177 protein-coding genes and 7 pseudogenes are annotated in these 163,990 nt (G+C 62.9%); 96 read left to right on the top strand and 88 right to left on the bottom strand.

The annotated features are described in order from the left end of the window. The first annotated feature begins 102 nt into the window (after nucleotides 1-102). The 5 genes from NKJ20_RS11205 (at nucleotide 103) to NKJ20_RS11185 (ending at nucleotide 4,688) form a co-directional block, all read left to right on the top strand. Entirely contained in the window at nucleotides 103-567 is a 465-nt protein-coding gene (locus NKJ20_RS11205; protein WP_352744059.1) for an endonuclease domain-containing protein, read from the top strand. Nucleotides 568-642: 75 nt separating this feature from the next. Further along, nucleotides 643-1,899 (top strand): FAD-binding protein, encoded by a 1,257-nt coding sequence (locus tag NKJ20_RS11200; protein ID WP_352744044.1) that lies wholly within the window; start codon nucleotides 643-645, stop codon nucleotides 1,897-1,899. Further along, nucleotides 1,896-2,279: a DUF4870 family protein gene (locus tag NKJ20_RS11195; protein ID WP_352744042.1), complete on the top strand. Its 384-nt coding sequence runs from the start codon at nucleotides 1,896-1,898 to the stop codon at nucleotides 2,277-2,279. The genes NKJ20_RS11200 and NKJ20_RS11195 overlap by 4 nt, the downstream gene beginning before the upstream one ends. A 68-nt stretch (nucleotides 2,280-2,347) precedes the next feature. Then, the gene (glcF, locus tag NKJ20_RS11190; RefSeq protein ID WP_352744040.1) at nucleotides 2,348-3,649 is read left to right on the top strand and encodes a glycolate oxidase subunit GlcF; all 1,302 of its coding nucleotides are present in this window, start codon (nucleotides 2,348-2,350) and stop codon (nucleotides 3,647-3,649) included. A gap of 31 nt (nucleotides 3,650-3,680) precedes the next feature. Further along, nucleotides 3,681-4,688, top strand: coding sequence for a hypothetical protein (locus NKJ20_RS11185; RefSeq protein ID WP_352744039.1), 1,008 nt, complete (start codon nucleotides 3,681-3,683; stop codon nucleotides 4,686-4,688). A gap of 9 nt (nucleotides 4,689-4,697) precedes the next feature. Here the strand turns inward: NKJ20_RS11185 and NKJ20_RS11180 are convergent, their stop codons facing one another. Further along, nucleotides 4,698-5,618, bottom strand: a complete 921-nt coding sequence (locus NKJ20_RS11180; protein WP_352457564.1) for a bifunctional 5,10-methylenetetrahydrofolate dehydrogenase/5,10-methenyltetrahydrofolate cyclohydrolase — start codon at nucleotides 5,616-5,618, stop codon at nucleotides 4,698-4,700. A 261-nt stretch (nucleotides 5,619-5,879) separates the two neighbouring features. Continuing rightward, nucleotides 5,880-6,614: a L,D-transpeptidase gene (locus tag NKJ20_RS11175; protein ID WP_352744038.1), complete on the bottom strand. Its 735-nt coding sequence runs from the start codon at nucleotides 6,612-6,614 to the stop codon at nucleotides 5,880-5,882. Between the two features lie 222 nt (nucleotides 6,615-6,836). Between NKJ20_RS11175 and NKJ20_RS11170 the strand changes: the two genes are divergently transcribed. Continuing rightward, nucleotides 6,837-7,472, top strand: coding sequence for a DNA-3-methyladenine glycosylase I (locus tag NKJ20_RS11170; RefSeq protein WP_352472682.1), 636 nt, complete (start codon nucleotides 6,837-6,839; stop codon nucleotides 7,470-7,472). A gap of 4 nt (nucleotides 7,473-7,476) precedes the next feature. Here NKJ20_RS11170 and NKJ20_RS11165 read toward each other — a convergent pair whose 3' ends face one another. Then, complete coding sequence (locus NKJ20_RS11165; RefSeq protein ID WP_352744037.1) at nucleotides 7,477-7,734, bottom strand: hypothetical protein; 258 nt, start codon at nucleotides 7,732-7,734, stop codon at nucleotides 7,477-7,479. A gap of 336 nt (nucleotides 7,735-8,070) precedes the next feature. On the opposite strand from NKJ20_RS11165, the gene hisS reads away from it, so the two are divergent. The 6 genes from hisS (at nucleotide 8,071) to NKJ20_RS11135 (ending at nucleotide 15,225) form a co-directional block, all read left to right on the top strand. Further along, nucleotides 8,071-9,630 (top strand): histidine--tRNA ligase, encoded by a 1,560-nt coding sequence (hisS, locus tag NKJ20_RS11160; RefSeq protein ID WP_352457568.1) that lies wholly within the window; start codon nucleotides 8,071-8,073, stop codon nucleotides 9,628-9,630. A gap of 171 nt (nucleotides 9,631-9,801) precedes the next feature. Beyond that, nucleotides 9,802-10,920: an ATP phosphoribosyltransferase regulatory subunit gene (locus tag NKJ20_RS11155; protein WP_352744036.1), complete on the top strand. Its 1,119-nt coding sequence runs from the start codon at nucleotides 9,802-9,804 to the stop codon at nucleotides 10,918-10,920. After that, nucleotides 10,917-11,618, top strand: a complete 702-nt coding sequence (gene hisG, locus NKJ20_RS11150) for an ATP phosphoribosyltransferase (protein ID WP_352744035.1) — start codon at nucleotides 10,917-10,919, stop codon at nucleotides 11,616-11,618. Before NKJ20_RS11155 ends, hisG begins: the two co-directional genes overlap by 4 nt. 407 nt (nucleotides 11,619-12,025) lie before the next feature. Next, complete coding sequence (locus NKJ20_RS11145; RefSeq protein WP_352744033.1) at nucleotides 12,026-13,792, top strand: AMP-binding protein; 1,767 nt, start codon at nucleotides 12,026-12,028, stop codon at nucleotides 13,790-13,792. A gap of 67 nt (nucleotides 13,793-13,859) precedes the next feature. After that, a complete protein-coding gene (locus NKJ20_RS11140) occupies nucleotides 13,860-14,081 on the top strand; it encodes a cysteine rich repeat-containing protein (RefSeq protein WP_352450969.1) in 222 nt (73 codons plus the stop codon). A gap of 40 nt (nucleotides 14,082-14,121) precedes the next feature. Then, on the top strand, nucleotides 14,122-15,225 hold the full coding sequence (locus tag NKJ20_RS11135; RefSeq protein WP_352744031.1) for a calcium:cation antiporter: 1,104 nt from the start codon (nucleotides 14,122-14,124) through the stop codon (nucleotides 15,223-15,225). A 573-nt stretch (nucleotides 15,226-15,798) separates the two neighbouring features. Here NKJ20_RS11135 and NKJ20_RS11130 read toward each other — a convergent pair. Next, nucleotides 15,799-16,878: pseudogene (locus NKJ20_RS11130) on the bottom strand (alkene reductase); the annotation flags it as partial. Nucleotides 16,879-16,936: 58 nt separating this feature from the next. Further along, nucleotides 16,937-17,725, bottom strand: coding sequence for an SDR family NAD(P)-dependent oxidoreductase (locus NKJ20_RS11125; RefSeq protein WP_352744029.1), 789 nt, complete (start codon nucleotides 17,723-17,725; stop codon nucleotides 16,937-16,939). 110 nt (nucleotides 17,726-17,835) lie between these two features. Between NKJ20_RS11125 and NKJ20_RS11120 the strand changes: the two genes are divergently transcribed. The 3 genes from NKJ20_RS11120 to NKJ20_RS11110 all read left to right on the top strand — a co-directional run bounded on the left by NKJ20_RS11120 (nucleotide 17,836) and on the right by NKJ20_RS11110 (nucleotide 23,426). Continuing rightward, nucleotides 17,836-18,399 (top strand): TetR/AcrR family transcriptional regulator, encoded by a 564-nt coding sequence (locus NKJ20_RS11120; RefSeq protein ID WP_352744057.1) that lies wholly within the window; start codon nucleotides 17,836-17,838, stop codon nucleotides 18,397-18,399. A 720-nt stretch (nucleotides 18,400-19,119) separates the two neighbouring features. Beyond that, nucleotides 19,120-20,226 carry an efflux RND transporter periplasmic adaptor subunit gene (locus NKJ20_RS11115; protein WP_051406143.1) on the top strand — a complete coding sequence of 369 codons (1,107 nt, stop codon included), beginning with the start codon at nucleotides 19,120-19,122 and terminating at the stop codon, nucleotides 20,224-20,226. Next, nucleotides 20,223-23,426, top strand: coding sequence for an efflux RND transporter permease subunit (locus NKJ20_RS11110; RefSeq protein ID WP_352744028.1), 3,204 nt, complete (start codon nucleotides 20,223-20,225; stop codon nucleotides 23,424-23,426). The genes NKJ20_RS11115 and NKJ20_RS11110 overlap by 4 nt, the downstream gene beginning before the upstream one ends. Nucleotides 23,427-23,837: 411 nt before the next feature. On the opposite strand, the gene NKJ20_RS11105 is transcribed toward NKJ20_RS11110, so the two are convergent. Next, nucleotides 23,838-24,479 carry a peroxiredoxin-like family protein gene (locus NKJ20_RS11105; protein WP_352450977.1) on the bottom strand — a complete coding sequence of 214 codons (642 nt, stop codon included), beginning with the start codon at nucleotides 24,477-24,479 and terminating at the stop codon, nucleotides 23,838-23,840. Between the two features lie 417 nt (nucleotides 24,480-24,896). Here NKJ20_RS11105 and NKJ20_RS11100 point away from each other — a divergent pair, with 417 nt between their 5' ends. Then, nucleotides 24,897-25,499, top strand: coding sequence for a cupin domain-containing protein (locus NKJ20_RS11100; RefSeq protein WP_352744027.1), 603 nt, complete (start codon nucleotides 24,897-24,899; stop codon nucleotides 25,497-25,499). A gap of 64 nt (nucleotides 25,500-25,563) precedes the next feature. Here NKJ20_RS11100 and NKJ20_RS11095 read toward each other — a convergent pair whose 3' ends face one another. Further along, a complete protein-coding gene (locus tag NKJ20_RS11095; RefSeq protein ID WP_352744026.1) occupies nucleotides 25,564-26,472 on the bottom strand; it encodes a hydrogen peroxide-inducible genes activator in 909 nt (302 codons plus the stop codon). A 147-nt stretch (nucleotides 26,473-26,619) separates the two neighbouring features. Between NKJ20_RS11095 and katG the strand changes: the two genes are divergently transcribed. Continuing rightward, a complete protein-coding gene (gene katG, locus NKJ20_RS11090) occupies nucleotides 26,620-28,818 on the top strand; it encodes a catalase/peroxidase HPI (RefSeq protein WP_352744025.1) in 2,199 nt (732 codons plus the stop codon). A gap of 79 nt (nucleotides 28,819-28,897) precedes the next feature. Here katG and NKJ20_RS11085 read toward each other — a convergent pair whose 3' ends face one another. After that, nucleotides 28,898-29,575: an MIP/aquaporin family protein gene (locus NKJ20_RS11085; protein WP_023677138.1), complete on the bottom strand. Its 678-nt coding sequence runs from the start codon at nucleotides 29,573-29,575 to the stop codon at nucleotides 28,898-28,900. Between the two features lie 345 nt (nucleotides 29,576-29,920). Between NKJ20_RS11085 and NKJ20_RS11080 the strand changes: the two genes are divergently transcribed. From NKJ20_RS11080 to NKJ20_RS11070, 3 genes are all read left to right on the top strand, one after another. After that, on the top strand, nucleotides 29,921-31,210 hold the full coding sequence (locus NKJ20_RS11080) for an RsmB/NOP family class I SAM-dependent RNA methyltransferase (RefSeq protein WP_352744024.1): 1,290 nt from the start codon (nucleotides 29,921-29,923) through the stop codon (nucleotides 31,208-31,210). Nucleotides 31,211-31,335: 125 nt separating this feature from the next. After that, nucleotides 31,336-31,794, top strand: a complete 459-nt coding sequence (locus NKJ20_RS11075) for a PaaI family thioesterase (protein ID WP_023677140.1) — start codon at nucleotides 31,336-31,338, stop codon at nucleotides 31,792-31,794. A 26-nt stretch (nucleotides 31,795-31,820) separates the two neighbouring features. Next, a complete protein-coding gene (locus tag NKJ20_RS11070) occupies nucleotides 31,821-32,495 on the top strand; it encodes a 5'-methylthioadenosine/S-adenosylhomocysteine nucleosidase (protein ID WP_352744023.1) in 675 nt (224 codons plus the stop codon). On the opposite strand, the gene NKJ20_RS11065 is transcribed toward NKJ20_RS11070, so the two are convergent. After that, nucleotides 32,467-32,793, bottom strand: a complete 327-nt coding sequence (locus tag NKJ20_RS11065; protein ID WP_352457583.1) for a hypothetical protein — start codon at nucleotides 32,791-32,793, stop codon at nucleotides 32,467-32,469. The genes NKJ20_RS11070 and NKJ20_RS11065 overlap by 29 nt on opposite strands. 101 nt (nucleotides 32,794-32,894) lie before the next feature. On the opposite strand from NKJ20_RS11065, the gene NKJ20_RS11060 reads away from it, so the two are divergent. Together NKJ20_RS11060 and guaA are read left to right on the top strand one after the other, a co-directional pair. Then, nucleotides 32,895-33,398, top strand: a complete 504-nt coding sequence (locus NKJ20_RS11060) for a MarR family winged helix-turn-helix transcriptional regulator (protein ID WP_352744021.1) — start codon at nucleotides 32,895-32,897, stop codon at nucleotides 33,396-33,398. Nucleotides 33,399-33,453: 55 nt separating this feature from the next. Beyond that, nucleotides 33,454-35,016, top strand: a complete 1,563-nt coding sequence (guaA, locus tag NKJ20_RS11055) for a glutamine-hydrolyzing GMP synthase (RefSeq protein WP_352744019.1) — start codon at nucleotides 33,454-33,456, stop codon at nucleotides 35,014-35,016. A gap of 668 nt (nucleotides 35,017-35,684) precedes the next feature. On the opposite strand, the gene NKJ20_RS11045 is transcribed toward guaA, so the two are convergent. Beyond that, nucleotides 35,685-36,332: a TetR/AcrR family transcriptional regulator gene (locus tag NKJ20_RS11045; RefSeq protein ID WP_352450987.1), complete on the bottom strand. Its 648-nt coding sequence runs from the start codon at nucleotides 36,330-36,332 to the stop codon at nucleotides 35,685-35,687. A gap of 283 nt (nucleotides 36,333-36,615) precedes the next feature. Here NKJ20_RS11045 and NKJ20_RS11040 point away from each other — a divergent pair, with 283 nt between their 5' ends. Further along, entirely contained in the window at nucleotides 36,616-37,509 is an 894-nt protein-coding gene (locus NKJ20_RS11040) for an NAD(P)/FAD-dependent oxidoreductase (RefSeq protein ID WP_352744017.1), read from the top strand. A 1,052-nt stretch (nucleotides 37,510-38,561) separates the two neighbouring features. Here the strand turns inward: NKJ20_RS11040 and NKJ20_RS11035 are convergent. The 5 genes and pseudogenes from NKJ20_RS11035 to NKJ20_RS11015 form a co-directional block, all read right to left on the bottom strand. Continuing rightward, a pseudogene (locus NKJ20_RS11035) lies at nucleotides 38,562-38,674 on the bottom strand (alpha/beta fold hydrolase); the annotation flags it as partial. A 3-nt stretch (nucleotides 38,675-38,677) separates the two neighbouring features. Continuing rightward, a complete protein-coding gene (locus tag NKJ20_RS11030) occupies nucleotides 38,678-39,490 on the bottom strand; it encodes an SDR family NAD(P)-dependent oxidoreductase (protein WP_352450989.1) in 813 nt (270 codons plus the stop codon). Nucleotides 39,491-39,524: 34 nt separating this feature from the next. Then, entirely contained in the window at nucleotides 39,525-40,031 is a 507-nt protein-coding gene (locus NKJ20_RS11025; protein WP_352744016.1) for an SRPBCC domain-containing protein, read from the bottom strand. A gap of 3 nt (nucleotides 40,032-40,034) precedes the next feature. After that, a pseudogene (locus NKJ20_RS11020) lies at nucleotides 40,035-40,635 on the bottom strand (NADPH-dependent F420 reductase). Nucleotides 40,636-40,785: 150 nt separating this feature from the next. Beyond that, nucleotides 40,786-41,520 (bottom strand): SDR family NAD(P)-dependent oxidoreductase, encoded by a 735-nt coding sequence (locus tag NKJ20_RS11015; protein WP_023676197.1) that lies wholly within the window; start codon nucleotides 41,518-41,520, stop codon nucleotides 40,786-40,788. 268 nt (nucleotides 41,521-41,788) lie between these two features. Between NKJ20_RS11015 and NKJ20_RS11010 the strand changes: the two genes are divergently transcribed. The 6 genes and pseudogenes from NKJ20_RS11010 (at nucleotide 41,789) to NKJ20_RS10985 (ending at nucleotide 46,758) form a co-directional block, all read left to right on the top strand. Continuing rightward, a complete protein-coding gene (locus NKJ20_RS11010) occupies nucleotides 41,789-42,685 on the top strand; it encodes a LysR family transcriptional regulator (RefSeq protein WP_352450992.1) in 897 nt (298 codons plus the stop codon). A 160-nt stretch (nucleotides 42,686-42,845) separates the two neighbouring features. Further along, nucleotides 42,846-43,481, top strand: coding sequence for an NAD(P)H-dependent oxidoreductase (locus NKJ20_RS11005; protein WP_352744015.1), 636 nt, complete (start codon nucleotides 42,846-42,848; stop codon nucleotides 43,479-43,481). Between the two features lie 108 nt (nucleotides 43,482-43,589). After that, nucleotides 43,590-43,757: pseudogene (locus tag NKJ20_RS11000) on the top strand (GMP synthase (glutamine-hydrolyzing)); the annotation flags it as partial. Nucleotides 43,758-44,090: 333 nt separating this feature from the next. Beyond that, nucleotides 44,091-45,989, top strand: coding sequence for a sigma-70 family RNA polymerase sigma factor (locus NKJ20_RS10995; protein ID WP_352744014.1), 1,899 nt, complete (start codon nucleotides 44,091-44,093; stop codon nucleotides 45,987-45,989). 39 nt (nucleotides 45,990-46,028) lie between these two features. Continuing rightward, entirely contained in the window at nucleotides 46,029-46,538 is a 510-nt protein-coding gene (locus tag NKJ20_RS10990; RefSeq protein WP_352744013.1) for an SGNH/GDSL hydrolase family protein, read from the top strand. Continuing rightward, complete coding sequence (locus NKJ20_RS10985) at nucleotides 46,528-46,758, top strand: hypothetical protein (protein ID WP_352744012.1); 231 nt, start codon at nucleotides 46,528-46,530, stop codon at nucleotides 46,756-46,758. Before NKJ20_RS10990 ends, NKJ20_RS10985 begins: the two co-directional genes overlap by 11 nt. A 72-nt stretch (nucleotides 46,759-46,830) precedes the next feature. Here NKJ20_RS10985 and NKJ20_RS34135 read toward each other — a convergent pair whose 3' ends face one another. Continuing rightward, the gene (locus NKJ20_RS34135) at nucleotides 46,831-47,322 is read right to left on the bottom strand and encodes a GFA family protein (protein WP_502894794.1); all 492 of its coding nucleotides are present in this window, start codon (nucleotides 47,320-47,322) and stop codon (nucleotides 46,831-46,833) included. A 14-nt stretch (nucleotides 47,323-47,336) separates the two neighbouring features. Next, complete coding sequence (locus NKJ20_RS10980; protein WP_352450996.1) at nucleotides 47,337-47,702, bottom strand: VOC family protein; 366 nt, start codon at nucleotides 47,700-47,702, stop codon at nucleotides 47,337-47,339. A gap of 87 nt (nucleotides 47,703-47,789) precedes the next feature. On the opposite strand from NKJ20_RS10980, the gene NKJ20_RS10975 reads away from it, so the two are divergent. Further along, a complete protein-coding gene (locus tag NKJ20_RS10975; protein ID WP_352450997.1) occupies nucleotides 47,790-48,446 on the top strand; it encodes a TetR/AcrR family transcriptional regulator in 657 nt (218 codons plus the stop codon). A 346-nt stretch (nucleotides 48,447-48,792) separates the two neighbouring features. Here NKJ20_RS10975 and NKJ20_RS10970 read toward each other — a convergent pair whose 3' ends face one another. The 3 genes from NKJ20_RS10970 to NKJ20_RS10960 form a co-directional block, all read right to left on the bottom strand. Continuing rightward, entirely contained in the window at nucleotides 48,793-49,338 is a 546-nt protein-coding gene (locus NKJ20_RS10970) for a dihydrofolate reductase family protein (RefSeq protein ID WP_352450998.1), read from the bottom strand. Between the two features lie 102 nt (nucleotides 49,339-49,440). Next, nucleotides 49,441-50,064 carry a dihydrofolate reductase family protein gene (locus NKJ20_RS10965; RefSeq protein ID WP_352450999.1) on the bottom strand — a complete coding sequence of 208 codons (624 nt, stop codon included), beginning with the start codon at nucleotides 50,062-50,064 and terminating at the stop codon, nucleotides 49,441-49,443. A 319-nt stretch (nucleotides 50,065-50,383) separates the two neighbouring features. Beyond that, on the bottom strand, nucleotides 50,384-52,444 hold the full coding sequence (locus tag NKJ20_RS10960; protein ID WP_352744010.1) for a N,N-dimethylformamidase beta subunit family domain-containing protein: 2,061 nt from the start codon (nucleotides 52,442-52,444) through the stop codon (nucleotides 50,384-50,386). A 193-nt stretch (nucleotides 52,445-52,637) separates the two neighbouring features. Here NKJ20_RS10960 and NKJ20_RS10955 point away from each other — a divergent pair, with 193 nt between their 5' ends. The 9 genes from NKJ20_RS10955 (at nucleotide 52,638) to NKJ20_RS10915 (ending at nucleotide 61,478) form a co-directional block, all read left to right on the top strand. Continuing rightward, complete coding sequence (locus NKJ20_RS10955) at nucleotides 52,638-53,411, top strand: SDR family NAD(P)-dependent oxidoreductase (protein ID WP_352744008.1); 774 nt, start codon at nucleotides 52,638-52,640, stop codon at nucleotides 53,409-53,411. 80 nt (nucleotides 53,412-53,491) lie between these two features. Beyond that, a complete protein-coding gene (gene hisD, locus NKJ20_RS10950) occupies nucleotides 53,492-54,814 on the top strand; it encodes a histidinol dehydrogenase (RefSeq protein ID WP_352744006.1) in 1,323 nt (440 codons plus the stop codon). Between the two features lie 15 nt (nucleotides 54,815-54,829). Next, entirely contained in the window at nucleotides 54,830-55,852 is a 1,023-nt protein-coding gene (locus tag NKJ20_RS10945; RefSeq protein ID WP_352744004.1) for a zinc-dependent alcohol dehydrogenase, read from the top strand. A gap of 31 nt (nucleotides 55,853-55,883) precedes the next feature. Next, entirely contained in the window at nucleotides 55,884-56,615 is a 732-nt protein-coding gene (hutC, locus tag NKJ20_RS10940; RefSeq protein WP_352744002.1) for a histidine utilization transcriptional repressor HutC, read from the top strand. Between the two features lie 224 nt (nucleotides 56,616-56,839). Then, nucleotides 56,840-57,841 (top strand): ABC transporter substrate-binding protein, encoded by a 1,002-nt coding sequence (locus NKJ20_RS10935; protein ID WP_352615287.1) that lies wholly within the window; start codon nucleotides 56,840-56,842, stop codon nucleotides 57,839-57,841. A 97-nt stretch (nucleotides 57,842-57,938) separates the two neighbouring features. Beyond that, complete coding sequence (locus tag NKJ20_RS10930; RefSeq protein ID WP_156937326.1) at nucleotides 57,939-58,736, top strand: ABC transporter permease; 798 nt, start codon at nucleotides 57,939-57,941, stop codon at nucleotides 58,734-58,736. Nucleotides 58,737-58,746: 10 nt separating this feature from the next. Next, complete coding sequence (locus tag NKJ20_RS10925) at nucleotides 58,747-59,529, top strand: ABC transporter ATP-binding protein (protein WP_352451005.1); 783 nt, start codon at nucleotides 58,747-58,749, stop codon at nucleotides 59,527-59,529. 204 nt (nucleotides 59,530-59,733) lie between these two features. Then, nucleotides 59,734-60,135 carry a YciI family protein gene (locus NKJ20_RS10920; RefSeq protein WP_051406115.1) on the top strand — a complete coding sequence of 134 codons (402 nt, stop codon included), beginning with the start codon at nucleotides 59,734-59,736 and terminating at the stop codon, nucleotides 60,133-60,135. Between the two features lie 86 nt (nucleotides 60,136-60,221). Continuing rightward, a complete protein-coding gene (locus NKJ20_RS10915; RefSeq protein WP_352744000.1) occupies nucleotides 60,222-61,478 on the top strand; it encodes an RNA polymerase sigma factor in 1,257 nt (418 codons plus the stop codon). Nucleotides 61,479-61,565: 87 nt separating this feature from the next. Here NKJ20_RS10915 and NKJ20_RS10910 read toward each other — a convergent pair whose 3' ends face one another. The 4 genes from NKJ20_RS10910 to NKJ20_RS10895 all read right to left on the bottom strand — a co-directional run bounded on the left by NKJ20_RS10910 (nucleotide 61,566) and on the right by NKJ20_RS10895 (nucleotide 62,968). Further along, nucleotides 61,566-61,973, bottom strand: coding sequence for a PIN domain-containing protein (locus tag NKJ20_RS10910; protein WP_352743998.1), 408 nt, complete (start codon nucleotides 61,971-61,973; stop codon nucleotides 61,566-61,568). Next, a complete protein-coding gene (locus tag NKJ20_RS10905) occupies nucleotides 61,963-62,193 on the bottom strand; it encodes an AbrB/MazE/SpoVT family DNA-binding domain-containing protein (RefSeq protein WP_023676182.1) in 231 nt (76 codons plus the stop codon). The genes NKJ20_RS10910 and NKJ20_RS10905 overlap by 11 nt, the downstream gene beginning before the upstream one ends. A 107-nt stretch (nucleotides 62,194-62,300) precedes the next feature. After that, nucleotides 62,301-62,729 (bottom strand): type II toxin-antitoxin system VapC family toxin, encoded by a 429-nt coding sequence (locus NKJ20_RS10900; protein ID WP_352743996.1) that lies wholly within the window; start codon nucleotides 62,727-62,729, stop codon nucleotides 62,301-62,303. Next, nucleotides 62,726-62,968 (bottom strand): type II toxin-antitoxin system Phd/YefM family antitoxin, encoded by a 243-nt coding sequence (locus NKJ20_RS10895; protein ID WP_352451010.1) that lies wholly within the window; start codon nucleotides 62,966-62,968, stop codon nucleotides 62,726-62,728. The genes NKJ20_RS10900 and NKJ20_RS10895 overlap by 4 nt, the downstream gene beginning before the upstream one ends. A 259-nt stretch (nucleotides 62,969-63,227) precedes the next feature. Here NKJ20_RS10895 and NKJ20_RS10890 point away from each other — a divergent pair, with 259 nt between their 5' ends. The 6 genes from NKJ20_RS10890 (at nucleotide 63,228) to NKJ20_RS10865 (ending at nucleotide 65,705) form a co-directional block, all read left to right on the top strand. Next, nucleotides 63,228-63,551: an ArsR/SmtB family transcription factor gene (locus NKJ20_RS10890; RefSeq protein ID WP_023716560.1), complete on the top strand. Its 324-nt coding sequence runs from the start codon at nucleotides 63,228-63,230 to the stop codon at nucleotides 63,549-63,551. Between the two features lie 5 nt (nucleotides 63,552-63,556). After that, nucleotides 63,557-63,958, top strand: coding sequence for an SRPBCC family protein (locus tag NKJ20_RS10885; RefSeq protein ID WP_502902803.1), 402 nt, complete (start codon nucleotides 63,557-63,559; stop codon nucleotides 63,956-63,958). Between the two features lie 98 nt (nucleotides 63,959-64,056). Further along, nucleotides 64,057-64,422: a VOC family protein gene (locus NKJ20_RS10880; protein WP_352743992.1), complete on the top strand. Its 366-nt coding sequence runs from the start codon at nucleotides 64,057-64,059 to the stop codon at nucleotides 64,420-64,422. Nucleotides 64,423-64,509: 87 nt separating this feature from the next. Further along, nucleotides 64,510-64,740, top strand: a complete 231-nt coding sequence (locus NKJ20_RS10875) for a hypothetical protein (RefSeq protein ID WP_352547400.1) — start codon at nucleotides 64,510-64,512, stop codon at nucleotides 64,738-64,740. A gap of 4 nt (nucleotides 64,741-64,744) precedes the next feature. Continuing rightward, a complete protein-coding gene (locus NKJ20_RS10870; RefSeq protein WP_352743991.1) occupies nucleotides 64,745-65,215 on the top strand; it encodes a DUF1801 domain-containing protein in 471 nt (156 codons plus the stop codon). 91 nt (nucleotides 65,216-65,306) lie between these two features. Further along, nucleotides 65,307-65,705, top strand: a complete 399-nt coding sequence (locus tag NKJ20_RS10865; protein WP_352744055.1) for a DUF1801 domain-containing protein — start codon at nucleotides 65,307-65,309, stop codon at nucleotides 65,703-65,705. Here NKJ20_RS10865 and NKJ20_RS10860 read toward each other — a convergent pair whose 3' ends face one another. Next, nucleotides 65,706-66,614 (bottom strand): dihydrodipicolinate synthase family protein, encoded by a 909-nt coding sequence (locus NKJ20_RS10860; RefSeq protein WP_352743989.1) that lies wholly within the window; start codon nucleotides 66,612-66,614, stop codon nucleotides 65,706-65,708. It abuts the gene before it with no gap. Between the two features lie 265 nt (nucleotides 66,615-66,879). Here NKJ20_RS10860 and NKJ20_RS10855 point away from each other — a divergent pair, with 265 nt between their 5' ends. From NKJ20_RS10855 to NKJ20_RS10830, 6 genes are all read left to right on the top strand, one after another. Further along, nucleotides 66,880-67,977, top strand: coding sequence for a Gfo/Idh/MocA family protein (locus NKJ20_RS10855; RefSeq protein ID WP_352743987.1), 1,098 nt, complete (start codon nucleotides 66,880-66,882; stop codon nucleotides 67,975-67,977). A gap of 11 nt (nucleotides 67,978-67,988) precedes the next feature. Continuing rightward, nucleotides 67,989-68,648, top strand: coding sequence for a ThuA domain-containing protein (locus NKJ20_RS10850; RefSeq protein ID WP_352680924.1), 660 nt, complete (start codon nucleotides 67,989-67,991; stop codon nucleotides 68,646-68,648). A gap of 148 nt (nucleotides 68,649-68,796) precedes the next feature. Then, the gene (gene uxuA / locus NKJ20_RS10845; protein ID WP_352743985.1) at nucleotides 68,797-69,996 is read left to right on the top strand and encodes a mannonate dehydratase; all 1,200 of its coding nucleotides are present in this window, start codon (nucleotides 68,797-68,799) and stop codon (nucleotides 69,994-69,996) included. After that, nucleotides 69,993-70,907, top strand: coding sequence for a PfkB family carbohydrate kinase (locus tag NKJ20_RS10840; RefSeq protein ID WP_352743984.1), 915 nt, complete (start codon nucleotides 69,993-69,995; stop codon nucleotides 70,905-70,907). The genes uxuA and NKJ20_RS10840 overlap by 4 nt, the downstream gene beginning before the upstream one ends. 98 nt (nucleotides 70,908-71,005) lie before the next feature. Continuing rightward, nucleotides 71,006-71,788 (top strand): SDR family NAD(P)-dependent oxidoreductase, encoded by a 783-nt coding sequence (locus NKJ20_RS10835; RefSeq protein WP_023676169.1) that lies wholly within the window; start codon nucleotides 71,006-71,008, stop codon nucleotides 71,786-71,788. Between the two features lie 70 nt (nucleotides 71,789-71,858). Then, complete coding sequence (locus NKJ20_RS10830; RefSeq protein WP_352451507.1) at nucleotides 71,859-72,644, top strand: GntR family transcriptional regulator; 786 nt, start codon at nucleotides 71,859-71,861, stop codon at nucleotides 72,642-72,644. 207 nt (nucleotides 72,645-72,851) lie between these two features. Here NKJ20_RS10830 and NKJ20_RS10825 read toward each other — a convergent pair whose 3' ends face one another. Both NKJ20_RS10825 and NKJ20_RS10820 read right to left on the bottom strand, forming a co-directional pair. Next, on the bottom strand, nucleotides 72,852-72,980 hold the full coding sequence (locus NKJ20_RS10825) for a hypothetical protein (RefSeq protein WP_280952094.1): 129 nt from the start codon (nucleotides 72,978-72,980) through the stop codon (nucleotides 72,852-72,854). 5 nt (nucleotides 72,981-72,985) lie between these two features. Next, entirely contained in the window at nucleotides 72,986-73,201 is a 216-nt protein-coding gene (locus tag NKJ20_RS10820; RefSeq protein WP_023676165.1) for a DUF2934 domain-containing protein, read from the bottom strand. A 219-nt stretch (nucleotides 73,202-73,420) separates the two neighbouring features. On the opposite strand from NKJ20_RS10820, the gene NKJ20_RS10815 reads away from it, so the two are divergent. From NKJ20_RS10815 to NKJ20_RS10790, 6 genes are read left to right on the top strand one after another with little or no spacing between them, the layout of a single operon-like run. Beyond that, a complete protein-coding gene (locus tag NKJ20_RS10815; protein ID WP_352743983.1) occupies nucleotides 73,421-73,819 on the top strand; it encodes a hypothetical protein in 399 nt (132 codons plus the stop codon). Continuing rightward, nucleotides 73,816-75,036: an NRAMP family divalent metal transporter gene (locus NKJ20_RS10810; protein ID WP_352743981.1), complete on the top strand. Its 1,221-nt coding sequence runs from the start codon at nucleotides 73,816-73,818 to the stop codon at nucleotides 75,034-75,036. Before NKJ20_RS10815 ends, NKJ20_RS10810 begins: the two co-directional genes overlap by 4 nt. Next, nucleotides 75,036-75,398 (top strand): hypothetical protein, encoded by a 363-nt coding sequence (locus tag NKJ20_RS10805; RefSeq protein ID WP_352451511.1) that lies wholly within the window; start codon nucleotides 75,036-75,038, stop codon nucleotides 75,396-75,398. Before NKJ20_RS10810 ends, NKJ20_RS10805 begins: the two co-directional genes overlap by 1 nt. Beyond that, complete coding sequence (locus NKJ20_RS10800) at nucleotides 75,398-75,736, top strand: hypothetical protein (RefSeq protein WP_352451512.1); 339 nt, start codon at nucleotides 75,398-75,400, stop codon at nucleotides 75,734-75,736. Before NKJ20_RS10805 ends, NKJ20_RS10800 begins: the two co-directional genes overlap by 1 nt. Before the next feature lie 34 nt (nucleotides 75,737-75,770). Next, nucleotides 75,771-77,057, top strand: coding sequence for an SDR family oxidoreductase (locus NKJ20_RS10795; protein WP_352743978.1), 1,287 nt, complete (start codon nucleotides 75,771-75,773; stop codon nucleotides 77,055-77,057). Then, nucleotides 77,057-77,530, top strand: a complete 474-nt coding sequence (locus NKJ20_RS10790; RefSeq protein WP_352451514.1) for a DUF2269 family protein — start codon at nucleotides 77,057-77,059, stop codon at nucleotides 77,528-77,530. Before NKJ20_RS10795 ends, NKJ20_RS10790 begins: the two co-directional genes overlap by 1 nt. Before the next feature lie 39 nt (nucleotides 77,531-77,569). On the opposite strand, the gene NKJ20_RS10785 is transcribed toward NKJ20_RS10790, so the two are convergent. The 9 genes from NKJ20_RS10785 to NKJ20_RS10745 are packed head-to-tail and all read right to left on the bottom strand — an operon-like array spanning nucleotide 77,570 to nucleotide 86,104. Continuing rightward, nucleotides 77,570-78,139: a c-type cytochrome gene (locus tag NKJ20_RS10785; protein WP_023676158.1), complete on the bottom strand. Its 570-nt coding sequence runs from the start codon at nucleotides 78,137-78,139 to the stop codon at nucleotides 77,570-77,572. Continuing rightward, nucleotides 78,120-79,004, bottom strand: coding sequence for a cytochrome c oxidase assembly protein (locus NKJ20_RS10780; protein WP_352743976.1), 885 nt, complete (start codon nucleotides 79,002-79,004; stop codon nucleotides 78,120-78,122). The genes NKJ20_RS10785 and NKJ20_RS10780 overlap by 20 nt, the downstream gene beginning before the upstream one ends. Then, entirely contained in the window at nucleotides 79,001-79,342 is a 342-nt protein-coding gene (locus tag NKJ20_RS10775) for a hypothetical protein (protein ID WP_352743974.1), read from the bottom strand. Before NKJ20_RS10775 ends, NKJ20_RS10780 begins: the two co-directional genes overlap by 4 nt. Nucleotide 79,343: 1 nt before the next feature. Further along, nucleotides 79,344-79,949: a cytochrome c oxidase subunit 3 gene (locus NKJ20_RS10770; protein WP_352451517.1), complete on the bottom strand. Its 606-nt coding sequence runs from the start codon at nucleotides 79,947-79,949 to the stop codon at nucleotides 79,344-79,346. Then, nucleotides 79,946-81,922: a cytochrome c oxidase subunit I gene (ctaD, locus tag NKJ20_RS10765; RefSeq protein WP_352743972.1), complete on the bottom strand. Its 1,977-nt coding sequence runs from the start codon at nucleotides 81,920-81,922 to the stop codon at nucleotides 79,946-79,948. Before ctaD ends, NKJ20_RS10770 begins: the two co-directional genes overlap by 4 nt. Then, nucleotides 81,919-82,935: a cytochrome c oxidase subunit II gene (gene coxB / locus NKJ20_RS10760; RefSeq protein ID WP_352743971.1), complete on the bottom strand. Its 1,017-nt coding sequence runs from the start codon at nucleotides 82,933-82,935 to the stop codon at nucleotides 81,919-81,921. The genes ctaD and coxB overlap by 4 nt, the downstream gene beginning before the upstream one ends. Continuing rightward, entirely contained in the window at nucleotides 82,932-83,465 is a 534-nt protein-coding gene (locus NKJ20_RS10755) for a c-type cytochrome (protein WP_352743969.1), read from the bottom strand. The genes coxB and NKJ20_RS10755 overlap by 4 nt, the downstream gene beginning before the upstream one ends. A 1-nt stretch (nucleotide 83,466) precedes the next feature. Next, a complete protein-coding gene (locus NKJ20_RS10750) occupies nucleotides 83,467-84,330 on the bottom strand; it encodes a substrate-binding domain-containing protein (RefSeq protein WP_352451521.1) in 864 nt (287 codons plus the stop codon). Further along, the gene (locus NKJ20_RS10745; RefSeq protein WP_352744053.1) at nucleotides 84,311-86,104 is read right to left on the bottom strand and encodes a methanol/ethanol family PQQ-dependent dehydrogenase; all 1,794 of its coding nucleotides are present in this window, start codon (nucleotides 86,102-86,104) and stop codon (nucleotides 84,311-84,313) included. The genes NKJ20_RS10750 and NKJ20_RS10745 overlap by 20 nt, the downstream gene beginning before the upstream one ends. A gap of 329 nt (nucleotides 86,105-86,433) precedes the next feature. On the opposite strand from NKJ20_RS10745, the gene NKJ20_RS10740 reads away from it, so the two are divergent. The 3 genes from NKJ20_RS10740 (at nucleotide 86,434) to NKJ20_RS10730 (ending at nucleotide 88,225) form a co-directional block, all read left to right on the top strand. After that, complete coding sequence (locus NKJ20_RS10740) at nucleotides 86,434-87,264, top strand: SIR2 family NAD-dependent protein deacylase (protein WP_502894793.1); 831 nt, start codon at nucleotides 86,434-86,436, stop codon at nucleotides 87,262-87,264. Nucleotides 87,265-87,356: 92 nt separating this feature from the next. Beyond that, the gene (locus NKJ20_RS10735) at nucleotides 87,357-87,542 is read left to right on the top strand and encodes a hypothetical protein (protein ID WP_352451523.1); all 186 of its coding nucleotides are present in this window, start codon (nucleotides 87,357-87,359) and stop codon (nucleotides 87,540-87,542) included. A 188-nt stretch (nucleotides 87,543-87,730) separates the two neighbouring features. Then, entirely contained in the window at nucleotides 87,731-88,225 is a 495-nt protein-coding gene (locus NKJ20_RS10730) for a hypothetical protein (protein WP_023676147.1), read from the top strand. 32 nt (nucleotides 88,226-88,257) lie between these two features. On the opposite strand, the gene NKJ20_RS10725 is transcribed toward NKJ20_RS10730, so the two are convergent. The 3 genes from NKJ20_RS10725 to NKJ20_RS10715 form a co-directional block, all read right to left on the bottom strand. Beyond that, a complete protein-coding gene (locus tag NKJ20_RS10725) occupies nucleotides 88,258-88,557 on the bottom strand; it encodes a DUF982 domain-containing protein (RefSeq protein WP_023676146.1) in 300 nt (99 codons plus the stop codon). 70 nt (nucleotides 88,558-88,627) lie between these two features. After that, nucleotides 88,628-88,921, bottom strand: a complete 294-nt coding sequence (locus NKJ20_RS10720) for a DUF982 domain-containing protein (RefSeq protein ID WP_352743967.1) — start codon at nucleotides 88,919-88,921, stop codon at nucleotides 88,628-88,630. A gap of 125 nt (nucleotides 88,922-89,046) precedes the next feature. After that, the gene (locus NKJ20_RS10715) at nucleotides 89,047-89,250 is read right to left on the bottom strand and encodes a hypothetical protein (protein WP_023676144.1); all 204 of its coding nucleotides are present in this window, start codon (nucleotides 89,248-89,250) and stop codon (nucleotides 89,047-89,049) included. A gap of 313 nt (nucleotides 89,251-89,563) precedes the next feature. Between NKJ20_RS10715 and NKJ20_RS10710 the strand changes: the two genes are divergently transcribed. Next, nucleotides 89,564-90,127, top strand: coding sequence for a sigma-70 family RNA polymerase sigma factor (locus NKJ20_RS10710; protein ID WP_352744051.1), 564 nt, complete (start codon nucleotides 89,564-89,566; stop codon nucleotides 90,125-90,127). 52 nt (nucleotides 90,128-90,179) lie between these two features. Next, nucleotides 90,180-90,308: a hypothetical protein gene (locus NKJ20_RS10705; protein ID WP_352743966.1), complete on the top strand. Its 129-nt coding sequence runs from the start codon at nucleotides 90,180-90,182 to the stop codon at nucleotides 90,306-90,308. Nucleotides 90,309-90,496: 188 nt separating this feature from the next. Here the strand turns inward: NKJ20_RS10705 and NKJ20_RS10700 are convergent, their stop codons facing one another. The 10 genes and pseudogenes from NKJ20_RS10700 to NKJ20_RS10655 form a co-directional block, all read right to left on the bottom strand. After that, nucleotides 90,497-90,715: a hypothetical protein gene (locus NKJ20_RS10700; protein ID WP_023676213.1), complete on the bottom strand. Its 219-nt coding sequence runs from the start codon at nucleotides 90,713-90,715 to the stop codon at nucleotides 90,497-90,499. Nucleotides 90,716-90,940: 225 nt separating this feature from the next. Further along, nucleotides 90,941-91,642: pseudogene (locus NKJ20_RS10695) on the bottom strand (class I SAM-dependent methyltransferase); the annotation flags it as partial. A 59-nt stretch (nucleotides 91,643-91,701) separates the two neighbouring features. Next, nucleotides 91,702-92,691, bottom strand: a complete 990-nt coding sequence (locus tag NKJ20_RS10690; RefSeq protein ID WP_352743964.1) for a GNAT family N-acetyltransferase — start codon at nucleotides 92,689-92,691, stop codon at nucleotides 91,702-91,704. After that, nucleotides 92,678-93,763, bottom strand: a complete 1,086-nt coding sequence (locus NKJ20_RS10685; protein ID WP_352743963.1) for a glycosyltransferase family 4 protein — start codon at nucleotides 93,761-93,763, stop codon at nucleotides 92,678-92,680. The genes NKJ20_RS10690 and NKJ20_RS10685 overlap by 14 nt, the downstream gene beginning before the upstream one ends. 20 nt (nucleotides 93,764-93,783) lie before the next feature. After that, nucleotides 93,784-94,716 (bottom strand): glycoside hydrolase 5 family protein, encoded by a 933-nt coding sequence (locus NKJ20_RS10680; protein ID WP_023676139.1) that lies wholly within the window; start codon nucleotides 94,714-94,716, stop codon nucleotides 93,784-93,786. Further along, nucleotides 94,709-95,470 carry a TIGR04290 family methyltransferase gene (locus tag NKJ20_RS10675; protein WP_023676138.1) on the bottom strand — a complete coding sequence of 254 codons (762 nt, stop codon included), beginning with the start codon at nucleotides 95,468-95,470 and terminating at the stop codon, nucleotides 94,709-94,711. The genes NKJ20_RS10680 and NKJ20_RS10675 overlap by 8 nt, the downstream gene beginning before the upstream one ends. A gap of 2 nt (nucleotides 95,471-95,472) precedes the next feature. Continuing rightward, nucleotides 95,473-96,273, bottom strand: a complete 801-nt coding sequence (locus NKJ20_RS10670; protein ID WP_352593695.1) for a nucleotidyltransferase family protein — start codon at nucleotides 96,271-96,273, stop codon at nucleotides 95,473-95,475. After that, entirely contained in the window at nucleotides 96,273-97,376 is a 1,104-nt protein-coding gene (locus NKJ20_RS10665) for a CgeB family protein (RefSeq protein ID WP_352451531.1), read from the bottom strand. The genes NKJ20_RS10670 and NKJ20_RS10665 overlap by 1 nt, the downstream gene beginning before the upstream one ends. 14 nt (nucleotides 97,377-97,390) lie before the next feature. Beyond that, complete coding sequence (locus NKJ20_RS10660; protein ID WP_352743960.1) at nucleotides 97,391-97,987, bottom strand: histidine phosphatase family protein; 597 nt, start codon at nucleotides 97,985-97,987, stop codon at nucleotides 97,391-97,393. Further along, on the bottom strand, nucleotides 97,984-99,087 hold the full coding sequence (locus tag NKJ20_RS10655; RefSeq protein WP_352451533.1) for an inositol-3-phosphate synthase: 1,104 nt from the start codon (nucleotides 99,085-99,087) through the stop codon (nucleotides 97,984-97,986). The genes NKJ20_RS10660 and NKJ20_RS10655 overlap by 4 nt, the downstream gene beginning before the upstream one ends. Nucleotides 99,088-99,326: 239 nt before the next feature. On the opposite strand from NKJ20_RS10655, the gene NKJ20_RS10650 reads away from it, so the two are divergent. Further along, entirely contained in the window at nucleotides 99,327-101,072 is a 1,746-nt protein-coding gene (locus NKJ20_RS10650; RefSeq protein ID WP_352743958.1) for a protein kinase family protein, read from the top strand. On the opposite strand, the gene NKJ20_RS10645 is transcribed toward NKJ20_RS10650, so the two are convergent. The 9 genes from NKJ20_RS10645 to NKJ20_RS10605 are packed head-to-tail and all read right to left on the bottom strand — an operon-like array spanning nucleotide 101,009 to nucleotide 110,286. Continuing rightward, nucleotides 101,009-101,302: a hypothetical protein gene (locus tag NKJ20_RS10645; RefSeq protein ID WP_031211608.1), complete on the bottom strand. Its 294-nt coding sequence runs from the start codon at nucleotides 101,300-101,302 to the stop codon at nucleotides 101,009-101,011. The two genes, NKJ20_RS10650 and NKJ20_RS10645, sit on opposite strands and share 64 nt — an antisense overlap. A 24-nt stretch (nucleotides 101,303-101,326) precedes the next feature. Next, nucleotides 101,327-102,373, bottom strand: coding sequence for a UDP-glucuronic acid decarboxylase family protein (locus tag NKJ20_RS10640; RefSeq protein WP_352743956.1), 1,047 nt, complete (start codon nucleotides 102,371-102,373; stop codon nucleotides 101,327-101,329). Nucleotides 102,374-102,396: 23 nt separating this feature from the next. After that, a complete protein-coding gene (locus NKJ20_RS10635) occupies nucleotides 102,397-103,506 on the bottom strand; it encodes a CgeB family protein (protein ID WP_352743955.1) in 1,110 nt (369 codons plus the stop codon). After that, the gene (locus NKJ20_RS10630; RefSeq protein WP_352743953.1) at nucleotides 103,503-104,597 is read right to left on the bottom strand and encodes a CgeB family protein; all 1,095 of its coding nucleotides are present in this window, start codon (nucleotides 104,595-104,597) and stop codon (nucleotides 103,503-103,505) included. Before NKJ20_RS10630 ends, NKJ20_RS10635 begins: the two co-directional genes overlap by 4 nt. Beyond that, complete coding sequence (locus NKJ20_RS10625) at nucleotides 104,594-105,724, bottom strand: CgeB family protein (protein WP_352743951.1); 1,131 nt, start codon at nucleotides 105,722-105,724, stop codon at nucleotides 104,594-104,596. The genes NKJ20_RS10630 and NKJ20_RS10625 overlap by 4 nt, the downstream gene beginning before the upstream one ends. Before the next feature lie 2 nt (nucleotides 105,725-105,726). Continuing rightward, nucleotides 105,727-106,830, bottom strand: coding sequence for a glycosyltransferase family 4 protein (locus NKJ20_RS10620; RefSeq protein WP_352743949.1), 1,104 nt, complete (start codon nucleotides 106,828-106,830; stop codon nucleotides 105,727-105,729). Beyond that, nucleotides 106,815-108,107, bottom strand: a complete 1,293-nt coding sequence (locus tag NKJ20_RS10615; protein WP_352743947.1) for a TIGR04295 family B12-binding domain-containing radical SAM protein — start codon at nucleotides 108,105-108,107, stop codon at nucleotides 106,815-106,817. Before NKJ20_RS10615 ends, NKJ20_RS10620 begins: the two co-directional genes overlap by 16 nt. Continuing rightward, on the bottom strand, nucleotides 108,104-109,183 hold the full coding sequence (locus NKJ20_RS10610) for an NAD-dependent epimerase/dehydratase family protein (protein WP_352743945.1): 1,080 nt from the start codon (nucleotides 109,181-109,183) through the stop codon (nucleotides 108,104-108,106). Before NKJ20_RS10610 ends, NKJ20_RS10615 begins: the two co-directional genes overlap by 4 nt. Continuing rightward, nucleotides 109,180-110,286 carry an NAD-dependent epimerase/dehydratase family protein gene (locus tag NKJ20_RS10605; RefSeq protein WP_352743944.1) on the bottom strand — a complete coding sequence of 369 codons (1,107 nt, stop codon included), beginning with the start codon at nucleotides 110,284-110,286 and terminating at the stop codon, nucleotides 109,180-109,182. The genes NKJ20_RS10610 and NKJ20_RS10605 overlap by 4 nt, the downstream gene beginning before the upstream one ends. A 258-nt stretch (nucleotides 110,287-110,544) precedes the next feature. Here NKJ20_RS10605 and NKJ20_RS10600 point away from each other — a divergent pair, with 258 nt between their 5' ends. After that, nucleotides 110,545-110,817, top strand: a complete 273-nt coding sequence (locus tag NKJ20_RS10600; RefSeq protein ID WP_023676123.1) for a hypothetical protein — start codon at nucleotides 110,545-110,547, stop codon at nucleotides 110,815-110,817. Nucleotides 110,818-110,823: 6 nt separating this feature from the next. Here the strand turns inward: NKJ20_RS10600 and NKJ20_RS10595 are convergent, their stop codons facing one another. Together NKJ20_RS10595 and nadE are read right to left on the bottom strand one after the other, a co-directional pair. Next, nucleotides 110,824-111,006: a LexA family transcriptional regulator gene (locus NKJ20_RS10595; protein ID WP_352743942.1), complete on the bottom strand. Its 183-nt coding sequence runs from the start codon at nucleotides 111,004-111,006 to the stop codon at nucleotides 110,824-110,826. A gap of 385 nt (nucleotides 111,007-111,391) precedes the next feature. After that, a complete protein-coding gene (gene nadE, locus NKJ20_RS10590) occupies nucleotides 111,392-112,225 on the bottom strand; it encodes an NAD(+) synthase (protein WP_023676120.1) in 834 nt (277 codons plus the stop codon). A gap of 179 nt (nucleotides 112,226-112,404) precedes the next feature. Between nadE and NKJ20_RS10585 the strand changes: the two are divergent. After that, nucleotides 112,405-112,888: pseudogene (locus tag NKJ20_RS10585) on the top strand (transposase); the annotation flags it as partial. 37 nt (nucleotides 112,889-112,925) lie between these two features. On the opposite strand, the gene NKJ20_RS10580 reads toward NKJ20_RS10585, so the two are convergent. Next, a complete protein-coding gene (locus tag NKJ20_RS10580) occupies nucleotides 112,926-113,522 on the bottom strand; it encodes a response regulator (RefSeq protein ID WP_352743940.1) in 597 nt (198 codons plus the stop codon). 1 nt (nucleotide 113,523) lies between these two features. Then, nucleotides 113,524-113,721: a hypothetical protein gene (locus tag NKJ20_RS10575; RefSeq protein ID WP_352743938.1), complete on the bottom strand. Its 198-nt coding sequence runs from the start codon at nucleotides 113,719-113,721 to the stop codon at nucleotides 113,524-113,526. A gap of 251 nt (nucleotides 113,722-113,972) precedes the next feature. On the opposite strand from NKJ20_RS10575, the gene NKJ20_RS10570 reads away from it, so the two are divergent. Together NKJ20_RS10570 and NKJ20_RS10565 are read left to right on the top strand one after the other, a co-directional pair. Then, nucleotides 113,973-115,754 carry a chemotaxis protein CheB gene (locus NKJ20_RS10570; protein WP_352743936.1) on the top strand — a complete coding sequence of 594 codons (1,782 nt, stop codon included), beginning with the start codon at nucleotides 113,973-113,975 and terminating at the stop codon, nucleotides 115,752-115,754. Between the two features lie 14 nt (nucleotides 115,755-115,768). Further along, nucleotides 115,769-116,110, top strand: a complete 342-nt coding sequence (locus NKJ20_RS10565) for a response regulator (RefSeq protein ID WP_352451550.1) — start codon at nucleotides 115,769-115,771, stop codon at nucleotides 116,108-116,110. A 67-nt stretch (nucleotides 116,111-116,177) separates the two neighbouring features. Here NKJ20_RS10565 and NKJ20_RS10560 read toward each other — a convergent pair. Then, nucleotides 116,178-118,477 (bottom strand): annotated as a pseudogene (locus NKJ20_RS10560) (FdhF/YdeP family oxidoreductase). 51 nt (nucleotides 118,478-118,528) lie between these two features. Between NKJ20_RS10560 and NKJ20_RS10555 the strand changes: the two are divergent. The 5 genes from NKJ20_RS10555 (at nucleotide 118,529) to NKJ20_RS10535 (ending at nucleotide 120,152) form a co-directional block, all read left to right on the top strand. Further along, on the top strand, nucleotides 118,529-118,843 hold the full coding sequence (locus NKJ20_RS10555) for a hypothetical protein (RefSeq protein ID WP_352743934.1): 315 nt from the start codon (nucleotides 118,529-118,531) through the stop codon (nucleotides 118,841-118,843). Continuing rightward, nucleotides 118,764-119,315, top strand: coding sequence for a GFA family protein (locus NKJ20_RS10550; protein ID WP_352744050.1), 552 nt, complete (start codon nucleotides 118,764-118,766; stop codon nucleotides 119,313-119,315). Before NKJ20_RS10555 ends, NKJ20_RS10550 begins: the two co-directional genes overlap by 80 nt. Before the next feature lie 149 nt (nucleotides 119,316-119,464). Next, nucleotides 119,465-119,623: a hypothetical protein gene (locus NKJ20_RS10545; RefSeq protein ID WP_023676108.1), complete on the top strand. Its 159-nt coding sequence runs from the start codon at nucleotides 119,465-119,467 to the stop codon at nucleotides 119,621-119,623. 127 nt (nucleotides 119,624-119,750) lie between these two features. Then, entirely contained in the window at nucleotides 119,751-119,930 is a 180-nt protein-coding gene (locus tag NKJ20_RS10540; RefSeq protein ID WP_352743932.1) for a hypothetical protein, read from the top strand. 3 nt (nucleotides 119,931-119,933) lie between these two features. Further along, on the top strand, nucleotides 119,934-120,152 hold the full coding sequence (locus tag NKJ20_RS10535; protein WP_352590409.1) for a hypothetical protein: 219 nt from the start codon (nucleotides 119,934-119,936) through the stop codon (nucleotides 120,150-120,152). A gap of 43 nt (nucleotides 120,153-120,195) precedes the next feature. Here the strand turns inward: NKJ20_RS10535 and NKJ20_RS10530 are convergent, their stop codons facing one another. Continuing rightward, nucleotides 120,196-120,462, bottom strand: coding sequence for a hypothetical protein (locus tag NKJ20_RS10530; RefSeq protein WP_352743931.1), 267 nt, complete (start codon nucleotides 120,460-120,462; stop codon nucleotides 120,196-120,198). 447 nt (nucleotides 120,463-120,909) lie between these two features. On the opposite strand from NKJ20_RS10530, the gene NKJ20_RS10525 reads away from it, so the two are divergent. The 9 genes from NKJ20_RS10525 to NKJ20_RS10485 all read left to right on the top strand — a co-directional run bounded on the left by NKJ20_RS10525 (nucleotide 120,910) and on the right by NKJ20_RS10485 (nucleotide 128,736). After that, nucleotides 120,910-121,626 carry a GntR family transcriptional regulator gene (locus NKJ20_RS10525; protein WP_352743929.1) on the top strand — a complete coding sequence of 239 codons (717 nt, stop codon included), beginning with the start codon at nucleotides 120,910-120,912 and terminating at the stop codon, nucleotides 121,624-121,626. Next, nucleotides 121,626-122,720, top strand: a complete 1,095-nt coding sequence (locus NKJ20_RS10520; RefSeq protein WP_352744048.1) for an LLM class flavin-dependent oxidoreductase — start codon at nucleotides 121,626-121,628, stop codon at nucleotides 122,718-122,720. Before NKJ20_RS10525 ends, NKJ20_RS10520 begins: the two co-directional genes overlap by 1 nt. After that, on the top strand, nucleotides 122,720-123,277 hold the full coding sequence (locus tag NKJ20_RS10515) for a flavin reductase family protein (protein ID WP_352743927.1): 558 nt from the start codon (nucleotides 122,720-122,722) through the stop codon (nucleotides 123,275-123,277). Before NKJ20_RS10520 ends, NKJ20_RS10515 begins: the two co-directional genes overlap by 1 nt. 87 nt (nucleotides 123,278-123,364) lie before the next feature. Beyond that, nucleotides 123,365-124,432 carry a TRAP transporter substrate-binding protein DctP gene (dctP, locus tag NKJ20_RS10510; RefSeq protein ID WP_352743925.1) on the top strand — a complete coding sequence of 356 codons (1,068 nt, stop codon included), beginning with the start codon at nucleotides 123,365-123,367 and terminating at the stop codon, nucleotides 124,430-124,432. Beyond that, on the top strand, nucleotides 124,399-124,911 hold the full coding sequence (locus NKJ20_RS10505; protein ID WP_352502198.1) for a TRAP transporter small permease: 513 nt from the start codon (nucleotides 124,399-124,401) through the stop codon (nucleotides 124,909-124,911). The genes dctP and NKJ20_RS10505 overlap by 34 nt, the downstream gene beginning before the upstream one ends. 3 nt (nucleotides 124,912-124,914) lie before the next feature. Next, nucleotides 124,915-126,225, top strand: coding sequence for a TRAP transporter large permease (locus NKJ20_RS10500; protein ID WP_352502199.1), 1,311 nt, complete (start codon nucleotides 124,915-124,917; stop codon nucleotides 126,223-126,225). A gap of 26 nt (nucleotides 126,226-126,251) precedes the next feature. Then, nucleotides 126,252-126,965: a hypothetical protein gene (locus tag NKJ20_RS10495; protein ID WP_352743923.1), complete on the top strand. Its 714-nt coding sequence runs from the start codon at nucleotides 126,252-126,254 to the stop codon at nucleotides 126,963-126,965. A gap of 43 nt (nucleotides 126,966-127,008) precedes the next feature. Next, nucleotides 127,009-127,767 (top strand): HpcH/HpaI aldolase family protein, encoded by a 759-nt coding sequence (locus NKJ20_RS10490; protein WP_352743922.1) that lies wholly within the window; start codon nucleotides 127,009-127,011, stop codon nucleotides 127,765-127,767. Between the two features lie 12 nt (nucleotides 127,768-127,779). Then, complete coding sequence (locus tag NKJ20_RS10485; RefSeq protein ID WP_352542034.1) at nucleotides 127,780-128,736, top strand: C-terminal binding protein; 957 nt, start codon at nucleotides 127,780-127,782, stop codon at nucleotides 128,734-128,736. Nucleotides 128,737-128,948: 212 nt separating this feature from the next. On the opposite strand, the gene NKJ20_RS10480 is transcribed toward NKJ20_RS10485, so the two are convergent. The 8 genes from NKJ20_RS10480 to NKJ20_RS10445 form a co-directional block, all read right to left on the bottom strand. Beyond that, nucleotides 128,949-129,428: a MaoC/PaaZ C-terminal domain-containing protein gene (locus NKJ20_RS10480; protein ID WP_352743920.1), complete on the bottom strand. Its 480-nt coding sequence runs from the start codon at nucleotides 129,426-129,428 to the stop codon at nucleotides 128,949-128,951. Nucleotide 129,429: 1 nt separating this feature from the next. Then, nucleotides 129,430-130,506: a Gfo/Idh/MocA family protein gene (locus NKJ20_RS10475; RefSeq protein ID WP_352743918.1), complete on the bottom strand. Its 1,077-nt coding sequence runs from the start codon at nucleotides 130,504-130,506 to the stop codon at nucleotides 129,430-129,432. After that, nucleotides 130,499-130,828 (bottom strand): L-rhamnose mutarotase, encoded by a 330-nt coding sequence (locus tag NKJ20_RS10470; RefSeq protein WP_023676093.1) that lies wholly within the window; start codon nucleotides 130,826-130,828, stop codon nucleotides 130,499-130,501. The genes NKJ20_RS10475 and NKJ20_RS10470 overlap by 8 nt, the downstream gene beginning before the upstream one ends. Before the next feature lie 9 nt (nucleotides 130,829-130,837). Further along, nucleotides 130,838-131,950, bottom strand: coding sequence for a mandelate racemase/muconate lactonizing enzyme family protein (locus tag NKJ20_RS10465; protein WP_352743916.1), 1,113 nt, complete (start codon nucleotides 131,948-131,950; stop codon nucleotides 130,838-130,840). Between the two features lie 4 nt (nucleotides 131,951-131,954). Beyond that, the gene (locus NKJ20_RS10460; protein WP_352680370.1) at nucleotides 131,955-133,052 is read right to left on the bottom strand and encodes an ABC transporter ATP-binding protein; all 1,098 of its coding nucleotides are present in this window, start codon (nucleotides 133,050-133,052) and stop codon (nucleotides 131,955-131,957) included. A gap of 1 nt (nucleotide 133,053) precedes the next feature. Then, nucleotides 133,054-133,920, bottom strand: coding sequence for a carbohydrate ABC transporter permease (locus NKJ20_RS10455; protein ID WP_352451567.1), 867 nt, complete (start codon nucleotides 133,918-133,920; stop codon nucleotides 133,054-133,056). A gap of 2 nt (nucleotides 133,921-133,922) precedes the next feature. After that, nucleotides 133,923-134,819, bottom strand: a complete 897-nt coding sequence (locus NKJ20_RS10450) for a carbohydrate ABC transporter permease (protein WP_352743915.1) — start codon at nucleotides 134,817-134,819, stop codon at nucleotides 133,923-133,925. Between the two features lie 142 nt (nucleotides 134,820-134,961). Next, nucleotides 134,962-136,281, bottom strand: a complete 1,320-nt coding sequence (locus NKJ20_RS10445) for a type 2 periplasmic-binding domain-containing protein (RefSeq protein ID WP_352743913.1) — start codon at nucleotides 136,279-136,281, stop codon at nucleotides 134,962-134,964. Nucleotides 136,282-136,438: 157 nt separating this feature from the next. On the opposite strand from NKJ20_RS10445, the gene NKJ20_RS10440 reads away from it, so the two are divergent. Next, the gene (locus NKJ20_RS10440; RefSeq protein WP_352488516.1) at nucleotides 136,439-137,227 is read left to right on the top strand and encodes an IclR family transcriptional regulator; all 789 of its coding nucleotides are present in this window, start codon (nucleotides 136,439-136,441) and stop codon (nucleotides 137,225-137,227) included. Between the two features lie 65 nt (nucleotides 137,228-137,292). Further along, a complete protein-coding gene (locus NKJ20_RS10435; protein WP_352743911.1) occupies nucleotides 137,293-138,129 on the top strand; it encodes an amidohydrolase family protein in 837 nt (278 codons plus the stop codon). Nucleotides 138,130-138,197: 68 nt separating this feature from the next. Here NKJ20_RS10435 and NKJ20_RS10430 read toward each other — a convergent pair whose 3' ends face one another. The 8 genes from NKJ20_RS10430 to NKJ20_RS10395 are packed head-to-tail and all read right to left on the bottom strand — an operon-like array spanning nucleotide 138,198 to nucleotide 145,733. Next, on the bottom strand, nucleotides 138,198-139,163 hold the full coding sequence (locus tag NKJ20_RS10430; RefSeq protein WP_352743909.1) for an ABC transporter permease: 966 nt from the start codon (nucleotides 139,161-139,163) through the stop codon (nucleotides 138,198-138,200). Between the two features lie 5 nt (nucleotides 139,164-139,168). Next, entirely contained in the window at nucleotides 139,169-140,119 is a 951-nt protein-coding gene (locus tag NKJ20_RS10425; RefSeq protein WP_352743907.1) for an ABC transporter permease, read from the bottom strand. After that, nucleotides 140,116-140,859 carry an ATP-binding cassette domain-containing protein gene (locus tag NKJ20_RS10420; protein WP_352612172.1) on the bottom strand — a complete coding sequence of 248 codons (744 nt, stop codon included), beginning with the start codon at nucleotides 140,857-140,859 and terminating at the stop codon, nucleotides 140,116-140,118. Before NKJ20_RS10420 ends, NKJ20_RS10425 begins: the two co-directional genes overlap by 4 nt. Beyond that, nucleotides 140,852-141,589: an ATP-binding cassette domain-containing protein gene (locus tag NKJ20_RS10415; protein WP_352743905.1), complete on the bottom strand. Its 738-nt coding sequence runs from the start codon at nucleotides 141,587-141,589 to the stop codon at nucleotides 140,852-140,854. Before NKJ20_RS10415 ends, NKJ20_RS10420 begins: the two co-directional genes overlap by 8 nt. Nucleotides 141,590-141,646: 57 nt before the next feature. Continuing rightward, on the bottom strand, nucleotides 141,647-142,834 hold the full coding sequence (locus tag NKJ20_RS10410) for an ABC transporter substrate-binding protein (protein WP_352590350.1): 1,188 nt from the start codon (nucleotides 142,832-142,834) through the stop codon (nucleotides 141,647-141,649). Nucleotides 142,835-142,854: 20 nt separating this feature from the next. Further along, nucleotides 142,855-143,997 carry an extracellular solute-binding protein gene (locus NKJ20_RS10405; protein ID WP_352744046.1) on the bottom strand — a complete coding sequence of 381 codons (1,143 nt, stop codon included), beginning with the start codon at nucleotides 143,995-143,997 and terminating at the stop codon, nucleotides 142,855-142,857. Between the two features lie 20 nt (nucleotides 143,998-144,017). Beyond that, complete coding sequence (locus NKJ20_RS10400; protein WP_352680380.1) at nucleotides 144,018-145,178, bottom strand: CaiB/BaiF CoA transferase family protein; 1,161 nt, start codon at nucleotides 145,176-145,178, stop codon at nucleotides 144,018-144,020. A 3-nt stretch (nucleotides 145,179-145,181) separates the two neighbouring features. Further along, the gene (locus NKJ20_RS10395; RefSeq protein ID WP_352455282.1) at nucleotides 145,182-145,733 is read right to left on the bottom strand and encodes a MaoC family dehydratase; all 552 of its coding nucleotides are present in this window, start codon (nucleotides 145,731-145,733) and stop codon (nucleotides 145,182-145,184) included. Nucleotides 145,734-145,922: 189 nt separating this feature from the next. Here NKJ20_RS10395 and NKJ20_RS10390 point away from each other — a divergent pair, with 189 nt between their 5' ends. Then, nucleotides 145,923-147,020, top strand: a complete 1,098-nt coding sequence (locus NKJ20_RS10390) for a lactonase family protein (protein WP_352743904.1) — start codon at nucleotides 145,923-145,925, stop codon at nucleotides 147,018-147,020. Between the two features lie 7 nt (nucleotides 147,021-147,027). On the opposite strand, the gene NKJ20_RS10385 is transcribed toward NKJ20_RS10390, so the two are convergent. Then, the gene (locus NKJ20_RS10385; RefSeq protein ID WP_023676076.1) at nucleotides 147,028-147,741 is read right to left on the bottom strand and encodes a GntR family transcriptional regulator; all 714 of its coding nucleotides are present in this window, start codon (nucleotides 147,739-147,741) and stop codon (nucleotides 147,028-147,030) included. 258 nt (nucleotides 147,742-147,999) lie between these two features. Between NKJ20_RS10385 and NKJ20_RS10380 the strand changes: the two genes are divergently transcribed. The 6 genes from NKJ20_RS10380 (at nucleotide 148,000) to NKJ20_RS10355 (ending at nucleotide 153,971) form a co-directional block, all read left to right on the top strand. Continuing rightward, entirely contained in the window at nucleotides 148,000-149,088 is a 1,089-nt protein-coding gene (locus tag NKJ20_RS10380) for an ABC transporter ATP-binding protein (RefSeq protein WP_352743902.1), read from the top strand. Between the two features lie 36 nt (nucleotides 149,089-149,124). Beyond that, nucleotides 149,125-150,414 (top strand): ABC transporter substrate-binding protein, encoded by a 1,290-nt coding sequence (locus NKJ20_RS10375; protein ID WP_352451581.1) that lies wholly within the window; start codon nucleotides 149,125-149,127, stop codon nucleotides 150,412-150,414. Nucleotides 150,415-150,654: 240 nt separating this feature from the next. Further along, nucleotides 150,655-151,563 carry an ABC transporter permease gene (locus tag NKJ20_RS10370; RefSeq protein WP_352688642.1) on the top strand — a complete coding sequence of 303 codons (909 nt, stop codon included), beginning with the start codon at nucleotides 150,655-150,657 and terminating at the stop codon, nucleotides 151,561-151,563. Nucleotides 151,564-151,567: 4 nt separating this feature from the next. Beyond that, nucleotides 151,568-152,386 (top strand): ABC transporter permease, encoded by an 819-nt coding sequence (locus NKJ20_RS10365; RefSeq protein ID WP_352451583.1) that lies wholly within the window; start codon nucleotides 151,568-151,570, stop codon nucleotides 152,384-152,386. 2 nt (nucleotides 152,387-152,388) lie between these two features. Further along, complete coding sequence (locus NKJ20_RS10360; protein ID WP_352688645.1) at nucleotides 152,389-153,129, top strand: aspartate/glutamate racemase family protein; 741 nt, start codon at nucleotides 152,389-152,391, stop codon at nucleotides 153,127-153,129. Nucleotides 153,130-153,134: 5 nt separating this feature from the next. Next, complete coding sequence (locus NKJ20_RS10355; RefSeq protein WP_352743901.1) at nucleotides 153,135-153,971, top strand: GNAT family N-acetyltransferase; 837 nt, start codon at nucleotides 153,135-153,137, stop codon at nucleotides 153,969-153,971. A 51-nt stretch (nucleotides 153,972-154,022) separates the two neighbouring features. Here NKJ20_RS10355 and NKJ20_RS10350 read toward each other — a convergent pair whose 3' ends face one another. The 6 genes from NKJ20_RS10350 to NKJ20_RS10325 form a co-directional block, all read right to left on the bottom strand. After that, nucleotides 154,023-154,169 (bottom strand): hypothetical protein, encoded by a 147-nt coding sequence (locus tag NKJ20_RS10350; RefSeq protein ID WP_352452379.1) that lies wholly within the window; start codon nucleotides 154,167-154,169, stop codon nucleotides 154,023-154,025. A 76-nt stretch (nucleotides 154,170-154,245) separates the two neighbouring features. Further along, entirely contained in the window at nucleotides 154,246-155,538 is a 1,293-nt protein-coding gene (locus tag NKJ20_RS10345; RefSeq protein WP_352743899.1) for an NAD(P)/FAD-dependent oxidoreductase, read from the bottom strand. Then, nucleotides 155,535-156,512, bottom strand: a complete 978-nt coding sequence (locus NKJ20_RS10340; protein ID WP_023676067.1) for a branched-chain amino acid ABC transporter permease — start codon at nucleotides 156,510-156,512, stop codon at nucleotides 155,535-155,537. The genes NKJ20_RS10345 and NKJ20_RS10340 overlap by 4 nt, the downstream gene beginning before the upstream one ends. Next, on the bottom strand, nucleotides 156,509-157,417 hold the full coding sequence (locus NKJ20_RS10335) for a branched-chain amino acid ABC transporter permease (protein WP_352743897.1): 909 nt from the start codon (nucleotides 157,415-157,417) through the stop codon (nucleotides 156,509-156,511). Before NKJ20_RS10335 ends, NKJ20_RS10340 begins: the two co-directional genes overlap by 4 nt. Beyond that, nucleotides 157,414-158,163 (bottom strand): ABC transporter ATP-binding protein, encoded by a 750-nt coding sequence (locus NKJ20_RS10330; protein WP_352452381.1) that lies wholly within the window; start codon nucleotides 158,161-158,163, stop codon nucleotides 157,414-157,416. Before NKJ20_RS10330 ends, NKJ20_RS10335 begins: the two co-directional genes overlap by 4 nt. Next, complete coding sequence (locus tag NKJ20_RS10325; protein WP_352452382.1) at nucleotides 158,160-158,957, bottom strand: ABC transporter ATP-binding protein; 798 nt, start codon at nucleotides 158,955-158,957, stop codon at nucleotides 158,160-158,162. Before NKJ20_RS10325 ends, NKJ20_RS10330 begins: the two co-directional genes overlap by 4 nt. Nucleotides 158,958-159,082: 125 nt before the next feature. On the opposite strand from NKJ20_RS10325, the gene NKJ20_RS10320 reads away from it, so the two are divergent. Genes NKJ20_RS10320 through NKJ20_RS10295 form a run of 6 tightly spaced genes read left to right on the top strand, consistent with a single transcriptional unit; the run spans nucleotide 159,083 to nucleotide 163,461 of the window. Beyond that, the gene (locus tag NKJ20_RS10320; protein WP_352743895.1) at nucleotides 159,083-159,811 is read left to right on the top strand and encodes a GntR family transcriptional regulator; all 729 of its coding nucleotides are present in this window, start codon (nucleotides 159,083-159,085) and stop codon (nucleotides 159,809-159,811) included. A gap of 4 nt (nucleotides 159,812-159,815) precedes the next feature. Further along, nucleotides 159,816-160,304, top strand: a complete 489-nt coding sequence (locus NKJ20_RS10315; RefSeq protein WP_352452384.1) for a DUF3830 family protein — start codon at nucleotides 159,816-159,818, stop codon at nucleotides 160,302-160,304. Further along, entirely contained in the window at nucleotides 160,305-160,664 is a 360-nt protein-coding gene (locus tag NKJ20_RS10310) for a TIGR04076 family protein (RefSeq protein ID WP_352452385.1), read from the top strand. Next, on the top strand, nucleotides 160,661-161,716 hold the full coding sequence (locus NKJ20_RS10305) for an aldo/keto reductase (protein ID WP_352743893.1): 1,056 nt from the start codon (nucleotides 160,661-160,663) through the stop codon (nucleotides 161,714-161,716). The genes NKJ20_RS10310 and NKJ20_RS10305 overlap by 4 nt, the downstream gene beginning before the upstream one ends. Before the next feature lie 8 nt (nucleotides 161,717-161,724). Further along, a complete protein-coding gene (locus NKJ20_RS10300; protein WP_352452387.1) occupies nucleotides 161,725-162,153 on the top strand; it encodes a DUF4440 domain-containing protein in 429 nt (142 codons plus the stop codon). Between the two features lie 48 nt (nucleotides 162,154-162,201). Beyond that, nucleotides 162,202-163,461: an ABC transporter substrate-binding protein gene (locus tag NKJ20_RS10295; protein ID WP_352452388.1), complete on the top strand. Its 1,260-nt coding sequence runs from the start codon at nucleotides 162,202-162,204 to the stop codon at nucleotides 163,459-163,461. Between the two features lie 75 nt (nucleotides 163,462-163,536). Here the strand turns inward: NKJ20_RS10295 and NKJ20_RS10290 are convergent, their stop codons facing one another. Then, a complete protein-coding gene (locus NKJ20_RS10290; RefSeq protein ID WP_352743891.1) occupies nucleotides 163,537-163,830 on the bottom strand; it encodes a hypothetical protein in 294 nt (97 codons plus the stop codon). Between the last annotated feature and the right edge of the window lie 160 nt (nucleotides 163,831-163,990).

The raw sequence follows: 163,990 nt of genomic DNA, 5'->3' as shown, positions 1-163,990 counted from the left end.
AGAAGAATCATACAGCACACGCCGGCGGAATCCGACACGTCACAACCGAGTCAATCCGTCGCAGCAAGATGTGTATACGCCCTAGCGCAAAGCGGGGGAGAGGTGGCTCGGGCGAAGCCCGAGACGGAGAGGGGGACGACCGGTGCACCAAGCCGGCGTTCACCCGAAAAGGTCGCGCGCGCCCGCGAGCTTCGTCGAGGCGACAATCAGGCGGAAGCGACCCTCTGGAACGAGTTGAAGGCCAAGAGGCTGGGCGGATATAAATTCGTGCGTCAGATGCCGATTGGGCCGTATTTTGCAGACTTCGCCTGCCGAAGCGAAAGGCTGATCGTCGAGCTGGACGGAGGTCAACACGCCGAGAGTACTTACGACAGGCGACGCGACGAATTCATGCGCGGCAAAGGGTTCTCGGTGATCCGATTCTGGAGCGTCGACATGCTAACCAACCCGACGAGTATCTGCGAAACCATTCTTGCAGCACTGGAGGGACGGCTTGCGGAGGACGTAATCTCTGCCGACCTAAGGTTCGTTTTTGCAAGCAAGAACTCTAGAGGTGGCGCTCTATGATGGCCCCCTCTCCGCCTCGCTGCGCGAGGCACCTCTCCCCCGCTTCGCGAGGGCGAGGAACCAGGGCTCTGCCGCATGACCACCTTCACCCCGTCCACAGCCGCGGAAACTCTCTCCACCGTCGCTTGGGCAGCCGCAGAGGAATCCCCGCTCGAAATCCTCGGCCACGGCTCCAAGCGCGGTATCGGCCGGCCGCAGCAGAGTGAGCATACGCTCGACCTTTCGAAACTCTCCGGTGTCACGCTCTACGAGCCGGCCGAGCTGGTGCTGTCGGCGAAAGCCGGCACGCCGCTGGCCGAGATCGAAAACCTGCTTGCCGAAAACGGCCAGCAACTTGCCTTCGAACCGATGGATTACGGCCCGCTGCTCGGCGGTGAGCCAGCGCGAGGCACCATCGGCGGCGCACTCGCCGCGAACCTTTCCGGCCCGCGCCGGCTGAAGGTGGGTGCTGCGCGCGACCATATCCTCGGCATAGCGGCCGTTTCCGGGCGCGGCGAGGCCTTCAAGTCGGGCGGCCGCGTCGTCAAGAACGTCACCGGCTACGATCTGTCCAAGCTGATGGCCAACAGCTGGGGCACGCTGGCGGTGCTCACCGACGTCACCTTCAAGGTGCTGCCTGCTGCCGAGACCGAAGTCACGCTCGCCATCCGCGGCCTGCTCGACGATCACGCCGCCGCCGCCATGGCGCTGGCGCTGGGTTCCAGCGCCGAAGTGTCGAGTGCTGCCCATCTTCCCGAACGGGTCGCAGCTAGGGTCGCTGGCGGCAGTCTCGGCAGCGATGCCGCGACGCTGCTGCGCATCGAGGGCTTCGGCCCGTCGGTCGCTTACCGCATTGCCGCGCTGAAAGACCTGCTGAAAAACGCTGGGCCGCTGCAGGAGATTTCCGGTTCGGTCTCGTATTCTGTCTGGCGCGACATCCGCGACTGCGCGCCGTTCGCCGATGGCAGCGAAAGGCCGGTGTGGCGCGTCTCGATGGCGCCGTCGCGGGGCCACCAGATGGTGCTGGCGCTGCGCATGCAGGCCCCGGTCGATGCCTTCTACGATTGGCAGGGCGGGCTGATCTGGCTGCGCATGCAGCAGGACGATCCCGAGGCTGGCCTGTTGCGCGGCCTGATCAGAAGACACGGCGGCGGCCACGCGACGCTGGTGCGCGCAACTCCTTCGCACCGCGCCGCCGTGCCGGTGTTCGAACCGCAAGCGCCGCAACTGGCAGCACTGTCGGCGCGGCTGAAGGCCGAATTCGACCCAAAGAATATCCTCAATCCCGGCCGTATGGCGCCGGGCGCAAGCTCTGCTACTCTCGCGCCGGCAACCGAGGGAGGAGCACAATGAGCGATCCAGGCCAAAACGGTACGTCACGCCAGACCGACCGCTGGCTGGAGCCCGGCCCGACCAACGCGCTGGTCATCTACATCCTCTATCTCGCCGGCCTAGCCATCGGCGTCAGCGGTATTGTCGGCATCGTCCTGGCCTATATCAATCGCGGCAAGGCCGGCGGCTTCGTCGAGAGCCATTACACATTCCTGATCCGCACCTTCTGGATCGGCCTGCTCTATGCATTGATCTCGGTGGTGCTGATGGTCGTGGTGATCGGTGTCGTGCTGATGGTTGCCGTTGCCGTCTGGTTCATCGCTCGCTGCATTCTCGGCCTGCAGGCGCTGCAGCGCGGCGAGGCGGTCAAGAACCCGGAAAGCTGGTTTCTGGGATTATGAGTATGATCCCCAAAAGTGGGTACCGGCTTTGGGAAAAGATCATGCTCAAACAATAGGGATTCGTTTACGTGCAGACCAATTTCTCAGCTGCCCAGCTCGCCGATCCGCATGTCGCGGAATCGGAGAAGATCCTGCGCAAATGTGTGCATTGCGGCTTCTGCACCGCCACCTGCCCGACCTATGTGACGCTCGGCAACGAACTGGATTCGCCGCGCGGCCGGATTTATCTGATCAAGGACATGCTGGAAAACGGACGGCCGGCCGACAAGCAGATCGTCACCCATATCGACCGCTGCCTGTCCTGCCTCGCCTGCATGACCACCTGCCCGTCGGGCGTCAACTACATGCATCTGGTCGACCACGCCCGCGTCCATATTGAGGAGACCTACAAGCGTCCGCTGGCCGATCGCCTGACACGCGCCATGCTGGCCTTCGTGCTGCCCTATCCCTCGCGTTTCCGCGCGGCGCTCAAGCTGGCGAAGCTCGGCCAGCCATTCGCCGGCCTGTTTGAGAAAATCCAGGCATTGAAGCCTTTGGGCGCGATGTTGAAGCTGGCCCCGGCGTCGGTCCCGGAAGTCTCGCCGATGGCCTCGCCGGGCGTCCATGCCGGGCAGGGCGCGAAGAAAAATGGCCGCGTCGCCATCCTCACCGGCTGCGCGCAATCCGTGCTCGATCCCGGCATCAACGACACGACGATTTCGCTGCTGATCCGGCTTGGCGTTGAGGTCGTGGTGCCCGAGGGCGAGGGCTGCTGCGGCGCGCTGGTGCATCATATGGGGCGCGAGGACGCTGCCTTGGCGTCGGCCCGACGGAACGTCGACGCCTGGACGCGCGCCATCGAGCAGGGTGGACTCGACGCCATCGTCATCACCGCATCCGGGTGCGGCACCACCATCAAGGATTACGGCTTCATGCTGCGCCTCGATCCGGCCTATGCCGACAAGGCTGCGCGCGTCTCGGCGCTGGCCAGGGACATCACCGAATATCTGGCAAGCCTCGACCTGCCCGAGCCGGTCCGCAAGCCGGGCACCATCGTCGCCTATCACTCAGCCTGCTCGATGCAGCACGGCCAGAAGATCACCCGCCAGCCGAAGGAGCTTCTGGCCAGAGCCGGCTTCGTCGTGCGCGAGCCGCGCGAAGGGCATCTGTGCTGCGGTTCGGCCGGCACCTACAACATCCTGCAGCCCGGGATTTCGGCAACGCTACGCGACCGCAAGGTCAGGAATATCGAGGCGACCGGTGCCGAAATCGTCGCCACCGGCAATATCGGCTGCATCACCCAGATCGCCTCCGCCGCGAAGCTGCCGGTGGTGCACACGATAAAGCTGCTCGACTGGGCCTATGGCGGCGAGCCGCCAAAATTGGTTTGATTGCTGCGCACCCGCCGATGAGACTGCCGAGATGCCCAACCCAAAGTCCGAAGAGATTGGAACCGTCGTTCGGCTGCTGTCGGACAGATCGCCGGCGACGTTCCAGGCCAGCTATGGCGAATGCCAGACAATCATCGCTCGTCATCTCAAGGATGGGTCCGAATTCCTGTTTGCGCTCATAAAGGCAGCGGTAGAAGCCGACGTCCAGCAAGACAATCTGATTATCGACGCCGTTTCGTTTCTCGACGACGCGCATTTGGCTCGTCTGGCATTTTTCCTGCAAGAGGAAGTGAAACGCGGAATAGACATGGAGGATCTGCTGGCTCACGTCGCCTTGCAGGCGCCGGAATTGTTTCCAGACGGTACCTTGGGCGACATTCCCGATTTCGCAGACTGGCTGACGCATGATGATCCTCGTTCGCCGCCGGCATGTCATCATTTCAGCTTTGAGGAAGGCGCTCCGAGCGACATGTCTTTTCCGACGCATCGCTATCATCCTACCTGGCATCTGCCGGCGACTGGCAGGCAACTTACGGTCGGCGGCGAAGGATCGGCAGTGTGCCCGATCTGTCGAGAGCGACTGATACATCTGATTACGCTGGACGATCTTGGGAGTGAGCTGACGATGCCTCTTCCCAGACTCCGTATCGAGACCTGTGCGAATTCTCTCGAATCGACCTATTATTCCCACGACGCTGCCGGTGTGCCGACGCCGATCGCGCCTCTGCATTCGCCCTACATTGAGAGGCCTGCAAAAGCCGCCGAGAAAAGAACTGTTCGGTTGGCACGGACCCCTAAACGGTGGCTCAGGCAGTCGTACGGGATAAGCAATTCAAGGCAAAACCTGTTTCGGCTTGGTGGGCTGCCGTCATTGATTCAGGGACCGCAGTTTCCAGTCGTTCCCGGAACGGACCGGGAAATGAAATTTCTTCTTCAGTTCGATTCACTCGCCGGTTTCTTCTGGGGCAGCGGCGGCGTGCTCTACGTCTTTTGGGATGACGAGTCCCGGATCACCTGCCATGTGCCGCAATACACGTGACGAAAGCGCCTACTCCGCTGCCAGCCTGTCCGCTATGCCGTAGGTGGCCTGGTAGCGGGCGCGCTGGCGGCTGAGCGCTACCATCGTGTTGCGCAGCAGGATCGCCACGGTGATCGGGCCGACGCCGCCCGGCACCGGCGTGATCCACGACGCGACATGCCTGACGCTCTCGGCATCGACGTCGCCGACGATGCGGCTCTCGCCGTCCGGCCCGATTTCCGAATTGATGCCGATGTCGATGACGGCGGCGCCCGGCTTGACCATGTCGGCCTTGATCAGCCGCGGTTTGCCGACCGCGACGAACAGTGCGTCGGCGCGGCGTGCGTGTGCCGCCACCGAACGCGTCATGTGGTGACAGACGGTCACCGTCGCGCCTTCGCTCATCAAAAGGAACGCGATCGGCTTGCCGACGATCTCGGAATGGCCGACGACCACCACCTCGAGCCCCTTGAGGTCGAGGCCGGTTTCCCTGAGCAGTTCGACCGAAGCGGCGGCGGTGCAGGGCGCCAGGTCGAGCTGGTTGTAGACGATGTTGCCGATCGAGGCCGGATGCATGCCCTCGACATCCTTGAGCGGATGCACCGCCGCCTGCAGCGTCTTGATCGGAATGTGCACCGGCACCGGCCGCTGGATGATGATGCCGGTGACGCGCGGGTCGGCGTTAAGGCCGTGGATTGCCGCTTCCAGCTCGCCGGCGGTGATGTCGGCGCGAAAGCGCCTTTCCTCGAAGCCGATGCCGGCCAACCCGGCCTTGGCGCGCTGGTTGCGGACATAGACGTCGACCGCAGCGGTATCGCCGACGGTGACCGACACCAGCTTGGGCGGAAAGCCTTCGGCGGTGGCGATCGCCGCGTCCTCGCGCACGCCGGCGATGATGCGTTGGGCAACCGGGCCGCCCCTGAGATAGCGGCTGTCGTCGGAAAGGGACATCGGGATGGGGCCTTTATCTGGATTTTAGCCGCCACATAGCAAAGCAACCGCGAGAAGGCAGCGCGAAAAGCGAACCGCCATGCCGGTCGCGCGACGTGCCGGCAAAATCTTCCCGTCAATTCCTGCTGGCGGAAACAAAAAGGGCAGCACGGCTTGCCGCGCTGCCCTTTCGTGACTGGCCGCATCCCCACACGGCCCGTCCCCCGTTATTCAATGCTCCCGAGGCTTCTGAGCAGAATCATCGGTGAGGTCAACCGCAGATTACATCACTACAACCGTCGTGCCAACATTGACCCGCTCGTAAAGGTCGACCACGTCCTCGTTGCGCATGCGGATGCAGCCCGACGACACCGCGCCGCCGATCGTCCAGGGCTGATTGGTGCCGTGGATACGGTACTCGGTCGAGCCGAGATAGAGCGCGCGTGCGCCGAGCGGGTTTTCCATGCCGCCGGCGAGATAGGTCGGCAGATAACGGCCCTTGGCGGCTTCGCGGGCGATCATCACCGCCGGCGGCCGCCAATCCGGCCAGACGCGCTTGTTGGTGATCTTGTGGGTGCCGGACCATTCGAAGCCCGGCTTGCCGGTGCCGACGCCATAACGCCGCGCCTTACCGTTCTTCCCGACCAGATAGAGGAAATTCTCTCGCGTATCGATGACGATCGTGCCCGGCTTCTGCGGGCCGTCATAGGCGACTTCCTGCGGCAGATAGATCGGGTCGATCTGCGGCCGCATCACCATGCGCTTGGCCGGCGCCTGCACCGCTGCGGTGCGCAGCTGATCGGGTTCGGCCAGCCGCCGGTAGCGCCGTTGCGGCCGCGCCTCTTGCCGGCTCTGCCGCACGATGTCCGGCGCATGGCCGAGCTGCAGCACCCAGGGCGCCGAAAGATCTGGGCTGACCACCACCGGCGGCCTCTCGGCATAGCGGTCGTTGGCATTGGCGGCGCCGGCCGCAAGCACGGCCGCGGCGCCGAACAATGGGAACAAGAATGTCTTCATCGCAACGCACCTTGATCGTCGAACATGCCGGGGTGCAAAGCCTCCCCGATTTCGCCGACATTGGGCGCCAAGCGGCAACCGAAACATGAATCGGAATGCGTAAAATGCCGATCTGTTAGTAAAGCTTTTGGTGTGGTTACCGCCCGGTTCAGGAATCTGGTAAAGCCGCGGTAAAGGCCGCGTCAAAACGCGTTAACGCCAAGACACGAACGGAATTCCGCCATGGATGAAAAGACAGGTCTGCTTGCCGGTCCCGACGGCATCGCCCGCTGCTTCTGGCACGGCAATCTGCCGGATTATCTGCACTACCACGACCACGAATGGGGCCGGCCGGTCGCCGACGACCGCCGCCTGTTCGAAAAGATCTGCCTCGAAGGTTTTCAGTCGGGCCTGTCCTGGCTGACCATATTGCGCAAGCGCGACAATTTCCGCGAGGCGTTTGCCGGCTTCGATGTCGACAAGATCGCCGCCTTCACCGACGCCGATGTCGATCGCCTGCTCGGCAATGCCGGCATCATCCGCCATCGCGGCAAGATCGTCTCGACCATCAACAACGCCAAGCGCGCCCGCGAACTCATCGACGAGGCCGGCTCGCTGGCCGCCTGGTTCTGGAAGTTCGAGCCCGGCCCACACGAGCGGCCCGAGATCGTCGACCTCGCGCATTTGCGCGCCAATCCGACGACTGCCGTCTCGGTCCGCATTTCGAAAGAGCTGAAGAAGCGCGGCTGGAGCTTTGTCGGCCCGACCACCGTCTACGCCTTCATGCAGGCGATGGGGCTGGTCAACGACCATCTCGAGGGCTGCGTCTGCCGCGAGCCGGTCGAGGCGGAACGGAAAGCGTTCAAGCGGCCGAAATAGCGGCTCAGGCGCCGCCGGCGCCGGCGCCGGCGAGGAAAAACCCGGCAAGGATGGCCGCCAGCGCGGCGAACACCGGATAGATCACCAGCAGTCCGGTCATCAGCACGTCGCGCATCGTCGGTCCGCTGCGCTGTTGCGCCGCGATCTCGAACGGTCCGGCGATTTGCTTCGTATTCGGCGCATAACCATCGGCCGGCCGCAGCCGGACCGAGGCGTCGCGTGCGCGGCTATCGATGATGTCGAACTTCTGTAGCGTGGCCATGGCCCCGAACCCCTTGTTTCGGCGCGCTTATCGGCCCGGATTGTGTCGGCACGATGCCGCGCGCATGGCACAATTGTTTCAGCTTCTTTTTCGCCTTTCCTTCTCCCCTTGTGGGAGAAGGTGGATCGGCGCGCAGCGCCGAGCCGGATGAGGGGTGTTGGAAGAAACGAGACGTCGGCGTTCCTTGGAACACCCCTCATCCGACCGAGCTTCGCTCGGCCACCTTCTCCCACAAGGGGAGAAGGAGAGCCGCAAACCCTTGCCTTCTCCGGGCTGCATCGGTAGGACACGCCGACCCGAAATAAGTCACCGATTACTTAGCAAAGTACCCATCCCATGGCCGACAAATCCGAAAAGATGAAAGCGCGGCTGCCGCGCGGCTTTGTCGACCGCGGCGCCGACGATCTGCGCGCCGTCGAGAAGATGATGGCGACGATCCGCTCGGTCTTTGAGCTTTACGGTTTCGAGCCGGTCGACCAGCCGCTGATCGAATACACCGATGCGCTCGGCAAATTCCTGCCCGACCAGGACCGGCCGAACGAGGGCGTGTTCTCGTTCCAGGACGATGACGACCAGTGGCTGTCGCTGCGCTACGACCTGACCGCGCCAATGGCGCGCTTTGTCGCCGAGAATTTCGAGCGCCTGCCGAAACCCTATCGCAGCTATCGCTCCGGCTGGGTGTTCCGCAACGAGAAGCCCGGTCCCGGCCGCTTCCGCCAGTTCATGCAGTTCGACGCCGACACGGTAGGCACGCCGGGTGTCGCGGCCGATGCCGAAATGGCGATGATGATGGCCGACGTGATGGAGGCGCTCGGCATAAAGCGCGGTGATTACGTCGTCCGCGTCAACAACCGCAAAGTGCTCGACGGTGTGCTCGAGGCGATCGGCCTCGGCGGCGACGAGAACGCTGGCCGCCGGCTGCAGGTGCTGCGGGCGATCGACAAGCTGGACAAGCTGGGCGTCGAGGGCGTGCGCCTGCTTTTGGGCGCCGGGCGCAAGGACGAGAGCGGTGATTTTACCAAGGGCGCCGGGCTGGGTAACGCGCAAATCGATGTTGTGATCAGCTATTTCACGGTCATGGCGCAGCATGATCCCGAACAGATTGTCCAGACACTGGGATCTATCACCCCAGGGCTCAGCAATCTTGTCGAGGAAAGGAAACTCGAACATCTCGGCATCACGAACGCCTCGTTTGTCGAGGGTCTTGCAGAGTTGGAGCAGATAAGAACCATGGTCGCACAAAGCGGCTACGGTGAGGATCGCATCCGCATCGACCCCTCCGTCGTGCGTGGCCTCGAATATTACACCGGCCCGGTCTACGAGGCCGAGCTGCTGGCCGAAATCCCCAACGAGGACGGCCAGATCGTGCGCTTCGGCTCGGTTGGCGGCGGCGGACGTTATGACGGTCTCGTCTCGCGCTTTCGTGGCGAGCCGGTGCCGGCGACCGGTTTTTCCATCGGCGTCTCGCGGCTGATGACGGCGCTGAAGAACCTCGGCAAGCTCGATATTTCGGATGTCATCGCGCCGGTCGTCGTGCTGACCATGGACAAGGATACGGAAAGCCTCGGCCGCTACCAGAAGATGGTGGCCGAGCTGCGCGCCGCCGGCATCCGCTCGGAAATGTATCTCGGCGGCGCCGGCATGAAGGCGCAGCTGAAATATGCCGACCGCCGCGGCAGCCCGGTCGCCGTCATCCAGGGCGGCGACGAGCGCGCCAAGGGCGAGGTGCAGATCAAGGACCTGATCGAAGGCGCGAAGATGTCGGCCGAGATCGCCGACAACGCCGAATGGCGCGCCGCACGACCGGCGCAGGTGACCGTGGCGGAGAGTGAGCTGGTTGCCGAGGTGAAGAAGATACTGGCGGCGCAGGCCGAGGAGCGGGCGCGTGGCAAGTAGGGCGCCGCTTCCTTCTCCCCTTGCGGGAGAAGGTGGCCGAGCGAAGCTCGGTCGGATGAGGGGTGTTCCAGGGAACGCCGACGCCTCATTTCTTCCGGCACCCCTCATCCGTCTTGGCGCTTCGCGCCAATCCACCTTCTCCCACAGGGGGAGAAGGGAAGGGCGCCTGCCGTGACCTCGCGCCCCGCCATCGCATCCGACATCACCAGCCTCTTCGCCGCGCGCAACACCCACGCGGTCGAGGTCGCTGTGCTGCAGCCGGCCGATCCGTTCCTCGACATGGCCGGCGAGGATTTGCGGCGCCGCATCTTTCTCACCGAAAGCGAGACCGGGCAGACGCTTTGCCTGCGGCCGGAATTCACCATTCCGGTCTGCCTCGACCACATCGCCAGCCAGGCCGGCACGCCGCGCCGCTATTCCTATCTCGGCGAGGTGTTTCGCCAGCGCCGCGAGGGCGGCAACGAGTTCTTCCAGGCCGGCATCGAGGATCTCGGCGACCGCGACACAGCCGCGGCCGACGCCCGCTCGCTGGCCGATGCGCATGCGCTGCTGTCGCTGGTGCTGCCCGGCCGGGAGCTGGCGGTGACGCTCGGCGACCAGACCATCTTCGAGGCGGTGCTGGCAGCACTTGGCCTGCCGCGCGGCTGGCGCATGCGGCTGGCGCGCGCCTTCGGCTCGGCGCCGATGCTTGAGGCAGCCCTTGCCGACCTCGCCAATCCACCGCGCAACAGCCAGCTTGCCGGCGCGGCCGCCGCCCTTGTCCTCGACGGCGATCTTGACGGTCTTTCGGCGCATATCGCCGGCGGCATGGAAGAGGCCGGCCTGTCGGCAACGGCCGGGCGTTCGCCGTCCGAGATTGCGCGGCGCCTGATCGAGAAAGCCGAACTGCGCAGCGTACGGCTGTCGAACGAGGCATTCGCGGCACTAAAGAGTTTCCTGGCGATCGACGTGCCGCTCGACAGCGCCGCCGGAGCGCTCGAACGTTTTGCAGCCGATGCCGGGCTTTCACTGGGGGCTGCGCTGGAGAATTTCGCAGCCCGCGCCGCGGCCATCGCAAGCCTCGGCCTGCCGATGTCTGAAATCAGCTACGACGCCGCCTTCGGCCGGCCGCTCGATTACTACACCGGCCTGGTCTTCGAGATCGCGGCGCAGGATGGCGACCGGCCGCTCGCCGGTGGTGGCCGCTACGACCGGCTGCTGACGCTGCTCGGCGCCAAAACGCCGATCCCTGGCGTCGGTTTTTCCGTCTGGCTCGACCGCATCGAGGCGCTGCGGGAGACGGCGCCATGATCACGCTGGCGATCCCGTCGAAAGGCCGGCTCAAGGAGCAGGCGCTGCAGGTGCTGGCCAAGGCCGGGCTTGCCGTCAGCCTGCCCGGCGACGAGCGCAAATATCGCGCCCGCATCGACGGCCTTGACGGCGTCGAGATAGCGTTCCTGTCCGCCTCGGAGATATCAGGCGAGATCGGCCAGGGGTCGGTCGATCTCGGCATCACCGGCGAGGACCTTTTGCGCGAAAACCTTGCCGATTGCGAGGCGCGCGCCGAAATCATCGCCCGCCTCGGTTTCGGCAATGCCGATGTCGTCGTCGCCGTGCCCGACATCTGGCTCGATGTCGACACGATGGCCGACCTCGACGACGTCGCCGCCGATTTCCGCCAGCGCCACGGCCGCCGGCTCAGGATCGCCACCAAATACTGGCGCCTGACCCAGCAGTTCTTTTCGCAAAAGCACGGCATCCAGGTCTACCGCATCGTCGAAAGCCTCGGCGCCACCGAGGGTGCGCCGGCGGCCGGATTGGCCGATATCGTCGTCGACATCACCACCTCAGGTTCGACGCTGCGCGCCAACCATCTCAAGGTGCTGGCCGACGGCGTCATCCTGCGCTCGCAGGCCTGCCTCGTCGCGTCGAGGAAGATGCGTTCGGCGGCCGACGAGGCGACTTTGCGCGATATTGCGGCCAGGATGGCATCGGTGAATTCAGGCTGACGTCGCCAATCTCCCCCCTTGAGGGGGAGATGTCGCCGAAGGCGACAGAGGGGGTCGGTACGTCTTGACGCGACTCTCCTAACGGACAGAACAGGCAGGTGCTCCACGCGAGACGACCCCCTCTGGCCTGCCGGCCATCTCCCCCTCAAGGAGGGAGATTGGCAGCTTGGCCGCTGGCACCGACCTGACGCGATTTTCTTGACGTACAGCAATTTTGTTCTTGCTTTGTGCCGGCAGCTATGCTATTAATCTCGCTACGGTGCCAATTGGCCCCGAAGACCCGCCCGCCGAGGCGGGTTTTTTATTTTCGGCCCTTACAGGCGAGTTCCCACCCAGCCCCACCATGGACGGGATTTCCACCACCCCGCCGGGCTGATAGGCTCGGCTGGTCTGCGGAGGACACGGCGATGCCGATCAATCTCGACGAGTTGAAGAATGCCACCAGCCTGCGCTCCAAGCGCGATGGCGGCTCGTTCGTTGCGCCGGTCGACGGCACGGCGCATGTCTCGGGCGAGCGCAGCGTGCCGCTGCTCAACCTGACCATCCCGGCGCTGTTTGCCGATACGGTCGGCAAATACGGCACGCTCGATGCCGCCGTCTTCGTCGAGCAGGACAAGCGCTTCACCTGGGAAGAGCTGTCCGAGACTGTCGATGCGCTCGCCGCCGGTTTCCTGGCGCTCGGCCTCGAGAAAGGCGACCGCGTCGGCATCTGGTCGCCGAACCGCTGGGAATGGCTGGTGACGCAATTTGCCACCGCCCGCATCGGCCTGGTCCTGGTCAACATCAACCCGGCCTACCGGCTGGTCGAACTGGAGTATGCCTTGAACAAGGTCGGCTGCAAGGCGCTGGTCACCGCCGCCACATTCAAGAGCTCCGACTATCTCGGCATGATCGCGACGCTGGCGCCGGAGATCGCCAACGCTGCGCCGGGCAAGCTCGAGGCCAACAAGCTGCCGGCGCTGAAGACCGTCATCCGCATGGACGAGGAGAATTCTGCGGGCATGTTCAATTTCGCCGACGTGCTGGCGATGGCTGGCCGCGACGAGCATGACAAGCTCGACCGGATTTCAGCGGGGCTGAAACCGGACGACGCCATCAACATCCAGTTCACCAGCGGCACGACTGGCGCACCCAAGGGCGCGACGCTGACCCACAACAACATCGTCAACAACGGCAATTTCGTCACTTCGGCGATCCGGCTCACCGTCGACGACCTGCTGTGCATCCCGGTGCCGCTCTATCATTGCTTCGGCATGTCGATGGGCACGATGGGCTGCGTCACCAAGGGCGCGACCATGGTTTTCCCGAGCGAGGGGTTCGATGCGGGCGCCACCCTGAAGGCGGTGGCAACGGAACGCTGCACCGCGCTCTACGGCGTGCCGACCATGTTCGTCGGCCTGCTCGACCATCCGGAGTTCGCCTCCTTCGATCTCACCAGCCTGCGCACCGGCATCATGGCCGGCTCGCCATGCCCGATCGAGGTGATGAAGAAGGTGGTGTCGCTGATGCACATGGCAGAGGTGACCATCGCCTACGGCATGACCGAGACCAGCCCGGTCTCGTTCCAGAGCAGCGTCGACGACCCTCTGGAAAAGCGCGTCTCGACCGTCGGCCGCGTCCATCCGCATGTCGAGGTCAAGGCCATCGACGCCGAAGGTGCCACCGTCGCCGTCGGCGCGCCGGGCGAGCTCTGCACGCGCGGTTATTCCGTGATGAAGGGCTATTGGGACGATGAGCAGAAGACCCGCGAGGCCATCGACGCCGACGGCTGGATGCACACCGGCGACCTCGCCACCATCGATGCCGAGGGCTATTGCAACATCGTCGGCCGGGTCAAGGACATGGTCATCCGCGGCGGCGAGAACGTCTATCCGCGCGAGGTCGAGGAGTTCCTCTATCGCCACCCCAAGGTCAAGGAGGTGCAGGTGTTCGGCATTCCCGACCCGAAATACGGTGAGGAGCTGTGCGCCTGGATCGTGCTGAAGCCCGGCCAGATCACCACCGAGCAGGAGATCAAGGCCTTCTGCGCCGGCCAGATCGCCCATTTCAAGATCCCGCGCTACATCCGCTTCCGCACCGAATTGCCGATGACCGTGACCGGCAAGCCGCAGAAATTCCTGATGCGCCAGGCGATGGTCGACGAGCTGGGATTGGTGACGCAGAAGACGGCGTGAAAAGGCTTCCGTTTGTATCTACGCGTGACGGAGGCGTTGTTTGGGCAACATATTTGAGGGGTGTTCCATGCGGATTGGGTTAGGCGTGCTTTTCCTGGCAACTCAGCTGGCAGCCACCGCGGTGCTGGCGCAGACGGCGGCCGAGCGTGAGGCCTGCCAAGCGGATTACCAAAGATTGTGCAAGGGCGTGTTGCCGGGCGGTGGCCGCGTCGTCAAATGCCTGGCCGGTCACATGAGCGAGCTGACGCCCGAATGCAAGAAGGTCGTCAAGGCCAACACGCCCGGCTAGCGCGCGAGCTTCCTGCGGGTTGGAACGCAAAAGAATGACAATGAGCGGTTTCGCAAGATCGGCGGTTTCCTATGGCATGCCGTTGGCCGCGCTGGCGATGGCTGTCGCGGTCAGGGCCAGCGGGGTGTCGGTGGACGAAGGGTCGCTGGGCACCAGGATATTCATCGGCGCGCTGTCGAGCGCGATCATGTTCATCACCATTTTCGTGGTGCTCGACCACGCCGAGGCGGTGGCCAGGCGGGTGGGCGAGCCGTACGGCACGTTGGTGCTGACCATCGCGGTGACGGCAATCGAAGTGTCGATCATCGTTTCCATCATGCTGCATGGGGCCAACAACCCGACGCTTGCACGCGAATCCGTGTTCTCGACGGTGATGATCACCTCCACCGGCGTCGTCGGCATGTGTCTCACCTTTGGCGGCTGGCGCCATCGCAAGCAGGCGATCGTCCGCCAAGGCACCAGCGCCTATCTGGCGGTTCTGGTCGCGCTGACCGTCACGACGCTCATTCTGCCGACCTACACGCGAACCACCGATCCCGGCACGTTCTCGGCGGCTCAGCTTGGCTTCGTCAGCGTGCTTTCAGTGCTGCTGTATGCAGGTTTTCTGTTCGCGCAGACCGTCCGCCACCGCGACGATTTTATCGACGCACAAGCGCACGGCGCCGCAACGCGAACCGACGCCCACGAAAGCGTCACCGCCGGCGCTGTTCTCCTGCTGATCGGGCTGATCGGCATCGTCATGCTGGCCGAACAGGTCGCCGCCAGCGTCGAGGATGCGCTCGTCGCCTACCAGGTGCCGCAGGCCGACGCCATTGTCGGCGCGATGATCGCGGGCTTGGTCCTGATGCCGGAGGCCATTTCGGCGGTTCGCGCCGCACTCAGCAACGAGCTGCAACGCGGCCTGAACGTCGCCATGGGTTCGGCCTGTGCCACAATCGGCCTGACAATACCGGGCATAGCCGCCGCCAGCCTGCTGACCGGAAGAGGCCTGACCCTGGGGCTGCCGGCGACCGACACGGTGCTTTTGGTCCTGGCGCTTTTCATCTGCAATGTGAGTTTCAGCACGGAACGGACGACGTTCTTGACTGGCTTGGTCCATCTGGTGGTGTTTTTTACTTGGGTGTTTTTGATATTTGTGCCGTGAGGGGGTGGGGCGGATGGGCCAGGAAACCACTATCGACCGGTTTTCGAACGAGCGGTCATCCGTTTCCGCACCGAGTTGCGAAGTAGGCAAGCCGCAGAAGTTCCGGATGAGGCGATGGTCGAGAATTGAGAGTGGTGACAGCAAAGACGGCTTGAGGGGTGGGCGCCAATTTGTCTCCTTTGCGCCATGGGCGGACGCTTAGTATCGAGGCTTTGAACGTCTCGATCGGGCCGGAAGCGGACTTGCGGCTTGGAGGCTTGGAATGTGAGAAGCGCACGTTCAGGCGCCCCCATGCATCGACGCGATCTGACCCATTCACGACAGTCGAAATCACGGTGAATGGGTCCGCTTGCGCCTGTAAAGCGAGCGTACGACGTGCTACGAATCTCGCCTGGCTGGTCCTGGGCGGACCAGAGCAGCTAACGTCTATGCTATAGCCCTCCATGGCCCTCCTGAATCCCTGGGTTTGGACACCAGTTCGAGCGGAGCGCCAGAGAGATGCCCTGAGGCGCTGCTGTCACGTGGGATGGCTGCCTCGCAGGCGCCGCCCTCCGATAGCTCATGGGCGCTTGAGGCGGCGATCGCGGGATAGTCGGTATAGCCAGCGGAGCCGCCGCCATAGAGCGTCGCCGAGTTGAACTCCGTCAGCGGCGTGCGCGTCTTCAGCCGTTCCACAAGGTCGGGATTGGCGATGAACGGGCGCCCGAAGGCGAACAGATCCGCCTTGCCCTCGGCGAGCCGCGACGCCGCGAGTTCGAGGTCGTAGCCGTTATTGGCGATATAGGTATTGTTGAAGCGCCGGCGGAGCGATCCGAAGTCGAACGGCGCGACATCGCGCGATCCGCCCGTGGCGCCCTCGACGACATGGATATAGACGATGCCCAAAGCATCGAGTTGATCGACGATATAGTCGAACTGCGCCTGGGGGGCGCTGCTCGAGACGCCGTTGGCGGGCGAGACGGGCGAAATCCGGATGCCGGTGCGCTCTGCGCCGATCTCCTCGACCACCGCAGTCGCAACCTCCAGCATCAGCCGGGCGCGGTTCTCGACCGATCCGCCATAAGCATCCGTGCGGACATTGGCACCGTCCTTGGCGAACTGGTCCAGCAGATAGCCGTTGGCGCCATGAATCTCGACGCCATCGAAGCCGGCCTCAATGGCGTTCGCGGCTGCTTGCCGGAAATCGTTGACGATCCCCGCAAGCTCGTCGAGCGCCAGCGCGCGGGGCGCCGAAACCTCGACAAAGCCGTTGTTCACGAACGTCTTCGTCGCGGCCCGGATTGCCGAGGGCGCGACGGGCGCGGCGCCGTTCTCCTGCAGATCGACGTGCGAGACGCGGCCGACGTGCCAGAGCTGCAGGAAAATCCGCCCGTCCTTGGCGTGTACCGCGGTCGTGACCTTTCGCCAGCCGTCGATCTGAGCCTGAGAATAGATGCCGGGCGTGTCCTGGTAACCTTGTCCCTGCCGCGAGATCTGCGTGGCCTCGGAGATCAGCAGGCCGGCGGAGGCCCGCTGGCCGTAATACTCGGCGGCAAGATCGCCCGGAACGAAGCCCGGGCCAGCGCGATTGCGCGTGAGGGGCGCCATGACGATACGATTGGAGAGCGTCAGCGAGCCGAGAGAATAAGGCTCAAAAAGTGCTTTGTTGGTCATAGGTCACCTTGTTTGTCCCCGCCGCGACGAGGTCGTTATCAAATGGATTCGTTGGTGCTCAGGCGACCTTGCGGTACCGCTCGGCGGGATGTTCGTTCCGATAGTTCGGAAGCATGGCCTGGCGCGCGGCCTGAAGCGCGTCCCACTGCCCGGCATCGGGAAGCGGCGGGATGGTCACCGGTTCGCGGCGGTCGAAGCCGACCAGCGCCGCATCAACCAGATCGTCCACCTCCATCACGTTGGAAAGCGTGTTGATGTCGGCGCCGACGTGGTCCCAGATCTCCGTACGCGTCGTGGCGGGCAGCACGGCCTGGACGTAGACACCCTTCGGCGCGAGCTCGAGGCTGAGCCCCTGCGACAGAAACAGCACGAAGGCTTTGGTTGCGCCGTAGACCGTCATGCCGAACTCCGGCGCCAGGCCGACCACGGAGCCGATGTTGACGATCGACCCTTCGCCAGCTTTCGCAAGACGCGGGGCCATGGCGCTGGCAAGCCGCAGAAGTGCGGTCGTGTTGAGCGCAACCAGCCGTGCGACGTCATCGGTACTCTGCTCGATGAAGCTTCCGCCGATGGCTGTTCCGGCATTGTTGACTAGAATCCCGATGCGGGCGTCATCGCGCAGCCTCGTCTCTACCGTTGCAAGCTCGGCAGGCTGCGTAAGATCAGCCTGGATGATGTCGATCGCAACGCCAGTTTCCTGACGGAGCCGGGCTCCCAGTGCCTCCATTCGTGCCACGTCACGGGTAACCAGCACGAGGTCGTGTCCGCGGCGGGCGAACCGTTCGGCATAGGAAGCTCCGATGCCCGTGGAGGCGCCGGTGATGAGGACTGATGGAATGGTTGTCATGGCATTGCTCTTTTCTCTGATGGAACCTATATTCATGACTATCATCATGATTGCGGCTAAATATGATGGGCATCATGTAAATGTCAACGGGGCCGACGGAGAATTTTGAAATGAAGGTCAGTCGAGAGCAGATGGCGGAGAACCGTCACCGGATATTGGATGCGGCCAGCCGGCTGTTTCGCGAGAAGGGGTTCGACGCGGTCAGCGTGGCGGAAGTGATGAAGGCCGCCGGGCTCACCCATGGCGGCTTCTATGGTCATTTCAGTTCGAAGGACGACCTGATCGCGCAGACCCTTGCCCACGTCCTCGCCGCGGACTCAGGCGGAGGGGGCGATCTTCGCGCTTATGTAGGTTCCTATCTTTCGCCCCGGCATCGCGACAACTGCGCCGGCGGTTGCCCGACGGCGGGCCTCGCCGCAGCCATCCGCCATCAGACCCCGGCTGCACGCTCGGCCATGACGGAAGGCCTACGATCGCAGATCGACCGTATCGGCAAGGCGCTCCCGGAGTTGGATCCGGCAGACAGACGCCGCGAGGCGATCGGAAGCTGGGCAGCGATGGTGGGGGCAGTAATCCTCGCCCGGGCGATCGACGATCCCGCGCTCTCGGATGAAGTGCTTGAGCAGACGCGTGCCTGGGTCGATGCCGGGATCAGCCAAGTGTCTGCCAGCTAGGTGGTCTGCGGCAGGAGTGCTCTTGTCGAGAGCAATGCGGTATCGGCGTTGGTTGGGTGGCTATCTTGCAGAATATCGCATCGCAGCGTGCAATCAGCGGGATTCGCGGACCAAGAGCGTTTCGAACTTCCCTGTTCAGGCAACCATGCTGTCGCCCAATTTCCGCTAAACTGGCGAATGAAGCCGTTCAACGGCAGAACATCGAATGACCGCTCCTGGCGCAATTACGCCCTCAAGCGCGGTCGCCGGTGTTGTCCGCTGTAAGGCGGTGGCACAACTAACTTTAACGGCCGACCTTGGGGCGCGTTGCAGACCGGCAGCCTCGGGGCCGATAGCGGAATGGCGGCTTTAACGTTTGAAGAAGGATTGCGGACGTTCACCCCGACGGGACCAAGGTCTGCTCCCGGGTCTAGCCGTCCCGTCTCAATGGCGTCCCGGACCGCCAGGTGGATCTGCGTTGCCAGTGGCGGGGCAGCCACAGGGTGGACATTTCAGCCCACATGGAAAATGATCATGTTGCCATGCACAACACTGCAGTGCTCTGATCTCGACGAAAAGCCTGAGCGTAGAAGCGGATCAACCGACCTCCGGGTCCAGCGAGCGAGGACGCAAATGGACACCCCAGAGAATGGGCAATTGCATCGCGACGCGGGCGGGAGACCCTGTCGATCGGCCGGCTGGCTTCCCCGCGCCGCGGTGTCGGCGGCATTCCTGCTCGGCATGGCTTTCAGCAGCACTGCGTTTGCGCAGGACCAGCAGCTACCCGTGGTGACAGCGGCCAAGCCGGTGGTCCGTGAAATCGTCGAAGACGACGAGTTCGTCGGGCGCTTCGAAGCCGTCGACCAGGTCGCCATCCGTTCGCGCGTCAGCGGCTATCTGGACAAGGTCAGCTTCCAGGACGGCGCACTGGTCAACAAGGGCGACCTGCTCTTCACCATCGACGAGCGTCCGTACCAGGCGGCTTATGATGCCGCCAAGTCGCAAGTGGACGTCGCCAAGAGTCTGCTCGAATTCTCCAAGATGCAGCTGGATCGCGCCGACGAACTCGCCAAGACCGGCAATATCTCAACCGCGACGGTCGACGACCGCCGGCGGGAATACCTTTCGGCGCAGGCGCAGATGCAGGGCGCGACGGCTGCGCTGACGACGGCCAGCCTGAACATGGAATTCACCGAGATCAAGGCGCCCTTGTCCGGCCGCATCGACCGCCGGCTGGTGTCGGTCGGCAACCTCGTGCAGCCGGATTCCACCTTGCTGACGACCATCGTTACGCGCGATCCGATCGACTTCTATTTCGACGTCGATGAGCGCCTGTATTTCAGCTATGCCCGCGACGCGAAGGAGCGCGGCGGCAGCATGCAGGAAGGCGCCGGCGGGCTCGAGGTGGTGGTTCGCGTCGCCGACCGCGCGGAGGCGGTATTCAAAGGCAAGCTCGATTTTGCCGAGAACCGGATCGACAACGCGACCGGCACCATGCGGGTGCGTGCAAGGTTTCCCAACGCCGATGGCATTCTCCAGCCAGGCATGTTCGGGCGCATCAACGTGCCGGGGTCGCTGCCGCATAGCGGCGTGCTGGTGCCCGATGAGGCGATCGGCGCCGATCAGGATCGCCGCATCGTGTTCCTGGTGGATGAGGCCGGGATGGTGTCGGCGAAGCCCGTGCGCACCGGCCCGCTTCTCGACGGCTACCGGGTCATCCGCCAGGGCCTGACCGGCGACGAGACAATCATCGTCAAAGGGCTGATGCACGCCAGGCCCGGCACCAAGGTGAAGGTCGAGATGGTGACGTTGCCGCCCAAGGCCGAGACCGCCGAGTTGCAGCAATGAGGTTCGCACATTTCTTCGTCGACCGTCCGATCTTCGCATCGGTCGTTTCGATCGTCCTGCTGATCCTCGGCGGGATTGCTTATACCCAGCTGCCGGTCGCGCAATATCCCGAGATCGCGCCGCCGACCATCGTCGTTCGCGCGCAGTATCCGGGCGCCGACGCCGAGACGGTCGCAGCGACGTTGGCAACGCCGATCGAGCAGGAGATCAACGGCGTCGAGGGCATGCTCTACATGTCGTCCTATTCGTCGGGCGACGGGGCGATGGCGCTGACCATCACCTTCAAGCTGGGCACCGATCTCGACCAGGCTCAGGTGCTGGTGCAGAACCGCGTGTCGGTCGCCGAGCCGCGCCTGCCCGAAGAAGTCCGCCGCCTCGGCATCACCACCACCAAGAGCTCGCCCGACCTGATGATGGTCGTGCACATGCTGTCGCCCGACAATACCTACGACCAGCTCTACGTCTCGAACTACGCCCGCTCGCGGGTGCGCGACATACTGCTCAGACTAGACGGCGTCGGCGACCTCATCATCTTCGGCGAACGCGAATATTCGCTGCGCATCTGGCTCGATCCGGAAAAACTGTCCGCCCTGGGGATGACCTCGGGCGATGTGGTGCAGGCGCTGCGCGACCAGAACGTCCAGGTGTCGGGCGGCTCGATCGGCGCGCCGCCGACCAGCACCGGCACGGCGTTCCAGTACACGGTCACCACGCAAGGCCGCTTCAACGACGCACGCGACTTCCGATACGTGATCGTCAAATCGACCGACGACGGCCGCCTGATCTCGCTGCAGGACGTGGCGCGCATCGAGCTCGGCGCCAAGGATTACGTCACCAACTCCTATCTCAATGGCAAACCGGCGGTGGCGCTCGCCATCTTCCAGCGGCCGGGCACCAATGCGCTCGCCGCAGCCGCGGAGATCCAGGACAAGATGAAGGAGCTTTCCCGCGACTTCCCGAAGGGGTTGAGCTACGACATCGTCTACAATCCGACCGAGTTCGTCGCCGAGTCGATCCAGGAGGTCTACAAGACGATTCTCGAGGCGATGCTGCTGGTCATCATCGTCATCATCGTCTTCCTGCAATCGTGGCGCATGGCGATCGTGCCGATCGTGGCGATCCCCGTGTCGCTGATCGGCACGCTGGCGGTGCTTTACGCCGCCGGCTTCTCGCTCAACATGCTGACGCTGTTCGGCCTCGTTCTGGCGATCGGCATCGTCGTCGACGATGCGATCGTCGTGGTCGAAAACGTCGAGCGCAATATCGCCAGAGGGCTGGCGCCCAATCCGGCGTCGCACCTGACCATGGACGAAGTCGGAACGGCCGTCATCGCGATCTCGCTGGTGCTGATAGCCGTGTTCGTACCGACAGCCTTCATCCCCGGCATTTCTGGGCAGTTCTATCTGCAGTTTGCGATCACCATCGCGGTGTCGACGGCGATCTCGGCATTCAATTCGCTGACGCTTTCGCCGGCGCTGGCCGCACTGCTGTTCAAGCCGCATCACGCCGCGGCGGCGCCGCCGCGCTTTTTCCTGGCGCGGTTCGGACGGGCGCTCGCCGACGGCTTCAATCACGGCTTCGACAGGGTCGCCCATTGGTATTCGAGCATCATCCGCGTGCTGGTCGGCTCGTGGATAACGATCGCCGCCATGCTGGCCGTTTTCGCGGCCCTCATCTACGCCACGGTCTACATGGTGCAGTCGGTGCCGCGCGGTTTCATTCCGTCGCTTGACCAGGGCTATGCGATCGTCGTCATCCAGTTGCCGGACGGCGCTTCGCTGTCGAGGACCGATGCGGTCATCCAGCAGGCGTCGCAGATCATCCAGAAAACGCCAGGCGTCGACTACGCAGTCGCCTTCGCCGGCTTCTCCGGCGCGACCTTCACCAACGCCAGCAACGCGGGCGTGATCTTCGCCAGGTTCAAGCCGTTTGACGAGCGACTGAAAGCCGGCCAGTCGGCGACCCAGGTCATCGGCAATCTGTTCGGCAGCCTGCAAAGCATCAAGGAAGCCTTCATTATCGCACTGCCGCCGCCGCCGATCCGCGGCGTCGGCAATGCCGGCGGCTTCAAGCTGCAAATCCAGGAGCGCAACAGCGCCGACATGCGGCAGATCCTGGCGCTTGCCAACGAAATCGCCGGCAAGGCCAACAAGACGCCGGGGCTGACGGGTGTGTTCACCACGTTCTCCGCGTCGAGCCCGCAATTCTTCCTGGCGATCGATCGCGACAAGGCGCGCATCCTGAACGTGCCGATCCCCAACATCTTCGAGGCGCTGTCGATCAATCTGGGTACCGCCTACGTCAACGACTTCAACGCTTTCGGGCGCGTCTACCAGGTGCGGGCGCAGGCCGACCAGGCGTTCCGTCTCGATCGCGCCGACATCTTGAAACTGAAGGTGCGCTCGGCGACCGGCGCGCTGGTTCCGCTCGGCACGTTGGTCGAGATCCGCGACGTCACCGGCCCGGCGCTGGTCCAGCGCTACAACATGTACGTTTCGGTGCCGCTGCAGGGCAACGCCGCGCCCGGCGTTTCCACGGGCGACGCGCTGGCATTGATGGAAGGGATCACGGCAAAGACGCTGCCGGCCGGTACCTCCTATGAATGGACCGAGCTCGCCTATCAGGAGCGCAACACCGGCAATGCCGCTGTCTATATCTTCGGACTGTCGGTGTTGTTCGTGTTCCTGGCGCTGGCGGCGCAATATGAAAGCTGGGTGCTGCCGTTCGCCATTGTGCTGGTGGTGCCGCTCGGCCTGCTCGCGGCGTTGCTCGGCGTGTCGTTCCGAGGGCTGGACAACAACATCCTCGTGCAGATCGGCCTCATCGTGCTGATCGGGCTTGCCGCCAAGAACGCGATCCTGATCGTCGAATTCGCGCGGCAGGCGCAGGAACGCGGGCTGTCGGCTGCCGAGGCTGCCGTCGAAGCCTGCCGGCTCAGGCTGCGGCCGATCCTGATGACCGCCTTCTCGTTCATCCTCGGCGTCGTGCCGCTGATGATCGCAACGGGCCCGGGCGCAGAAATGCGCCAGTCGCTCGGCACCGCGGTATTCTCCGGCATGCTCGGCGTCACTTTCGTCGGCCTGTTCCTGACGCCGGTGTTCTACGTCACGCTCAGGTCGCTGTTTTCACGGCGCAAGCCCCGTGCCGAGGCAGAGCCTTCGGGGCCGGCAGAGGCGCCATCGGAGACGGCCGCCGAGTAGGGTTACGAATTCGCCGCGTCGGGCGCGGCTTATCACTCCAGAAAATCGGCGCGGCGCGGCAACGGCCACGATCTGCGCGACCTCGGCGTCGAGGTGCGGCGGAGACCCTGCTCGGTCTGATCCAGCCTAACAGCCGCATCCAGCTCAGTGAGACGATGCCGGGCGGCGAGGCCAATGCGATCTTCTATCTGGTCGACCGGGCGGGGCTTGAGGGCGCAACCGCGACCTCCGGAGTCCTCGCTTGCGATGTCTGCTTTCAGGACGCGGAGAAGCTGATCTCTACGGCCGAGATCGGGCGCGAAGCGGTTATCCACGATCTTCAGGTTTTGACCCAGAACGGCCTTTCCCCGGTAGTGAGCGGGAAGGGCGCGGTCGTCGAGCGAGTTGTCAGCCGCCTATTTCCGCAGCCCATTAATGTGCAACTTGGGAAGCCGCTGACATCAATTCCTCCGGATTCGGCGCCTTGGGGGTATTGAGGCCAGCCTCCAAAACTTCAGTGAAGCTCCAGCGTACAATGCCCCCTCGGTCGATGAGAAACTGACCAACCAGCAGCTCCTTAGCGGAAGCCATCATCTGCTGATCGGCTTCCGTAATCTCATACCCCTCCTTCTTGTTGAGCAACTCGTTTATTGCGATGGGGTCCATAGGCTCGGGCAACTCACCCGGGAGATCGATACGGATCCCCATGACCTTGTCCATCCCGATCTCGCGCAAGCCGAAGGCACGGTGCGAGGCCCGCTCCGGGTCGGACGCGGCGAGAAGATCGGGTGTCGGATGGTAACGGAAATAGAGCCGTGCCCGCTCTACCGGCGTATTGACGACCGCCAGGCATTCGACGCCTTTCTCAGCCAGAGCCGGCTTGAGTTGCGCCATTGCCGCGACATTGCGCCGGCAGAACGCACAGTGCAGGCCTCGAAACAAGCCGATCAACAATGGGCTACGACCTCGAAAATCAGTGAGCGCGATTTTGCCTTCGCGGGAGATCGCATCGAGAATAATATTCGGCGCCCGGTCGCCCGGCTGCAGCGGGCGTTCGACATTACTCGCGGACATGGACAACCTCCTCGCCCCGGATAAGCACACCCAGTCATCGGGGTTGAGTCCGTGCTGGGGGACGCCAGGGCAAAAATTGCTTTCGACCTTTGCCATATTGCCGAGGTCGAGATTACGCGCGTTGCAGGTGCATCATAACACGAAAAAAGCCTCTGCGGGTCGCCCGTTTCGCGAGCTGTCGCGAGCGCTGTGGTAAACAGTGTATCGTCTCATCCGTGCCATGGGACGACACAGCGGCGGGACCGATTGGATCTTCACATGCTTGCGGTGGTCAAGGCTTGAAACTTGGGCGGCTTCGATGTGCCCGGACGTCAAATGCCGACCGCATGGATCGCAGATCTCCGACCTCAGCGGAACCGATCCGCCATGCAGCCGGTTAAACCGGCATGAAGCTCCCCACCAACCCAAGGCCAAGCCATGAGCATTCTGCAAACCACGAAGAAAGCTGTCGAGCAGGTCACCGGTATCGCTAGACCGGACAGGCGAGAGGTCGCCGACCTCCTGAGGCCGCGCAAAGCGAATGCGTTTCGGTTTAGGGATGATGGCCTGGTGCCCAACCATCCGTTCTGGCCGCTTGTCGTCTATCGCGGCGCCGTGACGCTGCCCGAGGACTTCGATCCGGCGGCCGTCATGGAGGCGCTTTTCGAAGCAAATGGCTGGGGCGATAGCTGGCGCAACGGCATTTACGATTACGTCCACTACCATTCGCGGATACACGAGGTGCTGGGCGTTGCGCGCGGCACGGCGAAGGTCCGCTTTGGCGGCAACAAGGGACGAATCCTGTCGCTGAAGGCCGGCGACGTCGCGGTGCTTCCGGCCGGCACCGGGCACCAACGCATTTCCGCATCCGACGATTTTCTGGTTGTCGGCGCCTATCCTCCATCCGGCACCTATGACCTGTGTACGACCACCGCCGACCATGCCAAGGCAGTCGTCACGATCCCCAGGGTCGGCCATCCGCGCAAGGACCCTGTCTATGGAAGCAACGGCCCGTTGCTCGCAGCCTGGGAAAAGGATTAAAGCCGTTCCTTTCTTGCGGGTTGGCTTCGGGGCTAAAACCGGATCCTTGACCAACCTCGGCCGCTCACGCCGCCAGCACCGCCGCGTCCAGCCCGCGAATGATCTTGGCCAGTTCGACGCATTCGTCGTGCCGAACCTTGTTGCGCCGCCATGCCAGGCAGATCGTGCGCTGCGGCATCGGCTCCTGGAACGGCACGATCTTCAAATCGGGGATAGTGCTGGCTGGCCCCGCCGCCATCTCGGGGATGAGCGTGACGCCGAGCCCATGCGCCACCATCTGCAGCAGCGTCGTCAGGCTGGTCGCGCCATAGCTTGCCATCGCCACCGGCCGAACGCTGCCGCAGACGGCGAGCGCCTGTTCGCGCAGGCAGTGGCCTTCCTCCAGCAGCATAAGCCGCTCGAGCGCCGGGCTCTCCGGCGGCACCGGCGGCGAGGCGAAGGCGGGATCGCCGGCCGGCACGGCCAGGAAGAACCGGTCGGAGAAAAGTTCCTCGGTAACCAGGCCTGGGTAATCGAGAGGCAGCGCCGCGACGAAGGCGTCGAGCTTTCCCGAACTGGTGTCGTCGACCAGCGAGGCGGTCACGGCTTCGCGCAGTTCCAGCTGCAAGGCCGGGAAATGCTGTTTCAGCTCCGGCAGCACATGCGGCAAGAGATAGGGCGCCACCGTCGGGATGATGCCGAGCCGGAAGCGGCCTTCCAGCGCCGGGCGGCCGCGCCGGGCCGTCGCCTCGACGTCGCGGACGTCTGCAAGAATGCGCTCGATGCGCGGCAGCAGGACCACGGCCTCGTCGGTCATCCGCACCACCTTGCCGCCGCGCTCGAACAGACGGCAATTCAGCCGCAGCTCCATCTCGGCGATCTGCGAAGACAGCGCCGGCTGGCTGACGCCGGCGAGTTTTGCGGCACGGCCGAAATGCAGCGTCTGCGCCAGCGCTTCGAAATAATGCATCTGCCGGACGGTCAAACCGATCATAAGGAAAACCTATCAGAATAAACAGCAAAGGCAATTTGTCTTTATCGGCTGGGCGGGCTAGTCTGGAACCATTCCAGGATGGCGCGGCCGCCGGCCCTGCCCGGAAAATCAACAAAATCCCGAAAAATCAACAAATCGGAGGCAAAGATGGACGCGAAAACCGACGACAACAGCGCCGGCAAATGCCCGGTCCCACATGGATCGGCCAGGAGGAGCAACCGTGACTGGTGGCCGAACCAGCTTGACCTTGGCGTCCTCCATCAGCAGTCCAGCCTGTCGGACCCGATGGACGAGGACTTCGACTACGCCAAGGAATTCAAGAGTCTCGATCTCGATGCGGTGATCAGGGATCTGCACCAGGTGATGACCGATTCGCAGGATTGGTGGCCGGCCGATTTCGGCCATTACGGCCCGCTCTTCATCCGCATGGCCTGGCACAGCGCCGGTACCTATCGCATCGGCGACGGCCGTGGCGGCGCCGGCGCCGGCCAGCAGCGTTTCGCGCCGCTCAACAGCTGGCCAGACAACGCCAATCTCGACAAGGCGCGCCGGCTGCTGTGGCCGGTCAAGCAGAAATACGGCAGGAAGATCTCCTGGGCCGACCTGTTGATCCTCACCGGCAACGTCGCGCTGGAATCGATGGGCTTCAAGACCTTCGGCTTCGCCGGCGGTCGCGCCGATGTCTGGGAGCCGGAGCAGGACGTCGACTGGGGATCGGAAACCAAGTGGCTCGCCGACGAGCGCTATTCCGGCGACCGCGAACTTCAGGGCCATCTCGGCGCCGTGCAGATGGGGCTGATCTACGTCAACCCGGAAGGCCCGAACGGCACGCCCGATCCATTGGCCGCGGCGCGCGACATCCGCGAGACCTTCGCTCGCATGGCCATGAACGATGAGGAAACCGTGGCGCTCATCGCCGGCGGCCATACCTTCGGCAAGACCCATGGCGCCGGCGATGCATCGCTCGTCGGCCCGGAGCCGGAAGGCGCCGGCATCGAGGCGCAGGGCCTCGGCTGGTCGAGCAAGCATGCCACCGGCATTGCCGGCGACGCCATCACCTCGGGCCTCGAGGTGACCTGGACCACGACGCCGACCAGATGGAGCAACAACTTCTTCGACAATCTGTTCAACTACGAATGGGAGCTGACCAAGAGCCCGGCCGGCGCCCATCAGTGGACGCCGAAGGGCGGCGCCGGTGCAGGCACCGTGCCGGACGCGCACGATCCCTCGAAGCGCCGCGCGCCGGCGATGCTGACCACCGACCTCGCGCTACGCGTCGACCCGGCCTACGAGAAGATCTCGCGGCGCTTCCATCAGAATCCCGATCAGTTCGCCGATGTCTTCGCCCGCGCCTGGTTCAAGCTGACGCATCGCGATATGGGTCCGGCCGTCCGCTATCTCGGCCCGCTCGTGCCGAAGGAAGAGCTGATCTGGCAGGATCCGATACCGGCAGTCGACCACGAACTGGTCAGCGAGCAGGACATCGCCTCGCTGAAGGCGAAGATCCTGGCCTCCGGCCTGTCCGTCTCAGAACTGGTTTCGACCGCCTGGGCCTCGGCCTCGACTTTCCGCGGCTCCGACAAGCGCGGCGGCGCCAACGGCGCCCGCATCCGCCTGGCGCCGCAGAAGGATTGGGCGGTCAACCAGCCGGCGCAACTGGCCAAGGTGCTCGAGACACTCGAAGGCATCCAGAAGGGCTTCAATAACTCGCAGTCCGGCGGCAAGAAGGTCTCGCTTGCCGACCTGATCGTGCTTGGCGGCGTCGCCGCGATCGAGAAGGCGGCCAAGGACGGCGGCCATGACGTGGGGGTGCCGTTCACGCCGGGCCGCATGGACGCCTCGCAGGAACAGACCGATGTCCAGTCCTTCGCCGCGCTCGAGCCGAAAGTCGATGGCTTCCGCAATTATGTCAGGGGCAAGCCGCCGATGTCGGTCGAGGCGATGCTGGTCGACCGGGCGCAGCTGCTGACCTTGACGGCGCCAGAGATGACGGTGCTCGTCGGCGGGTTGCGGGTGCTCGGCGCCAACACCGGTCAGTCGAAGCACGGGGTGTTCACCGACAGGCCGGGCACGTTGACCAACGATTTCTTCGTCAACCTGCTCTCCATGAACACGATCTGGGATCCGGCCGCCGGCTCAGATGAGGTCTACGAAGCGCGCGACCGCAAGACCAGGGCAGTCAAGTGGACCGGCACCCGCGCCGACCTGATCTTCGGCTCGCACGCGCAATTGCGGGCGCTGGCCGAGGTCTACGGCTCGGCGGACGCCGGGCGGAAGTTCGTCAGGGACTTCGTCGCCGCCTGGACCAAGGTGATGAACGCCGACCGTTTCGACCTCGCGGCCTGATCCGGGCATACGAATTTCTCGACGCAACGAAAAAGGCGCGGGCCTCGACCCGCGCCTTTTTCATGAAGCCTTCGAAAAGTCAGTCTTTCTCGAAGATACCGGCCTTGGCGACCACGCCGGCGATGGCGCCGCCGATCAGCGGCGCGACGATGAACAGCCAGAGCTGGCCGATCGCCGCAGTTCCCGAAAACAGCGCCGGTCCGATCGAACGGGCCGGGTTGAGCGATGTGCCGGTCACCGGAATGATGGCGAAGTGCAGTCCGGCCAGCGTCAGGCCGATGACCAGGCCGGCGAAGGCCGTCGTGTGCTTGGCGTTGGTGACGCCGAGGATCACCGTGACGAAGGTGAAGGTGCCGATCAGCTCCCACAGGAAGGCCGAGCTGACGCCCCATTTCGTCACGTCCCAGCCATTGGCGCCGAAGCCGCCGGTGTGGCCGCCGACCTGTCCGGAGACGATGATCCACAGCGCCAGCGACGCGATGATGGCGCCGATGACCTGCGCGATCCAATAGGGAATGACGTCCCTGGCCGGCATCCGCCCGGCGAGGAACACACCGAGCGTCACCGCCGGATTGAGGTGCGCGCCCGAAATCGGGCCGATCGCGTAAGCGGCCGCTATCAGGCCGATGCCGAACGCCAGACCGATACCTTCCTGGCCGAGCGGCAGCGCGCCGCCGAAGCCGCCCGTCACCACCGAAGCCGTGCCGATGAACACCAATAGAAACGTGCCTAGAACTTCCGCCAGATAAGTTTTCATTGCCCTCTCCTCGTATCGACCCGCGGCTCCGCTTTTTCTGCGACGCGAATCACCGCGCAAAGAGTATTCGCAACCGGAAAACTTGCAAAGCAGAGCAGTTTCGCAAGCCGCTATGCTTGTGAGCGCCGGACACGCACATTAGAAGCATGTAATATACTGATCGAATTGTTTCGTTCCGCATGCCGGCGCCCGCCTGGTGGCCGCGGCTCGCGATGCACCAATCCACATTCGTCACCCGTCGGCATGGATCGTCTCGCCGTCGGCGAAACAGAACTGTTTCAATCAGGGCACGAAAAGCTCTAAGAGCAGGGCCGGAATTAATTTACTGAGTAATGGAAGACGACAATGAGACTGGGCGGGCGGCTGGCGGCAGCCATTGAAGTGCTTGACGACATTGGCCGGCGCCACCGGCCGGTGGCCGATGCGCTGAAAGACTGGGGCCTGTCGCACCGCTTCGCCGGCGGCGGCGACCGCGCCGCGATCGGCAACATCGTCTACGACGCGCTGCGCCGCAAGCGCTCGGCCGGCTGGCTGTTGGGCGAAGACACACCGCGCGCCATCAGCTTCGGCGCGCTGCTGCTCGAATGGGGCCAGACGGCGCAGTCGCTGAACGAGGCGCTCGAGGGCGACAAGTTCGCGCCGCCGCTGCTTACCGCCGACGAATTGAAAACGCTCGGCGGTCGCCGGCTTGCCGATGCGCCGCCGGCCGTCAGGGCAGACATCCCCGACTGGTGCATGCCGCTGTTCGAACGGGCGTTCGGCACGGCCTGGGTGGAAGAGGGTGCCGCGCTGGCGACGCGCCCGCCGCTCGACCTCAGGGTCAACACGCTAAAGGCCGATCGCGGCAAGGTGCTGGCGGAACTGGCGGAGACGGGCGCCAAGCCTGCCCGGATCGCGCCGCACGGCATCCGCATCCCGCCGATCGAGGGCGATGGCAGGCACCCGAACGTGCAGGCCGAACCGGCCTTCCAGAAAGGCTGGTTCGAGGTTCAGGACGAGGGTTCGCAGATTGCGGCCGAACTGGCCGGCGCCGAGCCTGGAATGCAGGTGCTCGACTTCTGCGCCGGCGCCGGCGGCAAGACGCTGGCGCTGTCCGCGGCGATGGACAATCGCGGCCAGATATTCGCCCACGATGCCGAGAAGGCACGGCTGGCGCCGATCTTCGATCGCATCCGCCGTTCGGAAAACCGCAATGTGCAGGTCGTCACAAGGCCGGCCGAGCTGGCGCCGCTCGGCAAGCACATGGATATCGTCCTGATCGATGCGCCCTGCACCGGCAGCGGCACCTGGCGGCGCCGGCCGGATGCTAAATGGCGGCTGACGCAAAGACAGCTCGACGCCCGCAAGGGCGAGCAGGAGACGATCCTCGATGCCGCCAGGGACTTCGTCAAACCCGGCGGCCTGCTGGTCTACATCACCTGTTCGGTGTTCGACGAGGAGAATGGCGACCAGGTTTCGGCCTTCCGGGGCCGCCATCCCGGTTTTGTCCCGCTCGATCACCGCCAGCTTTGGGACAGCCGTTTTGCGGGCCACGAAGCGGCAATGCGCATTGGCGCTGCGGGCGGCATTTCGCTGTCGCCATTGCTGAGCGGCACCGACGGCTTTTACTTCTGCGCGCTGCGGCGGGCCGGCTGAATCGTTGCCATCGATACAGGGCTAAGCCGAATGCTGCAGTGCAGCATTTGCGATTGCCTGCCGCCCACCCCTCTGCGATAAATGCCTTTGCAATAAGATTTGCCGAGAAACGAAGGGCGACGGCCATGGCAGCAAAGATCGTTCCTGCTCCCGATTATGAGGACCGCGTCAGGACGTCCTTCGCGCGCCAGAACGCGATGATGACCATTGGCGCCGAGCTGACGCTGGTGACGCCCGGCATCATCGAGATCGAAATGCCCTATTCGGCGGCGCTAACGCAGCAGCACGGCTTTCTTCACGCCGGCGTCATTTCGACGGCACTCGACTCGGCCTGCGGCTATGCGGCATTCTCGTTGATGCCGGAAAATTCCGGCGTGCTGACCATCGAGTTCAAGGTCAATCTGCTGGCGCCGGGCAGGGGCGAGCGTTTTCTGTTCCGCGGCTCGGTGACCAAGCCCGGCCGCACCATCATCGTCGCCGACGGTCAGGCCTATGCGTTCGCCGTCGATGGCGAGGCCAAGCTGATCGCCACGATGACCGGAACGATGATGACAGTGCTCGGCCGCGACGGAATCGAGGGCTGAGGAGCGGGTAGGGAGGATGGACGATCATGGCCGGCAAGACACCTGGTGAGCTCACCCCGATCTCCGGCAAGTCCGTTCTCTTCGTCATGGCGGCCGAGGCCGAATACGGTCCACACCTGCAGCGGCTGTTCACGCCGCTGATGACCGGCGTCGGACCGGTCGAGGCCGGCGTCGGACTCAGCGCCGAACTATCCCGGCTGCATGCCGGGATGGCGCTGCCCGATCTCGTCGTGTCGCTCGGGTCGGCGGGCAGCCGGACGCTGGAGCAGACGGAAATCTACCAGGCCGTTTCGGTTGGCTACCGCGACATGGACGCCTCGCCCCTGGGGTTCGAGAAGGGCGCCACGCCGTTCCTCGACCTGCCTGTCAGCGTGCCGCTGCCGTTCAGGATACCAGGCGTCAGACAGGCGACGCTGTCGACCGGGGCGGCAATCGTCACCGGCGCCGCCTACGACGCGATCGCCGCCGACATGGTCGATATGGAGACCTTCGCCTGCCTGCGCGCCTGCCAGCTGTTCGACGTGCCGCTTATTGGCCTGCGCGGCATTTCCGACGGGGCAGCCGATCTCAGACATGTCGGCGACTGGACCGAATATCTGCACGTCATCGACGAGAAGCTGGCCGCGGCGGTTCAGCTGCTGGAACAGGCGATCGCCTCCGGCGCAATCGACTTCAAGCTTGTTGGGGCGGCAGGTTCTTAGCGTTGCCGAACAGCACGCCGATCATCCTGAAGCGAACGGCGTTGTCGCGATTGATGTAAGTGACTGACCCGGGCTCGTGATCGAGGGTCCAGCGTCCGGTCGCGCCGGTGTCCCAGTCGGCGACATAACCGTCATCGAGCATCCGCCAGCGCCCGCTTCGCGCCTCGCCATCGTCGAGCAGCATGTGCGCGGCACCCTCGCTTTCAAAATAGACGTAAGCCTCCTTGCCGTTTCGTTCCAACACATGGGTCATGCCCGGAATGAGCATTGCAAGGGTTTCCTTCTGAAGTGCTGCCATGATTTCCTCCTGAATTGAAGTCGCCGATTGTCTTGACCGGCATCGCCACTTAGAGTGAACTAGTAGTCAAGACGCTTGACTATGTATCGGGCGAGAAGAATTTGGTCAAGGACCTTGACGAAAAACCTGAAGCGCTGCCGGATCACATAGGTTGGCGGCTGTGGCAGGCGAGCCGCGCCTGGCAGACCGAGTTCGCCGCCGCGATGCGCGCTGCCGGCCATCACTGGTTCACCGAAGCGCGTGCCGGCCTGCTTGGACACATCCCGCGCGGCGGCATGCGCCAGTCGGCGCTGATCGAGCGCTCGGCGATCTCAAAGCAGGCGATTCAGCAATTACTCGATGGCCTGGAGACGGAAGGTGTGTTGCAGCGTCTGCCCGATCCGCAAGACGGTCGCGGCAAGCTTGTGCGCTACACCCGCAAGGGCCTGGACGCCCTGCGCGATGGCGACCGCATCAAGCTGCAGATCGAACGGAGCTATGTTGCCCGCCTTGGTCACGAGCGTTTCGCGGCGCTGATGGGCGCCTTGCGGTCACTCGATACAACGCAAACTGATGCATTGGACAAAGCCTCTGGCGTTCAGGACAACACACCGGAATCGAAGTGAAAGCGCGACCTCACAACCCATTGCGCCGACTCGTTTCTTTCTCTAAACGCTCGCCATGAAAACAGCCAATCATCCCGACACCGTCCTGATTGTCGATTTCGGCAGCCAGTTCACCCAGCTGATCGCCCGCCGCATCCGCGAGGCCGGCGTCTTTTCCGAGATCGTGCCCTTCCAGTCGGCCGAGGCGGCGTTCAAGCGCATCAATCCGAGGGCGGTGATCCTGTCCGGCGGCCCGGCCTCGACCGGCGACATCGGCAGCCCGCGCGCGCCGCAGATCGTCTTCGATGCCGGCGTGCCGGTGCTCGGCATCTGCTATGGCCAGATGGCGATGTGCGTGCAGATGGGCGGCGTCGCCGAAAGCTCCGACCACCGCGAATTCGGCCGCGCCTTCGTCGAGATCGCCAAGGACAGCCCGCTGTTCGAGGGCCTGTGGGCGCCCGGCCAGCGCCATCAGGTGTGGATGAGCCATGGCGACCGCGTTATCTCCCTGCCCAAGGGGTTCGAGGTGCTCGGAAAATCGGAGGGCTCGCCCTTCGCCATCTTCGGCAATGTCGAGCGCAAAATGTACGGCCTCATGTTCCACCCCGAAGTGGTGCATACGCCGGACGGCGCCAGGCTGCTCCGCAACTTCGTCCACAACATCGCCGGCATCGAAGGCGACTGGACGATGCGCGCCTACCGCGAGCACGCGGTCGAGACGATCCGCAAGCAGGTCGGCAAGGGCAAGGTGATCTGCGCGCTGTCGGGCGGCGTCGATTCCTCGGTCGCGGCCTTGCTGATCCACGAGGCGATCGGCGACCAGCTCACCTGCATCCTTGTCGACCACGGTCTGATGCGCAAGGACGAGGCATCAGGCGTGGTGGAGATGTTTCGCCAGCATTACAATCTGCCGCTGATCCTGGTCGACGCTGCGGACCGTTTCATCGGCGCGCTCGAGGGCGAGTCGGACCCCGAGAAGAAGCGCAAGACCATCGGGCGGCTGTTCATCGAAGTGTTCGAGGAGGAGGCCGAGAAGCTCGGCGGCGCCGATTTCCTGGCACAAGGCACCCTCTATCCCGACGTCATCGAAAGCGTCTCTTTCAGCGGCGGCCCGTCGGTGACCATCAAGTCGCATCACAATGTCGGCGGCTTGCCCGAACGCATGAACATGCAGCTGGTCGAGCCGCTGCGCGAATTGTTCAAGGACGAGGTGAGGGCGCTCGGCAAGGAGCTCGGCCTGCCCGACAGCTTCATTGGCCGGCATCCGTTCCCCGGTCCCGGTCTCGCCATCCGCTGTCCGGGCGGCATCACCCGCGAAAAGCTGGAGATCCTGCGCGAGGCCGACGCCATCTATCTCGACGAGATCCGCAAGGCCGGCCTCTACGACGCCATCTGGCAGGCCTTCGCCGTGCTGCTGCCGGTGCAGACCGTCGGCGTGATGGGCGACGGCCGCACCTACGAATTCGTCTGCGCGCTGCGAGCCGTCACCTCGGTCGACGGCATGACGGCCGACTTCTACCATTACGACATGGAATTCCTGGGAGCAGCCGCCACCCGCATCATCAACGAGGTACGCGGCATCAACCGCGTCGTCTACGACGTGACGAGCAAACCGCCAGGCACCATCGAGTGGGAGTGAGGGAAACGGCGATGATAGGCGGCCCTAGCGTAGTATTTCGCAGAAAATACAATGATTTGCGGGCAGGGCAGACTGCTAGCCAGGGCACATTATCAATGGAATTGACAAATCTATCAAGTCATTGAAATCGTTAAGTTTATCGGAGCGCCTGGCGCGGCTCGCAGCTTGTAGCAGATCACTCTGACGGTACTTTTGACGGTGTTTTTCGTATCCGACAGAGCATTCTAAAAAGTACCGTCATTCGTTTTTAGGGTTTGACGGTACTTTTTCTGTGTGTCAACGCTTTGAAATATATAACGAAAATGCCCCGTAGCATGACATTTCCGCGCTGACGGTACTTTAGTTATCGACATACATAGTTTCAGCTTTGGCTGCGGTACCGATCGATGTTCCGGACCCGATCGCATATCGTCGGATGGCACCGTCGCATCACCTATCAAATGTTGTCCCGACTGCTGCCGGATCTGCGATGGAGAGAAGCGTCGACCGCATCCAGGCGGGAGCTTGGACCGCGGTAGATGCGAGCGTCTTTTTATCGTTGGGAGAAAGATGAGGTGCCGCGATCTGTGCAAGCTCGGCCGCGCGCGCCGGCCCAATATAACGCCGGCCCAATATAACGAAGCGCCTGGACCACGGTCCCGGCCAAGCTGCCCGGAGCAATCAAATGCTTATCCGCCCGCGTGGTCGTTGCCACCGTGCGCGGCGATGAACATGGCGACGGCCGACCGGCAATAGGATTCGATTTCGTTGTCGTCCTCTGCTCTCGCCTGATCGAAGCGTGCGATAATCGGGAGATCGGATCCTTTGAAAAGCGCGGCAAACAAGCGGGCGGACCGGAGAGGATCGGGCACGTTCAGAACCGCCTTCGCGTGCAACTGACGCAACAGGGCCTCGATTTGGGCGATGACATGGGCGGGGCCGGCTTCGTAATGGAGCTTGCTTAACGACCTTTGATTCGTCTTGTCGGCCATGATCATGGCTTCGACACTGCGGACGTCCGAGCTCAACAGCGTGCGAAGCAGGGATGATCCCACCGCCATGAGCTGATCTTCGGCCGAACCGTCGACGCCTTCAAAAAGGGCCTGTGGTGCAAACTGATGGCAGCGGGTCGCGATGGCCGCGCTGAACAGCGCCTCCTTGTTCTCGAAGTGCCGATAGATGCTGAGCTTGGATATCTTCGCCCGCTGGGCGACCTTGTCCAATGTCGTCGCTTGAAAACCCAATTCCACAAAGAGTTCGCACGCGGCGTCGACTATCGTTTGGCCAAGCGCCTCGTTGGCGGGCCGGCCGCGCCGGCCCTGGCTGTTTACGGTCACGACAATTCCAGTACTTGACAGTATCCTAATTCATGCATTACGATACCATGTAGTATCGGAAATGTGCAAGCCAGTGGGTAGGTTTCAACCTGTTGTCCAAATCAAGTTTCCCCGGGCCGCCCGGCGATATCGAATGCGGCATTGTCCGGCCGGTCAACACAGATGGGCGACTTTCTCGCAGAGGCCGAAGCCCTGCTAGCTGCCGGTGTCGAGCGCGTATCGGTGGACGATATTGCGCGCCAGGCCCAGCCCAACCTCCATCCACGACACGGAGCCCATCACCATGGATGACGTCATCATCATCGGCGGCAGCTTTGCCGGTCTCGCCGGCGCCCTGCAGCTCGGCCGTGCCCGCCGCAAGGTCACCGTTCTCGATACCGGCCTGCCGCGCAACCGCTTCGCCGGCCATTCACATGGTCTGCTCGGCCACGATCACAAGCCACCGCTGGACATCCTGGCCGAGGCGCGGCAGCAGCTGGCGCGCTATCCCACGATCAGGCTGGTCAATGCCCGGGCCGACAGCGTCTCCGGCGCCGTCGACGATTTCTCCGTCCTCACTGGCGATGGCGAAAGCCTTGGGGCGCGCCGCCTGATCCTGAGCTATGGCGTCGCCGACCAGATGCCTGATGTTCCGGGCTTTGCCGAAGGCTGGGGCACGTCCATCGTGCCCTGCCCCTATTGCGACGGCTTTGAAGTCGCCGGCCAGCATTGGGGCCTCGTCTGGTCCGGCCCGCAGTCGCACCAGTCTGTCAGGCTGTTCCACGATTGGACCGACAGGTTGACGCTCTTCGCCGATGGTCACGACATTCCGCCCGATATCCGGGCCGATCTCGCGCGTCGTAACATACCTGTCGTCGATGGCCGGATCACCGAGATCGCCCATCACGGGGGCCATCTCGCCACCGTCAATCTCGATACCGGCCCCAATGTCGCGGTCGACATCCTGTTCGCGCATCCGCGCAACAAGCCGTCCGCAAGCCTGCATGAATCGCTGGGCCTCGCCACGGTCGATACGCCCCTCGGCATCGCCCTCAAGGTCGACGAGCGCCGCGAAACCAGCATGCCCGGCATCTACGCCGCCGGCGACCTCGCCAACCCCCTCATGCCCTCGGTCACCACGGCATCATCGCACGGCGCGATGGCGGGCATCTTCTCCCAGCAGTCGATGCTGGTTTGAGAGCACAGATTCCCTTCTCCGGTTGCCGCGGGCTATCATATTCTGAAGGTTGCGGGCCGGTGCCACGGAACGCGGGCCCCCTCTCCCCTGAGGGGCGTCTTTGGCCGGTCAGCCGTCTCGAAGGGGCAGTTGAGCAAAACGATTCCTAGGCTCAGGCCGGTCCGCAAACGGTCCCAAAAGACCCACAGGCTATTCAACCTCCCCCGGCCCCCTCCCGGGAAGAAGTTCAGCAAGTGAGGGCGCGACATTGCACCTTGAACCGTGCTGTCGCGCCCTCGGAGCGAGTGGGTCTTGAGGTGTCCAGTTTATACTGCCGGGAGTGTCCAGTTTGCACTGCCAGCGGTATCCAGTTCACCTACAAACGGAGAGGGATGGCGCTTGGATGACGCTGCCGCGGCGGGTCGCGTTGTGGCGCGCGCTGTGCTATGAAAGTTGGTGACGGTACTTTCTTCGTTCGCTGTGAAACCCACCTGAGTTGCCCAAAGTGGGTCCGGAAAGGCGATCGACTTCGATAGATGCCGAAACCGCACAAAAAATTTTCGTGCTATTTTTCCCTTTGAAATCAAGACTGTAACGTTTTGACGGCCCATGGGTCGGCTTCTTGCGCGGCAACGAATAAAAAACCTAGCTATATCAATGGCCTAACTAGACTTAAAATAATCGAGTGGGAATGATGGGGCGTACGGTAGAGTAGGTTGGAGTACTGTCGGATATATTCGGAAATTGTTGGTCAACGATAGGAGGCGATAGTTCGCGGGCGATTCTGCAAGAACAAGCAGCCGTTTTGCAGGTCGGCGATAGACCTTCGATTATGTGTAGAGAGGCTCAAAGGGATCGATATACCGCGCCGTTCACAGCACATGCTTTGGATTGGGATTGGAGCGCCGATCCAATTCCTCGGACAATAGACATCATGTTCCGTGGATTTGTATCATGGTCTAAGCCCCGGGGCGGGACCAACGAGACGAGCGCACGGCCGCCGAGCACAGCGGGGACGGCGCCGTAGCTGAATACGTTCTCGTGCCTCGCATAGTTTCAGAGTGCTCCCGCAATGCGTGGATCGTGCGCATGCCGTGCGGCAGATCCCTGTAGACTTAAGCGTGCCATGCTTCAGCAGCTTGGCCGATAGCGGACCCGAGTTGGCGAACGGAACAATTTGGTCGTCCTGCTACGCGACGAAGCGGACCACGCCACCATCCACCCGCAAAGCCGCGCCGGTGGTCGCCGAAGCCTGCTCCGAGCAGGTGTAGATGATCATGTTGGCCACCTCATCGGTGGTCGCGAAGCGGTGGATGAGGCTCGTCGGACGCATCGCCTGCAGGAAGCCCTGCTCGGCTTCGTGCTGCGTGATTCCATTTGCGTCAGCCTGTTTCGCCATGAAGTTGCCCAGGATCTCAGAGCGGGTAGGTCCCGGCAGGACGGCGTTGACGGTGACGCCCGTGCCCGCGACCGCCTCGGCAAGCCCGCGTGAGACCGCGAGTTGAGCGGTCTTGGTCATGCCATAGTCGAGCATTTCCTTAGGGACGTTGACTGCGGATTCGCTACTTATGAACACGACGCGGCCCCAGCCTTTCGCCACCATCCGCGGCAGGTAATGACGGCTCGCGCGCACGCCACTCATTACGTTCAACTGGAAGAGGTCAAGCCAGTCCTCATCGGGGATATTTGCGATATCCTCGACGCCGTTGTAGCTCCGGATGTGTGCTGTACCGACGTTGTTCACAAGGATATCGGCGTCCGGCGCATGCGCGATCAAGGCCTTTGCCCCCTCCGCTGTCGCAAGATCAGCGGCGATACCCGAGATGTCGCTGCCGGGGAAGGCCTGCCGCATCTGCCGCACCGCCTCATCGACCCGAGCGTTTCCACGGCCGTTGACGACGACCGATGCACCGGCACGCGCCAACCCCTCCGCCGTCGCGCGGCCGATACCGGCGGTGGATCCGGTAACAATGGCCTTGCGGCCTTTGAGTTCGATATTCATCTCATTCATCTCCAAAATTAAATAGGAAGCGCAATCAATCCACTGTCGTCTTCGCTGTTTCCGCCTCCGCTGCGTGGGCGAGGCTTTCGACCCAGTCTTGGTGATACCGGTAGAGTGCGCCGGGATGTTTGCGCCCGAGTTCATCGAGGAAGAAGGGGCCCTGCTGCGTTTCCTCGGTCAGCACATGGCAGCCATGGTCCGTAGGCGTGATGACCCAGCCATGGTATGCGCTTGAGCCGGTCTCGTCGCCATCAACTGTCGTCGCCCATGCGAGCCTGCGAAGGGGCTCGCATTCCGTCACGACCAGACTCATCGGAAATCCAACCGTCACACGGCTGTATCGCGTTCCGAGCGCCAGTTCCGGCTCCCCCGTCAGAATCTTGACCTGATCCTCGGCGGGAAAGTAGCTCGACCAATTCTCGGCTTCGACGAGCAGCTTCCAGACCGCGTCAGGCGGCGCCTTCACGTCAATGTCGTTGAGTGCGTAGATGGCCGACGTTTTCGGATCATATCGCTCGGGCCAAGTCACATGGTCGTACATCGATTACTGCTCCTTCTTGAACAAATCCTGGAAGATGAGCTGGCCCCAAGTGCGGCCGCGCGCGTGCACCAGCGCGCCACCCTCGTTGAGCTTTCCCAGCTTGACGGGTGCGAACCCGAGTTGTTTGGCCAAGGCCGCCACGGGAGCGATCGCGTCCTCGTCGTCGCTCGACAGAAAGACGACCCGGTGGCCGCCCTCGACGATCGGATCGGCAGCCAGGGTGGCCGCAACCAGGTGATTGAAACCTTTCACGAAACTTGGCGCCGGTGAACGCCTTCGCGACGAAGGCGGAGGACGGGAGGCCGTCCAGCTCTTCAGGCACTGGAAACGCGTTCATCGCCTCGATGACTGTCTTGCCTTCCCAGCTCGGCAGAGCCTTCGCAACCTCGCGATGCTCCCCGAACGGGACCGCCAAGATGATTGTGTCGGCCTCGAGTGCATCCCGCAGCGACTTGGCGACGACCGTGGGTCCAATCGCCCGAGCCTGCGGCGCCGACGCCTCGGGCGGCCGGCGGCTCGCGACGGCCACGTCGATGTTTCTACGGGCGAAGGCGTGGGCGAGGGCCTGACCTATCTTACCGAATCCTACAATTGCGTAGCTCATGATCTTCTCCGATCCGTGTTGGTATTGATTTCCCCGGCCTTCAACGGCGCTGGGTTATTCGTTGCGCTGTGTGGCGACCTTTGCGTGGTCGTTCCACCATGGACACGCTAGTTCCCGCCGGTCAGCCGCTTCCCGCGATCCGGCGCGATTTCAGATGGCCGAGAAGCCGCCATCGACGGATAACTCCACCCCATTCACGAAGCTCGAATCGTCGGAAGCAAGAAACAGCGCGGCCGTCGCAATTTCCTCAGGACGCCCCATCTTTCCCCGCGGGATCAGGGATTCGAACATCTGCTTCGCCTCCTCGGTGAGGACTTGGTCCTGCATCGGTGTGGCGATCGGCCCCGGGTGCAGCACGTTCACCCGGATATTCCTGCCCTTGAGTTCGTTGAGCCACCCGCGTGCGAATGCGTGCAGCGCCGCCTTGCTCGCCGCATACACGCTGTAACCAGGAAAACCTTTCACCGAAGCAACTGACCCGGTCATGAAGATCGATCCGCCATCGTTGAACAGCGGCAACGCCTTCTGAACCGTAAACAGCGTGCCGCGCGTATTCAGGCCGAAGGCCGCATCGAAGTGCTGCTCGGTAATCTCGCCCAGTGGGACGGCTTCGCCTGTGCCGGCGCTCGCGTACAGGACGTCGATCCTGCCCTTTTCCCGCTTGACTGTATCGAACAGGCGGTCGAGGTCGTCGAGATTGGCCGCGTCGCCGCGCACGCCGGTCACGTTCCGGCCGATCAGCTTGACGGCCTCGTCCAGCGCCTCCTGTCTCCGGCCCGTGATAAAAACATAGGCGCCTTCTTCAACGAACCGCTTGGCGCTCGCCAGCGCCATGCCGCTCGATCCACCCGTGATGACTGCAACCTTACCCTCAAGCTTTCCCATGACTTCTCCTTTCGTGGTGTCGGGACAGCATCTGCCCCCGAGAGCCTCGAAATGGGTCCGCCGGCGTCAGTTGTTGAGTGCGGAAGCGCGCACATCGGTGGTGCGAAATCGATCCGGTTGGACAACTGACGCCAGCCGCGACGATCGGTGTCCGCCGTTCGGAATTGGGCCGCACTCGTCGACATAGGCTATGATGAACGCCCGTACTGCTGTTCGATGTGTTAGATACGGGCTTTGGAAGGCGCACCGCGCGGTGCGGGATTGCACCATGATCGACTGGGATGACGTTCGCTACTTTCTTGCTGTCGCGCGCGGAGGCTCGGTGCGGGCCGCCGCCGAGCGCCTCGGGGTGAATCACTCGACCGTGCTGCGACGCATCGCCCAGCTCGAGGAACGCCTCGGGGCGCACATGTTCGAAAAGCTGCCTTCGGGCTACCGCCTGACGGCTGCGGGCGAGGAGGTCCTCGAGCTCGCGAACCAGATGGAAGCGTCGTCGCACCAGCTGGAGACGCGCGTCTTGGGGCGCGACCAGAGCGTTCGCGGGCTTCTGCGGGTGACGCTGGCGCCGCCCCTCGCGACACATCTGCTCATGCCGGACTTCGCCGATTTCGCGCGTCTGCATCCGGACATCGAGATGGAAATCTTGTCGTCCGGCGAGCTGGCAAATCTGACCAACCGAGAGGCCGACGTCGCGATCCGCGTCGTCTACGACCGCAAAACCCTGCCGCTCAATCTTCACGGCCTGAAGGGACCGGAGCTGTTCGGCGGCATCTACATGTCCTGCGATCGACTAGCCGCGTGGCGTGCGGGCGCGCCTGATCCCATCCGGTGGATCGTCATAAGCATTCATGGAATTCCGGAATGGGCCAGCGAGGGTGAGGTTCGCACCACCGGGGTTCCCTTCAGGACCACGGACGCCGAGGCGCAGATCGTTGCTGTACGGCAAGGGCTCGGGATCACGACACTGCCCTGCTTCGTCGGAGATGCCGACCCCCTACTGGTGAGGGTGCCGGGCACCGACCTGCACATGTACGGAACGCTCTGGCTTCTCACGGTGGGGGAGACACGCAAGACGAAGCGCGTGCGGCTCTTCACGGAGTTCGTATCCCGCAGGCTAGCCGCGTACGCTCCGCTTCTCGCGGGGCTGTCCATATCGCGCGACTGACGGCTGGCAGGTCGCCGATGGCGCTGTCTCGAGCGTACCGCTGTAGAAGGGCCATTCTCGGCGTCGAAAAACAATTGCTCTTTGAAGACTGTGGCGCGTACAGCTATTTCGAAATCCATGATTGGCATGAGAAGCTTTGCCCGAGCACCGCGCCGCACGAATGATGACGCGCAGCGCAACCAAATTGGGGAGGATTCAAAATATTGGTATGCGATGTTTGATTGTCACGGCTCATCCACTCAATCCAAGCCTTTGCCAAACGCTTTCGAACGCAGCTATCGACACCCTGATGGATGCGAAACACCAGTGCCGACATGTTGATCTGTATCGATCTGGCTTCTTCCCGGCTCTTACACCGGCGGAGCGCGCGAGCTACTATTCCGGATTCGAGACTACAGAGGTAGCTAAAGAGATTGAGGATCTTCTCTGGGCCGAGACTATCGTCTTGATTTTTCCCACGTGGTGGTTCGGACCTCCAGCTATATTGAAGGGCTGGTTCGACAGGGTATGGGTGCCTGGTATTGCATACGATCACGCAGGCGATCTTGGTGCCATACAACCGCGACTTCGCCAGTTAAGGAAGGTGGTTGCAATAACAACTTTGGGCTCACCTTGGTGGGTCGATTGGCTGATCCTCAGGCGGCCAGTGCGGCGTGTTCTCAAGACAGCTATTCTGAATACCTGTGCTCCTCAAGCCTCGCTTACGTTCCTTTCATTTTACAAGGTTGAAAGTCTGCCTAGGCAAGGTGTCGATGCTGCGATAAATCGCATTAGATCAATGCTACAGCATCTATAGCCAAGCCCCGTCACAATGCTCCTTTTCTTTGAAGGGCGCAGGTAGAGCAATGCCCGTGGGGACAGCGCGGCTCGTGACCGCTGCCCTTATCGGTATGTACGCGCATACGCGCCGAAAGCGTCACCATCGGTAGATGGCAGCACCGCGGATATCTACCGTCACGACATGGCATTCCTGGGCGCCGCCGCCACCGGCATCATCAACGAGGTGCGCGGCATCAACCGCGTCGTCTATGACGTGACGAGCAAACCGCCAGGCACAATCGAGTGGGAGTGACAAGGAGTACTGCGGAGTAGAAGAGGATAGAGCAGCATGTTTAAGGCGATGTTGGCTCGGCAATAATAGTCAATAGTCCCAGCCCCCGGCCACCCGGCGACGGCATAGACGAAGCATCTGGCCGATCGGCGAATGTCTGGAACGAACGTCCCACAGAGAAGGGTGGAGCAGCCTAGCCTTGCTGGGTTTGACAACCGGGGTCCGCGGCAACTGCCACCGGCGAGGCGTTGCATCTGCCGGCCATGTATCCTTTCGCTGGGTTCATCCGTCTTAGCTGTTCATGGGCACGGTCATCCTTGACATCGCCCTCCTGGACGAATTGGAGCGTGACAAATGAACAGCAAGCAGAGCCTAGCGAACAAGATACACTACGAAACGCTCGCGGAGGCTTTTCGCAGCGGTCGAGAATCGCCACAGGAAGCATCCGAGTGGTCCGTTTTGACGGCAGAACCGGGCGGCGTCGATTACGTCGAGACGAACGTCGGCGACAAGACCGCGCTGTGGGTTCAGCCAAAAACGGCGGCCAAAGACCGGGTCATGCTTTACCTGCACGGCGGTGGCTATGTCGGCGGATCGATCTGGACCCATCGCAAGATGGTCGGACACCTTGCTAAGGCGATCGGCTGTTACGCTCTGCTCGCTACGTACGACTACGTTTTCCAGAGCAAGTTTCCGCGCCAAATCGAGCAGGCCGTGACCGCGTTCGAATGGCTCGCCGAGCAGGGTGTCGCGCCGAAGCACACCATAGCTGCAGGCGATTCCGCTGGTGCTGGCCTGATCGTTGCGGCGGCGATGAAACTCCGCGATGCGGGACGGCCGCTGCCGGCCGCGATCCTCAGCATCTCTGGCTGGTATGATCTGTCGGCGAGCGGGCACTCCTACGAAAGCAACCGCGAGAAGGACGCCTTCTTCCAGAAGGCCAGCGTGGACATGCTCGCGTCGCAAGTCCTCGGTGGGGTCGATGTCCGACATCCGCTCGCCAGCCCGATCTTTGCCGATCTCAAGGGCCTGCCGCCGATCTATTTGCAGGCGGGCGAAGACGAAACCCTCGTGGACGACAGCCGAGCGCTCGCCGACCGTGCGAGGGCCGCCGGCGTCGAGGTGCGCCTGGACGTATTTCCGGGGATGCTGCACTCGTTCCAGATGATGGCTGGGCGTGCTCCCGAAGCCGACGACGCGATCGCGCGGTTGGCACAATGGGTTCGCCCAAGCTTGGTCTGGCCGCAACCGCGGCAATACGCGCTGAAGGTCAGGAGGTCGCATGACTGGCAAATTGAAACCAAGATGTGGCAGCTGAAGGACATGCCCGAGCGACCGACCGGCCTGTTCGACGCGCAGTATCGAGCCTTCCTCGAGACAGTGTGGGGCGTCCGCGCGCAACTGCATCGCTATTGCACTCGCATGACCGGCTCGCGGCTCGACGGCGAGGATCTCATGCAGGAGACGCTGTTCGAGGCCTACACGAAGATCGAGACCCTCGATGATCCCCGCAGGCTAAAACCCTGGTTGTTTCGCATCGCTCACAATCGCTGCATTGACTTTGTGAGGCGGCGCCATGCGCGCGAGCGAGCGGAAAGCGCCTATTCGGACGACATCGGCGTCATCGCTGCAGAGCCAGCGACCACTGATGCCCATCGCGCCGTCGAACGGCTGGTCGGTCACCTGCCGCCCAAGGAGCGCGCCTGCGTGCTCCTGAAGGATGTGTTCGACTATTCGCTGGAAGAGACCGCGGAACTCGTGGGCTCGACGGTTGGCGGCGTCAAATCCGCGCTCTCCCGTGGACGTGCGAAGCTCGCCGGCTTGCCCGCGGAACCTGTCGGTGAACCGAGCCGCCCGCTGGATCCCGACACCGCGCGGCTCTTGCAGCGCTATGTTGACCTCTTCAACCGCCATGACTGGGATGGCGTGCGGGGCCTGACCAGCGCCGATGCCCGGTTGCGGGTCGCCGATTGCTATGACGGCCTGCTCAGAAGCTCTCCCTATTTCGTCGAATACGAGCGAAACCCGGAGACGTGGACCATGGAGTTGGGGACGATCGACGGAGAACCCGTCCTCCTCGTGCTTTTCCAGCGAGGCGACCAGTGGCAGGTCGCGTGGCCGGTTCGTGTCCATGTCGCCGGTCGCGTCATCGACCGCATCGAAGACTATTATGCCTGCCCGTGGGTCGTTGGAAACGCCTCGGAGTCCGACTTGACGCTCACGCCTTGGCCAGCCGTTTTGGGAAGAGCATAAGGCGACGATTTCTCACTCTGGCTTGGCGGAGTCACGCTGGTGAATTCTCAACGAAAAATCGTGGCGTGCCTCGGATCGAGCAGCACGGCGGGCAAGGGCCAGGCATTCGATTGGATCGCGGAGCTCCGCCGGCGGCCGGGCAACGGGCAATTTGAGTTCCGGAATTTTGGCGTCGGCGGCGACTTGGCCTACAACGCGCTGCAGCGGTTGCCGGATGTGCTCGCCTGTCGTCCCGACAAGGTCATCGTCTGGGTCGGCGGGAATGATGTTCTCACGCTCGTGTCACGCAAAGTGCGGCGATTCTTTACGTTTTGGAAGCGTCTGCCCCGCACGCCTTCGCCCGATTGGTTCCACGAGAATCTGGCCGAGATAGCACGCAGGCTGAAGCGCGAGACGGCGGCGGACATCGGCCTTTGCTCGCTCCCTCCGATAGGAGAAGCGCCGGATTCGGACGACCCGTTCCAGAGCGAGCTCAACCGGCGGATCAAGGAATATTCTGCGATCGTGGCGGCCATCGCGCACGAGGAACGCTGCGGCTATGTCCCCTGAGGCGCTCACCGAGGCGGTTCGCGCCTCGCCTGGCCGGGCCTACACGGCGTTCAACTTTCTTCCATTCTATCGCGATGCTTTTCGCGTACTGGTGCTGCGGCAGCGTCCGGATGATGTCGCCCGCGTAAATGGCTGGCTATTTCACACCGACGGCGTGCACTTGAACAGCCGGGCAGGGCTGATCGTGGCGGATCGCCTACAGAAATTCGTTCAGGCCTGAACCCTGAGCGGCAAGGCTGTATCCGATTTGCGCACCTATCTGAATGTCTTATCGCGCAGGCTGGCGGCCGGTTTATCGACCTAGCAACATCGCCACGCGCGATGCCAAAAGTTTAACGACGAACCCTAGAGGATAACCCCGGTGGCTCGGCACGTCGTCAGGAATGACATCGCTGTCCGACTTGAACTTAGTGCAAATCCGCAGCTGCAGTGGCGGGAGTTCTCCGTGAAACCGCGCTCTGTATGCCGAGACCCAATGCGGACCTCTATCGAAGTTCATTAACATCGCTGAATTGCAGCACATGGCGATGACCCTATTCGTGGCTGAAGTTTCCTTAAGCTTGTAACCCCTCAGCAATTCGGCCCCCTTGGAGCACTCGATGCGGTCCTTTCGATAGAGGATGTATGCGGTGCCGCCATCGGGATCGCGTATGGCGCCAGCACCTGGCAAAGCTTCGATCTGATCAGCTCCCTTCCGGCAGTCGTCGCAGTAGCAGGCACTGCTCACGATCGGCCTGCCAAAGGCTTTGAGTTCGACGCCACCGCAAGAGCAAGTTGCGGTCATGATAGGTGAGTGCGTCATCTGCTGGTGATCATCATGCGATTGCCCTCGCTGTCCCGAAATTCCGCGATCGAGCGCCCCGGTTGCCATGGCGCAAGGCGCGGTTCTGCTATGATCTCGGCGCCTCGCGATTTGAGTCTCTGAACGGTGACTTCGATTTCGTTGTCAACCAGCACGAGGACGGGCTCCTCAGATGGTGTTTCGTCCTTGCGCCTTAGGAAGTGGAGGGTGGTTTCGGCACCTGGAAATCCGAGTTCGATCCATCGCCACCCATCATTGCCCATTGGCTGATCGGCGACGACGCGGCAGTTCAGGTGATCGATGTAGAATGCCTTGGCGCGTTCCTGGTCGAACACCGGAAGCTCCGCGAACTGGATGTGCATTGTCGATCTCTCCCCATTGCATCCCGGCTCAAATCAAACTAGACGGTCCAGTACTATGAGTCAATTAGCAGCGCAGGCGCCAGGGGCATGACCAGGACGCCCTCAGCAGGTGTTTCACAAGAACTCGACGAGCAGGGCCGATCGGCACAAAAGCGGCGGGCCATCCTCGATGCGGCGACAGAGGTGTTTCTGCAAAAAGGCTATCTGGCCACCAGTATGGATGAGATCGCAGCGCTTGCGGCGGTGTCGAAGCAGACCGTCTATAAAAATTTTCCAGGCAAGGAGACGCTGTTCGTGGAGATCGTAAGCAGCGTGACCAATCGAGCCAGCGATCGGGTCCACAGTGAAATGCCGGACCTCGCTGAGGGCGAGGATGTTGCCGAATATCTTCAGCGCTATGCGTACCGACAGCTTACCGTGGTGCTCACGCCGCGTGTCATGCAGCTGCGCCGTCTGGTGATCGGCGAGGTCGGCCGCTTCCCAGAACTGGCAAAGGCGCTCTTCGATGGCGGACCCGGGCGCGCAATTGCGGCGATGGCAGTGTTGTTCGAGCGCTTGGCTGATCGCGGCCTGCTTGCGATCGATGATCCGGCCGTCGCCGCTTCCCAGTTCAATTGGTTGATTATGGGCGAGCCATTGAACAGGGCCATGCTGTTGGGTGACGAGTCGATTCCGAAACCGGCGAAGCTTCGACGGCACGCCGCGGCCGGCGTGCGGGTGTTCCTTGCGTCATACGGCAAGTGAGGCACGCCACGGCGACGAGCGAATGCCGGGCGCTACCGTGCGGACCGTTCGGCCGTGTTTGACGGTCCTTTTTTTGGTCCCCAGTGGGTCGCGGCTTGTTGCGGCGCGGCTGTCGAAAATCGACCGATTGTTGTCGATAGTCGCCGAAACCGAGCTGATCCCGAATCGCCGAAATTCCCTTTTGAAATCAAGAGCGCAGATTTCTGACGGATCGCAGAGTCGGTTCTTTAGGGCGTGCAGAAAAGTTTGTGCTGCCGCCTCCTCGCGTTACCATGGCTCAAAACGATCGAGAGGGAATGAGCTCAAATTCGATCCGACGGACATTAGGATGTCGGGTGGGTTATGATCAGGCGGGAACGTACGTCACTCTGATCGCGTCCTCGCCAACCCGGTCGCTGGCCACGAGACGCAGCGGTGGCCGGGGGCCGGCGAAGAATGCCTTGCCGCGACCAAGCACGATGGGACGGAAGTAGAGCCGGTACTCATCGATAAGGCCAAGCTCGGTCAGACTACCCGCAAGCTCCGGTCCGGCGACTTCGATCTCGCCCTCGTGTTCGGCTTTAAGCGCCCTAACGAACCCTTTGAGATCGTCGTCCACCAGCGTGGCGTTCGGCCCGACCGACTTCAGGGTGCGAGAGACGACCCATTTCGGCTGCGCCCGCCAGGCCGCCGCAAAGTCGCGCCCGACCTGGTCCTGTCCCGGCTGATCCTCGTCCCAATAGCGCATTACCTCGTACATGCGCCGGCCGTAGAGGCTGCCGGCGATCCCGCGCACATGGGCGTTGAAGTGGCGATGGAGCGCCTCGCCCGGCATCGGCAGCCCGGGCCCGCCCTCGGCGCCAGCGACATAGCCGTCGAGCGACTGCATCATTCCGAACACAAGCTTCGCCATGCACAGGCTCCTATCGATCGACGACGATCCGAAGGGATCGCATTCATTTATACCTCGCCGTCACTTCGTCGGTTCGTTGGCTGCACACATTCTCTGACGTGTTCACGTTGGCCGGTAAATCTGCGCCACCGCGCCCCCCGGGAAGGCTTTCGAGCTCACCAGCTTGAGAGACATCGGCGCGACCAGTTCGGAGAACAGCGGCAGGTCTTTGCCCAGCGCCACGGGGGCCACCGTCAGGGCGAGCTGGTCGACCAGTCCTTGGGCGACGAGACTCCGGGCGAAGCTCACTCCGCCGTGGGCGATGATCGGCTTGCCCTCTTGGGCTTTCAACTTCGCGACTTCCTCCGCCAAGTCACCGCTCGCCACATAGGCCTCCGCCCAACTTTCACCACCGGGCTGTAACTTTGCCGGCTGACCGGTTCCCGCGTTGACGGCGCGAGCCTCATCGAGCGCCGCCGACTTGCTCACCTCCCTCAGGATCTCCGGTCCCCGTCGTGAGAAGACGGCCTTGGGGATCTGGTTCATCGGCGCCGCGAACTGGTCGCAGGAGATCGGCCACCAGGCGGCCATGTCACGGAAGCTGCGGCTGCCCATGATGTGCAGGCTCGAGTTCCATATGAACTCTACGCCCCAGGCCTTCGCCTCTTGATCGGCGCCGAACATCCATGTGTTTCGGCCATCCAGGTCACGGATCGATATGGACATCTTCAAGATCAGGTCTCTCATCGCTTCTTCCTAGCGCTGGTGAGACCGAAGGACGGGCCAGATCGGTCAGTTCCGACAATTCGTTGCGGGATAGTCCGACAACGCTTGCACGCCGCCGAAGAGGGATACCGAGCTTCCTTGCCTAGTCGGCGAGGGTGTCGTTGATGCCGCGCCAAATTCTGGTTCAGCGCCGTTTGTCAAAGCAGCGCACCTGAAGGTTGCGGCTGAGGCAACTGCCGTCCGCCAGGTGGCGAGAGGCATGTGAGACGAAGCCGGTGCACGCCGACTGATTTGACTCCCAAAAACGGATACGGGTCTTTCCGTAACGGCGCCAATCAGCTTATCGATTTTTCTCGGCCGGTTCTCCTTTCGTGGCGCCGAGGCGGGTAAGCAGATTGAGCGTGATCCTGCCGACATCGTTCATGGCGCCTGCGGCTGGCAGCGCGCCGCACCAGGCAACCGAGCTTGCGGAAAAGATCAAGCCGCCTGCTGCGAGCTTTCGCAGGGTCATTTCGGCGCAGCGGCGGGCGATGCGTTGCCTATCCCCGCCCTCGTACCAGCGCGTCGGATCCTGAAAGAAGCTGTCGGGAAATCCCGTCGCACGCGCGATCACGACGGTGTCAGCGGAAGTGCCGAGGGCTGGGTCCGTCGCATCCACTTCGTAGCCCGCGGCACCGCCCAGCACGATGCCGTCCGTGCCAAAGGTCGCATTTTCAACGCCTTCGAACAGCCATGCGCATCCTGCTTCATGGCTTTCCTCAGTGCGCGTGAAGGGGCGTGCGCCATCGAAACCCATCAATGAGATTGCACTGCCGATCAGCGAGAATTCGCCTCGGCCGCGGCAGCGGAGATAGCCGCCTGGTTCGTTGGTGATCGACAGCGCCTGTTCGGCGACCGGGCCGTCCCAGGTGCGGCCGGCCTCCAGCGGCGAGCGCCGCAACTCCATCAGATCGTCCTTGAAAGCCACAGTGGCAGCAAAGCCGTTTCCGCCGAGATAGGCGATGCTGCCGCCTTCGGCTACAAACTGCCGCAGCGCCTGCTCCATCTCGATCGACATATATTCGGGATGACTGCCGGTGACGACGGCTTGATGTCGACGCAAACCGTCTATGCCGCATTCGTGCAAATCGTGATCGGTCAGGATGTCAAACACGATTCCATTGTCGTGGCAGAATCGGAGGAAATGCAGATCGACCGGCAAATTGTGTGGGCAGCCGCAGAGCGGATAATCGTAATCGTCCCTGAGCGTCACTTTCGGCTTTTTGTAGGAGCAAATGGAAACACCGCTAAGGTCGGAATGGTAGTCGTAAAGGGATTTCAGATTGTTGGCGATCGCGAAGCGATGTCCGCGGTCGTCGCCTTTCCATTCATAAAGATGATCCGGGAGACATTCGTCCGCGTAAGCGAGATAGGTCGCCGTCGGCACGAGATACAACAGCGGCGACGAAACCTGTGAAGAGGTGACGAAGAACACCACGCGTTCGTAGCCACCCTCCCATTCGACCTGGAACGCGTAGACGCCTGGGTGTGCGTTTTCAGGGATCGTCGCGCGGTGCGATGCCGGCCACTCAAGCGGGCCGATATCGTCGTCGTGGCAATGGATAGCGTCGTAGTGCGACGGCACCAAGCGAGGCTCGAAGCTCGATCCGTCCCAGCGTGCCGAAGTCACGCAGAAGGCTGGCTGATTGATCACGTCGAGGAGCAACGGATCTGCTCCGCCCGACGACAGGATCGGCTGCGTTGGTAACAGCGTCGGGAAATCCCAGGCAATGGTCCCGTGTGGGGTGTCGAGCCGGATCGCAGCAAATTTCGCGTTGAGGGTAGGTTCGTGGTTGGTGGCACTTGCGCCGAAATGGATGCCGTGCGCCTGGAGGTTCCGCGCCGGGCCGCCAAAACCTTCATGGAGTTCGTAAGGCGCGAGACGGTCGTGGGATTTGATGCGCAGACGCGATTGTTCCTGCCGCAGGTCCAACTCGACGGTGAGCCACACACCAGTTGGCGCCTTCTTCTCGACAAAGGTTTCGTCACCGATTTTCACGACAAATGCGCCGTCGCGGAGGCGCAGCCCGAGGGCGCCTGCCTCCAGGATCGTGCGCGCACCTTCGTTGCGCGTGAGGAACAGCTCAAAACGTATGACGTGGACGGCTTGTACTTTGGCCAGTTCGCCGGCTCGCACGAACAGGAACGACCCTTGGTCGAAATGCCGACGCCGTGCTTCACCTACCGTTTCGATGGGCCAGGCGAGAAATTCCGGAGCCGGCTTGTCGAGCCGGCAAATTCGTGTGGCCTTTATCGGCCGATCGCATGACAGGCTGAGCTTGATCCGCTGGCCTGCTTTGGCACTCCAGGGGGTGGTATAGCCAACCACGCTCATCGCGTCGTGGTCTACTGCGCGCTTCATCTATCCCTCCCGATGAACTCCAGATGGGCTGGGGCGAACCGCGTAGTCCGGTCCGATGTCGGCCAATGCGCTGCCGCTCTGACAAGTTCCGCATGGCGCACTACAGCCATGATGTACATGCTTGTATAGATAAGCTGCATTCGGATAGTCTCGACGCGATCGGTCCAAGCGCGACATTACCAAGGAGGATGACATGCGCAACGCATCTCTCTTCGATCTGTCAGGCAGGAAGGCGCTTGTAACCGGCGCAAGCCGTGGCATCGGGCGCAGCATCGCCGAGGCGCTCAGCGCGGCCGGCGCCGACGTCGCGGTCACGGCGCGCAGCGTGGCCTCGCTCGAGAAGACGATTGCCGCCATCCGCACCGCCGGCGGGGTCGCGCATGCCATCGCCCTGGATGTCACCGATGTCGACCGCTGCCGGGCGGCGACTGCCGAGGCCGGCAGCCTGCTCGGAGGTCTCGATATTCTCGTCAACAATGCGGGGGTGGAAGAGGTCCGGCCTTCACTCGATGTCGACGAGGCCTTGTGGGACCGGATTGTCGATACGAATCTCAAAGGCGCCTTCTTCTGCGCCCAAGCCGCCGCGCGGCAGATGAGAGACGCCGGACGGCCCGGCGTCATTATCAATCTCTGCTCGCTGACCTCCGAGGTTGGGGTTCCCACGGCGGTGCCGTACGGCTCGTCGAAATCAGGCCTCCTCGGCATGACGCGGGCGCTTGCAGCGGAGTGGGCCGATCTCGGGATCCGGGTCAACGCCATTGCGCCTGGCTATTTCAGGACAGCGATGACAGACGTGTTCTACAGCAACGAGGCATGGCAGCAATCGATGCTCGCCAAGATTCCGCAGCGCCGTTTTGGTGATCTCTCGGACCTGCACGGAATCGCGGTGTTCCTCGCTTCGGATGCGGCAGCCTACATAACCGGCCAGTCCATTCCCGTGGATGGAGGCTTTCTCGCATCGATTTGAAGGCTTCAGGGGCCGGAGACGTGTCCCAGAAGTGATCGACAAGCGCTAATCGTAATTGCGTTCTAAGAAAAGGAGCCGCCATGTCTGACGTCAGCTTCCACCGCCTGTCATCCCTCAGTGTCGATCAGCGGGCCAGTTTACTGAAACGCGCCGAAGGAGATCTGTCTTCCTTCATCGAAAAGGTCCGTCCAATCATCCAGGCCGTCAAGGATGAAGGTGACGCGGCACTGCTCCGGTTTGCACGCGAACTCGACAAAGCCGATGTTGCCGACGGTGGACTGAAAGTTTCGGAAGCGGAGTTCGACGCGGCATTCGACAAGGTCGAAAAGGATGTCGTGGAGAGTATCCGGTTCGGCATCGAGAACATAAGGCATTTCCACGAGGAGCAGCGCCCGGAAACAATGTGGCTCAAGGAAGTTCGGCCAGGCGCCTATGCGGGCGACCGATACACACCGATTGCTTCCGTTGCGCTTTATGTTCCGCGCGGCAAAGGCGCCTTTCCCTCGGTGACGATGATGACCTCGGTTCCGGCGGTGATTGCCGGGGTTCCCCAGATCGCGATCGTGACGCCTGCGACTTCGGATGGTTCCGTCGACGCCGCGACGCTGGTTGCTGCCCGCATCGCCGGCGTGGAGACCGTGTACAAGTGCGGCGGCGCCCATGCGGTCGCCGCCGTCGCCTATGGGACCGAGACCGTGAAGCCTGCCATCAAGATCGTCGGGCCGGGGAGCCCCTGGGTGGTGGCGGCAAAGAGCGTGTTGTCCCCGATCATCAACACAGGTCTCCCCGCCGGTCCTTCCGAAGCGATCATTTTTGCCGATCACAGCGTCGACGGCGGCCTGGCCGCTCTTGACCTGTTGATCGAGGCCGAGCACGGGCCGGATTCCTCGGCCTACCTGGTGACGCACAGCCGCAAGGTCGCCGAAGCCGCGTTGATTGCGATACCGGAACACTGGTCCAGGATGAGCGAACAGCGTGTGGAGTTCTCACGCGCGGTGCTGACGGGGAAGCGCGGCGGCATCGTGCTGACCGAGTCGCTGGAGGACAGCTACCGGTTCATCAACGACTATGCGCCGGAGCACCTCGAGATTCTGTCAACGGAGCCATTTGCGCATCTCGGACGTATCACGGAAGCCGCCGAGATCCTCATGGGTCCGCATACGCCGGTGACCCTCGCCAACTTCGTCCTCGGGCCCAATGCGGTGCTGCCGACCAGCCGGTGGGCGCGAACCTTTGGACCGCTTTCCGTGACGGATTTCGTCAAGAGATCGTCGGTCGGCTATGTGACCTCGGCGGCCTATCCGGAACTCGCCCTGCATGCCCGCAGGCTCGCCCGCTACGAAGGATTCAGCTCGCATGAGAACGCGGTTTCGGAGATCCGCGATCGCTATCTCGCCGGCTGAGCGGAAATGATGACGATGAGGGCGGCGCGACTCTATGGACCCGGCGACTTGCGCGTCGAGGATATCGCCGCGCCAGGCGCTCCCGAACCAGGCTGGGTGAAGCTAAGGGTCGATGCCGCAGGCATTTGCGGTTCCGATCTCCACAACTTCCGCACGGGCCAATGGATAAGCCGATCGCCTTCGACGGCTGGCCATGAGCTGACAGGCACGGTGATTGCCATCGGCGAGGGCGTGGATACCGTCGGTGTTGGCGACCGAGTGGTCGCCGATTCCCGTTTCTGGTGTGGAGAATGCGCGCAATGCCATGCAGGCAAGCGGCATCTTTGCACGTCGCTGGGCTTCGTCGGCGAGATATGCGACGGCGGATTTGCCGAACAGGCGGTCCTGCCCGCACGCCTCCTGCACATCGTCGATGCCGTGCTTGACGAACGGGTCGCGGCGATGGCCGAGCCGCTGGCTGTAGCGTTGCACGCAGTGCGGCGTCTGCCGAAAACGGCCGGCTCCGTTCTTGTCGTCGGCTGCGGGACTATCGGCGGGCTTGCCGCACTGCTGCTTTCCCGGACATTCGCAGGTACCGTGCTCGTCGCCGACCGCAATCAGGGCCGCTGCGCCCGCGTGGCGCGTGTGACCGGCGCCAGCATCGTCGACTTGAACCGGGACGCCATTGCCGCCGCCACCGCGGATGCCCCCTTGCTCGCTGCCGTCGAAGCAACCGGCAGCGTCGCAGCACTCGGCCAGTTGCTCGGCGTTCTCGATGCCGGCGGCACCGTTGCGATGGTCGGCATATTCCATGGCCGCCTCGACATCGATCCCAACATTCTGGTTGAACGCGAAATCGCATTGCTGGGATGCCACGCCTTTGCCGATGAGCTTCCCGACGCCATTCGGATGCTCGGCGAATTGACCGAGCCCATGGTCGAACTGATCGACCGCGAGATCGGCCTGGATGATGTTCCCGCAGCCTATGAGCGGCTGTTGGCGGGGCAGGGCGATGGTTTGAAAACAATCATCCGGATGCGGTCTGCCGGGCGCGTGTGATTTCCGAACCTTGCCGGAAAGGATTTTTGTAATGATCACTTTGCCCGACACCGCCAGCCCTCTTTACGAGAAGGTCAAGGACTACATCCTGACGAACATCGGAACGGGGCGATGGAGCAAGGACCGCAAGCTGCCGTCCGAAAATGAATTCGTGGCGACACTCGGCGTGTCTCGGATGACGGTCCATCGTGCCTTGCGGGAGTTGACCTCTGCGGGTTTTCTGATCCGGCTCCAGGGCGTCGGCACATTCATCGCGCCACCTCGACCGCAATCCGCACTGATCGAGATCAACAACATCGCGGCGGAAATTGTCGCGCGGGGAAACAGGCATCGCTCCGAGGTTATCGTCCTCGAAAAGATCATGCCGACAAAGGAGCTCGCGCTTTCGTTCGAGTTTGCAAAGCGCGTGTCGGTCTATCATTCCATCGTCGTCAACTTCGAGAACGACCTGCCTGTGCAACTGGAAGAGCGCTTCGTCAACCCGGGCCTGATACCCGACTATGACAAGCAGGATTTTTCCAAGACAGCGACCTACGACTACCTCATGCAGAAAACCCCGGTGACGGAGGTCGAGCATATCATCTCAGCGACCCCTGCCGATACCGAAACGGCACGGCATCTGGGCATCGATACCGGCAGCTGCTGCCTGTTTCTGCATCGCCGGACATGGACGGGCGCCGTCGTTGCCACGATCAGCAAGCTGACTTACGTTGGCAGCCGCTACTCGCTTGGCAGTCGATATTCTCCATCCAAAAAAACCTGATCGCAGTGAAGCGAATCAGAGTCGGAAGGAGGGGCTAACTTGTATATGCATGTATGTATTTAGCCTTGACATCCGCTGTTGCTGACGTTGAAGTGTCGTCGCACTTTCGTTGAACGAACAGCTAAGATGCCGAGGCACGGTGCCGCAAGAGCAGAAGCCCGCATTCTCACCAGGCCGGATGTTTGGTTCAAAAAAGCGGCCTAATCATCAAGGGGAACAAGATGATGCGTAACCTAGCAGGACAATTTCGGGCACTCGTTATGGCTGCTGCCGTCGGGTTTGCCCCGGCGGTCTACGCGGCCGACACGACAATTCCGGCGACGCCTGAGGCAGGAACATTCAAGATCGGCATCGAGCCATGGCTTGGCTACGGCCAGTGGCACGTCGCCGAAGCCAAGGGTCTGTTCAAGGCAAACGGGCTGTCCGACGTGCAGATCGTGAACTTCGCCGAGGACAAGGACATCAACGCCGCCCTGGCGAGCGGCCAGCTCGATGCCGCCAACATCGCGACCCACACGGCTATGGGAATGGTTGCGGCCGGCCTGCCGGTGAAGATCGTGCTTCTGCTCGACGTCAGCATGACGGCAGACGCCATGATCGCCGGCAAGGACGTCGCCTCCGTCGCCGACCTCAAGGGCAAACAGGTGGCTTTCGAGGAAGGCACGACGAGCGACATCCTGCTCAAATACGCGCTCGCCAAGAATGGCATGTCCATCGCCGATGTCCAGCCGGTTCCAATGCCGGCGGCGGATGCCGGCAGTGCGTTGATCGCCGGCCAGGTCCCGGTGGCGGTGACCTATGAGCCCTATCTCACCGCGGCCAGGGCACAGAACAAGGACGTCAAGCTGCTCTTCACCGCAGGCGAAGATCCCGGCCTGATCAGCGACGTGTTCGTGGTGCGCGATGAGGTGATCAAGTCGCGTCCCGGCCAGGTGCTTGCCATGATCAAAACCTGGGATGCGGCCCTGAAGGCTTACAATGCCGACACGCCCGACGGCCGGGCGATCATCTCCAAGGCAGTCGGTTCGAGCGTCGAAGACCTCAACACCGCCTTTGATGGCGTGCGTTACTATACTCTCGCCGAAAACAAGGATGCGCTGACGGGCGAATTTTCCACCAAGACATTCGCCGATGTCGAGGCAGCCGCCAAGAACGCCGGGCTGCTTCAGGCGGACGTGACGCCGGAGCAGATGATCGACCCGTCATTCGTCAAGGCCGCGAAATGACGAGGGCCGGCTCGCGGTGGTGACGCAAATGTCCGCGCAGCGTGCGACCAAGCCAAGCCCGTCTCACGCAGCGCCGGGGCCGGTGATCAAACAGCCGATGCGCCGTCGCCGATCCTCCGGGATCGGCGCGCCCATCGCACGCTCGCGCTTCCTGATGATAGCAGTGGCGGTTTTTGCCGGCCTCGGTCTCGCCTGGTGGGCGGCAACGGGGCTGGGGCTGGTAAAGCCGATTTTCCTGCCCTCGCCGGGGAGCGTGGTGACCCAGCTCGGCAAGCTCTCGGGTGACGGCACGCTGTGGCTGGATGTCAGAGCCTCGATATACCGTATTTCCATTGGCTTCCTCATCGCCTCGGCATTGGCGATTCCGATTGGCGTGCTGATCGGCAGCTTCAGGACTTGGGAAGCGGCGATCGAGCCGCTTGTCGATTTCATCCGCTACATGCCGGTGGTCGCTTTCGTGCCCCTCTCCATCCTGTGGTCGGGGACGGGCGATGCCCAGAAGTTCCTGATCATCTTCATCGGCACCTTCTTTCAGCAGGTGCTGATGATCATGGACAATGTGAAGCGGGTTCCCGCTGATTTCATTGGCCTTGGCAGGACACTCGGCCTGCCGGATCGCAGGATCTTGACCCGCATCGTGGTTCCCAGCGCCTTGCCAGGCATCTGGGACACGTTGCGCATCAGTCTCGGCTGGGCATGGACCTGGCTGGTGTTGGCGGAACTTGTCGCGGCGACATCAGGGCTCGGCTACCGCATCACCGTGTCCCAGCGTTATTTCCAGACAAACACCATCATCGGCTACATCCTGCTGCTGGGCGTGCTTGGCCTCATTACCGACCAGGTCATGAAGGCACTGGGAAAAGTGCTGTTCCGGCAGGAGGGCCACGTGCAATGAGGCCGGGCCGATGAGTTTGCCCAAACTGCGGATCGAGGGTCTCCACAAGAGCTTCGGCACGGGCGCGCGGCGCACGGAAGTGCTGCGCGATATCAATCTCGATCTTGCCGACAACGAGTTCGTCTCGCTGGTGGGCACGTCGGGTTGCGGCAAGAGCACGCTGCTGTCGATCGTTGCCGGACTGCAGGATTTCGACGCGGGAGATCTTGCCATCGATGGCGCGCCAATCCTGCAGCCGGGCCTCGACCGCGGCGTCGTCTTCCAGTCCTACACCCTGCTTCCCTGGCTGACGGCGCAGCAGAATATCGAGTTCGCCCTCAAGGCCGCGGGTCATGATCGCGCGACCTGCCGCAGGATAGCACGCGAGCATCTCGATCTGGTCAAGCTCCCTCACAGCGCCAATCGTTATCCGTCTGAGCTTTCGGGCGGCATGAAGCAACGGGTGGCCATAGCGCGTGCTCTTTCCTATCGACCCAAAATGCTTCTGATGGACGAGCCCTTTGGCGCGCTCGATGCCTTGACCAGGCATCAGATGCAGGAACTCCTGACGCAGATCTGGGAGGAGCACAGGCTCACCGTGCTCTTCGTCACCCATGATGTGGAAGAAGCCGTCTACCTGTCGGACCGCATCGTCGTGATGGGGATCGGCCCGGGACGCATCATGCAGACCTTCAATGTCGATATCGAGCGCCCGCGCCGGGAAGAGGTCATGGAAACCCCGGCCTTTATGGATTTGCAGCGCAGCGTACACAAGGCGATCCGCGAGGCTTCAAAACGTCCCGAAATGGTTTAGGCGGGCCACTCAATTACTTACAATCGGCGACCAGCGTTGCGCCCAATCTCGATATCGCGCCATCGCGATTCCTGACCAGGGGAGCCGCGATCGGCGTCTTTCTCCTCAACCTCGAAAAAAATTTGCAGGACAATGTCGATTTCCTAAACTCCGTTCGTCGTTTCGATGCCGGCCGGTGAGTCCGGCTCAACAAGGAGACAGACGATGCGTGTGATGGTGCTCGTGAAGGCTACCGAGGACAGCGAAAAGGGCTTTGTCCCCACGCCCGAGGCGAAGGAGGCGATGGAGGCGATGGGCAGGTTTAACGACGAGCTGCGCAATGCCGGCATCTTGCTCGACGCCGATGGCCTCAAGCCCTCCTCGCAGGGCAAGCGCGTTGCGTTCGATGGTCCCCGCCGGACGGTCATCGACGGGCCTTTCGCCGAGACCCGCGAACTGGTCGCCGGCTTTTGGCTCTGGGAAGTCAAGGACATGGACGAGGCGGTCGCCTGGGTGAAGCGCTGCCCCAATCCCATGCCGGGACCGAGCGAGATTGAAATCCGGCCGCTGTACGAGATGGCTGATTGGCAATGGGAATCTGACGCCGGAGGTCACGGAAATCCATGACCGGACGCGCGAGAAGCTCAGCGGCAACTGAACCTGTTGGCCGCAACCTGTTTTGCCTTCGTTATGGCTTTGGCCGATAAGGCAGCATGACGGCAGGCGAGACGCAGCAGGCGATCGAGGCGATTTTTCGCATTGAACGTGCCCGGCTCATCGCGGGCCTGGCCCGCCTCGTGCGCAATGTCGATCTTGCAGAGGAACTGGTGCAGGACGCCCTCGTCATAGCCCTATCCGAATGGTCCAGGACCGGCGTTCCGGCCAATCCCGGCGCTTGGCTGATGACGGTCGCCAAACGCCGCGCCATCGACGCGATCCGTCACGACAAGATGCGCGAGCGCAAGCATGAGGAGATCGCGCGGGAGCTGGACGGCGAGTGCGATGGTACGGCCGAGGGAAACGAAATGGCCATGAACGACGATCTTGGCGACGAGCTGCTGGGCCTCATCTTCACAGCCTGCCACCCCATACTTTCGGCCGACGCCCGCGCGGCCCTCACGCTGCGTGTCATCGGCGGCCTGACGACGGACGAGATCGCCCGTGCTTTCCTGTCGAGCGAGGTGACGATCGCCCAGCGCATCGTCCGCGCAAAGAGGACGATCGGAAAGGCCGGGCTCAGCTTCGAGGTGCCGCGCGGCGCCGAGCGTGCGGCGCGTCTGTCCTCGGTGCTGGAGGTCATCTATCTCATCTTCAATGAAGGCTATGCTGCCACGGCAGGCGACGACCTTGTCCGGCCGAGCCTGTGCCTGGAGGCACAACGGCTCGGCCGCATGCTGGCGGGGTTGATGGCCGAGGATGCCGAGGTGTTCGGCCTGCTGGCTCTGATGGAAATCCAGGCATCGCGCCTGCCGGCACGCATCGGGCCGGACGGCGCCCTCTTGACCCTGACCGAGCAAAACCGCGCGCGCTGGGACCAGCTGCTGATCCGCCGAGGCCTTGACGCGCTGGCCCGTGCCGAAGCCCTCGGGGGCGATGGCCCCTATGTGTTGCAGGCCGCGCTTGCAGCCTGTCACGCGCGGGCGCGCAGTCCGGCCGAAACCGACTGGCCCCGCATCGCAGCGCTCTACGACCGGCTGCGTGCAGTGATGCCCTCGCCGGTGGTCGATCTCAATCGAGCGGTCGCCCACAGCATGGCCTTCGGGCCCGAAGCGGGCCTGCGGCTGGTAGACGAGATTGCCGACGCCGCCGCCTTGCGCAATTATGCGCCATTGCCGGCGGCGAGGGGCGATTTTCTGTTTCGGGCCGGCCGGCTGGCCGAGGCCCGCGCCGAATTCGAGGCTGCGGCCAAGCTCACCCGCAACGTGCGCGAAGCGGCCTTTCTCCTCGCCCGCGCAGACGCTTGTGGTTGACAGCATCGCTCTCCGTGCCCGACGCGCCGCTCGGCAACATCGAAAGCCGCCAGTTCGCTCCCGGCCAGCTCCCTTCAATGAGCGTGATCAGCTCGCAACGCGAAAGGGATTAACGATGCGCAAGCCTTCGTCGAGCGCCATTGCGTGCTGCATGTCCTCTGACCAAAGTGTATCGCAGCCAGCGTGAACCGCCGCGGAGACGATCATCGCGTCATAGGTGGAAAGGCCGTACCGCTCGGCGAGCCTCAATCCTGTTTCGTGGGTCTCGAGCGTGAGCGGATGAACCGTCAACAGGCCGCGCAGCGTGGTCAGCAGCGCATGCGTGTCGTCCCATGACATTTGCATCTTCCGACGCGCGACATTGGTGAGTTCATTGAGAACCTGCACGCTGATCGCCCCGCCATCGGCGATGGCCGCCTCGGCCCGATCCGCCTTCGCCGTGTCGCCTGACGCGATATGAAGAAGGACATTGGTATCGAAAAAACTAACGGGCATTTGCCTCGTCCCGATCGAATTTGAAGTCAGCGGGAAGCCGACCGCGGAAGGCGCGGAGACGCTTCAGCAACTCCTCACGCCCGGGCTTCCGCGCGACGCCAAGCTGGCGGGCGTCAGCGACATGGATTTCGATCTCATCGCCTTCCCTGAGTTCAAGCGCTTCGACCACAGCGGCGGGAAGGCGGACCGCAAGACTGTTTCCCCATTTGGCGACCTGCATGCCACTTCCTCTCTTAGATATACGCTGGAAGAAATGTATATCCACAAGTCGTCAAGGTCAAGAATTGCAGCCAATCGGTTTATTCATTTTGGAGGAGAGGGCCTCGATCATGCCAGCAACTGCGTCGGCACGCCGAGAATCGGTCCTGCCTCGGCGAGCCGCTGGTCGAGGGTCCACACCGTGGCGCCATGCTCCGATGCCGTCGCGAGGTGCAGGGCGTCGCCAGCACGAAGCCCGAGCATATGCTGATCGGCGAATTTCGCGGCGACCCGAAAATGCCCGCCCGTCACCGGCAGCACGGTGAAGCTCTCAGCGACAAGCCTATTGAACATCGCGAGCGCTGCCGCGCGTTGCTCCAGGTCGATCTGTCCGGTCCGAAGCTTGATCGCCATGGCGGAGGACATCTCGGTGATGGTCCAGCCGCTGATCACAAGTTGCGCTGGGTCCTGCTCCACCAGCCAGCCCTGAACGCGCGCGGTCATGGCTTCGTTGGATAGCGCCGCGATGATCAGCGAAGTATCGAGATAGGACGTCAATAGCGATCGCCATCTCGCATCGATCGCACCAGATCGGCGGCAGCCTGAGCCTGCAGAGGCATGGTTGCGGTCAGGGATTGGAGCACGACGGCGTCGATCCGTTTGCGAGGGCGGGCCACGGCCGTGAGCCTGGCGACCGGCTTGCCACGCCGGGTTATGTCGATCGAGTCTCCAGCTTCAACCCGGTCGACGAGCTCACTCAGATGTGCCTTGGCGTCCGCCAGATTGACCGCGTCCATGTCACGCTCCTGACCATGTAGATAGTCATATAGCGCATCATACTTGACGATTCCAGCGCAGAGTACTTTGGCACACCAGGCTGCCCCAGGTCAGCGACTGTCGCGGCGCGCGACCATTTTCTCGTTCCACTTCTTGAAGACCGCTGTGTGAGCGAAGCAGGTGATCGCTCCTGCAACGAGAATTATGCCGCTTCCCGCTTGACTCACACATATCCCGGTGGTTATACATCGATCAATAGCCGAAGGGTTATCGATCCCAATGCCAAACGCTCACGATGTACTCTTCAGAACGCTTGCCGATCCGACTCGGCGCGCTATTTTTGAGCGGCTGTGTCGCGAAGGAGAGCAGACGGTCGGGGCTCTAACGGCTCAGGCCGGGATCTCGCAACCGGCCGTGTCAAAACATCTCGGCGTTTTGAGGCAGGCCGGGCTCGTGCGCGACCGCCATGCAGGGCGACAGACCCATTATAGCGCGCAGCTTGCTGCGCTTGCCCCCCTGATTGACTGGACAAGCCAGATGACCGGGTTCTGGCAGAGCCGGTTCGACGACCTCGAAGACCTGCTCAAAAGGATGGACCAGTGAACGAAATGGCGACCGAAACGCTCTCCGTCATTGTTGAACGGGAAATCGCTTATCCGCCCGAGAAGATCTGGCGCGCGCTCACGCAACCACACTTGATCGAGGAGTGGCTCATGAAAAATGACTTCAAACCTGTCGCGAACCACCGCTTCAATCTTCACGCAGACTGGGGCGCTGTCGAATGTCAGGTGCAGACGGTCGAGCCGAACAGAACACTGACTTACACGTGGGATACCAAGGATCTCAAGAGTGTCGTCTCCTGGACCCTCACCCCCACGAGCACCGGAGCCCGCTTGCGCATGGAACAGTCGGGCTTCCGGCCGGATCAGCAGCCTTACTTCCGGGGTGCCAAAGTGGGCTGGCCGAGGTTCTTTGACGACCTGGAGCAGGTTCTGGCGCGGACGGACTGAGATCCGCTGGGCTATCCAAGCAAGGGCTCTGTTACAGAGCGACATCACGAGGCGATAATGGAGGCAAGCCAATGAAGATCAAGTTGGCCAAAGTATACGTGGACGACCAGGAAAAGGCACTGGGCTTTTACACCGAAACGCTCGGCTTTACCAAGAAGGCCGATTTCAGCAATGGGCCGTTTCGCTGGCTGACCGTTGGATCACCCGACGAGCCGGACGGTGCCGAGCTGCAACTCGCGCTCAATGACAACCCCGCTGCAAAGACCTACCAGCAAGCCATTCTCCAGCAGGGCCAGCCCGCGGTCATGTTCTTCACCGATAACGTCAAGGGCGACTACGAGCGCATAAAAGCGCGCGGCGCCGAGTTCACGATGCCGCCGACCGAAGTAACCGGCTCGACCATCGCCCAGCTGAACGACAACTGCGGCAATCTCGTTCAAATCACCCAACTGGCGCGCTGGTAAAGCATGCGTTCAGTGGCGTGGCTGCCCGGCGGGAGTCGCCAAACGGGCCGCCCGATCCGCTTCGGTTCGTCTTCAGAGGAGGTCTCAATGGATTGGAACAAATGGGTTCGGCAGATCCACCGCTGGCTGTCGATTATCTTTGCGGCGGTCGTCGCCGCCATCTTCATTAGCCTGGGAGTAGGCAAGGAACCCGCCTACTGGGTATACCTCTTGCCGCTGTTTCCACTCGGCTTGCTCCTGCTTACCGGTCTGTACATGTTCGTGCTGCCTTACGCTCCCAAGTGGCGCAACGCGGGGGGCACCGGCGCATTGGAGTGAACGCATGGCCAACAAGACGTCCATCAAGTCAGCGGCGGTCGCGAAGAAGCCCGCCGCCAAGCCTGTAGCCGCCAAGCCGGTCCTCCTCGCAGGCGGCAACCCGCAGATTCCGAACGGTGATGGTGACGCTCCTGTGCAGGCCTACATCGCGGCCATGCCTGGCTGGAAACGCGACGTCGGCCGTCGCCTCGACGCGCTCATCGAGCGCAACGTTCCCAACCTGCGCAAGGCCGTCAAATGGAACTCGCCCTTCTATGGCGTCGAGGGTCAAGGCTGGTTCCTCAACTTCCATTGCTTCACAAAGTACATCAAGCTGGCTTTCTTCCGCGGCACGTCGCTGCATCCTGTCCCTCCAGGCGAGTCCAAGCACAAGGACGTGCGCTACCTCGACATCCGCGAGGACGACCAGCTCGACGAAGCTCAACTCACCGACTGGGTAAAGCAAGCCGGCCAGTTGCCTGGCGAGCAAATGTGAGTGGAATGCGAGTCATTCCCGCAAACCCGGTGCCGACTAGCGGTATTCATGTGACGGGCGAGCGGCAACAACCCTAGGGAAAGCGACAATGATGATGAAGAGTGGCTCAATGGAAGGAAATGCAGAGAGCTCTCCCTCTCAGCTGATAGATGCGAGGATCAGTGAGCTGGGCGATTGGCGAGGCAAGACGCTTTCCCATGTCCGCGCTCTCGTCAAGCAGGCTGACCCGGAAGTGGTCGAGGAGTGGAAGTGGCGAGGCGTTCCGGTGTGGTCGCACGCCGGAATAATCTGCACCGGCGAGACCTACAAGAACGTCGTGAAGGTGACCTTCGCAAAGGGCGCCTCCCTGCCGGATCCTGCAGGCCTGTTCAACTCCAGTCTCGAAGGCAACACCAGGCGCGCCATCGATATCCGTGAGGGCGAAGACATAGATGAGAATGCGTTCAAGGCGCTGATACGCGCTGCTGCCGCCCTGAACACGGCCCGATAGTCAGCTCCGGCCGATATGGTCGGCTAGCGGGCCGAGAGCGGCGAGCAAAGCTTCGCCGGTGGCTTGCGTCGCGTTCTCATGCGGCGCGCGCAGGTTCAGCCAGCGTCTGTCGCCGGACCGTACCGCCAGCACTGCCTTCATCGCGGAGATGAGGCCGGCGTCCTGGATGATTTTGCGGAACGCCTTGATGGCGGCATCCGCGTCAGTAATGTCCTCTCCCGCCAGCGCAGCGTCGTAGACGGCCCGGATCGCTGCGGCATTCAGATTGATCGTCGCCGAGATGCAGCCCGCAGCACCGTTGGCGAGGCCTTTCGTCAGCTGTGCTTCCGAACTAGGGAACACCGCGACCCCTGGAGCTGCCGCAATGACCGCCGCGGTGTTGTTCCAATCGCCGGCGCTGTCCTTGTAAGCCACCACGACATCCGGAAACGCTTCGCTCAAGCGGGCGGTCAACGCCGGGCTCACCGGTACGCCGGAATTCTGCGGGATGTGGTAGAGGATCATCCTCATCGCCGGGTTCGCCACCCGTTCGATCAGCTCGCCATAGTAGCGGGCCTGTCCGTTGTCGCCGGCGGCCGTATAGAAGAACGACGGCAGCACCATCACCCCGGCACAGCCGAGCCCGACGGCATGCGCCGTCAGCTCGACGGTCTCGGCAAGTGCTGTGACACCGGTGCCGGGCATCAGATGGCCTGGCGAAATGCCGGCCTCGACCAGCCACTCCAGCGCTTGCATGCGCTCGCGCAACGAGACGGACAACGCCTCGCCCGTGGTGCCGAACGGCGACAGGAAATGCGCTCCCTGATCCAGCACCCATTTGGCGTGTGATATCCAGAGGTCGCGGGCAATGCGGCCGTCGTTTTCGAACGGCGTCAGAATCGGTGCGATGGTTCCTTGTGGGCGGATCATGTGCGTCCTTCTACGGGTGAAAATCTGTGCTGTGCTCAAAGCCGGCATCAGAAATGTCGAGCAAGCTACATGAAGCAGTGTTGCTGAGTACCGGCCGTTCGACCTCGAAAGCAAGCGGCTCGCGCATAGGCGCGCGATTGTGATCGGGCAGCGGTTCTGAGGCTCTCTAGGTATATACTTGTCACGGGATAACGTCGTCCGGCCGAAAGGGGGGTGACAAACGAGTTCTGCTGTTTCATCAATGCCGCCTTTTGAGGAGAAGCCCATGCGGAGGATCGGCGTCGGCATTATCGGCTGCGGCAACATTTCGGATGCCTATCTGAAGGCATCGCCACAATTCCCGGTGCTCGACATTGTCGGCGTCGCCGACATCAACCGGGCGGCAGCCGAGGCGAAAGCAGCGGCCCACGGCCTGGCTGCCATGCCGGTCGACGCGCTGTTGGCCGATCCGCGCGTCGAGATCGTGCTCAATCTGACGACGCCGCAGCATCATGTGCCGGTCGGCCTGCAGGCTGTCGGGCAAGGCAAGCACGTCTATTCCGAGAAGCCGCTGGCAACGACGCTCAGCGACGCCGAGCGGCTGGTCGCGGCCGCGCGCGAAAAGGGCGTGCGCGTCGGCTGCGCACCCGACACCTTTCTTGGCGGCTCCCACCAGACGGCGCGGCGCCTGGTCGATAAGGATACGGTCGGGACCATTGTCGCCGGCTCTGCCTTCATGCAGGTGCCCGGCCACGAGCTCTGGCATCCCAATCCGGATTTCTACTATCAGCCCGGCGGTGGGCCAATGCTCGACATGGGACCGTACTATCTGACCTGCCTGGTCAATCTCCTGGGTCCGGTAAAATCCGTGACCGGGCAGGCGAAGTCTTCCTACGCCACCCGCACCATCGGTTCTGGACCGCGCCAGGGCGAAACCATCCGGGTCGAGGTGCCGACCCATATTTCCGGGCTGCTCGCATTCGAGAATGGCGCCGCGGTCTCGATCACCACCAGCTTCGACGTCTGGAAGCATGAACACAATCACATCGAACTTTACGGAACCACGGGCTCGATGATCGTCTCCGATCCCAACCAGTTCCAGGGCGACATCAGGACCAGCCAGCGCAAGGGCGACTGGACGGTGGCCGATCAGATCAATTCCTATGGCGACGGCAATTACCGGGGCCTCGGCCTTGCCGACATGGCGCAGGCGATCGTCTCGGGCAGACAACACCGCGCCAGTCTCGACCTTTCCCTCCATGTCCTGGAAATCATGGAATCGATCATCTCTTCATCTGAGACAGGGCGGCGTATCGATCTCAGATATGGCTGCGCCCGGCCGGCGCCGATGCGCGCCGATCTGCCTTTTGGAATTCTGGAATAGGGAACAATGCGATGAGCAAGACGGCACTGATTTTCTGGGGCGGCTGGGAAGGTCACACCCCGGCCCGAAGCGCCGAAATCGTCAAGGAGATGCTGGCCGGCAACGGCTTCGACGTGCAGCTGGAGCAGGGGACTTCGGCACTTGCCGATCCGCAGCTGGGCAAGCTCGATCTCATTGTCCCGGTGATCACCATGTCGACAATCGAAAAGCCGGAGCTGCAAAACCTGACCAGCGCCGTCAGGGCCGGCACCGGCCTTGCGGGCTTTCACGGCACCATGTGCGACAGCTTCCGCAACGAACCGGAATATCAGTTCATGACCGGCGGCCAGTGGATCGCCCATCCCGGCAACATCATCGACTATCACGTCGACATCACCAGTCCAGACGATCCGGTCGTGCAAGGCATCGACGGCTTCGCCTACCGTTCAGAGCAGTATTACATGCATGTCGATCCGACCAACGAGGTGCTGGCGACGACTACTTTCACCGGCGAGCATCTCGATTTCATCGCCGGCGTCGTCATGCCGGTTGTCTGGAAGCGCCGCTACGGCAAGGGCCGCGTCTTCTACAGCGCGCTCGGGCACACCGCCGACGAGTTCGCCGTGCCGCAAATGCGCACGATGTTCGAACGCGGCGCGATTTGGGCCAGCCGAAACTCGGACCTTGAATAGCCGTTCAATCTGAACGCCACGTATCGTTGTAATCTCTCATAGGGCGGCCGCCCGAACGCGGACACAGGCACTGGACTGCGGCAATTGACTGCCATGGTAGCATCCAATACACCGGGGTCTCATCGAAAATTCCATGGCTGGAGGTCGAATGGAGCAGACGTGGCGATGGTTTGGGCCGAGCGACGCGGCAACGCTTGCCCATGCCAGGCAGGCCGGCGCGACCGGCATCGTGACGGCACTGCACGACATCCCTTACGGCGAAGTCTGGCCGATTGACGCCATCAGGCAGCGCCAGGCGCTTATCGAGGCGGATCCGGCGATGGGCCTGAAATGGAGCGTCGTCGAGAGTGTGCCCGTGCACGAAGACATCAAGCTCGGCCGCGGCGATCTCGACCGGCTCTACGACAATTTCAGGCAGACCTTACGGAATCTCGGCGCCTGCGGTGTGCGCACGGTCTGCTATAACTTCATGCTGATCCTCGACTGGACCCGGACCGACCTGGCTGCGCCGCTGCCGGGCGGCGGACGGGCGCTCCGCATGAACATGCACGAGCTTGCCGCGTTCGATTGCTACATGCTGCAGCGCAAGGGATCGGAGCGCGACTATGCGTCCGATGTTCTCCAGCGGGCGAGCGAATGGTTCGAGACGACGCCGGGTGCGTCAAAAGAGCGTCTGCTTGCCAACATCATGGCCGGCCTGCCAGGCGCCTTCAAGCGCTACGACGTAGCGGAATTGCGCGAAGTGGTGGCCGAGCAGTCGAGCCTGTCGCACGACCGGCTGCGTGAGAACGTCGTCCGTTTTCTCGAAAACGTTCTGCCGGCGGCCGAAGAGGCGGGCGTCACGTTGGCGATCCACCCGGACGATCCGCCGCGCGATCTCGTCGGCCTGTGCCGGATCGTCAAGAACGCGGACGACATCGCCTTTATCCTGGACGCAGTGCCATCGGCTAATAGCGGCCTTACCTTGTGCACGGGGTCGCTGGGCGCCAACCCGGCCAATGACGTGCCCGCCATCGCCAGCCGCTTTGCGCACAAGATCAACTTCGTGCATCTGCGCAACGTCAGCAAGGACCCGGACGGCTCGTTCATGGAATCCGAGCATCTGAGCGGCGATGTCGACATGGTCTCGGTGGTCTCGATCTTGCTCGACGAGCAGCAACGCCGCCGCGACGCCGGCGAACCGGCGGCGTTGCTGCCGTTTCGCCCGGATCATGGCCATGAGCTGATCGATGACGCTGCGCGGCACACCCATCCCGGCTATCCCGTGATCGGCCGTCTTCGCGGCCTTGCCGAATTGAGAGGCGTGATGACGGCGATTGCCCATCAGCGCGGCTACCGGCTGCAATGACGGCGCCCCGCCTGCTTTGCGTCGGCGCGCTCACCTACGATACGATCTTGCGCCTCGATGTCCTGCCCTCCGGCGCCGGCAAGTTCCTGCCAAGCGAGGCCGTGCAGATCGCGGCCGGCATGGCAGCAAGCGCGGCCGCGTCGGCCAGCCGCCAGGGCGGTCAGGTCTGGCTATGGGCAAGCGTCGGCAACGATGCCGTCGGCCGGGACGTCACCGCCCAGATGGAGGCGGAGCGGGTCGACTGTTCGCTGGTGCGAAAGGTCGAGGGCGGCCGCTCGGCCATTGCTACGATCCTGGTCGATGCCGCCGGCGAGCGTATGATCGTGCCCTTCTACGATGCCGTCACGCAAGCCGATCCGGACCGTCTTCCACATGCAGATTTTTCCCGCTTCGACGCCGTGCTGGTCGATGTCCGCTGGCCCGGAGCCGCCGCGCTGGCGCTGGCGAAGGCTCGCGAGTGCGGCATCCCGGCGATCCTTGACGCCGATGTCGCGTCGCGACCGGTGCTCGACCGGTTGCTGCCGCTCGCCTCGCATGTCGTTGCTTCGCTGCCGGCGGCACGCATCCTTTGCGGTCCGGAGATATCCGCCGGTTCTGCCGTCGCCATTCTCGGCGAACGGACCGGCGCCTTCGTGGCGGTCACCGATGGCGCGAACGGCACCGTGTTCCGCTACTCGGGCCGCAATGACGTCCGTCATCTGCCGTCGCCGCGGGTCGAAGCCGTCGACACCCTGGCGGCAGGCGACGTGTTCCACGGCACCTTCGCTCTCGGCCTGGCCGAAGGTTGGGACGAAGAGCGGGCGATAGCAGTGGCCAGCGCCGCCGCCGCCCTGAAATGCCTGCGTTTTGGCGGACGGCTCGGCGCGCCGACGCGCGCGGAAACGCTGGCTTTCATGCAAGGATCGACATGACGCCGAACACGCTTGGGCCGGTTCGGTGGAAAGAGCACGTCGAGTGGCGTCCGTCGGCTACCATGGCAGTCGCTGCGCAACTGTTCGAGGGAGGATAAATGGCTGAGTTCAAAAAACGCGCACTGGTCACCGGGGCGGCCATGGGCATCGGCCGTGCTGTCGCCGAAAGACTGGCCGAGCAAGGCGTCGACCTGATCCTGTTCGACCGGGCGGGCGATCAGTTGGATGAGGTAGCGGCGCAGCTTTCGGCGCGCGGCGTGACCGTGCACACCGTGCTTGGCTCGACCGCCGACACTGAGGCCTGTGGCCGCGCCGTCGAGCTTGCCCGGTCCGCGTTCGGCGGGCTCGACATGCTCTCCCACAATGCCGGCATCCAGCGTTACGGAACGGTGGAGACCACGGACGAGGCGCTTTGGGACGAGGTGATGAACGTCAACCTCAAGGCTGCCTACCTGCTCTCCCGCGCGGCGATGCCGCTGCTGCGGCAAAGCCGCGGCGCCATCGTCCATATGAGCTCGGTGCAGGGTCTGGCCAGCCAGGAAGGGGTTCTGGCCTACAGCACGGCCAAGCACGGCCTGATCGGCCTGGTCAAATCGATGGCCGTCGACTATGCGCCGCTCGGCGTGCGCGTCAATGCCGTCGCTCCGGGTGCGGTCGACACGCCGATGCTGCGGGATGCGGTCAAACTCAACGATAAGCCCGACGAGATCCTGCGCATCCTCGACAATATGCATCCGCTCGGCCGTACCGCCCGGCCGCAAGAGATTGCCGCAGTCGTCGCCTTCCTGCTGTCCGACGATGCCTCCTTCGTCACCGGCGAGGTCGTACGCGTCGATGGCGGCCTGCTGGCGCGCATCGGCGGTTCTCCGCGCAAGGAATAACGTCGGCGCTGCTGCTTGCGCAGGCATTTCATGAACGGCTTGACGCTGCAGAGCCTATAAGGGGTCGCCGATGGCAGGGCTTTTGGGAATGCGGACCACCACCGAGGGGCGGTTGGGCGAAACCGGCCCCGGCGTATCGGTCGCGGCGAGGACGTTCGAGGTTCTGCTCGACCAGATCCTGACCTTCCGTCTGAAGCCGCATGAAGTGATCTCGGAAAAGGCGATGTCGGAAGCCCTTGGCGTGAGCCGCACGCCGGTCAGGGAGGCGCTCGCCCGGCTGGCCGGTCTTGGCTTGATCGACATTTATCCGCAGCGCGGCAGCATGGTGGCGCCGCTCCGGATTGCCGATCTCGAGAAATCGCAGTTCCTGCGCGAAGCGCTCGAAGTCGGCCTGATCAAGCGCGCGGTCGAGAGCCCGCGCCGTGCCGACCTGCTTGCCGTGCTCAAAGGCGAACTGGCCGTCCAGGAGACGTTCGCCTCAATCGCGGACGACAGGCGCTTCTTCAAGTCGGACGAGCTGTTCCACCAGCACATCGCCAGCCATGCCGGCTTCCCCGGAATCTGGGCCGACATCAGCGCGGCGAAGCTGCACATGGACCGCTTCCGCTTCCTGTCTTTTCCGCGCCTCGACAGCATGTCGGTGGTCCTCGGCCAGCATCGGCGGATTGTCGATGCGCTTGAGCAGGCCGACGCGTTTGCGGCGGAAGAGGCGATGCGAACGCATCTTCGCCGCATCTTCGAGGTGCTCGAAATCGTCCAGCAGCGCTATCCCCACTATTTCGAGGCCCCAGGCTCGACGGGAAAGAGGACCGAAGCAGCTGCCGTCGGTTTGGCCGAACGTCAACCAATAGTGTGAGCCCGCTGTCAGCCGGCTCAATCCAAGCCTACTTCGGCGCTTCCGAAGGTGTCTTGGTCTTGCTGCCGGATTTGTCGGAAGCTGGCTCGGCTTTGCGATCTTGACCCTCGCCGCCTTGCTCCTTGCGGAGCTGCTTTTCCACTATCGATCGCGATCCTTCCGCCGGGTCTTGTTCAGGATGAGTATCGGTTCCCGTCATGTCGGCTCCTATCCATTTTGATCAATTGCGTGCGGCGTGGGCTGACCTCCGCCGCCGGTTCTGTCGCGCCCGATCATCAGCCAGGCGGCGAACAGCACGACCAGTACGACCACGATCCAGGCGACGAAACGAGGCATCGGCCTCATGTCCCTCGCCGCCGCTTGCTGCCGCGTGCCTCCGGATCGGAGCCGGCCTCGACCGTTGGATCGGGCACGACCGGGCCGCGTTCGGCCTCGGAACCCTCAGCTTCGATCTCCTGCACGGCCTGATCCCAGTGCTCGCGCTCGCGTCCTTGCGGACGGCCTTCGCGCTCCCAGATCTCATGGGCTCGCTGCCTGATACGCTCTTCCCTGTCCATGGCCTTTGCCTCCTCATCCCCTAATCCGGCGATCGCTGGTTTGTTCCGCGGTGCCAGCGCCGTTCATCGCGGTTCAGTTGACCTGATCACCCAGCGCTCTAGATCAACCTTCGCGCCGAAGTCGCTTGGTGCGGGGAGAACAATCGTGTGGCAGCAACGCTACAAGCACGTATTGTAAATGCCGTTACAGCCGTCGGTCTTCGACCAGACCGCCCGTGCTTGCTGCTGATAATATTTGTATTGACGGCATGCTCGCCTTCCGACCAGGTCGAGCAGCAGTCGAAAACCGCGGCTTCCGCCACACAGACCGCATCGCTGGTCCTGGAGAGCTGGATCGCTGGGGGAGCCCCGTCGGAATACACGTCGCGCACTTTGCAATCGGTCGGCAAGGCGCTCGCCGATGCCGGTGCGCAAATCCAGTCCGCCAAGTCGCCTGAGCCCAGCGGGCAAGCCGGTCTGACGATGGCGGTTGGACGGCTTTCGGCAGCGGTAATTCGCGCGGCGACGGCCGTGCAGAACGGCAACCGCTCGGAAGTGGAACACGCGCAGCAGGATCTGCGGGCCGCCGCCGCCGATCTGAGCACGTCCTACGCGAAATATTTCGCGCCGAAATCATGAAGAAGCTGCTCGAAATATCGCTCGGCGTCGTCACCAGCGTTGGCGGCTTTCTTGAGGTCGGATCAGTGGCGACCGCCGCTCAGGCCGGCGCGGCGTTCAGGTTTCAGCTGATATGGGCCGTCGTCCTGGGCACGATCTGCATCATCTTCCTGGTCGAAATGGCCGGACGCTTCGCCGCAGTTAGCCATCACACCATCGCCGACGGGATCCGGGAACGGTTTGGCTTCAACGCCTTTCTGTGGCCGTTGCTTGCGACCTTGCTGGTCAATTTCCTGGTCATGGCAGCCGAAATCGGCGGTGTTGCCATTGCGCTCGAGCTCGCCACCGGCATCGGCTTTCATTGGTGGGCGCTGCCGGTCGCTTTTCTGGCATGGCTGTTCCTCTGGAAAGGCACGTTCGGCTTCATCGAAAAAGGCGTCTCGATCCTCGGTCTCGTCACGCTGTGCTTCGTGGTTGGCGCTATCATGCTGAGACCCGATTGGGGGCAGGTCGCGGCCGGCGCCGTGCCCACTCTGCCGGACCACGACCCGGCCAAATACTGGTTCATGGCGGTCAGCATTCTTGGCGCGTCGATATCGCCTTACCTGTTCATGTTCTATTCGTCGGGAGCGATCGAGGATCAGTGGGACAGGAGCTATCTCGGAGCCAATCGGGCGATTGCCGGCATTGGCATGAGTTTTGGCGGCACGATCGCGATCGGTGTGCTGATCGTGGCGGCGCTCGTGCTGGCGGCGCACGGCATAGAGCAGGTCGACGACTACCATCAATTGCCGCTGATGCTGATCCAGATCTTCGGTTTCTGGGGATTCATCCTGTTCGTCGCATCGCTCGGCATTGCCTGCTTCGGTGCCGCGCTCGAAATCGGGCTGCAGCAAGCCTATCTCGTGGCGCAGGGTTTCGGCTGGACGTGGGGCGAGGACCAGAAACCGCGCGACGATCCCGGCTTCAGCACCGTCTACACTGTCTCGCTGTTTCTCGCCGCCATTCCGATCGCACTGGGTCTCGATCCGCTGAAGCTAACCATCTTTTCCATGGCGCTGACGGCCGCCAGCCTGCCGCTGACCGTGGTGCCGTTCCTTTTCCTGCTGAATGACGAGCGTTATGTCGGCGAGCACCGCAATGGCATGATCGGGAATGCCGCGGTCATCTTCATCATTGCGCTCGGTTTCGTGCTCGCGATCGTGACCATTCCTTTGCAGATATTCGGAGGCACGTGATGGATTTGCTACGCGACATTCTGGACAAGCAAGTGGTCGACCGCGAGCAGGTCAAGATCGGCAAGGTGGACGGTCTGGTGGCCGAGCTCAGGCCAGGCAAGCCGCCCAAAATCGTTGCGGTCGAGCTCGGCTCGATCACGCTGGCGCGTCGGCTTGGCGAGCGACCCGGGCGCTGGATGGCGCGGCTTGCGGCAAGGCTCGGCGGCAAGCGCCATGCCGAGCCGCACCGCATCGCCTGGAACAAGGTGCGCGACATCGGCGTCGACATCGAGTTCGATATCGACGTCCGCGAAACGGCGATCTTCGACTGGCAGGACTGGCTGCGCGATCATGTCATTGGGCGCATCCCGGGAGCTGGATGATGGCCACCATCAATCTCGAGCAATTGGCTGGCAGGAATGTGCTTTCGCAGCGCGGCAAAAGCATCGGTCATATCGAGGAGATACGCGCCGAACCGGATGGCGACGACCTGGTGATTAGCGAGTACCATGTCGGCATCTACGCGGCCTTCGAGCGTCTGTCCGCTTCGGCCATCGGCATTGCGGTCCTCAATGTCTTTGGACTGCGCAGTCGCGACAGCATGTACCGCATCCCTTGGGACAAGCTCGACATCTCCGATCCGGCGCGGCCGCGGTTGTTATGCGCGACGGAAGAACTTTCCGGTATGAAGGGGAGTATCGAGGGCGATAAACCGGAATGAACGATACTTTCCCGCCGTCGGAGAATGGGGTCCAGTGAAAGTCCTGGTTACCGGCGCCACCGGCCTGATCGGTGCCTCGGTCGTGGCACGCCTTCTTTCCGAAGGACATGAGGTGATCGGATTGGTCCGCAGCCCCGGCGCAAACCGGACCGGCAATTATCAATTGCTGGTGCTGGACATGGCGGTGGCGCTGCAGCCCGAAGACTGGCTACCGCATCTCAGGGGCATAGACGCCGTCGTCAATTGTGCCGGCGTTCTGCAGGATAGCCCTCGTGAAAAGACGCGCGAAGTCCATCGCGAGGCGGCGGCAGCACTCTTCCTCGCCTGTGCGCGGGCAGGGGTTGCCCGGGTGATCCACTTCTCGGCAATCGGCGTCGATCGGGCGCAGCCTTCGACGTTCTCGGCGACGAAACTGGCCGGCGACCAAGCGCTTATGGCGCTTGATCTGGATTGGGTGATCCTGCGCCCGTCCGTGGTGCTCGGCCGGCCGGTGTTTGGGGCCAGCGCATTGTTTAGGGGTCTCGCCTCGCTGCCGGTGCTGCCGTCCATGCCCGCCACCGGCCGGCTCCAGGTGGTACTACTCGACGATGTGGTCTCAACAGTCGTCTTCCTTCTCGATCCCGACAGTCCGTCTCGCGTCGTGTTGGAACTTGTCGGTCCCGAACAGCTGAGCATGGACGAGGTCGTCGGCAGCTATCGCCGATGGCTCGGCTGGGCTCCTGCAGCCAGGTTTGTCTTGCCGGCGGCTGTTGCAAGGCTTCTCTACCGCCTCGGCGACCTTGCCGCGATGTTCGGCTGGCGTCCACCGATGCGCACCAACGCGGCCAGAGAGATCGGCCGAGGAGCGGTTGGAGATCCCTCGGACTGGACCGCTGCGACCGGCATACGCCCGCAAACCCTGGCGGGCTTCCTCGCGCTCAATCCGGCAACGGTGCAGGAAAAATGGTTTGCCCGGCTGTATTTCATCAAGCCGGCGATCTTCGTCGTCCTGCCCTTCTTCTGGATCATGACGGGAATCGTGTCGCTGACAACCGGCTACGGCAGCGGCGTCGATCTGATGCAAGGCACGGGGGCCGGCATCCTGTCGGCACCGGCCGTGATCGCCGGCGCTCTTGCCGACATCGCCGTCGGCGTGCTCATAGCCTGGCGGCCGGCGGCGCGAAAAGGCCTCTATGGCGGCATCGCGCTCTCGCTCTTCTACCTGGTCGTCGGAAGCTTCCTGAGCCCCGAGCTGTGGAACGACCCGCTTGGGCCGTTCCTCAAGGTGTTGCCGATCCTGGTGCTGCACTTTGTGGCCTTGGCAGTGCTGGAGGAGCGTTGATGCTCTATTTCCTGCTGAAATTTCTGCATGTCATCGGCGCATCCGTGCTGCTTGGTACCGGCGCCGGTATCGCTTTCTTCATGCTGCTCGCCCACAGGACCGGCAATGCCGCGACGGTTGCGGCGGTGGCGCGTATCGTCGTCGTCGCCGACTTCCTTTTCACCGCGACGGCCGTGGTCGCGCAGCCTTTGACCGGAGCCGCGCTCGCCTGGCAGGCAGGCTACTCGCTGTCGGAGGGCTGGATCGTACTTTCGATCGCGCTCTATATCTTCACCGGAATGTTCTGGCTCCCGGTCGTCTGGATGCAAATGCAGATGCGCAAGCTGGCATCGCAAGCCGCCACTGCAGGCGCGCCGTTGCCGCCGCGCTATCATCGGCTCTTCTGGCTGTGGTTCGCCTTCGGCTTCCCCGCCTTCGCTGCGGTACTCGGGATTTTCTGGCTGATGATCACTCGGCCTGCGATCGACTGGTGAAGACAGGCCGCGTGCAGCTGCCGGGATCAGCGATGACTTTCATTTCAGCGAATAGAGATAGGCCGCGATATCCCGCGCCTCCTGCTCGGAAATTCTGGTCGAAGGCATTGCCGTGTGCGGATTGATCTCTCTTGCGGCGCGTATCCAACGAACCATGTTTCGCGGGTTGTTGGACAATACGCCGCCGATATAGACCCGGGTGGCCAAGCTGGCGTCGAGGCGTGGACCGACCAGTCCCTGCGCGCCGGGCACGCCAGTGATCGTGTGGCATCCGGCACAGCCATTGGCCATGATGATTGGTATGGCGCGGGCGCCAACACCGCCGGTTGCATTGTCGGCCTTCTGCTCCACTCGACGGCTTTGCTCGAAGTACAACGCGATCCCGGCCAGGGCTGCAACAAGCACGACAATTGCCGCGGCGCCGAGGATGGGTCCGGACGGAGTGAAGCGCGATGTTGCGCGCACGCCGATGCTGCCAGGGGCATTGTCCGTCTTATGCGCGACCCTGACGAGGCGCTCCGGCCACAACGTCAGCGCCGCCCAAGCTGCGGCCAGCACGGCAATTGCCGTCCCGGCACCAATGACCAGCTTAGACAGCCTGGAGCGCATGCGACGCCTCCCATCTTCTCTGTCCACTTGAGCGAATCCACAGACCGGCCAGCAGCAACGCGGCTCCGCCATAAATCAGGCCGGCCGGAACCCACATCACCGAGCCGGCGAGCTGCTGGTCCTCGAGCGGGCTAAGGCTCCACAATTCCGCGCCGGCTGCGTTTACCGGGTACCACAGCCTTGGCGAGACCAGCAGCAGCACCCCGAGCAGGCCGGTGTGCAGCGAGGTGAAAAAGAGGTGCATGACTGCGCTGCCGTAGGCTTGTTCGCGGCCTGAACGCGGCAGCAGCACCCACCAGAACAGCAGCCCCGTACCGAAGAAGCTGGCATGTTGCGCATAATGCAGGACACCCTGTGCAAGCGCCGCCTCGAACAGCGCCGGAACGTGCCACGCCCATATCGCGACGCCGTGCAGGAAGGTCGCGGCTAGAGGGCGGCTGACGGCGGCCCAAACGGCTCGAAGCACCTTCGCCTGCCCGGCTGCGCCAAATGCCAGCCGCAGCTTGATCGGCAATGCCCACATCATCGCCGCCGCCGGACGGGAGGCGACCAGCAGGGGTGCCGCCATCGCCATCAACAGCTCGTGCTCGATCATGTGGGCGGTGAAAACGCGCTCACCCAATGCATGGAGCGGACTGACCAGTGCTGCCGCCAAAATGGCCCAGCCGGTCGCAAACAGCAAGGCTTGCCGCAACCGCAACGGGCGGCTGCGGGCACTCCGCCGCCACAGCCGAAAGGCGCCTGCCGCGTAAAGCAGTGCGATCATGGTTAGTGGCAGCGTGATCGGCAACGCCAGCGTCCAGCCGGCCTGCGGGGCGCCGGCACCGTAGCAGATCGAGGTCGAGAAGAGCGCGTCGAAGCTCATCGTAGGCAGCCGTCAACAATGAGCGAAGCCGCGCCTTGCATGACGATTACCAGCGCAAACAGCACCGCGCTGAGAATGCCGATATTGGCGACGAAATGCTCGGTGCCGCGCGTACGATCCGGTTTAAAGGCGGCGCCACCTTGCTGTCGCGCCCGCCACGAAAGCACGCCGCCGAGCAAGGCCAGCACTGTCAGCACCAGCGCAATGACCGGTATGACGGGAATGCCGTGGGCGCACTGCCACTCCACGACCGCGTAATTCAGCTGCGTCGACACCGCCCAGGCCAAAGGTCCGGACAACAGCCCGCCCCATGATGTGCCCAAGCGAAGCGCACGCATCTCAGTCAAGCCTCGGCATCCAGTAGATCAACAGATAGATCGGGATCCAGGTCGCGACCACGAAATCCCAGTAGAAGACGTTGTCGCCAACGTCCCCGAAACGCCGGCCGCTATAGCCATGGCGCGTGAACATCAGGACCGTCAGCACCAGCGTGTCGCCGACGTCGGTAATCAGGTGCGTTGTGTGAAGGCCGAGCAGGACCCACAACATCGAGCCGTACGCATTGGTATCCCAATAAATGTTGAGGGCCGGAAATTCGAACCACCGCACGACAAGCGGTGCGATACCGAGCAGCGACATGACGATCAGGCCGATGCGCACGGGCACCATGGCACAGGCTTCGGCGTAGCGGTTCAGTATGTGATTGGGCACCACGCTGGCGAGCAGCAACAGCGTGACGATGGTGCCCGGCCAATGGTTGGGCGGCGGCACGCCCAATGGCCATTTGGGCGACAGATAGGCGAGGTAAAGATAGGTGCCTGCGGCGAGCGCAAAGCCGGTGCCTTCCAGCGCCATGAAGGCGAGAGTGCCCCACCAGGTCGGGCTGCGCGGTCCGATCCCGAAGGTCGGGAGTTTGGAAAGATCGGCGACAAGACGCTGTTTCATTCCTCATCCTCCGGATCGCCTTTCGGCCAGAACCAACCGATCAAAGTGATGGCGATCGGCCCGGCTCCCCAGACCACCGCCCACGGGCTGAAGATCGAATAGAGAAAGGTGGCGCCGACGGCGAGCGCGGCGAACAATGGCCAGATCGACGGCGTCGCCGACTTCTCGCGCACCTCTGGATGCGCCTCTGCCACGGTCGAAATGACAAGTTCGCGCGCGTCGACGCGAAGCCCGGTCGCGACAGGCAGCGTGTCACGTTCGGCCCAGAGCGGCTCGGCGTGGGTAACCACCGGGATCCGAGCGAAATTATAGCTCGGCGGTGGAGAGCTCGTCGCCCATTCCAGCGTGCCGGCATTCCAGGGATTGTCCCCGGCCGGGGCGCCCCTCGAGGCGCTGTACACCAGGTTTATAGTGAACAGAACGAAGCTTAGGAACAGGATGATCGCGCCGGCTGTGATGAACAGGTTGATGTTGCCCCAGCCGAGTTCCACCGGATAGGTGTAGACCCGCCGCGGCATGCCCCACAGGCCGACAATGTGCATCGGAAAGAACGCCGCATTGAAGCCCAGGAAGGCAAGCCAGAAGTGCCAGCGTCCGAGACGTTTGCTCATCATCCGGCCGGTGATCTTGGGGAACCAGAAATAGGTCGCGCCGAGCAGCGGGAACACCGACCCGCCGATCAGCACGTAATGGAAATGCGCGACCACGAAATAGGTGTCGTGCACTTGCAGGTCCAATGGCACCGACGCCAGCATCACCCCAGTCAGGCCGCCCGCGACGAACGTGAAGAAGAAGCCGAACACGAACAGCAGCGGCGTTCTGATTATCGGGCGTCCGTCCCACAATGTCGCCAGCCAGCAGAAGATCTGCAACCCGTTCGGAATGGCGATCAGCATGCTCGAGGCCGTGAAGAAGCTCGCGCCGAGCTTGGGCAGACCGGTTGCGAACATGTGGTGAACCCACAGGCCGAACGACAGAAAGCCGACTGCGATCAAGGCGAGTACCATGCCCAGATAGCCGAATACCGGACGCCGGGCGAAAGCGGCGATGATCGAGGACACCATGCCGGTAGCCGGCAGGAATATGATGTAGACTTCGGGGTGGCCGAAGAACCAGAACAGGTGCTGGAACAGCAATACGTCGCCGCCCTCGGCGGGATTGAAGATATGGGTGCCGACCAGCCGGTCGAGGATCAGGAACGTCGACGTGATCATGACCGCCGGCATGGCGAACACGATGACGAAGGAGGTGACCAGCATCGCCCAGACGTAGAGCGGAATCTTGTCCAGCGACATGCCCGGCGCACGCTGCTTCAGCACGGTGACGATGGTGGCAACCGCGACCGCCAACGATGACACTTCGGTATAGGTGATCATCTGCGCCCACACGTCGGAACGCTTGCCCGGCCCGAATTCAGGGCCGGACAGCGGCACGTAGGAGAACCAGCCGACGTCGGGCGCCATGTCGAGTGCAAACGACACCCAGGCGAAGAGGCCACCGGAGAGATAAATCCAGAAGCTGAATGCATTGAGGCGCGGAAAGGCGATGTTGCGGGTGCCGACCATCAGCGGCACGAGGTAGATGCCGGTCGCCTGGACGATCGGCACCGCAAACAGGAACATCATGGTCACGCCATGCATGGTGAACAGCTGGTTGTAGCGGTCGGGCCCGATCAGCCCGCGCTCCGGCCCCGACAGTTGGATGCGCATGGCAACGGCGCTGAGGCCACCGAGGCACAGGAAGGCGAAAGCGGTGATCAGGTAGCGCCGCGCGACAATCTTGTGGTCGACGCTCGAGAGCGCACCGATGATGCCCGGCGCCGTCTGCCATGTCCGCGCCAGCCAGCGGTCAAGGCTGGAGTCGTCGAGGCTGGTATCGCGAGGACCGTCGCGCTCGGGGGCCAGGTCTCCTTTGCCGGCCGCTGCTCGCTCGCCGGCGAGCCGACGCTCACGGGCCACGTCGGCGCTGCTCATTTCAGGCCCTCGAGATAGGCGACGATCGCATTCAGTTCGTCCCCGTCCAGTCGCACCACGGGCATGTGGGCGCCTGGCTTGATCCCCTGCGGATTGGCTATCCAGGCTGCGAGATTGCCGCGGCTCATTGTCAGCGTGCCGGCAGCGAGCGTTTGCCTGCTTGCGATATGGGTGAGGTTTGGGGCGACCGTGCCGCCGGCGATGGTGCCGCCGATCTTGTGGCACATCACGCATGGCCGTTTGAGGAACAGGTCGTGGCCGGTTTTGGCCTCGGCCGACACGGGAGCGGCCGCCGGCCGCAGCTGATCGTTCAGCCAGGCATCGAAGACGGGCCGAGGTTCGGCGATGATGAAGGTGCTCATATTGGCATGCTGCGCGCCGCAGAACTCGGCGCATTGCCCGCGATAGACGCCGGGCTTGTCCGCCTTCAGATCGAGAACGTTCTCGTGGCCGGGGATAAGGTCCAGCTTGCCCGAGAGGTTCGGCACCCAGAAGGAATGGATAACGTCGGTCGAGGTCACCACAAGCCGCACCGGCTCGCCCGCCGGGATGTGGATTTCATTGGCGGTCGTCAGGATGCGGTTCGGCTGATCGTTTTCGTAGCGCACCTCCCACCACCATTGATGCCCGGTCACCCGGATCGTCAGCGCCGCATCCGAGCCGATGGCGGCGAGCGTCCGGTTAGCGAAGTAGCTCAGCAGCGTCAGGCCGACCAGGATCAGGGCGGTAGCGGCGAGTGCGGCGACGACAATTCGCATCTTGCTGCGCTCGGCGGCAGCGTCGAGGACAAGCGGGTCGCCGAGCGGCGCCGGGCGCCGGGCCAATGGCACGATCAGCACGGCCATCACCAGAAGCCAGACCACCGTGCACAGCGCGGTGAAGAACCAGATCAGCCATGCGAGTTCGCCCGCGGCCGGCCCCTTTGGGTCGAGCGCGGATTGCCAGCCGCTGCACCCTGCAAGGAGCAGGATGCAGGCCGTGCACCCGCACACCGTCCAGACACCGCGGCTCACGGCGACTTCCCCAGCGTCGCGGCGTCCGGCAGGCGATTCTCGGATGGATGGGGCATCATGTCGTCGTCGCGGCCCGGCGCGGCGGAGGACGGTGCGTTGCCGCTCAGTGCCCGGACGAAGGCAGCAAGCTCCCATATCTGGTCATCCGGGATCGTGTCGCGGAAGCTCGGCATGCCGTTTGGCCGGCCGTCCCTGATCGTGGCGTGGATGCTTTCGATCGAGCTGCCATAGAGCCACTTCTGGTCCATGAGCGCCGGGCCCATGCCGCCGCCGCCATTGGCATGGCAGCCGGAACAGTTGAACCAGTTGAACAGACGCTTGCCCTCGCTGAGGTGTAAGGCGTTGGCCTCGAACACGCCGGCCTTGCTGTCCGACGAGGTCGGCCGTTGGCCGCCCGGCTCGAGGGCAGTCACGGCTGCCGGTTGATCGCCCGAGCCGAGCGCCGATTGTGGACGCGTGTCGCGTTCCTCACGCTGGCAAGCGGCAACCGCGAGGATTGCGAACACCAGCAAGAGAAGACCTCGCTTCATTTCAAGGCGCTCCGACAGGATCGAGGCGGGGCACCTGGTAGGTCGCCAGGATCGCGTCGATCTCGGCGCGGCGTCTGGTCAGGGCGGCGTTCACCTCGCTGCGCAGCGTATCGTCGCCACGGCGCACTCCCATCGAGATGTCGAAGATCATCGGCAGTTGCGGGCCGTCCACGCGCGGCGAAACCGGCGTGATCCGCAGCGCCACCTTCTGCCTGGATGCAAAGTAGCCGGCCAACGGTCCCCAGACGACGGCCATATCGATGTCGCCATTCGCGACCGCCTCAATGATGCGCGCTGGCGGGTTCGGCGCCGAATAGTCCCCATAGACGGGGAAACCGATGAGATGGCCGACGATGCCACGACGGCCAAGCGCCTGGACGGGGGGCGAGTTGGCGCCATCGTCGCCGATCAGCTGGACGCCGATGTGCAGATCGCGCAGGCGAGGATCGTTGAAGGACGTGATTTCCGGCGCATCCTTGCGTGTCACGAACACATAGGAAGACCGGTAGTAGGGCGCGGTGGTGCGCAGCATCTCAAGATTGGCGGGCGCGCCGGGCACCAGATCGCATAGCCCGGCCTTCAGCGTGTTGCGGACGAAGCCACGGCGCTGTGCCCACCATGTGTAGGAAACAGTCGCGCCAAGCTCCGTCGCGACGAGTTCGGCGATCTTGTTTTCAAAGCCTTGCCTGGCGGCATTGGAGAACGGCATGTTGTTGGGATCAGCGCAGATCCTCAATTCGCGCGCATCGGCAACGGCGGCGACGAGCGAGAGCGCCAGTGCGCCGACCGCGGCGCCAACCCGCCGGGAAGATTTTCTCCGTGCGCGCGCAACTCGGCCGGTCGTCTCAAGGGAGCCGGAACACATACAGTGTACCTCCCGGCGTGGTTACATCCTTCAGATCCTTCATGACGTTGACGAAGCCGAGCGCGGCGGTGGCGTCGCGCGGATCGAGATCGCCGGATACGATCGCGCCGGCCCAGCCGCCGACGCCCGAAAGAATCGCGACATATTGGTGCCCGTCCGGGCCGCGATAGGTGACCGGCTGGCCGATGATGCCGGACGACGTTTTGAACTGCCACAGCAGTTCGCCGGTCCTGGCGCTGACCGCCTTGAACCAGCCTTCCATAGTGCCATAGAACACGATGTTGCCGGCGGTGGCGACGGCGCCGCTCCACACCGGAAAGTTCTCCTTCAGGCTCCACGCCGGCTTGGCGGCGGCGACATCCCAGGCGGTGAAAGCACCGCGATTGCCGCCCGGCCCGGGGATCATGCGCACGTTCATGCCGACATAGGGCGTGCCGGCGATGTAATTCACCTCGACGCCCTCTTCATCCATGCAGAGATTGTTGTGCGGGATGTAGAGCAGACCGGTCTTGGGCGAGAATGCCGAAGGCTGCCAGTCCTTGAGGCCCGATGCGGTCGGGCAGATGTCGCGCACGACCTTGCCGGTGCCGGTCTTCTTGTCCGGATTTACAATCAGCCGGCCGGTCTTGAGGTCGACGCCCGTGCTGGAATTGACTGGCCCGAAGGGGACTGCCGACAGGACCTCGCCTGTGGTGCGATCCAACAGATAGACGTAGCCGTTGCGTTCCGGTCGGACCAGCACCTTGCGGGGCTTGCCCTGCCAGGTCATGTCGAGCAGCACCTGTTCGTTGATGCCGTCGTAGTCGTGCAAATCGTGCGGGGTCCATTGATAGAACCATTTGGCTGCGCCGGTGTCGGGATCGCGGGCAAAGATTCCGGCGGTCCATTTGTTGTCGCCGGGCCGCAGATCCGGATTCCACGGACCGGGATTTCCGGTGCCATGGAAGATCAGGTTTAGGTCCGGGTCATAGGAGATCCAGCCCCACACATTGCCGCCGCCGATCTTCCAGGCGTCGGGCGGCCACGACGTCACGCCGAGATCCTTGCCCTTGTCCATGTCGTAATGCGGCTTGAAATCGGGGCCGATCAGCACCTCGGCGTCCGGGCCGGTATTGTAGGCCGTCCAGACGACGTGCCCGTCGCTGGCGTCGAGCGCCTTGATCCAGCCGCGTACGCCCATTTCGCCGCCGGAATTGCCGACCAGAACTTTGCCCTTCACCACCAGCGGCGCCATGGTGATGGTCTCGCCGATATTGATGTTGCCGATATGGGTGTTCCAGACCGGTTTGCCGGTGGCCGCATCGACGGCGATGGCATGGCCATCGAGCGTGTTGAAATAGATGCGCCCTTCGAAGAAGGCTGCACCGCGGTTGACCACGTCGCAACAGGCAACTCCCTGCGCGGCGGGCTCGGGGTTGGGCTCGAATTTCCACTTCATCGGCGCGCCGGGCTTGGTAAGGTCAAGCGCATAGAGGATGTTGGGGAAGGGCGTCACGATGTACATCGTGTTGCCGACGACCAGGGGCGCGGCCTCCTGGCCCTTGTTGACGCCGGTCGAGAAGGTGAAGGCCACCTGCAGGTTCTTGACGTTGTCCTCGGTGATCTCCGCAAGTTCGCTGTAGCGGGTCGAGGCGTAGTTCTTTGCCGGCATCGCCCATTGGCCGTCGTCGGGCGGAGCAGCTGCGGCAGGCGGATTTATCGCAAAGCTTGACGTTGACTGAGCAACCGCCGCGGTAGTCAGCGCGAAGCCTGCCAGCAGCGTCCATCCCAGCATCGCAGCCAATGGCCTCTTTCCCCTTTTGCCAGGCACCCTATTTTTCGCCGCCACCAGTCGCGCTTGCCTCATTGGCTGTCGAGTTTGCCGACGTTGGCGCAGAGCTCCATTAGCTGCAGCTGCGCCGTGTTTGTTGAACACTCTCCAACGCGTGAGCGGCGCAGAAGTGCCAAATGCAACGAAATAAATGTCGGATTCGGTTGGCCAAAGTCGGCGGCCGGGCGCTCGGGACAGCCGATCCGAATGTTAGCACTCAAGTCGGAAGTAAATCTATTCCCGGTGGTCCGGGTTCGGCTGGAACGGAGCGGCGCTTTTCGCAGTTGTGTCGAATGCTGTCTGCAGTCGAGCAACTGGCTCAATCGGTAAAAGAGCGGCGAGCGATCTTGTTCGTTGGAGCCGGGGTGTCGATGAGCGTCGGCTTGCCGTCCTGGCAAAAGCTCATCGAACACATGCAAAAAGAGCTCGGTCTGGACGAGGATACGATCGGTGCGCCGGAGGCCAGCTATCAGGCGCTTGCCGAATACTACCGGCTGAAGCAGGGGAGCCTCGGCCCTTTGCGCAGCTGGATGGATCGTGAATGGAGCGTCTCGCGGGAGAAAGTGCAGGGCTCGGCGATCCACAAGCTCATCGTGTCGCTCGATTTTCCGATCATCTACACGACAAACTACGACCGAAATCTCGAAGTTGCCTTCGAGATCCATAGCCGGCCCTTTGTCAAAGTCGCCAATGCGAAGGATTTGCCAAAGGCCACTGGCGAGGTGACGCAGATCATCAAATTCCACGGCGATTTCGACGACGACAAATCTTTGGTCCTGGCGGAGACCGACTATTTCGACCGGCTATCCTTCGATTCGCCGCTCGACGTGAAATTTCGGGCCGACGCGCTCGGGCGCACCATCCTGTTCATCGGCTACAGCATGTCCGACATGAACATCCGTCTGCTGCTGCACCGGCTTTGGCAGACCTGGCGCCGCTCCGGCTATGACAAGAATCGCCCGAAATCCTTCATCTTCATGTCGCAGCCGAGCATCGTCCAGGAGGCTGTCCTCGGCCGCTGGGGCATCGATATGCTGACCGAAGCGGCCGACGATCCTGAGGACGCGCTGCTCGCATTCCTGAACGAACTCAAGGACAGGGTGGGCCGGCCAGAAAGCGCGTGAGAGAACCTGCGGAAAGCAGATTGGTCCGGCAGTGGGAACCGGCTGATCCGATGTGAGTTCGGGAGGACTAACGTATCCGGGACCGAGCCTCGATGAGCGGACGCAAACACAAGCGCAGAGTGCATGCCAAAGACGGCCTGTCGGCCGAGCAGGCCTATGAGGTCAATTTCTTTGCCCGCAGGTGCGGCCTGACCAGGGACGAAGCACTCAAGATGATGCGAAATGCCGGCAGGTCCAACGATGGCACCAAGGCATCTGGCGAATCCGGGCCGAAGTAGCCGCATGGGTTCTACATAGCGGGCGGCCGGGACGGTCATCCGGCACAGCTGCTTCGTCGTCGGTCTCGGTAATCCGCATGGCAGTCGGTGGTGGCGCGCACCGCTGAGGATCGAGCGATGCAGCGGCCGCCGATGGAACATCCGCCGACAATTTTCGTTGACATGCTCCACAAGGCGAGAGGTCGAACATGTCGAAGTTCCAAGCCGCTACCCCGGAGCGTTTGCAGCAGCTCAGGCTTGAGGCGACAGCGCACTTTGCGCCGCTCATACTGCGCGAGGCGCTGGTGCGTCTCTGCCGAGCGTGTGGAAGCGAGAGCCTCGAACGGTTCGAGAAGACCATGGTTGACCAAATCGAGGCATCGCGTGACGAAAAGGCCGATTTCGACACGATGAAGGAATTTGCCATCGAACAGCTCTATGGCTGGATTCGAGAGGTCAGGTCTTCACCGGACATGACACAGCCGCTGGAGAATGTAGACACCCGAAGGACCCCTGGCCGCTCGGAAGAGCCGCAGACGCTGGAAGACCAGCTGCAGGCGGGTCTGGAGGATTCTTTCCCCGCAAGCGACCCGCCGGCTGTTGTTTCCACCGCGATCCCCGGCGGATCGAAGAAGCTGGTCGGAACCGACGAGGTCCTCAGGCAGCAGCGGGAGAAAAAGGCCGAGGAAGCCAGCCATTCGTGATAAACGGCTCTGCGGGGAAGCAGCCTGCCGGTTCACCCGCCGTCCGGCATGAAGGCTGTCCGGGCATGTGTGTCATGCGGCTCGCCTTCGACAAGAATCTTCGCTTCCAAAGCCGCGTCGATAAATGCTTCGCGGGCTTCCGCTGCCGTAATCTGGCCGATCTGGGCGCCATCCAGTGCATCTCCCGCCATCAGCGACAACGGGGCATTGCGGGCAGGCCATTTCTCGCTTTTGAGGCAGTAAGAAGCCTCGAAAACGGAGCTGACCATTCGCGATCGTCCCGGCTTGCCGAAGTAGATGCAAACCGGAGCATCGAACTTTATCTCCAGCATGGCGGTCCTCCCGATTTAACCACCCTTGATATAAATTAGCCTCAGCGGGTCACATGGCCTGCTGGGCATTTTAGCCGACGTCGCGAACCGCAGTGGGATTGGTGCCTGCTGGTATTTCGGCGGCGATATCGTAGGCCAGAATGCCCGCCTTGCGGGCGAATGAATCGAACGCCGCGCGCACCGTCTCGACGTCGACCTCGTCAGCCAGCCCGGCGCGACAGGCGTCGAACGCCGCCTTGTGCGCCGGACCGCGGCTCGGCCATTCGTTTAAGACGTCATAGGCCTGCCAGATATTTTCGACATAGCGAGGGAAACCAAGGCCGACGAGAATTGGAACGGGGCGGCCAAACGATTTTTTTGTCATCTGTGTCTCCGCGAAAGAGCCTGTCGCATCAACGCTGGGCGGACGCGAGGCCCATGCTCTTTAACGCGGGATTGCTGCACGGGTTGCAGCGGGTTTGTTCGATCGTGCGCCGGCCGATGCTGGCGTCATTTGTTGGTCCGCATCTTTTGCCGGGGATTGATACCGCCTTGAGGCGTGGTGTCGTTCTCGACATCGCCTTCGAACGTGTTGTCGCCCTGATCGAGCCGGTCGCCCTCCTTGATCGTGCCCTTGGAACTGCCGATGCCGGGATCGTTGGCAAGGTCGCTATCGGCCGGCGTTTTGCCTTTGGCGTGCTTGTTTCCTGTCATGGGTTCCTCCTGTTTTGAGGTGGCGGACTGTCCTTGAGGTGGCGGCCCAGGCTCGCTGCGAAAATCGCGTTTCGACACGCCAATGGCGGCGCCCCGGATTTTCGGACGGCTTAGATTCCAACTCCGCGATCCCGACGGTTGTTCCGTCAAAAATATCGCCGTCGGCCGGGATTGCCCAGCCAAGCCGCTCCGGTTCCTGGACCGGGTGATTTTCGCCAGCCGGAACGATCTTTCGCCCAATGCATTTAACTGGTCTGCGCTCACGAACTCATTCTGGACGGGAGCTGGACCATTGCCACCTACAGCCTACGCCTTGGCGACTCGCGAAACCGAAGAAGTTTCCATCGTCGACCTCATACCCGCTTTGAGGGCTTTCGCCCGCACCTTCTGCCGCACTCCCGATGATGCCGACGACCTGGTCCAGGAGACGCTGACCAAGGGCTTGGCCAACATTGACAAGTTCGAAGCTGGAACGCGCATGAAGTCATGGCTCTTCACGATCATGCGCAACACCTACTACACGCGTGTCAGGGCCGCGGTGAGGGAAGCGCCCGGCCTGCTCGACTGCGCTTCGCTGCGGCCGATCTCGGAAGCGACGCAGGAATGGTCCGTACAGGGCAAGGAGGTCCACCAGGCCATCCAGAGTCTTCCCGAGCACCAGCGCGAGGTTCTGATGTTGATAGGCGTTCTGGGCATCAGCTATGAGGAAACGGCCGAAATATGCGGTTGCGCGGTGGGAACCGTGAAGAGCCGGCTCAACAGGGCACGCGCCGGCGTGCTGGAATACCTTGGCGAAAGTTCCTCGCAGACCCTGATGGAAAGGCGCAGCTATCTGTCCGAAGGACGACTGGACTTCGAAGCCGAGAGGCGCCGCTAATATACATGTCACGCTAATTACTGCTTTCGCGCAAGCGCCTTTCGACAAGCGCATGCTGCAATTCGATCGCAAGTTTGGTCAGCCGGTCAGGAACCCTTTCCTGTTCGATGGCCGCAAGCAAGGAAGCGATTTCCCGGTCTATGGTCAGATCGGCACGCGTGCTGACGGAATCTTCCCTTGAGCGAGACATCGCGTTCTCTTGGCAAATGTTGGTTCCTTCAGCTCACTCTGGTGGCAACAGTGCGAGTTTGCAAGAATTTGCAGGCCATCCATGCGACCGGCTTCGGTCCTTGCACAGCTTCGTCAGCGGTTGGGCTCTCGCTGCGTTTCAATTGCTCGCCGGCTGCAAGCCATATGCTGGCGCAACGATCAGTCTTCAGGCCGCCGATCCGCTGAATGATCCTGGTACTGCTCGGACTTGACCCGATTGCCGTCGAGCCCACGCTCCTTGGTGTGCTGCTTCTTGTCTCTGTTGGACAGAACGGCGTTCTCTCCGATCTTGTCCTTGGGAAGATCGGTCATCGCGCCAGCGCCAGCGCCTTTGCCGTGACTGCCGCGACCGATGTGCTTCTTGCTGCCGGACGCCATCTTGTTCTCCTTCATACTGTCGAATAGCGGCTTTTCCCGTTCGGCATCCGAACCATAGTTGGGCCGCAATGTTCCGCTGGAAATCGTAAGCAGGAAGGCATCGCCGTCCCAGTGCCGGAAAGGCTTTTCGCCGTCGACGAGGACTTGCATGCCATTTGCGTTGGCGAAGTTATGGACATCGGCGCGATCCAGCGCCGGCGATCCGCGATATGAATAATTCAAAAGCGCGGCCATGCCCGGCCTCTTCAGCACGCGCGCGATTTCCACGAAATGTCGCTCCGCAAGGCCGGCCAGCACCAGATAGGGAAAGCTGTCGACGGCCAGCACGCGGTCGAAGCTGGCATCGCAAAAATCGGCAAGATCGAAACCGCGCGCAGGGCGGAATTCTACATTGCCGAGCCCGGCGCATCGCCGGCGGGCGATCGAGATCATCGCTGGGGATATATCGCTGCCCACGATCCGGTGCGACAGAGCGGAGAGCGCCTGTTCGAACCGACCGATACCACAGCCGATATCCAGTGTGTCGCGGTCAGTGCCGGTAAAGCCTCGCCTCTCCAGCCATGCAACGATCTCAGCCGTAGCGGCAGAGAGCTTTTCCTCATTGCCCAGCGATGACAGCTGCACGCTCGCCGCCGGGGAGATCGCCGCCGCCGCGTCAAACCCGGCCGCCAGCCGCTTGACGACCGCATCGTCGGTCTCGTCCTCGCCACGCTCGTGCCGAACGGCACCACCTGTTTTGCGCAGCGTGGCGAAGATCTCGGGCCTGCGCCGCAGCAGGTCGGCAATCCGTTGCAGTTTTGCCGTGTTTCGCGGGTCAGCCGAGTGCGTGTTTTGCGCAATCTTCGCCAATTCTGCAGCATCGATTCCTGTCTCGAAACGGAGAGCCAGCCTTGCGATGACGGCTTCGACGCCGGCACCGTCTGCCATGCAATCCTCCAGCACCCGCCTTGCTGATGTCGACCGCCGAGATTCCGGCTGGGTCGCGCTCATCGCCCTTTGCTCCGCGTCCAGATCTTGCGCATCGTCCACCGGTCTACGGCGCCCCAGCTGTACTTGTAGGCCTCTTGTCCGCGCAGAAAATCGAACTCTTCCGCGCCTTCGCAGATCGCCTGCCTTATCGCTTGGCCGATGAGCAGCGCGCCGGGACTTTCCTCGGCATAGGCCGGATCGAAGCCACCGAGATAAGCGCAAGCGCGGCCACGATGATGGAACCCGTAATAGGCGCCCACGATCGCGTTACCGATCGTGATAAGCCAGCATCGGGCAAGCACCTGTGCGACCAGCTGCGGCAGCGCCTGACGGTGGAATGCTTCCACGCGGGAATCGGACAGAACGCCGTCGCCGTGTCCGGCCCAGCGCGCGCGGTGAAGGCGGATCAGATGGTCGAGGAATGTCTGCGGATCGGACAAAGCGGGTTCGATGGAGACACTGCCGCGTCTCGACGCGGCCCTGTGGGCGCGGCGCAATTGGCGCCTCCGCCGCGCCGGAACACAGCCTTGAAGCGTCTGGTCGCCGGCGAGGGCGAGCACCGGGCAAGCGGCGTGACCGACGGCTTGGCACGATTCGAGCGCGGCATGCCTGATGGCAAGGCCGGCGCCGCCGGGAGGCAGGTCCTGCAAGATCCACTGTGTCCAGCCGACGGAAAGAACGGCGCCACCGATGACTGCGCCGACCGGTTCGGCGATCTCGGGAAGACAAAGGACATCCAGATAGTCGCTCAACGAAATGCCGAGCGGAAGCAATCGCGCGCCGGCATCGTGGCGTTCCAGATAGAGTGGCGCCAGGCCGACCAGATCGTCGCCACGCCAGATGGCGACCGTCGCTAGCTCGCCGGGAGCAAATGTCCGCCACCATGGCAGCAACCATGCGGGAGACTGGAACGGCCTCGCCGAGGAACTGCGCGACCAGAGTTCCCACCAGTGCGGCTCGAGGGCTTCGAGGTCCGCTGGATCGTCGATAATCTCACTGCGGAGCATGTCGCGCTCGCTTTGCCGTCGCGAGCTGCCCGCTGTCTGTGCCGAGCCGTGCCAGCGCCCGATAGGCGTCCATGTAGGAGGAAATCATGCGGTCGAGTGAAAAGCGCCGCCGCGCCTCGGCCCGGCAGGTCTCGGGGTCCAGGCTGGGTGCGGCAGCGATGGCTTCGGCCATCTCGTCGACATCCCCGACCAGATACCCGGTCTTGCCGTGCTCGACCACATCCGGCAGTGCGCCATTCGGGAAGGCCACCACGGGGGTGCCGCAGGCGAGCGCCTCCATGGCGACGAGCGAACTGGTTTCCGCGGCAAGGCTCGGGATGACTAGGCAGCGGGCTGTATTCAGCAGGCGCCGCTTGGCGACAAAGCCGAGCGGACCAAGGAAGCGGCGCCGGTCGTCCAGCCGGGGTTCGACCTCGTCGCGAAAATACGCTGTGTGCGTTTCATAGGGGTAGACCTTGCCACCGATGACCAGCGGCACGCTGGCCTTCTTGGCTGCGTCCAGCGCCAGATGGATGCCCTTTTCCGGGCAGACGCGGCCGAGCACGAGCGCAAAGTCGTGTTTGGCCTGCGGTTCGCTCAGCGCGTCGACGTCCACTCCGTTGGGAATCGGCCCGATCAGCCTGGCTCCCGGCGGCGCGGTTCTTTGCTGAGCCGCCGATACCGCATGCAGCCACAGATCCTCCCGCGCCGGATTGAGAGCGTCGGCCGGATACCAGTCGAGCGGCAAATGCAAGGTCACCAATGTCGGCCCGTCGCCCGGCAGATAGGCATCGAAATCGATACCGTGCAAATGGACCACGTCGATTGGCCAGCGAGCGCGTGCGGTAGCAATTGCGGCACAATGAACACGCTGCGCCCGGCGCTTCGCCGCTTCATCGAGCACGCCCGGTTCGGCCGGCGTCTCGATGAGGACACCCGCAGCGCTCGAGCCCTGGCAGCCGATCACGATCGAGCGGTGTCCGGCCTGTACGAGCGCCTGGTCGAGCACCGACAGCACCTGCTCGGCACCACCGACCGCATCCGGCCCGACCGGGGCGAGGGGATAGGCGACGTTGAGGACGGTGAGCGTCATGGCTGGAGAGCCGAAGCTCCTCACGCTGCGGAGGCGCGCAGCCTGCCGACCGAAGGGGCAGCGATGCTGCCGGCATATCGGCGCGTCATTGCCGCGCAGAAGTCGGCGAATTCCTCCGGCACCAGCGGCGGACTGCTGTGGTGCGGCATCATTCCGCGGTGTTCCGGCGTGAAGCAGAAAGTAACCGTCACGTCGAAGTCGGCCAAAGCCTCCATCTGCCGGTCGAACCAGTCAAGTGCGTTCGGCCTGAAGCTGTCGGCCCAGGAAAGCCCGGTGCGCAGATTGGTGACGCCGAGCCGTTTCATCCAGGCAACGGCGTCGTCCAGCCGGTGATCTTCGAAATGGAACCACTGCACCAGTCCCATTGCCGGCGTGTGGTGCAGGAACTCCTCGAGCGCGGGCTTTGGCGTGCCGTCCTGGCGGAGCAGGCCCATGTAGAAATGGCGGTAGTAAGACGAGCCTTCCGCCTCGCGATGGCGCGTCGTCGCTTCCCACTCGCGCGGCAGGTCGTAGAGGCTGTACCATTGGATGCGCGGTGCGTTGCCGATCAGCAATTCCGCGGTCCGGCGCAGGCCCCAGACCTGTACCTCCTCGGCGCCGAAGGTCGACACGCCGACCTCGCTGACCCATACCGGAAGATCGGTGACAGCCGAAATCTCGCCGATCTTCTGCGGCCATTCGTGGATCTGCCAGAGGTTCCAGTCGAGCGGGAAACCGTGCACGGCGACAGCATCGACATGATCGAGCACGTCGAACTCCTTCATCCGTGTCATGAAACCGGCATCGATCGGCGAGATGCCGCCAAGGACCTTGGTCAAGGCCGGATTCTCCGACGCGATCGCGTCGGCGACCAGGGTTGCCATGTTGGCGAAGCGGCTCCAGTCGGGGTCGAGCTCGGGATCCCAGTGGGATTTGTTGTTGGGCTCGTTCCAGATCATCGCGGCTTCAATCATTTATTTGTCCTTTCGACGGGTAGACGACGCCGCCACCGGCCGGCACGTCGGCGGTGCGGCAGAAATAGACCTCCTGCTCCGGTTGCAGGACGATCTCGAAGCCGGCGCTGCGCAGCATGGCTTCGGTGCAGGCGCGATTGGGAATCCACCAGTTGGTCGGGTCGTCGGCGTAACGATGCTCGATGAAATGCAGCTTTGGGAAATCCGGCCGGTCGAACAGGTCGTGCGTCCAGAAATGATAATTCTGCTCGAGCGCCGGCACGTTGGTGCTGCCGCGCTGCATCGACTGGAAGATCATCAGGTCCCGGGCGACGTGCTCCCGGATCAGATCGAGAGCGAGCAAGGGATGGCGCAAATGGTAGAGCACGCCCATGAACAGCACGATGTCGAACCGCTCATGCAGGGCGCCAACGTCGTAGACCGAGAGCTGCCGGAATTCGATGTCGCAGTCCGCAACCTCGGCGGCAAAGCGCGCCTGCGCCAGGTAAGCCTCATCGAAATCGATGCCAAGCACGCGGCCGGCGCCGCGGCGTTTCATCTCGATCGAATAGAAACCCGCATTGCAGCCTATGTCGAGCACCGCCTTGCCGGAAAGATCGGCGGGGATGGCGTCCGCGAATTTGCGCCATTTGATCAGCGGATAGTTGCCAAGGAAATGGTCGGGAGCGGTTTCGATGCCGGCCAGTTCCATATTGTGGAACCATGGGCCGAGCGCATCGATACGGCGGCGGATTTCGGCATCGGAATGCAGCATGGCTAGCCTCCTTCGCCTGCGAGGACAGGGACGTGCTGGTGGCCGGGCAGCGTAATGGCGACTTGGTCGTCCTTGGTACCGGCGGCGCTTTCAAGCAGGCGAAGTGCGGTGCGGTAGCCGTTGAAGGTGCCGACGTCGACATAGGCGGTGCCAGCCTTGATGCCATAGGCATCGCCTCCGGCGGCGAGATAGGCATTGACCAGCGTGCCGATATATTCGTCGCACCGGTCCCGTTCCCGCCACAGCGCGGCGAGCTGGTGAAGGGTGCGGCCGGGCATCTTGAACGCACCCCAGATCCAGTTCGATTGGGCATTCTGCTGCTTGACCTGGATTTGCTTCACCCGGTCGTCCTGGTCGACAACGACGGCATCGAAGAACTCCGGCTGGTCCACCGGAAACAGCAGGAAGGACAGGCCGTCGTCCGGGAGGGCCAGGAAGCCGTCTTCGGGAAACCAGATCGTATCGGGCAACCCGACCAGAACGGTCTCATCGGCTGTGACGAGCGGTGCGGCACGGAAGATGGCGTCGCAAAGGCCGACCGGAGAGGGCTGCACCACAAACAGCGCAGTCGCGTCGGCATAGCCGGCAGAATAATATTCGAGGATATCCGACTTACCCGAGCCGATGACGAAGCAGATCTTGTCGGCCCCCGCGCGCACCATGCGGCGCACCAGGTATTCGCTGACCGCGCAAGGCCGCTCGGTGTTGCCGTCGATGCGGCTGCCGACCGGCAGAAGCTCCTTCGAAAAGCCGAGCGGCTGGATGCGGCTTCCCCGTCCGGCTGCGGGCACGATGCCCAACATCAAACTGCCTCCTTCAACGGCTCGCCATGCGTGGAGCCGTGCAGTGCATCGGACAGGATGCGGTCGAATTCCTTCGCGCGCCGCGCCGAGGTGTGTTCGTCCAGCACCCGCTCGCGCGCTCGGCGGCGGATAGCGTTAAGCTCGGCGTCGGACAGGTCGAGCGCGGCGACCACGTCGTCGGTGCTGTTCGCCACGACGATCTCTTCGCCGGGCCGGAAAAAGGCCTCCAGTCCCGGCCATGTGTCGCTCACCATCGCGGCACCGCAAGCGGCGGCTTCGAACAGCCGGCCGGAAGGACACCAGCCCCTTTCGGCCATCGCCTCGCGGGTCACGTTCAGGGTCAGCCGTGATGATGAAAAGAAGGCGGGGTGGTCGGCCGGCGGCAGATGCCGGACGAAGAAAATATTGTCGCTCCACGGGAATTCCTGCGGATATTGTGCGCCGCCAATGATGAAGCGGCGCTCCGGCAGGCGCGCAGCCGGACTGACCAGCAGCCTCTCGACCCCGACCTGGCGGTCTGCCGCATAGGTCCCGAGATAGGAAAGGTCGCCGGCAAACTCCGGCCTGGGCGGAGCCGGCCGGTGTCGCTCTGGATCGACATGGCCGTAGAGCGGCATGACGCGGCGTGCACCCAGCATCGACTTCAATGCGTCGATCGCGGTGCCTCCCGTGTAGCTCAGCACGAGATCGAAATCGCGAAGCCCTTCCGGCCCGAAATAGGCCGGAGGCTCACCTTGTTCGATCCGCGCCAGTGTCACCGGCGTATCCAGATCGTAGAACACCTTCAGCCCGCGACAGGCCTGGTGGGCAAGGCGCGATGCGCTCACGGCATCGGGGCAATAGGAGGTGACGATGACCACATCGGCCTCATTCATCGCCTGCTCGGCAACGCGCTGGATGTCCTCCCAATCCTGATAAAGGACGAGGTTGCCGCCATCCAATTGGTCGAGGTCGCGCGTCCCGGCATAATAGGGAGTGTTGCGTTCGAAGAAGGTGATAGACCAGCCCAGCCCGGCCATCGCCCGGATCAATCCGCGCCACAGCGTGGCGTGCCCATTGCCCCACGACGATGTCACGGTAAGACCGAAAATGACCATGCGCATCCGGCAATTCCTCGTCAGGCAGCTTCGTTGAGTCTGATCAGCTTCGACCCCCAGTCCCCCCAAACAACCGTGGTGATCGACGCTGGGTCGATATCGAAGCGAAAGCAGTTTCCCAGCGACAGGCCGAGCACCTTGCACACGGCGGCCTTGATGACGTCGGCATGGCTGACAAGTGCGACGCCCTGGTTCTGGTAGGTGCCGCGGACCTGCTCGATCAATGAGACGACGCGTTGCTGCACGTCCAGCATGGTCTCGCCGCTCGGTGTTCTCGCCTGCTGACGCTGGTCGTTCCACACTCGCCAGTCGGCATCCTGGTTCAGCTCTTCGAAGGTCTTTCCCGACCAGGTGCCGAAGTCGATCTCATCGAGTTCCTCGCGGATCACGATCTCACCGGCATTGCAGGCGAGCGCGATCGGGTTGGCAGTCTCCTGCGTGCGTTCGCGCGGGCTGCAGAAGATTGCCGCTATCGCCTCGCGTGCCATGCGGTCTGCCAGATGCGAGGCCTGTGCCTTGCCGGCTTCGCCGAGGCAAACGCCGGCCATCCGTCCGGCAAGATAACAGCCGACATTGTCGTGCGCGGCGTGGCGCACCAGAAAGAACGTCGTCGTCATTCCGCGGCATCGAGCATCGGCTCGTCCTTGCCGGCGATGAAAGAGAGCGTGCGCTGGCGGGCTTCCGCGTCGGTGAACTGCTCGGGCGGCGATTTCATGAAATAGCTGCAGGGACCGGTCAGCGCGCCCGCGATACCGCGGTCGAGCGCCAGCTTGGCGCAACGCACCGCATCGATGACGACGCCGGCCGAATTGGGCGAATCCCACACTTCCAGCTTGAGCTCGGCATTCAGCGGCACACCGCCGAAGGTCGTGCCTTCGACCCGGATATAGGCCCACTTGCGATCGGTCAGCCACGGGACATGGTCGCTCGGCCCGACGTGAATGTTGCCGGGCTCCAGGGGAACGTCGATCTGGCTGGTGACGGATTGCGTCTTTGAGATCTTCTTCGATTCCAGTCGCTCGCGCTCCAGCATGTTGAGGAAGTCGGTGTTGCCGCCGAAATTGAGCTGGTAGGTGCGATCGATACGCACGCCGCGCTCGCGGAACAGGTTGGCGAGCAGACGATGTACGATCGTCGCACCGACCTGGCTCTTGATGTCGTCGCCGATCAGCGGCAGGCCGTGCTGCTCGAAGCGGCGGCGCCACTCCGGCCGCGAGGCGATGAAGACGGGTATGCAGTTGACGAAGGCGCAGCCGGCCTCGAGCGCGCACTCGGCATAAAAGCGCGTTGCCTCCTCCGAACCGACAGGCAGATAGGACACCAGGATTTCGGCGCCGCTTTCGGCGAGGATCTTGCTGATGTTGGCGACGGGGTCGTCGGCCTCCTGGATCTCGTCGCGCAGATATTTGCCGATGCCGTCCAGTGTCGGCCCGCGTTCGACGCGAACGCCGGTAGCCGCCACATCGGCAAAGCGGAAAGTATTGTTCGGCGCGCTGTAGATCGCGTCTGCCACATCGCGTCCGACCTTGCCCTTGGCGACGTCGAAAGCGCAGACCACTTCGATGTCCTTGACATGATAGCCGCCAAGATCGGCATGCATCAGCCCGGGTATGGGCTCATTGCTCCTTGCGTCGCGGTAATAGGTGATGCCCTGAACAAGGGAGGAGGCGCAGTTGCCGACGCCGACTATTCCGATCCGAACTTTCTTCGATCCCACGAAACCGCTGCCTATGCTGTTGAAGGTAAGTTCTTCGTGCCAAACCGCCTGCCTCGCTGATTGTTCCTTGCCGGCTGCAAAAATCGTGCAACCGATGGTGGATCAAAGTAGCGCTCGCCGAGTTGTGCAGTGAGGCCAACCGGGACGGGACAATGATCGTCTATGGCGACCACAAGCGAATTGAGAGCGCGGGATATGTTCGCGGCTCAGCCTGCAAAGCGGCCGGGCACATTGCGGACATGCCAAGCGGGATCGAACGCCACGCAGCCCTGGTCGGCCTGTTCATCAAGATCTCGGAATTGGTCCAGGGCCTTGCCGATGCTGAATTCGAGGCCAACTGCATGGACAGGAATTCCCGACAGCGGATCGCGGGCGCAAATCTCCTGGTCGGCTTGGCCCGGGACGTGGGCAGATCGTGGGCGGCCGGATTCGCGATCGACGGCCCGGTCCGTGCGGACGTGCCGCGAATGCTGGCCGAACTCGATTGCGACGGCGAAATCCTCATCGACACGGCCGAGGGCTACGCCCATTACGCGCTCTATCCGGAGAGCTATTTCGTCGCCGCGCGGCAGTCGGGTCTCGATGCGAACACATGCGTAATCGGCATCCGCAGCATCGGCCTGGGGCTTGCAGCGATGGTGGCTGCAGCCATCGGCGCACCGGCACCCGTCAGCGTCCGTCCGACCGGTCATCCGTTTCGCAGGCGGCTTGCCGCCGATCCGGAACTGATCGGTAGCTGGATGACGAAGCCGTCGGCCCGCTTTGCCATCGTCGACGAAGGCCCGGGCCTGTCAGGAAGTTCGTTTCACGCCGTCGTCGCATGGCTGCAAAGGCTGGGCATCGATGCCGGGCGCATCCATCTGTTCCCCAGCCATTCGGGTGGGCCGGGTCCCGAGGCATCGGCGGACAGTCGTGAGGCATGGACGGTTTGCCAAAAACACACCGCGGATTTCGAACGGACTTTCCCCGCTGGATCCGCTGTCCCGACGTTGCGGGATTGGGTGGCCAGGACGATCGGCCGCACAGCGGCCAGCCTGACCGAAACATCCGCCGGAGAGTGGCGTCGCTTGCACTATGGCTCGCTGGATCATTGGCCACCTGTTCACCGCGGCTTCGAGCGGCGAAAGTTCCTCGCTTTTGCGGGCCGGGGAAAATGGTCGGTCAAATTCGTTGGCCTCGGCGAAATCGGAATGCAAAAGGCCGAGACCGCCAGGAAGCTGCACGATGCAGGCTTTGGCCCGGAAGTCGCCGGGCTGTGCCATGGCTTTCTCGTCGAACGCTGGATCGACGGTGCAACGCTGGACCGGGCAAGGCTTTCGAAAGAAAAAATGGTCACTCGTCTCGCGCACTATCTGTCCTGGCGGGCAGCCAATCTGCCCGCCTCCGAACCGGGCGCCTCGCTGGAGGCGCTTGCCGACATGGCCGTGCGGAATACAAGCGAGGCTTTGGGCGAAAGCCGCGCGGCGGAGCTGCGGAACTGGTTCTCGAAACAGGCTCCACCAAAGACCATGCAGCGGGTCGAAATCGACGGGCGGCTTCATCCGTGGGAGTTCATCCTTTCGCGCGGCGGAACGCTGATCAAGACGGACGCCCTCGACCATTGTCGGTCGCACGATCTGGTCGGCTGCCAGGACATCGCCTGGGACATTGCTGGCGCCCGTGTCGAGTACAGCCTCGCCGACGCGGCGACTGCGGCACTGCGCAAAGCTGTCGAGGCGACTACGTCTCGTCCCGTCGATGCCAAACTGGTCCACTACTACGAGCCCTGCTATCTCGCCTTCCAGCTTGGCTTGTGGAGCATGGCTGAGCGATCGGGCGATGATCGGGAACAGATCCGGCTGGCGGCCGCGGCAAGACGTTACGCTGCCGCGCTGCTTCGTTTCCTGGAAAGCCAAGGCGACCTGCCGCCGCTCGAGCGGGATCAGTCCAGCCGGCGCAGCATATCCGCTTCCTTTTCGAGGATGGCCGCCACCTCCTCGCGCTGAAGATGCGTCATCATCAGGCTCACACAACATTCCAGATAGGTGATGGAGGCGCGCCGCAGGAAGGCAGCCGTCTCCTTTGCGGCCATTTGTTCGATGTCTTTGGCGGATCGCTTCGGATGCACAATCGTCTCCATGCCGGTACCTTGACAGAACCAGAAGCTGGACGGGTTGTTCCCGCGACGAGAAAAAGTGACCAAATCCGAGACGACGGCGCTTTCCGTCGTGACCAAGCAGCGGCCAGACGCTCCCCGCCTTCAGGCCGGCAGGTTTTGCAGCCGGCCTGAGGCAGAACGCACGGTGGCGCCAATTCGACGTCTTCTGTCGACCATCTGCGCCGTCTCAAGCTCGGCAAAATAGGCGATTGTGCGCATCAAACCCTGCCTGAGCGGCACTTTGGGCGACCAGCCGAGAAGCTTCCTTGCACGGGAAATGTCGGGTTGCCGACGACGAGGATCGTCTTGCGGCAGCGGCAGGAATTTCAAGTCCGATTTGGTGGCGGTCATGCCTCTCACCAGGCCCGCCAGTTGCAGGATGGTGAACTCCCCCGGATTGCCTAGATTGATCGGCTGGCGCGGATTGGGATTGACCTCCATCAACCGGATCAAGCCGTCGACCAGATCGGAAACGTAGCAGAACGACCTGGTCTGCAGCCCGTCGCCGAATATCGTCAGCGGCCGTCTCTCGAGTGCCTGCATGATCAGATTGGAAACGATCCGTCCGTCCGCAGGGTCCATCCTGGGACCATAGGTGTTGAAGATGCGCGCGACACGGATATCGGCTTTTCCCATTCTCAGATAGTCGAAGCACAAGGTTTCGGCGGTGCGCTTGCCTTCGTCATAGCAGGCACGGGGGCCGATGCAGTTCACGTGGCCGACATAGTCTTCCTTCTGCGGATGCTGTTCGGGATCGCCATAAATTTCGCTGGTGGACGCCTGCACGAACCAGGCGCCATTGCGGGCGGCGAGCTCCAGCAGATTGAGCGTTCCGATGACGCAAGTCCGTGTCGTGTGGACCGGGTCGGCCTGATAGCGCGGCGGCGAGGCCGCGCACGCCATGTTGAAGATGCGGTCAACCGGTTCGCCAAGCTCCAACGGTCGGCAAATGTCCTGCTTGATCAACCGAAAATCCGGACGATCGGCGATCGATGCTATGTTCTCCATGCGGCCGGTAAGGAAATTGTCGACGCAGATCACGCGCCAGCCGGCCTGGAGCATTGTCTCGCAAAGATGCGAACCGAGGAAACCGGCGCCGCCGGCGACAAGCACGGTCCTGGTCCGTTGCGCCTTTCTTGATAGCTGCATCTCTATTTTCTCCCGTCTGCGGGTCATGCTGCGCTCTCGACATCCAGATCGAGAGCAGAACGTGGCGATTTGGCCTGCGCCAGCAGCGAAACGAATTCGCGGGCTCTCGCGGTGCTTGTGTGGGCTGCCAGGATGAGCGCGCGCGCTTGCCTGGCCATGGCAAGCCGGGCGCTGTCGGATTCCCCAGACAGGATGCCGATTACGTCCTCGGTCCTGCGCGCCGTGTGGATCGTCCGCTCTGGAAACAGGCTGTCCAGTCCGGCCCAGCTATCGCTGATGATCGCCGTGCCGCAGGCGGCTGCCTCGAAGAGGCGTACGCTGGGCGACCATCCGGCCGCGATCATGGAACTGCGCGTGACGTTCAACGTGTAGCGTTGGCGGCTATAAAAGGCGGCGTGATCTGCCGGCGGCAGGTGTTCGATGCGATCGACATTGTCCGGCCAGGCGATTTCGCGCGGATATTGCGAGCCTGCCACGACGAAGCGGCGCTCCGGCATGCGACGCGCCGGTTCGAACAGCAGGGCCTCCAGCGTCGCCTGGCGGTCGGGGCTGTAGGTGCCGAGATAGCCGAGATCCCAGCGGATTGGATCACCGGTTCCGTGATGCCGTTCCGGGTCGACGGAGCAGTAGAGCGGCTCGGCCCGCCTCGCGCCGAATTCCGCCGTCAGACGGGCAAGCGTCGGCCCGCCGGTGAAGGAGAAGTAGACGTCGAAATACGGGACCTGCCGCCTGGCAATGTACTCGCAATCATCGGTCGAAAGCTTTGCCAGCGTGATCGGCGTGTCGATGTCGTAGAAGCAGAACTGACCCGTGCATAGCGATGCCACGACGTCGATGATTTCAGGGCCTTCGGGAACGAAGGAGCCGACGACCACGATATCGGCATCGCGCAGGCAGCGCGCAAAATTGCGGCGAAGATCATCGATCGTTTCATAGTAGCGCAAGGCGCAGAAATCGGGATCGCGCAGATCCCGGTGACTTGCGTACCACGGCACGTCGCGTTCGAGAAAGGTGACGCGGTGACCGAGTTCGTGGAAACCTTTAAGCAGCCCCCGAAAGGTGGTGGCGTGGCCGTTTCCCCAGGATGAGGAGAGCGACAGGCCAAGAAAGACGATGTCGAGCGGCTTTGTCATTCGGCCGCCTCCACGGTCGGACGCTCGAAATGGCGCCTGAAGATAGCGTCGGCTAAAACGGCACGTGTCGTATAGGTATGTTCGCCAAGCACGCGCCGAAGCGCCGATGTCCCGATCGCCTTAGCCCGTTCGGCACTAAGGCTTTGCATGATCTCGGCGACGTCCTCGCCATCGCGCGCGACCAGGATTTCCTCGCCGGGTTTCAGGAACAGGTCGACGCCGAGCCAGGCGTCGGTGATGAGGCATGCGCCGGCGCCCGCCGCCTCAAAAACGCGCGTCGCAGGTGAAAAGCCATTGGCCGCCATGCTGTCGCGGCTGATGTTCAGCACCGCCTTGGCCGTGACGTTCAATGCATTGTGGTCGCGCGTGCCGACATGGCCGAGCCATCGGACATTGGCGGGCATCTGCTTGTCGCCCCAGCCCGATCCGCCGAGCAGGAAGCGCTGATCGGCGGAGCGGCCGGCCGGGTCGAGGAAGAAGGCCTCGACGCGCGCCTCGCGGTCCGGCAGCCGGTTGCCGAGAAAGGCGAGATCGCAGGCAAAGCGAATGTCCTTGCCGACCGGATGATGCGTTTCCGGATCGAGCGCGTTGTAGATCGGCACGCATTCGGCCGCCCCCATTGCCCGATAGGCCCAGACCACCGGGTCGCCGCCGCCATAGGTCAGCACGAGGGCGATTTCCTGCAGCGCGCGATGCAGCGGATGGTCGGGCTCGTCGCGTAACTGGCCAAGCGTCGCCGGCGCATCGACATCCCAGAATACGGTGAGCGCATCGGCACGGGCGTGATCGAGCACCGCCCGCAACAGCGCGTCGTCGGCGAAACCGACGCCGCTCGCCTTGACGACGATATCTGCCTCCGCCGCCCGCGCCGCCACCTGCATCAGCGCCTGTGGGGTCGCCTCATAGACGACGACGGCACACCAGTCCGGCGCCTCGATGTCGCGGTTCTTCTGGCGATCGTAGACATCGGGCTCATAGAAGGTGATGTCATAGCCGAGCCTGGCCAGAGCCTTGAGCAGCCCGCGGTAATAGGTGGCCGCGCCGTTCCAGTAGGACGACAGCAGGCTTGACCCGTAAAATGCAATCTTCATTCGGCGGCCTCCGTTGCAAGGATCGTGTCGGCGGCTTGGCGGCGCCCGCATTCGGCGAGCACGCCGAACAATTGATCCGCCCGGTGCCGGCATGTGTGCCGCAAGCGGATGGTCTCGAGGCCCGATGTCGCCAGAGAAGCGGCGAGATCCGCGTCGTGCAGCACGGCGCGAAGATGACGCCGCATCTCGGAACCGTTGTTTGCAAACAGAAAATCTACGCCGGGCCTGAACAGGCGTTCGACATCGGACCACGGCGCCGAAACGAGCGGGATGCCGCAGGCGAGCGCCTCGAACATGCGGATGGTCGGGATGCCGGGCAGGCTTTCGCGGTATGGACGCCTGGGGATGTGCACTGTGATGCGGTTTGCTGCAAACGCCTTCGGCACGTCGGCGTTGGCGATCCAACCTTCGTAGTGCAGGCCGGCGGCCGCAAGGTCGGCGAGCGCTTGCCGTGGATAGCGAACGCCGTGGACAGTGCCGCTCAATCCTAGCTCACGCACCGGCTCGACCAGGAATTCCCCGATTTCGGCGCTGCGCTCGTCGTCGCCCCAATTGCCGATCCAGATCAGGTCGGCGCTGCGCTCGATTTCAGGATGGGGCTGGAACAGATGGTCATCGGCTGCCTCGTGCCAGGTAAAGACCCGCTTGCCCCATCCGGCGCGAAGATAGCTTTCCCGCAGCGCCTCGCCGAAGGCGAGCACGCCGTCGTAATGTTCAAGCTGCAAGGCAGAAATCGCTTGCGTGGCCGAGATGACGCGATGGTGCGTGTCGTGGAACAGCAGCGTGAAACGGCCGCCAGTTGCTTTCGCCTTGCCCAGCCGCGCAACAAGGTCCGGCTCGGTCCACTCATGCACGATCACCACATCGGCATCGGATATCCAGGCTTCGTGGTCGAAAGCGGCATCGTAGGTCACCGGCATCAACTCGGGGAAATCCTTCCGGAATCGCTCGATCGCGAAGGACCCTTTCTCGGCTACCAGGTTCGACCGGCTCCAACCGTCGGCGGGTTCCAGCGCGATCGTCTGGTGCCCGCGCGCGACCAGCTCACGCATGATGCCGCGCAGGAAATGTGCGTTGCCGTGGTTCCAGTCGGAAACGATCGAATGGGTGTAGAACAAAAACCGCATGATCAACTATCCGCCATGGTGGCCAGGGCCGCCTTGTCGTAGACGCCGCGCATGGCAGTCGCCTGTCTTGCCAATGAAAATCTGCGGCTTCGGCGGGCGGCTGCCTCACCGAGTTCTCGCCGGCGCTGCGCGTCGCTACAAAGGTTGTTGATGCATCTGGCGAGATCGTCCGGATCGCGCGCGTCGTAGAATAAGGCCGCGCCGTCCCACAATTCGCGATAGGTCGAGATATCGGCGAGCACCAAAGGCGTCTTCGACATCGCGGCTTCCAGCGTGGCCAGACCGAACGGTTCGTAGAGCGACGGCGATACGAAAATGCCGGCCCGGGCCATCAGCAAGCGCACTTCCTCATGCGGCACCGGCCCGACGGGAACCGCATGACTGAAGCCAACATGCTGGCCGTCCGGCCCTTGCAGCGAACCGGCGACGAAAACCGGCCATTGCGTCAGGGAGGCGGCCTGGTCCAGCACCGCCGCATTCTTTCCTTCGTCCCACCAGCGCGCGGCGGCGAAAACGACCGATTCCCGCCTTTCGCTCTTCGCGCCGGGCCGTGCGCCGTTGCCGACGACGCTCAGGCGCGCGATCGGCCCGTAGCAGGTTTCGAGCATGTCGGCATGGCTGCGGCTGGGCGCAACGACCATGCCTGCTTTGTCGAAACCGCGCCGGTTGCGGTCCTTCTGCCAAGCCCATTCGCCGTCTGCCGCCTGTCCTTTGACGGCGTGGAACCATGTCACCACGCAGGAATGCGACACCGCCACGACGGGGCAGGGCACGTCCAGCCCCGCAGCCTGCGTCGGCGCATTGAGATGGAGGACGTCGATGGCGTAGTCACGTATGAGTGGGTGCAGCTCCTGCTGCAATGTGTCGAGATCGTGCTCGTTGCGGGTCATCCAGTCGGGCGGTGTGGCGAGCCAGGTCAGCGCCGCGAATGACTGGGCCTCCTCGGCCTGCTGCCTGGACGGTTCCGGACCAAGCCCGGCAAGCACGACGCTGTCGCCGCCGGCGACCAGTTGCCTGGCCAGATCGAGCGCATAACGCCAGACGCCCCCAACGGCATCGACAGTCATCAGGATACGCCGCGGCCGCGGGCTCAGTGTCCGCAACATGTGGCCTCCAATTCGGCCAGCGGACGCGGCCGCTTCTCCTGGATGTCGCTGAACGTTCGGAAGGATGCGAGATAATGTTCATGCGCGCGCTCCCAGGCGAGATCGTCCGGCTCGCCCCAAAGTTCGCGGTAGCTCGGCGAACTCGGATAAGGATACAGCGGCACCGGTTCGTTGGCCCAAACGCCGTTGTCGATCAGGTGCTTCCGCCAATAATCGACGAGCGCGGGATCGTCCTCGACCACGCCGATCAGATTGGCCTGCACGAACGGCACGTGGCGCCTTGCGTCGACCAGCAGCGCGGCCAGCTCCTCGGTGCCCAAACGGCAGCGTTTTGCCAGCATGGCGCGGCCTTCCACAGTCAAGCTTTCGAGCCCCGCCTCTATGGAGACGCAGCCGGCGGCGCCGAGCAGCCTCAGCAGTTCCGGTTTCCAGAGGTCGATACGGGTCTGCACGCCGAACTTCACATCGCGATCGACCAGCGCCTCCAGCAAAGCCTTTTGCGGCAGGAAGATCTCGTCGATGAAGTAGATGTAGCCGACGCCCTGTGCGATCAGCCGGTCGATCTCCGCGATCACTGCTTCGTGGTTCCGGCGGCGATAGGCATCGCGGAAATCGATCTTGGCGCAGAAGCTGCAATTGTACGGGCAGCCGCGCGACGCCTCGACCTCCGCACCGAAACCGACCTGGTTGTCGTCGAAGCGGTGATGGTGGTGCGAATGCGCGGCAATCCAGTCCGACGGCCATTCGAGCGGCGGGTGATCGATGAACGAGCTCGCATGCACGCCGCCGTTCGAGACCAGTTTTCCATCCTCGAAATGGGCGGTGGACGGCACCGCGCTCCAGTCGTCGCGCCGGGCAAGTTCAGCGACCACTTCCTCGCATTCGCCGCGCACGACAATGTCGACGCCAAGCTTGCGTAATGTCGGCGCCGGCGTCGCCGAGCCATGCGGACCGACGGCGACGGTGCGCCCGCCGCGTCCGGCAAGCCGGTTGAGGAAATCGGCCGGCACCCGCAACTCGGGCGGTGCACAGCGCCAGAACAGGTAGGTCGGCGCGGTGCTGACGACGGTCATGTCAGGCTCGAATGCGGCGACGCGATCGGCGAGCGCGGCGTTGTCGAGCTTCTGGATCTGCCCGTCCAGCATCAGCACCTCGTGGCCGGCGGCTTCGAGCAGCGCTTTCGAATAGCCGAGTTCGAGCGGCAGATGCGGCTGGCGGCAGCCGAAATAGATGCTGTCCTGGTACGTCCAGGACGGATTGACCAGAGCGACCCTCATGCCACGTACCTCGCCGGTTCGGGATGCGGGTCGAGGCGATGACGCTGCAGCCAGTCGGCGAGGTCGCGGATGCCGTTTTGCCACGGGACGTGCGCTTTCCATCCCAGTGCCGCCTCGATCGCCCGTGTGTCGGCGACGAAGAACGGTTGGTCGCCGGTGCGTTCGCGGTCGTAACGAATCGGAACGTCCCGTTTCGTTATGTTGCGGATCTCCTTCAGCAGCATGCGCAGGCTGACGGCGTTTTCCGGTCCGCCGCCGAGATTGAATGCTTGGCCCTTGATCGCCTCGATGCGGTCGAGCACGGCGCGATAAGCCGCGACCGCGTCGGCAACATGGAGGATGTCGCGCACCTGCTTGCCATCACCGTAGATGGTGATCGGCCGGTCGGAGAACGCGTTAAGCAGGAAATGGGCGACCCAGCCCTGATCCTCCGTCCCGAACTGGCGCGGTCCATAGATGCAGCTCATGCGCAGCACCGCCGTCGGCAGATCGTATGACTTGGCGTAGTCGAGGACATACTGGTCCGCCGCGCCCTTGGAGCAGCCATAGGGCGTGCAGAAATCGAGGCCGCGCGTCTCGTCGACGCCGTGCGCTCGGATGCCCGCATCGCAAGGCGCGTATCTGCCGTCTTCTTCGCGCATGGCAAGGTCGGCGAGGCGGCCATAGACCTTGTTGGTGCTGGCGAAAACGACGGGGATGCGCTTGCCGCTGCGGCGAGCGGCTTCCAGGACGTTGAACGTCCCGCGCAGGTTGATGTCGAAATCCTCGTCCGGCCGAACCAGGCTCGTGGTGACGGCGGTCTGCGCGGCAAAGTGGAAAACCGCCCTCGAGCCTGCCACCAACGGCGTGAGCGCCTCGGCGTCACGGACATCGGCGATTTCGACAGCGAGGCGGTTGCCGTGCTTTTGCGTCAGCCATTCCAGGTTCTGTTCGACGCCGGGACGGCTCAGATTGTCGATGACCAGCACCGGCTCGCCGTCCGACAACAGGCTGTCGGCGAGGTTCGAGCCGATGAAGCCGCTGCCGCCGATAATGGCGACGGGCGCATCGTGAAAATTGCGTGAATCCGGTCTCATGATACAAGCCCTCGCGCTTCGAGTTCCCGCTTCATCTCGGCGCTGCGATCGATGGCGACCGTGTTACGCACCCAGGCGACGAAATCGCCGAGCGAATGCTCCAGCCGGTGCTGCGGCTGGAAGCCGAGCAGTTCGCGCGCCTTGGAGATGTCGGCAAAGCAGTTGCGGATATCGCCGGAGCGTGCCTTGCCGAGGATTTCGGGCTGGCGGCCAGGCACGCCCATCGCTTCGGCGAGCAGCCGGGCGACCTCGCTGACCGCGTAGGCCCGCCCGCTGCCGATGTTGATGACGTGACCGCGCGCCTGGGGCTGTTCCAGCGCCAGCCGGAAGGCGAGGGCGACATCGCGTACATGAACGAAGTCGCGCTGCTGTTCGCCGTCTTCGAAAATCAGCGGCCGCTGGCCATTGGCGATGCGCGAGGCGAAGTTCGCCAACACGCCGGTATACGGGTTGGAGAGTGCCTGTCCGGCACCGAAGACATTGAACAGGCGCAGCGCCACCGCATCGACGCCATAGGCTTCGCCGAAGATCAGCACGGCTCGTTCCTGGGCATATTTCGTCAGCGCGTAGATCGAGGCGAGGTCGACCGGTTTCTGCTCGTCGGTCGGCAGCGGCAACAGGACTTCACCTTCCGGCGACAGGGGATTCCATTGGCCGCTACGGATGTCGTCCGGCTGCCGTCTTGCATTGTCGATGCGCCGGCCGTCCGGCGTGGCATAGAGACCCTCCCCATAGACGCTCATCGACGACGCAACGACGATCCGTTCGATCGGCCGTTTGATCAGTGCCTCCAGCAACGTGGCGGTGCCGAGGTCGTTGGCGCCCACATAGCGGGCGATCTCGTACATGGACTGGCCGACGCCCACTTCAGCCGCCAGGTGAATGATCGCGTCGACATCGTCGACCGCCTCTGCGACGGCATCGCGATCGCGAACGTCGCCTTTGATCAGCTTGGCGCCTGGCGGCAGGCTGATTGCCTCGCCGCCATGCACCTGGTCCAGCAGCGCATCGAGAATTGAAACCCCATAGCCATGTTCAACGAGTTCCTGGGCGACGTGGCGGCCGATAAAACCGCAGCCTCCCGTGACCAGTATACGTTTCACGACAACTCCTCATACGAATGGCTTTGCCGCCCCAAACTTCCGGGCGAAAGGTTTGTTCCCTTGCTTCAACAAAGTTCAGGAGGCTCGCCGGGGTAGGTTCAACCAGGCGTGGGAACATCGAAGGCTGCTTGGTGTTAGGAGCCATGTTCGACCAACCGCGCGCACATGCCGGGCAGCGATGCATCTGCTGGTTGTGTGGAGGCAGACCGGCAACGCGGGGGGTCTCGCGGTCTGCGGTGGAATCGAAGGGAGATTGCGATGTCTGAATCGAAGACGACCACCGATCACGACGAAATCCGCCGTTGGGCCGAGGATCGCGACGGGCGGCCGGCGGTGGTGCGCACCAAGGGCGAGGGCGGCATACTGCGCATCGACTTCGGCGAGCCTGAAGAGACGTTCGAGCCCGTTGAATGGGACGAGTTCTTCAGGATCTTCGATGAGAACGAACTGGCGTTCCTCTACCAGGATGAGACCAGCGGCGGAAAGACTAGCCGCTTCAACAAGTTCGTCGAGCGCAGCCGGAAAGGCTAACATCGTCTAGTACCCCTGCACAGAGGATTCGACGGGTTCGATGGGTTGTAGCCTGGGTAGGATATCGGGTTTGACGAGCAGTTCAATGCTGCGCGCGAGGCCCGGTTGCCTGTGGATCAATCCGGCCCGCTCGAGGGTGAGCACCATCTGATGGACGGAAGGCGCGGTGACGCTGAAGAAGCGCTGCATGTCGCGTTGGCCGCAGAACTATTCGAGACGACGGAAGCGATCGAGCGCGTCCTCGTCATAAGGGAGGCCTCCCAACTCTCGGGGTGCGCCGAGGCTAGACTTCGCCTGGAAAAGGCGACGACGCGCATCATCGACTATGGCGGCGGCGACCTCACGCAAGAACCCTTTCACGTGAGGATCGTGCTTGCAGATGGCGTCGCCGCCTACGTCGGATCGGCCAACCTGCTCAGGCGCTCGAAGGCAGCAAACCCGAGTGCGGAATGTTATCGACGGTCCGGCTGTTCATGCCGTCAAAGTGCTCATCGATGCGGTTGCCAACATGGCGGAAGCAATCTCCACCAGGTGCTGACCACGAAACGGTATCATGGAACTATTGCCAATGCCGTCATGGCGAGAGTGTTAGCGCAATCGCTGTCACCGGAAGCGCGCGCTTATGTGCCGTGCTGGAATGCACATGAAGAATCCGCGTCCGCGCGGCCTCGTCGATTTCCTTGCCTTCGAGGAAATCGTCGATCTGTTCATACGTGACGCCATGGGCATCTTCGTCAGGACGAAGCGGGACAAGGTTCTCCAGGTCGGCGGTCGGGATCTTGTCGACGAGTTCGGGCGGAGCGCCCAGATGCGCGGCCAAGGCTCGCACCCTGCGTTTGTTTAGCCCCGAAAGAGGAAGGATATCGGCGGCGCCGTCGCCGAACTTGGTGAAGAAGCCCATCAGTGCCTCGGCCGCATGGTCGGTGCCGATGACCAGTCCTCGGCTGGCGCCGGCGAGCGCGAACTGGGCAATCATGCGCTGACGCGCCTTGATGTTGCCAAGCAAGAAATCCTCGCGGCCTGCGTCGCCGAACTCGACACCAGCCCGCTTGATCGAATCTAGCATTGCGTCGGCAGCCGGCTTGATGTCGACCCGATGCACTTCGTCCGCCCCTATGGTGTCCAAAGCCCGCTGGGCGTCGCTCTCGTCGGCCTGGTTGCCATACGGGAGCCGAACGGCCAGGAATTTGGCGTCGTATCCAGCCGTTCGCAGTTCCTCAACGGCCCGTTGAGCCAGAAGGGCCGCGGCAAGTGAATCCACCCCGCCGCTGATCCCCAGCACATAGGTGCTGAGCCCCGATGCACGCAGATACGTGCCGAGAAAGTCGATACGCCGGCGTGCCTCCAGCGCGACGTCAACACTGGGAGCGACACCCAACGCGTTGATAATCATTTCCTGTTCGGTCATTGGCAGTGGGTGGTCCTGATATCACAGCAATGACGGGTTCGATGGGTTGTAGCCTGGGTAAGATATCGGGTTTGACGAGCAGTTCAATGCTGTGCGCGAGGCTGGGTTGCCTGCGGATCAATCCAGCGCGCTCAAGGGCGAGCACCATCTGATGGACGGAAGGTGCGGTGACGCCGAAGAAGCGCAACGGCACCGCAAACCTGTTCGTCTCCTCGACGCGCATCGTTCCTGGCGTGAGGTCAAGGTCGCCGAACGGCGCGCAGCACAAGACTTTGCCCACTGCATGCGCGACCTCGTCGATATTCATTACCCCAGGCCGAACGCGTCGGGGTGGTGCTCGACAATCTATCAACCCACACGCCCGCCGCGCCCTATCAGGCCCTGCCGCCATCAGAGGTGCGACGCATCCTGCGACGGCTGGAGTTCCACTACACGCCCAAGCACGCCAGCTGGCTCAACATGGTCGAGATCGAAATCGGCGTTCTGCGCGGCCAGTGCCTCGATCGTCGCATCGACAGCTACGATCGCCTCGTCACAGAGACCGCTTTCTGGGAGCACCTGCGAAACAAAACTAGCGCCCGCCGCAACTGGATGTTCTCAACCGAACAGGCGCGCCTCAAATTGGCCAAGGCCTATCCAAAGCCAACCGCCAAAGAGTCATAATCCCTGTGCAGAGGTACTAGTTGCCGGCCGGGCATGGTCAGTGCAGCAGGTTTGCTCCGCGTGCCTTGACGATGTTTCGCATGATGCCGTTAAGCCAGTCCTCGGTGGAGGAACCGGATCGTCTCCTGTCGATCTCGCCGATCGCCTGCTCGAGCGTCCGCTCGACCAGCCGGTCGGAAGCGTCAACGTCTCCCAGCAGCAGACGCGCTGCGAGCCTGAGCTTAGGCAGCAGGGAAAATACGTCGTCTGACGGCTCGGTCGCCAGATTTCCGCTTGATGCTTTGGGCTCGGAGGGGAAGAGAGCTTCGAAAACAGCCTGGCCGTCCGAGGATTTTCTGAGGCTGCTGGCATACCGAAGGCGCTCAGGAATAACGATGTCTTCGTCGCCGCTGAAAAACACGAACGGCACGCCGCGGCGCATCAGTTCGTCCGCGATCGGGAATACCCGTCTTCCGTTGAGATTGACGTCCAGGATTGCGGCTTCCGCCTCATCGGTATGCTTCGACGCCTGTTCGACTGTCGCCACGGGGCCAAGCACGACGGCGCCCATCTTGCTGAAATAACGTGCAAGATCGCCCGCCAGCATCCATTCGTCCTCGACGATCAGGATATGCAAGCCTTGCAGGTCGCGCACCTCATTGTTCCTTCTTTTTGCGGGAGTCACGGCGGTCGGCGCGGACTTGTACAAAATGACGGGACAAAGCCTCTTGCAACCGTTCCGCGCGCGCGAGCAGACGAGGCGGGATTTCTTCGGATACCGGGACCTTGGCCAGATCCGGCGAACGTAACGAGATTTGTTTTGCCGGCTTTATCTCAGGTGGTCGTTTTGCCATTGGAACCGCCTCGAAAACCGGATGTTAATGCCCACCGGCGGTGCTTTGTTCCGTTCGAGGACTATTTACTGGCATGAGGCTCGGTCCGGTCCCTAAAGCACGTCGCGTTTTGCCGGCCTCATGCGACGCGCTTTAGGCTGTTGTTTTTATTCATCTCGTCATCGCAAAACCGCTGCACACTTTTGCGCCACATGCATTAGTCTGAGGTCCGATTTGGCGGTTCGCAGCCGCGGCTGTTACCGAGGCGTGGCATGGTATTCCAGAACGGAAGATTTCCCATTGTCGGCGTCGGCGCATCGGCCGGCGGCATTCCTGCGATGGAGGGCCTGTTCAAAGGACTGACCGGCGACACCGGCATGGCGTTCGTCGTCGTCACTAATCTGAGCCCAGAGCGCGAAAGCCTGCTGCATGACGTTATCGCACGTTACACCGGCATGCCGGTCATCGTCGCCGAGGAGGGCATGGCGGTCCAACCCGACCAAGTCTATGTGATGCCGCAAAACGTCGTCCTCACCATCCGTAAGGGCGAGCTTTCGCTGCGCCGGCCGAACACGCTTAACCGCGAGCGCAAACCGATCGACATCTTCTTCCGTGCACTGGCCGAGGACCAAGGGGAGTACGCCATAGGCATCATCCTGTCGGGGGGCGATTCGGACGGCACGCTGGGCGCCAGGGCGATCAAGGAACATGGCGGACTGACGATTGCCCAAGCCTCCAACGGTTCCGGCGCGCGCAACCCGGACATGCCGCAAAGCGCGATTTCGAGCGGCCTGATCGATATCGAAGCGCCCGCCGAGGAGATCGGCGCAAAGCTTCAGGCGTTTGGCCGCGGCTTCAATGTGCTGAACGGGCTGGCCGAGGGGGGTGGCGAGCACAAGGCTGACATGGATCGGGCCGCCGATGAAATCGACCCCACTCTGCGCGGCCATTCCGGTCACGACTTTTCCAGCTATAAGACGAAGACGTTCTCCGCCAATGAAGAGGCGCAGTCGACTAATGAGGAGCTTGAGGCCTCGAAGGAGGAGAAGCAGTCGCTCAACGAAGAGCTCAGCACCATCAACGCAGAGCTGACCAGCAAGATTGAGGAGCTCGACCGCGCCAACAGCGATCTCAGAAACCTGTTCGAAAGCACAGAGATCGCAACCATCTTCCTCGACCGCAACCTTGTGGTGCGGACCTTTACCCCCGCTGCATCGGCCGTCTTCAATCTGCGCCCATCCGATGTCGGACAGCCGCTGACCGACCTTTCAAGCCAGCTCGACTATCCCGAGCTGAAGCCTCACATCGAGGCAGTGTTCGAGACGGGAGAGACCCTGAACCATCACCTTGCGCGCGACGACAAGGGCCGGTTCTACCTGGTTCGCATCAACCCGTACCGGGACAAGAGCGGCAGCATCCAGGGCGTCGTCGTGACCCTGATCGACGTGACGACGCTGGCGCAGGCGGAAGAGCGTCAGCAGGTGCTCATCTCCGAGCTGAACCATCGCGTCAAGAACATGCTGGCGGTTGTCGCCAGCATCACCAACCGGACCCGTGAAAACTCGGCATCGAAAGAGGAGTTCGCCGAAGCCTTGATCGGGCGCCTGCATGCAATGTCGCGAGCCTATAGTCTGCTCTCGCGCGAGAGCTGGACGGAAGCCTCCGTCGAGGAGCTGCTGCGTCAGGAACTCGATCCCTTCGGCCCCGAACGGTTTGAGCTCGATGGCAAGAGGGTAAATCTCAAGCCGGCACAAGGGCTTTCCTTCGGCATGGCCATCCATGAACTGGCGACGAATGCCGCCAAGTATGGCGCACTGTCGAAACCTGCCGGGCGGATAGTTGTGAAATGGTCGGTGGCGGACGGAACCTTCAAGCTCGTCTGGCGCGAGAAGGGCGGCCCCCGCATCAAGGAGCCAACCGACAGCGGCTTCGGCCTTACCCTTCTGCGCGGAGAAATCGGCTACAGGCTGGGCGGAAAAGTTGAAACAAGTTTCCGCTCAAATGGTTTGGAGGCGGAAATTGCATTCCCTCTGACCCGCGAGGGCTCGTCGTGACCGGAAAGGTGCGTGTGCTGATCGTCGAGGACGAATGGCTGATCGCCGACGATGCGGCGGCTTACCTGCGCAAAGCCGGCCATCAGGTGGTTGGACCGGTTTCGTCGGTGACGGCGGCACTCCGGCTCATTGGCGAAGGCGGCGTCGACGCGGCGTTACTGGATATCCAGTTGAACGACGAAACCAGCTATCCGATTGCGGAAGCGTTGCGGACGCGTGGTGTTCCGTTCGCCTTCCTCTCAGGCTTTGGTGAACGCGAAATTCCGGCCGGGTTCCGCGCTTGCAGGATCGTGCAGAAGCCGGCGAGCCAGAGTGCGATCCTGAATGCCGTGGATGAACTCGCGCGAGCCGGCTGAGGTCGCGATTTGAAAGTCGCGCCAGGTCACATCGGCGTGGTGCGTGCCTGCCGCGAACGACGAACGCCTATGGCAATATCCGCACCGGTACCGATTTGACCGCCGGAACATGAGCCTTCTCGGCTCTGTGCCACAAAGGAACCAGCGGGTTGAGCTCGGGGTAGTAACCGGCGCAATTTCCCTCCGGCACCGAGTAAGGTGTAACGCGCAGCCCGTGCACGCGGCGCTCCACACCGTCCTGCGCATTGGCTTCGAGATCGACTTCCTGTCCGGCGCTCAAACCGAGGCGCTGGATATCCTTCTCGTTCATCAACAGCACCATGCGTGTGCCGCTGATGCCGCGCAGCCGGTCGTTGTAGCCGTAGACGGTCGTGTTGAACTGGTCGTTGGAGCGCACCGTGATCAGTGTCAGCACATCGCGGCCGGCGACATCGATGTCGGGATCAGTTTCAAGGCCACTTGGCAGCTTGAAGTTGGCCTTCTTGTTCGGCGTCTCCCACACCCGCTTGCTCGCCTTGATGTCGCGATGGAAGCCGCCGGGCGTCAGGAAACGCTCGTTGAAGTCGCGGAAATGTTGGGGGTAGCAGCGCTCGATTTCGTCGCGGATGCGGGAATAATCCCCAACCCACTCGTCCCATGGGATCGAACTCCTGCCCGGCACTGTCGCCTTGGCAAGCTCGGCAACGATCCTGGGCTCGGAAAGCAGATGCGGCGAAGCCGGAGGTCGCGATCCGAACGAGCCGTGGATACAGGCGGTGGAATCCTCTACCGACACCCTTTGGTCGCCGCTCGCCTGATGATCTCTTTCCAGCCGTGACAGGCAAGGCAGCAGGTAGGTTGTCCGGCCGGCGATCAGCTGGCTGCGGTTGAGCTTGGTCGCGATCTCGACATGCAGGTCGAGCCCACGCCAGGCTTTCTCGACCAGGCCGGTTTCCGGAACGGCCCGCACGAAATTGCCGCCGAGCCCGACGAAGCCCTTGACCGATCCGTCGATGACGCCTTCGCAGGTCTCGACCGTATCGAGGCCTTTTTCGCGCGGCGGTTCGAAGGCGTAGAATTCGGCGAACTTGTCGAGCGGCACGAGCTCGGGTTTTTCCGATATGCCGACGGTGCGCTGCCCCTGGACATTGGAATGGCCGCGCAGCGGCGAAATGCCGGCGCCGGGTTTTCCGATGTTGCCGCGAGCATCAAAAGGTTGCACAGCATCTGGACGTTCTCGGTGCCGTGCCGATGCTGGGTCAAGCCCATGCCGTAATTGCCGATCACCGCGTTGGCATGGCTGTAGACCTCGGCGACATGCTCCAGGTCGGTCTGCGCAATGCCGGATCGCGCGACGATATCGCTCCACTGGGTTTTGCGCAGGAAGGCTTCGAATTCGGCGAAGCCATGCGTGTGCTCGGCGATGAAAGCTGTGTCGAGGACACGCGTCCTGCCGCTTTCGCGGGCGGCATCGTCGAGGGCCAGCAACGCCTTGGCGATACCCGTCATCGCGGCGATATCGCCGCCAGAACGAACCTGGAAGTAGTCGCTGGACATTTTGGTACCCGGTCCGGGCGACAGCATGTCGAGGGGGTTTTGCGGATTCTTGAAGCGCTTCAGTCCCCGCTCGGGCAAGGGATTGAAAGTGAAGACGGGCACGTTGCGTTGACGTGCCTCCTGCAGCGGATGCAGCAGGCGCGGCGCCGTCACCCCGGTGTTGTGCCCGAAGAAGAACATCATGTCGCATTTCGCAAAGTCTTCGAGCTGCACGGTCCCGACCGGCGAGCCGATCGATTCCGGCAAGCCGACCGAGGTCGATTCATGACACATGTTGGACGAATCGGGCAGGTTCGAAGACCCATAGATCCGCGCAAAAAGCTGGTACATGAACGAGGCCTCGAGCGAGGCCCGGCCAGACGTGTAGAACACTACCGATTTGGGATCGAGCCGCCGCAGTTCGGCAGCTATGTCGCGGAACGCATCGTCCCAGGAGACCGGCTCGTAACGGTCGGTGGCGGCACTGTAGCGCATGGGCTCTGTTAGCCTGCCCTGTTTCTCCAGATCGTGGTCCGGCCAATCGAGCAGTTCCGTCACCGAATGCTCGGCGAAGAAAGCGGGTTCGCAGCGCAGCTTGGTCTGGTCCCACATCGTCGCCTTGGCGCCGTTTTCACAGAATTCGAAAGGCCTCGGCTGGGCTGGCTTTGCCCATGAGCAAGACACGCACATATAGCCGTCGGCCTTGTTCTGCTTGAGCAGCGTGCTCCATATCCCGGACAATAGCAGGCCTTCGCCTCGCGCCTTGCGGACCAGGGATTTGAGCGATCCCCAGCCGCCTGTCGGGTGGTCGTATTTCTTGGTTTCGATGCGATCGGTTACGGCGGGTCTCATGCAAGCCGCTCCCTGTGGAAGAGCACTCATACGAACCCGCCGTGAGGCTGGATGTTCCCGGGCCGGCTCCGTATCGTCACGCCGTCCCGTCTAACCGGAACCATTTCCGCCATTGTTTGTTCGGCTCGAAGAAAGGAGCCGCGCGAAATGGAGCGACGTAACGCGTTAATTGCGATGGTGATTTCGGCCATCATCATCGTCGGCTTTCTCATAGGCTTTTTGTACGGCGATATGGGCTGGCAGACTTCGCCGCTCAAAAGAGCCCCTGAGCAGAACCAGGGTGGCAATGCTCCGGCCGATACCTCGCCTGCCGCCGGCATCAAGAAGAACCCAAAGGAAAATACCGAAATGCCAGGCCAGCAATGACGTAGGGCCAGCAATGAAATCCAGCAGCAAGGCAATACCACGAACTGAAACGGGGTCCTGTTTTTGCGGCGCCATAACGGCGGAGATGCGCGGCGAGCCTTTCTGGATTTGCTCCGATCACGATGACGACTGCCGCAAGGCGATAGGAAGCCCTCTGTCGGTGTGGGTCGGTTATCGGCCTTCCGAATTCACATTGCTCACCGGCACGCCGAAGACCTTTTCGAAAACCCCAGCCGTGCTTCGGTCCTTCTGTGCGGATTGCGGAACATCGATCGGCTATGTCGACCAGGGCCTGCCCGACGAACTCTATCTGGCGATCGGCTTCCTCGATCATCCCGAACGGTTTCCGCCGCAGGCCCACGCATATTGGGACATGAGGCTTCCCTGGGTCGACTTTCCAGACGAGCTGCCGCGGGTGGGGGCGTATTCGAGGCGGCGCGATCCGGCCTTCGGAAATCCGGCGGAACGCTAGCTTTCGATCCCCTCGCTGGTTGGAAAACGTGCCATTCGGGGCCGCGTACGAAAACAACAATTGGCGCGCGGCCGAAAACGCGCAATTATCGGCGAATGGGCCGCCGTTTGGATGACAAGCTCGATTGCAAGGCCTGCGGGACGATCCTGATGGAGATTCCCGACAACCCGAAGGATTCGACGCCGATCCATTGCAGCAATTGCGGCGCCTATCTCGGCGAATGGGGCGATCTGCAGGAGGATTTCTTCAGGCAGGCGTTCGGTGCCCAGGCCTTCGATCTGAACAACGGAAACATCATCAAGAAATAATCCTGGATCCCGCCGGCCCCAAGCCACGGCCTGTGGACCCGGCTCGTTGCGGCAATCACCGTTAGTGTCGGACCCTCGGGAACCTTTCTCCCGAGCCGCTTGTTTGGGTGACGGAAGGAGAAACGCCATGAGCACAAAACCTCCCCCTGTGCCGCCGAAGAATCTGAGCCCAAAGGGCGCCGGTGAAAAAAAATCGGTAGCAGCCGACCAGGCACCGCAATCCACCGTGCCGGATCCCGACAAGCAGGGCCAGCAAGGCAATACGAAGGTCAACACCACCCATCAAGGCAACGTCCAGGATCGCTAGGTCATGTCCACGTCGAAGAAGACTCCTGCCAGCATCCGCCAGGGCGGTCCCGGCGCCGCGCACGAAAACGCCAAGAAGCCGCTGAGCGTCGAAAAGCCGCCGGCCGACTCCGACCGTCGCAGCCACAGCAAGGTCTCCGGCGGCGGCGGCGAACGCGACAGCCACCATACCCACGACCCCGAAAAGAAAGGCGACACTCGGCCCGCGCATCAGGGCAAGTGAAATCGGGCGGCGACGTGACGATCGGTGAGGTTCGAGCGAAGTGTCAGCGGGGACGCCGCGCCGAGGCGAACGGCACGACATTGTCGACATTTGCCACCGGCAAATCGAACAACATCGGAAGCCCCCGCGTCGCGGCCATCTCAACGATCAGCTCTTCGATGGAGTGATTGGTCAGACGGGTCTCGACGCCCAGCCGGATCATCGCCGCCAGCTTGTGCACCGGCACTGGCACGGACTTCGCCCGGTCGTCGAGCAGCTTGCTGATTTCGATCACGACGTCGGCGTCGATATTCCTGGGCAAGTCTCGCATAAGCGCCTCCCCGCCAAACGAAACGAAAAGCCCGCCGCACCTTTCGATACGGCGGGCGATCCAGTAATGCGTACCGGCGAGGGGATCGGGGTGGGCGTGCCGGCGCGCGCAGATCGCAAGTAATTTTAGTTAAATCCGTCAACTTCGATGTGTCACGGAAAAACGTCTGTACGTTTTTTACCGAACCGCGCGGATCGTTAGCTGTCCCCGCCGTCGCGCGGCGCGGCAGCACGGATGGCGCGATCCATTGCCCTCCGGACAGCGAACTCAAACAGTATACATTATAAACTTAAAACATCTTGCCAGGTGATCCAGCCTATGCTCCACTTGAGCCGGGAACATGGCTGATAGGTCGATTTCTGCCGACACGTGGCTGCATTTCAAACGGCACGACTGCGAGAACACAGCCTCAAACGATATACGAAATCTTCGCATGGGAAGGCGTGGATGACGGAAACGATAGAGCTCAAACGGGTTGGCGATGGCAATCTGCGTGCCCAGATCTATCAACAAATCCGGCTGACGATACAGCATGGCGAATTGACGCCTGGCCAGAAGCTCGTCGATGTCGATATTGCCGCCCAGCTCGGCATTTCCAGAATGCCTGTCCGCGACGCCTTGATGCAGTTGGTGCATGAGGGCTATCTCGTCGGCACCACACGCGGCTTCACCCTGCCCACGCTTACCGCGACGGATGTCGCCGACATCTTCGAGGTCCGCCGCCTGCTTGAGCCGCGGGCCGCCGCGCACGCCGCACGGACACTTGACGCCGCTGGCCTCAAGACCCTGGCAGCCGCGCTTCGGGAGGCCGAGGCTGCGGCCGCCGCCGGCGATGCCGACCGCTTTTTCCAGGCCAATTCGGCATTCAGAAATTGTTGGCTCGGCGCCGTCGAGAACGAGCGCCTTTCCCAAACGATTGCAAGGTTCGCCGACCATGTGCTCGTCGTCCGTTTAAGGACGCTGTCGCACCAGCCGACACAGGCCGTTATCGTGGCCGGCATGCGCGCCATCTACGAGGCCTTCGTCAAGCGCGACGCCGTCGCCGCTTACGACCGCATGACCCACTTCATTCAGAACGCCGAGGAGCGTTTCATGAAGCTGAGCCCACCGTCTCAACATTCCGCCGGTGAAGGTGAGAGCATGTCGCGGCGGGGGAAATCATGATCAGGAAGCAGCACCCGCTGAAAGGGCCGAACAGGTTCAAGCTCGGCGTCTTTTCCATGAACGCCGATGGCGGCCTGGCAATGACCACCGTCCCCGAGCGCTGGCGCGCCCGCTGGGAAGACAACCTCAATTCCGCCTGTATCGCCGACCGCGCCGGCCTCGAGTTTCTGCTGCCGATCGCCCGTTGGCGCGGCTTCGGCGGTTTGACGCATGTGCGGGAATGGTCGTTCGAGACGTTCACCTGGGCGGCGGGTCTTGCTGTCGCCACGGAAAACATCGGCCTGTTCATGACGGTGCATGTGCCGCTGGTTCATCCGCTGCAGGCTGCAAAAGCGCTGGCGACGGTCGACCACATCTCCAACGGGCGGGCCGGCTTGAACATTGTCTGCGGCTGGAACCCCGACGAGTTCGCCATGTTCGGGCAGACGGTCGGCGAGCGGACCTACGATCAGGCCGAGGAATGGATCAACATCATCGTGCGCGCCTATCAATCGAGGGAGCCGTTCGACTTCGGCGGCGAGTTCTATGATCTGAAGGGGGTCGTCAGCCGGCCGCCAAGCCTGCAGGCGCCGCGACCGGTGACCATGAACGCCGCCTTCGGCGCGCCGGGGCGCAACTATGCAGCGCGCCACTGTGACTATTTGTTTTCGACTTTTTCCGAAATCGCCGACGGCCGTGCGCATGTGGTCGACATCACAAACCGAGCGGCTGAGGTCGGACGCGAAGTCGGCGTCTATACGGTCTGTCACGTCGTCTGCCGGGAGACCCAGCAGGAAGCCGAGGACTACTACCGGCACTATGCGCTGGAATGCGCGGACGAGGGTGCGGTCGACGAGCACATGCGCAAGAAGAAGGAATTCGCGAACTCGCACGATGCGAAGGCTTTCACCGAATATCGGCAAAGGTTCGCCGGTGGTGCCGGAACGTTCCCGCTCATCGGAACGCCGGAAAAGATCGTCGACGATCTCACTGAGATCATGGACCAGGGCTATTCCGGCGCCGCCCTCACATTCGTCAACTACACCTACGAATTGCCCTTCTTCTGCGACCGCGTGCTGCCGCTGATGCGCCAGGCCGGGCTTCGAGTAAATTGATGCCGGCGGCCGCCATTCCGACGCCATGGGTGGATGGGCACGACGCCATCAATCCGCGCGCCTTCAAACAGGCTATGCGGGCCGTGGCGGGCTCCGTCGCCATCCTCGCGTCGGAGCATGACGAGATCGGTTTTTGCGGCATCACGGCGACGGCCCTCTGCTCGTTCAGTGCCGAGCCGCCTTCCCTGCTGGCCTGTGTCAACCGCGGCAGCACCTTTGCCTCGGCCATTCGCGAAGGTTTGCCTTTTTCGGTCAATCTTCCCGCCGGCGACCAGGAGAACGTTGTGCGCGCCTTTGGCGGCATGACCAAAGCCAAGGGCCCCGCGCGGTTCTCGTCCGGATCATGGGTGCGCGGCGAAACCGGCGCGCCCTTGCTTGTCGGCGCACGGGCAATATTCGAATGCCGGGTGGCCGAAATCATCGTGCGGGCGTCGCACATGATCGTCATCGGCATCGTCTCGGGCGTTGCACTGGATCGCGCTGACCGATCGCCGGTCTTCTACGCGCATGGGCGGTTCCTGACAGGGTTCCTGACAGTAGGAGATGATGCCAACTAACCGCCGTTCACGCGGCGCAGCGATTGCAATTCAGATCGGCCCGATCATGGGCCGGATCATGGGCGAACTATCAGAGGGAGTACGGCAATGCGCATTTGGAAATCCCTTGTTCTGGCTGCACTCATGTCGGGTGTAGCGGGTATCGCCACGGCCGAAGAGGTCGTCCTCAACGCCGTGCATTTTACGCCGACGCAGAACGGCTACGCCCAGAGCTTCCTGAAGTTCGTTCAGAAGGTGAACGAAAAGGGCAAGGGCGTGGTCCAGATCAACGTGCGTGGCGGGCCGGAGGTCATTCCGCCGATCCAGCAGGGCGCGGCGCTCAGGAGTGGCCTGATCGATGTGATCGACACACCGGCAGGGCAGTTCCTGGAGCTCGTGCCCGAAGGCGAGGTTTTCTCCGCATCGACGAAGACGCCGTGGGAGGTCCGCGACAATGGCGGCTGGGACTTCATCAGCGGGATTTTCGAGAAGAAGGCCAATGCCCATCTGCTGGCGCATGTCGACGCGGGCTCGGGCTTCAACGTCTTCACCGTCGACGAACCCAAGCTCAATAGCGAAGGCAGCATCGACTGGGGCGGCCTGAAAATCCGTTCCTCGCCGCTCTACCGCGATTTCCTCGAATCGCTAGGCGCGACGGTGATCGTGCAGGCGCCGGGGGATGTCTACACCTCGCTCGAGCGCGGCGTCGTCAATGCCAACGCCTACACGGTATTTGGTTATGCGTCGTTCGGCTGGGACAAATTCACCAAATACCGTGTCGACCCGCAATTCTTCAAAACCGATGTGCTGATCTCGATCAACAAGGCGAAATGGGACACGCTGTCACCCGAGGCGCAGAAGCTGCTTGCCGACACGGCCGTCGAATACGAGCGCGTGAGCTATGACGCCAATCTCGCCGAGTCCGAAAAGCAGGCACAGGCAATGATCGGCGGCGGGCAGAAGGTGATCAGCTTGACCGGCGCCGGCCGCGACAAATTCCTGGCGGCTGCCACGCAGGCGAGCTGGGCGAGGATGACCAAACGCGATCCCACCAACATCGATCAGTTGAAGAAATTCTTCAGTAGCCCGAGCGGAGGGCGCTGGTGCGCCCTTCATCAAGGTGGACATGAGGGTCGTCGGGCATGGACAGATTGTTTGCAGCGATTGGGAAGCTGAGCCTTGCGTTGGCGGCGGCGGCAAAAGTGGTGCTTGGCCTGATCATTGTCGCTGTGGTTGCTGATGTGTGCGTCCGCAATCTCGGCCTGAGGCCGCTTGCCTGGGCGGTGTCGGCGACGGAATACGGCCTGCTTTACGCGGCATTTCTGCCGATGCCATGGCTGGTCCACAGCAAGGGCCATGTCTTCGTCGAGTTCCTGCGCCAGGCGCTGCCGGTGCGGGCACGGGCGGTGCTTGAAAAGCTGGTCTATCTCGCCTGCATCGGCGTCAGCCTCTACCTCGGCAGCGTCGCTCTGTCTTCGCTGACAAGTGCCGTTGCGGGCGGCGAATATGAAACGCGCAGCTTCGATATGCCGAAATGGCTGGTCTTTCTGCCCATCATGCTCGCCTTCTATCTCTCGGCGCTGGAATGGCTCAGATATCTGCTCGGCCGTGACACGCTGTACACGCTCGATCCGCTGGAAATGGAAGGGCTCTGACCGGTGGCCTGGCTGTTTCCATTCGCCGTGCTCGTTGGCACCATCCTGGTGTTGATGGGGCTTGGGCTGCCGGTCGCCTTCGCGTTCTTCGTCACCAATGTGATCGGGCTGTATCTGTTCTTCGGCGGCTCGATCGGCGTGACGCAGATGGTCGCCAACTTCTCCGACGCTGTCTCGACCTACGCGCTTGCCCCGCTGCCGATGTTTCTCGTCATGGGCAGCCTGTTCTTCCGCTCCGGCCTCGGCGAGAAGGTCATCTACGCGCTCGACCTGTGCATCGGCAATCTGCGCGGACGCCTCGCCTATGTCGTCCTCGCCGCCGGCACGATCTTTTCCGCGCTGTCGGGCTCGAGCCTCGCCAATACCGGCATGATGGGCTCGCTGATGGTGCCCGAGATGCTGAAGCGAGGCTACAAGCCGCATATGGCCTACGGCCCGGTGCTTGGCGCCGGAAGCCTTGCCGTCATCATCCCGCCATCCTCGCTGGCCGTCTTGCTAGGCTCGCTGGCCCAGATCGACGTCGGCGCGCTGCTCATAGCGGGGGCTCTGCCTGGACTGCTGCTCGTTGTCATGTATGCGGCGCTGATCTTCGCGCAGACAGAGATCGATCCGGACGCCGCTCCGCACTATCCGGTACCCGCCGTTCCCGCGGCCGAGAAGGTGAGGGCGGTCGCCGTCAACATCATTCCGATGAGCGTCATCGTGTTCATGGTGGTCGGCACGATCATCCTTGGGATAGCGACGCCGACGGAATCGGCCGGACTCGGCTGTGCCGCCGTCTTCGCCTTGTTGTTTGTCTACCGACGGTTCAGCTGGTCGGTTGTCTGGAAGTCGCTGGACGATGCGATGAAGGTCACCGGCATGACCTTCCTGATCATCTCGGCTTCGACGACGTTCTCGCAGATATTCGCCTTCTCCGGCGCCTCCAACGGCTTTATCCAGTTCATCGTGGGCTACGATCTTGGACCGTATCCCATGCTGCTCATGATGGTGCTCGTCATCCTGCTGCTCGGCATGTTCATGGATCAGGTCTCGATGATGCTGATCACGCTGCCGATCTTCCTGCCGATCGCCCAGCAATTCGGCTACGAGCCGGTATGGTTCGGGCTGATCCTGCTGCTCGCCTACGAGGTCGGCTTCACCACGCCGCCGTTTGGTCTGCTGCTGTTCATCATGATCGGCGTTGCGCCGAAAGGCACATCGCTCAAGACCGTTGCCATGGCTGCGGCGCCTTACATCGCGCTGACGCTTCTGCTGATCCTGCTGATTGTCCTCTTTCCGCAGATCGCTCTCTTTCTTCCGAATTTGATCTAGTCGAACTCGATCCAGCAGGTGTCCACATGCGCTTTGCCTATCTTGCTTTCTTCCATGATGACCGCGAGGCAAATTTGGCCATCGCCGGCGAAGATGTTGACGCCGTGCGGCGTGTGATTGCATCGACGCCGGGCCTTGCGCTTGCCAACATCTATCTGCCCGAAGTGGCGACGGACATGTTCAACAACGATGGTCCACCGCCGGTCTTTGGCTTCCAGCTCTATTTCGACGAACTGGCGGACATGGAGGCGGCGCTGGCGCCGTCCGGCCATCTGCAGGCGCTTGCCGCACCTGGTATGCTGTCGAGCATCGCCGGTTCGAGGCCGACGCAACAGGCAATGTGCGTGCGTCCGTTTCCCGTCGACGACGCTGGCGTCAAGACGTCCGGGCTCCCCTGCAGCTATCTTGTCCACTATCCCGGGCCGGCCGAAGACATGAATGCCTGGCTCTACCACTATGTGACGCATCATCCGCAATTGATGCAGGGCTTCCCCGGCATTCGCCACATCGAGGTTCTGTCGCGACTGGATTGGTGCGGTTCGCTGCCCTGGCCGCGGATCGACCATATGCAGCGCAATCGCGTCATGTTCGACAGTCCCGCTGCATTGACGCACGCGCTGCAATCGCCGGCGCGGCTGGAGATGCGCGCCGACTACAAGACCTTCCCGCCGTTTTCAGGCGGCAGCCGGCATTTCCCGATGTCGACGGAAGCCGTGCATCCTTCGTCAAGGGCCACATAGCGCTAACAGGTTTTTGCCGACGCCGAAAAATTCTGGAGATTTCATGTACGACTTTCGCAAGAAATGTGTCTCTCTCGATCGCCTCATCGGTACCTTCTGTGCCATCCCGCACCCTGTGGCGGTCGAAGTGGCCGCCGCCAGCGGGGTCGATTTCCTGTGCATCGACTGGGAGCATTCGCAGATCGGCCGCGAACGGCTCGAGGATCTGATCCGCGCCGCCGATGTCCACAGGATTCCCGCGATGGTGCGCGTTCCCGGCCACACGCCGGAGTGGATCGCGGCCGCGCTCGACGCCGGCGCGTCGGGTGTCCTGGTACCCCGCGTCTCCACGGCCGAGCAAGCGCGCATGGCGGTCATGGCCTGCCGGTACCCGCCGGTCGGCGCCCGCGGTGTCGGCCCGGGCCGCGCCGCCGGTTATGGCTACAGGATTCCGGACTACCTCAACTCGGCCAACGAGGTCCTGACGGTCGCCATCCAGGTCGAGACGGCCGAAGGGCTCGCCAACATCGACGACATCGTCCAGGTCGACGGCGTCGACGTGATCTTCATCGGTCCCGGCGACCTGTCGGTTTCGATCGACGCCATGGGGCCGGCCCGCCAGGAAAAGCTCAATGCAGCGATTATGAGGATCGCGGCCGCGGCGCGCACGGCCCGCAAGGCCGTCGGCATCTTTCGCCCTTCGGCGGATGATGTCGGCAAATGGTCGCGGCACGGCATCAGCTTCTACATGCTGGCCAGCGACACGATGTTTCTCGGCGCCGGCCTTGCCGCCGGCGTCGCCTCGGCGCGCAGCGCCTCATAGCAAGAGTTTGCCATGAAGATCATCAAGACCGACGGTGTGCTGTCAGTCGAGGAGGAGCAGCTGCGCTACCTCGACGGCTTGAACGCCGAGTTTGTCGAGAAGACGCTGCTCACGGAAGATGCCCTGATCGAACACTGCCGCGACGCCGACGCATTGATGGTATTGCGGGAGCCGATCACGGCTCGCGTTTTGGCGGAACTGAAGGGGCTCAAGGTCATCGGACGGTTCGGCGTAGGGCTCGATTCGATCGACGTCGAGGCCGCCAGCCGTGCCGGTGTTCAGGTAACCTACGTGCCGGACGCCAATCTGGTTGAAGTCAGCACCCACGCCATGGCCCTGATCCTGGCCTTGACGCGCAGGCTGAAGCAGTTCGACAGCGCGGTGCGCGCCGGCCGCTGGGCTGCAATGACCGACGGCGCCGGCATCACACGGCCCGACAGGCAGATCCTCGGCCTGATCGGCTTCGGCCAGATCGGGCGGCTGACTGCCGAGCGGGCGCGGGTCTTCGGCTACCACATCATCGCCTACGATCCGCATATGCCGGCCGAGCGCATCGCGGCCGGTGATGCCGAACCGGTCGGCTTCGACGAGTTGCTTGCCAGGGCCGACATCGTCTCGCTGCACGTTCCAGCGACACCGGAGACCAGAAACATCATGTCGGCGCAAGCCCTGTCGCGGATGAAGGAAGGGGCGATACTCATCAACGTGGCCCGCGGCGGCCTGGTCGACGAGGTCGCATTGGCGGACGCGATCCGGCGCGGCCATCTGGCAGGCGCCGGCATCGACACGTTCGAGCGGGAGCCGCCTTCGCCCGACAATCCGCTGCTGGCGCTGGACACCGTCCTGGTCAGTCCACACGCGGCGCACTACTCGACCCAGTCTTACGCGGAGGTTCGCAACAAGGTGTTTGCCGATGTCGCATCAGTCCTGCGCGGCGGCAAGCCTGTATATCCGGTCAACCGGATATGACCAATTCCCGATGTCGGCACCACCTCTATCCGCCTGCTCCGCGGAACCCAAGTCCTGCAAGTCGGGGTTCGCAGGGCGATAAGGGGCAGCGCAACCTGTCGCGATTTATCCGGTTTGCCACATTTTGTTCTTGCTTTGTGCCGGCAGCTATGCTACTAATTTGCGTATGGTGATGATTCACCGAGGACCCGCCGCAAGGCGGTTTTTTGTCTTTAGGTTTCAGCGTCATCTGTCGAGGCTCTGCTCGACTTGTCGCGACGCTCGACGATGTAGATGTGATCGGCGACCAGCACCACGTCGCCATGCTGGTTGATCACCTCGCAGCGCTCGACGACCCGGCCTGAATCGGGTCGCTTCGGGTCGTCTTCCCTAGCCGAGATGGTGGTGCGGGTCCTGATCGTATCGCCGATGAACACCGGCTTGATGAAGCGCAGCCGGTCGTAGCCATAGGAGAAGGCAACCGGGTTGACGACGCTGGCCGTCAGCCCGACGCCGACCGAAAACACCAGCGTGCCGTGGGCGATGCGCTGCCCGAACGGCGTCGTCTTCATGAACTCGGCGTCCATGTGGTGGGGAAAGAAATCACCGGTATGGCCGGCATGGACGACGAAGTCGGTCTCGGTGATGGTGCGCCCGCTGGTCATGCGCGACGAGCCGATCCGGTAGTCCTCGAAATAGACAGTCTGCTCCATGTCAGGGCCTCGTCGCTATCGGTGTTGCCGGCGCCGCGCTCGATTGGTAGGCGGCTTCGACCAGCGCCATGGTGTTCCAGCCGTCCTCGACGGAACTGACAAGCTCGGCGTCCTCGCCCGACGCGTAGCGCTGGACATTGGCCATGCGGCCGGCAAAGGCGTCCGGAAACCATGCGCCGACGAGCGGAACCGCAATCCAGTCCGTGCCGCCTTTGGGGTGGATTTCGAGAATGTCCGGCTCGCCCCGCGGATAGTCGAGGTTGACGCCCAGTTTGAGGTAAGCGGCGCCGTCGGTACCGCAGATGCGGAATTCGCAGGCCTGGTGTTTTCGACCGAATTTGTGATCGTGGTTGATCGACAGTGCACAGCGCACGGTGTCGCCAAAGTCGAGGATCGCGCTGGTGCGCGTTTGCGCAACCTTATGGCCGGGGTGGCCGAGTGTCTTGGCGTGAACCCCCTTGGGGTCGCCGAGCAATTGCCGGATCAGGTCGAGATAATGGATGGAATGCATGGTGATCTCGACGCGCGGCGCCTGCAACAGGAATTCCCAGAGCTGCCAGGGTGTCGCCATCGCCAGCCATGCGTCGAAATCGACCACGTCGCCCAGCCAGCCCTTGGCGATCGCATCCCTGAGCGCCAGCATCATCGGCGCGAAGCGCAGCTGGAAATTCACCGCCGCCTTCAGGTCTTTGGAGCGGCAGATTTCGAGGATGTCGGTCGCCTCGGTGAGGTCGCTGCCCATCGGCTTCTGGATCAGCGCCACCGCACCATCGGGCAACGCCCTGAGCACGCCGGCATGGTGAGCCGGCGGCGTCGCCAGATCGAAGACGGCGTCCTTGATTGACGCAGCTTCCTCGACCGACCGGTAAGCGGTGACTCCCCATTTCTGCGCCAGTTTTTCCGCCTTGGGCAGGTCGGGGTCGAAAAGCCCGGCAACCGGGAAACCGGCTTTCCCATAGGCCGGGAAATGCGCATCGCCGACGATCGAGCCGGCGCCGAAAACCACGATCGGCCTGGGCTTTGACGGCTGTGCCCAGGCCTGGGAAAGCGAGGCAGGATCGAAAATGTCGTCAGTCATAGTGGAAGACTTCGTCCATCGACGCCCACCACTCGCCCTCCTTGCGGGTCGGCAGCGGCTCCTGGCACGGCATGCAGAGCGCCCACCATTCCTGCGTCGTGGGATCGGCGGCCATCTTGGCCATGTCGGCGGCATAGTCGGTGCCGTGGTACTCGAAGGTGCTGAACAAAAGGTGCTCCGGCTCCCTCAGATAAATCGAATAATTCTTGATGTTGCAGGCGGAAATCATCTTGAGGACGTCCGGCCACACAGCAGCATGAAGCCGCACATACTCGGCGACTTTCTCCGGCTTGAGGCCGAGCACCATTCCCATTCGCTGCATGTCCGCCTCCTATTTTTCTATCGTCGTGGTGAATTCCGCGATGCTCTTCGCCTTGATCGCATCCCAGTCCCAGTCGATACCAATGCCGGGTTCGTCCGGCGCCAATGCGTGCCCGTCCTCGATGCGCATCTTCTTCCCAGTCAGCTCGTCGAGCTGCGGAATATACTCGACATATCTGCCGTTCTGAACGGCGCACGTCAGGCTGACATGCAGTTCCATCAGGAAATGCGGGCAGACCGGTATGTCGAACGCCTCGGCTGCATGCGCCACCTTCAGCCACGGCGTGATGCCGCCGATGCGGCCGACATCGACCTGCACGATCGAGCACGCGCCCTTCTGCATATATTCGCGGAAATGCCGGATCGAGTAGAGCGACTCGCCGACGGCGATCGGCGTCGACGTCGCATTCGACAGGCGGATATGGCCGTCTATGTCGTCGGCTGGCAGCGGTTCCTCGATCCAGGCGAGGTCGAGTTCACGCAGGCGCTCGGCCCGGCGGATCGCCTCGTCGACAGAAAAGCCCTGGTTGCAGTCGGTCATGATCTCGTAGGAGTCTCCAACCGCCCGGCGCACCGCCGTCAGCCGGACAAGATCCTCGGAGCCGTGCGGCTTGCCGATCTTGACCTTCGAGCCGCGAAAGCCCTTGCCCTTGGCGGCCAGCGCATCCTCGACCAGCGCCTCGGTTTCGATATGCAGCCAGCCGCCTTCGGTCGTGTAGAGCGGGCAGCGGTCCTTGGCGCCGCCGGCCAGCTTCCACAGCGGCAGCCTCTGTTTCTTGGCCCGCAGGTCCCAAAGCGCAGTGTCGATGGCCGCCAGCGTGATTGCCGTGATCGCGCCGATCGTCGTGGCATGGGTGGCGAACTCCAGCTCGTGCCAGATCGCCTCGATCATGTCCGCGTCGCGGCCGATCAGCCGCGGCGCAAGGTGGTCGGCCAGCAGCCGCATCACCGAGGAGCCGCCGGTGCCGATCGTATAGCTGTAGCCGGTGCCGACCGCGCCGTCGGCGTCGGTGATGGTGACGATCGGTGTTTCCTGGCTGACAAAACTCTGGATGGCATCGGTGCGCTTGACCTTCGGCACCAGGTCGACCATCCGCAGTTCGATTTTCTCGATCTTTGCCATGGTTTTAACCTCGCAATGTCCTGCCTGTTTCGGCGGAAAACAGATGGGCCTGCGACAGGTCCAGGCTCATCTTGACCCGGTCGCCGGCTTTCAGCGGCTTTGGATTGAGCATCCGCGATACCCAGTCGCTGCCGTTGAATTCGGCGAACACCAGCGTCTCGTTGCCGAGCGGCTCGGTGACGGTCACCGGCAACTCCACCTGGTGGACGTCGACGTCTTCGCCGGAGCTGATGCCATGCCCGGTCGGATAGATGTCGTCGGGCCTGAGGCCGAACACGACTTTGTCGCCGGCCTCGATATTGGCCTTGAACTGGCTGGGCAAAGGCAGCCTCTCGCCGCTGGCGAACAGCAACTGTCCGTCGTCGACAACCGCCTCATGCAGATTCATCGGCGGCGAGCCGATGAAGCCCGCGACGAAGCGTGTCTGCGGCCGGCGGAAGACCTCGTCGGGTGTGCCGACCTGCTCGATGAAACCGTCACGCATGATGACGATACGGTCCGCCAATGTCATCGCTTCGACCTGGTCATGGGTGACGTAGATCACTGTCGACTTGACCTTGGCGTGCAGCTTCTTGATCTCAGTGCGCATCTGCGTCCGAAGCTTGGCGTCGAGATTGGAAAGCGGCTCGTCGAACAGGAAGACGTCGGGATCGCGCACGATGGCGCGGCCCATGGCGACGCGCTGGCGCTGTCCGCCGGACAGCTGCGACGGCCGGCGGTCGAGCAATTGGTCGAGGCCGAGAATGCCGGACGCTTCGGCGACGCGACGGTCCATTTCTTCTTTCGCGGCGCCGGCTATCTTGAGCGAGAAGCCGAGGTTTTCGCGCACGGTCATATGCGGGTAGAGCGCGTAAGACTGGAACACCATCGAGATGTTGCGCGAGCGCGGCGGCAGATCGTTGACCATGCGGCCGCCGATCTCGATGACGCCGTCGCTGATCGCCTCGAGGCCGGCGATCATGCGCAGGGTTGTCGACTTGCCGCAGCCGGACGGCCCGACCAGCGCGATGAATTCGCGGTCGGCGACCTCGAGATCGATGCCGTGCACCACCGCCACCGGGCCGTAGCTTTTGGTGAGGTTCTTGAGCGATACAGTTGCCATGTCAGCCTTTCACCGCGCCGGAAGTGAGGCCGCCGACGAGATGTTTCTGGACGATGAAGGTAAGCGTGAGCGCCGGTATGACCATGACCACGGCGAGCGCGCACATGCCGCGCCAGTCGATGGTGAATTCGGCCGTATAGTCGAGCAGGCCGACCGGCAGGGTCTTGGAATTGATCGAGCGCGTCAGCTGCGAGGCGAGCGCGAACTCGTTCCAGGAGGTGAGGAAGGCAAAGATGCCGGCCGAGGCGATGCCGGGCCCGGCCAACGGAAACTCGACCTGCCAGAAGGCCTGCCAGCGCGTGCAGCCGTCGATCTGCGCGGCTTCGGCGAGGTCTTTCGGCACCTGGCGGAAAAAGCCGTCGATCAGCCAGACGGTGAACGGCACGTTGAGCGCGACATAGACCAGGATCAGCCCGAAATGCGTGTCGATGATGCCGAGCCGCGCAAAGACGAAGAACAGCGGCAGCGACAGCGCGATGCCGGGCACCGTGCGCGTCAGCATCAGGCCGAGGAACATCGCCGACTTGGCGCGAAAGCGGTAGCGCGCAAAGGCGTAGCCGCCGGCCATGCCGATGACGATGGCGATCACCGTCGAGGTCACCGAGATGATCAGCGAATTGCGGAAGTAGTCGAGCACCGGAATGCCGCCCTGGCCGACGCCGCTGAACATGGCGATGTAGGCGTCGAGCGAGAGTTGCTGCGGGATCCACACCGGCGGCTTGGCCATGATTTCGACGGTCGGCCGCAGCGACGACAGCACGATCCAGATGCCGGGCAGGCAGATGACCAGCATGGCCAGGAACAGTCCGATGCCGTGAACGATTCCGAGCGCTTTGTTGCCGACGCGATGCAGGCTGTTCTGGTCCATCCTCACCACTCCGCCGCGATCTGCGTGCGCGCTGCGGCGAGCTTGCGGTAGAAATAGACGGTGAACAGGATCGACAGCAGGATCGAGAAATAGGCCATGGCATTGGCCATTCCCATCCTGGCATCGCTGTAGGCGATGCGGGCGACCAGCGTCCAGACCAGTTCGGTGCGGCCGGCGGGGCCGCCGTCGGTCATGATCTTTACGATGTCATAGGCGCGCGCGACGTCGAGTGAGCGGATGGTCATGGCGATAAAGGCAAACGGCATGATGAACGGCCAGGTGACATAGCGGAATGTCTGCCACGGCGTGCAGCCGTCGACGCGGGCCGCCTCGACCGGTTCGCGCGGCATCGCCAGCAGCCCGGCCAGGATCAGGATCGCGAACACCGAGGTCGACGACCAGATCTCGGCGATCAGGATGGCGATGAAGGCGAGATTGCCGTCGATCAGCCACGGGATGGCGCGATCGGTCAGGCCGAGCCCCTGCAGGGCGTTGTTCACCAGGCCGATATTGTCATTGAACATGAATTTGAACTGGAAGCCGACGAGGATCGGCGAAAACATCATCGGAAACATCATGATGGTGCGCAGGATCCGCTGGCCGCGCGATGCCTTCTCCACCAGCAGGGCCAGCCCGAGCCCGATCAGCATTTCCAGGTTGAGCGCGACGGTCAGCAGCACCACGGTGCGGGCAAAGGCGACCCAGAAGGCGCGGCTGGTCAGGATGGTGACGTAGTTGCGCGCGCCGATGAAGACCCAGAACGTCTCCGGCCTGGTCAGCCGGAACGGCGTGAAGCTGGAATAGAGCGAAAGCAGCAACGGCACCACCACCACCGCCGCCAGAACGATCACCGCCGGCAGCAGGAGCAGCAATGGCGGCGAAGGTCTCCAGCCTTTCATGGCGATCCGGTTCTGGTTGGTGCCCGGACACCGAAGGCCGCCATCGGCGGCCTGGGATCAAGACAAAGCGTGTTGCGCATGGTTCGTAAAAAGTTCGGGGACGCCGCTCTTCGATGAGCGCGGCGCCCCCTTGGGAGAATGGTCAAAGCTTGCCGGCGTCCTCGAGGATTTGCGTGGCCTTGGCGGCAGCGTCGTCCAGAGCCCGCTTGGAGGTCTTGTCGCCAAGGATGGCGGCCTGCAATTCGGGATAGACGGCGTTGGAGATTTCGATCCATTCAGGTGTCTGCGGCACGGCAAAAGCGTGCTTTGCCTCTTCCTGGAAAGCCGCCAGCACTTCCTTCTTGTAAGGATCATTGGCCGCCTGCTGGATGTCCCAGTCCCACACCGCCGTGCGGGTCGGCAGTGGGCCGCTTGCCGCCTCGAGCTTCTGGCTGTCCTCATTGGTCAGGAACCAGACCAGCGACGCCGCGGCTTCCTTGCTGGCGCAGTTTTCGGTGACCGAAAATCCGTGGTGCCCCGACCAGCCGGTGCGAATGCCGGCCGATCCCTTCGGCGCCACCTTCACGCCGACATTGCCGGCGACCTTCGACGACTTCGGATCGTTGAAGAAGCCTGCCCAGCCCGGCCAGTCGAGGTTGATGGCGACGGTGCCCGAGGCAAAGCCCTGGCCGAGATCGTCCCACAGATAGTTGGTGGTGCCGGCCGGCACCGCCTTGGCCTTGTAGAGATTGACGAACCAGTCGAGCGCGTGCACGCCGGCTTCCGAGTTGAAGGCCGGCTTGCCATCCTTGTCGAGGTATTCGCCGCCGTCGGCGATGAGCATCTCGTAAAAGCGGCCGTTGATCGCCTCTTCCTTGCCGGCGAACTGGGTGCCGTAGAAATCGGGCGGGCTGGCGAAGAATTCCGCCTGCTGGGCGACCTCGTCCCAGGTGTCGGGCGGTGTCAGATCCTTGCCGTATTTGGCCTTGTAGGCGGCCTTCTTGGCTTCGTCCTGGTAGAGGCTCTTCTGGTAATAGAGCGCCGAGACGTCGAACTGCGCGCGCGGCAGCATGACCAGCTTGCCCTCGAGCGTGGAGGCCTTGATCGTCGACGGCACGAAGGCGTCGATCTCCTCCTTCGGCAGCAGCTTGTTGAGATCGGTGTAGATATCAGGATATTGCGGCGCGAAGGACGAGTGGTTCGACCCGACGCACCAGTTGATGCTGCCGGAGGCGATGTCCGACTTGATCTCCTTGTCGAGCTCGAAGTGGTTTTTCTTCGAGATCACGTTGACCTTGGCGCCGGTCAGTTTTTCCCATTCGCCGATGCGCGCGTACAGCCCTTCATATTGCTGGCCGCCGATCAGCTTGGCGTCGATGGTGACGCCGTCGAATTTACCGGGCAGGTCGGCAGCAAGGGCAGCACTCGCACCAAGTGCGAGCAGCGTTACGCCGGCCGACAGGCCGCAAAACAGTTTCGTCATTGGTATCCTCCCAAGAGTCTGCGTCGATCGCGTAGTGAGGTCGATCGGCAGCTTCATTCATATACAAACAAAATATTTATAAGATCGTCAAGCCGAAAGTTCTTCCGGAAGCAACCGTTATGCGTATATGAAATATGAAATTCACTGGAGAAGCCCAATGGCAGAGGACGAGGAAGACGAGCGCTATCGAGCCCCGGCGTTGGACAAGGGGCTCGACATTCTCGAGCTGCTGGCCGGCGTCGACGGCGGCCTGACGCAGGCGGAAATCGCCAAGAAACTCGACCGCAGCCCGAACGAGTTCTATCGCATGCTGGATCGGCTGGTGCGGCGCGGCTATGTCACGCGGCCGGATGGCGACCGTTACTCGCTGACGCTCAAGCTGTTTGGCCTGGCGCAGCTGCACGCGCCGGTGCGCCGGCTGGCTTCCTACGCGACGCCGCTGATGCGCGAACTGGCCGAAACCACACAGCAGGCAAATCAGCTGGTCGTCTTCGACCGCGGTTCCGCGGTGGTGATCGCACAGCAGGAGGCGCCGGATTACTGGGGCATCTCCATCCGCGTCGGCTCGCATATCAGCCTGTTCGACACCGGGTCCGGCCATGTATTGCTGGCGTTCCGCCCGCCGGAAGAGCGGCAGATGATGATCTCAGAACATCTGCGCAGTACCGACAAGCCGCCGCAATCGCCGGAATTCTTCGCCCGCCTCGACCAGATCAGGGAACGCGGCTACGAGATGATGGCGTCGATGCAGACGGCCGGCGTGTTCAATCTGTCGACGCCCGTTCTCGGCTCGGATGGCAAGGCCATCGCCGCACTGTCGATCCCCTACATAACCCTGGTCAACGCACCCAAGGCGCCCGACATCACCAGGACGATAGAGCTGCTGCTGGCAGCGACCGAAAAGCTGTCGCAACTGGCGGGATCGACCGTCAAGCAATCGCGATGAATTCTTATTTGAATGAAGAATTTCTCCGTGAGATGATCTCGAAGTCGCCAGGGAGGAGCGCCGCCATGATCTTCGACACCCATCTGCACCTGATCGACCAGTCCGCGCTGCGCTATCCCTGGCTGGCCGGCGTGCCGGCGCTCAACCGCGATTTCTCCTACGTCGAATATGCAGTCCAGGCCCGCCGTGCCGGCATCGAGGGCGCATTGCATATGGAGGTCGATGTCGATCCTGCCGACATCGAGGCTGAAACCAGCCGTGTCAAAGCGCTGTCGCGGGAAAAGGCCAGCTTGCTGCGGGGGGCAATTGCCTCCTGCCGTCCGGAAGAGCCCGGCTTTGCCGCCTATCTCGAGCGCCAGCGCGCCGATCCTTTCGTCAAAGGCTTTCGCCGCGTGCTGCACGTCATGCCGGACGAGCTTTCGGAGGGCGCGCTGTTTCGCGAAAACATCAAGCGGCTTGCCGGCAGCGGCCTGACCTTCGACCTTGTCGTTCTGCCGCACCAGATCCCCAAGGCGATTGCACTCGCCGACGTCGCGCCGGATGTGCAGTTCGTGCTCGACCATTGTGGCGTGCCCGACATCAAGGGTGGTGCCGAGCACCCCTGGCGCGAGCACATGGCGGAGATCGCGCGGCGCCCGAACGTCGTCGGCAAAATTTCCGGTGTGGTCGCCTATGCGGATGCCGGATCCTGGACTGTCGAAACGCTGCGTTCCTATGTCGAGCACACCATCGAATGCTTCGGCTGGGACCGCGTTGTGTGGGGCAGCGACTGGCCGGTCTGCACGCTTGGCGGCGGGCTTGCGACCTGGGTGGCGGCAACGCACGCGCTGCTCGCCGGCACCAGCGCCGATGAAAGGCAGCAACTGCTGTCCGGCAACGCCAAGCGGCTGTGGAGTTTGTAGAGCATTTTGCAGCCAAGTGATGGAATCACATGGCGTCGCACAAATGCGGCTAAAACGAATAGGTGGCCTCAGATCGTCGCCGACACGTGCCGCTCGCGACCGTAGAGCGAAACCAGGAGCACGATGACCAGGCCAAGTGCCGCCTGCACGGTCGAGGGCCGGAAGCCGAGGCCGATCAGCAGCGTGTTGATCTCCGTCAGCACCAGCACGCCGGCAATGGTGCCGAAATAGCTGCCGCGGCCGCCGACAAGGGCGGCGCCGCCGACCACCACTGCCGCGATCGTCTGGAACAGATAGGGCTGGCCGACATCGCCATAGGCAGAGCCGGTGAAGCCGAGCAGCAGCACGCCGGCCGCGGCGGCGAAGAAGGCGCTCGCGGCATAGGTCACGGTCCACATGCGGACCGGATCGATCAGCGCCAGCGGCGCAGCACCTGGATTGCTGCCTAGGGCGTAGAGACGGCGGCCGTATGGCGTGCGCGCCAGCACCAGCGCCACCAGCAAGGTCAGCACCGCGACGCATGGCACCAGCCCCGGCACCGGCAGCGGTCCGACCGAACCGCCGATCGAAACGAAGGCGGAAACCGCGGCAGGCGCCGATCCGGATGGAAAGCCACCGGTCCACAACAGGACGGCACCTTGCACGATCATGCCAGTGCCGAGCGTGACGATCAGCGGGTGGATATCGAGCCCACGTGAGATCAGGCCGTTCAGCGCCCCGATCAGTATGGCGAGCGCGACGACGACTGCGCAGACAAGGGCAAAATTCCAGCCGACGCCGTAGAGCTGTGCGGCAACGACATTGGCAAAGCCGATGATGAAGGGGATCGACAGATCGATACCGCCCAGGATTACGACGAGGGTCTGGCCGATCGATGCCACCGCCAGCAGCGAGGCGATCACCAGCAGCGCCCGGATGGCGAACGGCTGGGAGTAGCCCGGGATGAGCAAGGTGCCAAGGAGATGCAAGGCGACAGCGACGGCAAAGGCACCGGCGACACGCGCATTGGTGGATTGGAACCAGGTCTGGCGCATGCTTCTCAGCCTTTCCCTCCCGAGAGCCGCTCCTGCAGCGCCGTCATGATGACGGCCACAACCAGGATCGCGCCATAGGCGATCTGCAGCACATAGGTGGAGACGTTGAAGGCGGTCAGCACGCTCTGCAGCAGGAAGATGTCGACAGCGCCGATGGCGGCGCCGGCGAGCCCGCCGCGCCCGCCGGCAAGGCTGACGCCGCCGAGCGCCACCGCGGCAATCGCGATCAGCGTGTAGGTTGGCCCGATATTAGGGTCGGCCGAACCGATCAGCGCGGTCAGCATCAGGCCGGCACAGGCGGCAAGTATGCCGGTCATGACATAGGCGATGAAACGCACTTTCGTCACCGGAATGCCGGCCGTGTAGGCGGCGCGGTCGTCGCTGCCCACCGCCATCAGCTGGTCGTAATAAGGCGTCTGTCGCACCAGCCACCAGAACAGCAAGATCAGCGCCAGCGGCAGCGCCGACCAGGGTCCGGCCATTGCCTTCAGCCAGCCCGGCGCCGGCCCGACCGGCGCCGGCAGGACGGTCAGCGTCATGCCGGTGAGGATCAGATAGGTGCCGAGCGTCGCAACGATCGGCTGGATGCGGACGATGGTCGCCAGAAAGCCGTTGGCGGCGCCGACGATCGCGCCGATCAACAGCGCCGCCGGCACGATGAACATCGGCGAAGACATGCCAAGCCTGAGAAACAGCAGCTGGATCACCATCGCATTGACGAAGCCCATCAATGGCCCGACGGAAATGTCGATGCCACCGCGCCCGGCCAGGATCACCGGAGCCGAGGCGACCGCTGCGCCGATCAGCGGCGCGGCGAGCCCGATCAGCGCGCCCCAGGCGGCAGGATGGAAGCGCGCCGGATTAAGCAGCAGATTGACCGCGATCAGGATCACCAACAGCACTGCCGCAAAGCCAGCGCCGCGCCATCGCGCCGCCATGCGCCGCAACCCGCTCATGCGGCGCGTCCGAACATGGCGGCTATCACCGTATCGCTTTTCATTTCGTCTCCGGTGATTTCAGCCGCCACCTGCTGTTCGCGGAACACCAGCACGCGATGGCAAAGCAGCAGGATCTCCTCGATCTCGCTCGACAGGATGACCAGCGCCATGCCGTCCGCCGCCAGTCCACGAAACACATCGTAGAGGACATGGCGCGTCGCCACGTCGACACCGCGCGTCGGATCGTTGAGGAGCAGGATCGCCGGTTCCAGCGCCAGTGCGCGGGCCAGCAGCACCTTCTGCTGATTGCCGCCGGAAAGCGTGGTGATCGGGGCGTCCGGCCGTGGCGCGATGATCGACAGTCTGTCCCGATAGCGTTCATAGCGCTGCCGCCGCGCGGCGAAGCTGAGCAGGCCGAAACGCATATCGCGCGACAGCGTCGAGACGGCAAAATTGTCGAGCACCGATTGGGTCGGAAAAATGCCGGTGGTGCGCCGGTCGCGCGGCAAATAGGCGATGCCGCCGGCGACCGCCTTGCGGAAATTGGTGATCGCGCGCGCTCCGGTTGGCGCCTCGACGGTCACCTCGCCGCCGGCCGGGCGTTCCAGGCCGGCCAGCACTTTCAGGAACCGCTCCTGTCCGTGGCCGTCGAGGCCGGCAAGGCCGACGATCTCGCCAGGCGCAATGGTTTGTGTCATGGGGCTTGCGCTCGGCGCGATCACCAGGCCACGCACCGAAAGGCTGGCGCGATCAGCCATGCGCCAGCTCCGCCGCCGTGCGTGGCGCCATCGCTCTGAGAAGTTCGGATGCGGTGGACGTGCCGCGTTCCTCAGTCGTCACCACGCTGCCGCCGCGCAGGACGGAAATCCGGTCCGAAAGCGACATAACCTCGTCCATGCGATGGGTGATGAACAGGATCAGGCAGCCTTCGGAGGCAAGCTTGCGCATCATGGCAAAGACCGCCTCGCGATCGGCAAAGTCGAGCGCAGCCGTAACCTCGTCAAGGATGAGAATGCGCGGGCTGCGCACCACGGCGCGGGCGAGCACTACCAATTGCTGAACCGCAAGCGGCAATTGCCCGGCCAACTGGTCGAGCGGGATCTCGGTCACCGCGAAGCGCTTCAGCACCGCTTGCGCGCGTTGCCGCCGCTCGGCGCGCGGCACGGTGCGCGTCAGCAGGCCGTCGAGGCCGAGCAGGATATTGTCCGTCACCGAACGGTCAGGCGCGATCAGCACTTCCTGGAACACGGTGGCGAACCCGACGCCCTGGAATGCCGCCGGCGAGAGGCCGGTAAAGGGCGCTCCGTCGAGCAGGATCGCGCCGCTGTCCGGCTGGACGATTCCCGACAGCAGCTTGACCAGCGTGCTCTTGCCCGAACCATTCTCGCCCAGGATGGTGTGGATCGTGCCGGCGCGGAATGCGATTGAGGCATTGGCCAGCGCAATCGTTTCGCCGTAGCGTTTCGAGATGGCCTGGACTTCCAGCATGACCAATCCTGATGGAGAAAGCCGGCACCGCTGGTGCGGAGCCGGCCCTCATAAATGCTACTTGGCGCAGGCGTCCGGCACCTTCGAATAATCCCAGCCCTTGGTCGGTGCCGGATTGGCGAAGTAGGCATCGAGCCATTCCTCCGGCATCGGATCCTTCGGCGGGACCGGGAAGATCGAGACGGCGTCCGGCGTCATGCAGTCCTTGTACCAGGCGCCGAGGTCGGCATTGTGGACCGGCGGAATCGGGATCAGCAGTGTGTTGAGCTTCGGCTTCTGTCCGTCGAGCATGCGCACGCCGACACGAAACAGCGTCTCGGCCGTCCAGTGCGGCAGAACCGCATGGCCTTCGAACCGGTATTTGTCGGGATTGGCCTTCCAGTAGCCGAGCGCATCGCCGGTGATCGAGCCGGTGATCAGCGGGGCAGGGCGGCCGGCCTCGGCAAAGGCCTCGGCAACGACGCGGCTTTCGCTGCCCGTCGTCCACACCGCATCGATCGGCGCCGGATTGGTGGCGATCGCCTGCAGCACCGCTGTCTTGGTGACGTTGGCCGTCCAGTTGCCGTTGACGCTGCGCGAGACCTTGAGCTTTGAATTTTCGGCCAGCGCCTTGTCGCCGCCCTGGCGCTCCTGCACGACGATCGGGTGACCGGCGATGCCTTCGACCAGAAGCACGCTGCCGCCGTCCGGCATTGCTTTGCCGATCGCGGTCATCATGTCGTAGCCCCAGCGCGCATAGTTGGAATCGACGTTGATCGCATTCGGGCTGGTCACCGACCCAGCTGCCGTGATGAAGGGGATGCCGGCTTTGGCTGCGGCATCGATGGCATCGTCCAGCGCCGTCGCCGAGCCGGGGATCGAGGTGATGATCGAGCATTTCTTGTCGATGAAGGCGCGGATCTGGTTGATCTGCTGACTGGCGTCATTGTTGGAATCCGACACCTCGAAGCTCGCCACGGTGCCGTCGGCGATCAGGCCGTCGACCAGCCGCTTCAACTCCTTGGTCACGGTGACGCGCCACGGATTGCCCTGGTAGGACTCGGAGTGGCACCATTTCCACGGCTTTGACGGCGGCGTGAAATTATCCCAGGCCGACGGCAGCACCTTTTGCGGCGCGCCGTCATATTGCGCCTTCAGTTCGGTCGGCAATCCAGCAATGACGCCCGAAACGTCTTGAGCGCAGGCTATGGTCGTGACCGATGCAAGTGCGGTTGCGGCCATAAGGCCGCGGATCAGGCTGTTCATGTTCTCCTCCGTTCGGTTGTTCAGGCTCCTCCGCCGGCAACGCCGGACACCTGCTTCGAAAGGCTCTCCCGAAACAGGCGATTGAGATCGGCAACGACGCGAGCGGCATTGTGCCTTTCGCTCAGGCCGAGATTGATGCGATCTGACGCCGCCTGCTGGAACGCCATGTAGCCGTCGTGCCGTGGCCTCACCCAGGCACCTTCTAGCGTAGCCCGCGTGTCCTTGTAGAAATTGCCGGCGGCGGCGTTGACGGCGGCATCCGCCCAGGCTGCCGTATGGCCGGGCTGGCCGCCGGCCGAGGCGTAAGGGCCGCGCTGCACGTCACCGCTGGCGATCCAGTAGGCGAAGTCGATTGCCGCCTGCCCGGCCTTCGAGAAGGCCGACACGGCGATGCCGGTCCCGCCGAGCGCCGAGCCTTTGGGGCCGGCATTGCCAGCGGCCGGGATATCGGCGAAAGCCAGGCGGTTGGGCCGAAACCCGGCGATGGCATAGGAGACATAGCCATAGATCAGCGGCGCGCAGGCGATCCGCGAGCCGGATCCGGCCATTTGCTCCAGAACCGCGATCGGATCCATGCCAAGACAGGCCGGGTCGACGAGGGCTGCGATCTCGCGCATCATCTCGAAGACCTGCTTGCCCGCTGCCGGGTCCACATGGTCGCCAGGGCCTTCACCGGCGGGCCGGCCGAGATTGCCGGCAAGCGTGTAGAACACCATCAGCGAATGCGGCGGCCTGAGCGGCAACAGCACGTGGCCTTGCCGGGCCAGATCGAGGGCATCGGCCCACCTCGCCGGCGCTGCCGAAAGCATGTCGGGCCGCCATGCCTGCACCTGGCTGGCCGCGTCGATCGGAAACGCCCACTGCCGGCCTTGCCAGTTGTAGCTCGGAAAGGACCGGCCGACACTGCCCGCCGCAAGTGCTGCACGTTCGGCTTCCCGGCCGGCGACATCGAGCGGCGCCAGGCAATTCTCGGCGGTGATCTGGCCGACATGCGGATGGTCGACGACGATCAGGTCGTAGGCACGGGCCAGTTCCTCGACCGGGAAGGATTCGAAATCCTGCAGCGAGCGCTTGTCCCATTCAACGGCGATGCCAGTTTGTTGCTTCCACAGTCTCGAACAGGCGACCATCGGGTCATAGCCGCGCGGATGGCTCCAGGTCATGCCTTTGAGCGTGACGTCGCTCACAGCCCGAACTCCGCGCGGATTTTTGCGCTGTGCTCGCCGATGCGTGGCGCGGCCCGCTCGACCTTCGCGCGGATGCCGTCTACCCTGAGCGGCGAGCGCGTGGTGAGGATCGAAACGTCATCCTCGCGCGTCACCGTCTGCAGCATGTCGAGGACCTGGAAGCCTTCGCTGGCCATCATTTCCGGCCAGCTCAAAACCTTGGCGCACCAGATGTCGGCAGGCTCGAGAATGGCAAGCCATTCGTCGACCGTCTTCGTTGCGATCTTTTGCGCGATGATCGCCTTGATCTCGTCGCGGGCGGTGAACCAGGTCGACGGCTGGTCGCGATAGGGCGCAAGTTCCTCGAGCCCGAGGAGATCGGCGAGTTTCGAGATCGGCGTCATGGCGATCGCCAGATAGCCGTCCTTGGCCGGATAGACGCCGTAGGGCGCCGAGAGATAGGCGTGCGCGCTGCGGAAGCTCGACCGCCGCGGCAGCCGGCGCCCGTCATTGAGATGCGTGGTCAGCACCTCGAACTGGAAGTCGACCAGCGCTTCGAGCAGGCTGGTCTCGACATGGCTGCCGTTGCCGGTCACGCCGCGCCGCACCAGTGCGGCGAGGATGCCTTGCGCGGCGGCGGAACCCGCCAGCATGTCGGCGATCGCCAGGCCGAAGGGCACCGGCCCTTGGTCCTCGTCGCCGTTCAGCCACATCACGCCGGAGCGGGCCTGCGCCAGCAGATCCTGCCCGGGCCGCTTGACCCACGGGCCTTCCTCGCCATAGCCGCTGATCGAGGCATAGACCAGGCGCGGATTGATCTTGCGCACCGCCTCGTAATCGAAGCCCAGGCGTTCGATGACGCCGGGCCTGAAATTCTGGATCAGCACGTCGGCCTTGGCCAGCAGGCCGCGCAGCGCCGCAAGGTCGGCCTCGTCCTTCAAGTCGATGGCAAGGCTTTCCTTGGCGCGGTTGATCGCATGGAAAATGGTGGAATCGCCGCCGATCTCGGTGTCGCTGAGATAGAGCCGGCGCGACAGGTCGCCGCCGTCCGGCCGTTCGATCTTGATGACGCGAGCGCCGAGGTCGAGCAGTCTGAGCGAGCAGTAGGGCCCGGACAAGAATTGGCTCATATCGACAACGATGAGCCCGGTCAGCGGCAGTTCGGCAATGGCAGCCATTGCCTATTTCTCCGTCTTGCCGGCGAAATCGGCCGGATTGCGGTACTTCACCGTCTGCAGGTGCTCGCAATAAAGCACGAGCTCGCCTTCACCCTTGAAGACTTCATAGCTGGCGCGGATCAGCCCCATTTCCTTGTATTTTGGCTTCTTGTCGAGGTTGGAGCGGATCGAATAGATCGTGTCGCCTATGAACACCGGCTTGATGAAGCGCAATTTGTCGTAGCCATACGAAAAGGCGTTAATGCAATTGGTGGCGACGAGACCGAGCCCGGCAGAGAACACGAAGGCCCCTGCCACCAGCCGCTTGCCGAAAATGCCTTGCGTTTCGGCGAACATCTGGTCCTGCACGTATGGATGGATGTCGAGCACCAGCGTGTTGAAGAGATGGCTGTCGCCCTCGGCAATGGTCCGGCGCAGCGAGCGGATCTTCTGGCCGACCGGCCAGTCTTCGTAGAACCAGTTCTCCGCGTTCCAGACGGGAAGGTCGGCGTGATCCCTAGGCATGTTGGCGGGGTGTGTCGATGCCACGCCCACGGTTGGCGCGAAACCGCTCATGACGACTTCCTCTGGGAGCGGGAATCGTCCATCAGGGCGCGCCGCAGACCAGCGAAATGCATGATCGATCCTCCCGTCAATCTTCTTTTGTGAATAGTATTTTCACATATGGGGTTGTGTTGCAAGCGTGAACAGGCGAAATTTTGCCGCTCCGTCGGGGCCAATGCCGGCGGAACAAGGGAGGAAGTGATGCAGAATGCCTGTCTGGTTTTCGTCGGCAGCCTCAATCGCGACGCCCCGTATTTTCAGGGCGCGCGCGGCATCGGGCTGGGTGTCTACAGTTTCGACGAAGGGACGCTGCAGACGAAGAAACTGGCCGAGACGCGAGACATCGACAATCCCACCTTCCTGTCGGTGACGCCGGCCGGCTCCCACTTCTATGCCAACTCAGAAGTGTTCACCTGGCGCGAAGGGGTGGTCTCGGCCTACCGTTTCGACAGGCAGACCGCCACGCTGTCCTACATCAACAAGCAGCCGACGCTGGGCAGCATCACGGCGCACAACACCATCACGCGCGACCGGACCAAGCTGCTGGTCGCCAATTACAGGCAGGATCTGGTCCGGTCCCGCTATGGGCAACGCTCGACAACGGCGCTGTCAGGCCGCCATTCTCACCCAACCCATAGACCACGACCGAGCGATCGGGGCCGCCCTCGCCCATGCCGCCAGGAGCGGCCGCATGCCCATAGCGTAACCGAGACGGTTGCCGGCGGCATGGCGATCGTCGCTGACCTCGGCATCGACCGGCTGGTGTCCTATCGCATCGGCTCAGACGGCAGCCTGACGAAGCTCGCCGAGTCGGCGCTTGCGCCAGGCGCGGGTCCGCGCCATCTCGCACTGCATCCGGGCGGTCGCTTCGTGTTCGTCATGAACGAGCTGGATTCGACGGTTGTCTCGCTGGCGCTGGACGAAGCATCAGGCAAGCTTACGGTGATCGACAGCAAGCCGGCCGTGCCGCCCGAGGCGCGCGACGGCAATCACTGCGCCGACATCCAGATCTCGCCTGACGGCCGCTTTCTCTACGGCTCCAACCGCGGTCATGACAGCATCGTGGTGTTTTCGATCGACCAGCAAACCGGCAGGATTGCCCTTGTCGACTATACGCCTTGCGGCGGTGCCACGCCGCGCAATCTGGCACTGACGCCCTCGGGCGGCCATCTGTTCTCGGCCAACCAGAATGCCGACCGCATCTCGATTTTCGCCCGTGATGCCGCAACCGGCCGGCTGACCGACACCGGCCGATCCATCGAAATTGGCACGCCGATGTGCGTGAGGATCGTGCGTTGACGCGATCTCAGAACTCGAGCGCCTGCCTGAGTGCCGGGCCGCTCCTGACGCGCAAATCGAGGTCGGCCTCGATATGGTCGATGTGGTGCAGCATCAGCGCGCTGGCGCGTTCGGCATTGCCATTTTCCAGCGCCTCGAGGATCTGCGTGTGTTCGTTGTGGCCGCAGCTCGAGATGCCCGAGCGGCCATAGAGTGCGATCACCAGCGATGAACGAGCGACCAATTCCTCCATGAAGCGCTGCAGGATGACGTTTCCCGCGACCGACGCCAGAAGCAGGTGAAAATCCCCCGACGCCTTGATCTCCGATCGCCTTGCGTTCGGTCCGCGTTCGGCGATGAAACGGCCTTCTTCGTCGAGCTGGGCCTTGAACGCGGCGACATGCGCCGGCGTCATCCGTCCGGCGGCGGCAATCGCGATGCCTGGTTCGATGAGCCGGCGCGAAGCAAAAACCTGCCGCGCTTCCTCCGGCGACGGGTTGGCGACGAAGGCGCCGCGATTGCGCTCGGTGCGCACCAATCCCTCGAAGGAAAGCATCTGCAGTGCCGCACGCGCCACGGTGCGGCTGACATCGAACAGCGTGCCGACTTCGCCTTCGGAAAGCTTTGTTCCCGGCGCCAGCCGGCGATCGACGATCGCGTCGCGCAACTGGTCGCGGATCGCCTGCGCGCGATCCTCGTTGGCGGCCTCGATAGCAGGGAAGGTCTGGTCGGCAATGTTCATGGCAGTGGTCCTGCGTTCTTCTACCCTGAATCGCATCGCTTGGACGAGAGACAAAGTGAATACAGAGATGAAAAAGATTGCATACGATCTTTGCGAAGATCGGCGGCAATCGCCTATAATTTGTGCATTGCACAAGGGCGACGTATCGGCAGCTATATAGAGGCGGCCCTGATTTCTTCGAGGATTCAGTCGGTTGGTGCGGCGGCGCGCAACTGGCACGCATGATGCTTTGGCTAATCCGACCAAAGGGGAAGCTGGATGTCCAAAGCCGCCGAAATCGACATTGTGTCCGTTTCGAAAGTCTATGGCGCGACGACTGCCGTCGAAGGCATCAGCCTGAAAATCCCTGCGGGAACCTATTGCTGCCTGCTCGGTCCGTCGGGCTGTGGCAAGACCTCGACGTTGCGCATGATCGCCGGGCACGAGAGCATATCGAGTGGCGACGTGCGTCTCGGCAACACAGTGGTCACCGACCTGCCGCCGGCCAGGCGCGGCACTGCCATGATGTTCCAGTCCTACGCACTGTTTCCGCATCTCGACCTGATCGACAATGTCGCCTTCAGCCTGAAGATGAAAGGCGTCGGCAAGGAGGAGCGCCGCGCCAAGGCACTCGACATGCTGAAGCTGATGCAGATGGAGACCTATGCCAGCCGCCGCCCGGCGCAGCTTTCCGGCGGGCAGCAGCAGCGCGTTGCTCTTGCGCGCGCATTGATCACCGATCCCGAGGCGCTGTTGCTCGACGAACCGCTTTCGGCGCTCGATCCTTTCCTGAAGATCCGCATGCGAGCCGAACTGAAGAAGCTGCAGACGTCGCTCGGCATCACTTTCGTCCACGTCACCCACAGCCAGGAAGAGGCGATGGCGCTGGCCGACCTGATCGTGGTGATGAACGACGGCCGTATCGAGCAGGCGGCGCACCCTCGCACGGTGTTCGAGCGGCCGGCCACGGCCTTCGTCGCTCGTTTCATGGGCGACCACAATGTCATCTCCGGCCGTGTCACCGGTAGTCGCGACGGCATGGTCGTTTTCGATGTGCCCGGCGGCGTCACGCTCGCCGCCAGCGGGCAGGGCAGGGAGACTGGGGAGCCCATCGACATCGCCATTCGCACCGACCACGTGCGCATCGGCGAGCCGCCGGCAGCCGGGCTCGGCTTCACCGGCATCGTTTCAAACGTCGAGTACCGCGGTTCGACCGTGAAGCTCTCGGTCAATGGCGCCGGCATCGAGGATTTCACGGTAATCGTCGACGACACCAGCTTCTTCGCCAGGCCGGTTGCCGTCGGCGACGCAGTGCCGATCGCCTGGGACGCCGAGGACGCGATCGTCCTTGGCCGTCTCGATTCCTGAAATCCAGCATAACCAACCAAAACAGGGGAACTGAACATGACCAACACCACCGACAAGAAGACTGGAATATCGCGACGTTCGCTGCTCAAGACAGGTGCCGCCGCCGTCGGTTTCGCCGCCGGTTCCGGCGCCATATCAGGCTTTCCGACCATCTGGGCGCAATCGAACATCACGCTGCGCCAGTTCGGCACCGGCGTATCCAACCTCAATGCCATCGCCGACAAGTGCAAGGCCGACCTCGGCATCACGCTGGAGATGACAGCAACCGATTCCGACGCCGCCGCGCAGCGCGCCGTGACGCAGCCCGACAGCTACGACATCGCCGACATCGAATACTGGATCTGCAAGAAGGTGTTCCCGACAGGCGTCCTGCAGCCGATGGATGTCACCAAGCTGAAATATTACGACGAGCTGGTGCCGCTGTTCAAAACCGGCAAGCTGACGCCGGACAGCGTCATTGCCCAGGGCACCGCGCCGCATACCGTCGGTTACGTCGAGGCGCAGGACAGCAAGGTCTTCGCCAAGGCGCCGACCAACTGGTTCACCATGGTGCCGACGATCTACAATGCCGATACGCTTGGCATCCGCCCCGACCTCGTCGGCCGCGATATCACCACCTGGGCCGACATCATGGATCCGGCCTTCAAGGGCAAGACCGCCATCCTCAACATCCCGTCAATCGGCATCATGGATGCGGCGATGATCATGGAGGCAACGGGCAACATCAAATACGCCGACAAGGGCAACATGACCAAGGAGGAGATCGACAAGACGATCGACTTCCTGATCAAGGCCAAGCAAGCCGGCCAGTTCCGCGCCTTCTGGAAATCCTTCGACGAGAGCGTCAACCTGATGGCTTCAGGCGAAGTCGTAATCCAGTCGATGTGGTCGCCGGCCGTGGCCGCGGTCCGCTCCAAGGGCATCGCGTGCCGGTTCCAGCCGCTCAAGGAAGGCTACCGGTCCTGGGGTGGCGGGCTTGGCCTGGCAGCCCATCTCTCCGGCGCCGAACTCGATGCCGCCTATGAATACATCAACTGGTACACGTCCGGCTGGGTTGGCGGCTATCTCAACCGCCAGGGCTATTACTCGGCCAACATGGTGTCGGCCAAGAAGTTCATGTCCGAGGACGAGTGGGGCTACTGGATCGAAGGCAAGCCGGCAAAGGGCGATATCCTGTCGCCGGACGGCAAGGTCATGGAAAAGGCTGGCGCCGTGCGTGACGGCGGCTCGTTCGAAGAGCGCATGGGCAAGGTCGCCTGCTGGAACTCGGTCATGGACGAGGACCGCTACATGGTGAAGCGCTGGAACGAGTTCATCGCTGCTTGATGCAAGGCAGGCGATAACTGAGATGTTGCATTCCTTCGCGCCCCCCTCTGTCCTGCCGGACATCTCCCCCACAAGGGGGGAGATCGGCTGTGGCTCTCTTCAGCGCTCTTCGTCATACGGCGATCATTGGCGTGGGTCGGCATGCAAGCCAATCTCCCCCCTTGTGGGGGAGATGTCCGGCAGGACAGAGGGGGGCGCGAAGGATCACAGCCCGGCAAAATACCACCGAGGCTGTTCCAGATGACAGTGGCACTCGATCAGCCCGCAACCATTGCCACAAAGCCTGCCAGACGTAGGCGCTCCTTTGCCGCCATCGCACCCTATCTCCAGGCAACACCACTTGCCCTGATCCTCGGCGCGTTCCTCCTGCTGCCGATCCTGATGATCGCCGTGGTCTCATTCTGGGATTACGATTTCGCGGCGATGTATCCGGATTTCCTGACCACCAATTATTCCGACACGCTCGGCTCCTGGGTCACCTGGAAAACCTACCTGAATACGCTGAAATACGCCGCCATCGTCTGGGCGCTGACGCTGTTCATCGGTTTCTGGGTCGCCTATTTCCTTGCCTTCCATATCAGGACCACGGCCATGCAGATGGTGCTGTTCCTTGTCTGCACGGTGCCGTTCCTGACCTCCAACATCATCCGCATGATCTCGTGGATTCCGGTGCTTGGCCGCAATGGCCTGGTCAACTCGACGCTGGTGCAAATGGGGCTGATCCCGAAGCCGATCGAATGGCTGCTCTATTCCGAATTCGCCGTGGTGCTGGCCATGGTGCATCTCTATACGCTGTTCATGGTGACGCCGATCTTCAACACGCTGATGCGCATCGACAAGTCGTTGATAGAAGCCGCGCGCGACGCCGGCGCTTCCGGCTGGCAGGTTCTGTGGAACGTCGTCATTCCGCTCGCCAAGCCCGGCATGGCGATCGGCACCATTTTCGTCGTCACCCTGGTGATGGCCGATTTCTCGACGGTGCAGGTGATGTCCGGCGGGCAGAGCGCCTCCGTCGCGCTGATGATGAAGAACCAGATGTCGCTGCTGCAATATCCGGCAGCCGCCGCCAACGCCGTCGTGCTCTTGGTGCTGGTGCTGCTGATGGTCGCGGGCATCCTGCGCATCGTCGACATCCGCAAGGAGCTGTGAGGCGATGAGCCAGGACAAGCGCACCCTCGAATTCTATGTGTTGGCGGCGTTCTTCGGTCTTTTCGTGTTGTTCCTCTACGGCCCGCTTTCGGCGATCCTGATCCTCTCTTTCCAGGGCGAGAACGGCGGTCTGACATTTCCGCTGAACGGCGTGTCGCTGCACTGGTTCGCCAATTTGTTCGAGCGCCAGGCGGTCGGCGACTTCGGCGGCAGCTTCAAACGCTCGCTCGTCCTTGGCCTGATGGTGATGGTCGTCACTGTCGCCGTGTCGCTGCTCGCCGGCCTGGCCTTCCGGCAGAAATTTCGCGGCGCAACCGCACTGTTCTATCTGGCCGTCGCCAGCCTGGTCGTGCCGTCGATCATCATCAGTCTCGGCATCGGCGTCGTCTTCCAGCAGATCGGCTTCCGCCCCGCCTGGTACACCTCCGCTTTCGGCGCCCATCTGACCTGGACCTTGCCTTTCGGCGTGCTGATTATGTTTGCTGTCTTCAACCGGTTCTCGCCAGCCTATGAGGAAGCCGCGCGCGATCTCGGAGCATCGTCGTGGCAGACCTTCGCACATGTCGTGCTGCCGATGATCGCGCCCAGCCTGATCGGCGTCGGCCTGTTCGGCTTCACTCTGTCATATGACGAGTTCGCCCGCACGCTGATGACCTCGGGCACGTTCAACACCTTGCCGCTCGAAATCTACGGCATGACGACCAATGTCACGACGCCGGTGCTCTATGCGCTGGGCACCGTGACGACCGTGTTTTCCTTCCTGGTGATCCTGCTGACGCTCGGCGCAATCGTCTATGTCGGCCGCCGCCGCGAGCGTGCCTGACAGTGCAGATCCTCGTCGTCAATCCAAACACCACCGCCAGCATGACCGACACTATCGCGGCGGCGGCCCGATCGGTCGCTGCCCAATCGACGAAGATCGTTGCCGTCACCTCGTCGATGGGACCTGTATCGATCGAAGGCTATTACGATGAAGCACTTGCCGTGCCCGGCCTGCTGGTCGAGATCGCCGCCGGCGAACGCTCGGGCGCGCAAGCCGCGATCATTGCCTGTTTCGACGACACCGGCCTCGATGCCGCGCGCGCCATGGCCAACATTCCGGTCATCGGCATTTGCGAGGCATCGCTCAGCACGGCCTCGTTCATCGCCCAGCGCTTCACCGTCGTCACCACCACCGGACGTTCGCGCGTGCCGGTCGAAGGGTTGGTGCAGCGCTATGGCATGGCAGGGCGCGCGCGTGTGCGCGCCGCCGACATCCCGGTTCTTGCCCTCGAAGATCCGGCGTCCGACGCACTGCTCAGGCTGCGCAACGAGATTGCGCGCGCCATCGACGAGGATCGCGCCGAGGCGATCGTGCTCGGCTGCGCCGGCATGGCCGATCTGGCGGCGGCGCTGCAGCGGGAATTCGGGCTTCCGGTCATCGACGGCGTGGGCGCTGCCGTGAAACAGGCCGAGGCATTGATCGCCCTTGGCCTGACGACATCCAAGCGCGGCGCCTATGCAAGCCCGTTGGCAAAGTCTTATCATGGCGCGTTGAAATCCTTCGCGCCTGGCGCCGCCGAGTGATCGCAATGCCCCGAACGATCCGAACGCTCGCACGTGAGGAAGTGCAAACCCTAGTCGATTGGGCGGCGGCGGAAGGCTGGAATCCCGGCCTTAACGATGCCGCGCTGTTTCAGGCAGCCGACCCGCAGGGCTTCATCGGCGCCTTTATCGATGGCGAGATGGCGGCCGGCATTTCGGCCGTTGCCTATGGCGACGGTTTCGGCTTCATCGGCCTCTACATCTGCCGGCCGGACAAGCGTGGCCAAGGCCATGGCAAGGTCGTTTGGGATGCCGGCACGGCGCGGCTCGGCAAGCGCACGATCGGCCTCGACGGTGTCGTCGAACAGCAGGCCAACTACCGCAGCATGGGTTTTGCACCGGCCTACCGGACGATCCGGTTCATGGGGTCACCGAATGTCCCGGCAGCAGTCGGCAACGACATTCGCGCCATAGGGCCGGAACTCGTGCCGGACATACTGGACTATGACCGCCGCTTCTTTCCCGGCCCGAGGCGATCCTTCCTGGAACACTGGCTGCGCCCGCCGCATATGGCGCTTGCGATCCTCAAGCACGGCGCCATTGCGGGATACGGCGTCGCGCGCCAATGCCGGGACGGCTGCAAGATCGGCCCGCTCTTTGCCGACAGCCTGGAGGCGGCAAGCCATCTCTTCGCCGCGCTCGCGCACATGTCCGGTCCCGGAAACGTCCATCTCGACGTTCCCGAAACCAGCCGGCAATTTGCAGACTTGCTGTCGTCCGCAGGCCTTCAACCGGGCTTCGAGACGGCTCGGATGTACAAGGGAAAGGCGCCGCAGCTCAAGCAGTCCGGAGTTTTTGCGATAACGACGTTGGAGTTGGGGTGAGGCGGTACAAGCCGACTTCCAGTGCAAAGCCGGGCAACAGGACTACGCGGTCTATTTTTCCTGAACTGAAATGCCGGAATCGTCGATGCGAAGTTCCACGCCTTTCGGCCTAGTCTCCTCGCGATAAACGTAAATCCCCAACGCAATAACGGCGACGGCCAAAGCGCCGATGATGAGATAAAGATAGTTCTGCTTCATCCGCTGTCGTTAACAATATGATGTGGGCGAGTCTAGCAGTTCGGGTATCAGGACGGCGGCCGGAGACGCACGTCGATCAGCCATCCAGCCGGTCGCGCAGCATGCTCCAGGGGAGCACCATGTTTGGTGCATGCCGCATCAGGCTATGGAACGGGATCGGCGACGGCGGCGCAAACGGCAGCGGCAAATCCTGAGGCTTTGTTCCATCAGCCCAATCCGCAAGCACCTTGCCCATCGCAGTGGTCATGGCGATGCCGCGTCCGTTGCACGCCAAGCCGGCGATCAGCCCGGGGCCGAGATCGACGAGGTGCGGCAGGAAGTCGGGCTCGACGGCAGCCATCCCCGACCAGCTGTATTCAAGCGGCGGGATGTCCGGGAGATCGAGATGCCCGGCAAGCCGCCGCCAGATCGCCCGCGGCACCCGCGTGTCGGCACCGGGGCCAAAAACATGCATGCCGCCGGTGATCAGCCTGTTTTCGCCATCGAAGCGGAAGGTGAAGAGATTGCGTCTTGTGTCGCCGACGCCTTGCCCGCCAGGAAGCAGGCGAGTGCGTATTTCACGCGGCAGCGGCGCCGTCGCGATCTGGAAGATTTTCAGCGGGATGTAGGTTCGCTCAAGCGTGCGGTTCAGCGACCCGCCATAGGCATTGGTGGCGACCAGCACTTTTTCGGCACGCACCGAACCTGAGGCCGTCTTCAAAGCCCAACCATCGCCTATGTGATCGATCGACGCGACACGCGAATGCTCGAAGATGCGCGCTCCGGCCTTTTCCGCCGCGTCGGCCAATCCGCGCGCATATTCGACCGGATTGAGGACGCCACCCGATCTGTCGATCCAGCCGCCGAGATAACCGCGAACGCCGGTCAGCCCTTCGACCGCCTGTCTATCCAGCGCAACAGCCGGCCTTCCGCGTGGTGCCCATTGTTCGGCGCGCGATCTGGTCTTTTGCAAAGCGGCCGGTGAATGGGCTGGTTGTATCCAGCCGCTCTGGACGGCATCGCATTCGATGGCATGCCGCCTAATCAGGTCGAAGACGAGGTCGGCGCTGCCGGCGGCGAAATCGACAAGGCGTTCGCCGCGTTCGGGCCCGAGCTGGGCAATGATATCGTCGGGGTCTCTTTTCGCGAAATTCGGCACGACGAAGCCGGCATTCCTGCCGGTTGCCCCCCAGGCGATGATTTCCGCCTCGAGGACGGCAACCGAGATGCCTTTCTCGACACTGTGCAGCGCGGTGGAAAGGCCTGAAAACCCGCCGCCGACAATTGCCAGATCGACATCGAGTGCGCCTTCGAGGGTGGGCCGGTCGCGGCGACCGCGGCTGACGGCATGCCAAAGGGAAACGCCGTGCGGCCGGGTCACAGCGTTCATGAGCCGCTCTCGCTGGGGGCCACGCGTGCACGCTTGCCGAACCTTGGACGCCGCGGCCTGTCGCCAAACAGGCCGTTCGGCCTGACCAGAAGGATGACGCACAGCATCACGCCGATGGCGACGATCTGCAGCGAAGCGGCGCGGGCCTGCTGTTCCGGCGAGAACAACATACTGGTCAAGGCTCCCGATCCGGCCCATATCGCCCAGACCAGGATGCTGCCGATGACGGCGCCGATGTTGCTGCCCGAGCCACCGACGATCAGCATCACCCAGACCTGGAAAGTCAGCGCCGGCAAATAATTGTCCGGGGCGATGAAGCCGGTGAAATGCGCCTGCAGCGCACCGGCAAGCGCCATGATGGCGCCACCGACGGCAAAGGCCTGGACGCGGTAGAACCGTGCGCTTTTGCCTAGGGATATCGCGGCCCGCTCATCCTCGCGAAGCGCCTTCAACACGCGCCCCCACGGGCTGCGCGACAGATGCTCCAGCGCGAGATAGACGATCAGCGTCACTACCGAGACGATCGCAAGGTTCGAAAGGTTGAACAGCAACGGCGTTTCGGCAAGACCGCCGAACGGACGCGGAATGAAGCCGATGCCGAACGGCCCGCCGGTCAGCTTCTGGGCATTGAGCGCTACCAGTTGCACGACGACGGCGACGCCGAAAGTAGTGATCGCCAGATAGTCCGATCTCAGACGTAGCGTGGCAATGCCGGTGATGGCGGCGGCGACGCCGCCCAACAGCATGGCGCCAAGCCAGCCGATAAGGATCGGCAGGTCGAAGCCGCCCAGGCGCGCGGCATCGTCGGGCGTGGTCAGCAGCGCCGAGGTGTAGGCGCCGATTGCAACGAAGCCGGCGACCCCGACATTGAAAAGCCCGGTCAGCCCCCATTGCAGATTGAGCCCGAGCGTGATGAGCGAAAAGATCAGCGCGGTGGTCAGGAAGAAGGCGCCGTAGCCGAGCAGATCCATCAGCGTTCCCTCACTCCGAAAAGGCCGATGGGCCGCACGAACAGCACCGCCATCAGGATGATGAACGAGACGGCTGCCCGCCATTCGGCGCCGATCAATTGCACGGCAGCCGCTTCGGCCATGCCGATGATCAGGCCGCCGAGAACGGCGCCGGGCATGCTGCCGATGCCGCCGAGGATGGCGGCCGCGAACATCGGCAGCAGCATCTCGAAACCCATGAACGGGCGGATCTGGATGAGAATGCCGATCATGACGCCGGCGACGCAGGCCAGCGCGCCGCCGATGATCCAGGTGACGCGCACCACCCTGGCGACGTCGATGCCGACGATGCGGGCAAGTGCCGCGTTCTGGCTCAATGCCTGCATCGAGCGGCCGGTCTGGGTCCGCGTCATCAGGAGATGCACGCCGAGCACCAGCACGGCGGTCAGCAGCAGCAGCGCGATCTGGTCCGGGGTGATGCGGATGCCGAAACCTATCGGCATGGCGATCTGGATCGCCCGGCTGAAATAGGTCGGACGCGAGCTGAAGATGAATTCGAGCAGGCTTCTCAGCGCCATCGAGGCGCCGAAGCTGGCCATCACCACGATGATCGCCTGGCCCTTGGCCCGCAGCCGCGCGAACAGCACCATGTCGAGCGCCAGCGCCAGCAGGCCGGTGGCCGCCATGCCGATGATGAGCGCGACGATCAGCGGCCAACCGAAGGAGAGGGGCGCGATCGGCGCGATCTTGCCGAAAATCGCGCCAATGGCGCCAACCACGGCGAGCGTCGCATAGGCGCCCCAGGCCATGAAGTCGCCATGGGCGAAGTTCGAGAAGCGCAGGATCGAATAGGTGAGTGTCACGCCGATGGCGCCGAGGCCGATCATCGACCCTGCCAGCAGTCCGTCGACGACGAATTGCAGGTTCATGCCGCGCTTCCTTGCCCAAGATCGAGGCGGCGCTGGCCAAGATAGAGTTCAGCCACGACCGGGTCGTTCCAGAGCTCGGAGGCGACGCCCTGGTGCCGCTCCTTGCCCTCGACCAGCACATAGGCGCGGTCTCCAATGGCAAGCGCTGCCTTGGCGTTCTGTTCGACCAGCAGAATGGTAACGCCGGACTTTCGGATGCCGGCCAGCATCTCGAACACCATCGCCACGAATTTCGGCGACAGGCCGGCCGACGGCTCGTCGAGCACCAGCACCTTGGGATGGACGATCAACGCCCGGGCGACGGCCAGCATCTGCCGCTGTCCACCCGACAGATTGCCCGCGGCCGTTCTGCGCTGACGGGCGAGATCGGGAAAGGCCGCATACATTTCCTCGATGCGGGCTGGGACCTCGCGCGGCCTCAGGATGCCGCAGGCGACCCTGAGATTGTCCTCGACCGACATCAGCGGGAAGATGTTCTCTGTCTGTGGCACGAAGGCAAGGCCAAGGCGGACCATGATGTGAGCGGGCGACGCCGTGATATCCTTGCCGTCCAGCAGCACCGTGCCGCCGGTGATCGGGACAAGGCCGGCGATGGCCTTGATAAGGCTCGACTTGCCGGCGCCGTTGGGACCGAGAACGACGACGATCTCGCCCTGGTCGACGGTGATCGAAGCGCCGCGCACGATCGGAACGCCAGGCTCGTAGCCGGCTTCGAGATCGCGGACATCGAGTACCTTTTGGCTCATGCCGTGCCTCCGAGGTAGGCCTCGATGACGCGCGGGTCGCGCGCCACCTCCTCCGGAGTGCCTTCGCACAGAAGCTGGCCGCTCGCCATGACCAGGACGCGGTGGCAAAGCCGCGTCACCATGTCGATATTGTGCTCGATCAGCAGGAAGGTGATGCCGCGCGCATTGATGTCGCGGATGCGATCGATAATGATCTCGAGCAGGGTTGCGTTGACCCCGGCCGCCGGCTCGTCGAGCAGGATGATCGCCGGGTCGGCCATCATCACGCGGGCCAACTCGAGCAGCTTGCGCTGGCCGCCTGAAAGCACGCGCGCAGGTTCGTGCGCGAGGTGAGCGATCGTGACGAGCTCGAGCAGTTCGACGGCTCTTGTCTCGGCAGCCCTTTCTTCGGCAGCGACCCGCCGGGGCGTCAGGAAATTGGCGAGCAGTTTTTCTCCAGTCTGTCCTTGCGCGGCCAGCATGACGTTTTCGATCAGCGTCAGGTTAGGCAAGGGCCGGGGGATCTGGAACGTGCGGCCAAGGCCGCGGCCGATGCGGCGATGGGCTGCTTCCCCCGACACCGATACGCCATTGAGGAGGATTTCGCCGCTGGTCGGCAGAATGCTGCCGGCGAGCAGGTCGAACATCGTGGTCTTGCCGGCGCCGTTCGGGCCGATGAGGCCGAGTATTTCACCCGGCCGGACGTCAAACGAGACATTGTTGACCGCGAGCAGGCCGCCGAAGCGCTTGACGACGTTCCTGGCCGTCAGAACCGGCGTGCGGATCTCCTCCTGCCGTCCCGTCGTGTCGCCCATGAATCCCTCAGGCCGAAAGCGATCTTCACCGCCTATGATTTGATTTGTGATCACACTTGCTTTGATCACGCTATTCGGCTTTAATTTCTTCCGCAAGACGAAAACGGCCAATACCGGGATTGCCCATGCAGAAGGCCGCCATCGAAAAGAACAATGAGGTGATCGCAGCCCAGCTTACGCCGGTCGGCCGCGAGACCGTGCAGGATCGCGTCTATTCGGAGCTGCGCCGCGCCTTGATCGGCGGCCTTTTCGAGCCGAGCCAGGTGCTAACCATCCGCGGCCTCGCCGACGCGCTGGTCACCAGCACCATGCCGGTGCGCGAGGCGCTCGGACGGCTGATCACCGAGAAGGCACTGGAGGCGCTTCCCAACCGTTCGGTGCGTGTGCCGCCGATCACGCTGGAGCGCATCGACGACCTCTTGCGCGCCCGCTCTCTGATCGAGGGCGAAGCGATCGCGCTGGCCGCCACGCGCATGAACCCGCGCCAGATCGCTTCGGTCGAAGCCATGCTCGGCGAGTGGGACGAGATGCGGGCGCTGAAGCACAAGAAGGATATCGACCGCGAGGCCACGCTCAACCAGAGCTTCCATTTCGAGATCTACCGTTGCTGCGGTTCCGCCGTGCTGATCCCGATGATCGAGAGCCTGTGGTTGCAATCCGGGCCTTGCATCCGCGTTGCCATTTACGCCTTCTCCGACGCCGGCGAGGTCGATACGGCCCACTACCACCGCAGCATCGTCGCAGCGCTTGCGAGGCAGGATGCGCAAGCGGCGCGCGAGGCGCTGGTGGCCGATATCAGCCGGCCCTTCGCCTTTCTGCGCGACAAGCTCCAATCCACAGCAAGGAAGGATTGAGGGCATGACGGCGCCTGGCATCAGCATCACCGAGCCACGCTCGAAGCTTTCCGTGACCGCGCTGCTGTTGCCTGAAAAGGCGCCCGACAACGCCGCCTTCCTGCTGGCGTATCTCGAGCAGCCGCGCGTCGTTTCCGGCATCCATGCTATGTGGACGGGGCCGGAAATCTCCTGCCCGGTTCCATCAGCCGAACTTGAGGGCCAAACCTATGCCAGGCCCTTGCCGGCGGAGAACGCAACGCTGACGCCGCAGCCGGGCGACATCGTGTTGTCCTACGTGCCGCCGCGCATGTGGGGCGGCAACCCGAATGCCATCTTTGACGTCGGCCTGTTCTACGGAGCGGGTGCACGCCTGCTGTTCCCGATCGGCTGGCTTGCCGGAAGCGTCGTCGCGCAGGTGGTGCCTGAGGATCGCGATAAATTCGCAGCCGCTTGTGGCGTGATCCGCCGCAACGGTGCCTGCGACATCACCTTCACCCGGGTGGAGATCTGAATGGCTGAGACCGACGACACTTTCGAACTCTTCGACCTTCGCGTCGAGGCGGTTGTCCCCGAGGGCAAGCCGATCTATTGCGGCGCCAAGCCCGGCGACTATTTCGAATTGAAGGGCGAGATGCTGTCGATGCCGGCGGGGCAAGGTTTCTCGATCTATTCCATTGCGGCAGTGTTGCCGCTTCTGGCCGCAAAGCAGCGCCCGACCCACAGGAACGACTGGATGACGTCGGACGCCGAGATCGCTTGTCCGGATCCCAATTGTGCCAGCCGGCTCCGGATCGTCAGGACCGGCAAGCGGCGGTTCAGCCATGCCGAAACGACGGCGGTGCCGCTGCCGAAGGAGAATGACCGGAGATGACCGCCAAGGCTTTCGAGCTCAGCCCCGGCTATACGATCTCGCGCGTTATTCGCGGCGGCTGGCAGCTTGCCGGCGGGCACGGCGCGATCGACCGCCAACAGGCGGTAACTGACCTGATCGCCACCTTCGACGCTGGCATCAGGACCTATGATTGCGCCGATATCTATACCGGTGTCGAAGAGCTGATCGGCGCGGCGCGCCTGCGCCTTGCCAATGAGCGTGGCCTTGATGCTGCCGCCAAGATGAAGGTGCACACCAAGCTGGTGCCTGACCTGGAAAGGCTTTCCAATATCAGTCGCGACTACATCAGAGGCATCGTCGAGCAGTCGCTGCGGCGGCTGAAGACCGAGCGGCTCGATCTCGTGCAGTTCCACTGGTGGGACTATGCGCTGCCCGGCTACGTCGAAGCGATGGGCTGGCTCAACGAAATCCGCAGGGAAGGCAAGGTGCGCAACATCGGCACCACGAACTTCGACACGCCGCGGTTGGCCGAGATCCTGGCCGCCGGTGTGCCGCTGGTCAGCCAGCAATTGCAATACTCGGTGCTCGACCAGCGGCCAGCCAACAGCCTTGCAGCGCTCGCCAGCCGGCACGGCGTCAGTTTCCTCTGCTATGGTTCGGTGGCGGGCGGCTTCCTCAGCGAAAAATGGCTTGGCGCTGCCGAGCCGCAGACGCCGCTCGAAAACCGATCGCTGGTCAAATACAAGCTGATCATTGACGACTTTGGTGGCTGGGAGCTTTTCCAGGAGTTGCTTCGCACACTGAAGGCCGTCGCCGACCGCCACGGCGTCGATATCGCCACCATCGCCAGCGCCTGGGTGCTGGAGCAGCCGCAAGTGGCGGCCGTCATCGTCGGCGCCCGCAACCAGGCGCACGCCCTTGCCAATGCCAGAATCATGGACGTCGCGCTCGATGCCGACGACCGGGCGAGGATCGCTGCCGTGATCGCGCAAAGCCGTGGACCGCTGGGCGACGTCTACACATTGGAACGCGACCGTCACGGCCGCCACGGCTCGATCATGCATTACAATTTGAATGCAGGCAGGAAATGAACGCGGCCATGGACGAAAAGCCCTCCTTGCTTTCCCGCGCCAGCGCCGAGGTGGTCGATCTCCACCGCTTCTTCGTCGACTGGTTCAATGCGGCGAGTGCGGACAATGCAGATTTCAGGCGCTTCGAACGCGTCATTGGCGAAGGCTTCTGCATGGTTGTGCCGGATGGCCAGGTCCTCGATCGTGACGCGGTGCTCGACCATGTCAGGGCAAGCCGCGCCACTTGTGACGGCGATTTCACCATCTCGATCGAGGAAATCCGGGCCGGCTGGCAACAAGGCGACACGATCGTCGTCAGCTACATCGAAGCGCAGCAGCGCGCCGGCAAACATAGCCGCCGCCGCTCGAGTGCCGTTTTCACCACAAGTTCATCGGCGCCCAACGGCGTCGAATGGCGACATCTGCATGAAACCTGGCTGCAGATGCCGGAAGGCTGAACAGGCTCAAGACATCAATGAGAGTCGTGCAACGAAAGGGGAACAACAATGAAAAAGACCATACTTCAGATCACCACCGCGCTCGCACTGCTGACAGCGGCCGGCGCAGCGCGAGCCGCCGATTGCAAGATCACCGTCGGCCTCGTCATGGAACTGACAGGCCCGGCCGGCGAGTACGGCCAGGCCGGCGCCAAATCGGTCGAGATGGCCTTCCGCGACATCAACGATGCGGGCGGCGTCCGCGGCTGCGATCTCGCGACCGACACGCGCGACAGCCAAAGCCAGGGCAACATTGCGGTCGACGCCGCGACGCAGCTCGTGCAGGTCAAGAAGGTGCCGGTGATCATCGGCGGCATTATCTCCTCGGTGTCGATCCCGATCCTGACCTCGGTCACCGCTCCGGCCAAGATAGTCCAGGTGTCGCCTGCTTCCTCGTCGCCGACGCTGACGGCGCTCGGGCGCGACGGCAAGACCAACGGCATCTTCTTCCGCACCATCACATCTGATGCGCTGCAGGGCGTCGCTGCCGCCAAATATGCCATCGACAAAGGCTTCAAGAAGCTGTCGGTCATCCACGTCAACAACGATTTCGGCGTCAACATGGTGGCGGAATTTTCGCGCGCCTATAAGGCACTCGGCGGCACCATCGTCTCCGACACGCCCTACAATGAAAAGCAGTCGAGCTATGCCTCGGAAGTGACGGTGGCGATGGCCGGCGAGCCCGACGGGCTTTATCTCGTCAGCACGCCTGTCGACGGCGCAACCATCGCCCGCACCTGGATTTCGCAGGGCGGTGTCCAGAAATTCCTGCTCAATGACGGCATGAACAGCCCGGACTTCATCGAATCCGTTGGCGCGGATTACCTGAAGGATGCGTACGGCACTTCCTCCGGCACCAGCCCGACCGCATCGACCGAGTATTTCACCAAGAACTACAAGGAATTTTCGGGCATCGAACCGTCGAACCCGGCGGCCGACCGGTCGTATGATGCCGGCGCCATCGTCGGCCTGGCCATCGCCATTGCGGGCTCCGAGGATCCGGCCAAGATCAAGGAGGCGATGTACAAGGCGGTCGACCCGGCCGGCACGCCGATCTATGCCGGCAAGGACGAGTTCGCCAAGGCGCTCGGCCTGATCAAGGATGGCAAGCCGATCCGCTACGAAGGCGTCATCGGCCCGGTCGCCTTTGACAAATACGGCGACATCACCGGCCCGTTCCGCCTCTGGAAGATCGTCGACGGCAAGGTGACGACCGACGGCGAAATGACGACGGATGACGTCAACGCCCTGCAGGCGAAGCTTCAGTAAGCCGCCTATGTCTTGTCCGGCATCGATCCCATTCCATTGAGCTTGATGCCGGACACTTGCATGTCCTGTTGCTGGTCAGGCCGGCCTGGAAACGACCACCGCACCTGCCGCCGGCATGATCCAAAGGCAGGCATAGTAGTCGGCGATGCGATTTATGGTCCCGCCGGCGGCTTCGATCCGAACCGGATGGGCCGGCTTCCAACCGTTTTCGCCATGGTGGAGCACGAGCAGCACCGCCTGGCCATCGATCTCGCCAATCGCCATTTTCCAGGCCGTCGAGGCTCTTTCATATTCGACGAAGTAAGGTGATTCCGACAGCCTGCCCTTGAAGCAATCCGCGACCCGCAATTGTGCGTCGGCGCTGGTCAACGCCCGAACCCCATCCCAGTCGCGGCGGTTGAACAGTTCGACATAGCGCCAGAGTATCCGTGTTGGTCAAGGGAGAGATGGTGTCCAGGTCCGATTGTCCCTGAGTAGTGCGTTTGCGAGGATGATGAGCTTTCGCATGATGGCTGTGATGGCGAGTTTT

Origin of the sequence: Mesorhizobium sp. M0185 (assembly GCF_040322175.1) — a bacterium.
Classification (GTDB): domain Bacteria; phylum Pseudomonadota; class Alphaproteobacteria; order Rhizobiales; family Rhizobiaceae; genus Mesorhizobium.
Note: the sequence above shows the minus strand (reverse complement) of the source record. Positions and strands in the feature narration are given on the sequence as shown.

Coding starts and splice junctions, on each gene's coding strand:
- NKJ20_RS11200 (WP_352744044.1), top strand. CDS start 643: ATGACCACCTTCACCCCGTCCACAGCCGCGGAAACTCTCTCCACCGTC.
- NKJ20_RS11195 (WP_352744042.1), top strand. CDS start 1,896: ATGAGCGATCCAGGCCAAAACGGTACGTCACGCCAGACCGACCGCTGG.
- NKJ20_RS11185 (WP_352744039.1), top strand. CDS start 3,681: ATGCCCAACCCAAAGTCCGAAGAGATTGGAACCGTCGTTCGGCTGCTG.
- NKJ20_RS11180 (WP_352457564.1), bottom strand. CDS start 5,618: ATGTCCCTTTCCGACGACAGCCGCTATCTCAGGGGCGGCCCGGTTGCC.
- NKJ20_RS11175 (WP_352744038.1), bottom strand. CDS start 6,614: ATGAAGACATTCTTGTTCCCATTGTTCGGCGCCGCGGCCGTGCTTGCG.
- NKJ20_RS11170 (WP_352472682.1), top strand. CDS start 6,837: ATGGATGAAAAGACAGGTCTGCTTGCCGGTCCCGACGGCATCGCCCGC.
- NKJ20_RS11165 (WP_352744037.1), bottom strand. CDS start 7,734: ATGGCCACGCTACAGAAGTTCGACATCATCGATAGCCGCGCACGCGAC.
- hisS (WP_352457568.1), top strand. CDS start 8,071: ATGGCCGACAAATCCGAAAAGATGAAAGCGCGGCTGCCGCGCGGCTTT.
- hisG (WP_352744035.1), top strand. CDS start 10,917: ATGATCACGCTGGCGATCCCGTCGAAAGGCCGGCTCAAGGAGCAGGCG.
- NKJ20_RS11145 (WP_352744033.1), top strand. CDS start 12,026: ATGCCGATCAATCTCGACGAGTTGAAGAATGCCACCAGCCTGCGCTCC.
- NKJ20_RS11140 (WP_352450969.1), top strand. CDS start 13,860: ATGCGGATTGGGTTAGGCGTGCTTTTCCTGGCAACTCAGCTGGCAGCC.
- NKJ20_RS11135 (WP_352744031.1), top strand. CDS start 14,122: ATGAGCGGTTTCGCAAGATCGGCGGTTTCCTATGGCATGCCGTTGGCC.
- NKJ20_RS11125 (WP_352744029.1), bottom strand. CDS start 17,725: ATGACAACCATTCCATCAGTCCTCATCACCGGCGCCTCCACGGGCATC.
- NKJ20_RS11120 (WP_352744057.1), top strand. CDS start 17,836: ATGAAGGTCAGTCGAGAGCAGATGGCGGAGAACCGTCACCGGATATTG.
- NKJ20_RS11115 (WP_051406143.1), top strand. CDS start 19,120: ATGGCTTTCAGCAGCACTGCGTTTGCGCAGGACCAGCAGCTACCCGTG.
- NKJ20_RS11110 (WP_352744028.1), top strand. CDS start 20,223: ATGAGGTTCGCACATTTCTTCGTCGACCGTCCGATCTTCGCATCGGTC.
- NKJ20_RS11105 (WP_352450977.1), bottom strand. CDS start 24,479: ATGTCCGCGAGTAATGTCGAACGCCCGCTGCAGCCGGGCGACCGGGCG.
- NKJ20_RS11100 (WP_352744027.1), top strand. CDS start 24,897: ATGAGCATTCTGCAAACCACGAAGAAAGCTGTCGAGCAGGTCACCGGT.
- NKJ20_RS11095 (WP_352744026.1), bottom strand. CDS start 26,472: ATGATCGGTTTGACCGTCCGGCAGATGCATTATTTCGAAGCGCTGGCG.
- katG (WP_352744025.1), top strand. CDS start 26,620: ATGGACGCGAAAACCGACGACAACAGCGCCGGCAAATGCCCGGTCCCA.
- NKJ20_RS11085 (WP_023677138.1), bottom strand. CDS start 29,575: ATGAAAACTTATCTGGCGGAAGTTCTAGGCACGTTTCTATTGGTGTTC.
- NKJ20_RS11080 (WP_352744024.1), top strand. CDS start 29,921: ATGAGACTGGGCGGGCGGCTGGCGGCAGCCATTGAAGTGCTTGACGAC.
- NKJ20_RS11075 (WP_023677140.1), top strand. CDS start 31,336: ATGGCAGCAAAGATCGTTCCTGCTCCCGATTATGAGGACCGCGTCAGG.
- NKJ20_RS11070 (WP_352744023.1), top strand. CDS start 31,821: ATGGCCGGCAAGACACCTGGTGAGCTCACCCCGATCTCCGGCAAGTCC.
- NKJ20_RS11065 (WP_352457583.1), bottom strand. CDS start 32,793: ATGGCAGCACTTCAGAAGGAAACCCTTGCAATGCTCATTCCGGGCATG.
- guaA (WP_352744019.1), top strand. CDS start 33,454: ATGAAAACAGCCAATCATCCCGACACCGTCCTGATTGTCGATTTCGGC.
- NKJ20_RS11040 (WP_352744017.1), top strand. CDS start 36,616: ATGGATGACGTCATCATCATCGGCGGCAGCTTTGCCGGTCTCGCCGGC.
- NKJ20_RS11030 (WP_352450989.1), bottom strand. CDS start 39,490: ATGAATATCGAACTCAAAGGCCGCAAGGCCATTGTTACCGGATCCACC.
- NKJ20_RS11025 (WP_352744016.1), bottom strand. CDS start 40,031: ATGTACGACCATGTGACTTGGCCCGAGCGATATGATCCGAAAACGTCG.
- NKJ20_RS11015 (WP_023676197.1), bottom strand. CDS start 41,520: ATGGGAAAGCTTGAGGGTAAGGTTGCAGTCATCACGGGTGGATCGAGC.
- NKJ20_RS11010 (WP_352450992.1), top strand. CDS start 41,789: ATGATCGACTGGGATGACGTTCGCTACTTTCTTGCTGTCGCGCGCGGA.
- NKJ20_RS11005 (WP_352744015.1), top strand. CDS start 42,846: ATGATGACGCGCAGCGCAACCAAATTGGGGAGGATTCAAAATATTGGT.
- NKJ20_RS10995 (WP_352744014.1), top strand. CDS start 44,091: ATGAACAGCAAGCAGAGCCTAGCGAACAAGATACACTACGAAACGCTC.
- NKJ20_RS10985 (WP_352744012.1), top strand. CDS start 46,528: ATGTCCCCTGAGGCGCTCACCGAGGCGGTTCGCGCCTCGCCTGGCCGG.
- NKJ20_RS34135 (WP_502894794.1), bottom strand. CDS start 47,322: ATGACCGCAACTTGCTCTTGCGGTGGCGTCGAACTCAAAGCCTTTGGC.
- NKJ20_RS10980 (WP_352450996.1), bottom strand. CDS start 47,702: ATGCACATCCAGTTCGCGGAGCTTCCGGTGTTCGACCAGGAACGCGCC.
- NKJ20_RS10975 (WP_352450997.1), top strand. CDS start 47,790: ATGACCAGGACGCCCTCAGCAGGTGTTTCACAAGAACTCGACGAGCAG.
- NKJ20_RS10970 (WP_352450998.1), bottom strand. CDS start 49,338: ATGGCGAAGCTTGTGTTCGGAATGATGCAGTCGCTCGACGGCTATGTC.
- NKJ20_RS10965 (WP_352450999.1), bottom strand. CDS start 50,064: ATGAGAGACCTGATCTTGAAGATGTCCATATCGATCCGTGACCTGGAT.
- NKJ20_RS10960 (WP_352744010.1), bottom strand. CDS start 52,444: ATGAAGCGCGCAGTAGACCACGACGCGATGAGCGTGGTTGGCTATACC.
- NKJ20_RS10955 (WP_352744008.1), top strand. CDS start 52,638: ATGCGCAACGCATCTCTCTTCGATCTGTCAGGCAGGAAGGCGCTTGTA.
- hisD (WP_352744006.1), top strand. CDS start 53,492: ATGTCTGACGTCAGCTTCCACCGCCTGTCATCCCTCAGTGTCGATCAG.
- NKJ20_RS10945 (WP_352744004.1), top strand. CDS start 54,830: ATGAGGGCGGCGCGACTCTATGGACCCGGCGACTTGCGCGTCGAGGAT.
- hutC (WP_352744002.1), top strand. CDS start 55,884: ATGATCACTTTGCCCGACACCGCCAGCCCTCTTTACGAGAAGGTCAAG.
- NKJ20_RS10935 (WP_352615287.1), top strand. CDS start 56,840: ATGCGTAACCTAGCAGGACAATTTCGGGCACTCGTTATGGCTGCTGCC.
- NKJ20_RS10930 (WP_156937326.1), top strand. CDS start 57,939: ATGCGCCGTCGCCGATCCTCCGGGATCGGCGCGCCCATCGCACGCTCG.
- NKJ20_RS10925 (WP_352451005.1), top strand. CDS start 58,747: ATGAGTTTGCCCAAACTGCGGATCGAGGGTCTCCACAAGAGCTTCGGC.
- NKJ20_RS10920 (WP_051406115.1), top strand. CDS start 59,734: ATGCGTGTGATGGTGCTCGTGAAGGCTACCGAGGACAGCGAAAAGGGC.
- NKJ20_RS10915 (WP_352744000.1), top strand. CDS start 60,222: ATGACGGCAGGCGAGACGCAGCAGGCGATCGAGGCGATTTTTCGCATT.
- NKJ20_RS10910 (WP_352743998.1), bottom strand. CDS start 61,973: ATGCCCGTTAGTTTTTTCGATACCAATGTCCTTCTTCATATCGCGTCA.
- NKJ20_RS10905 (WP_023676182.1), bottom strand. CDS start 62,193: ATGCAGGTCGCCAAATGGGGAAACAGTCTTGCGGTCCGCCTTCCCGCC.
- NKJ20_RS10895 (WP_352451010.1), bottom strand. CDS start 62,968: ATGGACGCGGTCAATCTGGCGGACGCCAAGGCACATCTGAGTGAGCTC.
- NKJ20_RS10890 (WP_023716560.1), top strand. CDS start 63,228: ATGCCAAACGCTCACGATGTACTCTTCAGAACGCTTGCCGATCCGACT.
- NKJ20_RS10885 (WP_502902803.1), top strand. CDS start 63,557: ATGGCGACCGAAACGCTCTCCGTCATTGTTGAACGGGAAATCGCTTAT.
- NKJ20_RS10875 (WP_352547400.1), top strand. CDS start 64,510: ATGGATTGGAACAAATGGGTTCGGCAGATCCACCGCTGGCTGTCGATT.
- NKJ20_RS10870 (WP_352743991.1), top strand. CDS start 64,745: ATGGCCAACAAGACGTCCATCAAGTCAGCGGCGGTCGCGAAGAAGCCC.
- NKJ20_RS10865 (WP_352744055.1), top strand. CDS start 65,307: ATGATGAAGAGTGGCTCAATGGAAGGAAATGCAGAGAGCTCTCCCTCT.
- NKJ20_RS10860 (WP_352743989.1), bottom strand. CDS start 66,614: ATGATCCGCCCACAAGGAACCATCGCACCGATTCTGACGCCGTTCGAA.
- NKJ20_RS10855 (WP_352743987.1), top strand. CDS start 66,880: ATGCGGAGGATCGGCGTCGGCATTATCGGCTGCGGCAACATTTCGGAT.
- NKJ20_RS10850 (WP_352680924.1), top strand. CDS start 67,989: ATGAGCAAGACGGCACTGATTTTCTGGGGCGGCTGGGAAGGTCACACC.
- uxuA (WP_352743985.1), top strand. CDS start 68,797: ATGGAGCAGACGTGGCGATGGTTTGGGCCGAGCGACGCGGCAACGCTT.
- NKJ20_RS10840 (WP_352743984.1), top strand. CDS start 69,993: ATGACGGCGCCCCGCCTGCTTTGCGTCGGCGCGCTCACCTACGATACG.
- NKJ20_RS10835 (WP_023676169.1), top strand. CDS start 71,006: ATGGCTGAGTTCAAAAAACGCGCACTGGTCACCGGGGCGGCCATGGGC.
- NKJ20_RS10830 (WP_352451507.1), top strand. CDS start 71,859: ATGGCAGGGCTTTTGGGAATGCGGACCACCACCGAGGGGCGGTTGGGC.
- NKJ20_RS10825 (WP_280952094.1), bottom strand. CDS start 72,980: ATGCCTCGTTTCGTCGCCTGGATCGTGGTCGTACTGGTCGTGCTGTTC.
- NKJ20_RS10820 (WP_023676165.1), bottom strand. CDS start 73,201: ATGGACAGGGAAGAGCGTATCAGGCAGCGAGCCCATGAGATCTGGGAG.
- NKJ20_RS10810 (WP_352743981.1), top strand. CDS start 73,816: ATGAAGAAGCTGCTCGAAATATCGCTCGGCGTCGTCACCAGCGTTGGC.
- NKJ20_RS10805 (WP_352451511.1), top strand. CDS start 75,036: ATGGATTTGCTACGCGACATTCTGGACAAGCAAGTGGTCGACCGCGAG.
- NKJ20_RS10800 (WP_352451512.1), top strand. CDS start 75,398: ATGGCCACCATCAATCTCGAGCAATTGGCTGGCAGGAATGTGCTTTCG.
- NKJ20_RS10790 (WP_352451514.1), top strand. CDS start 77,057: ATGCTCTATTTCCTGCTGAAATTTCTGCATGTCATCGGCGCATCCGTG.
- NKJ20_RS10785 (WP_023676158.1), bottom strand. CDS start 78,139: ATGCGCTCCAGGCTGTCTAAGCTGGTCATTGGTGCCGGGACGGCAATT.
- NKJ20_RS10780 (WP_352743976.1), bottom strand. CDS start 79,004: ATGAGCTTCGACGCGCTCTTCTCGACCTCGATCTGCTACGGTGCCGGC.
- NKJ20_RS10775 (WP_352743974.1), bottom strand. CDS start 79,342: ATGCGTGCGCTTCGCTTGGGCACATCATGGGGCGGGCTGTTGTCCGGA.
- NKJ20_RS10770 (WP_352451517.1), bottom strand. CDS start 79,949: ATGAAACAGCGTCTTGTCGCCGATCTTTCCAAACTCCCGACCTTCGGG.
- ctaD (WP_352743972.1), bottom strand. CDS start 81,922: ATGAGCAGCGCCGACGTGGCCCGTGAGCGTCGGCTCGCCGGCGAGCGA.
- NKJ20_RS10755 (WP_352743969.1), bottom strand. CDS start 83,465: ATGAAGCGAGGTCTTCTCTTGCTGGTGTTCGCAATCCTCGCGGTTGCC.
- NKJ20_RS10750 (WP_352451521.1), bottom strand. CDS start 84,330: ATGTGTTCCGGCTCCCTTGAGACGACCGGCCGAGTTGCGCGCGCACGG.
- NKJ20_RS10745 (WP_352744053.1), bottom strand. CDS start 86,104: ATGCTGGGATGGACGCTGCTGGCAGGCTTCGCGCTGACTACCGCGGCG.
- NKJ20_RS10740 (WP_502894793.1), top strand. CDS start 86,434: ATGCTGTCTGCAGTCGAGCAACTGGCTCAATCGGTAAAAGAGCGGCGA.
- NKJ20_RS10735 (WP_352451523.1), top strand. CDS start 87,357: ATGAGCGGACGCAAACACAAGCGCAGAGTGCATGCCAAAGACGGCCTG.
- NKJ20_RS10730 (WP_023676147.1), top strand. CDS start 87,731: ATGTCGAAGTTCCAAGCCGCTACCCCGGAGCGTTTGCAGCAGCTCAGG.
- NKJ20_RS10725 (WP_023676146.1), bottom strand. CDS start 88,557: ATGCTGGAGATAAAGTTCGATGCTCCGGTTTGCATCTACTTCGGCAAG.
- NKJ20_RS10720 (WP_352743967.1), bottom strand. CDS start 88,921: ATGACAAAAAAATCGTTTGGCCGCCCCGTTCCAATTCTCGTCGGCCTT.
- NKJ20_RS10715 (WP_023676144.1), bottom strand. CDS start 89,250: ATGACAGGAAACAAGCACGCCAAAGGCAAAACGCCGGCCGATAGCGAC.
- NKJ20_RS10705 (WP_352743966.1), top strand. CDS start 90,180: ATGCTGCAATTCGATCGCAAGTTTGGTCAGCCGGTCAGGAACCCTTTC.
- NKJ20_RS10700 (WP_023676213.1), bottom strand. CDS start 90,715: ATGGCGTCCGGCAGCAAGAAGCACATCGGTCGCGGCAGTCACGGCAAA.
- NKJ20_RS10690 (WP_352743964.1), bottom strand. CDS start 92,691: ATGCTCCGCAGTGAGATTATCGACGATCCAGCGGACCTCGAAGCCCTC.
- NKJ20_RS10685 (WP_352743963.1), bottom strand. CDS start 93,763: ATGACGCTCACCGTCCTCAACGTCGCCTATCCCCTCGCCCCGGTCGGG.
- NKJ20_RS10680 (WP_023676139.1), bottom strand. CDS start 94,716: ATGATTGAAGCCGCGATGATCTGGAACGAGCCCAACAACAAATCCCAC.
- NKJ20_RS10675 (WP_023676138.1), bottom strand. CDS start 95,470: ATGCTGCATTCCGATGCCGAAATCCGCCGCCGTATCGATGCGCTCGGC.
- NKJ20_RS10670 (WP_352593695.1), bottom strand. CDS start 96,273: ATGTTGGGCATCGTGCCCGCAGCCGGACGGGGAAGCCGCATCCAGCCG.
- NKJ20_RS10665 (WP_352451531.1), bottom strand. CDS start 97,376: ATGCGCATGGTCATTTTCGGTCTTACCGTGACATCGTCGTGGGGCAAT.
- NKJ20_RS10660 (WP_352743960.1), bottom strand. CDS start 97,987: ATGACGACGACGTTCTTTCTGGTGCGCCACGCCGCGCACGACAATGTC.
- NKJ20_RS10650 (WP_352743958.1), top strand. CDS start 99,327: ATGCCAAGCGGGATCGAACGCCACGCAGCCCTGGTCGGCCTGTTCATC.
- NKJ20_RS10640 (WP_352743956.1), bottom strand. CDS start 102,373: ATGCAGCTATCAAGAAAGGCGCAACGGACCAGGACCGTGCTTGTCGCC.
- NKJ20_RS10635 (WP_352743955.1), bottom strand. CDS start 103,506: ATGACAAAGCCGCTCGACATCGTCTTTCTTGGCCTGTCGCTCTCCTCA.
- NKJ20_RS10630 (WP_352743953.1), bottom strand. CDS start 104,597: ATGAAGATTGCATTTTACGGGTCAAGCCTGCTGTCGTCCTACTGGAAC.
- NKJ20_RS10625 (WP_352743951.1), bottom strand. CDS start 105,724: ATGCGGTTTTTGTTCTACACCCATTCGATCGTTTCCGACTGGAACCAC.
- NKJ20_RS10620 (WP_352743949.1), bottom strand. CDS start 106,830: ATGTTGCGGACACTGAGCCCGCGGCCGCGGCGTATCCTGATGACTGTC.
- NKJ20_RS10615 (WP_352743947.1), bottom strand. CDS start 108,107: ATGAGGGTCGCTCTGGTCAATCCGTCCTGGACGTACCAGGACAGCATC.
- NKJ20_RS10610 (WP_352743945.1), bottom strand. CDS start 109,183: ATGAGACCGGATTCACGCAATTTTCACGATGCGCCCGTCGCCATTATC.
- NKJ20_RS10600 (WP_023676123.1), top strand. CDS start 110,545: ATGTCTGAATCGAAGACGACCACCGATCACGACGAAATCCGCCGTTGG.
- NKJ20_RS10595 (WP_352743942.1), bottom strand. CDS start 111,006: ATGCAGCGCTTCTTCAGCGTCACCGCGCCTTCCGTCCATCAGATGGTG.
- nadE (WP_023676120.1), bottom strand. CDS start 112,225: ATGACCGAACAGGAAATGATTATCAACGCGTTGGGTGTCGCTCCCAGT.
- NKJ20_RS10575 (WP_352743938.1), bottom strand. CDS start 113,721: ATGGCAAAACGACCACCTGAGATAAAGCCGGCAAAACAAATCTCGTTA.
- NKJ20_RS10570 (WP_352743936.1), top strand. CDS start 113,973: ATGGTATTCCAGAACGGAAGATTTCCCATTGTCGGCGTCGGCGCATCG.
- NKJ20_RS10555 (WP_352743934.1), top strand. CDS start 118,529: ATGTTCCCGGGCCGGCTCCGTATCGTCACGCCGTCCCGTCTAACCGGA.
- NKJ20_RS10550 (WP_352744050.1), top strand. CDS start 118,764: ATGCTCCGGCCGATACCTCGCCTGCCGCCGGCATCAAGAAGAACCCAA.
- NKJ20_RS10545 (WP_023676108.1), top strand. CDS start 119,465: ATGGAGATTCCCGACAACCCGAAGGATTCGACGCCGATCCATTGCAGC.
- NKJ20_RS10540 (WP_352743932.1), top strand. CDS start 119,751: ATGAGCACAAAACCTCCCCCTGTGCCGCCGAAGAATCTGAGCCCAAAG.
- NKJ20_RS10535 (WP_352590409.1), top strand. CDS start 119,934: ATGTCCACGTCGAAGAAGACTCCTGCCAGCATCCGCCAGGGCGGTCCC.
- NKJ20_RS10530 (WP_352743931.1), bottom strand. CDS start 120,462: ATGCGAGACTTGCCCAGGAATATCGACGCCGACGTCGTGATCGAAATC.
- NKJ20_RS10525 (WP_352743929.1), top strand. CDS start 120,910: ATGACGGAAACGATAGAGCTCAAACGGGTTGGCGATGGCAATCTGCGT.
- NKJ20_RS10515 (WP_352743927.1), top strand. CDS start 122,720: ATGCCGGCGGCCGCCATTCCGACGCCATGGGTGGATGGGCACGACGCC.
- dctP (WP_352743925.1), top strand. CDS start 123,365: ATGCGCATTTGGAAATCCCTTGTTCTGGCTGCACTCATGTCGGGTGTA.
- NKJ20_RS10505 (WP_352502198.1), top strand. CDS start 124,399: ATGGACAGATTGTTTGCAGCGATTGGGAAGCTGAGCCTTGCGTTGGCG.
- NKJ20_RS10495 (WP_352743923.1), top strand. CDS start 126,252: ATGCGCTTTGCCTATCTTGCTTTCTTCCATGATGACCGCGAGGCAAAT.
- NKJ20_RS10490 (WP_352743922.1), top strand. CDS start 127,009: ATGTACGACTTTCGCAAGAAATGTGTCTCTCTCGATCGCCTCATCGGT.
- NKJ20_RS10485 (WP_352542034.1), top strand. CDS start 127,780: ATGAAGATCATCAAGACCGACGGTGTGCTGTCAGTCGAGGAGGAGCAG.
- NKJ20_RS10480 (WP_352743920.1), bottom strand. CDS start 129,428: ATGGAGCAGACTGTCTATTTCGAGGACTACCGGATCGGCTCGTCGCGC.
- NKJ20_RS10475 (WP_352743918.1), bottom strand. CDS start 130,506: ATGACTGACGACATTTTCGATCCTGCCTCGCTTTCCCAGGCCTGGGCA.
- NKJ20_RS10470 (WP_023676093.1), bottom strand. CDS start 130,828: ATGCAGCGAATGGGAATGGTGCTCGGCCTCAAGCCGGAGAAAGTCGCC.
- NKJ20_RS10465 (WP_352743916.1), bottom strand. CDS start 131,950: ATGGCAAAGATCGAGAAAATCGAACTGCGGATGGTCGACCTGGTGCCG.
- NKJ20_RS10460 (WP_352680370.1), bottom strand. CDS start 133,052: ATGGCAACTGTATCGCTCAAGAACCTCACCAAAAGCTACGGCCCGGTG.
- NKJ20_RS10455 (WP_352451567.1), bottom strand. CDS start 133,920: ATGGACCAGAACAGCCTGCATCGCGTCGGCAACAAAGCGCTCGGAATC.
- NKJ20_RS10450 (WP_352743915.1), bottom strand. CDS start 134,819: ATGAAAGGCTGGAGACCTTCGCCGCCATTGCTGCTCCTGCTGCCGGCG.
- NKJ20_RS10445 (WP_352743913.1), bottom strand. CDS start 136,281: ATGACGAAACTGTTTTGCGGCCTGTCGGCCGGCGTAACGCTGCTCGCA.
- NKJ20_RS10440 (WP_352488516.1), top strand. CDS start 136,439: ATGGCAGAGGACGAGGAAGACGAGCGCTATCGAGCCCCGGCGTTGGAC.
- NKJ20_RS10435 (WP_352743911.1), top strand. CDS start 137,293: ATGATCTTCGACACCCATCTGCACCTGATCGACCAGTCCGCGCTGCGC.
- NKJ20_RS10430 (WP_352743909.1), bottom strand. CDS start 139,163: ATGCGCCAGACCTGGTTCCAATCCACCAATGCGCGTGTCGCCGGTGCC.
- NKJ20_RS10425 (WP_352743907.1), bottom strand. CDS start 140,119: ATGAGCGGGTTGCGGCGCATGGCGGCGCGATGGCGCGGCGCTGGCTTT.
- NKJ20_RS10420 (WP_352612172.1), bottom strand. CDS start 140,859: ATGGCTGATCGCGCCAGCCTTTCGGTGCGTGGCCTGGTGATCGCGCCG.
- NKJ20_RS10415 (WP_352743905.1), bottom strand. CDS start 141,589: ATGCTGGAAGTCCAGGCCATCTCGAAACGCTACGGCGAAACGATTGCG.
- NKJ20_RS10410 (WP_352590350.1), bottom strand. CDS start 142,834: ATGAACAGCCTGATCCGCGGCCTTATGGCCGCAACCGCACTTGCATCG.
- NKJ20_RS10405 (WP_352744046.1), bottom strand. CDS start 143,997: ATGACCTGGAGCCATCCGCGCGGCTATGACCCGATGGTCGCCTGTTCG.
- NKJ20_RS10400 (WP_352680380.1), bottom strand. CDS start 145,178: ATGGCTGCCATTGCCGAACTGCCGCTGACCGGGCTCATCGTTGTCGAT.
- NKJ20_RS10395 (WP_352455282.1), bottom strand. CDS start 145,733: ATGAGCGGTTTCGCGCCAACCGTGGGCGTGGCATCGACACACCCCGCC.
- NKJ20_RS10390 (WP_352743904.1), top strand. CDS start 145,923: ATGCAGAATGCCTGTCTGGTTTTCGTCGGCAGCCTCAATCGCGACGCC.
- NKJ20_RS10385 (WP_023676076.1), bottom strand. CDS start 147,741: ATGAACATTGCCGACCAGACCTTCCCTGCTATCGAGGCCGCCAACGAG.
- NKJ20_RS10380 (WP_352743902.1), top strand. CDS start 148,000: ATGTCCAAAGCCGCCGAAATCGACATTGTGTCCGTTTCGAAAGTCTAT.
- NKJ20_RS10375 (WP_352451581.1), top strand. CDS start 149,125: ATGACCAACACCACCGACAAGAAGACTGGAATATCGCGACGTTCGCTG.
- NKJ20_RS10370 (WP_352688642.1), top strand. CDS start 150,655: ATGACAGTGGCACTCGATCAGCCCGCAACCATTGCCACAAAGCCTGCC.
- NKJ20_RS10365 (WP_352451583.1), top strand. CDS start 151,568: ATGAGCCAGGACAAGCGCACCCTCGAATTCTATGTGTTGGCGGCGTTC.
- NKJ20_RS10355 (WP_352743901.1), top strand. CDS start 153,135: ATGCCCCGAACGATCCGAACGCTCGCACGTGAGGAAGTGCAAACCCTA.
- NKJ20_RS10350 (WP_352452379.1), bottom strand. CDS start 154,169: ATGAAGCAGAACTATCTTTATCTCATCATCGGCGCTTTGGCCGTCGCC.
- NKJ20_RS10345 (WP_352743899.1), bottom strand. CDS start 155,538: ATGAACGCTGTGACCCGGCCGCACGGCGTTTCCCTTTGGCATGCCGTC.
- NKJ20_RS10335 (WP_352743897.1), bottom strand. CDS start 157,417: ATGAACCTGCAATTCGTCGTCGACGGACTGCTGGCAGGGTCGATGATC.
- NKJ20_RS10330 (WP_352452381.1), bottom strand. CDS start 158,163: ATGAGCCAAAAGGTACTCGATGTCCGCGATCTCGAAGCCGGCTACGAG.
- NKJ20_RS10325 (WP_352452382.1), bottom strand. CDS start 158,957: ATGGGCGACACGACGGGACGGCAGGAGGAGATCCGCACGCCGGTTCTG.
- NKJ20_RS10320 (WP_352743895.1), top strand. CDS start 159,083: ATGCAGAAGGCCGCCATCGAAAAGAACAATGAGGTGATCGCAGCCCAG.
- NKJ20_RS10315 (WP_352452384.1), top strand. CDS start 159,816: ATGACGGCGCCTGGCATCAGCATCACCGAGCCACGCTCGAAGCTTTCC.
- NKJ20_RS10310 (WP_352452385.1), top strand. CDS start 160,305: ATGGCTGAGACCGACGACACTTTCGAACTCTTCGACCTTCGCGTCGAG.
- NKJ20_RS10305 (WP_352743893.1), top strand. CDS start 160,661: ATGACCGCCAAGGCTTTCGAGCTCAGCCCCGGCTATACGATCTCGCGC.
- NKJ20_RS10300 (WP_352452387.1), top strand. CDS start 161,725: ATGGACGAAAAGCCCTCCTTGCTTTCCCGCGCCAGCGCCGAGGTGGTC.
- NKJ20_RS10295 (WP_352452388.1), top strand. CDS start 162,202: ATGAAAAAGACCATACTTCAGATCACCACCGCGCTCGCACTGCTGACA.